This is a genomic window from Staphylococcus gallinarum (assembly GCF_029774255.1).
In the GTDB taxonomy this organism is placed as follows: Bacteria; Bacillota; Bacilli; order Staphylococcales; family Staphylococcaceae; genus Staphylococcus; species Staphylococcus gallinarum.
Map to the genome: position 1 here is coordinate 2,075,335 of NZ_CP069082.1, position 230,686 is coordinate 2,306,020.

At 32.7% G+C, this 230,686-nt stretch carries 250 protein-coding genes, 1 tRNA gene, 1 other RNA gene and 1 riboswitch (2 of these 253 running past the window's edge); of the genes, 64 read left to right on the top strand and 188 right to left on the bottom strand.

Features of this window, described 5'->3' with window-relative positions; all coding sequences use genetic code 11:
- The 8 genes from dltD to JN168_RS09810 all read right to left on the bottom strand — a co-directional run.
- A protein-coding gene (gene dltD, locus JN168_RS09775; protein ID WP_229367074.1) for a D-alanyl-lipoteichoic acid biosynthesis protein DltD crosses the window boundary here: on the bottom strand, positions 1-90 show its start. The gene continues 1,134 nt to the left of window position 1, outside the view; 90 of the gene's 1,224 nt are visible here — the first part of the coding sequence; the start codon lies at positions 88-90; the stop codon falls past the left edge of the window.
- Positions 87-323 (bottom strand): D-alanine--poly(phosphoribitol) ligase subunit 2, encoded by a 237-nt coding sequence (gene dltC, locus JN168_RS09780; RefSeq protein ID WP_042739761.1) that lies wholly within the window; start codon positions 321-323, stop codon positions 87-89. The genes dltD and dltC overlap by 4 nt, the downstream gene beginning before the upstream one ends.
- 22 nt (positions 324-345) lie before the next feature.
- Positions 346-1,560 (bottom strand): D-alanyl-lipoteichoic acid biosynthesis protein DltB, encoded by a 1,215-nt coding sequence (gene dltB, locus JN168_RS09785; RefSeq protein ID WP_042739760.1) that lies wholly within the window; start codon positions 1,558-1,560, stop codon positions 346-348.
- Entirely contained in the window at positions 1,560-3,023 is a 1,464-nt protein-coding gene (dltA, locus tag JN168_RS09790; RefSeq protein WP_279525847.1) for a D-alanine--poly(phosphoribitol) ligase subunit DltA, read from the bottom strand. Before dltA ends, dltB begins: the two co-directional genes overlap by 1 nt.
- A 14-nt stretch (positions 3,024-3,037) precedes the next feature.
- The gene (locus tag JN168_RS09795) at positions 3,038-3,178 is read right to left on the bottom strand and encodes a teichoic acid D-Ala incorporation-associated protein DltX (protein ID WP_042739758.1); all 141 of its coding nucleotides are present in this window, start codon (positions 3,176-3,178) and stop codon (positions 3,038-3,040) included.
- Positions 3,179-3,696: 518 nt separating this feature from the next.
- Entirely contained in the window at positions 3,697-4,656 is a 960-nt protein-coding gene (locus tag JN168_RS09800; RefSeq protein WP_042739757.1) for a 2-hydroxyacid dehydrogenase, read from the bottom strand.
- Positions 4,657-4,666: 10 nt separating this feature from the next.
- The gene (locus JN168_RS09805; RefSeq protein WP_042739756.1) at positions 4,667-5,455 is read right to left on the bottom strand and encodes a TIGR01457 family HAD-type hydrolase; all 789 of its coding nucleotides are present in this window, start codon (positions 5,453-5,455) and stop codon (positions 4,667-4,669) included.
- 6 nt (positions 5,456-5,461) lie between these two features.
- A complete protein-coding gene (locus tag JN168_RS09810) occupies positions 5,462-5,893 on the bottom strand; it encodes a DUF86 domain-containing protein (protein WP_042739755.1) in 432 nt (143 codons plus the stop codon).
- A 133-nt stretch (positions 5,894-6,026) separates the two neighbouring features.
- On the opposite strand from JN168_RS09810, the gene JN168_RS09815 reads away from it, so the two are divergent.
- Positions 6,027-6,293: a DUF3055 domain-containing protein gene (locus JN168_RS09815; protein WP_042739754.1), complete on the top strand. Its 267-nt coding sequence runs from the start codon at positions 6,027-6,029 to the stop codon at positions 6,291-6,293.
- A gap of 167 nt (positions 6,294-6,460) precedes the next feature.
- Here the strand turns inward: JN168_RS09815 and JN168_RS09820 are convergent, their stop codons facing one another.
- From JN168_RS09820 to sufC, 12 genes are all read right to left on the bottom strand, one after another.
- Positions 6,461-6,844, bottom strand: a complete 384-nt coding sequence (locus JN168_RS09820) for a YutD family protein (RefSeq protein ID WP_042739753.1) — start codon at positions 6,842-6,844, stop codon at positions 6,461-6,463.
- 138 nt (positions 6,845-6,982) lie between these two features.
- Positions 6,983-7,915, bottom strand: coding sequence for a lipoyl synthase (gene lipA / locus JN168_RS09825; RefSeq protein ID WP_042739752.1), 933 nt, complete (start codon positions 7,913-7,915; stop codon positions 6,983-6,985).
- A gap of 81 nt (positions 7,916-7,996) precedes the next feature.
- Positions 7,997-9,316 carry a bifunctional metallophosphatase/5'-nucleotidase gene (locus JN168_RS09830; protein WP_279525848.1) on the bottom strand — a complete coding sequence of 440 codons (1,320 nt, stop codon included), beginning with the start codon at positions 9,314-9,316 and terminating at the stop codon, positions 7,997-7,999.
- 21 nt (positions 9,317-9,337) lie between these two features.
- Entirely contained in the window at positions 9,338-10,165 is an 828-nt protein-coding gene (locus JN168_RS09835) for a sulfite exporter TauE/SafE family protein (RefSeq protein ID WP_042739750.1), read from the bottom strand.
- Between the two features lie 7 nt (positions 10,166-10,172).
- Complete coding sequence (locus JN168_RS09840) at positions 10,173-11,021, bottom strand: DUF72 domain-containing protein (protein WP_232154855.1); 849 nt, start codon at positions 11,019-11,021, stop codon at positions 10,173-10,175.
- Between the two features lie 285 nt (positions 11,022-11,306).
- Positions 11,307-12,368: an NAD(P)H-dependent flavin oxidoreductase gene (locus tag JN168_RS09845; RefSeq protein WP_042739748.1), complete on the bottom strand. Its 1,062-nt coding sequence runs from the start codon at positions 12,366-12,368 to the stop codon at positions 11,307-11,309.
- A gap of 48 nt (positions 12,369-12,416) precedes the next feature.
- The gene (locus JN168_RS09850) at positions 12,417-13,436 is read right to left on the bottom strand and encodes a hemolysin family protein (protein WP_107590038.1); all 1,020 of its coding nucleotides are present in this window, start codon (positions 13,434-13,436) and stop codon (positions 12,417-12,419) included.
- Between the two features lie 259 nt (positions 13,437-13,695).
- The gene (gene sufB / locus JN168_RS09855) at positions 13,696-15,093 is read right to left on the bottom strand and encodes a Fe-S cluster assembly protein SufB (protein ID WP_042739746.1); all 1,398 of its coding nucleotides are present in this window, start codon (positions 15,091-15,093) and stop codon (positions 13,696-13,698) included.
- Positions 15,094-15,252: 159 nt separating this feature from the next.
- Positions 15,253-15,699 (bottom strand): Fe-S cluster assembly sulfur transfer protein SufU, encoded by a 447-nt coding sequence (sufU, locus tag JN168_RS09860; protein ID WP_042739745.1) that lies wholly within the window; start codon positions 15,697-15,699, stop codon positions 15,253-15,255.
- On the bottom strand, positions 15,689-16,927 hold the full coding sequence (locus JN168_RS09865) for a cysteine desulfurase (RefSeq protein ID WP_232154854.1): 1,239 nt from the start codon (positions 16,925-16,927) through the stop codon (positions 15,689-15,691). Before JN168_RS09865 ends, sufU begins: the two co-directional genes overlap by 11 nt.
- 148 nt (positions 16,928-17,075) lie before the next feature.
- On the bottom strand, positions 17,076-18,383 hold the full coding sequence (sufD, locus tag JN168_RS09870; RefSeq protein WP_042739743.1) for a Fe-S cluster assembly protein SufD: 1,308 nt from the start codon (positions 18,381-18,383) through the stop codon (positions 17,076-17,078).
- Positions 18,384-18,480: 97 nt separating this feature from the next.
- The gene (gene sufC / locus JN168_RS09875; protein ID WP_042739742.1) at positions 18,481-19,242 is read right to left on the bottom strand and encodes a Fe-S cluster assembly ATPase SufC; all 762 of its coding nucleotides are present in this window, start codon (positions 19,240-19,242) and stop codon (positions 18,481-18,483) included.
- A gap of 442 nt (positions 19,243-19,684) precedes the next feature.
- On the opposite strand from sufC, the gene JN168_RS09880 reads away from it, so the two are divergent.
- Positions 19,685-20,713 (top strand): hemolysin family protein, encoded by a 1,029-nt coding sequence (locus tag JN168_RS09880; RefSeq protein WP_232139388.1) that lies wholly within the window; start codon positions 19,685-19,687, stop codon positions 20,711-20,713.
- 595 nt (positions 20,714-21,308) lie between these two features.
- On the opposite strand, the gene JN168_RS09885 is transcribed toward JN168_RS09880, so the two are convergent.
- The 7 genes from JN168_RS09885 to JN168_RS09915 all read right to left on the bottom strand — a co-directional run bounded on the left by JN168_RS09885 (position 21,309) and on the right by JN168_RS09915 (position 25,997).
- Complete coding sequence (locus JN168_RS09885) at positions 21,309-22,121, bottom strand: MetQ/NlpA family ABC transporter substrate-binding protein (protein ID WP_042739740.1); 813 nt, start codon at positions 22,119-22,121, stop codon at positions 21,309-21,311.
- A gap of 22 nt (positions 22,122-22,143) precedes the next feature.
- Positions 22,144-22,839, bottom strand: coding sequence for a methionine ABC transporter permease (locus JN168_RS09890; RefSeq protein ID WP_042739739.1), 696 nt, complete (start codon positions 22,837-22,839; stop codon positions 22,144-22,146).
- Positions 22,832-23,857 (bottom strand): methionine ABC transporter ATP-binding protein, encoded by a 1,026-nt coding sequence (locus JN168_RS09895; RefSeq protein WP_042739738.1) that lies wholly within the window; start codon positions 23,855-23,857, stop codon positions 22,832-22,834. Before JN168_RS09895 ends, JN168_RS09890 begins: the two co-directional genes overlap by 8 nt.
- An 83-nt stretch (positions 23,858-23,940) precedes the next feature.
- Positions 23,941-24,048: riboswitch (SAM riboswitch) on the bottom strand.
- Positions 24,049-24,103: 55 nt separating this feature from the next.
- Positions 24,104-24,403 (bottom strand): thioredoxin family protein, encoded by a 300-nt coding sequence (locus JN168_RS09900; RefSeq protein ID WP_042739737.1) that lies wholly within the window; start codon positions 24,401-24,403, stop codon positions 24,104-24,106.
- Positions 24,400-24,792 carry a toprim domain-containing protein gene (locus tag JN168_RS09905; protein WP_042739736.1) on the bottom strand — a complete coding sequence of 131 codons (393 nt, stop codon included), beginning with the start codon at positions 24,790-24,792 and terminating at the stop codon, positions 24,400-24,402. Before JN168_RS09905 ends, JN168_RS09900 begins: the two co-directional genes overlap by 4 nt.
- A gap of 296 nt (positions 24,793-25,088) precedes the next feature.
- Complete coding sequence (gene gcvH / locus JN168_RS09910) at positions 25,089-25,469, bottom strand: glycine cleavage system protein GcvH (RefSeq protein WP_042739735.1); 381 nt, start codon at positions 25,467-25,469, stop codon at positions 25,089-25,091.
- 174 nt (positions 25,470-25,643) lie between these two features.
- Positions 25,644-25,997: an arsenate reductase family protein gene (locus tag JN168_RS09915; RefSeq protein WP_042739734.1), complete on the bottom strand. Its 354-nt coding sequence runs from the start codon at positions 25,995-25,997 to the stop codon at positions 25,644-25,646.
- 142 nt (positions 25,998-26,139) lie between these two features.
- On the opposite strand from JN168_RS09915, the gene JN168_RS09920 reads away from it, so the two are divergent.
- Positions 26,140-26,460: a thioredoxin family protein gene (locus tag JN168_RS09920; RefSeq protein WP_042739733.1), complete on the top strand. Its 321-nt coding sequence runs from the start codon at positions 26,140-26,142 to the stop codon at positions 26,458-26,460.
- Positions 26,461-26,526: 66 nt separating this feature from the next.
- Here the strand turns inward: JN168_RS09920 and JN168_RS09925 are convergent, their stop codons facing one another.
- Positions 26,527-27,066, bottom strand: a complete 540-nt coding sequence (locus JN168_RS09925) for a nitroreductase family protein (RefSeq protein ID WP_279525849.1) — start codon at positions 27,064-27,066, stop codon at positions 26,527-26,529.
- 67 nt (positions 27,067-27,133) lie between these two features.
- The gene (gene aroD, locus JN168_RS09930; protein WP_107512404.1) at positions 27,134-27,853 is read right to left on the bottom strand and encodes a type I 3-dehydroquinate dehydratase; all 720 of its coding nucleotides are present in this window, start codon (positions 27,851-27,853) and stop codon (positions 27,134-27,136) included.
- A 328-nt stretch (positions 27,854-28,181) separates the two neighbouring features.
- Here aroD and JN168_RS09935 point away from each other — a divergent pair, with 328 nt between their 5' ends.
- From JN168_RS09935 to JN168_RS09955, 5 genes are all read left to right on the top strand, one after another.
- Positions 28,182-28,607 carry an organic hydroperoxide resistance protein gene (locus JN168_RS09935; RefSeq protein WP_042739730.1) on the top strand — a complete coding sequence of 142 codons (426 nt, stop codon included), beginning with the start codon at positions 28,182-28,184 and terminating at the stop codon, positions 28,605-28,607.
- A 1,146-nt stretch (positions 28,608-29,753) separates the two neighbouring features.
- Positions 29,754-30,281, top strand: coding sequence for a GNAT family N-acetyltransferase (locus JN168_RS09940; protein WP_279525850.1), 528 nt, complete (start codon positions 29,754-29,756; stop codon positions 30,279-30,281).
- Between the two features lie 258 nt (positions 30,282-30,539).
- Entirely contained in the window at positions 30,540-30,791 is a 252-nt protein-coding gene (locus JN168_RS09945) for a hypothetical protein (protein ID WP_042739728.1), read from the top strand.
- 579 nt (positions 30,792-31,370) lie between these two features.
- A complete protein-coding gene (locus JN168_RS09950) occupies positions 31,371-32,666 on the top strand; it encodes a CitMHS family transporter (protein ID WP_042739727.1) in 1,296 nt (431 codons plus the stop codon).
- A 234-nt stretch (positions 32,667-32,900) separates the two neighbouring features.
- The gene (locus tag JN168_RS09955; protein ID WP_042739726.1) at positions 32,901-33,140 is read left to right on the top strand and encodes a hypothetical protein; all 240 of its coding nucleotides are present in this window, start codon (positions 32,901-32,903) and stop codon (positions 33,138-33,140) included.
- 7 nt (positions 33,141-33,147) lie between these two features.
- Here the strand turns inward: JN168_RS09955 and JN168_RS09960 are convergent, their stop codons facing one another.
- Both JN168_RS09960 and JN168_RS09965 read right to left on the bottom strand, forming a co-directional pair.
- Positions 33,148-33,363 (bottom strand): YozE family protein, encoded by a 216-nt coding sequence (locus tag JN168_RS09960; RefSeq protein WP_042739725.1) that lies wholly within the window; start codon positions 33,361-33,363, stop codon positions 33,148-33,150.
- A gap of 522 nt (positions 33,364-33,885) precedes the next feature.
- Entirely contained in the window at positions 33,886-34,092 is a 207-nt protein-coding gene (locus tag JN168_RS09965) for a TM2 domain-containing protein (RefSeq protein WP_042739724.1), read from the bottom strand.
- Between the two features lie 336 nt (positions 34,093-34,428).
- Here JN168_RS09965 and tsaT point away from each other — a divergent pair, with 336 nt between their 5' ends.
- From tsaT to vraX, 6 genes are all read left to right on the top strand, one after another.
- The gene (gene tsaT, locus JN168_RS09970) at positions 34,429-34,614 is read left to right on the top strand and encodes a type II toxin-antitoxin system toxin TsaT (RefSeq protein ID WP_042739723.1); all 186 of its coding nucleotides are present in this window, start codon (positions 34,429-34,431) and stop codon (positions 34,612-34,614) included.
- 166 nt (positions 34,615-34,780) lie between these two features.
- Positions 34,781-35,038 (top strand): hypothetical protein, encoded by a 258-nt coding sequence (locus tag JN168_RS09975; protein ID WP_042739722.1) that lies wholly within the window; start codon positions 34,781-34,783, stop codon positions 35,036-35,038.
- A 297-nt stretch (positions 35,039-35,335) separates the two neighbouring features.
- Positions 35,336-36,292: an arsenic resistance protein gene (locus JN168_RS09980; RefSeq protein ID WP_279525851.1), complete on the top strand. Its 957-nt coding sequence runs from the start codon at positions 35,336-35,338 to the stop codon at positions 36,290-36,292.
- A 125-nt stretch (positions 36,293-36,417) separates the two neighbouring features.
- Positions 36,418-36,549 (top strand): hypothetical protein, encoded by a 132-nt coding sequence (locus JN168_RS09985; RefSeq protein WP_257044437.1) that lies wholly within the window; start codon positions 36,418-36,420, stop codon positions 36,547-36,549.
- A 314-nt stretch (positions 36,550-36,863) separates the two neighbouring features.
- A complete protein-coding gene (locus JN168_RS09990) occupies positions 36,864-37,040 on the top strand; it encodes a hypothetical protein (RefSeq protein WP_162846374.1) in 177 nt (58 codons plus the stop codon).
- A gap of 1,019 nt (positions 37,041-38,059) precedes the next feature.
- Complete coding sequence (vraX, locus tag JN168_RS09995; protein WP_157946389.1) at positions 38,060-38,224, top strand: C1q-binding complement inhibitor VraX; 165 nt, start codon at positions 38,060-38,062, stop codon at positions 38,222-38,224.
- Between the two features lie 217 nt (positions 38,225-38,441).
- On the opposite strand, the gene JN168_RS10000 is transcribed toward vraX, so the two are convergent.
- The 4 genes from JN168_RS10000 to JN168_RS10015 form a co-directional block, all read right to left on the bottom strand.
- Entirely contained in the window at positions 38,442-38,876 is a 435-nt protein-coding gene (locus JN168_RS10000) for a GNAT family N-acetyltransferase (protein WP_279525852.1), read from the bottom strand.
- Positions 38,877-38,959: 83 nt separating this feature from the next.
- Positions 38,960-39,346 (bottom strand): VOC family protein, encoded by a 387-nt coding sequence (locus JN168_RS10005; RefSeq protein WP_042739719.1) that lies wholly within the window; start codon positions 39,344-39,346, stop codon positions 38,960-38,962.
- Positions 39,347-39,484: 138 nt separating this feature from the next.
- Positions 39,485-39,667: a hypothetical protein gene (locus JN168_RS10010; protein WP_042739718.1), complete on the bottom strand. Its 183-nt coding sequence runs from the start codon at positions 39,665-39,667 to the stop codon at positions 39,485-39,487.
- Between the two features lie 55 nt (positions 39,668-39,722).
- Positions 39,723-40,529, bottom strand: coding sequence for an alpha/beta hydrolase (locus JN168_RS10015; protein ID WP_042739717.1), 807 nt, complete (start codon positions 40,527-40,529; stop codon positions 39,723-39,725).
- 175 nt (positions 40,530-40,704) lie between these two features.
- On the opposite strand from JN168_RS10015, the gene JN168_RS10020 reads away from it, so the two are divergent.
- From JN168_RS10020 to JN168_RS10030, 3 genes are all read left to right on the top strand, one after another.
- A complete protein-coding gene (locus JN168_RS10020) occupies positions 40,705-40,971 on the top strand; it encodes a zinc ribbon domain-containing protein (RefSeq protein WP_052495447.1) in 267 nt (88 codons plus the stop codon).
- A gap of 346 nt (positions 40,972-41,317) precedes the next feature.
- Positions 41,318-42,748 carry a YfcC family protein gene (locus JN168_RS10025; RefSeq protein ID WP_229367062.1) on the top strand — a complete coding sequence of 477 codons (1,431 nt, stop codon included), beginning with the start codon at positions 41,318-41,320 and terminating at the stop codon, positions 42,746-42,748.
- A gap of 435 nt (positions 42,749-43,183) precedes the next feature.
- A complete protein-coding gene (locus tag JN168_RS10030; protein ID WP_042739715.1) occupies positions 43,184-43,540 on the top strand; it encodes a DoxX family protein in 357 nt (118 codons plus the stop codon).
- A gap of 84 nt (positions 43,541-43,624) precedes the next feature.
- On the opposite strand, the gene JN168_RS10035 is transcribed toward JN168_RS10030, so the two are convergent.
- The 6 genes from JN168_RS10035 to JN168_RS10060 all read right to left on the bottom strand — a co-directional run bounded on the left by JN168_RS10035 (position 43,625) and on the right by JN168_RS10060 (position 48,016).
- Positions 43,625-44,164, bottom strand: a complete 540-nt coding sequence (locus tag JN168_RS10035) for a YdhK family protein (RefSeq protein ID WP_042739899.1) — start codon at positions 44,162-44,164, stop codon at positions 43,625-43,627.
- Between the two features lie 213 nt (positions 44,165-44,377).
- Positions 44,378-44,911, bottom strand: coding sequence for a CHAP domain-containing protein (locus tag JN168_RS10040; protein WP_042739714.1), 534 nt, complete (start codon positions 44,909-44,911; stop codon positions 44,378-44,380).
- Positions 44,912-45,203: 292 nt separating this feature from the next.
- Positions 45,204-45,734: a hypothetical protein gene (locus JN168_RS10045; RefSeq protein WP_042739713.1), complete on the bottom strand. Its 531-nt coding sequence runs from the start codon at positions 45,732-45,734 to the stop codon at positions 45,204-45,206.
- A 139-nt stretch (positions 45,735-45,873) separates the two neighbouring features.
- Positions 45,874-46,506: an esterase/lipase family protein gene (locus JN168_RS10050; protein WP_229367060.1), complete on the bottom strand. Its 633-nt coding sequence runs from the start codon at positions 46,504-46,506 to the stop codon at positions 45,874-45,876.
- Positions 46,507-46,666: 160 nt separating this feature from the next.
- Positions 46,667-47,392 (bottom strand): esterase/lipase family protein, encoded by a 726-nt coding sequence (locus tag JN168_RS10055; protein ID WP_071225806.1) that lies wholly within the window; start codon positions 47,390-47,392, stop codon positions 46,667-46,669.
- Between the two features lie 309 nt (positions 47,393-47,701).
- Positions 47,702-48,016 (bottom strand): hypothetical protein, encoded by a 315-nt coding sequence (locus JN168_RS10060; RefSeq protein WP_229367059.1) that lies wholly within the window; start codon positions 48,014-48,016, stop codon positions 47,702-47,704.
- A 414-nt stretch (positions 48,017-48,430) separates the two neighbouring features.
- On the opposite strand from JN168_RS10060, the gene JN168_RS10065 reads away from it, so the two are divergent.
- Entirely contained in the window at positions 48,431-48,658 is a 228-nt protein-coding gene (locus tag JN168_RS10065; RefSeq protein ID WP_107513475.1) for a hypothetical protein, read from the top strand.
- 116 nt (positions 48,659-48,774) lie between these two features.
- On the opposite strand, the gene JN168_RS10070 is transcribed toward JN168_RS10065, so the two are convergent.
- The 3 genes from JN168_RS10070 to JN168_RS10080 all read right to left on the bottom strand — a co-directional run bounded on the left by JN168_RS10070 (position 48,775) and on the right by JN168_RS10080 (position 50,597).
- A complete protein-coding gene (locus JN168_RS10070; protein WP_232139406.1) occupies positions 48,775-49,260 on the bottom strand; it encodes a DUF2798 domain-containing protein in 486 nt (161 codons plus the stop codon).
- 224 nt (positions 49,261-49,484) lie between these two features.
- Positions 49,485-49,907: a VOC family protein gene (locus JN168_RS10075; protein ID WP_279526277.1), complete on the bottom strand. Its 423-nt coding sequence runs from the start codon at positions 49,905-49,907 to the stop codon at positions 49,485-49,487.
- A 345-nt stretch (positions 49,908-50,252) separates the two neighbouring features.
- Entirely contained in the window at positions 50,253-50,597 is a 345-nt protein-coding gene (locus JN168_RS10080; protein ID WP_279525853.1) for a DUF4260 domain-containing protein, read from the bottom strand.
- A 473-nt stretch (positions 50,598-51,070) separates the two neighbouring features.
- Here JN168_RS10080 and JN168_RS10085 point away from each other — a divergent pair, with 473 nt between their 5' ends.
- Positions 51,071-51,370, top strand: coding sequence for a TM2 domain-containing protein (locus JN168_RS10085; RefSeq protein ID WP_279525854.1), 300 nt, complete (start codon positions 51,071-51,073; stop codon positions 51,368-51,370).
- Positions 51,371-52,384: 1,014 nt separating this feature from the next.
- Here the strand turns inward: JN168_RS10085 and JN168_RS10090 are convergent.
- The 14 genes from JN168_RS10090 to JN168_RS10155 all read right to left on the bottom strand — a co-directional run bounded on the left by JN168_RS10090 (position 52,385) and on the right by JN168_RS10155 (position 66,091).
- Positions 52,385-52,549, bottom strand: a complete 165-nt coding sequence (locus tag JN168_RS10090; protein ID WP_279525855.1) for a hypothetical protein — start codon at positions 52,547-52,549, stop codon at positions 52,385-52,387.
- Positions 52,550-53,136: 587 nt separating this feature from the next.
- A complete protein-coding gene (locus tag JN168_RS10095) occupies positions 53,137-53,298 on the bottom strand; it encodes a hypothetical protein (RefSeq protein WP_279525856.1) in 162 nt (53 codons plus the stop codon).
- Positions 53,299-53,507: 209 nt separating this feature from the next.
- Positions 53,508-53,868: a transfer-messenger RNA gene (gene ssrA / locus JN168_RS10100) on the bottom strand.
- A 104-nt stretch (positions 53,869-53,972) separates the two neighbouring features.
- A complete protein-coding gene (gene smpB, locus JN168_RS10105) occupies positions 53,973-54,437 on the bottom strand; it encodes an SsrA-binding protein SmpB (RefSeq protein ID WP_042739643.1) in 465 nt (154 codons plus the stop codon).
- A 22-nt stretch (positions 54,438-54,459) separates the two neighbouring features.
- On the bottom strand, positions 54,460-56,838 hold the full coding sequence (gene rnr / locus JN168_RS10110) for a ribonuclease R (RefSeq protein WP_042739642.1): 2,379 nt from the start codon (positions 56,836-56,838) through the stop codon (positions 54,460-54,462).
- A 36-nt stretch (positions 56,839-56,874) separates the two neighbouring features.
- Positions 56,875-57,615 carry an alpha/beta hydrolase gene (locus JN168_RS10115; RefSeq protein ID WP_042739641.1) on the bottom strand — a complete coding sequence of 247 codons (741 nt, stop codon included), beginning with the start codon at positions 57,613-57,615 and terminating at the stop codon, positions 56,875-56,877.
- Positions 57,616-57,747: 132 nt separating this feature from the next.
- Positions 57,748-57,981 carry a preprotein translocase subunit SecG gene (secG, locus tag JN168_RS10120; protein ID WP_042739640.1) on the bottom strand — a complete coding sequence of 78 codons (234 nt, stop codon included), beginning with the start codon at positions 57,979-57,981 and terminating at the stop codon, positions 57,748-57,750.
- Positions 57,982-58,049: 68 nt separating this feature from the next.
- On the bottom strand, positions 58,050-58,511 hold the full coding sequence (locus JN168_RS10125; protein ID WP_042739639.1) for a hypothetical protein: 462 nt from the start codon (positions 58,509-58,511) through the stop codon (positions 58,050-58,052).
- 314 nt (positions 58,512-58,825) lie between these two features.
- A complete protein-coding gene (gene eno, locus JN168_RS10130; RefSeq protein ID WP_042739638.1) occupies positions 58,826-60,130 on the bottom strand; it encodes a surface-displayed alpha-enolase in 1,305 nt (434 codons plus the stop codon).
- A 191-nt stretch (positions 60,131-60,321) separates the two neighbouring features.
- The gene (gpmI, locus tag JN168_RS10135) at positions 60,322-61,842 is read right to left on the bottom strand and encodes a 2,3-bisphosphoglycerate-independent phosphoglycerate mutase (RefSeq protein ID WP_279525857.1); all 1,521 of its coding nucleotides are present in this window, start codon (positions 61,840-61,842) and stop codon (positions 60,322-60,324) included.
- 1 nt (position 61,843) lies between these two features.
- The gene (gene tpiA, locus JN168_RS10140; RefSeq protein WP_107512319.1) at positions 61,844-62,605 is read right to left on the bottom strand and encodes a triose-phosphate isomerase; all 762 of its coding nucleotides are present in this window, start codon (positions 62,603-62,605) and stop codon (positions 61,844-61,846) included.
- Positions 62,606-62,688: 83 nt separating this feature from the next.
- Positions 62,689-63,879: a phosphoglycerate kinase gene (locus JN168_RS10145; protein WP_279525858.1), complete on the bottom strand. Its 1,191-nt coding sequence runs from the start codon at positions 63,877-63,879 to the stop codon at positions 62,689-62,691.
- A 135-nt stretch (positions 63,880-64,014) separates the two neighbouring features.
- Positions 64,015-65,022 carry a type I glyceraldehyde-3-phosphate dehydrogenase gene (gene gap, locus JN168_RS10150; RefSeq protein WP_042739634.1) on the bottom strand — a complete coding sequence of 336 codons (1,008 nt, stop codon included), beginning with the start codon at positions 65,020-65,022 and terminating at the stop codon, positions 64,015-64,017.
- Positions 65,023-65,062: 40 nt separating this feature from the next.
- The gene (locus tag JN168_RS10155) at positions 65,063-66,091 is read right to left on the bottom strand and encodes a sugar-binding transcriptional regulator (RefSeq protein ID WP_107512320.1); all 1,029 of its coding nucleotides are present in this window, start codon (positions 66,089-66,091) and stop codon (positions 65,063-65,065) included.
- 372 nt (positions 66,092-66,463) lie between these two features.
- Between JN168_RS10155 and JN168_RS10160 the strand changes: the two genes are divergently transcribed.
- Entirely contained in the window at positions 66,464-66,697 is a 234-nt protein-coding gene (locus JN168_RS10160; protein ID WP_042738249.1) for a hypothetical protein, read from the top strand.
- A gap of 142 nt (positions 66,698-66,839) precedes the next feature.
- Here JN168_RS10160 and JN168_RS10165 read toward each other — a convergent pair whose 3' ends face one another.
- The gene (locus JN168_RS10165) at positions 66,840-67,511 is read right to left on the bottom strand and encodes a DUF4887 domain-containing protein (RefSeq protein ID WP_279525859.1); all 672 of its coding nucleotides are present in this window, start codon (positions 67,509-67,511) and stop codon (positions 66,840-66,842) included.
- Between the two features lie 292 nt (positions 67,512-67,803).
- Between JN168_RS10165 and JN168_RS10170 the strand changes: the two genes are divergently transcribed.
- The 3 genes from JN168_RS10170 to JN168_RS10180 all read left to right on the top strand — a co-directional run bounded on the left by JN168_RS10170 (position 67,804) and on the right by JN168_RS10180 (position 69,485).
- Positions 67,804-68,001 (top strand): hypothetical protein, encoded by a 198-nt coding sequence (locus JN168_RS10170; RefSeq protein ID WP_042738247.1) that lies wholly within the window; start codon positions 67,804-67,806, stop codon positions 67,999-68,001.
- A 378-nt stretch (positions 68,002-68,379) separates the two neighbouring features.
- On the top strand, positions 68,380-69,276 hold the full coding sequence (locus JN168_RS10175) for a TIGR01777 family oxidoreductase (RefSeq protein ID WP_042738246.1): 897 nt from the start codon (positions 68,380-68,382) through the stop codon (positions 69,274-69,276).
- A gap of 26 nt (positions 69,277-69,302) precedes the next feature.
- On the top strand, positions 69,303-69,485 hold the full coding sequence (locus JN168_RS10180) for a hypothetical protein (RefSeq protein WP_042738245.1): 183 nt from the start codon (positions 69,303-69,305) through the stop codon (positions 69,483-69,485).
- Positions 69,486-69,994: 509 nt separating this feature from the next.
- Here the strand turns inward: JN168_RS10180 and clpP are convergent.
- On the bottom strand, positions 69,995-70,579 hold the full coding sequence (gene clpP / locus JN168_RS10185) for an ATP-dependent Clp endopeptidase proteolytic subunit ClpP (protein WP_042738244.1): 585 nt from the start codon (positions 70,577-70,579) through the stop codon (positions 69,995-69,997).
- A 154-nt stretch (positions 70,580-70,733) separates the two neighbouring features.
- Here clpP and JN168_RS10190 point away from each other — a divergent pair.
- Together JN168_RS10190 and JN168_RS10195 are read left to right on the top strand one after the other, a co-directional pair.
- A tRNA-Arg gene (locus JN168_RS10190) sits at positions 70,734-70,805 on the top strand.
- Between the two features lie 1,095 nt (positions 70,806-71,900).
- Positions 71,901-72,356 (top strand): hypothetical protein, encoded by a 456-nt coding sequence (locus JN168_RS10195; protein WP_107580436.1) that lies wholly within the window; start codon positions 71,901-71,903, stop codon positions 72,354-72,356.
- Positions 72,357-72,425: 69 nt separating this feature from the next.
- Here JN168_RS10195 and JN168_RS10200 read toward each other — a convergent pair whose 3' ends face one another.
- The 35 genes from JN168_RS10200 to JN168_RS10370 form a co-directional block, all read right to left on the bottom strand.
- Positions 72,426-72,800 carry an MAG6450 family protein gene (locus JN168_RS10200; RefSeq protein WP_107593360.1) on the bottom strand — a complete coding sequence of 125 codons (375 nt, stop codon included), beginning with the start codon at positions 72,798-72,800 and terminating at the stop codon, positions 72,426-72,428.
- The gene (locus JN168_RS10205) at positions 72,793-73,242 is read right to left on the bottom strand and encodes a Panacea domain-containing protein (RefSeq protein WP_107580413.1); all 450 of its coding nucleotides are present in this window, start codon (positions 73,240-73,242) and stop codon (positions 72,793-72,795) included. The genes JN168_RS10200 and JN168_RS10205 overlap by 8 nt, the downstream gene beginning before the upstream one ends.
- A 151-nt stretch (positions 73,243-73,393) precedes the next feature.
- On the bottom strand, positions 73,394-73,858 hold the full coding sequence (locus JN168_RS10210) for a hypothetical protein (RefSeq protein ID WP_279525861.1): 465 nt from the start codon (positions 73,856-73,858) through the stop codon (positions 73,394-73,396).
- Between the two features lie 554 nt (positions 73,859-74,412).
- A complete protein-coding gene (locus tag JN168_RS10215; RefSeq protein ID WP_279525862.1) occupies positions 74,413-74,568 on the bottom strand; it encodes a hypothetical protein in 156 nt (51 codons plus the stop codon).
- Between the two features lie 2,598 nt (positions 74,569-77,166).
- Complete coding sequence (locus JN168_RS10220) at positions 77,167-78,546, bottom strand: N-acetylmuramoyl-L-alanine amidase (RefSeq protein ID WP_279525863.1); 1,380 nt, start codon at positions 78,544-78,546, stop codon at positions 77,167-77,169.
- A gap of 12 nt (positions 78,547-78,558) precedes the next feature.
- A complete protein-coding gene (locus JN168_RS10225) occupies positions 78,559-78,837 on the bottom strand; it encodes a phage holin (protein WP_229367376.1) in 279 nt (92 codons plus the stop codon).
- A gap of 158 nt (positions 78,838-78,995) precedes the next feature.
- Positions 78,996-79,367, bottom strand: a complete 372-nt coding sequence (locus JN168_RS10230; protein ID WP_232162889.1) for a DUF2951 family protein — start codon at positions 79,365-79,367, stop codon at positions 78,996-78,998.
- A gap of 37 nt (positions 79,368-79,404) precedes the next feature.
- On the bottom strand, positions 79,405-79,560 hold the full coding sequence (locus tag JN168_RS10235; RefSeq protein ID WP_107579304.1) for an XkdX family protein: 156 nt from the start codon (positions 79,558-79,560) through the stop codon (positions 79,405-79,407).
- Positions 79,557-79,883 carry a hypothetical protein gene (locus tag JN168_RS10240; RefSeq protein ID WP_107579303.1) on the bottom strand — a complete coding sequence of 109 codons (327 nt, stop codon included), beginning with the start codon at positions 79,881-79,883 and terminating at the stop codon, positions 79,557-79,559. Before JN168_RS10240 ends, JN168_RS10235 begins: the two co-directional genes overlap by 4 nt.
- A gap of 10 nt (positions 79,884-79,893) precedes the next feature.
- The gene (locus tag JN168_RS10245) at positions 79,894-81,345 is read right to left on the bottom strand and encodes a phage baseplate upper protein (RefSeq protein WP_107579302.1); all 1,452 of its coding nucleotides are present in this window, start codon (positions 81,343-81,345) and stop codon (positions 79,894-79,896) included.
- A gap of 15 nt (positions 81,346-81,360) precedes the next feature.
- Positions 81,361-83,274: a glucosaminidase domain-containing protein gene (locus JN168_RS10250; protein WP_279525864.1), complete on the bottom strand. Its 1,914-nt coding sequence runs from the start codon at positions 83,272-83,274 to the stop codon at positions 81,361-81,363.
- A 49-nt stretch (positions 83,275-83,323) separates the two neighbouring features.
- Positions 83,324-83,512 carry a hypothetical protein gene (locus JN168_RS10255; RefSeq protein WP_107579300.1) on the bottom strand — a complete coding sequence of 63 codons (189 nt, stop codon included), beginning with the start codon at positions 83,510-83,512 and terminating at the stop codon, positions 83,324-83,326.
- A 14-nt stretch (positions 83,513-83,526) separates the two neighbouring features.
- Positions 83,527-85,050 (bottom strand): BppU family phage baseplate upper protein, encoded by a 1,524-nt coding sequence (locus JN168_RS10260; protein WP_119650721.1) that lies wholly within the window; start codon positions 85,048-85,050, stop codon positions 83,527-83,529.
- Positions 85,050-87,731 carry a peptidase G2 autoproteolytic cleavage domain-containing protein gene (locus JN168_RS10265; protein ID WP_279525865.1) on the bottom strand — a complete coding sequence of 894 codons (2,682 nt, stop codon included), beginning with the start codon at positions 87,729-87,731 and terminating at the stop codon, positions 85,050-85,052. The genes JN168_RS10260 and JN168_RS10265 overlap by 1 nt, the downstream gene beginning before the upstream one ends.
- Before the next feature lies 1 nt (position 87,732).
- On the bottom strand, positions 87,733-89,184 hold the full coding sequence (locus tag JN168_RS10270; protein WP_279525866.1) for a tail tube TT1 domain-containing protein: 1,452 nt from the start codon (positions 89,182-89,184) through the stop codon (positions 87,733-87,735).
- 10 nt (positions 89,185-89,194) lie between these two features.
- Complete coding sequence (locus JN168_RS10275) at positions 89,195-90,112, bottom strand: phage tail family protein (RefSeq protein WP_279525867.1); 918 nt, start codon at positions 90,110-90,112, stop codon at positions 89,195-89,197.
- A gap of 14 nt (positions 90,113-90,126) precedes the next feature.
- A complete protein-coding gene (locus tag JN168_RS10280) occupies positions 90,127-93,123 on the bottom strand; it encodes a phage tail protein (protein ID WP_279525868.1) in 2,997 nt (998 codons plus the stop codon).
- 14 nt (positions 93,124-93,137) lie between these two features.
- Positions 93,138-93,413, bottom strand: a complete 276-nt coding sequence (locus JN168_RS10285) for a hypothetical protein (protein WP_279525869.1) — start codon at positions 93,411-93,413, stop codon at positions 93,138-93,140.
- Positions 93,414-93,466: 53 nt separating this feature from the next.
- On the bottom strand, positions 93,467-93,946 hold the full coding sequence (locus JN168_RS10290; RefSeq protein WP_405051316.1) for a tail assembly chaperone: 480 nt from the start codon (positions 93,944-93,946) through the stop codon (positions 93,467-93,469).
- A gap of 58 nt (positions 93,947-94,004) precedes the next feature.
- The gene (locus JN168_RS10295; RefSeq protein ID WP_107579293.1) at positions 94,005-94,553 is read right to left on the bottom strand and encodes a phage major tail protein, TP901-1 family; all 549 of its coding nucleotides are present in this window, start codon (positions 94,551-94,553) and stop codon (positions 94,005-94,007) included.
- A 12-nt stretch (positions 94,554-94,565) separates the two neighbouring features.
- Positions 94,566-94,979 (bottom strand): DUF3168 domain-containing protein, encoded by a 414-nt coding sequence (locus tag JN168_RS10300; protein ID WP_107579292.1) that lies wholly within the window; start codon positions 94,977-94,979, stop codon positions 94,566-94,568.
- A 12-nt stretch (positions 94,980-94,991) separates the two neighbouring features.
- Entirely contained in the window at positions 94,992-95,405 is a 414-nt protein-coding gene (locus tag JN168_RS10305) for an HK97-gp10 family putative phage morphogenesis protein (protein WP_107579291.1), read from the bottom strand.
- Positions 95,383-95,730, bottom strand: a complete 348-nt coding sequence (locus JN168_RS10310; protein WP_107579290.1) for a phage head-tail adapter protein — start codon at positions 95,728-95,730, stop codon at positions 95,383-95,385. The genes JN168_RS10305 and JN168_RS10310 overlap by 23 nt, the downstream gene beginning before the upstream one ends.
- Positions 95,723-96,037 carry a phage head-tail connector protein gene (locus JN168_RS10315; protein ID WP_107579289.1) on the bottom strand — a complete coding sequence of 105 codons (315 nt, stop codon included), beginning with the start codon at positions 96,035-96,037 and terminating at the stop codon, positions 95,723-95,725. Before JN168_RS10315 ends, JN168_RS10310 begins: the two co-directional genes overlap by 8 nt.
- Entirely contained in the window at positions 96,037-96,330 is a 294-nt protein-coding gene (locus JN168_RS10320) for a Rho termination factor N-terminal domain-containing protein (protein ID WP_229367029.1), read from the bottom strand. Before JN168_RS10320 ends, JN168_RS10315 begins: the two co-directional genes overlap by 1 nt.
- 12 nt (positions 96,331-96,342) lie before the next feature.
- Positions 96,343-97,173 carry a N4-gp56 family major capsid protein gene (locus JN168_RS10325; RefSeq protein WP_229367028.1) on the bottom strand — a complete coding sequence of 277 codons (831 nt, stop codon included), beginning with the start codon at positions 97,171-97,173 and terminating at the stop codon, positions 96,343-96,345.
- Positions 97,174-97,186: 13 nt separating this feature from the next.
- Positions 97,187-97,783, bottom strand: coding sequence for a phage scaffolding protein (locus JN168_RS10330; protein ID WP_107579287.1), 597 nt, complete (start codon positions 97,781-97,783; stop codon positions 97,187-97,189).
- Positions 97,784-98,006: 223 nt separating this feature from the next.
- On the bottom strand, positions 98,007-98,960 hold the full coding sequence (locus JN168_RS10335; protein WP_279525870.1) for a phage head morphogenesis protein: 954 nt from the start codon (positions 98,958-98,960) through the stop codon (positions 98,007-98,009).
- The gene (locus JN168_RS10340; protein ID WP_279525871.1) at positions 98,923-100,332 is read right to left on the bottom strand and encodes a phage portal protein; all 1,410 of its coding nucleotides are present in this window, start codon (positions 100,330-100,332) and stop codon (positions 98,923-98,925) included. The genes JN168_RS10335 and JN168_RS10340 overlap by 38 nt, the downstream gene beginning before the upstream one ends.
- A gap of 4 nt (positions 100,333-100,336) precedes the next feature.
- On the bottom strand, positions 100,337-101,599 hold the full coding sequence (locus JN168_RS10345) for a PBSX family phage terminase large subunit (RefSeq protein ID WP_405192180.1): 1,263 nt from the start codon (positions 101,597-101,599) through the stop codon (positions 100,337-100,339).
- Complete coding sequence (locus JN168_RS10350) at positions 101,599-102,030, bottom strand: terminase small subunit (protein ID WP_107527185.1); 432 nt, start codon at positions 102,028-102,030, stop codon at positions 101,599-101,601. The genes JN168_RS10345 and JN168_RS10350 overlap by 1 nt, the downstream gene beginning before the upstream one ends.
- A gap of 60 nt (positions 102,031-102,090) precedes the next feature.
- Positions 102,091-102,765: a hypothetical protein gene (locus tag JN168_RS10355; RefSeq protein WP_107579286.1), complete on the bottom strand. Its 675-nt coding sequence runs from the start codon at positions 102,763-102,765 to the stop codon at positions 102,091-102,093.
- Between the two features lie 189 nt (positions 102,766-102,954).
- Complete coding sequence (locus JN168_RS10360) at positions 102,955-103,356, bottom strand: hypothetical protein (protein WP_107527187.1); 402 nt, start codon at positions 103,354-103,356, stop codon at positions 102,955-102,957.
- Positions 103,357-103,515, bottom strand: coding sequence for a transcriptional activator RinB (gene rinB, locus JN168_RS10365; RefSeq protein WP_107579285.1), 159 nt, complete (start codon positions 103,513-103,515; stop codon positions 103,357-103,359). It abuts the gene before it with no gap.
- Positions 103,516-103,668 carry a DUF1381 domain-containing protein gene (locus tag JN168_RS10370; RefSeq protein WP_107527189.1) on the bottom strand — a complete coding sequence of 51 codons (153 nt, stop codon included), beginning with the start codon at positions 103,666-103,668 and terminating at the stop codon, positions 103,516-103,518. It abuts the gene before it with no gap.
- Between the two features lie 109 nt (positions 103,669-103,777).
- On the opposite strand from JN168_RS10370, the gene JN168_RS10375 reads away from it, so the two are divergent.
- Positions 103,778-104,110: a magnetosome magnetite crystal formation protein family gene (locus JN168_RS10375; RefSeq protein WP_279525872.1), complete on the top strand. Its 333-nt coding sequence runs from the start codon at positions 103,778-103,780 to the stop codon at positions 104,108-104,110.
- A 68-nt stretch (positions 104,111-104,178) separates the two neighbouring features.
- Here the strand turns inward: JN168_RS10375 and JN168_RS10380 are convergent, their stop codons facing one another.
- A complete protein-coding gene (locus JN168_RS10380) occupies positions 104,179-104,478 on the bottom strand; it encodes a MazG-like family protein (protein ID WP_107579283.1) in 300 nt (99 codons plus the stop codon).
- A gap of 184 nt (positions 104,479-104,662) precedes the next feature.
- On the opposite strand from JN168_RS10380, the gene JN168_RS10385 reads away from it, so the two are divergent.
- Positions 104,663-105,520: a DUF4393 domain-containing protein gene (locus JN168_RS10385; protein WP_119650724.1), complete on the top strand. Its 858-nt coding sequence runs from the start codon at positions 104,663-104,665 to the stop codon at positions 105,518-105,520.
- A gap of 109 nt (positions 105,521-105,629) precedes the next feature.
- Here the strand turns inward: JN168_RS10385 and JN168_RS10390 are convergent, their stop codons facing one another.
- The 18 genes from JN168_RS10390 to JN168_RS10475 are packed head-to-tail and all read right to left on the bottom strand — an operon-like array spanning position 105,630 to position 113,039.
- Positions 105,630-105,839, bottom strand: coding sequence for a hypothetical protein (locus JN168_RS10390; RefSeq protein WP_279525873.1), 210 nt, complete (start codon positions 105,837-105,839; stop codon positions 105,630-105,632).
- Positions 105,840-106,193 carry an SA1788 family PVL leukocidin-associated protein gene (locus tag JN168_RS10395; RefSeq protein ID WP_107579783.1) on the bottom strand — a complete coding sequence of 118 codons (354 nt, stop codon included), beginning with the start codon at positions 106,191-106,193 and terminating at the stop codon, positions 105,840-105,842.
- Positions 106,193-106,390 carry a hypothetical protein gene (locus tag JN168_RS10400; RefSeq protein ID WP_232162270.1) on the bottom strand — a complete coding sequence of 66 codons (198 nt, stop codon included), beginning with the start codon at positions 106,388-106,390 and terminating at the stop codon, positions 106,193-106,195. The genes JN168_RS10395 and JN168_RS10400 overlap by 1 nt, the downstream gene beginning before the upstream one ends.
- On the bottom strand, positions 106,387-106,800 hold the full coding sequence (locus JN168_RS10405) for a DUF1064 domain-containing protein (RefSeq protein ID WP_107579784.1): 414 nt from the start codon (positions 106,798-106,800) through the stop codon (positions 106,387-106,389). The genes JN168_RS10400 and JN168_RS10405 overlap by 4 nt, the downstream gene beginning before the upstream one ends.
- Before the next feature lie 10 nt (positions 106,801-106,810).
- Entirely contained in the window at positions 106,811-107,023 is a 213-nt protein-coding gene (locus tag JN168_RS10410) for a DUF3269 family protein (protein ID WP_279525874.1), read from the bottom strand.
- Positions 107,024-107,185, bottom strand: coding sequence for a hypothetical protein (locus tag JN168_RS10415; protein ID WP_220454555.1), 162 nt, complete (start codon positions 107,183-107,185; stop codon positions 107,024-107,026). It lies immediately after the preceding gene.
- Positions 107,182-107,967, bottom strand: a complete 786-nt coding sequence (locus JN168_RS10420; RefSeq protein WP_279525875.1) for an ATP-binding protein — start codon at positions 107,965-107,967, stop codon at positions 107,182-107,184. The genes JN168_RS10415 and JN168_RS10420 overlap by 4 nt, the downstream gene beginning before the upstream one ends.
- An 11-nt stretch (positions 107,968-107,978) precedes the next feature.
- Entirely contained in the window at positions 107,979-108,728 is a 750-nt protein-coding gene (locus JN168_RS10425; RefSeq protein ID WP_107579787.1) for a conserved phage C-terminal domain-containing protein, read from the bottom strand.
- Positions 108,715-108,966: a helix-turn-helix domain-containing protein gene (locus JN168_RS10430; protein WP_107579788.1), complete on the bottom strand. Its 252-nt coding sequence runs from the start codon at positions 108,964-108,966 to the stop codon at positions 108,715-108,717. The genes JN168_RS10425 and JN168_RS10430 overlap by 14 nt, the downstream gene beginning before the upstream one ends.
- A complete protein-coding gene (locus tag JN168_RS10435) occupies positions 108,963-109,631 on the bottom strand; it encodes a putative HNHc nuclease (RefSeq protein ID WP_107579789.1) in 669 nt (222 codons plus the stop codon). Before JN168_RS10435 ends, JN168_RS10430 begins: the two co-directional genes overlap by 4 nt.
- An 11-nt stretch (positions 109,632-109,642) precedes the next feature.
- Positions 109,643-110,053, bottom strand: coding sequence for a single-stranded DNA-binding protein (gene ssb / locus JN168_RS10440; RefSeq protein ID WP_279525876.1), 411 nt, complete (start codon positions 110,051-110,053; stop codon positions 109,643-109,645).
- Positions 110,050-110,685 (bottom strand): ERF family protein, encoded by a 636-nt coding sequence (locus JN168_RS10445; protein WP_107579791.1) that lies wholly within the window; start codon positions 110,683-110,685, stop codon positions 110,050-110,052. Before JN168_RS10445 ends, ssb begins: the two co-directional genes overlap by 4 nt.
- A complete protein-coding gene (locus JN168_RS10450) occupies positions 110,686-111,171 on the bottom strand; it encodes a siphovirus Gp157 family protein (RefSeq protein WP_107579792.1) in 486 nt (161 codons plus the stop codon). It lies immediately after the preceding gene.
- 11 nt (positions 111,172-111,182) lie between these two features.
- Positions 111,183-111,446: a DUF1108 family protein gene (locus JN168_RS10455; protein WP_107579793.1), complete on the bottom strand. Its 264-nt coding sequence runs from the start codon at positions 111,444-111,446 to the stop codon at positions 111,183-111,185.
- A 59-nt stretch (positions 111,447-111,505) separates the two neighbouring features.
- Complete coding sequence (locus tag JN168_RS10460; protein WP_158262024.1) at positions 111,506-111,679, bottom strand: hypothetical protein; 174 nt, start codon at positions 111,677-111,679, stop codon at positions 111,506-111,508.
- 4 nt (positions 111,680-111,683) lie between these two features.
- On the bottom strand, positions 111,684-111,998 hold the full coding sequence (locus JN168_RS10465; protein WP_107579794.1) for a DUF771 domain-containing protein: 315 nt from the start codon (positions 111,996-111,998) through the stop codon (positions 111,684-111,686).
- Positions 111,999-112,011: 13 nt separating this feature from the next.
- Positions 112,012-112,767 (bottom strand): phage antirepressor KilAC domain-containing protein, encoded by a 756-nt coding sequence (locus tag JN168_RS10470; RefSeq protein WP_279525877.1) that lies wholly within the window; start codon positions 112,765-112,767, stop codon positions 112,012-112,014.
- A gap of 59 nt (positions 112,768-112,826) precedes the next feature.
- Positions 112,827-113,039, bottom strand: coding sequence for a helix-turn-helix transcriptional regulator (locus JN168_RS10475; RefSeq protein WP_107579796.1), 213 nt, complete (start codon positions 113,037-113,039; stop codon positions 112,827-112,829).
- Between the two features lie 197 nt (positions 113,040-113,236).
- Here JN168_RS10475 and JN168_RS10480 point away from each other — a divergent pair, with 197 nt between their 5' ends.
- The 6 genes from JN168_RS10480 (at position 113,237) to JN168_RS10505 (ending at position 116,612) form a co-directional block, all read left to right on the top strand.
- Positions 113,237-113,578, top strand: a complete 342-nt coding sequence (locus JN168_RS10480; RefSeq protein WP_107579797.1) for a helix-turn-helix domain-containing protein — start codon at positions 113,237-113,239, stop codon at positions 113,576-113,578.
- Positions 113,579-113,589: 11 nt separating this feature from the next.
- Positions 113,590-113,844 carry a hypothetical protein gene (locus JN168_RS10485; protein WP_279525878.1) on the top strand — a complete coding sequence of 85 codons (255 nt, stop codon included), beginning with the start codon at positions 113,590-113,592 and terminating at the stop codon, positions 113,842-113,844.
- Positions 113,845-114,176: 332 nt separating this feature from the next.
- Positions 114,177-114,302 carry a hypothetical protein gene (locus JN168_RS10490; protein WP_259340438.1) on the top strand — a complete coding sequence of 42 codons (126 nt, stop codon included), beginning with the start codon at positions 114,177-114,179 and terminating at the stop codon, positions 114,300-114,302.
- Between the two features lie 236 nt (positions 114,303-114,538).
- Positions 114,539-115,576: a tyrosine-type recombinase/integrase gene (locus tag JN168_RS10495; RefSeq protein ID WP_107579799.1), complete on the top strand. Its 1,038-nt coding sequence runs from the start codon at positions 114,539-114,541 to the stop codon at positions 115,574-115,576.
- A gap of 270 nt (positions 115,577-115,846) precedes the next feature.
- On the top strand, positions 115,847-116,248 hold the full coding sequence (locus JN168_RS10500) for a cytidine deaminase (RefSeq protein WP_229367013.1): 402 nt from the start codon (positions 115,847-115,849) through the stop codon (positions 116,246-116,248).
- 37 nt (positions 116,249-116,285) lie between these two features.
- The gene (locus tag JN168_RS10505) at positions 116,286-116,612 is read left to right on the top strand and encodes a putative quinol monooxygenase (RefSeq protein WP_279525879.1); all 327 of its coding nucleotides are present in this window, start codon (positions 116,286-116,288) and stop codon (positions 116,610-116,612) included.
- 341 nt (positions 116,613-116,953) lie between these two features.
- Here JN168_RS10505 and JN168_RS10510 read toward each other — a convergent pair whose 3' ends face one another.
- The 20 genes from JN168_RS10510 to fakB1 all read right to left on the bottom strand — a co-directional run bounded on the left by JN168_RS10510 (position 116,954) and on the right by fakB1 (position 141,616).
- Positions 116,954-117,673: an SAM-dependent methyltransferase gene (locus JN168_RS10510; RefSeq protein ID WP_232154837.1), complete on the bottom strand. Its 720-nt coding sequence runs from the start codon at positions 117,671-117,673 to the stop codon at positions 116,954-116,956.
- A gap of 176 nt (positions 117,674-117,849) precedes the next feature.
- Positions 117,850-118,797 (bottom strand): DNA-binding protein WhiA, encoded by a 948-nt coding sequence (gene whiA / locus JN168_RS10515; RefSeq protein WP_042738240.1) that lies wholly within the window; start codon positions 118,795-118,797, stop codon positions 117,850-117,852.
- Between the two features lie 41 nt (positions 118,798-118,838).
- Positions 118,839-119,834, bottom strand: coding sequence for a gluconeogenesis factor YvcK family protein (locus JN168_RS10520; RefSeq protein WP_279525880.1), 996 nt, complete (start codon positions 119,832-119,834; stop codon positions 118,839-118,841).
- Complete coding sequence (gene rapZ / locus JN168_RS10525) at positions 119,821-120,747, bottom strand: RNase adapter RapZ (protein ID WP_229367005.1); 927 nt, start codon at positions 120,745-120,747, stop codon at positions 119,821-119,823. Before rapZ ends, JN168_RS10520 begins: the two co-directional genes overlap by 14 nt.
- A 422-nt stretch (positions 120,748-121,169) precedes the next feature.
- The gene (gene trxB, locus JN168_RS10530; RefSeq protein ID WP_042738237.1) at positions 121,170-122,114 is read right to left on the bottom strand and encodes a thioredoxin-disulfide reductase; all 945 of its coding nucleotides are present in this window, start codon (positions 122,112-122,114) and stop codon (positions 121,170-121,172) included.
- Between the two features lie 65 nt (positions 122,115-122,179).
- Positions 122,180-123,616 (bottom strand): tetratricopeptide repeat protein, encoded by a 1,437-nt coding sequence (locus tag JN168_RS10535; RefSeq protein ID WP_279525881.1) that lies wholly within the window; start codon positions 123,614-123,616, stop codon positions 122,180-122,182.
- Between the two features lie 29 nt (positions 123,617-123,645).
- A complete protein-coding gene (locus JN168_RS10540) occupies positions 123,646-124,119 on the bottom strand; it encodes an acyltransferase (protein ID WP_042738266.1) in 474 nt (157 codons plus the stop codon).
- Positions 124,120-124,128: 9 nt separating this feature from the next.
- On the bottom strand, positions 124,129-124,965 hold the full coding sequence (lgt, locus tag JN168_RS10545; protein ID WP_279525882.1) for a prolipoprotein diacylglyceryl transferase: 837 nt from the start codon (positions 124,963-124,965) through the stop codon (positions 124,129-124,131).
- A 3-nt stretch (positions 124,966-124,968) separates the two neighbouring features.
- Positions 124,969-125,904, bottom strand: coding sequence for an HPr(Ser) kinase/phosphatase (hprK, locus tag JN168_RS10550; RefSeq protein WP_042738234.1), 936 nt, complete (start codon positions 125,902-125,904; stop codon positions 124,969-124,971).
- A 459-nt stretch (positions 125,905-126,363) separates the two neighbouring features.
- Positions 126,364-129,201: an excinuclease ABC subunit UvrA gene (gene uvrA, locus JN168_RS10555; protein WP_042738233.1), complete on the bottom strand. Its 2,838-nt coding sequence runs from the start codon at positions 129,199-129,201 to the stop codon at positions 126,364-126,366.
- A 5-nt stretch (positions 129,202-129,206) separates the two neighbouring features.
- Positions 129,207-131,189 (bottom strand): excinuclease ABC subunit UvrB, encoded by a 1,983-nt coding sequence (gene uvrB, locus JN168_RS10560; RefSeq protein ID WP_042738232.1) that lies wholly within the window; start codon positions 131,187-131,189, stop codon positions 129,207-129,209.
- A gap of 305 nt (positions 131,190-131,494) precedes the next feature.
- Complete coding sequence (locus JN168_RS10565; RefSeq protein WP_107512776.1) at positions 131,495-131,725, bottom strand: CsbA family protein; 231 nt, start codon at positions 131,723-131,725, stop codon at positions 131,495-131,497.
- 5 nt (positions 131,726-131,730) lie between these two features.
- A complete protein-coding gene (locus tag JN168_RS10570; RefSeq protein WP_042738230.1) occupies positions 131,731-132,372 on the bottom strand; it encodes a YfbR-like 5'-deoxynucleotidase in 642 nt (213 codons plus the stop codon).
- A 229-nt stretch (positions 132,373-132,601) separates the two neighbouring features.
- Complete coding sequence (locus JN168_RS10575) at positions 132,602-133,531, bottom strand: COG3942 and LysM peptidoglycan-binding domain-containing protein (RefSeq protein ID WP_107580346.1); 930 nt, start codon at positions 133,529-133,531, stop codon at positions 132,602-132,604.
- Positions 133,532-133,911: 380 nt separating this feature from the next.
- Positions 133,912-135,022, bottom strand: a protein-coding gene (gene prfB, locus JN168_RS10580) for a peptide chain release factor 2 (RefSeq protein WP_107512795.1) whose coding sequence is annotated in 2 segments (ribosomal slippage) — positions 133,912-134,949 and positions 134,951-135,022 — 1,110 coding nt in all. Because the reading frame shifts where the segments join, the coding sequence is not laid out codon by codon here.
- 220 nt (positions 135,023-135,242) lie between these two features.
- Positions 135,243-137,780: a preprotein translocase subunit SecA gene (secA, locus tag JN168_RS10585; protein ID WP_279525883.1), complete on the bottom strand. Its 2,538-nt coding sequence runs from the start codon at positions 137,778-137,780 to the stop codon at positions 135,243-135,245.
- A gap of 295 nt (positions 137,781-138,075) precedes the next feature.
- Complete coding sequence (gene hpf / locus JN168_RS10590) at positions 138,076-138,654, bottom strand: ribosome hibernation-promoting factor, HPF/YfiA family (protein WP_042738226.1); 579 nt, start codon at positions 138,652-138,654, stop codon at positions 138,076-138,078.
- Between the two features lie 66 nt (positions 138,655-138,720).
- Positions 138,721-139,395 carry a ComF family protein gene (locus JN168_RS10595; RefSeq protein ID WP_232154833.1) on the bottom strand — a complete coding sequence of 225 codons (675 nt, stop codon included), beginning with the start codon at positions 139,393-139,395 and terminating at the stop codon, positions 138,721-138,723.
- Positions 139,388-140,470 (bottom strand): DEAD/DEAH box helicase family protein, encoded by a 1,083-nt coding sequence (locus JN168_RS10600; RefSeq protein WP_279525884.1) that lies wholly within the window; start codon positions 140,468-140,470, stop codon positions 139,388-139,390. Before JN168_RS10600 ends, JN168_RS10595 begins: the two co-directional genes overlap by 8 nt.
- A gap of 282 nt (positions 140,471-140,752) precedes the next feature.
- Positions 140,753-141,616, bottom strand: coding sequence for a fatty acid kinase binding subunit FakB1 (gene fakB1, locus JN168_RS10605; RefSeq protein ID WP_229367001.1), 864 nt, complete (start codon positions 141,614-141,616; stop codon positions 140,753-140,755).
- 174 nt (positions 141,617-141,790) lie between these two features.
- On the opposite strand from fakB1, the gene JN168_RS10610 reads away from it, so the two are divergent.
- Positions 141,791-142,432: a YigZ family protein gene (locus JN168_RS10610; protein ID WP_229367000.1), complete on the top strand. Its 642-nt coding sequence runs from the start codon at positions 141,791-141,793 to the stop codon at positions 142,430-142,432.
- Positions 142,433-142,738: 306 nt separating this feature from the next.
- Here JN168_RS10610 and JN168_RS10615 read toward each other — a convergent pair whose 3' ends face one another.
- On the bottom strand, positions 142,739-143,788 hold the full coding sequence (locus JN168_RS10615; protein ID WP_042738221.1) for a glycosyltransferase family 4 protein: 1,050 nt from the start codon (positions 143,786-143,788) through the stop codon (positions 142,739-142,741).
- Positions 143,789-144,192: 404 nt separating this feature from the next.
- Between JN168_RS10615 and gdpS the strand changes: the two genes are divergently transcribed.
- The 4 genes from gdpS (at position 144,193) to pepT (ending at position 148,229) form a co-directional block, all read left to right on the top strand.
- Complete coding sequence (gene gdpS, locus JN168_RS10620) at positions 144,193-145,263, top strand: GGDEF domain-containing protein GdpS (RefSeq protein WP_107512802.1); 1,071 nt, start codon at positions 144,193-144,195, stop codon at positions 145,261-145,263.
- Between the two features lie 443 nt (positions 145,264-145,706).
- The gene (locus tag JN168_RS10625) at positions 145,707-146,468 is read left to right on the top strand and encodes a threonine/serine exporter family protein (protein WP_042738219.1); all 762 of its coding nucleotides are present in this window, start codon (positions 145,707-145,709) and stop codon (positions 146,466-146,468) included.
- Between the two features lie 15 nt (positions 146,469-146,483).
- Positions 146,484-146,984, top strand: a complete 501-nt coding sequence (locus tag JN168_RS10630; protein WP_371130123.1) for a threonine/serine exporter family protein — start codon at positions 146,484-146,486, stop codon at positions 146,982-146,984.
- Between the two features lie 12 nt (positions 146,985-146,996).
- Positions 146,997-148,229, top strand: coding sequence for a peptidase T (gene pepT / locus JN168_RS10635; protein ID WP_232154832.1), 1,233 nt, complete (start codon positions 146,997-146,999; stop codon positions 148,227-148,229).
- 255 nt (positions 148,230-148,484) lie between these two features.
- On the opposite strand, the gene JN168_RS10640 is transcribed toward pepT, so the two are convergent.
- The 3 genes from JN168_RS10640 to JN168_RS10650 form a co-directional block, all read right to left on the bottom strand.
- On the bottom strand, positions 148,485-149,609 hold the full coding sequence (locus JN168_RS10640; RefSeq protein WP_042738217.1) for a glycerate kinase: 1,125 nt from the start codon (positions 149,607-149,609) through the stop codon (positions 148,485-148,487).
- Positions 149,610-149,966: 357 nt separating this feature from the next.
- Positions 149,967-150,287 (bottom strand): bacillithiol system redox-active protein YtxJ, encoded by a 321-nt coding sequence (ytxJ, locus tag JN168_RS10645; protein WP_042738216.1) that lies wholly within the window; start codon positions 150,285-150,287, stop codon positions 149,967-149,969.
- A 158-nt stretch (positions 150,288-150,445) separates the two neighbouring features.
- Positions 150,446-151,333 (bottom strand): EMYY motif lipoprotein, encoded by an 888-nt coding sequence (locus JN168_RS10650; RefSeq protein ID WP_042738215.1) that lies wholly within the window; start codon positions 151,331-151,333, stop codon positions 150,446-150,448.
- A gap of 126 nt (positions 151,334-151,459) precedes the next feature.
- Here JN168_RS10650 and JN168_RS10655 point away from each other — a divergent pair, with 126 nt between their 5' ends.
- From JN168_RS10655 to JN168_RS10665, 3 genes are all read left to right on the top strand, one after another.
- Positions 151,460-151,984: a GrpB family protein gene (locus JN168_RS10655; RefSeq protein WP_042738214.1), complete on the top strand. Its 525-nt coding sequence runs from the start codon at positions 151,460-151,462 to the stop codon at positions 151,982-151,984.
- Between the two features lie 164 nt (positions 151,985-152,148).
- Positions 152,149-153,069: a UDP-N-acetylmuramate dehydrogenase gene (gene murB, locus JN168_RS10660; RefSeq protein ID WP_042738213.1), complete on the top strand. Its 921-nt coding sequence runs from the start codon at positions 152,149-152,151 to the stop codon at positions 153,067-153,069.
- 16 nt (positions 153,070-153,085) lie between these two features.
- On the top strand, positions 153,086-153,400 hold the full coding sequence (locus JN168_RS10665; protein ID WP_107512125.1) for a CHY zinc finger protein: 315 nt from the start codon (positions 153,086-153,088) through the stop codon (positions 153,398-153,400).
- 79 nt (positions 153,401-153,479) lie between these two features.
- Here the strand turns inward: JN168_RS10665 and JN168_RS10670 are convergent, their stop codons facing one another.
- Positions 153,480-153,806 carry a PH domain-containing protein gene (locus tag JN168_RS10670; RefSeq protein ID WP_042738211.1) on the bottom strand — a complete coding sequence of 109 codons (327 nt, stop codon included), beginning with the start codon at positions 153,804-153,806 and terminating at the stop codon, positions 153,480-153,482.
- Between the two features lie 547 nt (positions 153,807-154,353).
- Here JN168_RS10670 and JN168_RS10675 point away from each other — a divergent pair.
- A complete protein-coding gene (locus JN168_RS10675) occupies positions 154,354-154,866 on the top strand; it encodes a transposase (protein ID WP_229366997.1) in 513 nt (170 codons plus the stop codon).
- A gap of 184 nt (positions 154,867-155,050) precedes the next feature.
- Here JN168_RS10675 and JN168_RS10680 read toward each other — a convergent pair whose 3' ends face one another.
- From JN168_RS10680 to nrdI, 7 genes are all read right to left on the bottom strand, one after another.
- Entirely contained in the window at positions 155,051-156,091 is a 1,041-nt protein-coding gene (locus JN168_RS10680) for a ferrated catecholamine ABC transporter substrate-binding lipoprotein SstD (RefSeq protein ID WP_042738209.1), read from the bottom strand.
- 110 nt (positions 156,092-156,201) lie between these two features.
- Entirely contained in the window at positions 156,202-157,002 is an 801-nt protein-coding gene (locus JN168_RS10685; protein WP_042738208.1) for an iron ABC transporter ATP-binding protein, read from the bottom strand.
- Positions 156,999-157,958 carry an iron chelate uptake ABC transporter family permease subunit gene (locus tag JN168_RS10690; protein WP_042738207.1) on the bottom strand — a complete coding sequence of 320 codons (960 nt, stop codon included), beginning with the start codon at positions 157,956-157,958 and terminating at the stop codon, positions 156,999-157,001. Before JN168_RS10690 ends, JN168_RS10685 begins: the two co-directional genes overlap by 4 nt.
- Entirely contained in the window at positions 157,948-158,916 is a 969-nt protein-coding gene (locus JN168_RS10695; protein ID WP_279525885.1) for an ABC transporter permease, read from the bottom strand. Before JN168_RS10695 ends, JN168_RS10690 begins: the two co-directional genes overlap by 11 nt.
- A gap of 686 nt (positions 158,917-159,602) precedes the next feature.
- Positions 159,603-160,571, bottom strand: coding sequence for a class 1b ribonucleoside-diphosphate reductase subunit beta (gene nrdF / locus JN168_RS10700; protein WP_042738205.1), 969 nt, complete (start codon positions 160,569-160,571; stop codon positions 159,603-159,605).
- Positions 160,572-160,803: 232 nt separating this feature from the next.
- On the bottom strand, positions 160,804-162,909 hold the full coding sequence (nrdE, locus tag JN168_RS10705) for a class 1b ribonucleoside-diphosphate reductase subunit alpha (RefSeq protein WP_042738204.1): 2,106 nt from the start codon (positions 162,907-162,909) through the stop codon (positions 160,804-160,806).
- Entirely contained in the window at positions 162,872-163,270 is a 399-nt protein-coding gene (gene nrdI / locus JN168_RS10710; protein WP_107512128.1) for a class Ib ribonucleoside-diphosphate reductase assembly flavoprotein NrdI, read from the bottom strand. Before nrdI ends, nrdE begins: the two co-directional genes overlap by 38 nt.
- 730 nt (positions 163,271-164,000) lie before the next feature.
- Here nrdI and JN168_RS10715 point away from each other — a divergent pair.
- The 5 genes from JN168_RS10715 (at position 164,001) to JN168_RS10735 (ending at position 169,948) form a co-directional block, all read left to right on the top strand.
- Positions 164,001-164,867: a DMT family transporter gene (locus JN168_RS10715; RefSeq protein WP_042738202.1), complete on the top strand. Its 867-nt coding sequence runs from the start codon at positions 164,001-164,003 to the stop codon at positions 164,865-164,867.
- Positions 164,868-164,901: 34 nt separating this feature from the next.
- Positions 164,902-165,402 carry a preQ(1) synthase gene (queF, locus tag JN168_RS10720; protein ID WP_042738201.1) on the top strand — a complete coding sequence of 167 codons (501 nt, stop codon included), beginning with the start codon at positions 164,902-164,904 and terminating at the stop codon, positions 165,400-165,402.
- 190 nt (positions 165,403-165,592) lie between these two features.
- Entirely contained in the window at positions 165,593-167,107 is a 1,515-nt protein-coding gene (locus JN168_RS10725) for a peptide MFS transporter (RefSeq protein WP_229366994.1), read from the top strand.
- Positions 167,108-167,358: 251 nt separating this feature from the next.
- Entirely contained in the window at positions 167,359-168,867 is a 1,509-nt protein-coding gene (locus JN168_RS10730) for a peptide MFS transporter (protein ID WP_042738199.1), read from the top strand.
- A 118-nt stretch (positions 168,868-168,985) separates the two neighbouring features.
- A complete protein-coding gene (locus tag JN168_RS10735) occupies positions 168,986-169,948 on the top strand; it encodes a diacylglycerol/lipid kinase family protein (protein WP_107526582.1) in 963 nt (320 codons plus the stop codon).
- Between the two features lie 323 nt (positions 169,949-170,271).
- Here JN168_RS10735 and JN168_RS10740 read toward each other — a convergent pair whose 3' ends face one another.
- From JN168_RS10740 to JN168_RS10765, 6 genes are all read right to left on the bottom strand, one after another.
- Entirely contained in the window at positions 170,272-170,820 is a 549-nt protein-coding gene (locus JN168_RS10740; RefSeq protein WP_042738197.1) for a 5' nucleotidase, NT5C type, read from the bottom strand.
- 163 nt (positions 170,821-170,983) lie between these two features.
- Positions 170,984-172,039, bottom strand: a complete 1,056-nt coding sequence (gene hisC / locus JN168_RS10745; protein WP_107642086.1) for a histidinol-phosphate transaminase — start codon at positions 172,037-172,039, stop codon at positions 170,984-170,986.
- 168 nt (positions 172,040-172,207) lie between these two features.
- On the bottom strand, positions 172,208-173,722 hold the full coding sequence (locus tag JN168_RS10750) for an ABC transporter permease/substrate-binding protein (protein ID WP_279525886.1): 1,515 nt from the start codon (positions 173,720-173,722) through the stop codon (positions 172,208-172,210).
- Positions 173,723-174,682, bottom strand: a complete 960-nt coding sequence (locus tag JN168_RS10755) for an ABC transporter ATP-binding protein (protein ID WP_279525887.1) — start codon at positions 174,680-174,682, stop codon at positions 173,723-173,725.
- 306 nt (positions 174,683-174,988) lie between these two features.
- The gene (recQ, locus tag JN168_RS10760; protein ID WP_042738193.1) at positions 174,989-176,767 is read right to left on the bottom strand and encodes a DNA helicase RecQ; all 1,779 of its coding nucleotides are present in this window, start codon (positions 176,765-176,767) and stop codon (positions 174,989-174,991) included.
- A gap of 13 nt (positions 176,768-176,780) precedes the next feature.
- Positions 176,781-178,661 (bottom strand): ABC-F family ATP-binding cassette domain-containing protein, encoded by a 1,881-nt coding sequence (locus JN168_RS10765; protein ID WP_107526561.1) that lies wholly within the window; start codon positions 178,659-178,661, stop codon positions 176,781-176,783.
- A gap of 113 nt (positions 178,662-178,774) precedes the next feature.
- Here JN168_RS10765 and JN168_RS10770 point away from each other — a divergent pair, with 113 nt between their 5' ends.
- Complete coding sequence (locus tag JN168_RS10770; RefSeq protein ID WP_042738191.1) at positions 178,775-179,593, top strand: ZIP family metal transporter; 819 nt, start codon at positions 178,775-178,777, stop codon at positions 179,591-179,593.
- Positions 179,594-179,988: 395 nt separating this feature from the next.
- On the opposite strand, the gene ltaS is transcribed toward JN168_RS10770, so the two are convergent.
- From ltaS to JN168_RS10805, 7 genes are all read right to left on the bottom strand, one after another.
- A complete protein-coding gene (gene ltaS, locus JN168_RS10775) occupies positions 179,989-181,929 on the bottom strand; it encodes a polyglycerol-phosphate lipoteichoic acid synthase LtaS (RefSeq protein ID WP_042738190.1) in 1,941 nt (646 codons plus the stop codon).
- A 778-nt stretch (positions 181,930-182,707) separates the two neighbouring features.
- Positions 182,708-183,712 carry a 5-oxoprolinase subunit C family protein gene (locus tag JN168_RS10780; protein ID WP_042738189.1) on the bottom strand — a complete coding sequence of 335 codons (1,005 nt, stop codon included), beginning with the start codon at positions 183,710-183,712 and terminating at the stop codon, positions 182,708-182,710.
- Complete coding sequence (locus JN168_RS10785; RefSeq protein WP_042738188.1) at positions 183,700-184,407, bottom strand: 5-oxoprolinase subunit B family protein; 708 nt, start codon at positions 184,405-184,407, stop codon at positions 183,700-183,702. The genes JN168_RS10780 and JN168_RS10785 overlap by 13 nt, the downstream gene beginning before the upstream one ends.
- A gap of 28 nt (positions 184,408-184,435) precedes the next feature.
- Positions 184,436-184,639, bottom strand: coding sequence for a hypothetical protein (locus JN168_RS10790; RefSeq protein ID WP_042738187.1), 204 nt, complete (start codon positions 184,637-184,639; stop codon positions 184,436-184,438).
- Between the two features lie 153 nt (positions 184,640-184,792).
- Positions 184,793-185,401, bottom strand: coding sequence for an aminotransferase class IV (locus JN168_RS10795; protein ID WP_279525888.1), 609 nt, complete (start codon positions 185,399-185,401; stop codon positions 184,793-184,795).
- Complete coding sequence (locus JN168_RS10800; protein ID WP_279525889.1) at positions 185,401-186,540, bottom strand: chorismate-binding protein; 1,140 nt, start codon at positions 186,538-186,540, stop codon at positions 185,401-185,403. Before JN168_RS10800 ends, JN168_RS10795 begins: the two co-directional genes overlap by 1 nt.
- Positions 186,524-187,117 carry an anthranilate synthase component II gene (locus JN168_RS10805; RefSeq protein ID WP_229366988.1) on the bottom strand — a complete coding sequence of 198 codons (594 nt, stop codon included), beginning with the start codon at positions 187,115-187,117 and terminating at the stop codon, positions 186,524-186,526. Before JN168_RS10805 ends, JN168_RS10800 begins: the two co-directional genes overlap by 17 nt.
- 253 nt (positions 187,118-187,370) lie before the next feature.
- Here JN168_RS10805 and queC point away from each other — a divergent pair, with 253 nt between their 5' ends.
- From queC to JN168_RS10830, 5 genes are all read left to right on the top strand, one after another.
- A complete protein-coding gene (gene queC / locus JN168_RS10810; protein ID WP_229366987.1) occupies positions 187,371-188,042 on the top strand; it encodes a 7-cyano-7-deazaguanine synthase QueC in 672 nt (223 codons plus the stop codon).
- Position 188,043: 1 nt separating this feature from the next.
- Positions 188,044-188,469, top strand: a complete 426-nt coding sequence (gene queD / locus JN168_RS10815; RefSeq protein ID WP_042738182.1) for a 6-carboxytetrahydropterin synthase QueD — start codon at positions 188,044-188,046, stop codon at positions 188,467-188,469.
- The gene (queE, locus tag JN168_RS10820) at positions 188,462-189,178 is read left to right on the top strand and encodes a 7-carboxy-7-deazaguanine synthase QueE (protein WP_042738181.1); all 717 of its coding nucleotides are present in this window, start codon (positions 188,462-188,464) and stop codon (positions 189,176-189,178) included. Before queD ends, queE begins: the two co-directional genes overlap by 8 nt.
- 397 nt (positions 189,179-189,575) lie before the next feature.
- Positions 189,576-190,172 (top strand): hypothetical protein, encoded by a 597-nt coding sequence (locus JN168_RS10825; RefSeq protein ID WP_229366986.1) that lies wholly within the window; start codon positions 189,576-189,578, stop codon positions 190,170-190,172.
- A gap of 60 nt (positions 190,173-190,232) precedes the next feature.
- Positions 190,233-190,493 carry a GlsB/YeaQ/YmgE family stress response membrane protein gene (locus tag JN168_RS10830; protein WP_042738179.1) on the top strand — a complete coding sequence of 87 codons (261 nt, stop codon included), beginning with the start codon at positions 190,233-190,235 and terminating at the stop codon, positions 190,491-190,493.
- A gap of 207 nt (positions 190,494-190,700) precedes the next feature.
- On the opposite strand, the gene JN168_RS10835 is transcribed toward JN168_RS10830, so the two are convergent.
- The 10 genes from JN168_RS10835 to norA all read right to left on the bottom strand — a co-directional run bounded on the left by JN168_RS10835 (position 190,701) and on the right by norA (position 203,800).
- Entirely contained in the window at positions 190,701-191,765 is a 1,065-nt protein-coding gene (locus JN168_RS10835) for a glycosyltransferase family 2 protein (protein ID WP_229366985.1), read from the bottom strand.
- Positions 191,766-193,005: 1,240 nt separating this feature from the next.
- Positions 193,006-193,845, bottom strand: coding sequence for an aldo/keto reductase (locus JN168_RS10840; RefSeq protein ID WP_107512572.1), 840 nt, complete (start codon positions 193,843-193,845; stop codon positions 193,006-193,008).
- 183 nt (positions 193,846-194,028) lie between these two features.
- A complete protein-coding gene (locus JN168_RS10845; protein ID WP_042738176.1) occupies positions 194,029-195,378 on the bottom strand; it encodes a hemolysin family protein in 1,350 nt (449 codons plus the stop codon).
- Between the two features lie 268 nt (positions 195,379-195,646).
- The gene (gene nagA, locus JN168_RS10850; RefSeq protein WP_042738175.1) at positions 195,647-196,816 is read right to left on the bottom strand and encodes an N-acetylglucosamine-6-phosphate deacetylase; all 1,170 of its coding nucleotides are present in this window, start codon (positions 196,814-196,816) and stop codon (positions 195,647-195,649) included.
- Positions 196,817-196,990: 174 nt separating this feature from the next.
- On the bottom strand, positions 196,991-198,934 hold the full coding sequence (locus JN168_RS10855; protein WP_042738174.1) for a PTS fructose transporter subunit IIABC: 1,944 nt from the start codon (positions 198,932-198,934) through the stop codon (positions 196,991-196,993).
- Positions 198,935-198,936: 2 nt separating this feature from the next.
- A complete protein-coding gene (gene pfkB / locus JN168_RS10860; RefSeq protein WP_042738173.1) occupies positions 198,937-199,860 on the bottom strand; it encodes a 1-phosphofructokinase in 924 nt (307 codons plus the stop codon).
- Positions 199,857-200,618, bottom strand: coding sequence for a DeoR/GlpR family DNA-binding transcription regulator (locus tag JN168_RS10865; protein ID WP_229366984.1), 762 nt, complete (start codon positions 200,616-200,618; stop codon positions 199,857-199,859). The genes pfkB and JN168_RS10865 overlap by 4 nt, the downstream gene beginning before the upstream one ends.
- A gap of 217 nt (positions 200,619-200,835) precedes the next feature.
- Entirely contained in the window at positions 200,836-201,291 is a 456-nt protein-coding gene (gene ybaK / locus JN168_RS10870; protein ID WP_107512575.1) for a Cys-tRNA(Pro) deacylase, read from the bottom strand.
- A 205-nt stretch (positions 201,292-201,496) separates the two neighbouring features.
- A complete protein-coding gene (locus tag JN168_RS10875) occupies positions 201,497-202,273 on the bottom strand; it encodes a hypothetical protein (RefSeq protein ID WP_306669273.1) in 777 nt (258 codons plus the stop codon).
- A 366-nt stretch (positions 202,274-202,639) separates the two neighbouring features.
- The gene (norA, locus tag JN168_RS10880; protein WP_042738170.1) at positions 202,640-203,800 is read right to left on the bottom strand and encodes a multidrug efflux MFS transporter NorA; all 1,161 of its coding nucleotides are present in this window, start codon (positions 203,798-203,800) and stop codon (positions 202,640-202,642) included.
- Positions 203,801-204,122: 322 nt separating this feature from the next.
- On the opposite strand from norA, the gene JN168_RS10885 reads away from it, so the two are divergent.
- The 3 genes from JN168_RS10885 (at position 204,123) to JN168_RS10895 (ending at position 205,896) form a co-directional block, all read left to right on the top strand.
- On the top strand, positions 204,123-204,542 hold the full coding sequence (locus tag JN168_RS10885) for a PPC domain-containing DNA-binding protein (protein WP_042738169.1): 420 nt from the start codon (positions 204,123-204,125) through the stop codon (positions 204,540-204,542).
- Positions 204,543-205,006: 464 nt separating this feature from the next.
- Positions 205,007-205,624, top strand: coding sequence for a DUF1361 domain-containing protein (locus tag JN168_RS10890; protein ID WP_279525890.1), 618 nt, complete (start codon positions 205,007-205,009; stop codon positions 205,622-205,624).
- A complete protein-coding gene (locus tag JN168_RS10895; protein ID WP_042738167.1) occupies positions 205,621-205,896 on the top strand; it encodes a hypothetical protein in 276 nt (91 codons plus the stop codon). Before JN168_RS10890 ends, JN168_RS10895 begins: the two co-directional genes overlap by 4 nt.
- A gap of 216 nt (positions 205,897-206,112) precedes the next feature.
- On the opposite strand, the gene mdh is transcribed toward JN168_RS10895, so the two are convergent.
- The 5 genes from mdh to JN168_RS10920 form a co-directional block, all read right to left on the bottom strand.
- Positions 206,113-207,051, bottom strand: coding sequence for a malate dehydrogenase (gene mdh, locus JN168_RS10900; RefSeq protein WP_042738166.1), 939 nt, complete (start codon positions 207,049-207,051; stop codon positions 206,113-206,115).
- 111 nt (positions 207,052-207,162) lie between these two features.
- Entirely contained in the window at positions 207,163-207,774 is a 612-nt protein-coding gene (locus JN168_RS10905) for a DedA family protein (RefSeq protein WP_042738165.1), read from the bottom strand.
- A 76-nt stretch (positions 207,775-207,850) separates the two neighbouring features.
- Positions 207,851-208,150, bottom strand: coding sequence for a hypothetical protein (locus tag JN168_RS10910; protein ID WP_042738164.1), 300 nt, complete (start codon positions 208,148-208,150; stop codon positions 207,851-207,853).
- Positions 208,151-208,175: 25 nt separating this feature from the next.
- Positions 208,176-209,084 carry an aldo/keto reductase gene (locus JN168_RS10915; protein WP_042738163.1) on the bottom strand — a complete coding sequence of 303 codons (909 nt, stop codon included), beginning with the start codon at positions 209,082-209,084 and terminating at the stop codon, positions 208,176-208,178.
- A 27-nt stretch (positions 209,085-209,111) separates the two neighbouring features.
- Complete coding sequence (locus JN168_RS10920; protein ID WP_042738162.1) at positions 209,112-210,044, bottom strand: CobW family GTP-binding protein; 933 nt, start codon at positions 210,042-210,044, stop codon at positions 209,112-209,114.
- 222 nt (positions 210,045-210,266) lie between these two features.
- On the opposite strand from JN168_RS10920, the gene mgrA reads away from it, so the two are divergent.
- Positions 210,267-210,710: a global transcriptional regulator MgrA gene (gene mgrA / locus JN168_RS10925; RefSeq protein ID WP_042738161.1), complete on the top strand. Its 444-nt coding sequence runs from the start codon at positions 210,267-210,269 to the stop codon at positions 210,708-210,710.
- 87 nt (positions 210,711-210,797) lie between these two features.
- Here mgrA and cydC read toward each other — a convergent pair whose 3' ends face one another.
- Complete coding sequence (gene cydC / locus JN168_RS10930; protein WP_279525891.1) at positions 210,798-212,471, bottom strand: thiol reductant ABC exporter subunit CydC; 1,674 nt, start codon at positions 212,469-212,471, stop codon at positions 210,798-210,800.
- Entirely contained in the window at positions 212,468-214,099 is a 1,632-nt protein-coding gene (locus tag JN168_RS10935; RefSeq protein ID WP_279525892.1) for an ABC transporter ATP-binding protein/permease, read from the bottom strand. The genes cydC and JN168_RS10935 overlap by 4 nt, the downstream gene beginning before the upstream one ends.
- Before the next feature lie 278 nt (positions 214,100-214,377).
- On the opposite strand from JN168_RS10935, the gene JN168_RS10940 reads away from it, so the two are divergent.
- From JN168_RS10940 to JN168_RS10955, 4 genes are all read left to right on the top strand, one after another.
- Positions 214,378-215,253, top strand: a complete 876-nt coding sequence (locus tag JN168_RS10940; RefSeq protein WP_042738158.1) for an undecaprenyl-diphosphate phosphatase — start codon at positions 214,378-214,380, stop codon at positions 215,251-215,253.
- Between the two features lie 203 nt (positions 215,254-215,456).
- Entirely contained in the window at positions 215,457-216,158 is a 702-nt protein-coding gene (locus JN168_RS10945) for a hypothetical protein (protein ID WP_107513196.1), read from the top strand.
- A gap of 4 nt (positions 216,159-216,162) precedes the next feature.
- On the top strand, positions 216,163-216,612 hold the full coding sequence (locus JN168_RS10950; RefSeq protein WP_042738156.1) for a YaiI/YqxD family protein: 450 nt from the start codon (positions 216,163-216,165) through the stop codon (positions 216,610-216,612).
- Between the two features lie 18 nt (positions 216,613-216,630).
- A complete protein-coding gene (locus JN168_RS10955) occupies positions 216,631-217,197 on the top strand; it encodes an LOG family protein (RefSeq protein ID WP_042738155.1) in 567 nt (188 codons plus the stop codon).
- Between the two features lie 233 nt (positions 217,198-217,430).
- Here JN168_RS10955 and JN168_RS10960 read toward each other — a convergent pair whose 3' ends face one another.
- Positions 217,431-218,048, bottom strand: a complete 618-nt coding sequence (locus JN168_RS10960) for a LysE/ArgO family amino acid transporter (protein ID WP_107513194.1) — start codon at positions 218,046-218,048, stop codon at positions 217,431-217,433.
- A 162-nt stretch (positions 218,049-218,210) separates the two neighbouring features.
- Here JN168_RS10960 and JN168_RS10965 point away from each other — a divergent pair, with 162 nt between their 5' ends.
- Positions 218,211-219,626 (top strand): aminotransferase-like domain-containing protein, encoded by a 1,416-nt coding sequence (locus JN168_RS10965; protein ID WP_279525893.1) that lies wholly within the window; start codon positions 218,211-218,213, stop codon positions 219,624-219,626.
- 242 nt (positions 219,627-219,868) lie between these two features.
- On the opposite strand, the gene JN168_RS10970 is transcribed toward JN168_RS10965, so the two are convergent.
- From JN168_RS10970 to JN168_RS10985, 4 genes are all read right to left on the bottom strand, one after another.
- Entirely contained in the window at positions 219,869-220,411 is a 543-nt protein-coding gene (locus tag JN168_RS10970) for a GNAT family N-acetyltransferase (RefSeq protein WP_042738152.1), read from the bottom strand.
- Between the two features lie 93 nt (positions 220,412-220,504).
- Positions 220,505-220,801, bottom strand: coding sequence for a hypothetical protein (locus JN168_RS10975; protein ID WP_042738151.1), 297 nt, complete (start codon positions 220,799-220,801; stop codon positions 220,505-220,507).
- Between the two features lie 361 nt (positions 220,802-221,162).
- Positions 221,163-221,375, bottom strand: coding sequence for an SA0632 family lipoprotein (locus tag JN168_RS10980; RefSeq protein WP_052495406.1), 213 nt, complete (start codon positions 221,373-221,375; stop codon positions 221,163-221,165).
- 39 nt (positions 221,376-221,414) lie between these two features.
- Complete coding sequence (locus JN168_RS10985; RefSeq protein ID WP_229366979.1) at positions 221,415-221,885, bottom strand: GNAT family N-acetyltransferase; 471 nt, start codon at positions 221,883-221,885, stop codon at positions 221,415-221,417.
- Between the two features lie 96 nt (positions 221,886-221,981).
- Here JN168_RS10985 and JN168_RS10990 point away from each other — a divergent pair, with 96 nt between their 5' ends.
- Entirely contained in the window at positions 221,982-222,665 is a 684-nt protein-coding gene (locus JN168_RS10990) for a DUF1129 family protein (RefSeq protein ID WP_107512908.1), read from the top strand.
- Between the two features lie 821 nt (positions 222,666-223,486).
- Here the strand turns inward: JN168_RS10990 and JN168_RS10995 are convergent.
- The 5 genes from JN168_RS10995 to JN168_RS11015 all read right to left on the bottom strand — a co-directional run bounded on the left by JN168_RS10995 (position 223,487) and on the right by JN168_RS11015 (position 228,540).
- On the bottom strand, positions 223,487-224,656 hold the full coding sequence (locus tag JN168_RS10995) for an MFS transporter (RefSeq protein WP_042738148.1): 1,170 nt from the start codon (positions 224,654-224,656) through the stop codon (positions 223,487-223,489).
- Between the two features lie 269 nt (positions 224,657-224,925).
- Positions 224,926-225,414 carry a DUF456 domain-containing protein gene (locus JN168_RS11000; RefSeq protein WP_042738147.1) on the bottom strand — a complete coding sequence of 163 codons (489 nt, stop codon included), beginning with the start codon at positions 225,412-225,414 and terminating at the stop codon, positions 224,926-224,928.
- 1 nt (position 225,415) lies between these two features.
- Positions 225,416-226,627 carry a sugar efflux transporter gene (locus tag JN168_RS11005; protein ID WP_107527407.1) on the bottom strand — a complete coding sequence of 404 codons (1,212 nt, stop codon included), beginning with the start codon at positions 226,625-226,627 and terminating at the stop codon, positions 225,416-225,418.
- A gap of 93 nt (positions 226,628-226,720) precedes the next feature.
- Positions 226,721-227,578 carry a LysR family transcriptional regulator gene (locus tag JN168_RS11010; RefSeq protein WP_042738146.1) on the bottom strand — a complete coding sequence of 286 codons (858 nt, stop codon included), beginning with the start codon at positions 227,576-227,578 and terminating at the stop codon, positions 226,721-226,723.
- Between the two features lie 278 nt (positions 227,579-227,856).
- Positions 227,857-228,540, bottom strand: coding sequence for a ribonuclease FAU-1 family protein (locus JN168_RS11015; RefSeq protein WP_229366978.1), 684 nt, complete (start codon positions 228,538-228,540; stop codon positions 227,857-227,859).
- Positions 228,541-228,751: 211 nt separating this feature from the next.
- Here JN168_RS11015 and JN168_RS11020 point away from each other — a divergent pair, with 211 nt between their 5' ends.
- Positions 228,752-229,864, top strand: a complete 1,113-nt coding sequence (locus tag JN168_RS11020; protein WP_042738145.1) for a 5-methyltetrahydropteroyltriglutamate--homocysteine S-methyltransferase — start codon at positions 228,752-228,754, stop codon at positions 229,862-229,864.
- A 59-nt stretch (positions 229,865-229,923) separates the two neighbouring features.
- On the opposite strand, the gene JN168_RS11025 is transcribed toward JN168_RS11020, so the two are convergent.
- Positions 229,924-230,427, bottom strand: coding sequence for a cupin domain-containing protein (locus tag JN168_RS11025; protein ID WP_042738144.1), 504 nt, complete (start codon positions 230,425-230,427; stop codon positions 229,924-229,926).
- 1 nt (position 230,428) lies between these two features.
- A protein-coding gene (locus tag JN168_RS11030) for a YebC/PmpR family DNA-binding transcriptional regulator (protein ID WP_042738143.1) crosses the window boundary here: on the bottom strand, positions 230,429-230,686 show its final stretch. 459 nt of this gene lie beyond the right edge of the window; the window shows 258 of its 717 coding nt (coding positions 460-717); its start codon lies off the right edge, out of view; it ends in the stop codon at positions 230,429-230,431.

Consider the following 230,686-nt stretch of genomic DNA (forward strand, 5'->3'; position numbering starts at 1 on the left):
TAAACCTGTAAACCAACTAGCTGGTAATATAAGAAATACACCAAATAGAATGAGACTTACAATGATAGGAATAAATGCTTTTAACTTCATCTTAATGTTTCTAATACCGTAATAATCTTATTCGGTGTTGCCCATTCATCTCTATCAAAATCCATAATTGAAACTTCAATATCTAATTTATTTTGAATTTCTAATAATAAACCAACAGTTTGGAATGAATCAATAATACCTTCTTCAAACAGCGCAATATCGGGATTTTCCTTTACAATGTTATTTTCAGTAACTTCCTCTAATAAATCTAATACTTGTGTTTTAAATTCCATACTTTTAAATTCCTCCTATGTTTTAATACAGTTTCCCTGAAAAGATTAAAAATCCAAATGCTACGAAATGGAACGTTATGATAATACTCATTACAGTTGTAAATTGATTTTGCCAACGTGGTGGATGTTGTTTACGCCATCTTTCGTAATAACCATAACCTATAAATAATGCAGCATGATACATGCCATACAAAATATAATAGCTTTCGATACCATGCCAAATTCCCATGATAATAAAATTTAAAGAAAATGCGATATTAGACATCGCAAATTGACTCTTTAATAATCTTTTCTTAGACATAAAGAATAATGCTCTCATATAAATACAATCTCTAAACCAAAATGATAATGACATATGCCATCTGTTCCAAAAGTCTTTAATATTTTTGGCTTTAAATGGCTGATTAAAGTTTTGCGGAGATTTAATACCATATAAATAGCTAAATGCAATCGCAAACAATGTATAACCTGCAAAGTCAAAGAACAGATATAAACTATAAGCATACATATATAACCATTTTGCAGTAAATCCTGTTAAATCCATTAATAACGGGGTAATTGCGTATACGTGAAGTAAGTGTGCAATAATAAATTTATATAAAAAGCCAAGCATAATATAATGAATCGCTTTTTCCACTAATGCTCTATACGCCTCACCACTTGGTGCTACACGATCATCTTTGACAAAGCGTTTATATCGATCAATTGGCCCAGATGAAATCGTTGGGAAGAATGTAATAAATTGGACAACTTTCCAATGATCAATTTCTTTAATTGAGCCATCTCTGATTTCCATTAATAATTGGACACTTTTAAATGTCACATAAGAAATACCTAAGAAACCTATTAATTCGACTACCTTACTTTCATGAAATTTAATTTGTGCAGTACCTAATAATGAACTTTGCATTACTTTAACAATAATCAATGGCAAGATTGACAGTGTTATCACCATAAAGAATTTGCTAAATGTATTTTTAACAAAACGTGATTTCCAATAATACATAATGATTAATACTTGCCAGACGACATATATAATAAAGTTAACAAAAGCTACACTTAACAATGGTTGATCAAAGAAATTATGTTTTGTCGATGAGAAAATAAGTTCAATCATAAATAATGTGCTCAGACCATTATAAATATGACTTCTCTTACCTAAAAACCCTAATATTATAACCGGTAATAATACGATGAATGCAATGAGAAAGAACGTAAATGTGCCATATGGTGTCATTATGTAAAGTCCTCAGCAATCTGTTTACGGTCTAACTTACCATTATGAGTCAATGGTAAACGGTCAGTAAACATAATCTTTTTAGGTATCATATATTCAGGCAGGTGTTGCTTTAATTCCGCTTTAATTTCATGAATAAATGCCTGCTCATCAGTCATCTGAGTTATGGTATCCGCTGTAATTATAACGGCATTGATATGCGTGACTTTATTGTCACGATAGTTCGGAACAACCACTGCCTCTTGTATAGAAGGTGATTGTCTTAACTGAAACTCAATTTCTTCTATCTCCATTCGATAGCCATTTAATTTAATTTGAAAATCTAATCGACCATTGATAAACCATTGATTATCTTTGTACTCAGCTTTATCACCTGTGTAATAATTACGAATTTCATTGTCATATCTAAATACGGCATCTGTTTTTACTTTGTCTTCTAGGTAACCTTTACTTAGAGCATTCCCTGAAATAATTAACTCTTGTTCAGAAGTTAAATGTAACTGTGTACCTGGTCTAGATTGACCAGCTGGTAATGGATTGTACTTGGCTAGTACTTCCTCGTTTATCAAAATGCTTGTGACAGCAACAGTGGCTTCTGTTGGACCATAAGTATTATAAATATATGCATCAGGAAACTTTTTAGATAACATTTTTGCTGTTCTATGTGCCAAAATTTCACCACAGAAGAAGAATTCTTTTAGGCTTGGATATTGTTGTTGGTCTAACATTGGTAACATTAAACACATTTCCATAAACGAAGGGGTCGACACCCACACATTAATAGTGGCTTGTTGCAACATATCATTTAATAGCTTTGGTTTATTTATCATTGCTTTATCTACTAAATTTAATGTTCCTGTAGTAGCTAAACATGGATAAATAGCCATTACTGATAAATCAAAGGAGAATGGCGCCTGATTGAGCCATTGCTGTTTAACCCCTAACTGATTTAGTTCCACCATCCACTGTGTAAACTCATTTAAGCTATCGTATGAAATTTGCACGCCCTTCGGTTCTCCCGTCGAACCTGATGTAAAAATAGTATAAACGACATCATTGGGCTGCATTTTACATTCAAATTCACTGACCTCTTCGTGATCAATAATGCATTGAACATCAAATATCGTTATATCGGAAAATGGCAGTATCGCTTCAGATGTATTAAGTATAAATTCTGGCTGAACCTTATTTACAATTGCCTCTACCCTATCTTGAGGTATAGAAATATCTATTGGTACATAACCACATCCTGCCTTAATAGCTCCAATCATACCGACAATCATAAAAGGTGACATATGACCATAAATCACTACAGGTCGACTTGATTTAGCAATCATATCTGCACATTTATTTGAATAATGATTTAATTCACCGTAAGTTAATGATTCATCATTATATTTAATCGCTATTTGATTCGCATCGTTTTTATTATTTTCAATTAATGATTGAATAATGTCTTTCATAGTTGTCTCCTTCATTAAAATTCATTATAAATAAAGTTATTTTGCGTATCTCCAGTTCCATAAATCAAATAAAGCGCAATAAATATTACTACGTATAAGATAGTAAGCAACCATGGTTTAATTTTTTCAATGGTGTGCTTTTTATCATGATTCATATGTCTGAGCCTCCTTTATAACACGTGCAAAATACTATATTCTATTTATCTGTTTTCTAATATATTTTAACACATATATAATTAAAATATTTTTTATTTACTGTTCATAATTATACAATCAATTTCCCATCTTTACAATTAAATCCATATTTCTTCAGCTAACAAAAATGTTATATTAAATGCTTTGCGTTTAGTTTTATTATCTATAATTCATATATCTATTGTTATTTTGAAGTTAGAAACAACATAAATATTAGTCTTTTATGGATATATATACATACTTATCCAAGATAACTTCCACTTATATATTGCTTATTTTTATTGTATTTTTAGTTTAGCAATTGTTTTTGAAATATTATTGATAAAAAGCTAATCACTTTTCTGATTTTTATAGACATGCAATACTTGATTTTATTTATCCACTCGTAATATAGTCTTTTTCACATAAAAAAAGCCAGCAGAGTTTAAGTAACTCTGCCAGCAATATTTAAAGATAGTATAATACAAAAAATAATTTATTATTTAATTGGTGTTTTCGCATCTTTGCCACTTAAGACTAGTCTAATATTATCAATACACAACTGTATCATACGGTTTCTAGTGATGACTGATGCGCTACCAATATGTGGTAAGACGAGTGCATTTTTCATAGATAATAATGGGTGTGACATATCAATAGGTTCTTTTCGTAATACATCTAAGCCACATGCAGCAATCTCACCATCTTGTAATGCTGCAACTAATGCTGTTTCATCAACGACTGCACCTCGTCCAATATTGATAAAAATAGCATCATTTTTCATCTTTTTAAATGCTGCCTCATTAAACTTGTCGCGTGTTTCCTCAGTCAACGGTGCTGTACAAACAACGAAGTCACTATGTTCTAATAATGTATCAAACGATACATAAAGCGCACCCAAACTTTCTTCTGCCTCTACCTGTCTGCTACGATTATGGTACATAATATTAACATTAAAGCCCTTTAAACGTCTTGCAAATGCCTTACCAATATCTCCCATGCCAAAAATACCTACTTTAGCATTATATAGATCTTTACCTGCAAGTAAATAAGGTCCCCAGCTTTGCCATTCGCCATTTTGAACATACTGTTCCGCTTCAATGATACGTCTTGCTACAGTCAACATTAAAGTAAAGCCTAATTCTGCGGTAGTTTCAGTTAGAACTTCAGGCGTATTAGTTGCTACTATCCCCTTACTGCGAACAAGTTGCACATCTATATTATCGAAACCAACTGCCATATTTGCAATAACCTTTAATTTTGGCGCGTGTGCAATAACTTCTTCATCTATCGTTTCACTTAATGTAATAAAGCAAGCTGTCGCATCATTCAATGCCTCTAAAAATTTTTCTCGTGGCATTGGTGTGTAGGATTCATTCCATACCTCTACATCTGCAAATAATTCTAACTGATCTATAAATGGTTGCGGAATCTTTCTTGTTACGATTACTTTTTCCATCTAATCACCCCTATTGTTCTAGCTCATTAATAACCTCATTTAAATCTTTAAAGCTATATGTTGGTGGTACATCTTTTTGTTCAATTTCAGCTTTAGTTGTTACGCCCGTTTGAACATGAATCGTGTCGATACTAACATTAATGCCTGACAGTATATCCGTGTCATATAAGTCACCCACCATGGCAACATCATCAGGCTTAATTCCTAATGATTCCAATTGTTCTAGTGCTTTATGCATAATAATTGGTTCTGGCTTTCCAATAAATGTTGGTTGGACGCCAGTAGATACTGAAACCACACTTGTAATCGCGCCATTACCCGGTAAGAAACCACGTTCTTTCGGAATAGAAACGTCTTTATTCGTCGAAATAAATGTTGCCCCATTACGCACACCTAATGTTGCTGTAGCTAATTTTTCATAAGTCACCGCTTCATCTAAACCAATAACAACATAATCAACAAATTCATCATTTTTCAATTGTAAACCATGACTCGTTAATGCTTTTTTCAAACCTGTGCCACCTAACATATATACTGATGCTCCTGGTGAAGCTTCTGAAATATATTCGGCAGTCGCAAGTGCAGAAGTAACCACCTCAGTAGCTTTGGCATCTAAGCCCATTGACGATAATTTTGTCGCTACTTCTTCTGGTTCTTTCGTTGAATTATTTGTTACATATAAATGCGGTATTTGATGCTGATTTAAATATGATATAAAGGCCTTAGCGCCATCTATTGTTTCATTACCTTTATATAAAGTTCCATCTAAGTCAATTAGATATGCTTTGTAATTTTTCATTTCTATTTATTCTCCTTTTTGACCAAATGCAGTAATTGGTACATTCTCGTTCTCTAAAAATTGCAATACTTCAGTAATAAATTGCTGATAGTACTGTACTGACTTATCAAAAATTGGAATAAGTTCTGTAGTATTCAGTTCATCATAGTAATGAACAAATTGCTTTCTAACTTCAACAGTTTCATTAATATGTTGTTGTGTGTCCTTTGAAATGACACCTTCTAATTCTAAGATATCAATAACATCTTTATAATTACCTGGATCTCTCAAAATAAATCCATCAATAATCATATTACCTATATCCACTGATGATTCAATCAACATTTGAGCTATGCGTTCAAATGCATAATGATTATGTTTCTGCTGTGGATAATCGCTAAGTAATTGTTGTAAGTAATTTAATTTAGCATTTAATTGTTCTTTGTTTACGAAATACATACTCGTCACCCCTATCTTGTTCATCATACCATAACTTTACAGGTTAATTCATTTCCAGTTATACTAATTATTAACGCTTTATTAAACTTAAAAATATTAACTTTAATAAATACACCTTAAGGAGCGAATATAAATGATAGATATGTATTTATATGATGATGACGAATCAGCACAAGTACAATTTGTCGGGTTTGTGGGCGAACACAGCCGCTATGATTTAATGTTAGTACAAACCAATCGTCATTATGGTAAAACGATTGTCTTGAATATGCAAACGAATAAATTTGGCATTATCGGTACGGATGATTTAGAAGAGGAAGGTTATATCGCACATATCCTCGGTGTATCAGAAGAAGAAGGAAATGAAATTTCTGAATATCTCAACGAAGTCATTCAATAAATCAGCGATTTGATTTTAAACACAAACTTCGTAGGAGTAAGATTCATTAATACATTAAATAACATTAATAAAAAAACCAAGCGTCAATTGACATACTTCATACAAAGTAGACATTTAAAAATGAAAACCTTGAATGAAGCAGTTCAAATTATAGACACTTGGTTCTTTTATTTTTCAGGTTGTTGGATGCTAGGTTGAATCTTGACGTCTTGAAGTTTATTACTTTCAATAATTTCATCTTCCTGTTGTTGCTGAGCTAACTTATCTTTGATTTCTTTTTCTGGTATGTGTCTCAAGATGAAATAAGGACAACCAAAATTGCAATATTCCAATAAATAATCTTGAATCGTTGAGAAACGTTTACTAAGTTCTGCCTTTTTATTGTGATCACTATAAAAACCTTTGAGTCTCAATTGTTCATATCCAAAATCACCAACAACATAATCATACTTATCTAATATATCTGAGTAACGGTTGGCAAATATTTCTTCATCAAAACAGTCCCTATAATCTTCAACAATTTCAAAATGTTGTTCATTTACCTTTATCATTGTACTCACCTAATCTATCGCGCTCTCCATTATAATATGATTGGAATAGCTTAAAGTTTTAATAAAGACTTAGCTCATTTAATGTAACATTGTCGGCATACATTAAAATTGAACTAAGTCTTTGCATTAATTATTTAGTTATTTTGTAGTTGCGTCTTGCTTAAGTTGTTCTTCACCTAAACGTTGTCTTTCTTTTGCCGCTTCATTAACTTGTTCATCGGCATGATAAGAACTACGTACTAATGGACCAGCTTGACAATGTTTGAAACCTTTATCCATTGCAATTTTTCTTAATTTACCAAATTCTAATGGTGTGTAATACTTTTCAACTTTCAAATGCTTACGTGATGGTTGTAAATATTGACCAATAGTTAAGATATCTACATCATTAGCACGTAAATCATCCATAGTTTCAAGTATTTCTTCATGCGTTTCACCTAAACCAACCATTAAACTTGATTTAGTAGGGATATCTGGTTGTAATTCTTTAGAGCGACGCAAGAATTCTAATGTACGATCATAAGTTGCACGCGCACGAACTCTTGGTGTTAAACGACGCACTGTTTCAATATTGTGGTTTAAAATATCTGGTTTAGAAGCCATAAGCGTTTCTAATGCTTCATAGTCGCCACCCATATCAGATGGTAAAATTTCAATAGATGTATATGGATTACGTTCTCTTACTTTGCGGACTGTTTCTGCATATACATTTGAACCAGCATCTCTTAAATCATCACGCGCAACAGCTGTAATTACAACGTGCTTTAAGTTCATTAATTCAACTGATTCTGCCACGCGTTCTGGCTCTTCTAAATCTAATTCGTTTGGTAATCCTGTCTTAACCGCACAAAAACGGCAAGCTCTAGTACATACTGCACCTAAAATCATAAAAGTAGCAGTACGTCTTTCTCCCCAACACTCATGTATATTCGGACATTTTGCTTCTTCGCAAACTGTGTGTAAATTCTTTTCACGCATCATTTTCTTAAGACCAGTGTAGTTTTCGTTTGTGTTTAACTTTATCTTCAACCAATCCGGTTTACGTAAAATTTCTTCATTTTTAGTAGCCATAAACGCACAATCCTCCTGAATTGAAATCTGTATATATTATAACGAAATTCGGGGCAAATTTAAATGTATATTGTCCATCTTTTAATATTCCAAAAGTTTCTCTTTAAATATATCACGTAGAAACTCAGGCATTAAATATTCAATTGCATGTTCCTTTAATGTTGGGAAATAACGACCAAATGTATACATATCGACGGTGCCTAGTGTATATGTTGTATCGTCATCAATTTCCTCCCCATTTATAAAGAAACGAGATTCAGATTGAATGATGCCAATATTAAATAAAATATAACCACCAAATATATCTCCTCTAAAACCTAATCCTTGTGCAAATTCATTGATATACTCTTGCTTTTGACTTTTGATGATGACTTGCTTTAATTCCTGTCCAGTTAATCTAATGCGCACCAAATTAATCGGATGTGGAAGCATTTGGTGTATGTCATACTCTGTAACTTGATCCGCTTCAATGCCTTTTACGATTAATCCCGCATTAATAATCGTACAATCCGCATTGGTAAATTCAAATACACTCTCTGCTAACAAATATGCTGATTGCGTGATTACATCTGTTCTTCTAGGTAAATATACTGGATGATCAACAACTGGGTCACTCAAGAGTAAGCGCCCTTCTTCTTCATAGTTGGTTTCAACTTTTGGTAATTGTGTCACTGGATATAACGTTGCTTTTTTATTTATAATACGCTTATCTTCTATATCTAAAGTAACTTCACCAAGATAGTAGCCATACTTTCCTGCGGCCGCCATCAACACCCCATTATTCATCTTTCCATTTAAAAAGTGATGATGTGTATGACTGCCTAAAATAAGATCTATTTCTGGGATTTCTTGACATAATTTTTCATCAAAAAACACACCAACATGACTCATAATTATAAGTATATCATAGGCACCTTCATTTGCACTGATTTCATCTTTAATAGCCTCTAATGGATCTGTAACAACCCAATCTAGAGCACGATAAAACGGCGTGAATTGTGCAGTTGCAGCCACAAATAGAATTCTAACACCTTCAATTTCTTTAATGTAAGAAGACTGAATATGATTTGGTAGATTACCTTGTTCGTCGAATACATTCGCACAGGTAATTGGAAATTGAGCATCATTATATAATGCATTTAATGCATCATGTGAAATTGTCATTCCTTCATTATTGCCAACCGTAGCTAAATCACAATGTGCTTGATTCAATAATTCAACATTCTTTGTCCCCATAGTTGCTTCAGTCACAGGTGCTGATAAATCAACATGGTCACCGATATCAAGATAGAGTGAGGGATGATTTAATTTAGGTCTTTCTTCATTCAAATATGCTGATATGTTTGCATATTCTTGAAGGTGACTATGTATATCATTCGTATGATAGATTGTTAACTGCATCGCTATTCCCCTCCTCAAGTATTATAAAAATGACTTAATTATTAGATATATACCCATTATTAACATAACTGTGCGTAATAATGTTACAACTGTATCTGATTTAATTGAATGATTAATCTTAACTCCTAACTTAGCACCAAAGTAACTTGAAATAATCAATACAATAGAGTAAATCCAGGCTACATGACCTAAAGCAATGTGTCCTGCAGAACTCATCACACTTGAAAAGAAAATCATCATCATACTTGTTCCAACTGCCACATGTGGTGGAAATCTAAATACAATTAACATTAACGGCGTCATTAATGCACCACCACCGATACCAAACAAACCTGTTAGGACACCTATAAATAGTGTTGCAATAAATGCCACGACCGGTGGCACACTATAATGAAACGTCTTACCTGTACCATCCACATATGTTTTTTCATATTTTGGTTTATTAAATATTTTTAGTGGCTTAATATTATTTCTAACCATTAATAATATTGAAACAAAGATTAAAAATATCCCAAAATATAAATTAAATGACTCTAACGTTAAATAACGGCTTAAGATAGAACCAATTAACGAACCAGGTAATAAACCAAATAAAAATATAGAACCATTTTTCACATCCACTTGTTTAGTCTTTAAATACCCTAACGTAGATGATAATCCCGTTACAATCAAGATTACTGACGAAGTACCTATTGCAATTTGTGGTGTAATACCATGTAAAATATCATTATCCACGCCTAAATAAACAAGCGTTGGCACAATAATTATTCCACCACCTATGCCTACCAACGATCCTAAAATAGCTGATAATGCACCAATTAATACCAATAACACTATAGTTAACATCAAATCTCTCCTAAAATAATTTCAATTGCTTTGGTGCGAGTCCTTCATAATCTATTCCTAATAATTGTTGATATTGCTTAGCATTATTTGCTGCATGACCACCAGAATTATTATTAAACACAACATAAATCCTTTTAGCTTTATGCTCTAAAACTTTAACTTTATTAACTAATTCCATCAATTCTTTATCACTGTAATCATAAAGATATCTAACATCTCTCCACGCTTCATCTGTCATATCCTTTTTCGTCCAACCATTAGTATTACGCCCATGATATCGTACAAATGCAGTTTCATGCGTAATACGATTAATTAAAGGTATAGAACCTTGGCCTACTTGCGGTTCATCACAAACTGCATGAATCAGTTCATGGTCAGTCAAAAATGCTAATGTTTGCTCTTTATACTCCTCATTAAACCAAGACTGATGTCTAAATTCTACACATACTGGAAATGACTTTAATTGTTCTCGAACATAACGGATGTATGCAATATTTTTAGCAGTACAATCAAACCAAGGTGGAAATTGAACTAATACCATTGCTAATTTGTTAACCTCTTGCAAAGGTTTAATCATAGCAATAAACTGATCAAACAATGCTTGTCTCGTTTCTGCAAAATCATGATAATCAGCATGTAACGTTAATGCCTGGTGAATTTTCACAATGAATTCAAATCTTTTAGGCGTTTCTCTTATCCACTTATTAATATTTCTCTCCGGCTGTATTGCATAATATGAAGCATCTAATTCTACTATTGGAAAATGACTCGCATATGTAAGTAATTTATCTGATTTTCTTTGCAAGTCTACATAGAGTGAATCGTGATCTCCCCAACCAGTTAATCCTATATTTATCATAATATCACCACATTAATGATACCATATCTGAATTAAGGTAATCACTTGATAAATTCTAAATCATCATAACTTTACAATGTAAACAGAATAACATTTAATCTGCAGTTGTTTTTGAATTTAGTTAAAAAGAAAAGAGCAATCGCTCCTCTGTTTAGTAAAGTTAATACTAACCCTAATGCATACAATGCAATTGAATCATTGTAATAACAATCACTTTCAATTTTATTGTATTTGAGTGCTTTGCTCTTTTACAAATATATTCAGTTATAGTCTATAAAATTCACTTTAAATCAAAGTTTCTGTGTGTCGGATGATTTGTTGCATCAATGTAGATGCCGAAACTGCACGCGCCAATCTTGGCGACTGACCACTCCATAAATGCGTCCATTTTGTATCACCATTTTGTGCCGATGCCTTTCTTATAGCATTTGTAAGTTGATTCTGAATTGGATAATCCGGGATGTCATCATCATATCTATTCATATTATGAATGAAATCATTATCAATACCTCGCGCTGGCTTACCACTAAAGACCTTGGTAACTACCGTATCCGTTTCTTTACTTTCTTGTATCGCATTTTTATATAACGTTGAAGCTCCACTTTCTTCAGTAGTTAAAAACGCTGTACCTAATTGGGCACCTTTAGCCCCTAAAACCATGCTCGCAATTAATCCTCGCGCATCCATTATTCCACCAGCAGCAATCACTGGAATATTAACAGCATCTACAATTTGTGGCACCAATGACATTGTACCAACCAAGGGTACTTGATCACCTGCAACATATGTAAATGACCCCCTATGACCACCAGCTTCACTACCTTGTGCAATCACCATATCCATCCCTGCTTGTTCATTCGCAATAGCTTCTTCAACTGAAGTCGCAGTACCAATTAATTTCATATGATTTTGCTTTAATTTATCAATAATTGCACCATCAGGTATACCAAAGGTAAACGAAACAATAGGTACATTTTTTTCTATTAATAATTCTATTGCAGTATTAAATTGTTCTTCTTCACTAATATTAACTGTAGGTTCTTCAAGGTTCAACGCCCGTCGATAAGGTCGTAACCAAGCATTCATTTTTTCAACCTTTTCAGGTAAATATAACTTATCACTTGGCACAAATAAATTCACTGCGAATGGTAAGTCTGTTAATTCTTGGACGTGTGTAATTTCTTGATCTAATTTATCCGTTGTAAAGTAACCAGCACCTATCGTGCCTAACCCTCCACTATTACTCACCGTTGCTACTAACTCAGGCGTTGTACTCCCTGCCATACCAGCTTGGATAATTGGATAACGAATACCTAATTTCTCTGTGACATCATTTGTTAATTTCATGAAAAAACACCCCTTTAAAGATCTCCACAACGATTATTAATCTAGCACTTATTTTTTATAATATGCAGTGAGTTGCTGTTTCAGTTTTTCTCTTTCTTCTTCATCCATCTCATCTTCGATTTCCATACCTAACATTTCCTCAATCAAATCCTCATGTGAAACGATAGCATCCGTTCCTCCATATTCATCTAATACAATTGCTAAGTGCTTACGAGACACTGTCATTTTTCTCAACACCCATTCCGCTCTATTATGTTCATTGACGAATAATGGCTCTGAAATATAGTTAGAAATATCATCTGAAGTCTTTCTACTCCAAGCTAACAAATATTTTGAGTGAAAGACACCAATAATATGATCAATATCTTCATCGTATACCGGATATCGTGTATACGGATTGGAAACTACAGTTTCATATGCCTCTTCATAAGAAATATCAGAAGGAAACGCAGTAACATTTATCCTAGGTGTTGTATCAATATCTGTAATCTTTAACTTTTCAAAATTCATGACACCTTGTATGCGATTTTTCTCAACTTCATTAAACGCACCTTGACTCTCTGCAATCGTAACGATTTGTCTAATTTCTTCCTTAGAAAAACGCTGCTCTTCCTGTGAATGATTCGGCACCATATTTTTAATTATCTTAGTTAATTGATTTAAAATGATAATGAGAGGCTTTATTACAAAAATATAACCTACAAGTATCGGATAAATCCATCGTGTGGTCTTCTCTGGATAAGCCTCAGCAAAAGCCCTTGGAACAACCTCACAAATAATAATGACGCCTATAATAGCAAGTAATATCGTTAATATCATGTTAAATTCCCGGTTCTCAGACCACAAAGTTACCAAAGAAATTAAAATAATATTAGCAACATTTTTACCGATAACAATAGCTGTTAAATAGACACTTGGTTTATTTAATAGCTGATAAATTTTATTTGCTTTATTTTCCCCTTGTTCAGCTTTTGACTGTAGCTTCATCCTATTTACAGCAGATAAAGCTGTCTCGCTGATTGAAAAGAAGATTGACGCAAACAAAAGTATGATTATGGCTATAATCATCTATGCATTTCTCCTTTTTAATTTAACAAAATGTTATTTTCTTTTAAACATATATTCCCATCATACACTTTTACTAAACGCTTAGCTATAGGCATACAATCAAATTTAGCATGACGGTTATAAATGACTTCATAGTATAAATTGATACAAAAAACACGAGACCATACTATGAATTCAATACCATTTCGACAATGGGTATCAAATGTGTATGCCTCGTGTTTTTCTTTAAATTATAAGTGTTAAATGTGGAGATACAATCCTATCCGATTGATCCTTCCATTTCAAATTTGATTAAACGGTTCATTTCAACTGCATATTCCATTGGAAGTTCTTTTGTAAATGGTTCAATGAAGCCCATTACAATCATTTCAGTTGCTTCTTCTTCAGAAATACCTCTACTCATTAAGTAGAACAATTGCTCTTCAGAAACTTTAGAAACCTTCGCTTCGTGTTCTAATGAAATATTATCGTTAAATACTTCATTATATGGAATTGTATCAGAAGTTGACTCATTATCTAAAATTAATGTGTCACATTCGATATTTGAACGCGCACCTTTTGCTTTACGGCCAAAGTGAACGATACCTCTATAAACAACTTTACCGCCATCTTTAGAAATAGATTTAGAGACGATTGTAGAAGAAGTGTTAGGCGCTTTATGAATCATCTTCGCACCAGCATCTTGCACTTGTCCTTTACCAGCAAATGCGATAGATAATGTGCTACCTTTAGCACCTTCACCCATTAATACACAGTTTGGATATTTCATAGTTAACTTAGAACCCAAGTTACCATCTACCCATTCCATATTTCCGTTTTCATAAACTAATGTACGTTTAGTAACTAGGTTATAAACATTATTAGCCCAGTTTTGAATTGTAGTATATCGTACATGTGCATCTTTGTGTACGATGATTTCAACAACTGCTGAGTGTAGTGAACTTGTTGTATAAACAGGCGCAGTACAACCCTCAACATAGTTTACTGATGCACCTTCATCAGCAATGATTAAAGTACGTTCGAATTGTCCCATATTTTCAGAATTAATACGGAAATAAGCTTGTAATGGTGTATCTAATTTAATGTTTTTTGGAACATAAATAAATGATCCACCAGACCATACAGCTGAGTTTAATGCCGCAAATTTATTATCTGCTGCCGGAACAACCGTTGAGAAATATTGTTTGAATAGTTCTTCATTTTCTCTTAATGCACTGTCAGTATCTTTAAATATAATACCTTTTTCTTCAAGTTCTTTTTCCATATTATGGTAAACAACTTCTGATTCATATTGAGCTGAAACACCAGCTAAATATTTTTGTTCAGCTTCTGGAATACCTAATTTATCAAACGTACGCTTGATTTCTTCTGGTACTTCATCCCAAGAACGTTCAGTATTTTCAGATGGTTTTACATAATAAGTGATATCATCAAAATCTAATTCTGATAAGTCTCCACCCCACTGTGGCATTGGCATCTTATAGAATTGCTTTAATGATTTCAATCTGTAATTAAGCATCCATTCTGGTTCATCTTTCATATTTGAGATTTCTCGAACGATATTTTCTGTTAATCCTCGTTCTGATCTAAAAATGGAAACATCTTCATCGTGGAAACCATATTGATAATCTCCAACATCAGGTGCTTTTTTAGCCATTTCAATCACTCCTTTTATATATTTAAAACGACTTCTATTGCAAACGCTCGTCTATTCTAAGCATGTATTATAACTTGTCTGTTCATTTTCTAATTTTAAGTCTTGCTGTTACCCTTAGTGTGAATGGAATTTTACACAATGTCAACGTGTTGTGCTTAATTATTCCTCATTACCTTCTTTTTCGACTGTGCCTTTTTCTAATGCTTTCCAAGCTAGTGTGGCACACTTGATTCTTGCAGGGAATTGAGAAACACCTTGTAATGCTTCAATATCTCCCATATCTTCAGTAATTTCATAATCTTCGCCCAACATCATTTTTGTAAATTCTTGACTCATCTTCATTGCTTCTGCAAGTGAATGACCTTTTACCGCTTCAGTCATCATTGAAGCACTAGACATTGAAATCGAACATCCTTCACCATCAAATTTCGCATCCTTAATGAAGCCATCTTCTATATCAAATGTCAGATGAATACGGTCACCACATGTTGGATTATTCATATCTACCGTCATCGAACCATTATCTAATTTCCCTTTGTTTCTTGGGCTCTTATAGTGGTCCATAATTACAGAACGATACAATTGATTTAAATTATTAAAATTCATACGAGAAAAACTCCTTCGTCTGTTTCAATGCTTCAACCATTTGATCAACGTCTTCTTTCGTATTATAGATATAAAAGCTAGCACGGGCAGTTGAAGATTGATTCAACCATTTCATTAACGGTTGTGCACAGTGATGGCCCGCTCTTACAGCAACACCTTCTGTATCTACTGCTGTAGCCACATCATGCGCATGTACGTCACCTAAATTAAAGGTAATAACACCTGCACGACGTTCTTTCGGAGGACCATAAATTTCAATATTCTCGACTTCTAACATTCTATCGTAAGCATATTGCGTTAACGTTGCCTCATGCTCATGAATCGCGTCAAAGCCGATACTTTCCAAGTAACGAATCGCCTCAGCTAAACCGATTGCTTGTGCAATTAAAGGCGTTCCCGCTTCGAATTTAGTTGGTAAATCTGCCCATGATGCATCATACTTACCGACGAAATCTATCATGTCACCGCCAAATTCAGTAGGTTCCATTTGATTTAACAACTGTCGTTTGCCATAAAGTACGCCGATACCTGTTGGTCCAAGCATTTTATGTCCACTAAAGCTATAGAAATCAACATCTAAGTCTTGCATATCTAAATCCATATGCGGTGCCGCTTGCGCACCATCTACACTGATAACTGCACCATGTGCATGTGCCACTTCAGTGATTGCTTTAATATCATTAATAGTACCAAGAACGTTAGAAATATGAGCAATTGCTACAATTTTAGTATTGTCATTAATTGTAGCCTTAACATCTTCAATGTTTAATTCTCCAGTTTCTGTCATTGGTATAAATTTTAAAGAAGCATTTTTACGTTTAGCTAATTGTTGCCATGGCACAATGTTTGCATGATGTTCCATCTCTGTAACCACAATCTCGTCACCTTCAGAAACATTAGCATCGCCATAACTATGCGCTACTAGATTAATGCTAGCAGTTGTACCTCTCGTAAAAATAATTTCCTCAAAGTATTTGGCATTAATGAAATTTCTAACTGTCTCTCGTGCATTTTCATAACCGTCTGTCGCAAGTGAACCTAAAGTATGAACACCACGATGAACATTAGAATTATAACGTTTATAATAATCGTCAATCGCTTCTATAACTTGAATTGGCGTTTGACTTGTCGCTGTTGAATCTAAGTATGCCAATCGCTTACCATTTACTTGTTGGTCAAGAATTGGAAAGTCTTTTATAATTTCATTCACATTTAATAATTCGGTCAAATTATCCTCAGACCTTTCTTTATTAAGAATCTATAATCAGTCCTTAGTTAAGGCGAAACATCATTATGCTAAAGCAATCCTTTACTACAGCATAATCGTTTCTTTCATGACTATTGTCCTAACATTACTCTGATTGCTTAACTATTTATTATTTGTTTACTTTTAATTCAATAACTTCACGTAATTGACGCTTAACGTCCTCAATAGGTAATTCACGAACAACAGGGTCTAAGAAACCATGAATAACAAGTCTTTCAGCTTCTTCACGTGAGATACCACGACTCATTAAATAATACAATTGTTCAGGGTCAACACGTCCAACTGATGCTGCGTGACCAGCTTCCACATCATCTTCATCGATAAGTAAGATTGGGTTCGCATCGCCACGTGCATTTTCAGAAAGCATCAATACACGAGATTCTTGGTTCGCAATTGATCTTGTACCACCATGTTTGATATAGCCAATACCATTGAATACAGTAGAAGCATTTTCTCTCATTACACCGTGTTTCAAGATATAACCATTCGTATCTTTACCATATTGTACAATCTTAGAAGTTAAGTTGATTTTTTGGTCTCCAGTACCAACAACAACTGATTTCAAGGCACTTTCTGAACGGTCACCAATTAAATTAGTTGAATTATCAATAATTTGGCTACCTTCGTTCATTAAACCTAACGCCCAGTTAATCGTTGCATCTTCAGCTGTGATACCACGTCGAATAATGTGTCCAGTGAATCCTTTATCTAAATAATCCACAGAACCATAAGTGATTGTAGAATTCTTTCCAGCATTTACCTCTGAAATGATGTTAATTTGATTACCTTCACCACTTGCAGTAGATAAATAGTTCTCAACGTAAGTTACTTCAGCACTTTCTTCAGTAGCGATAATAACATGATTGTATAGACTAGCATTAGCATCGTCATGTAATACAACATATTGTATAGGGTTTTCTACTACAACATTTTTCGGTACGTATACAAACACACCACCGTTAATTAATGCAGTATGCAAAGCAGTTAATCTATGTTCATCGAGAGCAACTGTTTCTGTCATTAAATATTGTTTAACTAGCTCTGGGTGATTTACCAAGGCTTCTGATAGACCTTCAACGACTACACCATCTTTTGTAGCTGATTCAGATACTTTTGAAAAAGCTAATGTATTATTGTGTTGAATAATTAGATTATCAGAATTTTCTACATCTATAATTTCTTTTACTGCATTTGGTAATTCTTCTAATGACTGGAATACACTTCCAGTTGTTTCATGTTGTTTAAATGAGTCGAAGTCCCATCTATTAATTTTCGTTTTATCTGGTTTTGGCATTTCTAAAGTTTCAGTTAATTTCAACGCTTCTTTACGTAATTCTGTCATCCAAGCTGGCTCATTATGGGCTTGTGAATACTCAACAAGTTGCGCTTCAGAAATGTTTAAAGTTTCAGTCGTCATACTTTTTTCCTCCCATTTGATGATCGTATGATTTAAATCCTTTGGCAATAATGAATGCCTTAAATCTTCATCTTATTTTTTGCATAAAAGTTCAGATTTATTCTGTAGCACCGTACTCTTCTTTAACCCATTCATAGCCTTCTTCTTCAAGACGTTTTGCTAATTCAGGACCGCCTGAAGTTACAACTTTACCACCGAACATTACGTGTACGTGATCTGGTGTAATATAGTTTAATAGACGTTGATAGTGAGTGATGATTAATGAACCAAACTCATCTCCACGCATTTGGTTAATACCTTTTGAAACTACTTTAAGTGCGTCGATATCAAGACCTGAGTCGATTTCATCTAAAATAGCAAATTTAGGTTCTAACATCATTAATTGTAAGATTTCGTTACGTTTTTTCTCCCCACCAGAGAAACCTTCGTTAAGATAACGTTGTGCCATATCTTGATCGATATCTAAGAAATCCATTTCTTTGTCTAATTTTTTAATGAATTGCATTAAGTTGATTTCTTCGCCTTCTTCACGTTTTGCATTAATAGCTGAACGCATGAAATCTGCATTTGTTACACCTGTGATTTCAGATGGATATTGCATAGCTAGGAATAATCCTGCTTTTGCACGTTCATCAACTTCTAATTCTAAAATGTTAACACCGTCTAATAATACTTCACCTTGAGTTACTTCGTAGCTTGGGTGTCCCATGATAGCTGATGATAATGTTGATTTACCAGTACCGTTTGGCCCCATGATTGCATGTATTTCACCAGTGTTGATTGTTAAGTTAACACCTTTTAAAATCTCTTTATCTTCAATAGACACATGTAGGTCTTTAATTTCTAATGTAGATGGCATACATATTCCCTCCGTAATATATGATATGTTTTTCCTTACTAGTTTATAATAATTTTAATCTACAGTCAAAAGACTAAAATCATATTACAACTAATAATTATAACGTAGTTACATCCGAATATAAACCTTTTCAAGCGCTAAATTAAAATAGTTCTTAAAACACAATGATTTTTGATAATGATACTAAGAATTGATTAACTGATAAAATATGAAGTAATGTTCTCAATACTATAATTTAGACATATAAATCAAAATATGCGCTTATCATAGAATCAATACACACTCATTAATAGAATGTAATAATTGAATTTACTCATTTAATTTTTGTGTATTTTAACTATAAAATTCATTCTTTACATTAGACTTTTATTTTTGATTTATTTATAATAATAGTTCAATCAATATGATTGAACTTAATTATTTAGGAGGAATTAATTCTTTATTGGGAACCTTATTTAGTTTATTGACTTTTATCATTTTATTAGCATTAACAGCATTTTTCGTAGCGACCGAGTTTGCTATCGTAAAGGTGAGATCATCACGCATTAACACACTCGCAAAACAGAATAACAAGCGAGCACGTGCTGCACAACAAGTCGTGTCCAATCTCGACGAATATTTAGCTGCCTGTCAATTGGGTATCACGATAACGGCTCTAGGTATCGGTATGGTTGGTGAATCGACATTCGAATTCATACTACATCCATTGTTCAGTAGTTTAGGACTTTCAGACACTTTGATACATGTTTTCACACTTATCGGTGCATTTGTTATTGCAACTTATTTACACGTTGCAATTGGTGAGATGGCACCAAAGACAATCGCTATCCAAAAAGCCGAACAAATTACTTTATTAATCGCAAAACCTATTATCTTGTTTTCTAAATTATTTTATCCATTTATTTTTATACTTAACGGTTCAGCGACATTAATATTAAAGTTATTTGGTATGACGCCTGCAAAGGAAAGTGAAATATATCATTCAGAGGAAGAAATCAAGTTACTATTAAAAGAAAGTCATGCTGGTGGAGAAATTTCGCAAAACGAATTAACGCATATCAACAGAGCGTTTGCCTTTGACGAAATGAAACTTCAAGATGGGTATGTAGCAATGGCAGATGTAGCTGTGATTAATGTACAAGATAGTTATGATGACACAAAGTCTTATATTAGCAAGGCACATTACACAAGATTCCCTGTGTATAAAGGAGAAAAAAGTAATATTATCGGCTATATTCATGCCAAAGATTTACTCAAAGATAATGTTACTTCACTCGAGACAATTACCAATTCAATTCTTAAATTAAAGCCCGACACAAAAGCACATCACGCTTTAGAACAAATGAAAGCACATCAAATTCATATTGCGTTAATTGAAGATGACAAGCAACAACCACTTGGTATCGTAACTATGGAAAACATCTTAGAAAAAATCGTTGGCGACATCAAAGATGAGCACGATCGTGTTTAACTTATAAGTTAAGTAATTGAATATTCTTTTAAAGGAACAGACACCTCATTTATTGAGTGTTTGTTCTTTTTTATTTACGATACTTATTAATAGGCAGATTGCGTTCAACTGACCACTACACACTTCAACACATCCTGTTCAAATCGACCTTATAACTTGACCATTTGCTTTCATACACCCCACTACGCTATAACACAATGTTAATACAACAGCTCTTGCACACAATTAATATGACTCAAACTTCCAAACTTCTATACGGCAGGAACTATTTTTTCTTCTTTTCATTTATTGAAATAATTACTGGCAATAACCCACAACAGATAACTATTACTAATATCAGTCCAACATTCATAAGTACGTACCTCATTTGTATCTATTATTATCACTTATTACATGATTTTAAGTAGCAATATAATATAATTAATCGCCCTTTAATATTAATGTATACACTTTAATTTATATTTAAACATTTACTGAGGAATCGTATTTCTTCCATAACTATTTATAGTTATTTGAGTGTCATTATTTAAACTCCTTAATATAAAAAATCCCCCACTAACCATTACGGCTAGAGAGGGATGGACTATATTCAATATTATTTTGCTGGTACTACTGCACCATCATATTTTTTATTAATGTAGTCTTTGATTTCTTTAGAATGTAATACTTCCATTAATGCTTTGATTTTCTTATCGTCTTTGTGTCCTTCTTTAACTGCGATTAGGTTAGCATATGGATTATCTTTTGCTTTCTCAACAACAATTGAATCTTTTTGTGGACTTAATTTTTGATCAATAGCAAAGTTAGAGTTAATAATTACAGCATCTGCTTTTTGGTTTTGATAAATCTTAGGTAAGTATTCTGCAGATTGTTTGTTGTTAAATTTGATATCTTTTTTGTTTTCAGTGATATCTTTAAATGTAGCATCTTCAGGTTTTACACCTTTTTTCAATTTGATTAAGCCTTCATCAACGAAGAATTTTAAGAATCTACCTTCTTCAGCTGGGTTGTTTGATACGTAAACTGTTGCACCTTTTGGTAAGTCTTTTAAGCTTTTATATTTTTTAGAATATACAGCCATTGGTTCTAAGTGTACGTTACCAGCAGATTCAATTTTATAACCTTTGTCTTTTTTATCTGTTTTTAAATATGGTGTATGTTGGAAGAAGTTTGCATCCAATTCACCTTTATTTAATAATTTATTTGGCGTAGTGTAGTCGTTAATTGTTTTAATCTTTAAGTTATAACCTTTGTCTTTAAGTAATGGTTTAGCCTTTTCCAAAATTTCTGCATGTGGCGCTGGTGATGCTCCAACTGTAATGGTCTTATCTTTCCCGCCGCCATTACCACAAGCTGCTAAAACAAGTGCAAGAACTAAAACCGAAGCAAAACTAAATAATTTTTTCATATCGTTAAGTCTCCTTTTAATTTTATCTCTTATCTATCTTATTTGTAGCCCAATCACCAATAAATTGAATGATAAAGACAATAATAAGTATTAAAATAGTTGAAACTAAAATGACATCATTTTGGTTTCGGGTAAATCCAGTTAAATATGCCAAGTTACCTAACCCACCTGCACCAATAACTCCGGCAATTGCCGTTGAACCAACTAATGCGATGGCAGTAACCGTAATACCTGAGATTAATGCTGGCATTGCTTCAGGAATTAATACCTTTTTAACTACAGTCCAAGTATTTGCACCCATTGACCATGCTGCCTCGATAACACCTTTATCGATTTCTTTAAATGCAATTTCGACTAATCGTGCATAGAATGGTGCAGCACCGATAATTAGTGCTGGTAAAGCACCAGTAGGACCACTAATTGTTCCAAGTACTAAGCTTGTAAAAGGAATTAATAGCAATATCAAGATAATGAATGGTATCGCTCTGAACAAGTTAACAATGAACGATACAATATTATAAAATATTCTAGCTGCCTTCGAATCACTTTTAGCAGATAAGAATAATAACACACCTAAAATTAAACCAAAGATAAATGCAAATATCGTAGAAACAATTGTCATATACAATGTCTCGTATGTTGCAATCCAAACCTCACTCCATTGAACATTTGGCATTGTAATCATTTCTTGGAGTATGTCACTAAATGAATTACCCATGCTTTAACACCTCCAATGAAACATGTTGCGCTTCTAAATCATTTTTGAACTTTTCGAACTTTTCTGAATCTAATGATGGTAAATGTAATACCAAGAATCCGATGGAACCGTCTTTAGAATGTTTGATATTCGCTTCTAATATGTTCACATCAATATCATGTGTTTTTGTAATATATGAAATAAGTGGTTCAGTCGTATTATTACCTGTAAAGTTTAAACGTACGATATACGAATTATCATCAATATGTACTAAATCAGTAATAGACTCATCAAAATCATCATTTAAATCATCTTTGACAAAACGTTTTGTCACATCGTGTTGTGGGTTTTCAAAGACAGATGTGACTGCACCTTGTTCAATGACTCGGCCATTTTCCATCACGGCTACTTCATCACATATGCGTCTAATAACTTGCATTTCGTGTGTAATGATCACAATTGTTAAATTACGTTGTTCCTTGATTTTCAACAGCAAATCTAAGATTTCATCCGTTGTTTGTGGGTCAAGGGCACTCGTTGCTTCATCACATAGTAATACATTCGGCTCATTAGCCAATGCTCTTGCAATACCGACACGTTGTTTCTGACCACCAGATAGTTCTGACGGATAAGCGTCCTCTCTACCTTTCAATCCTACTAGCTCCACTAGTTCTAGTGCACGTTGTTTCGCTTCTGATCTTGAAACACCTGCAATTTCTAATGGAAACGTAATATTATTTAAAACCGTTCTTGACCATAGTAAGTTAAAATGTTGAAATATCATGCTCACTTTTTGACGTTTTTTACGTAATTCTGATTTTGATAGTTTCCCTATAGTATCGCCATCAATGATAACGTCTCCTGAAGTAGGCTGTTCGAGATTATTTAAGAGTCTGATTAAAGTACTCTTTCCTGCACCAGAAAAACCAACTACCCCAAAGATTGAGCCTGATTGAATGCTTAAATCAACATGATCTACAGCAAGTACGTCTTGTTTCTTAGTTTTGTACCTTTTCACTATTTGATTTAACTCAATCATCATAGTTGCCTCCTTGTATTGCTCTATCAATTAAAAAATGCTTTCCCTTGTTCACCGAAGAATAGAGAAAGCATTTGCCGCTTCTCTCATCTCCAAAAGTCCAACAAGACTTTTTGTGAATTGGCACCATTTCTGTTACAGACGGTTGCCGGGCTTCGTAGGGCACATCCCTCCACCTCTCGTGATAAGAGTTTCATTTATTTAATTATCAATAATCCTACCATCGCACTAGAGATTCGTCAATAACTATTTTAAATTTTCTAATAAATAAGGTACCGACTGAAATGCGTAAATACGCTTTATCTCTTGACCTTTTGACATGACTATTAGTACGGGTACAGATTGAATTTCGTGCTTTTGGCTATATTCTGGATAAAAATTCAAATCCACTTTCGTAATTGGTAATTGTAAGATTTCATTAGCGATGTCTAACATTCGTTCAGATATTTTACATGTTCCACACGTAGGTGTATAGCCAAACACCAGTGATTTCTCTTTATCATCGTGTTCATGTATATCGACACGCGTTTCTTTTGCTACGTTCATGTTAATAAACTAACCCTTTCAGCTATATAATCTATTTGAGCCTTTGCCATGCTCTCTTCATCCTTTACTTTAAATCCATTTTTTTCTAGAACTCGTGAGAGATATGGCTTTGGACATTTTGCAACTTCACAATATTGTTTATCAATTCTAATATGATGACTTTCACTTAAATAACGTTTAAACCATTTACGGATTTTTTCACCTTCATTATCTGAATCAACAAGTATATGCACTTGTTTTCCATATAATGATTCAATCATTGCATCTAATTTATCAACGCCCATTGTACCATTCGTACAAATAATTTCAATTGGCTGATCTATAACTTGCTTTACCCTCTTCTTGTCGGACTTCCCCTCGACAATGATTACTTGGTTCAGTATCGTCATGATATCCACCCTCTAAATGTTGATAGTTATTCTCTTCTATTAAGTTTTTCACATTAGTTAATAAGCATAAACATTATTTACATTTTTATCATGTAACCTTTGCACACTCTAGATAAATTTGACTATAACTTAATTGTTCACATATAGTTATTGCATCTATTTTATGCATTACCACAGCATATAACATCTTATTTTTATATTGTTAAAGATTATTCATCCGCTTAATATAATTTGCACTATTTTTACATATAAAATAAAACTCCCAGATTCAAAGGATCAAGGAGTTTCAGTCATGTTTATTCACCAATCATTTCAGAATATTGTTCTGCTGATAATAAATCTTCTAATTGGCTTTCATCACTTAATTCAATTTTAATCATCCATGCTTTTTCATATGGTGATTCATTTACAAACTCAGGGCTATCCTCTAACTCATCATTTGAGCTAAGTACTTTACCTGAAAGTGGTGCATATAATTCAGAAACAGTTTTTACAGATTCAACACTACCAAAAGTGTCGCCTTCATTAATTTCATCATCAACTTCTGGTAATTCAACGAATACGATATCTCCTAATTCGTTCTGAGCGTATTCAGTAATACCAATTGTTGCTGTATTTCCTTCGACTTTTACCCATTCATGTTCTTTAGAATATTTTAATTCGTTTGGTACTGCCACGAGTATCCCCTCCTAAATGTTATTACATATTCATGATGCCATATGAAAGGTATTAGGGCAACTATAAAGTGGGATAACATTGCACCTTCAACCGTTTTTCGCTCATTTTTATAAAGCGTTTTCATTTTTTGTAAATTTATTATGCTTTACTTGATTGCCATGATTAATATTGTCTTATAACCAAACTTGTTTATATTCGTCTTCTTTAAAGCCAACAGTCACTTTATCACCAGATACAGCAAGTGGTCGTTTAACTAGCATACCGTTTGAAGCTAGTAAATCTAGTTTTTCATCATCTGTTAAATCATTTATCTTATCTTTGAGACCTAACTCTCTGTATTTTGCGCCATGCGTATTGAAAAGTTTATTAATTTCAATATCTGTTCCAGCTAAAATTTCTTTAAATTCACTCTTAGTAGGTGTGTGTTGTACAATATCAATTGGTTCAAAGCTAACGCCATAGTCTTTTAAGAATTTTGCTGCTTTTTTACATGTTGTACAATTAGGATACTGGTAAAATTTTATCATTATTCTGTACCTCCTATGTCTAGTTATCACTAATATATCAAATTTATTCATAAAACGCTCTAATTATTAAGCTAATTTTTTTTATTAGAATTATAATTTCGCTATAATAGTATTACTAATCTATCAAAAAGGAGAATTAATTATGCAACCTATTAATACAACTGATCAATTTAAAGAGACAATTCAAAGTGATCAACCAGTCATTGTTAAATTCGAAGCAGGCTGGTGCCCTGATTGTAAAGCTATGGATATGTGGATTGATCCAATAACTGAAAAATATAATGATTACCAATGGTTTACAGTTAACAGAGATGAATTAGAAGATGTAGCTGCAGACAATGAAGTGATGGGAATTCCAAGTCTACTCGTATTTAAAGATGGAAATAAATTAGCACACTTACATTCTGCAAATGCTAAATCACCAGAACAAGTTGAATCTTTCTTAGCAGAAACATTTAAATAATAAATTAAGGAGTGAGACTAAAATCTATTGATATAGACTTCTTGGTCTCACTCCTTTTTTAATGGGCTAAAACTTTTCAATTATATTTTCAGTATGTCGTGGTCTATAATTCATTTTATCTTCTAAGTCAGTTAAATATAAAAATCCTAGTAAACGTTCGTTTTCTTTAATATTAAATAGAGCTTGGACTTCTTTGTCAAAAATATAAGGCGGCGTCTTCCAACATGTACCTATTCCTGCTTCATGCAACAATAGCATCAAATTTTGTACATAAGCACCAAACGCCAAATGATCTTCTAAACCTTCTAATTGATGAGGGTCTTCCTTTAAAATCAAGACCAACATACCACCTAAATTAGTAACGACTTGATAGTGATCTTCTTGCTTTTTCGGTTTATCATGAAACGCAATTTGAGTTAGTTGTTTACTCATATTTCCCAATCTATCTTTAGCAACGTGAATCACTCTCCACGGTTCCCTGTGTCCATGGTTAGGTGCATCAGCAGCCTTTTTAATCGCATCATATAATGCATCTTCATCTATAGTCATATCTCTCTTAAAGATTTTTACACTTCTACGTTGTGAAATAGCCTCTTGCAGTTCCATAGTTATATCGCCCTTTCTCTATTGATAACTATTATCAATTATAATGTAGAATGACGATATTTTCAAATTACTCATATAGATTCAACTGTGCTCTCAATGTTTCAACATGAATTTGACCAGGTGCTTTCGGTGTATCCAAACAACCATAAGAAACTACTCCACCAAATACACCTTGCGCAGTCCTTGAAACAATACCTAATTTAGACATTGATATGCCAATCACTTTTTCTGATACTGTATCAGCGGTTTCAGAAACCACTTCTAACAAGCGTAGCACATCCATCTTGTCATGTGGCATCACAGCAACCTTGATATAGCTTGGTGACAATTGGTGCATTTTAAAATATAAATGCTTTAATTCTTCTATAGGCGGCGTTTGTTTGAAATCATGATATGACAATACAGTTTCCACACCTTGTGACTCCACATCATTTACAAGTGCTATGAATAAATCTCTGTTAACAGACTTGTCAAATTCAATATCTAGTAAATCAACACCATTGACATTGCTAATATTGAATAACAATTGTCTATAATTATCATCTTCAAGTGTTCCTGCACCACCTTGTGATTGCGTTCTATAGGTCACCAATAATCGCTTATTGATATTCAACTCTTTTATTGACTCAATAGTTTGCTCCAATAATTCATTATTGTACGCTTGCCACTGATCTATGCGCAATTCAATAATTTCAAATGAGTCACTATACAATTTTAATTGTTGTAGTGTTTCTTCAGTTATTTTATTTTCTGGAGCTATCGTCACAGCAATATCGACTTTTGTCATTATATGTACTCCCTTTATAAGATAATTAAAATTATTGTATAACAAATTTTGAAAATAACACAATGCCAAGTTATTATTTTCAGCAGAATCAGCAATACATAACACATTTACTGCGCTATTCATTTCATACCACGATAAAGTTATTTATTACAACTAGTCCCGTTACATAACCTGAGTCATTTCTGCCTATAATACACTCCAATTTGATGGTATATGCATATTGCATCAACCATATTAAAATTTATTTTATAATGAAAACGAATTCCTATGGTTTAAATTTTATACAATGGGTAGACATAAGAATAAAGACCTAAAGGAGGTATTTTAAATGGCAGTAAAATATGAAACGAAAGCAACAAATACAGGTGGACGTAATGGACACGTTCAAACTGATGACAAAGCAATTGACGTAGCGGTAATTCCACCAGCTCAAGCTGATGCTGAAAAGGGTACAAATCCTGAACAATTATTCGCAGCAGGTTATGCGTCATGCTTTAATGGTGCATTTGATTTAATTTTAAAACAAAATAAAGTTCGTGGTGCAGAACCAGAAGTAACTTTAACAGTCCGTTTAGAAGACGATCCTGAAGCAGAAAGTCCAAAATTAAGCGTCTCAATAGATGCAAAAGTGAAAGATGTATTATCACAAGAAGATGCTGAAAAGTATTTACAAGATGCACACGACTTTTGCCCATATTCAAAAGCAACACGTGGCAATATTGATGTAGATTTAAGTGTTGAAGTAGTAAAATAAGCACTTAATATAAAATCAAAAGCGTCTAAGAAACAAATTTCTTGGACAACGATAAGAAGGCAATTTCTATTGAAATCATATAGAAATTGCCTTTTTAATATTCATTTAGAATGATAAGACATCGTTCCATGATGATGTTTGAATTCATTTGTTTTATTGTCAGAGATTATTTCAATGATTGTATTAACATAGCATGACATATCATTTAAAGAAATATGTATTGAAATTGCCATTGGCAGCATAAGTTGAAAAATGTCATAATCTTTATATTTAAGACACCTCGTTAAATTAACTTAGTAGTGATTATCAAATTATATGAAAAGGCCTTATTTTATTAAGTATATTTTAACGTGAATTTTTTATTAAATCGACGTATTTTGGCGAGACTCCTGTGGGAACAGGACAAGCTGAAGACTACAGGCTGAAGCTGTCCCCTAGGAAAGCGAGCCTATAATTTATAATATTGAACATAAAACAGTAGATAAGAAAAATGGATATTTCATGATTTACATTCTTATAAAAGTTTAACATTTGTATTTCAATATAAAACATTATTTTTTGCAGTATGTTGGCGAGACTCCTGTGGGAACAGGACAAGCTGAAGACTACAGGCTGAAGCTGTCCCCTAGGAAAGCGAGCCAACAATATGTAATATTAAAATAGCACTCAGATAAATTTAATTCATTCATCTGAGTGCTATTTTTCTAGGATTTTTGTCCCAAAATCTTTTTTGTTCAAATCTTGATTTCTTTTTATAAACCATCAAATAAATATTAGAATCTGTCATCTTTATCATTTAAGATAAAATAAGTAATTAAAACCAAAAAAGCAATCAGGACAAGAACGATTAGCGAAACAACTATTGTGATAATTGACGTCACAATCTTTGCCCTCTCTTTCAAATATGTATCTCACCACATTATATCATAATTTTTATATATAAATGAGTTCTAAAAAAATTCAACTAATTACATTTACACATTTTATAATTGATAGATTATTTTATATTCAAATTAAACGTACTACTAACTTTTCATAAAAAATCAAAAATAGTATTGCTCAAATAAATTTTTTCCTTTAATATTATAATAAAATTATCAAAATATTGATTTAAGTTTTTACTTCAAATATTTAGGGGGCCTTTTAATGAGAAACGTTCGTTATTTGACAGTTGAAGATTTATCGATTTATTATTCGCTTTTATTGCAAGGCATCCATAAAAAACTTGAAGTATACGCGTGGAAATACCAGAATGAACACTGCATATCAAAAAATGTACTCACCGATATTCTAGATATAAATAACAATCATCATAACGTAATTGGTGTGTTTGAAGGTAGTGAATTAGTTGGTGCCGCGACTTTAATTCATGATCAATCTTATGGATTAACTCACAAAGCTATCATAGAAAATTTATGCGCTAACGGCTCAGATCATGAAGAAAAAGAGCAAATCGCAGAAATATTGATGGAACATTTATTTCAAATTTGTAGAGAAAAGAAAATTGAAATATTATTAACTTCTTTAATTTCTAACAATATTAGTGGCAAAGTATTTTTTAGCCAGTTGAATTTTGAAACACTTGTACTAGAACATCATGCTAGAAAATATGGTGAGCGTTATGTTGATGAACATTGGCTAATCTATAATTTTTTAGAGAACGAACAAGAATAATTTAGCAATTGAACCGTACTACATTGTTGTATCGTATGAAATTTATATAATTTATGGAAATTGACGTCTTTTTCTGTATTGAGCAGTTTAAATGATCCTACATACATTTCAAACCTTTTATAAAACTTTTTTATAATTACTTGCAATTACATTTAGAACCAAATATCATTTTTAGTGAGTACGTATAACACTTTTATTTAAGTTGAAATTGAGTAGATATTTTCATTCATCTTTTAAATATTGAGAGGACTGAACAAGTTGAAATATGCAACAACATTATTGTCATTATTTTTATCATTAATTACACTTGCAACACCATTACTCGTTGTAAATAAAATATTAGATGGTAATTTATCAATCATTGCAGGCGGTTTATTTATATTAGGTGTATTGTTAATCAATATTTACGCATGTTTACGTGGTGATCGTATTGCTAACATATTTGCAATGTGTGTGAGTATTTTCTCTTTCATATTATTGTCATTCCCATTATGGAATTCGTTAATTTAATAATTAACACAGTTTCATATATTTAATACATAATGTATTCATATCAAAATAAAACCTGACATTTTTAATAGCATAAAACAAAAATTCAAGAAGAACGCCAATCCTTTACAATGATTCAATCAATCTATAGGGTTGGCTTTTTCTATATTAATAACGGCATAATGTATCATTCGCTAATATAAAGAGATAGCTCAATTCCCCTTGCCCTTAATACTCCTTCTACTCTCTTTGGTATTTTAAATATTGTTAAACATTCATCTGCGCTGATTATAGAAATATGCTACCTCCATATAATTCTATTGGTTTTAATCCATTTATCATCAGCTATAAATTGAATGGTGCCTCCCCTATTAGCTGTCTATAACTAATGTTCACAACTACTTATTAAAAATTAGTTTTATTGAATTATCCCTCAAGCAAACCATCTAAATAGCATAACTTTAACTAATAATTATTTTTGAAATACTGTAGTTATATTAACAATTCTTAATTTAAATAAATTTTTTCAATTTTATAGCAATTTTAATTTTAAAAATATTCTGAAAGCGCTATAATGATAAAAATAAGGGGGATTAATATATGAATTTAGCTATTTTAGGTTTCGTCATGATTATTATCTTTATGATTCTTATTATGACACGTAAAATGTCAGCCTTAATTGCGTTAATTGTTATTCCAACAATTTTTGCACTTATCGGCGGATTCTATGCGGGCATAGGCAAGTTCATGCTTGAAGGAATAGAAACAGTAGCACCAACTGGTATTATGCTTACTTTTGCTATTTTGTATTTCGGGGTTATGATTGATGCTGGTTTATTTGAACCTGTTATTAATCAAATTATAAAAGTTGTTAAGGGGGATCCTGTAAAAATTGCATTTGGAACCGTCATACTTGCTTCAATGGTTGCATTAGATGGCGATGGAACTACAACTTTTATTATAACCGTTACCGCAATGATGCCTTTATATAAGAAAATTGGCATGAGTCTTTACACACTTTCGACTTTAGCACTGTTATCAATCGGTGTTATGAATATGTTACCTTGGGGTGGACCTACTGCGAGAGCAATTTCTTCATTACAAGTAACAACGGAAGAAGTATTTATACCTATTATTCCAGCTATGGTTGCAGGTATAGTCTTTGCCTTTATTGTCGCTTATATTTTAGGTAAACGTTCAAGAAAATTTATCACATCTTATACTGACATCGATTTAGATGATGTCACTAAAACTGATACTAAAGAAGAATCATTACTAAAAAGACCAAAAATGATTATTCCCAACGCTATTCTTACAATTTCATTAATTATCTGTTTAATTATTGGATTATTACCAATTCCAGTATTATTCATGCTTTGGTTTGGCGTAGCTTTATTAGTAAACTATCCAAATTTAAGTATTCAAAATTCAGTAGTCAAAAAACATGCTGGCGATGTACTTGCAGTAATCAGTTTAGTATTCGCTTCAGGTATTTTTACAGGAGTTATGAATGGTACGAAAATGGTAAATGAAATGGCAAATGCCTTAGTACATATCATTCCGGATGCAATGGGTAATCACTTCGCATTAATCACAGCTATTCTGAGTGGGCCATTTACATACTTTATGGCAAATGATCCATTCTACTATGGTGTCCTACCAATTTTAGCAGAATCAGCACAGCAATTTGGTATTTCAAAAGTTGCAATGGCTAGAGCATCAGTGCTTGGTCAACCACTTCATGTGCTAAGTCCTTTATATGCTGCTGGCTATTTACTTGTAGGTATGCTAGATATCGAATATGGACAAAACCAACGTATTGTAATTAAATGGGCTATTGGTTCTAGCTTATTTATGATACTAGTCGCTTGTATACTCGGTATCATTCCTTGGTAATTTAATATGAAACCTAATAAAACCTGAAACAGCAAATTAGCTATTTCAGGTTTTATTTTTATGTGTCATGGAAATATAATAAATAATAGTTTTACGTTTCTTGAAAAATATAAATAATTGATGATATCGTTCAAAAATACATTTTATAATAATTCTATTATAAAAACAGTTTTAATTTGTAAACACTTGGGTAAAACTTAACGTACAATTTACATTATTAAGGAGTGTTTATTTATGGAACCGCTTGGTGAATGTAATTATATTAACCCTTCTACTATTTCGCTTGATTGGGAATGCTTTGTAATAAGTAAAAGTGATATGGAATTAGATGGATTGCCTCAAGAACTTATTAATAGTTGGATGGCTCAAAATATAATTAAACCGTTCTCTATCAGAAATAACGAAATTAATTTCAAAACAACTGATATAAAAAACGCTTTAGAACAACAAAACTGGTATTATGCACCAAATTAAATAATGATTATGCACGATTAAGATTTGAATTATACAAACTTAGTGCTCTGTTAGCAGTTGCTAAAAGTTGTTGATCGATATAGTTACGATAAAAATAAGCATGCAATTCATTGTAACAAGTCGCTTGTTTTGGAAAGTTTTTATCTCCAATTATATTGTGTGCTAAGAATCCTAAAGGTGTATTATCTTCTTCAAAGCTAATTACAAAATCATAGAAAGTCATATGCCATACCTCATCAATCTAATATATTTTATATCGTTTTTATATAAATCTTTCGTTCATCATATCAAAATATTCAAATTTGTCTATCGTGTATAAATTACCAAATTTTGATTTTAAAGCCATTCAACCTTTATGTTACGCCATTTTAAATGTAACTGTTAATTTTGTTAAAATTAGTTATAATTTTAGTTAACATAACTAACTATAACGCCAACTGATTTATCGTTGGCGTTTTTTGGCCTTTAAATTTATATTAATACTATTTAGACACTTGCTTATTAATGTCTCATCATGCTTTAATGACTACGTATTGACAGGAATATAAATATTACGAACTTAATTAGCTAGAATAGTAATCTCTGTCCAATTATAACTTATCAAATTAAAAGAGGACTCATCTCCACAATAAATGGATGAGCCCTCTAGTTTAGACTATGAAGTTTATAACCTGTATTTGTTTATTAAAATGACAAATTTACCTTCCATACTTAAGCGAATGATTAATTAAATAAGCATTTTTTATTAAACTAAAACATTTCCATTTTGATCAGCAGGTTTAAATACAGTAATTATTGCACCAATAATTGCAAGTACATGTGGCACGCCAGTCCAACAGAATACCAAGAATAATAAGCCCATTCCCGTTTTTCTAGCATAAAATTTATGAACTCCGAAACCACCTAAAAATAACGCTAAGACAATATAAATAACTTTGTTTACTTCATTCATAATAAATGCTCCTAACATAAAATTGATATTTTTATTATATATCATCATGCTTAATTAATTAAATATTTAACATCGCATTACATAAAATAACTATGCATCATTTTAGTAGTGAGTATTAATTACGATTGTGGTCTTCAATTATTTAAAGTGCGTTAAAAGGTTAATACGATATATATTATAAAACAGTGAACATTTCAAAATGACACTATTGTAACAATGTATTTAGTGATAAGATGAATTTGTTAAAAAATATTGAAATAACCATTTTAGGCGTCATACTCAAAATATACGTCTATCAAAACTTGATTTTTATACAAATAGAGGAGGTTTTGAGTTTTGACTCTACATTTTATGATTGTATTTTGGCTTTCAGTTATCTTTCTAGTTAGTGGTATAGCTTCACTTATAGCATACAAAGTGCGTGGATCAAAAGAAGCAAAAGAATCACTATTAGGATTAACAGTTATTTTGCTTGTCTTTGGTGTTGTAGGCATCCTTTTTGTTTTAATTTTTGGTCATTAATAATAACGCTAATATTCTAATAATCATCATAATATTAATGGTGATTGTTAGAATATTTTTTTATTTTATCAACCTATATATTTAAATTTAGTTATTAGTACAACCTCGTTATTTCGTTTATAATGTAAATAAGTAGAAATCAAAACGGACATAAGGAGGTTTACACTTGAAGTTAACCTATTTACCACAGTGGAAAGTTCAAAATAACAGTAAAAAACAATTCGTTATTCAAGAGGATGAAACTTCTATTTCAATAGTTAGTCCAATTAATGAATACGCCATGGGAATTTTGAGTCAAGTAACATTTTCCACAACAAATGGCGTGGTCACCGAAACAACTGTTGAGAATAACAGCCCCGGACTATTTGTATCAGTTAACCAAGAAAATAAGATAATCACTATAGACGATCAAAACGAAAATTAACATATCAAATTTATTCAACACAATGGTTTTATTTATTTTTATTCCAATATATTTTGTGCCATAACTAAAGATAGGTGCGTGATGACAATGAAATTAATAAAAAATCTTTTATTACTCGTAACAGGTATTTTAATCATAAGAGCACTCTTGTTAAGTATCGATAATTCAAATAACGATTCTATAGAAAATAAAGTTATGGTACAAGACAAAAAGAAATAAAAGGTCAGTTAAGCACACAACGTTCAAAATGATAAATTGATAGTTGTGTGTTTTGTTTTTAATTTAAGGAGTTAAAATATGAAAAATTTTATAGAACAACGTCAAATTTATATCTATCTATTATCACTTGTATTCGCTGCTTTACTAGGATTATATATTCCAAATTTTACAAAATCATTTGAACCTGCGATTTCAATATTATTGACGCTACTTATGTTTTTCATGTTTTCTCAAATCCCCTTTTTTAAGTTTAAGGGCAGATTAATTTCTTTTAAATTTATAATTGCACTTATTTTCTCAAATTTTATATTAATACCCATATTTGTTTTTTGTTTAATTTCTGTATTCCATATTACGCATACAGGTATATTAATAGGACTTTATTTAGTATTACTTGCGCCATGTATTGATTATGTGATTGTGTTTACTGCATTAGGTAAGGGTAATGCGCAATACATGTTAATGTCTACACCTATATTACTTATATTACAAATTATCTTCTTGCCTATTTATTTAACTATATTTTTAAATCATATAACTATACCATCGATTACGTTACAACCATTTTTACATACTTTCATAGCCTATATTTTAATACCACTAATCTTAGCTTTGATATTACAATGGACTAGTATAAAAAGTACTAAAGCACAAAAGTGCTTACACATTACTAATTGGTTTCCTGAAATAATTATGGCACTAGTCTTATTCGTAATAGTAAGTTCACAAATCCAAAAAATCACATCGCATCTAACTATTATATATATGATTATTCCTATTTATATTATATATCTGTTAATCGCCCCATTACTTGGATATTTAAGCGGAAAACTTTTCAACTTAGAAATTAATACCAATCGCACTTTAGCATTTAGTTCTGGAACCAGAAATGCACTTGTGGTCTTACCAATAACCTTTGCACTACCTAATAATATTTCGAATGTCGCAACAATTGTAGTTGTTACACAAACATTAGTAGAACTATTAGGAGAAATAATCTATATCAAATTCATACCAAAGTTAATCCGTCAATAAAATTAAGCGCAATTCAAATTCTATCCATAAAATATATATAGTTTTAAACATATATAAAAATATACCTAGAACAACCTTTTTTGGTATAATTATCTCAACGCATATCAAGCAAAGGAGATTATATAATGAAAAGGTTCTTGTTAATGTTATTAGGTGTCGGTTCACTATTCCTATTAGTTAAATTGGCAGCTACTATTAGTTTTATTCCTGAAGATGACTTAGAAGAAGATGAAATAGAGAGTAATGCAAACCTATAAAGTACATTTCCAAAAATTATTATATTCTTTCAAACACTTAGCTAAATAAGGCTATATACAACATCCAGCTATTTTAAGGTTCTGTGTATGCTTTGCTAAGTGTTTTTATTTTGTTACTTCATTCACCTATTTAATAAATCATTTTTCCATAGCAAATCTAAGTATTTAGCGCTATTTTGAAAACGTATCATTACCAATTTTTACTAAAATACTATAGAATAGAATGAAGATGAAATTTTACACTTACCTCAATACCGTATAGTTGTCGCTTGAATCACTTTGCAGATAAGTTGATAGTAAAATGAGGTGATATTATGCATATCTTAAGAAAAATATATGAAGATGAAACACCGATTTTTTATATAAAAACCGATCTAGGATTAATAATAAAGGTGAAATCACATAACCACCTTTCCGAAGAAGAGACTACTCAATTATTAAAAGATGTTGCACTAAATATGGATGAGAAATTAAAAAATAATATAGAATAATCAATGAGATAACTATCATTTCAACGTTAATCATTAAAACTTACGGAATTACACAGTTTGCATTTATGAAAAGTGTTCAGTCTGTCGTTTAGTTAACACCAACTGAATATATAATAAATTACAAATTCAAATAACTTGGTAGAAATTAAATTGTTATACTATCGTAGTACTTCCAAAGAAACATTTAATTAAACAAATTGAAGCAACGCATTACAGTTTATAAAAAATTATGAAAACGTCAATTACTATAGGTTATATCCCTGTGTATTAGTAATTGACGTTTAATATTTATGGGATTATTTCTACTAAATGATTTACAATTTATGCGGTATCATTTTCAGGTATAAGTATTCCAGTTTGCATTGGTAGAGTAAATTGAGACATGTAATAATTTTTATACTTAAGATAACTCGTTAATATAGTTTAGTGGAGTTTATTAAATTATACGAAAAAGTGTCTTATTTTTTGTAGTAATAACATATATGAACTTCGTATTGTTTGTGAAACACCTGAGGGCGTGGGATGATTGTCGAGACCAAGGACCGACACATCTCTTTAGGTAAGCGAGCTATAACAATACGGAGTATTGATATAAATAAAAAGCCCATCAAAGATTTTAATCCTTGATGGGCTTAATGCTGGGCATTTATGTCCAGACACTTTTTAAGAAAATATAATTCACACAAAAGTTTGGAGGACTTCTAGTGCTTAATATAAATTTACCCATTTTCATATTATAAAAACACAAATATATGCATTTAATCAAAAAAAGATTTCCGTTTTATTAATTAACCGTTTGAAAATTTAATTAATATGATATAAAAATATAATCCTACTCAAAAAAACTAATAATTCAATACATACTGTTGGAAAAGAATTAACTAAAAAGTTATCCTATAAGAGAGACATTAATAGTTTGTTTTATTTAATGTATGATTTAAGCAATTCGTATCATTATCTTATGACACATTAATCATGATTGATTTGACATAAGATTGAGATAAAAAAGGGATGATGGAATGGAAATACTACGTAAAGTATATAAAGACGACGAGCCGGTTTATCACGTTAAGACAGACAAAGGATCTGTAATTCGAATTAAAGGGTCAGACGATCTAACAGAAGAGGAAACACAAGAGTTACTTACATTAGTTTCCCAAGATATAGATAAAATGACAAAATAATTCTATACAGTTTCTTAATAAATTAACGACTCATATAAACATAAACTACGTCTCACAAAAATAGCTTTTACAATTTAAGGGGGATAAAGTATTTTACTTTATCAAAAATAATTACTATTAATTTAGTCTTAATAACTATTAACTTTTACAAAAACAAGCCACCTATTGTCATTCATTTCAATGAATATCAACTAGGCGGTTTTTATTTTTTATTCAATTAGAATGTGAGTTCTAACGAAACATGAGGAATACCATCTTCTAAATAGCATTCTGACACACATTTAAACCCAAATGATTCATAAAAATTTTGTAAATGTGCTTGTCCCGAAATTTTAATTATGCCACTTTTATACCGCTTCTTGATTTCATCAATTGTTTGACGAACAATCTGTTTACCATATTGTTGCTTTCTATATTTTTCAGTTACGAGTACGCGACCAAAACTAATATCATTCTCACGCTCAATAATTCTAGTATACGCAACTAGCTTATTTTGATCTTTTAACATAACATGAAGTGCATTTTCATCTTCCTCATCAACTTCTTGATAGGGACAGTTTTGTTCAACTACAAACACCTTGATTCGTTCCCTCATCATATCTATGAGTTCAATTGTTGATAAATGTTGTGTATTTACAATTTTATATTCCATAAGGTTACTCCTAACAAAAAGTACTAAGTCATTGTTTAAAAGTTAACTTAGTACTTTCTACATGTTATTAATTTCACTACATCTTATTGTTCAATGATTTGAATTAAGTTTCCACAAGTATCATTAAAAATTGCCATTTTTATTTGATCAACTTCCTTTACTTCTGTGTGAAATTGAACATCTTTGTCCTTTAAATCTCGTTGGACTGCTTCAATATCATCTACACCAAACATAGTGACAGGTATCCCCGCATTAAACAATCCTTCTTGATAATTCTTAGCAATTGGACTTGCATTAGGCTCCAAAACAACCTCTACGGGATTTGATGAGTTTGCTTCTTTAACCGTTAACCATCTATAACCCCCGCCTACATCCATATCATTAACGAGTTCAAATCCTAATTTTTCTGTATAAAATTGCTTAGCTGCATCTTGGTTTTCTACAAAAATACTAGTCGCTATTATTTTCACAATTATCCATCCTTATATCAGTATATTTATATTTAACATATATCCATTATGCATAGCTTAACACTTCATTTAAATCATTTTATAAAAATAGTTATTTAAATTTTAAAGTATATACATCAATTTAAGTTATACTCTAAATTAAGACTTAAATACAATCGTAATAAAGTAGTCTACACCTTCCACACTATTCGTCACTAACGGCGTAACACTTATAATTTCAGCTGTATCTGAAGTTAATATACGTTCTATATATTGGTTCACACGTTCATCAAACGCCTCAAAGCTTTCCTCATATTGATTATATAATGTCTTTATTTTCAATAAAAACACCTTCCCTTTATGATTTAATTTAACACTTAAATGAAGCTCATTATGATTACAATTTGCTATTTAACCAATCAACAATTTCTGCAAATATACTTAAATTATATGAACTTTCATTAAATATTTCATGCTGTAATCCCTCATATATATGAATGGACTTTTGTTCAGTACCTATTTCTGCAAATAATTCAAGGGAATCTTGATAACTTACTAAACCGTCTTCTTTCCCATGTAAAATTAATATTGGATATTTAAATTCACTTGCATGTTGTTTCAAATAATCCACACCATCTAATAATGTATAGATTAATCCCATAGAAATTTGTTTAGCATTTAAATCATCATCTTTATATTTTTCTATAACTGTAGTATCTGAGCACACACCTTCACCTAATTCATTGGCAATATATGTTCTAGTATTCAATTGGCGATCAGGTTGACCAAATAGTGGTAAATTATATCGCGTCAAAGCACCTGATGTAATGATACCATCAACTTTATTTGCTTCTTTCGTTCCAAATAAAGTGACACTATAACCACCCATACTATGCCCAATTAAATAGACTTTCTCTTTAAAATGTTGCTTCACATAATCCACTACTGCAGATAAATCTTCAATAATTTCATCAATTCTACTATAAAATGTTGGTTCTCCACCAGATCTACCATGTCCACGTTGATCAAATCGTATAACATTAAAATTTTGTTCATTTAAATAATTCGTCAGTTCATCATATCTGTCCAAATGTTCTGCTAAACCATGAACGAGAATAACATTAGCTTTCGCTCTTGGTACATCATTAACCTTTGTATAGATATTAGTGCCATCTTTTGACTTGAGATATTTTATATAATTCATTTTTTCCTCTCCTTTCTTTATTTTTTGCTATTGTAATAAAAATAAATGATGCTACTTCTGTTTCATCCTTTATTTACCATTACAACAGATTATTAAACAGTTGACTTTATTTATTTTTTATATTTATATAGTTTATAACAATATAAATATTTGTATGTAAAAGGGAGCGATTCAATTGGCTAAAGTTAAACTTTGTCAAAGTTGTGGAATACCATTAGATGATAAAACACCAGCAGGTACTGAAAAAGACGGTTCATTATCCGAAAAATATTGTCATCACTGTTATCAAAATGGTGAATGGACTTTAAATTTAAGTTTTGACGAAATGTATGAACATAATCTAAAAAAATTTCAAGAATCAGATATGAATAAATTCCAAAAGTTTATTTTAAATAAAATGTATACCAAAAAATTCATGAAAAAATTAGAACGTTGGCAATAATTAACAAATACATTTTTATCTTCACGCTTTTAACCGTATGATGTTTCTCAACACTTCATACGGTATTTTTCATTCCTTATATGCCCCTTATATTCTGCTCATAGCATTAACTTATACACAATTTCAATACTACGTTAAAGATTTCATCCAGTTACTTTGTAATATAAAGAAGATGTATTTTATATTTTAAAACTTTTAATAAGAACTATTTACATCACATATTTGTAATTTGCATTGTATATTTAGACAAAATAATATTCTAAATTTTCAGAATTTTACAATTTAATTTATACAATTCCATGCTACAATAAATTTATTTTATATATACAAAGGGGTTGTATAGTTATTGGTTAAACAAAAAAATAATACAGAACGAATAACAAAGAAAGCTAAAAAATTTAATATGCCGCATATTTATGTCATTTTATTTATCTTTGGTGTTATCGCAACAATCTCAACATATTTCATTCCTTCTGGACAGTTTAAAAGAATAAAAGGACCTGAAGGACGAGAGATGGTTGACGCAGATTCATTTCATTTTATTTCCTCTAAACCAGTAGGAATAGTTGATTTCATTTCTATAATTCCAAAAGGTTTAATAGAAGCCGGTGAAATTGTCTTTTTCACTTTAATTATAGGTGGCATGTTTATGGTGTTAAGGAAAACAGGTATTATCGAAATTGCAGTAGATAAATTAGCACGTCGTTTTATCAATCAAAGTGTGTTAATTATACCAGTACTAACTACTGTATTTGCGATTGTTGCTACACTTATTGGAACTGCCGAACTCTCTCTCGTATACATACCGGTTATAATTCCATTGATTATTGCATTAGGTTACGACTCAATCACAGCAACTGCCATCGCTTTGTGTGGTACAGTGGTTGGATTTACAGTTGGCGTGTTAAATCCGATTAATACTGGCTTAGCACAAAAACTTTCAGGAATTCCTGTATTTTCTGGAATCGGACTAAGAATTATATTATTTATCGTAGTATTAGCAGTCACAATTATGTTTATCATGCGATACGCACAAAAAATTAAAAATAAACCAACTTTAAGTTCTGTTTATCACGCAGATATTGAAAAACGTGATCTTTACCAAAACATTACTAATCAAGAACCAATAGAAGCTACAAATAGACAAAAATGGGGTATCGCAGTCGTCCTTCTCTTTTTTGTTATTTTAGTGTACGGTGTTATTTCACAAGGTTGGTTTATGATCGAAATGGCTGGCTTATTTATCATTATGGGAATCATTGTAGGATTAGTGACTGGTCTTAGTACACAGGCTATATGTGAGGCATTTAACGAAGGGTTTAAAGATGTACTGATGGGCGCAATCATCGTTGGCCTAGCCCGCTCCATCGCAGTTGTTTTAGAAGATGGCAAAATAATGGACACTATTGTTCATGGACTGGGATCAGTAATTGATGGTGCTACACCAACAATTGCAGTAGTCGGCATGTATGCTGTACAAGTAGCAATTAACTTTATTATTTCTTCAGGTAGTGGTCAAGCATTGGTAACTATGCCTATTATGGCCCCTTTAGCAGATATGTTAGGTATTACAAGACAAACCGCCGTTCTTGCATTCCAACTTGGCGATGGTTTCACACATATATTTTACCCAACGAGTGGTTACTTCATGGCCGCTTTAGCTATAGGTGGCGTATCATATACTAAATGGATTCGCTTTTTCTTTCCATTATTTATAATTTGGGGTGTCATTTCAATTATCACATTAATAATTGCCCAATTGACAGGGTGGTCGTAATAAAGAGGACAGTTTACCAAGAGAAATTTTAAAAATAAATATAAAAATATGACCAGTAAATCTGTGCTATGCTTCCTTCAAAGTAAGTACAAAAATATGAAATTATTAAGGAAACATATGATTTATAAAGCAGTTTACCGGTCATTTTACTTATAAATGTTAACGCAGATTGCTCACAATTACTATGCTATAACCAAGTCTATTGTTGCCACCCAAATGCTTTTATATAATATTCACTTGCATACTCCATAGTTATATATCCTTATACATGTTATTTTTAAAACGTGATTTTTAGTAAAATCCTTATCTCATACTTTTAAAAGCATTGCTTTATATATTTAAAATAAATAAAAAGCGCTTTCACAAAATAATTTCCTACTATTTCAATATAATTTATCATATAATATTAAATTATAAAAAGGAGGTCAATGTAATATGAGATTTGGAATGTTACTTATAAGGTTAATGTTAGGATTAACATTTATCATACATGGTAGCCAAAAGGTATTCAGTGGTTTTGGTGAACCAATGCATATGATGCAAGGATTAGGATTACCAGCATTTCTCGGTATACTCTTAGCTTTATTTGAATTTATTGGTGGTATTCTTATCATTTTAGGAATTCTAACAAACTATATTGCTCTAGGATTCATTGTAATCATGTTAGGCGCATTATTTACAGTTCATTTATCACAAGGATATATGGCATCAGAATTTGTCATTACATTATTAATAATGAGTATTGCAGTAGCTACTTCATATAATTGGAAAAAGTTCTTCCAATTTTATTAATTCACCTGATATAAAATAAAAAGAGCTATGAAGAAATCTATGTTGATAGACTTCTCTATAGCTCTTTTACAGTTAAAAAATGTCTTATCTAGATTCAAGTTCGCTACCGATCATCCATTTATGATTTCTTATCCATTTATCATCAGTTGTTGACTTATAATCTATAACATAAGCAGTTGTTTTTTTAACATTATCAATTTCTGCTATCGCACCCTTCATTCCAGCCATATGATCCGCTTCTAATTTCACAGAATCACCTTTTTCAAACCCATGTTGTTTTGCATTTTCTATTTCTTCATTAACAACCCATTTATGGTTTTTCACTTCTTTTTTCCCATCTTTTGGTTTATAAGTTACTTCATAGACATGCGTTTTATAAGCAGCTTTAACTACTCCTTTAGCACCTTTCATTCCTTTCATGTGATCACTGTTAACTGTGACTTTATCACCTTTTTTAAATTTAGCTTTATCTGTAGTCTGCATACCATCTGGCAAATCACCTGCACTACTTTTATGTGAAGTATGCTGTGATTCCTTTGTTTCATCTGCTTGATCATTACCTGTAGAACATGATGACAGCAATATAGCTGCAGTAAAAGATACTGTAAGTAATTTTTTTATCAAATCAATACCACCTTTCATAGTTTTCATTATGTTAACATCATACAACACATACCCCTCTATGGTATACTCAAACATTAAATGTATGACTATATTCACACTAGAATAAAATAATAAAAAAATAGTCCAACGCATAGACTAGCTATGAAATGGACCATTAAGCAATAATATATTATTAAATAACCTCTTTTTTTAATTATCATGTTGTTTACATTCTTACTTTTGATAATGTGGACGGATAAACCACATCTCAGATTCATAATCATGGACGACTTTATGTGCAACCTCAGTCTTATCAGCTCCTCCACCTTCCCAATTTTGATCTAATGATTCAAATTTCATATAATTACCATCATAATTGGCATCCGTAACAATTGCTGTATGCCCTGCTCCATTGCCATAATTTTCATTAAATACAACTATATCACCAGGTTTAGCTTTAAAATCATATGTATTTTTATATACCGTAGCTTCACCTTCAAAATTATTTTCTGTAGGAATATCTTTTGCATAATCCCCTTTCAATCCATGACCAAATAAGTAGTCCCACTGCTCATTCACCAAATCAAAACACTGCCAACCATATTCATTATCATAATCCCAACCCTTACCCTCAAGTGATTGAGTATAATTCATTGATTCATCATGTGACATTGTCGTTCCAGCTGATGCTGTGTGTATATTAAATATAAAAAATATCGACGTTGCTAACATAAAATATGTAAAAAACTTTAAAATATATTTTGTCATTATTTGTCCTTTCATATCTTTGCAAATTACTACAGAAATAGAGTGCATCCATCTCACAAAAAATTAAAATGAATATTATTATTTCTATTTCTACAATAATATATCATATGAATTTTTCTACGATATTACACTTACGTGAATTTCATTTTAATTATTTTTATATTTTTGTAATATAATTATCAATACTTAATTAATAATTATTAAATTATTTTAACTATTCAATTAACAGTCATTATATCGAATAACAATCAAAAGACGGGACGCAATCCGTTGATTGCACCCCGCCTATTAATTATTTATTTACAAATTGTAATTCATAGATACTTTTATTTGAATATGTGTTAAACGTACTTAGTTTGCCTTGTAATATTAAATATTTTTGCTTTCTACTTACATTGTGATAATAGGATAACTTAATATTAATATCAGATTCATAACCATTATTTTGGATTGTACTTTCTAATTCATCAAATACATCCTTATTGATTGGTAACAGATAACCTTCTTTGCTCGGTAAAATATTAACAAATTTTTCCTGAATAACGTGTTCTTCTCCTAACACAATCTTTATATTAATATGCTTTGCAGCACCACCACCAAGATTGTACAACTTTAAATAATCTTGATGATCTGATTCAGTCGTAGTCGTATTTTGCATAGATAATTCATTATTATGATTTAGCGTTAGGAAAACTTGATTAAATCCTAATACTGGAATAAAGCCAATTCTCATTTGATATAATTGAAGTGAAACAGATACAAAATAAAATAAAGCCATAATAAATGTTCCAATAGAACCTATTGCAGAAATAATATTTATCATTAAATTGCTCCTTCTAAATTAATATTGGGAGACAGAAGTAGGACAATTATATTAACATATCTAAATTTATAATAAAATAATTAATATTGAATCCACTCTTAAAGTTTATTTAGCTTAAATCTCAATTTATCTAGTGTAACTAATTCGTATTCATACCGTTACCCTCTAACGCATATTTAATATGCTGTTTAACCGTGCTATTAAATAACAAACTAATATGGTCGATTTTAGTTAATATAATATTTTTCCCACCTATTAAATATGATAATTGATTGGGCACTACGCCATCTGTTCGACTATAAATAGAGGTATACAAAATCTTATGTTGCGAATCTGTTCCAGGTATTGCAGTATTTGTTGTTAAGCCATTAGCACCACCCAACGTAACAACATTAGCTACATTTTTGCCCCCATCCAAATTCTTTATGTAGTACATGATATTCTTTCCACCTAGACTATGACCTACTAAATCAACTTTATTAGCTCCTGTCTCATGTTGTACTTGTTTAACATATTTTGAAATTTGAGGTCCATTAACCTTATTATCACCAGATTTACTATTTAAATTGATTGAGTAAAATTGATTCCTATTCCAGCCTTGAGTGTATAAATAATTTTGTATACTATGAAAGTTATATTGTGTTCCCCCAAATCCATGAACAAACACAATTGGATTATGATGTGTCTTTGCCTCTACCGAAGTCATTTTACTCATAATGCCAAACATAAAAACACTTACTATAAGTAACATAACTAATTTAAATTTTTTCATACTATTCTCCTATTAGCTTTTAACATGAATTTAAATAAAAGGGCAACTACACAATGTGCATGCCCTAAATACTTATTAAAGATAATATACCTTAATAATTTATATACCCATTCATCCTATTTCAATGCAATATATAATTAATCAAATATAAATTGAATAATTAATTATCACTTAACGAATGCGAACTAATATTAAAACTAATAAAGTTAAAAAATGAAACTATACCTTTTTGCGTTCTTTTACTATTCAATTTTAAATTGGTGTTTACGCCGTCTCCATTTAACCCCTGCTTGATATAACTTTTAACTTTTGAATTATTGAGCAATCCTAAATGACTGATACCAGAAACTTGGATATTTTTTCCTCCTGCCAAATAAGACAATTGTGAATCTACAACACAATCCGTTGAGCTATATATAGAGGTATATAAGATTTTATGTCGTGCATCAGTGCCTGTATATGCAGTATTAGTCGTTAAACCATTAGCACCACCTAATGTTATGACATTATCTACTTTATTACCGCCACCTAAATGCTTTATATAATTTAACGTAGTTGCACCACCCATACTATGTGCCACTATATCTACTTTTTGCGAACCCGATTTTTGTAATACTTGATCTACAAATCTTTTCAACTGAGGACTATCCTTTGAAATATATCCCTCATTATTTTGAAAATTTATACCATAAAACTGATGCTTGTCCCAACCATTTGCCGCTAAATAACTTTCAATTTTATCAAAATTATTAGACGCACCTCCAATTCCATGTACAAAGACAACAGGATTGTGATGCGTACTTGCTTTAACATTACGATTGCCACCAGGAAATATAGTAAAGATAAGTCCAAAAATCATTGCTAAAATAATAATTTTCTTCTTCATACTTTGTTACTCCTGAAATGATATATACAAATATTACACTAATTTTTTTATACAATCAATAGTGATTTCTTTATTATTATTAACTTTTTTAATTTAAAATACTTTAATTAAATTATTGTTACAATTTTTACAATAAAATTTATTCAACTGTAATAATTCTTAGTAACATTTCAAGTTTATTTCAATTTTCAAAATCTAAATCACAATCTCAAATTAACTATTCATACAAATACTTAGTAATAAAAAATCCCAAATTATCAATTGTCATATCAATAATTTGAGATTACTTTAATTATTAGAAATAGTATATTACTGTTTTATTTTTTTCATAATATCATTTGGAACATCATTAATTTTTACAGGTTCAATTTTTAAAATAACACCTTTATTATCTCGATATTGAACTTTCAAAATATCTCCATCTTTTGCTTTTTTCCATTCAGTTATTTCATTTAATGTCGTAAGATAACGATCATCTTTAGAATATAACCAAACTTTTGATTTTGATTTATCTACTTTTCCGTAATATGTCTCTGTTTTGTTGAAGAGCATAATGATACATGCAAAATATGCAACTATAAAGATTATTATGCTAGATAAGATAATGAATAACCATTTTTTCAATTTTATCAACTCCACTATTTCTTTTAGTAAATGAATTGATAGTATAATTAAAATATTTAACAATGTCATAGTGCTATAGACCTAATAAAATAAAAGTAAAAGCTTTTATAGATATAGTCGTATAACACTTAATAATTGCAAAAAATTAAGTTGCACACATAATTAAATTAGGATATATTATAGCTAGGCTCGTCAAAAGCCTACAACATAACACCTGCCTCTAGTAATTACTAGAGGCAACCCTTGTAACGAATATTGTCACTAGAGTCCTTGCTCTAGTGTTTTTTTTACAAATAATTTATATTACCGCTTATTGATTTTCTTTTTTATTAAAACGCAATTTCTTCAATGTGTAAGTAAAAACAGTTAATATGGATAATATAGTAGATTATAAATTTGAATGAGGTTGTAAAAATGGAAAAATTTGGTTTATGGATTAGAAGAATCGCTATCTTAGCATTAACATGTTTACTCATACAAGGCGTAATACGCATGATTATGCAATACTTTGGCTGGCCACCCTATGATAAGCCTTTACTCATTGTCGGTGCAGCTATGGTTTTATTAAGCGAACTTATAAAAAACAAAAATCTAAACCTACTCGTATTTGCCATTGGCTTTATACTCGTAATCATTGCATAAACATAATTATCCCCAGGCTAATAGTGCAGCCTGGGGAGATTTTTTAAATTACTGATTCTCATTTTTAAGTTTGGCTATTTGCTAAAATCTATACATAACTCACTTCAATAATAAACCTATTGTTCCGTGATTATTTTATTATTTTTAATATAATTTATAAAAATATAACGAACTAACGGCCCCATAATTATTATTTGTAAAGGTAACGCAAATATTACATTTTTCGAAAATACACTCAGATAATCTAAAATTACAGCATTAGAGTGAATGCCATTATGGATATAATCTGAAATCAACCCATAAATTGACATACAACCTGCCATACCCAAAACCATACATATGGAAATTGCTAAAATTTTATAAATCTTTTTATCTGATTTTGCAGTTAAATACAACGCCACCTTCTTTGCACTAGGCCCTACAATAAACAAATCTAAAATATAAGCTAAAACAAACGCAATTATAAAATTATATACAACCTCTAGAAAACTAACTTTTGTGATAGTTTCACTTATACATAAATTATATATTGTCATCAAAAAAACCATACCAAAACACATTATAAAGCCAAACTGTAAACTCTCTTTTTTTGTCGTTGGCATATTAATCATCCTTTCTTAGTCACATGTACTCAGTATAGTGACTAAGAAAATGCTTCGTAAGTGAACATTTTGTGAATAAATCAATTAGATGCATAGACTAAAAAATCTACTATGACTGCATAATATACTCCATTTTTCTACTTCAAGGTCAAATCTAATTTCTTATCTTTATTAAGTATACTGAATGTAAAAGTAGTCAAACATTCAATAGATAATAGTTATTCTTAGGGTATAAAAACGTCAATTTCACTATAATTTGGATAATAATAGCCATTAGGAATTGACTGTAATTCAATAAGTAAATTCCAATTTGTTTTTAAATAAACACTACTACTTTCATCACTATCCTCATATCTTGAGTTATCATGTTTTTCAGATAAAGGTATAGCACCAGCATCACGCGCATCATTTATAGCTTTATCCATATTTTCTACAAATAGAGAAATATGATTAAAACCTAAATCCACTAATTTTAAAGGCCCGTCTTGCAAATCACTTACTATTTCAAACATTTCAATATTTGCACTATTACCTATTACAATCATTCTTTGCTTTACAATTTTACTGCCTTTAGACAATCCTAACATTCTTTCAACCTCTTCTCCCTGTCTTGGATCATCATCATAACTCAATCCATCATATGCAATCTTTGCACCAAATGCATTTTAAAAAAACTCAGTAGCTTCTTCTATATTGGGTACAGTCAGTCCCACATGATTAATACCTTTAATATTATTTGCCATAATTAACACCCCATTCATTATCATAAAATAAATCCGGTCTTAAACAACTACTCCTCATGTCGATCAGGTTATTTTTAAAAATATTCATTAAACCCTTTTTTAATATCATTTATCAATGATTCGATACCCATTAAATTAGAAAATGTACTCATAACAAATCTAGTTATATTGATTAATATATCCATAAATTCTACTCCTTTATATTTTGATTACTGGAGTTTAAAAGTACAAAAATCTTTTCAACTTATTTTAGATTTTCTGAATTGTTGTTTTTTCAAAATTAAATGCATATTTTAAACCAAAACCAAAAGCTCTATCCATGCTAATGTGAGCTAACCAAATCAAAGCTATTTGCAATATCAATGCTTCTTGAACCAAAAAGAAAATTAAAGTTATAAAAATAGGAACGATATAAGTATGACCAATATTATAAATTCTACTCCCTATTTCTTTATTTATTAAATAACCAAACATAAAAACATCTGGAACGAGCAATAACAAAAGAAAAATTAACAAGGAATAATCAAAAATTAAATAAACACAGAGCGTTACTAAAAATACAGCTGCATTTTCTAACCTAATAAAATTGCTCAACAAATCATCTCCTTTTTAATATATTGCCCTAAATATATTAAATTATTCTTAATGTTTCCTAAATAATAAATAAGACATTCGCATTATGTAAATAATTTGATGTTTCAAAAAAATTAAGCACCCAACCATAAGTTGGTTGAGTGCTTTTTAATGGAAGTGGTGAGAATCATTATAGTTATAATTAAAATATTAAAAATCAATTCGAAACATCGGAAATTGTGTATAATTTTATCACTTATATATTTATTGATAAGTATTTATTATCACACTTCAAGTTAGAATATAGTACAATTTAATTGTAGTTTTAAAAAATCACTCAATTATATTAATTAGTATTCTTACTAAAACATTATTTGAAGAATATCTAATACATTTTTCTCGCCAACGTGTATTTGAAACATAAAAATTTAGATATTGGTTGGTTCGAAAACTATACGTTATACACAAATAATTACAAAAAAGGAGATATACTTATGAACTACAATTTGAAGGAAAAACTGTCACAAAAGGAATTATTAATTTTAAATAGTGAAATGGAGAAAAAACGAAAAAGCAAAGGCGCTGCAGTTGCTTTATGGTTTTTCACTGGTGGGATTGGCGGTCACAGATACTACATGGGTGATATTGGTTACGCTTTAGGAATGACTTTCACATTAGGTGGGTTCGGACTTTGGACATTAATAGATGTATTTTTATTCCCTCAAAGAGTCGACCAAATTAATGATCAAATTGAGCGAGATATCGCTATAAATCTTGGATTAGGTAGAGATTAATATAACTAGTATTTAATACTAATTTCAAGGGCAGTCCCAACTGCCCTATATTTTTTATCTTGTTTAGGAGGAAAAATTATTGCTATAACCATTAATTTTTGCAAATAGTAAGACACGTATAACTAAGCAGTGTTGTAAATTTATATAGACGTTATCAATATGTCAATCATTCATACATAAATCGTTAAATTTACATTTGCACTGTCCTCTATAGTTAGGTGCTAAATTTGTAGGTAAAAAACACCAACAAACACAGAGATACAAAGAATCATTAAAAATTTTAAATCAGACATAAATTACTCCCATTTTTTAGATTAATAAAAATTATTGCTTTGTCTAACTTTTGTCAATACATTTAGCACTCCAAAATATAAAAATCAAGGATAAAACCGTGAAGATAATAAACCAAGTATCTAGATGATTTTGATTCATTTGCTTATAAGCAAATAATGCTAAAAAAATACCTAAAATTATTTGTATGATAGCCAAAAACCACTTCAAAACAACCATTCCTTTTCAAAAAATATTATTATTATCGCTTTATTGATGTTAAATTTCGTAATCCTTAACCCTCAATAAAGTTCATCGCCATAAATGCATCGTCTACTTTTTGTTTCTGACCATTTTTAATACAAATACATATAGAGTCATATGTATTACAAAAAAACCACCCTGTGACATACGTAGATGGTTCAATATTTAATAACAAGACAAGAAGAAACTTGTCTTCAAAAAATTCCTAAATCCCAAAAGTAAAATCCTATTTCTAAATAAAATAAAGTATTAAAACTATGATTATAGAAATTGGAATTATTACTTTATCAGCATTTATCATAGATTCAGATAATCTTTTAAATTCTTTATCTGATGATTTATTTATTTTTAACTCAATATACTTTTTCCCAAAATAAAAAGCTGGAAAAGTATAAACTAATAAAAAGATTATTAGTATCGTTAAAAGCATATAAGAATCTCCTTCAAGCTCAATAAATTTTCTCTGTATATATGTGTGGTCTAATCAAAGAAATTCATTACGGTCATAATAAAGGTTAATAAACAAGCAATTAATATGACTAACTCACCTTTTTCCGTCTTTTCATTCCCTTGTCTGTATTCTCTCATTACAAATAACCAAGAAAGAATAACTAAAATTCCTAAAATAATACTTATAATTTTCATTAATTCAGTCACTCCTTTTTTGGAAACTTTATCATATTAATTGTCGCTTTTCAGGTCTGTTTTTAGTCGTTGAAATTTACAATTAAATTTTAACATAAAAAAATAGGGTAGGCATATGCCCATCCCTTTCATAATATGGTATTGATTATTTCTCACATTGTCTATAAACATTATATATATCTACCATTCAAGGTAGCTTTTCCAATAGTTCATCGAATATTTGCCTTATGTGTTCCCAGCTGAAATTGAATATCCTACCAACATCTTCATATGTTCGCCCTTCACTAATAAACCAAAAGGTAAGATATTTTTTTTCGTTTACTATTGATGATATTAATATGTCTAATTAGTTAAAATATATTGTGTCATCTACCGAACAATCTCAACATCATTGTCTTGACTTTGCAAGCTAAAGAAATCATCAAAGTTACTATCTTCTACCACATTGATAACATCATTTTATCTTTATTTTGCTTAATTAATACTTTAACCTCTTTTTTGTCGAAACGTTTCATATCCAACCTATCTCATTAACTAATTGTTTGATAATAGCTCTACGCCCTTAATTAAGTGCATTCTTACCTATATTAAGTAGCTGGTGTGATTACTTCATCAATTTGATCATCTTTCCACCATGATAGCTCGATAATATGCTGTTTTAGTATAGAAGTTTCATTAAGTACTGTCGTTATACCTTTGATAAGTTTATATAAATTATGATGATACAAATCATCAGGGACGATGTTCAATGATTGATAATACCTTAACATTTTATGATAATTTTTGAAGTGTACTTTTAATATGTGTGATCCTATTCCTTGATCCTTTTATTATTTTTCGGGCTCAAATATAATTTATTAAAAACACAATTTAAATAAAGATAGTGTTTTTTATTCGCTGAAGCAATACTGTGGCAACAAAAATAAAAATCCCTCAACCACAAGGATTGAGAGCTGTATAGTGGAGACGGCGGGATTTGAACCCGCGTCCAGAGGTCCTGATACTAACCTTTCTACGTGTGTAGTCTATCAATCAATTTCGCATGATGGTAGGAGATAGACAACCAACATCATACTAGTTTGATTCATCTCTTCTAGACAGACTTCAAACGGCAGTGTCTAGCGTATCCTACTTAAGGTTGAATCGCGTTAACTGCACATAGGAGATGCAGTTAGGCGATGCAGAGTGCTATTAGGCAGCTACTGCGAAATTATTGTTTGATTTGCCAGTTATTATTAACTGTGTGTGTTGTTGCGGAGACAACCCTCCGACACGCTTAATTAGCTCGGGGGACCCCTGTCGAATCCAAGAACGTCCCCTTAATATGAAATTAATGTACTTTCTGATGTGTTAACACTGTGTTTACATTTCAGAAAGCACATTTAATATTACCAAAGATGGAGACCTTTGGCAATATTTTCGCTTAATAACGGGCTTTCATTGCTCTATCTATATCACGTTTTACTGCTTTTTCTTTCAATGCTTGGCGTTTGTCATATTTTTTCTTACCTCTTGCAACACCAAGTAAGACTTTACAGTGGCCATGTTTTAAATAAAGTTTTAATGGGATGATTGAGTAACCCACTTCTCTTGTTTGGTCACCAAGTTTGTTAATTTCACGTTTGTGAAGAAGTAGCTTACGTGAACGACGTGGATCATGGTTAAATCTATTACCTTCTTCATATGGTGCAATATGCATATTCTGAAGGTAGATTTCACCGCGATTGACTTGCGCGTAACTATCTTTCAAGTTTGCACTGCCACGACGAATGGATTTAATCTCTGTCCCTTGTAACACAATGCCCGCTTCAATCGTGTCCTCAATAATATAATCATGTCTCGCTTTACGATTTTCAGCTAATGTTCCAGGTGATTTTTTCTTTGGCATTGAGTTTCACCTCTTTGTTGATTTATTTTTTCTTTTTACGTGCTTTTCTTTTAACTTTCTTGTCTTTGTAGAAAGGTTTGTGTTTGGTATTACCATCACTATGTTTCTCTTTGTTACGACGGTTTTTACCTTTACGTTGGTTTTGCTTTTTGCCCTTTTGGTCTTTAGAGCTGTCTAGTGATTTACCACGTGTTTTTGCTTGTATTGTCTTACCACGCGCTGGTCTTTGACTAGCGCGATCGTTATTTTTAGGTAATGGCATACCTACAATTTGGAAATCTATCATGCGTTCATCTACATCAACGTTTATGACCTTGATCTTAACTGGGTCACCGATGCGGAATACTTTAGCTTGGCGTTCTCCAATCATTGCCATTTGACGTTCATCAAAGTGATAGTAGTCATCTGTCATGTTAGACACGTGGACCATACCCTCAATTGTGTTTGGCAATTCGATAAACATACCAAAATTGGCAACTGAACTGATGATACCTTCGTATTCTTCACCTAAATGTTGAATCATATACTCTGCTTTTTTCAGTTCATCTGTATCGCGTTCTGCTTCAATGGCACGACGCTCACGTTGTGAAGTATGTTCTGCAATTTCTGGCAGCATATCTTCCCATTTATTTAAAGTCTTATTATCCATAGATTTTTCTATAAGGTATTTACGGATTAATCTATGCACGATTAAATCAGGGTAACGACGGATTGGTGAAGTGAAGTGTGTATAGTATTCAGCTGATAATCCAAAGTGACCTAAATTGATATCATCGTATTTAGCTTGTTGCATTGAGCGTAGCATCATTGTTGAGATAACCATTTGTTCGGGTTGACCTTCAACTTCTTGTTGAATTTTCTGTAATGTTGAAGGATGGATATCTTCTCCAGTACCTTTAATCATAAGTCCGAAATTAGTTATAAAATCAAAGAATTGACGTAAACGATCTGATTTTGGTTGTTCATGTACACGATAAATAAACGGAACGTCTAATTTGTTAAAGTGTTCTGCAATCGTTTCATTGGCTGCAAGCATAAATGATTCAATTAATCTTTCGCCTTCTCCGCGTTGTCTTAATTGAACTTCAGTTGGAATACCATCTTTATCAACTAATACTTTTGCTTCATTAATATCAAAGTCAATTTCTCCACGACGTCTACGCATGTTAATTAATCGATTTGATAAATCTTGTGCGAGATCGAGCATTGGTGTAACTTCTGCATAATGATTGCGTGTAGCTGCATTCTGATCGGTAATAATTTCATTCACTTCATCGTAAGTCATTCGATAATTAGAGTGGATAACACTATCAAATATTTCGTGTTTCACAACTTCTCCGCGTTCATTCAATTCCATTTGACAACTTAGAGTTAATCGGTCTACATCAGGATTTAATGAACAGATTCCGTTACTTAAACGATGTGGAATCATTGGAATAACACGGTCTACAAGGTATACACTAGTTGCTCGACTATAGGCTTCTTCATCTAATGCAGAGCCTTCTTGAACGTAGTAGCTTACGTCAGCAATACTTACAGTCAATTGTGTGTGACCATTGTTTAACTTTTTAATGCTTATTGCATCATCCAGGTCCTTTGCATCCGCGCCATCAATGGTAATTGTAAGTTCATCACGTAAATCTCTGCGACCTTCTATTTCATTTGGATTGATTTCTTCTGGTACAGCTTTTGCCTCAGCTAACACATTATCTGGAAACTCTATTTCGATACCATGTTGATAAATAATAGATAAGATATCTACGCCTGGGTCATTTTTATGACCGAGTATTGCTGAAATATGACCTTCAGGATTGTCTGTACCATCTGCATATTTAGTAATTTGTACTAATACTTTATGGCCATCAACTGCACCTAAATTTTGACCTTTAGGAATAAAGATATCTTGCATGATACGTTTGTCATCTGGTAATACGAATCCGAAGTGGCGTGCTTCACTGTATGTTCCAACAACTTGCTTTACAGAGTGGTCTTCAATGGATTTTACTTCGCCTTCTACTTTACCTTTATGCTCACCTTTCGAATTCTGGATTTCAACAGTTACGGTGTCGCCATCCATAGCACGATTAATCTTGGTTGGTGGGATGAAAATATCTTCCATATCCTCATCTTCAGGACGTAAGAATGCAAATCCTTTTTTGTTTTGACTCAATTTTCCTCGAATCAATTTAGTTTCTTTTGACTTAGCAGATGCTTTACGTTGATATCTATCTGTCTTCGTACGTTCAATTAGACCAACTTGTTCTAGTTCAACAAGTACTTTAATTAAATCTCTAAATGAATCTGCACTGCTTAAGCCTAAGGCATCTTGAAAATCAGACACTGACATCGGTTCATAATCTGGTTGTTTGATTATTTCTTCAATGGATTGTTTTAAATTCATTATGCCCCTCCTTTCTATATTTTCTACGTTTATATTTTAATTTGACCAATCTAATGATTCTAAAAATTGATATACATCTTCAAATACTAATTCCTTTTCTTTATCTATTGTAATTACATGTCCAGAATTAGCATACCATTTAATTGCTTTATCATCAGATTCGCTCTCGTTGTATATAATGTTTGCAGAATCTGTATTTATCATTTTATCTTGTTCAGCTTGAATCACTAATAGAGGATCCATAACTTCATCTATATGATCACGTACATCTTGTATTTGACCTTGTAATTCTTTTAATGTGTCAGTTGGATGAAAGGCAGCCATTTCTGACTCAATTGTGTCTTGGTCTTTGCCTTCGTATTTTTTAAAATTACGTGCATAGTCTAAGACGCCTTCAAACATAGCACCTTCTGTCTTAATATACATAGGTGAACACATGGTTACAATACCCTTTACATCTCTATTTAAGCTTAATTTCAACGCAAAACAGCCGCCTAAAGATAAACCTACTACAACAATTTCTTCGTAGCCCTTTTCAACTAAAAAGTCATAGCCATCTAATGCATCTTTATACCACACATGTGGGCTAGATTCGAGAATTTCTTCAGGTGGTGCGGCATGGCCTTCATATTGTGGCGCATAGCTCGTATAGCCCTTCTTCTGTAAAAATCGACCTAATTGACGGACATCTGCAGAATTCCCAGTAAAACCATGTAACAATAACACAGCTCGAGGACCTTCTTCAAAGAAGAACGGTTTTGGTAGTTTGATTTGCATTGTGATTCAATCCTTTCGCATATGCTTGTATCAATATTACTTTAATAATTATTAATTTACTAAACCAAATCAATATAGAGTCCTACTCTATACATTATAAATAAAAAAGCCCGACTTTTACATTGTCGGACCTTATATACCCAAATAACTTATGCCTAACATTAACAAGAAGAAAATGACAGACAATACAATTGTTAATCTATGCAAGAATAAATCGATGCCGCGTTGCTTTTGTTTTCCAAATAACTGTTCGGCGCCACCACTGATTGCACCTGAAAGTCCATTACTTTTACCTTCTTGGAGTAACACAACAGTTATTAATGCAATACAATCTATAATTAAAAGTATGATGAATAATGTATGCATGAAAATTGTCCTCCATTCATTATATACGAATCGCATTATATCACACGTTCGTTGAATTTAGCAAACTTCTATCTATTAAATGTACTTTTACGCTTTACTGAAACGACAAACATATAAATTGCTAATAATAATGACATCACTAACACTATCGTTAATGGGAAAATGTTGATTGTTCCCTTAACATCTAAGATAGCACCATAAACTGAGCCTATATTAATTAAGTTGTATAATATTTGTGATGTAAATACTGCAAACATAAACCACCATAAATATGTGTGTCTATTCCAAATTGCAATCACACCAGCTAAATTAGCTAATATATACATTACGCCAGTAAATTGAAAGCTATTTCTAATTGTACCAATCGCATTCTCTGATGGCTGTTGACCACTATTAGCTAACATTTGTTTAACTACACTATCGTCTAATATCACAAATAAATGTATTGCATAAAGTATTGCGATAATTAAAGAACAGTAAGCAATCATATGAGCAGTCTTGGTTTCCCTTGATTTTGCTTTTGCCTCCATAATAAGTTCGTGCTCCTTCTTTATATTACATCTTTAATTATATCAGTTTCAGACCAAAATATGAATAAATTAAATAGCATATATAACTTCAATTGAAAGTGATATCAGTTCTATATAAATAATGAAATAAAGTGATTGACCTATAAATACGACATAATGCATAAACACACAATAATCTATTTGTATTCGACTTCGTATCACCAAAAATAAAGAGAGCCGATTGAAATCCTTAAATTTCAATCGACCCTCTATTGTCTAAGATTTAAATCTTAAATTTAAGCGCGTGAACTCTCATTTATGAAATCTTAGCTTTATTATTTAGATAAGTTATAGAAAGATTTAAGCCCGTCAAACTTGCCTGTTTCGTATAATTCATCTTCGATACGTAATAATTGGTTGTATTTTGCAATACGGTCAGTTCTTGATAATGAACCAGTTTTGATTTGTCCAGCATTTGTTGCCACTGCAATATCAGAGATTGTAGTGTCTTCTGTTTCACCTGAACGGTGAGATACAACTGCTGTGTAACCAGCTTTTTGAGCCATTTCAATAGCATCAAATGTTTCAGTTAATGTACCGATTTGGTTAACTTTGATTAAGATTGAGTTACCGATACCTTTTTCGATACCTTCAGATAATTTAACAGTGTTTGTAACGAATAAATCGTCACCTACTAATTGAACACGATCGCCGATACGGTCAGTTAATACTTTCCAACCATCCCAGTCGTTTTCATCCATACCATCTTCGATTGTGATGATTGGATATTTGTTAACTAATTCTTCTAAATAGTCAACTTGTTCTTCGGCAGTACGTTTTGCACCATTTTCACCTTCGAATTTAGCATAGTTGTATACGCCATCTTCGTAGAATTCAGAAGAAGCACAGTCAAATCCTAAGAATACATCTTTACCTGGCTCTAAACCTACAGCTTTGATTGCTTCTAAGATTGTTTCAACAGCGTCTTCAGTACCTTCGAATTTAGGAGCGAATCCACCTTCGTCACCTACTGCTGTTTCTAAACCACGGTTTTTAAGGATTGATTTTAAGTTGTGGAAGATTTCAGCTCCCCAACGTAATGATTCTTTGAATGATTCAGCGCCTACTGGCAATACCATAAACTCTTGGAATGCGATAGGAGCATCTGAGTGAGAACCACCATTAACGATGTTCATCATTGGAACTGGTAATTGTTTACCATTGAATCCACCTAAATATTTATAAAGTGGTTGTCCTAATAAATCAGCTGCTGCACGAGCTACGGCGATTGATACACCAAGGATAGCGTTAGCACCTAATTTACCTTTATTTTCTGTACCGTCTAATTGAATCATCATTTTATCAATAGAAACTTGTTCTAATACTGAGAATTCACCTTCTACGATTTCTGGTGCGATGATTTCGTTAACATTTTCAACAGCTTTAGTAACACCTTTACCTAAATAACGTGATTTGTCTCCGTCACGTAATTCAACTGCTTCATGTTCACCAGTTGAAGCACCTGATGGAACTAATGCGCGACCAAATGCGCCACTTTCAGTTAACACTTCAACTTCAACTGTTGGGTTACCACGTGAGTCTAAGACTTCGCGAGCGTAAACATCTGTAATAATTGGCATGTTTATAATCTCCTTTTTTGTAAGTAGTTTAGAAATATTAAATTTCATCTTCATTATAGCTATTAAAGCCATAAATACAAGTAATTTAATTGTCTATAAATTTAGCAAGATGTCCTATTCCTCAATCTATTTTTTAAAATAAAATTAAAGTCACAGAACATCTTGAAATTTCTATAAGTTAGTCCTGTTAATTATTCATGGTTAATTAGTGATTCACCAGTCATATCTTCTGGTTGCTCAACATTTAATAAGTCTAATAATGTTGGGGCCAAATCTCCTAATCTTCCCGTTTCTCTCAATGTTAATCCTTCTTTAGTAACGATGACTGGTACCGGATTTGTTGTATGGGTAGTCATTGGTTGATCATCATCTGTTAGGACCATATCTGAGTTACCATGGTCTGCAGTAATAATCGCTTGTCCACCCATTTCGATAATTTTATCTACAACTTCTCCAAGACATTCATCAACAGCTTCAATCGCTTTGATTGTTGGTTCTAGCATTCCACTATGACCTACCATGTCAGGGTTAGCAAAGTTTAAAAGAATTAAATCTAAATCACCTTTAGCTAATTCTTCTAATAATGCATCTTTAACTTCATAAGCACTCATTTCTGGTTTTAAATCATAAGTTGCTACTTTTGGAGAATCGATTAAACGACGTCTCTCACCTTCGAACTCATCATTTCTACCACCACTCATAAAGTAAGTTACATGTGGGAATTTCTCTGTTTCAGCAATACGTAATTGCTTTAAGCCATTGTTCTGCGCAACTTCGCCAATCGTATTTGTTAGATCAACTTTTTCAAACACAATTTCAGCGTCTACATTATCATTGTATTTAGTGAAAGTCGCATAGTATAAGTCATTTACACGGTCAACTTTGAATCCATCAAATGCCTTATCTGTGAAAATTTCAGAAAGTTGTCCTGCTCTATCTGGTCTGAAGTTGAAGAAGATAACTGCATCTCCGTCATTCACACCATCATTTTGATCAGCTACAACGAATGGTTCAACAAATTCATCTGTTAAATCTTTAGCATAGTTTGCTTCTACACCTGCTTTAGCAGAATCGAATTTTTCACCACCAAAGTTGCGAATAGCATTGTAAGCTTTTTCTTCTCTATCCCAACGTTTATCACGGTCCATTGCGTAATAACGACCTGAGATAGAAGCGAATTGACCAACGCCAATTTCTTTGAATTTAGCTTCTGTTTCTTCAATATATTTCAAGGCAGATTTTTGATCTACGTCACGTCCATCTAAGAAACCGTGAACATAAACTTTTTCTACACCTTGTTGTTTCGCTAATTCTAAAATAGCAAATAAATGTTTATAGTGACTGTGAACTCCACCGTCTGATAATAAACCAAAGACATGTAGTCCTGAATTATTATCATTAACATGTTGCATTGCATTATTTAATACGCCATTGTCAAAGAAATCGCCGTCTTCAATTGATTTATTGATACGAGTTAAACTTTGATAAACAACACGTCCAGCACCAATATTCATGTGTCCAACTTCTGAATTACCCATTTGTCCTTCTGGAAGACCAACATCTAAGCCACTTGCTTCGATTTGAGTTGTTGGGTAGTTACTGTAGTAACGGTCAAAATTGGGTTTGTTAGCTAGTTTTACGGCATTGCCATGCTCACTTTCTCTATTTGCAAAACCATCTAAAATAATTAATGCAGTTGGTTGTTTTGCCATATTATTTTGCACCTTCCAACAATTGTACATAATCATCTACTTTAAGAGATGCGCCTCCAACTAAAGCACCATCGATATCTGATTCAGCCATGTATTCTTTGATGTTGTTTGGTTTCACACTACCACCATATTGGATTCGAGTTGCATCTGCTACTTCTTGGCTAGCTACATCAGCAACTGTAGTTCTAACGAATGCACACATTTCGTTTGCATCTTTAGCTGTTGATGATTTACCAGTACCGATAGCCCAAATTGGTTCATATGCAATTACAACTTGTTTCAATTGTTCTTCAGATAAACCAGCTACTGCTTTCTTAACTTGTTCTCCAACAACTTCATTTGCTTTACCGCTTTCGCGTTCTTCGTCAGTTTCACCAACACAAATGATAGGTGTCATACCATGATTAAATACAGCATGTGCTTTTTTGTTGATTTCTTCATCTGTTTCATGGAAAATTTCACGACGCTCAGAGTGTCCAATAACAACATATTTAACACCTAAATCAGCTAATGCTACAGGTGATGTTTCACCAGTAAATGCACCATTATCTTCAAAATAAGTGTTTTGAGCACCGATTTGTAGTCCTTGTGCTTTACCATCATTAACTGCTGATACTAATGCATCTAATTGAATAGTTGGTGCACAAATAACAGATTCTACTTCATTTGTATCAGGTAAAGTTGGTAATGCATCGATAAAATCTTTTGCTTCTTGAACAGTTTTGTTCATTTTCCAGTTACCTGCGATAATTGGTTTTCTCATTATATTACACTCCTATTAGTTAAATTATGATTAAATCTGTAACAGCCCTTTAATCAAAGTTTCTCAGTTATGAGTTGCGTGTATTATTTATCAGCGATTGCTACTACGCCAGGTAATTCTTTACCTTCTAGATATTCTAATGATGCACCGCCACCTGTTGAAATGTGACTGAAATCATCAGCATAACCTAAAGAAATCGCAGCTGCAGCTGAATCGCCACCACCAATGATTGTATTAGCATCTTTAAGTCCTGCAATTGCTTCACAAACACCAATTGTACCTTTAGCGAAATTACTTAATTCAAACACTCCCATAGGTCCATTCCATACAACTGTATGTGCGCCTAGAAGTTGTTCTTTAAATAGTTCAACTGTTTTAGGTCCAACATCCATCGCTTCTTGATCTGCAGGGATGTCATCAACTGAAACTTCTGTAATTTCAGCATCGTTTGAGAATTCTTTTGCGACTTTACAATCTACTGGTAATACAATTTGATCTCCAGCACGTTCTAATAAGTCTTTTGCAAAGTCAACTTTGTCTTCTTCTAATAAAGATAAACCAATTTCTTTACCTTGTGCTTTGAAGAATGTATATGACATACCGCCACCAATAAGTACTTTATCTGCAATGTTTAATAGATTAGTGATGACACCAATTTTATCAGAAACTTTAGCTCCACCAAGAATAGCTACTACTGGCTTCTCAGGATTTTCGACTACGCCGCCGATATATTTAATTTCTTTCTCCATTAAGAATCCTGCAACTGTTTCTAAATTAGATGCAATACCTACGTTTGAGGCATGTTCACGGTGAGCTGTACCAAATGCATCATTTACAAAAACATCACCAAGTGAAGCCCAATATTTACCTAGTTCAGGATCATTTTTAGATTCTTTTTTGCCATCAACATCTTCGAAACGTGTATTTTCTACTAATAATACATCGCCTTCTTTAAGATTGTTCACAGCTTGTTCAAGTTGTTCGCCGCGTGTTTCTGGTACAAACACAACGTCTTTACCTAATTTTTCTGTTAAAGCTTCTGCAACAGGTTTTAAAGTTAATTCGGCTTTATCGCTTTCTTCTTTCACTTTTCCTAAGTGAGAGAACAATACAACTTTTCCACCTTCATCAATAATATACTTGATAGTTGATAATGCTTGAACGATACGGTTGTCGTTTGTGATTTTTCCGTCTTTCATCGGCACGTTAAAATCAGCGCGGACAAGTACAGTTTTACCTTTTAATTCTAAGTCAGATACAATTTTTTTAGCCATCTAAACTTCCTCCTCTTAATGGAACAATAAAGTAAAATAAGCGGAGAAGCGTTTGTGCTCCCCGCTTACTCCTAAGCCTATTGCTAAAATTTAATACAGCACACTGGGCTTGCTAAATTAATTTGACATTAATTATTATTTAGCTTGAGTTGCTAAATGTTCTAATGTACGTACTAATTGTGAAGTGTAAGACATTTCGTTATCGTACCAAGCTGCAACTTTAACTAATTGACGATCGCCAACAGTCATTACACGAGTTTGTGTTGCATCGAATAATGAACCGTAAGTGATACCAACTACGTCAGAAGATACGATTTCGTCTTCAGTGTAACCGAATGATTCGTTTGAAGCGTTTTTCATTGCATTGTTAACGTCTTCAACGCTTACGTCTTTTTCTAATACAACTGTTAATTCAGTTAAAGAACCAGTAGCAACTGGTACACGTTGCGCACCACCGTCTAATTTGCCGTCAATTTCAGGGATAACTTTACCGATTGCTTTAGCAGCACCAGTTGAGTTAGGGATGATATTTTCAGCAGCTGCACGAGCACGGCGTTTGTCACCTTTAGCATGTGGAGCATCTTGTGTATTTTGGTCACCAGTGTAAGCGTGAATTGTAGTCATAAGACCTTCAACTAAACCAAAGTCATCATTTAATACTTTAGCTACTGGAGCTAATGAGTTAGTAGTACATGAAGCACCTGAAACAACTGTTTCTGTACCATCTAATTCGTTATGGTTAGTGTTGAAAACGATTGTTTTCAAGTCACCAGTTGCTGGAGCTGAGATTAATACTTTTTTAGCACCTGCATTGATGTGAGCTTCTGCTTTAGTTTTGTCAGCGAAGAAACCAGTACATTCTAATACTACATCGATGTCTAAGTCACCCCATGGTAATTTACTTGGGTCTGGCTCAGAGAATGATTTAACTTCTTGACCGTTAACACGGAAACCGTCTTTTTCAACTTCAACTTCTCCAGTGAAGCGACCTTGCATAGTATCATATTTTAATAAGTGAGCTAACATTTCGTCATCTGTTAAGTCATTTACTGCTACTACGTCGATTCCTTCAACGTTTTGAATTCTTCTGAATGCTAAACGACCAATTCTACCAAAACCATTAATTGCTACTTTTACTGCCATTAAAATGGCCTCCTTTAAAAATGATATTTAAAAAGTGAAATCACTTTTTAGTACTATTGTTTGCAATAACTCTAGCCGCACCTTCATCTGTAATTAATACAGTGTTTTTAGGAGCAATTGATAGGTAAGCTTTAATTGCTTCTCCTTTTGATTTACCCCCTGCTACGGCAAAAATAAACTTCTTCGACTCAAGATCTTCTAATTGTAGTCCAATCGTTTTCACTTTATGAACCACATCGCCTTGATCATCGAAATAATATCCAAATGCTTCTCCTGAGGCATTGTGATGTTGAAGTTTATTTATAACTTCACTAGGTGATTGACGTCTACGCGCCATCTTCAGCGCATCACCAATGCCGTGGATTGTAATATTGGATTCTTTAATCTTTTCAAGTGTATGGATGACTGAAGGTTCTAACATAAGTGTGTTATAAGTTGTCTCACTTACATTATCAGGAACGTATAATGTCGTATAATCCCCGCCGGTTTGTTGCGCCATACTTGCCGCAATTGTATTGGCTTGATAAACAACATTTTCGCCTAACCCCCCACGCGCTGGCACGAAAAACACATCAAATGGTTGATCATGCATCGCTTCACTTACATAAGCCATCGTTGACCCACCCGTAACGGCAACAATCGCTTGTTCATAGAGAACATCTTCAACAAGTTGACCTGCCTGTCTCGATAATTCAATCTTAACAGTCTTATCTGTATCAGAATCTCCAGGTATTACATAGACATCTTTGATATCATATGCGTCTTTGATTACTTGAGCCAAATGATGATCATCCGAATAACTATTGAAATAACTATTCAACTGTCGAATCGTTGCTTCTCCTTCGTCAGTAATCTCCATACCTGTTGGTTTCACTTTAACAAGCTCTTGCTTCTTTAATGCATCTGTTTCCGACCTTAACACACGTTCAGTTAAATCCATATATTCACTTAAACTACGTCGACCTACTGGTTGATACTTTGAGATAGTAGTGAGGATTGAAAAACGCCGATACATTTTTTCAACAATTTCAGGAACTAACTTCTGTTGAATTTTTATCAAGTCTTTCACTACTATCCTCCTCCTTATCAATTTAAAGGGTCAAGTTCTAACCATAGATTGACTTTTTACGTCCCTGGCGGGACAAAAAAATATAACCTTTTATAGTTGCAATACTACTACTATATATTCGAAATTGCAAGGGAAATACAACGTTAAAAATTAATGATAACACTTACATTTCGTTACTCATTTATTAATAGGCTTTACAATTTACAAATTACCCTTTTATGTACAATCTTAATCATTAAATTGCACTTTATATTTATATTATTGTAATAATTCGAGTCATAAGTCAAATTTCATAACTTGCTACCTTTATTTTGCCTAGAGGGAGCTTAAAAGTTAAACTAAAAGTAACTTTACTTACAAGGGGGTCGTGTTATGTCCAGCAATGAAAAACCTAAAGTTTTAACGCCTGGTGATGGTCAATATAAAGATGATAGCTATTTTAAGCATCATCGACATAGCAACAATAATCATGATGCCAAAGGCTACAGTCGCCATTATCATTATGGTACGAGAATTGGATGTGGTCCTTTCGGTTGTTTAGGCGGTTGTTTGACTTTAATACTACTACCAATAATTATAATTTATTTCTTACAATTATTCTTTTGATTTTTCCATTGAAAATATAAAAAGACACGCCACGTAACTTTAGTATTGTTGTACCCCTATTAAGTAAGTTGAGATTATGCATACTTACTATTAGATGTACCACACTCGTCAATCGTGTCGTGCCTTATTTTAAATTAATATGTTAGTCTTCATCTGAAGATTGGCTACTCTTTTCTGAGCTGTTATTACCTTGGCTACTTGAACTAGATGATCCTTGACCTGAATTCTGAGTTGATTTTTGTTGTGTTGATGGTTGTTCTGTGGATTTTGGTTCAGTTGTCTTTTTTTGCTGTGTTGATGGTTGCTCTGTTGTTTTCTCTTCGGTTGATGGCTCTTCAGTAGTCTTTTCTTCAGTTGATGGTTCTTCTGTTGTTTTCTCTTCAGTTGATGGTTCCTCAGTAGTCTTTTCTTCAGTTGACTTCTCTTCGGTTGAAGGTTTTTCCTTAGTTTTCTGCTCTTGTGTAGTATTACGTTCTACTGTTGCTGGTTGTTGGGTCTGTTGCTGTGTTTGTTGCGTTTGTTGCGTTTGCTGAGTCTGCTGGGTTTGTTGCATTGTTTGTTGCGTTTCTTCAGTTGATTTGTTTTTTTTCTTTTTTTCTTCCTTAGTTTTCTCTTTTTTCTTTTCTTTTTCTTCTTGCTTTTGGTCACTTAAGCGTTCATTCGCTCTATTAGAATGATCTACAAAAGCAAAGATTGCGAAAACAAGGCCGAATAAAAGTAGGAATACTATAACCCCACTAACGATTTTGGCAAACAAGCTCATCTTCTTTTTACCACGACCATCAAAATCATTATTTTGATTATGCTTTGGCATATGCTTCCCTCACTTTAATTTTATATCTATTTAATCGTAAGCTCTGTTAAATTACAATTTACTATTGTCAAAAATATATTTTACAACATTTCAAAGTTGATTAAAACTTATTACCACTTTTTTCACTAGTTAATATTGAAATTACATTTACAATTGTAGAATAAAAACACAAAATATCTTATTATTTATTGTAAATCCATTTTAAGTTAAAAGAAGTCACCCTTTCAATAAAACAAATGAAAACATAAGTTTTTTAATAAATTATAGCTCGAGTAAGGATGTGTCATAATAAGTGGAAAATAGTGATTTATTCAAAAATTCAAACGATCCACAACAATTTAAGCAGCATGGTATACGACAAATGATGAAAGAAAATGATGAATATGAATCAACAGATAATGATAAGTCTAATCACAAAATAATACCAATCACTTTGGCTTTACTGATTATTATAGCTATTACTCTAATTACCTTTTTTATATTTTTATAACCATAAATGATTATGTATTATTCTCTTAGTATGATTAATTCATTTTTCAAAGTTATCAAAATTCAAAAAGATAATTTTACAACAATAATTGAGATAACATAAAAAAGGTCTATACTATAATGTATAGACCTATACTAAAGGGAGTCAAAATTTTACCTTCATTGTATATTATGGGGTATACTCGAATAATTAAGAAAAGATTAATTATTATTGAAGGTACTTTTATTATAACTTATACAATATGAATATAAAGGCTTCTAAAGGTTAGTTAATGACATATTAATGAACAATTTTTGAAAAAATTATGACCTTCTATTTTAAAGTAACTAAGAAGATGAATAATTAAAATGAAATGCAATTTATTCTAGAGGTGATACGATGAAACAGTATTTAATCACAGGTGGCACTGGTATGGTTGGCAGTCAATTAATTGATGCAATCGTGGAAAGTGATGCGCATATTACTGTATTAACAAGACAAAACAAAATCAATTCACACCCAAAAATTTCCTATGTGAATTGGACTGAATCTGATTGGGAAAGTAAAGTTCCAGATATAGATATTGTGATAAATCTAGCTGGTGCAAGTCTTAACCATAGATGGACTAAGCAACATAAACAACAAATTATGTTAAGTCGTATTCAAGCAACTCAAACATTATATGAATTGTTTAAATCAAGAACAAAACGCCCAGACGTATTTTTCAATGCAAGTGCCGTTGGGTATTATAGACCTGATTATAACCGTACCTATACAGAATTATATAAATCGTTACCTTTTGACTTTCTTTCTGAGGTCGTCTATCAATGGGAACGACGCGCAAAACAATTCGAAACATTAGGTTCACGCGTAGTCATCGGTAGATTTGGTATGGTGTTATCAGACAAAGGTGGCGCATTACCATTAATGAAACAAAGTTACGACTATTATGTTGGTGGCAAACTAGGTTCTGGCCGCCAATGGTATTCATGGATTCATATCGATGATTTAGTTAGAGCCGTTCTATATACAATCAATGACGAAAATGCAAAAGGGGCATTTAACTTCACTGCGCCAATTGTAGAACGTCAAAACTTATTTGGTTATACATTAGCTCGTATTACTCATCGCCCTCACTATACATGGGTGCCGTCACTAGCTTTGAGATTAGTACTAGGACAAATGTCCACTGTTGTTTTAGATACGCAAAAAGTCATTCCAAACAAACTTCAAGCACTAGACTTTAAATTTAAATATCCTGACTTGAAAATTGCACTTGAAGATTTGGTACATTAATTTAAATATAATGAGAGGAGATATACATGAAGCAAGATAGTGTTACTCATATCCTTTTATTAATTGCAGGCATACTTATATTTATTAATGGCATATTTGCATTTGAAAATTCTGTACCGATGATTATTGTTTCTAGTTTTTTCATTGTAATAGGAAGTATTTGCACAGTTTTTGCCAGTCTACTTATATTTAAAAAGTATAAGTCATAACCTTATTCATATAAAAAGTTTGAATCATAAATTCCACAAACATAGCGCTCAGATAAATGAATTCAATTTATCTGAGTGTTTTTTTGTTTTAATTACGTATTGTTGGCTCGCTTTCCTAGGGGACAGCTTCAGCCTGTAGTCTTCAGCTTGTCCTGCTCCCTCAGGAGTCTCGCCAAAATACGTTGAAATTATTTATGTCTTTTAAATTACTGTATATTCAATTCTTATATTCAATTTGTCTTGTTTATGTTGGTATATCAATCATTAAATACTTAATACCTTATCTACTAGATTTTCATTCATAGTACGTTTTGTTGACTCGCCTTCCTATAAGAACAGCTTCAGCCTGTAGTCTTCAGCTTGTCCTGCTCCCTCAGGAGGCCCGCCAAAATTGTGTCCCAAAATTATAAAAAAGGCAACTTCTATATGATTTCAATAGAAATTGCCTTCTAATAATTGTACTAAAACTTTATGTCTTAGAGACTTTATTTCATTGTATCCTTTGAAAATTAATCTTCAGGATTCATAACGTGGTCTACTAAACCGTATTCTTTCGCTTCTTCAGCTGATAAGAAGTTGTCACGATCAGTATCTTTTTCAATTTTTTCAATTGATTGACCAGTACGATCTGCTAAAATTTGATTTAATTTAGCACGTGTTTTTAAAATATGGTTAGCAGCAATTTCGATTTCAGTTGCTTGACCTTGCGCTCCACCTAATGGTTGGTGAATCATTACTTCTGCATTTGGTAATACATAACGTTTACCTTTCGCACCAGCAGCAAGTAAGAATGAACCCATTGAAGCTGCCATACCAATACAAATTGTTTGAACATCAGGTTTGATATGTTGGATTGTATCATAAATAGCAAAACCAGCAGTCACACTTCCACCTGGTGAGTTGATATAAAGATAAATATCTTTCTCAGCATCTTGTGCTTGTAGGAATAATAATTGTGATACGATAGAGTTTGCTACGTTATCATCGATTTGTGAACCTAACATGATAATACGATCTTTTAATAAACGTGAGTAAATGTCATAAGCGCGTTCCCCACGGTTTGTAGTTTCAATTACTGTAGGTATTAAATTCATTAATATTGCCTCCTTATTTCTAACTGATAAACTTATTTTAACCTAAAAGTCAAACATGGTCAAAAAATAAAGCTCAAAATATTTAACCATTTTTATTTCATTCTTGTTGACCCTTACAAATAACATTTGTAAACTAATATTATTGTTATATTTACCCCTCGTAGTGTAATGGATAACACATAAGATTCCGGTTCTTAGAATAGGGGTTCGATTCCCTTCGAGGGGACTTATAAGATATAATTACACACTTTTCAAAATCAAGAATGTTGTAATGACGGCATTCTTTCCACATGGTATTACCATTACTAACTATATAAAACTAAATTTTAGGGACTTTTAAGGGACCCGAATGACAAAACACCCCACCTATTCATTTAGGTGGGGTGTTGCATAAAAACAACCGCTATTACACGGTTGTAATTATAACTTTTAAATTAAGAAAAAATTTGAATGAGAGTATATAAAATAATTACCCTCTTATTGCAAAAACAAACATAAAAAGCGCATCCTTTTTATTAGAATGCGCAGTAACTGTAACTGTATAATATATTTTACGATTGGTTTGTGCTCAACGAACACATTCATATTGTAACACACTTAAATTGTTTATAGAACAGCAAATAGAGATAGGTCTGTAACATACCTATCTCTTCCTGTTGATTGATTTTATTCAGAAGTCATGACATCTGCCACTTGTTCTCATTACCCTTAAGATTTATAAAATAAACATAAAAAAGCAACCAAATTAATGGCTGCTAAAGGCGATCAATCACTATAAAGTATTAATCAGGGAAGAAATGGGTCTAACTTCCCTTTTAATATATAACCACTTTCATAATACTTAAACATAAGAAAACAGGCACATTGTATGCACCTGTTTAGAAGAGTGTATTTTACATTATCAAATTTCATTAGCTATTTTGCTAATACCCACTGATAACTCTATTAAAACATAAAAAAACAGCCGAATTAACGGCTGCTTCTCATCCTTTATATTAAGGATGACCATGTCAATTTTAAAAGAAAACAAGTATATGTGACTAAAACTTCTCCCACACAAAATGTATATTATCATATTTACCGCAATTTTAAAACGGACATAAATAATAGTTCTAGTCAAATAAAAAAGCAGATACTTTAAGTACCTGCTTTTAAGTGTATATATAATGATCATTTAACAAGTCATCTTATGAATAAGATAGACAGACATTGTATAAGTAAATGAAAAAATTTAAATTAAAATGCGCTATAGACTTGAGTCGTAAAGTATAATAAATTTAATATTTTATATTTACATACACTAAAAAGGAGATACATAATAATGAAAAACTTTTTTCTTGCGATAGTTACGCTATTGCTAATCGCACTTTTAGGAACTGCGATATACATTTATAACAATCCTAAAGTGATAGAAAAAATTACTAGTCAAGATAAAAATGGTAAGGTTAAATCAAATGAGGAGGAAAAAGATACATCTACGCAAGATGACAACACAGATACCTATCCTAAACAAACTGAAGAAGGCACAAATGAATTGTCTAACACACCACAACAAACAGAAGAACATGATAGCGAAGGACTTACACAAGAGGATAGAGATAGGATAGCAACTGAACAAGCAACTCAGCAATCACCTAAACCACCTAATGGTTTAACAGATGATGAATATGCTGAATGGGAAAAACAAACTTATCCTCCTCAAGAACATAATACAGCAGGAGAAAATAATTACAAATATGCTAAAGAGCACGGCTTAATACCTGAAGAAGATAAATGATAAAAAAATTGATCTAGATTATTTTCTAGATCTTTTTTATTAATAAAACACCCACCAGTTGGTGAGTTTTTATTTATGATACTTATGATTTAAATCTAATCTTAATATATTAAAATAACCTTTATCGTCATAAAAACCATGTATTCTAAATTGTTTACGATCTTTGCCATAATGAAGTATTTCAATATTATTTTTCATCTCTTTTACTGGCCCCTTTTTTCTCAAAAAAAGGTTATCCACTTCTGTAATAGTGAGTCCTTTATAAACTGTTTCTTTAATGAAATTATGCAATTCTTTCGTTAAATCTTTAGGTTTATTAGTATCAAAACAATATTTAGGCTCTAATTCTGTACCAATCGCTAATTTAAAAACTCTGCTTTTCAAATTAGTTAACTTCGTACCTTTTGCAGTATGTTCACTTTTTAATTTCGTTAACTTAGTCACCGCTATAAATACTCCAATAATAATTTTTCATATCTTCAAATCTAATAATATTATTAGAAGATTCGGTCTCTCCTAAACCTTTACGTTGGTTCAACCATGGTGCCTCTTCGTGAGTGATAGCTTCCAGTTCATTCCCACTTAGATGTCCATATGTTTCTAAAACAGAATCCAAAATTTCCTTTTCTTTATTAGAAAAACTATATTCCACATCTTTTGCTGGTTCATTTATTTCATTCCAACCATAATTTTTATATTCTTGATAAAGTTCAGGCGATACTGGGCCATGAACCCACGCTTCAAAATGAGTATCATCGACTAACTTTTCATTTAATAATGCATTGCACCAAGCTTCTGCATAATAAGAAAGTTTTTGTAGTTTTTTGGGAGTAATATCTTCACCATTTTCAATAATATACTTGGCTACTTCATGTATACTAATCATCGCAATCCCTCCTTTAATTACATCATATATTATAAACAATACTTTTTGTACAGTATTTTAAACATTTCATACGTAAATACAGAGCAAGCACATAAGTGCCTACCCTATAATCATTTGACTAGTGGGGATATCAAAATCTGAGTTACTTACATTATTGATATTTATCCAATCTTTTCATTGCTTCAAATCTTGCAGTTAAATCCCTTAGACGCTCACTTTCATCAGGTGACATTGTAGTTTTACCTTCCATTGCGTCAGTTTTTTTAAGTTGTAATTGTTGAAGTTCATTCTTTTCAGCGTCCGTCAAATAAACTGATTGCTCTGCTGTTGGTTTATTAGGAGACGTTTGTTTGATTGAATCGTTTTTCTCGCTTGTTTCTTCATCAGTTTGTTGTGATGGCGTTTCATTTAATTGATTATCCGTTTGTGGGCTAGATTGTGTGGTAGTATCGTTATTTTGATATGATTCTTCTCCTTGTGTTTGTTGTGTCTCTTTCGAACTCTGAAAATCACTTTGTGTGTGATCATTAAAGTAAAGATTATATGCGAAATATCCTGCAAAACATGCTAAGCCTATAAATATAAGTGTAAATATTGTCCCAAAAAATATTTTCATGATTTTTATTCCTTTCACTTTTATCATCTTAATATTACTAGAAACATATGCTTTACTCAATACAGTTTTGTATCGAAAATTGAAATGATTGCAGTTTAATTTTAAATAAAAAAACAACCGCTGTTACACGGTTGTATAATAGACTTCATCATCAATACAGAGAACTATTTATATTTTACCAAATACTTCATATTTTAAACATAAAAATAGCAACCAAATTAATGGCTGCTATAAAGGATTATCATCATGAAAAACTATTGCATAAGGAATTGCCATTACCATGCTACTATATATATAACCACTTACATTATATTTAAACATTAAAAAACAGCTGAATTAATAGCTGTCTTTTAACTAGTAGTAAATGTTTAGGATATTAAAATTAACAAGAAAATAAGCGTATTGTTTAATCACTTATAAACAATACTTACAATCTATCATTTTTATTAGGCTTATAAAAGGTCATTTACAAAAAAACAACTATCTTTACAAATTTTTAAAATAACGATTTTTCAATATTTGAACATAAAAATTTACTTCTGAAATTTGTCAATCTATATTTTCTTTAATTTTCTCATTATTTTATTTATATATTTTGAATAATCTTTTCCTTTTTTCATTTTTATTTTACCGTTTATTTTATATAAAACATTTTCGATTTTTCCATTTTCTACATATTTCCTAAGTATTTTTTTAATTTTATATTTCATAATAAACCCCCTACCTTCAAATCTATATTTTCTTAAATATACATTAAAATTGTAAATATAGTGTGAGCATTTATTAAATTTTATGTAAATAAAAACAGCCGAATTAACGGCTGTACTTAATATATAAATTTTAATGGAAGGCGAGGAATTTTCCATAATCTTATATTACCCGTCGAAAATATAAACAAAACAAGTCGCAATTCATTTAGACGATATTTTGCATAAAAAACAACCGCTATTACACGGTTGTAATTATAACTTTTAAATTAAGAAAAAATTTGAATGAGAGTATATAAAATAATTACCCTCTTATTGCAAAAACAAACATAAAAAGCGCATCCTTTTTATTAGAATGCGCAGTAACTGTATAACATCTATTATACGATTGGTTTGTGCTCAACGAACACATTCATATTGTAACACACCTAAATTGTTTATAGAACAACAAATAGAGATAGGTCTGTAACATACCTATCTCTTACTGTTGATTGATTTTATTCAGAAGCCGTGACATTTGACCCTCTTTTTCATTACCCTTAATATTTATAAAATAAACATAAAAGACAGCCAAGTTAATGGCTGCTAAAGGCGATCAATCACTATAAAGTATTAAGTAGGGAAGAAATGGGTCTGACTTCCCTATTAGTATATAACCATTCTTATCATACTTAAACATAAAAACAGGCACATATTATGCACCTGTAAAAAAAGAGTGTATTTTACATTATCAAATTTCATTAGCTATTTAAGTAATACCCTGAATATTTTAATTTAAACATAAAAAAACAGCCGAATTAACGGCTGCTATATCATAACTTTTAGAAGGAGTGGAGCTACCACAATCTTATATTACCCAATGATCATAAAATAAAACACCCACCAGTTGGTGAGTGGTAATTGATGAGTTTTAATATTATCTTTTGTTCTGTATATACAAATTGTACAATAGTATTAATTACTTAATATATAAGATAGGAATTTTGCAAAGCGGAGTGTATTTGAGGTTAACTGTTGCGACGGTCGCCTCTTTTTTTATATAAAAATAGGGAAAGCACATAAGTGCTTACCCTGTGTAGTATGATATCTGATTTAATCATAGCATAAAAAAGAGCAACCATAGAGAAAGCTGCTCAATATAGTGTGAAAGGAGTTGACCCACTACATTTTATGTTTCCCACAATAAATTATAATTAAACAAAAAAGCCACTCAAAAGAGTGGTTAAATCATTAAATTATGATAGTAGAAGTGCTCATTTATAGAGCTTATCTATTTTACCAAATTAAATATCTATATTCAATATAAAAAGAGCAGACACGGGACATGTGTCTGCATCATTGAAAGCGAGTATGTATATATGTTATCAAAAAATATAAATTATTTCTATATGTTATAAACAAAAAACCACTCCGAAGAGTGGGCGTACAATAATATAAGCGTTTCGTGCAAATAAATTATAACTCATTTAGTAAGCGTTTACAATAATAAAATAAAAAAAGGCGCCGAAGCGCCATTTAAGTGTCTAACGAGGTGATCGTTATACTTAGATTACAATGTCAGTCAGTCTCTACTGGAAAGAGACAAAAATATATTATCAAAGTTTTGCTTTTTATTCAATATAAAAAAGAGCAGGCACGGGACATGTGCCTACTCAGAAAAGATAGATCTTTGCCGAGTTTTTGTCTATTTATTTTGGGAGAAAAATAGACGTTTAAATTGTATCAAACATAAAATCATTTTACAACACTAATTTTATTTAATATCTCTGCATAAATTATCCACCCTATACAGTGCAATATCTAGTTATATTAGATAATAAAAAGAGCAGACACTGGTCAGGTGCCTGCATTATGAAGAAAACAATATTAACAACAACTTTAGTTAGTTTGATTTTACCCCTTTATTATCAATATAAACATAAAAAAACCACTCCGAAGAGTGGTTTATCTGAGAGTTTGTCTGGTCACGCCCTAAGGCATATACAAGACCTACTCTATCCGCAACACCTTAAGGCGTGCAAAATTATTATATAATAAAATGCAATTAATGTAAATTTAAATTCTATTTCCTGAAAACAAATTACTTGTAAATATTTATAAATTAACAAATAAGGCGCCGAAGCGCCTCTAATAAATAAACACAAAGGGATACTCCAAATGAATTTAGAGTAATTTTACAGTATCAAAAGTTTTAAGTTTTCGCAAATATATTATTATCTTCCTAACTTATTACTCCCCACAAATCATCCACCCTCAATATCTAGTTATATCAGATCATAAAAAGAGCAGACACTGGTCAGGTGTCTGCATTATGAAGAAAACAATATTAACATCAACTTTAGCTAGTTTAATTTTACCCCTTCATTGTTTATATAAACATTTATTTAATAGATTGAATTTACGATAATAAAAAACACTCTCGTAAGCTACAACGAGAGTGTGAAAATAGCGAAATACTTTTAGCATTTCTTATTAGCAGAGGCTTGTTATATCGAAGCCTATATCCGTTATATAAAAATCATCCGCAACGGGATATCTTTATATATACTTATAATAACATACTATTTTGAAATTTAAATAAAATATTTTGAAAAAACAAAATCATTTCCACTTAATACTTCCCCAATATTTCTCGTGTTTAATACGCTCTTTCTTATCTTTAATCTTACATACTGCACAGTAGAAATAACCTGCACTTGGGTTTGTTGGATATTTAAATTTAATCCACCAATAACCATCCTTTTTAGTTACACTGTCAAAGTCTACCCAAACATTTTTGTTATACAACCATGAACCTTTGTCTACGACCGCACCTTTCAAACCTGGTTTTCGACGTACCTTAATCGCTGTATTTGGTGTAAAAAGCCCTTTCCAATGCCACGTAATTTGCTTTTTACCTGCTGCTGTACCAGTTATCGGTTTACCATTGATAGCCCCTGCCAGCTCTTTGCTGAATGTATCGTAATTCTTTTTGAGATATTTCATATCGTTTTTATTTGTAATGAATCCCATTTCAACTAGTCTATAGTTTACATTTAACCTACCAGCTACATTTGCATTTAACAAATCGTTTCTTGGGTCAATATCTCTAATTGTGCCAACAGTAGCTTTTAATGCATTGTTAATGTTTTTGTCGATACTATCTGCTGGCCATTGATTAGATATGATAACATGTCCACCTGTTGCACTTACGCCTGCTGCATCAAGATGTAACTCAACTACTACATCATATTTCTGTTGTTTCACCCAGTATATGCCATAATTTTTAGTATCTCCAAGACGTTCACCATATTGTGTATCAACAAATAAGTTTTGGTCTTGCTTACTGCCACCGTATAAATCTACTGTGTGACCAGCTTGTTTTAAATACTTTTGAATATTAGGTGCAATATATTTACGAATAAAATCACGTTCATTTGTGCCGTTCCCTACTGCTCCAGGATCATTATATCCATGGCCTGCTGCAATTAAAATTTTCTTACCTTTTGATTTAGATGTGCTAGGTTTAGTAACTTTATCTTTAGCTTTAGATAATACGCTTGCTTTAGCTTTATAATATGGTCGAATGAAATACATATTCATATCATAAGTGTGAGTGACAAGTTGAGCTACCTCTGTTTTATATCTTCCTCCCCCATACCAATTTTGTTCTAACCCTACGAAAGTGTTTAAGTTAGCGCTCCAAACAATACCAGTATGTCCAGCACCACCGCCATATTTACCATCCATTACAAATATATCTCCAACTTCTGGTAAAAAGGATGGCGTATTTTTATAGACAATTGCTAAACCGTTAAAATTGTTTTCAAAAGGTATGTCCTTAGCATAATAACCATATAACTTACCACCGGTTAAATAGTTCCACTGCATGTTACTTAGATCAAAACATTGCCATCCAAATGCTTTATCAAAATCCCAACCTTTTCCTTTAAGGGATTTCATATAAGCTATTGCCTGCGCTTTAGTTTTATTTACAGTCATTTAAACACTCCCTTAAATTTGGCCTTCGTTATCTTGTATGTCGATAGGTGCTTTCCCATTTGCCCCTTGCTTTTTATCGAGTTTCTTTTGTTTCATTTCAATATTTGCTTGATGACCTTCTTTAGTCACTGGATTATCTTTATAAGCTGTATATAGCGCTACGATAGTTAATAAAATTGAACTGATGCCATCTTCATCTACTGGTATAGGACTGATATTTTTAGTCGCTAACCATTGATTAATTAATGCTAAAATTAATACGATAAATCTTGCTGCTGCACCGATTGTCATTTTCATAATTTAACCTCCAAAATAAAAAGCCGACGCTATGCGCCGACCTTTAGAATTTAATTATTTACATTTTCCGAACCAAAAACATTCCCAAAAACTTGCGCCGAAAACTAACGTTTCATTTAAGAAGTTAAGCATTATAATCACCCCTTTCAAAGTTACCAACCGACCAACATCTTAATAGATGTCCATATTAAAGAACCAAGTATGGAGAAAATAGTCCCAATGATTAACCACTTAAGTTGTTGGAATTGCTTTTTATTTTCTTCTCGATTTTCCTTTTCAATTTCACGTTCTCGGTTGATTGAATCTAATGTGTAATTCATTTTCACATTAGTTATTTCTTGTGTATGTTGACCTTTTTCAATTTCTTTTAATGAGTTATGAAGTTTTTCTATAGACTCATTGATTTCTTTTCTATCTTCTTTCATTGTGTTTTCTATATTTCTTAAGCGTTTGTCGTTATATCTGTCTTTATCTTCCAAAATACCGACGCGACGCTCAATATCTTGATTTCCTTCACTACTCACTCTGTCACCTACTTATTCCAAAATAAAAACCCCAAGCTTATGCTTGAGGTTCTGTGTAATCTTCACCAGTTAATTCGGTAAAATATTCTGGTGAAATCCAATCATTATTAACAAATGTTTTCATTTGTTCAATTGTATATAAGTGGAAATTCCAATATCTTGTAATTAATTCTTTTTTGAATTCTTTTGTCATTTGGTTCCCTCCGCAATCTGTAATGTTAGTTGAGATACATCTTTTTGTAATTGATCAATCACAGATTTCAATTGTGCGTTTTCAAACAATATCTGTGCATTAATTAAATCTTGTTCTAATGCTTGTGGCGTAGGTTGCTGTGATTCCATTTCTTTTTCCCAAACATCCTTAGGTGTTCCAACCCATTCACCATCAATGAATTTTATTGGTTGATACAACTCATTATTCGGTTTGATTTCTGTATATTTTTCTTTGTCATACAAATCATCATCTGAAAATAATAGCGTACTTTGTCCATTTGCTTTATTGTATATAATTTTCATTTTCACCCTCCTACAAAATGAAAGTTTCGTTGATTGGCAACCAATCACTTGCTGTAATGTATCTAGCGTCTATAGAAGAACCATAGAAATAAATGTTTCCATCTTTACCTACAGCTAATCTATTCGTTGGGAATATATCTAATTTAGTAGCCGCAGGCTTTGTATATTGCAGTGGTTGATCTATTAAATTTGATACGTTGGTTGGTAAAGTTCCTAGAACTACACCAAATTTATCAACATTAGTTACCGCGCCTTTTAATGCTAGTATTTTTGTATTGCCAATTGATAACAACTTATATTTAGGCTTTTGTTCTGCATTCCAAGGAACTACGCCATTTAATAACGGTATATCAATCCATCCCGTATCAATGCTTGTAACTAATTCCCAATCACTCCATGTTTGATAAAATCTTTTAACAAATAATTGTGATGAATTAAAAGGGGAGAAAGTAATATGTTTGACTGTTCCATCAGATCGAGTAGAAACTTTAGTGAATCCTGCTGAAGAAGTTGCATTTCCATTTCCCGTTGTAATAGGCGTACTAGTAGTGTAGTAACTTCCAGGTTTTAAGTTATGCAAGGAATCAATATTGTTGGCTAAAGAAACTACTTGAGAACCGCCATCATCTAAAGTAAGTTTATACTTTTGCCAATTTGTAGTATCTGGTGTTACCCCATCTTTACCCGCAGGACCTTGTGGACCTGTTTCGCCTATATCTCCTTTTTCACCTTTCGGTCCTTGAATACCTTGCGGGCCAGTTGCTCCTATAGGTCCGGCAGGGCCTGTCTTTCCTGTGGCCCCTGTTTCTCCTTGTGGACCTTGTAATCCTATAGGACCTTGTGGGCCGGTCGCACCTATAGGACCATCTTCACCTTGTGGTCCAATTGGTCCTACAGGACCAATGTCTCCTTTATCCCCTTTTTCACCTTTAAACAGCTCACTGTTTGTTAGGGTATAGTTTTTTAAATCAGTTTCAACCTTTTCAAGAAAGGTTTCATCTAATAATCCCAAGGCATTTTCTTTCATTATTTTTCTGACACTATCTTCTACTAATGTAACTTTGATTTCTTTTTCTACTGCGTCTTCTACGCCACTATCATAGATAGTAAATGAGAAATTAGAAACATGTACACTGCTAGTACTATTTTCAAGGAATAATTTAGCTTTAACACTTCCAACATGTTTAATAACATTCTTTGAAATAAGATATTGAAGCATGCCATTTTCAGGACTTAGTATTTCAACATTTTCTTTCATAAATATAGAACCATCCGCACAAAACAGATCTAATACTGGAACCATATCAGTCGTTGTTAAATCATATGGTTTATTATTGAATTCAATATTGATATTCAATACTGCGGTATTTTCGTCCTCTGTGTAAAATGCTCCCCCTATATCACCGATATTAATATCATCACTATTGATATTAGCGGATACGTCCTTGTGTTTATATATCATATAAAAACCTCCGAATTATTTATAAGTATCTCTAACATAATAAAGGCCTTTTGCCCCTACTTTTTTATAAAGGTTAGATATAGTAGTTGCTTGGTGTTGGCACCAACGAATATCCGTTGCGTATTGGTGTGTTGCCGGTTTTTTAGGATTCCAACGCATTCTATATAACGTATTCTGACCTACCCCAATAAAGTCTTTTCTAACAAACTTAGCACCGCCAATGATAGCTTTAGCAGGCGATGTCCAACCTTGATTTTTGGCATAAGTAATCGCGTAATCAGGATTACTGTCATAAGCCCCAATCCCAAAGAAGTTATACATACCATATCGACCACTCGCATAGTTACTTGTTCCATTTCCACTTTCTAATAAAGCGTGAGCGATAAGGTATATTTCATTAATATCATGCTTTTTACATCCTTCTGCGAAAGCTTTACCTTGTCCAGATAAAGTTCCTTTGCCTTTAAGAATTTTGTTCAATTTACTAATAGAAATACCTTGATACTTACCAAGGTTAAGCATTTGATATCTTTGCACACTACTATTCCAAATAGTTTTAGGGTTCATAGCACTGCTAGTTTGAGTACGACTTGCGCTATACCAGTAATATCCATTTGATATTTGCGGATTAACCGCCATTTGCTTAGATAATGCCTGACTAAATGTGTATTTGCTTTTAGAATTCGTTATTTTAGGTGTTGATGATTTTGGTTTATTAGTAGTATTGCTAGAATTAGATTTACTACTAGAAGTATTGTTGGTACTAGAACTTTCATTGTATTTAGGGTTCTTAACTTTAATTACTGTGGTAGTTTTTGTTGTTGTAATCGTTTCTTTGAATATTTCTTCTCGTTTATTATAGTATTCGATAAGTTTATCTCGTAATTTGTTATATTCTTCTTGAGATGGTTTACCATTCATAATCATGTCATAACCAGTTGCATCTTTCATAGCTCGCCAAATATTATCATCGACTTTCAAAACTTTTTCGGATAATTCTAAGTCATTCCAATTCAACATTTGAATACCATATATAACAGCCCTCAATTGGTTTAATAAATAACCTCGTTTATTTTCTGTATTTGCGCCACAAACTTCTAATACAATGTAATCTGGATTAGATGGTACAATCGTTGAAGTGTGTCTACAGTGCCATGCAAGCTCTCTATCTACATATGCATGAGGGTATTCATTTACAGATAAATATTTATTCCTTTGTCTATAAATTTCTTGGGTATCTCTAAAATCAGAACTTTCCTTAACATAAATACCTTTTGGTTTTTCTGTCCTACTATCACCAGGTGCTACATATTGTGTTAACTCGTCAAAAGTATCATCTTCTTCATTAAATGAAGTGTATTGAATTTTAGTAACTTTTTTATTAACGTATTTCGGCTTTTTCTTTTCAATTTTCTTCTTTTCATCTTCTGGTGTAGGTTTAGGTTCTATATTTTCTTCTTTACCATCATTATCTTTTTTCTCTGGAAAATATGCAGGTCTAACAAACTTAGATATACCATTATATGAGTGTTTTTCCTTTGAAGCAGGTGAACCAGAATAGCTATTTGAGTTTCTCCAATTCTGGTCTATACTAGTAAAATATGTTTTTGTTGATGGACCCACAACAATGGCTACATGACCTACACCATTATTAAATGAACCCGTTCCCCAAACCACGATATCCCCTGGCTTAGGTACAAAATTAGGCGTGTTATTATATTTCTTAAATCCTTTTGGATAGTTATACCACCCCATTGCAATTGCATTACCTGGTGTAGTAAATCCCCAATACCTCTTTAACAAATAGTTAGGTAAATCCCAACATTGCGAACCATACCAACCGTCCACATCTAATCGTTTTCCTATTCTACTTTTGGCCCAAGAAACTACTTCACTCGCTCTAGGTTTTCTATCTTTTGGTAACGCCATTAAAACACCTCACTAAAAAACCCCAACGCATCGCGTTGAGGTAAGTAATCTATAACATTTGTTGCCATGAACTTCTTGTATTTCCAATCCATTGGTTACCATCAAAATAGAAAGGTTGATATATACCAGTAGGCGGCTTGATTTCTGTGTACTTCTCTTTCGGATAAATATATTCATTATCCTCGTTTTTATAAACGATTACGGGATTCCCGCTTTTCCATAAATAAACTATTTTCATTTAATCACTCTCTTTTATATAGTGAATTCTAATTGACCATATATCCAATTAGTTTGAGTTACTTTCCAATTAGCTATATTAGGAACTGGTATATTAATATTGATTTGACCGTTTGTTCTTACAGTAGCTATGGCAAAACCATTTTCATTTGCAGTAGATAAAAAACCTTTTTGTTGAGAAGGAACTGTTCCACTTGGTATTTGAGCGATGATTTGTCCAGGTTGAATATTAGATCCATTTAAGCGTAATAATAGTTTTTTTACTCCTTTATCTTCCATGATTCTATATGCTGAAACAAATCCGGTGTCATCTCCATCGATTTTAGCGTTATTAACAACAGCTCCATTAATAAAGTCTAATAAAATCCAATCTGTATCAGATGTGTTACTATCTATGCGTTGCCAACCGCCCCACGTATCATAAAAACGATTTTGCCATATTTCTGTACTATTATACGGACGGAATTCTATATGTTTTACTACATCATCTGAACGTTTGATTACTTTTACAAAACCACTACTAGATGATACCGGGGCATCAATTGTTATACGGATCACATAGTACAATCCAACATCTAAAGCTAATAAATCTGCTTCTGTTTTATCTTCAAAAGATAAATAAACAGCGCCACCATTACTTTCTGTTAATTTGTATTTCTGCCAATTCATACCATCTAGAGTTTGAGTTAAATTTTCATTTGTCACAAAATTATTCTTAGCTAGATTGTCATTGAATTCAGTCATTTTATCGTCTATAACTTGATTAGCTCCAGATGTAGTTTTATTAAATTCTGTCGTAACATCTTCTGCATTAACATTAAACTTACTTAAAGCAACGTCGTAAGCACTACTTACATCACTTTCTTTTGCTATCAAATCATTTAATGCGCTATCTCTAGTAGTTTGAATATAAGAGATAGATGAAGTAGTTACTGTGTTTATTTCGGTTATTCCATCATTTTTAGTTTTTGTTATTGTAGTGTTAGCTTGTTCCCCTACATCTTGAACACTTTCTACAATTTCGTTAATATTTTCAACATCAGTTTTTAAAGATTGGATTTTTTCTTTAATTTCATCGTTTAAATCATCAAACATTCTAATATATCTAACTTTTATATCGCTTTCTATTTTATTAACCAACGCATCTTTAACACTAAATGAAAATCTTCCTAAAACTACTGTGTCATCTTGACCACTTCCACTAGCATCATTAAGCGACAAATACAATTCCCCGTAAACCATTGAATCAGTAGAAGCTTTTAAAAAGTAATTAGGTAACGTAACACCTAAAACACCTTTTAAAGGTTGCAAGAATTCTAATTCTAGGACACCAGACGTAGAACCATTTGAAGATTTAAAAAAAGCGTACCCTTTCACATTCTCTTTAGAGACCAGTAAGGGACGCTTCCTATTAGTTACTAAGAATTGGAACTTAGCAGTATTTTTATCTAAATTGTAAAATGCTATATTTTTATTACTGATTGCAGTATCAATTGGTTGTTTATCTAAATCTATATTCACTACTTTTTCTAATTCCATTATCTAACCCCCCACAGTACTAACGCGATTGCATGGCCACGTTCTTCAGTATATGGTGTCGTAATAGCCATCACTATTCCTCTACCATTATCATAGTCTTTGTAACCTATACCAGCACGACCACTTACAAAATCTCCAACAACAACGTCTTTTTCTACATTAGTAAAAATTTGTCCTAGCATACCGACGACATTCCATTCTGGTCGTTCTGAACGAGGTTCATAAACTAAGTCAGGATCATAATCTGGATTTTCTATTGGAACATCTCGTATTTCTGATTGTATTACTCCATCATCATCCATATATGAAACTTCTTTTGATTCTGTCATAGTTACACCATATTCGTCTTTCAAATATCTGTCTTTGTGATGGAAAGATTTATCATTTGATACTAATGAGGCTGTTCCAGATATTACTCCAATTGGGAAATCTCCTTGTTGTGCCTTTCTTATTTTATCTCCATCTAAAGCTACAATCATGCCCATTTCAATTGCTTCTCCACTCTGACTTTCCATTAATTCCGCGATATCAGCATTATCTTGTGTTAACTTCCCACTTAAAGTCATGTTTCCACTATAGGTACTTAAATCAAATTTAATATTCTTTTCAGAAGGTCCACCACTGCTAGCATACCCACCAACTATATGATAGTTTTTCGTAGCTTTCACTCGGTTACTATTTAGTACCATTTGAGTATGACCACCTGCTGATGTTTCTGATTGCAGTGAGTTTTGAACACTAGAACGTGAACCTCGAGCTTTCGAACTGACACCAGAACCTAACACATAACTTCTTGAATCGTAAGCACGTGATTCGCCTGTTGAAGCAATAACTGCACTTTGTTCAGAAATAGCAGCAGAACCTGTAGAACCTGCGCTAAATCCACCTTTAAGTGATGTCGGTACAACTTTATATTTTTCTTTAGCGATATAAGCAGCATTCGCATACCCATCGGCACTAACGCCAATAATTTCAACTAAATTATTATATAATTCAATCCCGTTTCCTGTGCCATTACCTTTTAAATTGCCGCCGATAATTTTCATTCCTTTGACTTGAGACCCACCGGCAATACCTATATGATTACTACTTTGATAAGTGTTGATATTGTTTAAAGTAATGTTATGCCCTTTATTTGTACCACCAAATACCTTAACATCTGCTAATGCATTTCTGAATCCATTTACAGATATATTGTTCAACGTTACGTTGCTGCACATGAATTGAATCGCAATTGCAGGTACGCCACTTGGGAAGTTGTCATCACCTACCGCAATAAAGTTGTTTACAGTAATGTTATTGTAAGCAGAAATAACTAACGCTCTAGGCGTATAACCTGGATAAACATTATTAGCGTATGGGAATAAAGAAATACAGTTATTTAAAACCACATTTTTAGCAGTTAATGATTTGTCATCACTTGCTGCTCTATGATGTCCAATATGTCTTGGGTTAAATGAACGACAATCTTTAATACTCATATGATTATTAACTAACACACCTGCAGCCGCAGAACTATCACCATGAGCTTTTATTTCTAATCCACCGTAACATTTGTATGAAATATTGTTATTCATAAATACGTATTGTGACCCGTCATCTATTTCAAATCCATTTGCGTTACCGTGGAAATTTTTTGGGTCGTGAGAGTAACAATTATCGATAACAATAAATCTTGAATGATGAGTGGTAACCCCATCGTCACCAAATCCATATGTCTCGCAATTTTCAATCCAGATATACATACTTTCCAATGCTATAGGTACACGTTTCCCGTCACCTTCGTTATAGTAAGGATCACTAGCATAAGTTATATCAATACCGTGTAACATCGCGTCATAAGATTTAACATTTTTAACAAAAGCTTTCTTAACGCCCGCATATCTTATATTACTTGATAAACTCCCACCACTTGGTGTTTCATAATCATAAGAAGCTCCAGCGCCTGTTGTAGTTTTCCCAGGAAATCTTTCTTTTTTATTTCCATTTACCGCTAAATCTTCTATACTAATACATCTTGCTTCTCCACTCATTTTCAAGTTAGTTAATGCAATGGTTTCTCTTGGCGCTTTAGTTGATAACTTGATAGTCGAAATATCTTGTCCTTGTCCTACTAACCGTGTATAGTTAGGAAGTTTTAAACCTTTATCAAGTAAATATGTTCCAGCTGATAGTGTAACCATAACGCCACCATTACCAAATGCTTTTTCAAACGCTGCTGAACTATCTTTTTGTCCGGTTGGGTCAGCGCCAAAATCATCTACATTAACTATCCTTTCGATTTTTGATTTCAATTCTTTGTCTGCAGCTTCTCGTTGGTTCTTTTCATTTAAGAAATCATGATATAACCTATTACTAAGGTCTCCGAATCCTTTAGCATCCATAGATGTACGGGCAGCTTTTAATTCGTTTATCCCGTTTCCATTTCTACCCAAAACAATTTCTTCAATTTGTTGTCTTTGATACTTTAATTCATCCGATGTAGTGGTTTCTAAACCATCCACCATTTTATGAAGAATTTGAGTGGTATCATGAGCTTTTTTCTGTTCTTTATTATGGTAATTTTTATAATTCTCATTATCCTCTACGTATTTTTCTATATCTTCAAAATTGCTTTCAACTTGATTAACAAATTTACGCCCAAATATTGAATGAAGTTTTTTAATTAAACTAAACGCCATGTTATACCTCCGCAATCTTCATTTCACTATTATCTATAGTGATTTTGTAATTCTTACCATCTGTTCCTTTCATAACTAAACTGTCTATTTTTATGTTTTCTAATTTCTTTTTGTCTTCTGAACTCATAAGACCATCAGTAGTAGTTGTTGCTTTTGGTATAGCTTTCGTATTCAAACCATTTTCATCCGCTATTAACAATGGCTCTTTACCATCTATGCCTGTATTTACATATAATCCATCTTTATTTAATGCAACACCGCCTTTACCGCCTTTTGTTGAAATACCATTCATATTAAAATTCAATGATGAAGTGCTATCTATAATATTGGCTGTTGCTTTTGAATTAGCACCGATTTTTTCAGATGTTAATCTACTGTTTTTAGTAGCGTTAGAAGTGTTTAAACCACCTAATCCATTTACATACTTAGCTGCATTATTTAAGTTCTTCATGTATTTTTCGCGTAACCTAAAATCACCAAACACAACTTCCTGTTTGGTGATTTTCCCGAATGGATCTCGTTCAGTTTTAACTTCCACTATTCTCGCATCATCATTTAATCCAGTTAAATTATCTCTAACTCTAACAATATCTCCTGGTTTAGGTTCAGCTTCTTTATAATGTTCTGGCAATGTTACGAAATCTAAAGACAATGACGTTTTAATGCTTTCGTTTATAGTTGATTTCAACATAGCGTCCATTGTCTTTTGTTTTTTAACTTGTCCATCCATTACTGGTGGTGCTTCTCTCTTGCCTAATACATTAGCTAGAGGATGTGTGTATTCCATAATTAATCCTGCTGTACTATATCCGCCATCATCCTCATAATCGCCGTATCCTTTAATATACGTATAAGCTTGTGTCGCATCTTCTTCTATCTTTATGTTATTTGCATTCACTCTACTATCAATAAAGTATTTAGCGTTATTACCAATCGAGGTTTGTAACGTGAATGTTTTTGTTTTTTCGTCATATTCATATTCTAATGTGTAACGATCCAATCCTTTTTTGAACAACTCCAAACGTGTATCACCTTCGCCTACGTTTTCAAAGCTACTAGCGTTCACTTTATCTTTCAATTTATATTTATAACCACTTTTGTGAAAGACCATGTCAAAATACTTTTTGCCAGTAAAGCTGCCGGAATAGGTTTCATAAATACGTTGTATGCTTAAATCATCAATTTCACGCTCTTTAGCTTTGACATGTAATGTTTGCACCTGTCCTATAGAAGATTTGTCTAACATTACAATCCGATATTCTCTAATATCATTCGTCCCACCAACTCTTGTAACCGTCCACATTTTTGTTATGCTATTTAATAGATCATAGTTGCTTGGGTTTTCAATGATATCGAATTCTAATGTTCCTTCTTCGGATATTTTTTGGGTTAAGGTTGTTTTTGTACTAAGCGGGTAACCTCTTCCTTGTAAACTTTTTATGATTATTGCCAAAATATCCCACCTATCTAAAATACAACTTATGTTTAAAATAAATACTCTGAACTTCTTGATTGAAGTGGAAGTTGTTTGCTCCAGGTTCCAATACTGGTTGCGCACCTGTTGTGTTTGAATCTATGGAAATTCCGTTTTTAAATGTTTGTAATCCGTTATATCGTATCTTGTCTCCAGCTTTCATATTCAAGCCAGTTATACGCATCAAATCATGACTTCCAATGTAAAATGTGAAATCTTTAGTGTCTTTGCCTAAAACAATTTCAACATAATAATCTTGATTGAATTGGTCTATGGTTACATCGCCTAAATAATAGTAATAACCATCTTGAATGTTATAAAATTTATTTCTTCTATAATCATCATTTTCGTTCCAAGCAACATCATCTTCTAAACCCCAAAATTCTAAATTAGGGTTCTTTGATAATTCGGTGTTATATGCAATACTTTCAAAATAAGGCAATTCTAAAGTTTCGAAAGTTAATTCTATATCTCCCGAAGTTTGAGTACTATCAAATGAAATTGCATCAGAAAGGCCAACATAAATTTGTCGGCCATCTGTGTAATCCATATCAAATTGTTTATCAGGATCATTGAAACTCAAAAATTCAATCGTATTATCACTAGATGATAGTTCTCTCAAATAAAATTGACCACTAAACAACTTTTGTATTTCACTTTTTAAGTGTGATACATAAACCGGTCTCGATACTGAATATCTTAATTTCATGTTAACAACTTTCTTTTCTTCTGTGGTCGCATTGAGAAAACGGCCATTCAAACGTTCAACAGTGTTAAATTCTCTGTTATAGCCTGCGCCTTGTACATCGTAGCTTGTTACTATAATATCGTTTAAAGTAAAAGGATTGTCACTAACACGATATTTTTTATTATTTTTCACGACTTCTATATCGTATGTGATTGGCAAATTTACGTCCCTCCTTAATATCTCAATGCATTTTCTCGTGAATTCATATCGTCAATCGTTGATTTAATAAATCCAATATCTCCTTCATTTTTAACCGTTACATACACATTTGGTTTGGTGTTTTCTTTCATACTATGACGTACATCACTAGTTAAATGACTATCAACATTACCATCAAAATTCGAAGCGTAATTATCAGTTAAATCACTATTTAAATTCTTTTTAAAAGCGTCTGTAACAGAATTTGCAGCTTTAGATGCGTCAGTAATCACACTACCTTGACCACCTGCTATACCATTTGACATACCTTGCATCATATAGCCACCTATACCTCTGAACACACGAGAAGGAGAATGTATACCTAGAACTGATTTAGCAGCATTGACTGCTTTTTTAGCAACATTAGCGGCAGCATCAACAACCCATTGAACTCCATTTTGAATACCTTGAACCAGTCCACTTATTAAATGGCCACCTGCACTTATCATTTCACTAAAGAAACTTCTAACTTTCGCTACACCTTGACTTACTCCGTTACCAATTTCACTCACTACATTTACAAATCCAGAAACTATCTTCCCTACAAAACTCGCCATTCCGGATATTGCATTACTTACCATTCTTGAAAATCCAGATGCAACTTTTCCTACCCATTGACTAACAAATCCAGCGATAGATCCAACCAAAGCGCTAAATTTACTAGTTATGGTATTCCATATATTCTGAACTTTTGAACGAACGGTAGAACTCATATTCTCCCATACCGTTGAAAAATAACCTTTTATCGAATTCCATACTCCAGACAAATAACCTTTTATAGTATTCCAAATACTAATTAGATAGTCTCGTATCGTATTGTTTACATTTGTAATCATATTTTGCAATGTCTGCCATGCACCACTGAAATCTCCGGACAAAAATTGGATTAGTGCAGTAAATAATCCAACTACTAATTGAACAAATACGGAAATAACCATTCCAATTGTTTGGAATACTATAGATACAACGGTCCAAAGTGTTTGAAAAGCGATAGATAAACCAGTAATTATTGCCATAACCGTTGTCCCTAATGATTGAACAAATATTTGTCCTATTTGTTGCAATAACGGCATGATTGGAGCTAATGTCGATTGAATATTGGACCATAATTGTTGGAACCATCCAATGATACCTTGAATTGCACCACTGATAGTACTAACTAAACCATTCCAAATGTCTGTCATAGCATTTCTAAAGCTTTCGTTAGTATTCCACATATAAACTATTACTCCTACTAAGGCAGTTATAATAGCTATTACAATACCAATAGGCCCTGTTAAAACTTCAAAGGCTGTTCCTAAAGCTGGTAATAATCCTGCTAAATTTTTAATAGGATTTAATAAAAAGCCGAATACACCTTTCAATACATTCATAAGACCACTAAATATCTTACTAGCCCCTCCTGCAGTGACAAACTTGCCGACTAATTTAAGTAATGAAGTCCCGAACAGCCCTAAGAAACTATTAACTGCCATTAAAGGAACAGCTAACGCCCAAATTGCCCCTAATAACATAGCAGCTACACCTGCTACTCTTGCAATCCAAGGATGATTCTCCATTAACGCAGCAGTGAATCCAACTATTTTAGTTACTACATTAAATATTGCGCTTGCTATAGGAGCCATCGCAGTACCAAAAGCTACCAACGCTCGTACTATATTACCGATTAATTGCATTATTACTGGTCCGTTTTGTTGCATGTAATCAACAAACTTTTTAAATCCCGGAGAATTACCAACTGTTTCTGACCATTCTCTGAACTTAGCACTCATTTGTTCTAAATACTTAAAAATATTTGTTGAATTCTGACCAAATGCTTTCATTAAATTACCTATACCGGCAAATACATTTTTAAATATGTTTCCTATAATTGGTAAGTTAGTTTTTGTATATTCCATAAATTGTTTGATACTATTCTGTCCTGCGGCACTATTAGCCCAATTACTAAATGATTTTCCTAATCTATCTAACCAATTAGCAGACCATTGGAATAAAGGACCTAATTGTGTGAATACATTTACTAAACCATCGCCGAAATGTCCTGCAGCACTTAATAGTTTATTAAATACTGATACACCAGTTGTATTTAACATATTAAAGAATTTTTTAGCCACTGCACTCGTTCTTGTCCATTTGAGTAACGAGGCACTTGCTTTCTCTACACCTTTAGCCACGCCCGCAAAAAATGGAGTTAGTGATTTCAACCCAGACTTCATAGCATTTAAACCATTAGCCATTGACTGAAATATCTTATTAGCATTACTCTTCACAATATCTTGCCATTGTGATTTAACTCCTTCTAACGCGCTCTCATACGCTCTTGTTTGCTTTGTAGCTTTTATCGTTCCATCTTCTAGCATTTTAATAGCTATAATAGCCATACCTGCATAAGCTGCAAAACCGGCAAAACCAATAGCTCCTGCACCGGCAAGTGCAACCACACCACCAGAAGCAGCTTTAGCAGCATTTAATACAGAAAATAAGACTGGTACCAATCCGGCTATTACTGGAATTAAACCTTGAACAGACGTAAGCATTACACCTTTAAATGTTTGAGAAAAGACCGTTCCAAATGATCTAATATCACTAGCTAATCTATCTACTTTATTTTGGAAATCATTAACTTGTGTTTCTATAGCCCTAAAGGCACGTTGAATTTTAGAGGTTCCTGTTGTATCAACATCAATTTTAACTGTATGTTTTCTTAATGTAGCGAGAGTAGCCTTAGCTTTAGCTATCGCTCTAGTAAGCGGGCTACTATTTCCATCTATTTTCACTTCATGTTCTCGCCATTTTTGAGCTAGAGCTTTTGCTTTTTGCAATGCTCGTTGGAATTTATTTATGTTTGCATCAACATTTGTATTGATTTCATTAGGGACAGAAGTTTGTGCTAATCGTTGTGCTTTATGCACATTTCTTTCAAAGTTTTTTATATTAGCAAATATCTTGGCCATAAAATTTTTATTTTCCAACTTATCACCTCACTTTAATCAAATTTGGAAAGCATCTTACGTGTTCCTCGTTTGAATGCTTCACGATCTGCATAACGTTTTCTACGTTCCATTTCTTTTTTACGTTTATATTCTTGTAATTGGTTTCTAATTTCATATCGTTTTTGCTCAATTTCTTTATGCATACCAACTAGACGTTTTCCACCTTGGACCATGCCATGAGCTACTGCAGAATGTAGATTGTTTTCTCTGATGTCTAGAAGTTTATCTTGCCCTCCTATAATCCAATCTTTCCACTCATGTGGTGTCATACTATATAGTTCTTGTTCAGGTATATAACCAATGTAACGTGCAGTAAGCTGCCTTATTTCACTGAAGTTAATAATGGTTCTACGCCCATGATGTCTTTGTAATTCTCTACCATCATTTCGTGACCGATTTTGGCTTGCTCTTTCTCCTCTTTCTTCGCCATCTTTTCTCCATTCGACACGTTCATCCAATATTGGCGTGTCTTTTGTTTGAAAAAACCACTATTTGTCATTACATCTAAAGCGCCTGCTAATAACTCTTTAGTATCTTGCTTTTCTTCAATTACATTTTGAATAGCATTGAAAATATCTTCTTTTGAAGGCTTATCTGCTAAATGCGATGTAGCACATTGCCAAAAATCCAAAATACCCTCATTATCTTTATTGATTAATTTGTTATAAATCACATTGAAGCCAGGAACAGTATTCTCTTTATCTTTCTCACTGAATTTCTTCGCTTCAATATCAAACATAAGTGAGCCTTTAGCTTCTACTTCTTTACCGTTAACCGTTAATGTTTTAATCATTTCTACCATGTTAAATTCCTCCATTTATAAACTAATAAAAGGGGTATTACACCCCTTAATAAATTATTTATGCACCTGTATCTGGTGCAGTTGCTCCTGCTAATTCCTTTTGATTTTCATATGTTCCGTATTTTTCGCCGAATTGTTCGAATTCAACAACTTCCGCTGCAGCTGATGGATTCAACCATTCTTCTGGTAATGAATCAAAACCGCCTTCTGCACTATTCCATTTAACTTTTAAAGTCAATTCGATAGTGTCATCTTCATCGTCGAAACTCATTTCATAAGATTCGGCTTGTACATATGCAAATAAAGCGTTGTATTTATTGTTACGTTTTTTAGTTTCAATAACCCATACTCTAAGTTGTTCACCATTCTTAATAGCTTTCTTTACTTGTTCCTGTCCAGGATCACCTAGTACATGACCAACTGTTAACTTAATTTCTTCGGAAGTACTGTTCACACCATAATCTACTTTCCCTGCACGAACAATTTCTGCTAAATCAGCTTCAATAGTGTGTCCGCCTTCTTGCAAATCAGCTAACAATAAACCTTCGCCGTTATCTAATTTATCAATCGCAGGACGAACAACAGAAATGTAATTCTTTTGAGCCATTACTTTCACTCCTTAATATTTAGTAGTATGTCTGTATTTAAAAAGAAGTCGTATAATGCCATGTTTGGTGTACTGGTCAATATCAGTTATCACCTGTTGGTCATCTATGCGACTTCTTATAAATTCATAATTATTTAGTTTTATTTCTCTGTTTAATATCAATCCCAGAAACTTTATTAGTTCTCTAGTTTCATGAGCATTTACTGCCTGACTATATACATGTAAGGTAAGCCCTACATCTTCAGTCATGCTAACACTTGATTCGTTATTTGTGACGTTGGTCTCACCCACAACGATATATGGGTATACAGCGTCTTTTTGAACAGAATCAAAAACCCTACCATCCAATTGATTCTGAACGATAGGGTTACTTTTTAATTTGTTATAAATACTATTAAATAAATCATCTTCCACTGATACCCACATACCATAACCACCTTATGAAAAATACTTATTGAATACCTTGCGCCCTGCATCTATTGCCGGATTCCAAAAGGGTTGTGCATGCATACCGTAAGTAGTATGCCATTCTCCATCATCGTCTTTATAAGCCCATGGGAGTTTTTTAGCTCTACTACCTCCAGGACCAGTAGCATAAATACCCGTACCAAATTCTACATATATAGCATATTCAGCACCTACACTTATAATTCCGGTAAAACCGCCATCTTTATAAATGAAGTCTATAGATTCTTTTAAATAACCTAAATCAACTGGTGCTAGTGATACCGCAGTGTTGTATATGGTATTAACTGTTTTTGTTATACCTTTTTTCACCCATTGTTCCATATCTTTTTTGTAATCTTCCAATTCAGCTACTAATTCCAAATTACCATATTTTACTTTCGCCATTAGGTACCTCTCTTAATTTAGTTAGATTGATTTCATGTTGTCCGCCTTGATCTACAGAATTACCGTTACACTCATAGAGTTTACCCTCGTATTTAAATATAGTTTTATTAGGATTAATTGGTAGTTCATATGGTGTATATAAGTTTCTGTCGAAATCATTACTCATTTGATGGAATTGGAGCCTTTCGCTTGATGTAGGAGTATCCATAAAACCATTTATAATTTTCTCGCTTTCATAGCGCTCTTTTTCATTTGGATACTGTCCAACTATCTCGATTACTCCCATATCAATCGAATGAGGGAATTCATCAAATGGATTAAACATTATAACCACTCCATCTTAATTTTCTGTATGGTTTCAACGGCTTATACATGCTATCTGGAATATCAGTAACGAAAGAATAGCTAACTGTACCCATGGAACGACTGGCTAAATTACCATTCGAACCATATTTGATACAATCAGCTATAAATTTCTTAACACCACTAGGAAGATTGTTAGAATCGAATTCTTGATTGCAATAATCGTCTGCTAAAGGCTTGTATAATTCAATAAGTTTCAAAAAAGTATCGTCATGTTCAGTATTATTTAGTGGTAATTGATTTAGTAGTTTGACGTCTTGTGCGTCCATTATTTACCACCCTCTAATACCTCTATGAGTTCTGCTTTCTTCATATCACTATAGCCATGAATATCACGTTCTTTTGCAATTTCTTTAAGTTCTGATACTTTCATACCAGAATAATCTAAATGCTCTTGAACGTTCTCTATTAACGGCTTAGATTGACGGTTATTTTTAGTAGATAATTCAGTTAATCTTTCCTCACTAACTTTCAATCCATCACGAGGGAACATATCTCCTACGTTATATTCGTGATTATCATCTTGCAAGTCAGTGAAATAATTAATAACTTTATACGTCACTATAAATCACTCCTATGCTCCTCTATTATCGCCTGCAGGTTCAGTTGCACCATCAGAGAAAGTACCTTTGACAACGCCAGTATCATCTTTCAAGTTAACACCGTAGTGGTAGTTAGTTGATAAAATGTGTTCACGTTTTAGAATATCGAAGTCTGTATATGCTTCTGGTTTTTTCTTATTAACAATTTCCATTGCACCTTTACGTTGTAAGAAGAATTCACCTTCTGCCGTACGCTTAGTTTTTTGGATATCAGATACTCCAACTAATTCTGCAACTTGACCTGATGTGATTGCACGATCTTGTACAGAACCTCCAACTTTAAATAATGATTTAACTAACTTGTTATAATCTTTAGGGTGAATATGCAATACATAGTTTTCATCATCTTCTGAATCAAACACTTCAATCGCATCTAAAATACCTGCAGCTGAATGTGGTACAGTAGCAGTTAATTTAGCTGTTTTTAATTCATCGATGTAATCAATTTCTACTTTGTCTGCTAAAGACATAGCCAATTGGCGACCTGCTTCTGCAAGCGTACCATTGATGTTTGTAATTACTGCTGTTTGTGTAACTGACACTGCTTTACCAGTTTCCTTAACAGTTACTTGTGTAGTAGTCATGCTCATTTTTTCAGTGTCCATTGCTACGCCTTCTTGTAAATCTTCGGCCGGACCAATATAAGCATATTTAGGACGAGTGATTGTATCACCTGGTTGTCCAACTAATGTATTATCTACATCAGCGTATGGTGTAAAACGAATAGCGTTCTCTAACTTAGCTACAACTACATTAGCTAATACCTCTGGATTGATTAAATCTACTTTTTTAGTTTGTGCCATTAATTAACACTCCTTATTCTGATAATTGTCTGTATAAATCTGGGTCTGTATTGAGCAAATTCACTTGCTCTGTGTAATCCATATTCTTAAATTGTTCCTTAGTGATACTATCGTTTTGTGTAGCACTAGTACCATCAATCGGTGCATTGCCAGTCGGTTTATTTTCTGAAAACAAGTATGGTTTTGCTTCTTTCAATGCCTTCCCCGCATCTTCTAAACCTTTAACTTTGCCATCTTCCTGCAATTCCAAATTTTCTTTATTTATGAATGCAAGAACATCGTTAGGATCATTTGCATCTTTGGCAAAATGTACCTTGATAGCATTATTCAGTTGTACTTCTTCCAACTTCTGTTCATAATCGGCGTTTGCTTGTTTATATGCTTCTAATTGTTTGTTTAGCTCTTCGTTATCACCGCTTTGTTCTTGAAGTTGAATGATTTGGTTATCTCGTTCTTTGATTTCATTGTTAGCTGTTTCTAATTCGTTCTGTAGAGAATCTACCTTGTCAGCTTTTTCTCTATATTCACGAACAGAATCATGATGTTCATCTAAAATCTTTTTGATATGCTCTTCCTCGACACCTAAACCACGTAAAAATTCTCTTTTCATTTGTATTGCTCCTCACATTTTTTATTACGGTGGTTATGACCACCACGAGATCTTGCATCTTTTAACGTCATAAGCATTTTTGGACATAAAAAATAGCCACTACTTATTAAGTAGCAGCTAAATACATTTTCGAACTCTTGTTTCTTTTCTTCCATTTGAATGAATTATAATAACCCTGTCTTTTAGAAAATATAATTTTATTAAGTTGTTTGTTTTCATGCTATCAGCTCTTCCGTTTCTCTTTCTCCCATTCTCTATAACTCATATACGGGAGAACTTCGTTTACATTATTTTCATTTCTAACTTTCATTATACTCGGTAATTCATCTTCATCAATATAATAAAATAATTTACATCTACAATTTATATTTTCTTTTGCACTATTTACCCCTACGAATAACTTAGGTGCTTGACCAATACAACCACTAGAATGGAAGTTTTCATCTATCCCTATAGCTTTGCCATCTAAATGACGATGAGTGTCACGCGTTCTTGAATCTCGCGTTGCATGCCATTTCTTCTTAATATCTAATCCGTTGTCTTTAGCTACATTTGCACTATCCAATCCTGCTTGTGACATAGCTCTACCTGCTTCAGTACGCGCTACACGTAATGATTGAGCTTTAGTCATACCAATATCATCACGTAACGCTTTAGCTATCTTAGAATAACCTTCGCCACTCATAATACCTTGAGTAATATTAATGCGAATCTTCTTTAATACCTCATCACGATGCTTCTGTAATGTTGGCACTAATCTAATAAACTCAATAGGTTGTTCAATAGCACTTTTAATAGTAGCTGCATTAGGTACATCAAATGTCATAGATGATTGACTTGCCATTTCATACAAATAAAGGCTCATAAGATACTTTTCAATATAGGCATCTTGTTGTAATTTCTGAATAGTCTTGGCGACTTCTCTATAATCATCAGTTAACATTGTTCCTATACGTGTAAGTTCCTTATTAAGCCTGTTGTATTTATTAAATTCGGTCCATGTAACATGAACATCATCGTTTTGATAACGTTCGAACATATCTGCAATCTCTTGTTTTATAACCTTTAACCTATTAGCAAACAACACTTCTATTTCTTTTTCTGCTTGCTTGATTAAGCATTCGATATAGTTATCAATATCATCTTGGGTCATTATTTTCGGATTGTTGTTCACCATTCAATCCCTCCTCAACAGAAGGTAATTGTTGATTGTATTCCATTTGTTCAGAATCAATACGCTCTATTTCGGCGTGTGGATCAGTAACCCACGGATGATTAGTAACTAATGTTTCTTTTGATAAGTATTGAGATTGAGCGCCAATTTGAGACTGTTCAAGTTCATTCATCATACGGTTATAGTTAAATGTAATTTCTATGTCCTTCACTTTTATATTCAACTTAAAATGCTGTATTACAAATTCAAGCAACTCTTGTATTGCTACTTGTGTTTTATTACGTAACTTATTAGCCTTCAAATCTAAATTGCCGTATAAGAATTTAAGTGCAATACCACTTGGACTATTACCAAATTTATCAGTTTGAAAATCTACTGCTTGACCAAACTCCATTAAGTATGCGCGCATCATTTCCAAATAATTTTTCGTACTAGCAACTGGTACTTCTACTTGAATAGTATCTACGCCACCTTCTGAATCAACGTTAATGGCTTTGTAATACTTTAAGTTACCCATAAACTCTTTTAAATCTTCACCGTTATAACCTTGTAGTATATAAATGAGTTCTGCCGATTCATCAAACATATTCTGTGTGTCTGAAAGTCGTTTGTCTATTGCATCTATTATCTTCTTATACATGAATATATCGCTTACTTCTTCGGGATTATTCTTAAATGGTATAAATGGTACCTTTCCCCAGTTTCCACCATTAAAATGGCTTTGTATATTGTTTTCACCATGGTAATAATCAGGTATTAACTGTTCATCTTCTATTACGTAATAAGTAACGTCCCTATCAGTCCAATACTCTACTTTTAATTCATCATTTAATTTGTAATAGCGTATAAATGCTTGTAACTTCTCACGCTCTTTATCAGTCCAAATAGGAATAGCTTGTTCTGCCGGTACTCTAAACAGCTTAAAATCCCCGTTTTCATTAATATACGGTTGTAACCACTCAATACCTTTATTAGATGCAGCAGTAAGTATATCAATCAGTTTATTGTCCCAATGATTATCGAATATCTCGTGTAGTTGATTAGTAACTTCCTCATTATCACAAGATAGTGTTACCGGATTACCTACCGTATAACCAACTTTTTGATCTACTAAGTTTTGATGAAAATTCGTAGTAATTCGCCAATCCGGCTTTTCTATATCTAATTCGCCATTTGCGTCTAACTTAGCTTTATATTTTAATATGTCCGACTGTTTATCATAATATCTTTGACCTGTTGTTATATCTTTAATCCTAGATTTATGTTCATTAACCAACCTAATAATTAATTCTTCTTGTGTTTCAAACCTTGGCTTAATAGCTTCAACAATCCGTTCACCATATGGCTTTTCATTTGGCATATATATGTTAATCACCTTCTTATTTAAGTATAGATAATGCGTTTTGTTTCATATCTTGCGATAAGGCATATCTAGTTGCATCAATACTATGATTATCTTTATCTTCTAACCTTGGCTTAATATTGCCATCTTTATCTGTTTCATAATCTATATTTTCGAACTCTTTAGCTATGTTAGGTGTTCGTTTAGGGTCTATAATAATAGCGTCTAAATCATCAAGCCATTGCTCTCCATATTCAACACTATCTGGTCCTTTCTTAACGCCTTTTATACGTTTGATACCATGTTCTTTTTTGAGTTCATCTATACTCTTAGGTTCTGCGCTATCTGCGTATATTTCGTCAGATTGATAACCTTGCTTCCATAACCATTTAGCAAATTCTCTATTGCTTATTTGTACGCCATAGTGTTCATCTATCGCATAGATAATACGTTTCTTCTTATCATAATGCCAACGTACAAAGGCTAATGGATCAGATGCATAACCAAAATCAACTGCATTACGTATATTATCGAAATCATCAATCATTTCTTGTGGAATAGTTTCTATTTTCAAATTGTTAAATGGTACAACACCACTACCAATTGCTTCTCCCATATACTCCCATCTATACCTCAATTCATTTCGTTCTTTAGCAACTTCTGCTTCTTGTATGAATTGTTTTGATATGAATGGATTATCTAAATATGTGGAATGATGGACAAATGTATTGTCTGGTTGAAATGATGTTTCATATTTCTTATTAACCCATGACTGTTTTCGTTTAGGTGGGTTGTAAGTGAAGAAAAACTTATAAAAAAGACCATTATCAAGTTCACCACGTAATAGTGAATTGGTAATGGTCGTAACTTCATCTTCTGTTTTAAACTCTGCTAATTCCTCAATCCAAGCTATTGTAAATGGGAATTTGCTATCTTTTAAAGACTTTAATCGTTCTGGATTCTGCGCACCTCTGAATATTATCCTGTTACCTCTAGGCTTATATATAACCTCCATAGGTGACTTTATAATTTGAAACAAATGTGATAAATGATTTTGTTCTATCGCCCACTTAATTTGTTCGAATACAGATGTAGCAAGTGTATTATCTGTCTTACGTATAACTACTGCGTTTACTGGCATCATCACAATAAGCCTTACAATCATTATTGATACATCAGAAGATTTACCACTACCACGTCCACCCTTACCTACTATATTCAAAGTATTAGGATTCTTGGCATGTCTCCAAATATCATGAAAATGTTCCGGGATAATCTCTGATATCTTAACTTGTTTCATCAATGAACATCATCTACCAATTGGACTACACCTTCATGGTTAAGCACCTGCTTATCAGTCCACATAGTATAACGTTTGCCTAACAATTCGGCTGCTTTTGTCCTAGCACTAGTATCAGAACGTTTCTCAAGCTCTTCTACTTCCATTTCACCACGTCCAACTTGAATTGGAATTAATTCTTGGTCAGTGATTTCTCCACGCATAACCGAAGTTAAATATTGTAGTATCTCGTCTTGGTCTGCTATTGACTGTTTTTTATGTTCTTCCATACGCTCGTCCAACGCTTGTTTCAGTCTAGGTTTAACTAGGGCTTTATGAACGTCTACTTTAGCGTAACTTTCACTATAACCAGCCTTAATAGCAGCTTGATATGCATTGCCTGTTTTAATATATTCATCTACTAACTTCTGTTGTTTCCATGTAAGTTTCATCGTATACTATCACCTTCTTATCGCTAATTGCTTATTAAATTTATGCATAAAAAAAGAACATCAATAACGATGCCCTTTTATCACGTCTAATACACTAAGTATTTTTTCTTCTTTTATTTTTTGATTCTCATCAATCACTTTTAAGTCGGATTCTAATTCTTTTTTCACTCTATCAAAATTTCTATTATTACGGTTATATACCCCCTCTGGTCCTATAAAAGTTACTAAACCCTTTTCTTTTACAATCCCTTTATTAATCATAAGCTCATTTCCATGAGTGATATCGTTTCTATATTTTCGCGTCAATCTATTGTTTACATCTGGTAATTGAGGATATCCAGCTTTAGTTAATTTTTCTGTTTCAATCTCATTCCTAAATGGTTGTATCGTCTTACTTTCGAACTTTGGAGTTGGTAAGCCTAATTTATTCTGTTTATAAACTAAGTATGTATATAAACTTATTTTGATTAATATATCATCTACAGTAGCTAACATACGTATATACATATTCATATCATATAATACATCAATAGACTTGCTAAAAGAATCGTTTTGGCCTTCGCTATTTTTAAACTTTTTAAGAGATTCTTTGAACCTTTCGTTGGCTTTCATAGTGATGAAATAATTATCGTCATATATACCTAACAATTTATATAACTTTCCCTCATTGTCATCTGATATCATATGTTCTTTAAAAAAATCATTGTATTTCAATAAAAATTGACCATTATTCATTAATCTTCCTCCTAATTCCGTTATATATAGTGTACAACAAAAAAGGCACCCATTTATTAGTGAATGCCATAAACATATATTCAGGAGGAATAGAATGTTTTCGGGTTGAGGTAAAACCTCTATAATCATTATATAAAATATATCTACTAACTCAAAATACTGTCATTTCAGTCATTTTCGTCATTTTTGTCACTGTAACAAATATATTTTTTCTGCTAATTCATCACGTCTTGCCAAGAAGTTATTACGATTTAATTTAGAATTAGGAAGGTTCTTAATTATATCATCACGTCTATATCCTTTTTTTAACAATTCTAAGAAGCAAAAGTCTACGTGGCCTAGTTTTTGTTGTGATTTATTAATGAACTCAACTTCTTCTAACATTTGAGCGTATCGCTTATTCGTTTTCTCTAACCTTAGCACAACATCCTCTACCTTACTACTGTTCCCTCCTTGAGGTTTAGGCATAGTAGATTGCACACCATACTGCGCTATGGAATTACTATCATATTCTGGCACTACATCTGCTAACACGTTACTTTTCATCATATGCGTACCAATCATATTTACTATCGATTCTTTTGAGTACATCTACTTAGTCACCTCGTTTAAATGTGTATGATCATATATACTAAAATCTCTAGGAGCATCCACATCATCATTTGCTTGTAGTCTGATAATCACTTGCTCAGTTATATATTTACTTAATTCATATAAAGCTATGATTGTTAATGTTTTAATTATTCTCATTCACTCACTGTCCTTTCTTTCATTAAATATACATTCCGCCTCTTCCTTACTCTCTGCCTCAACCACAGTAAATGTTTCGTTCTCACGTGCTTTAGTTACATGAGTGAATGCGTGACCGGTTGAATCTGTTAAGGTGCGTATTAGGTATTGCATTTAATCACTGTCCTTCTAACAATATTGTTATGTTATCTAAATTATATTTACTTAGTTATGTTTGTTTGATAATCTTCTTGTTAATAAAATGAACAAGGAGGTATACTATATGTCGAATCAATCAACTCAATCAGAAAAATTGTTAGCTGCTTTATCATATTTCAGTGTATTTTTTGCACCAATCTTATTTCCTATTATTGTATGGATATTAGCAAACAAACCTGTTTCTACTCATGCTAAAAAATCATTAGCTTATCACATTTTGCCTTACATTTTAATGTTTATAGGTGCAGGTTTAATTGGTTTAACTGAATCTACACCTAGCCAAGGATTAAGCATAACTTTCATTGTTATAACTGTTATTGCTTTTATCGGTGCAGTTTATTACGTTATATATAATTTATATTGCGGTATTAAAGTTCTGTTAAAAGATAATCTATAATATCTAGCCCCTGAATAGGGGCTTTTTATTTTTTTAACACCTCTTTAACTTTTTGTAGTATGTCTTTATTACAAGTCTGACTCTTTGATGAACGTTCCATTGATTGTCTTTCCTTTTCTTCCTTTGATTTCGTCATACGCGTACTGTAAACACTCCTCTAATGTCATTCCATGTTGTTGTGCCAATATAATTAATGTAACGACTGTATCGCCTATACCGTCTTTTAAATCGTCTAGTTTGTTGCGTGATAAAGCTGCACCAACTTCGCCAGCTTCTTCATAGAATTTCAATGCTTGTCTATCTGAATTACCTTTATCTAGGTTTTTGTCTATACTCCATTGTTCTACTTGTTTAATTAATTCATTCATATTAATTGTCCTCTCTAAATTTATTCTTATTCTCTCTCATAAGCTTTTTGTTAGTTATATACGTTGAACATTATTGATTTTAATTAATTTTAATTCAGTAAATATTGATACCTTTATCTTTTAACCTCTCTAATACTCCAATCTGATATAATTAATTTATCTATATGAAGGGAGTTGTAAATAAATGGATCCATTCTTATTCAATGGAGTAAACAAATTCATTGAAGGTGCCACAGAAGGTCCTATAAAAACATTTAATAAAACATGGGAACTTGTTTTCGGAGGGTTTCACCTTTACACCGATAAGATTCAATTCAAAAGAGAAAGAAGTTTTGAAATATTTAAAAAGCAATTTAAAGATGAAATCTCATTTGTACCAGAAGAAAATTTACAAGAACCACAAATATCTTTATTAGGCCCAGCTCTTGAAGCATCAAAATTTTATATTGAAGAAGAAAGTTTAAGTAAAATGTTCGCTAAATTAATAGCATCTTCAATGGATAATAGAAAAGATTATGTTACTCATCATTCGTTCGTAGAAATTATAAAGCAATTTTCTCCAAATGACGCTATACTTCTAAAACACTTAAGTTATAATCCTGTTCATCCTGCAGCTAAATTTAAAGCTGTAATCAACAAAGATAGTGATGCAATAAATCTTTCTGACTCGTTAATCAAAGATTCACCATTAGACATTCATTCAACTGAATTATCTATAAATAATTTAGTAAGATTAGGCTTACTAAAAGAAAATTTCGGTTTATTATCACTTACTAAACCTGGTATTTATGATGAATTTTACAAATCTACTTTTTATACTTATTTTTCTAATAAAATAAAATCAGAAAAAGAGAGTCCTTATCTAAATGGTGTAAAACAACTATTAAAAGAAAACCTAAATATTGAACAGGTGTGTTCTAGAATTAATGTTGAATATACTAATCTATTAAGCGTTCTTCAACCATGGGTTCTAGACTTTGACAAGGGATCTGTTAATTTGACTGCTTATGGAAAATCATTTATTCGAGCATGTATAGATTAACTAAAAGGTGACGAAAAATAATTTTTATCTTTTTTTGTCTTATATGCACTCTTAATTTCTTCCGTCAAGGTAACAATTAGGAGTGTTATTTTTAATGCTTGATTTAAGTTCATTTCGATTCCTCCAATCTATCAAAATAGTTTTCATCTGTAACTGTGTATAGATTACCGACCGAATCAATCACTGCCTTATTTTTATCATCGTCATCAAATTCTAATTCAATTACTTTACCTACAACTGCCATACCTTCGCTATATTCACTCTTGCCTAAGTCATACACAATGATGTGTTCACCTTTGTTCAAGTCTTTGATTTTCATTTAATGCACCGCCTTCGGGTAAATACTTGTTTTCATTAAGTACTCACACCATTTACTACGTTCATGTTTTTGAGGTGTACCATCGTATAGCCATGGACGCTCACTCTGCTGCTTTTCTTCCAACAGATTGCCATACGCATTTCTTTCTCGTTCTTCTCTTTCTCGTTCTTGCACCATAAATCTATAATCGTCTAACTTCATACCTTGAGGGACATAGCAAGCCTCTTTTACTGTCCAATTATATTCAAGTCGTTTTCGTATTTGAGACTTACTAATACCATTTAGATTAGCCTGCTCCATATATTCATCTGGAAACTCATATACCTTCTCTCTAATTCTCATCGTATTTTCCATCAGCTATATCTCCAATCCATAATTTTTACTTTGTCAAATTCAATAAATTGTCCGTCTAGATAATCATTCTTATGCAATTCCATATCTCTATCGATTGCTTCTTCTATATTGTGATTTTCGTAATAATCATACACGGGTATTTCTACTTGTCGTTCAAACGTTGCGTCATAACGGATTGTGATTGTTTCCATTTTCATCGTTCATCACCTTTAGCTTTCTTCCTCTCACGTCTTGCCACTTTCAATTCTTCGTAAGTTATCCAGTCTTTACCTGTGTACTTAGGTGCTTTACATATCCAAGTAAGTTTTACATCGGGATATAGATATCTAAATAACTTTGCTTTTAACTTTGCTGTTTCAGTAGCCATGCCTTTAACGTCTATAACCTCGATTAGCTTTCCATCATTCCACAATGCAAAGTCTGCAATATATTCTGTCTTACGTTGCTTTTTAGTCTTAGGAATCAACTCGTAACGTGGTTGTAATTCGATATGATCATATCCACCTACATGTAATCTTTGTTCTAAATATTGGTAGTAGTCGCATTCAACTTTGCTATCGAACGTTATACCTTTATACTCAACTTTCTTTGCATTGTATTTACTCATTCAGCCACTCCTACAAGAAATCAAATATATTCGTTTGATCTGCTCTTACTAAGTTGTATTCTTGTTTAATTTCTTCTAATCTTTCGTTTGTAATTGTGTATTCATCTAAACTAAAATGCTTATTTAATCCAAATACTCTGTTGTTATTTCCGTTCAATGGGATAACATCTATCTTTTTATTTGTATTAGCTTGCTTCAATTGATATTCAGTACTTAATCCCATTTATTTCACCTCACGTATAGCAGGTCTTGTATGACGTTCATTTAATTTTTGGATAAATAGATAGTACGCTTTCTTTTCGTCTCCATTTGCCCACTCTATAATTTTCTTAGCGTATATATCAGAACACTCAAGATTTTGTTTAATAAATTCTACAGTTATCAAAATTTGATACCTCGCATTCGGTAATCTTCACCGTCCATTTTGACTAATGTTGTATTCGACATCATACGACTGAATATACGTTGAGCGTCTTTGTTTTTACTTAACTCTTGCGCATTCAAATTCGTTGTATAAATGTTGTGCTTGCCTACTCTTGATTCAATCAGCTCAAACATCTTACTTGTCGCAAATTCGTTCATATTAATACCGAAGTCATCGAATACCATTAAATCAACATCACTGATTACTTGATTTAATTCTTGTTCCGTTAAATTACTGTCTTTGTTGTATGTGCCTTTTATTGTTGAAATAAGTTGTGGTACATTCATATAAAGCACTGAATAACCTTTATCTTTCACAGTTTTCACTATCGACATACTTAAATGTGATTTACCTGTTCCGAATGATCCTTGTAACAATAACGATTGTTTATTATCTAATGTGAAGTTATTTGCATATCTCTCACATAACGCTTTCGCTCTCGCTAAATCTTCATTTGTTGCTTTATAGTTATCAAAAGCGCAGTTAGCTAAATCATCGTTTATAATTGATTTCTTAAATATATTGTTAGCTTTTTGTGACTTATGATGTTGTTCAAACGCTGCTTTTCTTTCTTTCGCTAGCTTTATCATTTCGCAATCACAACCATCTTTAACTACATAACCTGTATCAAATTCATAGTAGTCATAAGTACGTCCACATTTATCACACTTCAAACCGTATTCTTGTTTAACTAATTCATTTTTAAATCCTACTTTACTTGCTATGCTTTCAAAGTGATTCATTTAATCACTCCCTAAAATAAGTTGGCATATGGGTTGTTGCTTGTTCCATCATCACTTGTTTGTTGATTAAGGTAACTTTCAAACTTGGTCCCAAATAGTGTTTCCGGTCTAAGATACTTCTCCATATCTGTGCCTTTCCATTCAGCTACTTTATTATTAATAACAGTTAGGAATTCCTGTTCGTTAAACCCTTCATTAAATCTAGCTTTAATTAAGTCTTTAGTTTTCCTAGTTGTCGATTTATAATGCTTACCTGTATTTTGATTAAGATGTTCAATAATTGAATCGTAAGGATACATAGTCGAGGAACTCGACATAGTATTACCATAATTATTAGTATTGTTATTATTAGTTAAATCATTATTAGTACTATTATTATTAGTAGTATGCCTTTGACGGTTTTCCGTTTGCCCGTTTTCCGCCAAACCGTTTTCCGTTTGCCCGTTTTCCGCGAAAGGCATTTCGGTTGGAATCTCATAAACTAGGTATTCATAGCCTTTGAATGTTCCTTTTTCACTTCTTTTTAATGTCCTTTTGATGTAACCAGCATCCATCAGTTCTTTTACTGCACTATTTACTGACTTAATACCGTCTATCATGTGTTTCTGTATTTCACTTGTATAAATTTGCCAGTCATTAGGTCTACTAAGTAAATAAAGTAATATCCCTTTAGCTCTAGCTGACAATTTAGAATCGTATATAAATTGCTTGTGTACTAGTACGAAATCGCCATCTTGTTTAACTGTTCTAAACGTTGCCATCTTTCTCACCTTCTCCATACAGCAACCAATTCACTGTAGTATCATAGTCCTTTGCTATTCGTCTTAATCTGTCTAATGTAGGAATATTATCCCCGCGTTCCCATTTACTAACAACACTTTTACTTGCGTTATACGGTGCGCCAAATTCACCTTGTATTTGTCCTGACTTTGCTCTAAGTGATGCAATCCTGTAACCAATACTTTTTCTATCAGTTACTCTAATTGCTTTAGCTATCATTGTTTTTCACCTCGTAACATGCGATTTAATTTTTCATCTACTTTAATCCAGCTATCCTTAAGTGCATATCTTTCGTTGAATGTATCCTTACCTATTTGATGTTGTTCCGTATGATGTTTTCTACATAGAGCTAACACTTCATTTCCGTAATGATCTATTTCATTTCTGTTCCTTCCTCTACCTACTGCGTATCTATGTGCTAAATCGCTATTAGGAGTGCCACAAATGACACAAATACGATTGATGGTAGATTTATATAAAAAGTAATTATCATTGCTTAAAAGGTCACTGGTAGCCTTATTCATTGGAACGTTATGAGTAAATACAAAGTCGATTATTAATTGGATTAATTCACTTGCCTGTCGTCTACTACAGTTACTTAATGAAATTGGTTCATATCCGTTTAAGAATTCTAATTGCTTTTGGAACATATATCGCAAGTAGTCCATTGGCTGTCCGTAATGGTTGTATATATCTCGTATCATTGCGAATATTTTACGACGTTGTTTATCGGTAATCTTATACGGATCATTCACTACAACATCACATTCAACTTCTAATCCATTATCCAAAAGTAAGAAGTCTTTTCCAGATAGTGTTACACCCTTGACAACGACCGTAATTTCGCCGTTGTCTTGTTGGATGTAGCTTTTTATAACTGCCATCTAATCACGTCCTAGAATGGTAAATCATCATCATCTATATCAATAGAATTATTGTTATTTTCAAATGGGTTACTATTATTTTGGCTATTATTATTGTTATTCTTTTTCGGCTCTATAAATTGAACATTATCTGCTACTACCTCAGTAACAAAAACTTTATTACCTTCATTATTTTCATAGTTACGAGTTTGAATTCTTCCATCCACACCAGCTAAGAAACCTTTATTTAGAAAATTATTTACATTGTCAGCTTGCTTACGAAACGTCACACAATTAATAAAGTCCGCCTCACGTTCACCTTGAGCATTAGTAAATGTACGGTTAACTGCTAATGTGAATTTTGTTACACTTACTCCATTTGGTGTCACTCGATGTTCTGGGTCTTTTGTTAATCTGCCAACTAATATTGTTCTATTTATCATTGTTCAATCTCCTTTAAATATTTATTAATCACGTTATGCGTTTGAGCTATTTCTCTTACAGTTAATTCATCTATTTGGGCATTTTGTAATCTGGTGATTGTTTCTTTATATTCCTCAGATCGTCCATTTTCTACTACTACACCAATAAAGGTTTCAATAGCTTTTCTCAATTCATCTTTTTGTGTCTTTGTCGGTGAATTTGTTTTCGCTTGCGTTGCTTTTGGTTTGCCATTTACTCCGCTTGCATAATTTCCATCATCATCTTGATCACTAGTAATACCAAAAACTGCAGATAAGGAATATCGTTTTAAATAACTTATTAATGCACCAGCTCCTTGAGCAGTTTCTTTATCTGCTTTCATAAATACAGGGTCAAATTCAATAAATTCTCCACTTTCGTGTAATACCATTGTTGATACTCCAACTCTTCCATTAGCATCATTTGATGCCCATTGTGTAAAAGAAAGCCCTAAAGATGGTGCAACATCATCAATTGCCTCAACTACATTTTCAAGTGGGACATATTTACTTTTAAAAAAAGGATTATTTGCATCTTTCATCGGTTGCTTAACTTTTTTGTGAAACTCTACTAACGCCTTATTAATTTCTACAATAGATTCTGATTTGTTCATCTATCTCACCCTCAGACTTCTTGTTTGTTTAATTGCTACACCTGGTACATCGCTATTTTCTTTCAAGAACTTTAATAGTGATTTTCTATCTAATTTAGGTGCTTGGGATAACCAAAATTCTTTCGGTATATCCTTTTCTTCAGTAACTTCTAAACTTGGCGGATTGTTTTGGATATTATAACAATTCAATGCTGTTTTGAATTTAGTCTTACCTGTTGCTTCCATTGCTTCTTTTAACGATTCTTTCAAGCGATCAATACCGTTTTTATTTGTTGCTTTACGTTGCTGCAATCTTTTAATTTCTTCATCGATTGTTTTATTATCACTCTCTAATGATTTGATAACTGATACATAGCCATCTGCTTTATCTTCTAATGCATCGTTAATACTTGCTAAGGTGTCATTTAAAACATCTTCATCACCTTGTTCAGCTATTAAGTCGTAAACTTGTTTGTAATTATCGGTTAAATTAAATAATGTACTCATTTAAATTCCTCCTACCATGCCATCACCGCAGTTATTATATTGTCGGCTTCGTCAGTGTTTTCTTCTAACCAGTTGAATACAGCTTGCCCTAAATAATCACGAGCATAATCAAAACCTGTCATCTCATCAATGTTGATTTCATCTATTACTTCATGTTGTAACGTTTCGATAGATATATTAACTTCGAATTGTGTTATCTTCTTAACTCTCAATGTGAAATGGAATCCTTGTATGTTAACCACTTTCTTAGTTTCTTCATTTATTTCGTAATACATTGACGAAACACCTCATTCCATGTATATTTATGTTGTATATTTTGTAAAACTTCTGACTGTTAAGCGTTGGCGCGCTTAGCGGTCTTTTTTTCTGCGTAATATGTGTTCCAAAATGCGTAACTACCTATATAGCTTGCGATTGCAAATACTACGCTGTAATAAAAATCAAAAGTTATCATAGAAAAAATCATTGTGCTTAGTACTGCAGTTGACCATGCTAAAATGTGTCTCATGTCATCACTCCTTTCCATGTATAGATTCAAAGTTTTCATTAATAAAACGGTTCATCTTTCTAGCATTAAACCTCCAACGATTAAACTCGCTGTTTGGATAATGTGCTATACCTTCTTTTCTTAATATTTTTTCAAATTTAGGATTGTACAATAACTTGTCTTTGATAGTGTCTACTGACGACATTTTCAATTTTTGTTTTAAATCGTTCATATCCCATACCGGATTAAGCGTTAATTCAATTAACTTTTGGAATTCTTCTTTCTCAACTAACATGTGTGTTTCTGGTACTGGTACCGTTACTTGAAATGTTTGTGACATTCATACCACCCCCCTATTGTTCGATTATTGGTAGTACATTATTTTCTTTTAAAAGTTCGTATATGAACAATCGACCTTTTTGCGTCCACTTCGTATTCATTCGTACTGATGTGCTGCCATCTTTGTGTTCGATTTCCTTAGTTGAAGAATGTGTATAACCTTCACCATGAATATTTGAATAAAGTAACCACTGTCCAGATTGTTTGTATTGCACTTTTAAATCATGCAGCAGTTTATTTAACGATTGCGCTGACATGCCGTAATCTTTAGCGATTTGACCAACTGTTACTAAACTCTTGTTTTGTAGTATTGAATCTAAGTAAGATGCTTTAGGTTCATATTCTGCAATTTTTTGTTTATTCATATTATTTTCAAGTTGTAATTGCTCATTGTTTTCTAATGTTTCAAGTAATTGAGCTACTGCTTCTTTGTATGAACCAGGAAGTCTGTTTTGTAATTGATTTTCCATTTCGTTAAACTTATTAATGTAAGCTAGTTTAAAATCGTTATGCCCTTGAATATTGAACATGTACAAAGTGAAACCGTCTTTAGTTAGTAGGTATTCTCTATTGCGTTTACCGTTACTAGCTTTATATTGATTTGAAATTAATAGAGCCGAAATGTCGGCTGTACTATTTTTAATCATTTCGTCGATACCTTCTAAAACGTGCTTGTGTTGTCTCCCTAATTCTTTTGCGACCGTTCTACTTGAAACTACTAACCCTAATTTTGAATTGTTCTCAATTTCAATAGATGCTAAATTATTCATACTTCTTCCTCCTGAGCTTCACCACTTCACTTTCAACTACACTTAAAGTGAAGTATGGTTTAAAATTTTTTTGGTAGCCTTAGAAAATCGGCATCCATTCCATATATATATGCCAATGCATAAACCACCATGTGTTTAGGTACTACATTTCCTTTTTCCCAATCAATGTAAGATCGCTTGCTTACGCCTAACTTATCGGCTATTTGCTCTTGCGTATAACCCTTTTCTACACGAGCGCCTTTCAATGATAAGGTTTCTATATATGTTTTCATTAATTCACCTCCATAGCTCAACCGTTTTTGTTTAATCAAGCTATGCCACTATATTAGTACACTAAAAGTGAAGTGTCAATACTTTAAGTGCAATTAAATTAAATAATATCTTTTTAGTGAAGTTACTTTACTTTTTGTGAAGTTGGTGTTAATATATTTTATATAAGAAGCGTTTCGAAATTCGAGGAGGAAAGCACATGGCAAAAGAAATATTAGCTCAAAATTTAAAAGCTTTATTGGATAGAAAAGGTAAAACTCAAACTGAAATGGCAAAAGATTTAAATTTAAGAGAATCTACTGTAAGTAGTTGGGTTAATGGTGTTAAATATCCTAGACGCGATAAAATAGAAATGTTAGCGGACTATTTTAATGTTAATCCGTCAGATATTACTGAAGATCAATCTATATCCAATAAAAATAATAATATTTCAGAAATCATTGCTGCTCACATCGATGATGATGCTTCAGAAGAAGAAATTGAAGAAATATTAGCTTATATTGAGACGAAAAGAATGATGAGAAGAAACCGTAAGAAATAAGGGGAATGTATATGCAATTAAGAGAAGTATTACTAGATACCAACCCAGAAGTGCTATTAGATGTCGATTACGATTTACCTGCTAAAGCTGGTGGCTATTACTTAAGAGATGAAGTAGATCCAAATGGTTTGATTACAATTACAGGTAAACTAGATTATTATGTACAAAATGGAATATTGGCAGAAGAACTAGGGCATCACGAAACAACAACCAGTAATATTTTAAATGCTTACACTCATTCCGATGGAGTTAATGTTATAAGTTAAAAAGAAGAGTTAAAAGCTCGAAGACGTGGTTACGAATTAGCAGTACCTTTACAAAAATTAATTGATTGTTATGAGAGAGGCGTTTGGGGAAATGTCTATGAAATGTGTCTGTCAATGGGAATAGACAGATCGTATTTCAAACAAGTTATAGAGGATTATAAAGTTAGGTATGGCCCATTTGTCAAACACAATGATTATGTGATTAATTTTGAACCATTGGATATCGAAAAATTGGATTAGCTATATTTTTTTGCCGTTTTTTAAGTAGTTATACAACATAGTTGTATATCCACTTATTTTAATTAGATAAAATAACATAAGGTGGTGATACTATGAATGCAGAAGAGAAAGAACTTAAAAGACGAAAAAAAGAAAACCTATTTTGGTTCATAATGGGAAATGTGACTATGCTATTTCTAATTATGATAATAGTTACAGCAGTATTAGCAGCGAATTAACAGTTTCAAAGAGTTATAAATATTGGAGATCTTAGAAAGAAAAGAAACAAAACACATGCTTCATTTCACTATTAAAACCCAAATGGCAATATTTTTAGGCATAGTGTACCTGTAACACATTCTAATTATATTATTGAGAAAGAATTATATCAATTAGAACAAAAGGTTGATAAATAACTTAAATTCGGGCAGTCCTTACTGCCCTATATATTTTTATCTTTTTTAGGAGGGATAGTATGCAAACACGTTGTTATGACGGTAAAAAATGGCAATATGAGTTTAAATATGAGGGTAAACGATACCGTAAAAAAGGGTTTAGAACTAAACGTGAAGCAAATTCTGCGGGTATAGACAAATTAAGTGAATTAAAAAAAGGTTATAATTTCGATAATACATTAACTTTAGAAGAATTTTTTAAAAATTGGTGTGAAACATACAAAGAACCGGTAGTATCTCCTTCTACTTATCGTCATTACATGTTTACGTTACAACATATCCAAAACAGTAAAATAGGTAAGGTAGAACTATCAAGTTTGAATAGGCAAATGTATCAAAAATTTATTAACGATTTTTCAAAAAAACATGCAAAAGAAACTATACGCAAAACAAATGGTGCTATTCGTTCAGCATTAAATGATGCTATGTATGATGGTTTAATCAATAAAAATCCCACCTATAAAGTAAGTTATAAAGCTGGAAATGAAAGCAAAAATGAAAGCGAAAAATATATATCATTAACTGAATATGAAAAATTAAAAGAGTATTTTAAAAATAAAAATACTCGTTCCGGGTTAGCTCTATATGTCATGATTTGTACTGGTTGTAGAATTAGTGGGGTTAAATATATGAAAATGGAATATATAGATCAAGTTAATAACCAATTATATATAGACGAACACAAAACAGATTCGTCTCCTAGACATGTAAACATAGCGAAATCAGACATGAAACACATATTAAAAGTTATTGAAAGTAACCCTATAAGTTTTGATGGCTATATCTTTAAAGAAGCAGGTTCTATTATTACCTCTAACGCTATTAATAAAACACTAAAAAAAGCATGCGATAAATTAGGTATTCCTACCATAACATCACATGCTATACGTCATACCCATTGTTCATATCTTTTAGCAAAAGGTGTATCAATTTATTATATTTCAAAACGATTAGGTCACAAAAATATATCCATAACCACTTCAATTTATTCTCATTTATTAGAAGAAAAATATAAAGAAGAAAATGATAAAGCTATAAGTATTTTAGATGCAATGTAGTTTTAGGGACCCATTAGGGACTTAAAACACCTTAAATACTGGCAGTGCAAGCTTCGAACATTCCCTTCGAGGGGATACCTAACCCATAATTACATACAATTTAAGATAAAGAACCCCATAATGATGGGGTTCTTTTTATATTATCTATCAATAATGTACTATATTCTACAATATTTCAGAGACTTTTTGGGATTCAATAATTAATATTAATGTTATATAATAACAAGTAATAATTTCTGAATTTTCAGTCATTTACACAGGAGGAAAAACATGTCTATAGAAAAACAACTTTTTGAAGCTGCTAAGTCTTTAATCGAACTTAGATATCCGAATGGTTGGGGTGGTGCGGCAGCTATGTATTCACTAAATGGCAATATCTACACTTCAATAGCACCTGAAGTTATAAATGCATCTACGAATTTATGTATTGAAACTGGTGCCATTTTGGAAGCACATAAAAATAATGATCCAATCACACATACAATTTGTGTTGTAAGAGATGATGAACAAAGTCAGTTTAAGATTCTTACACCTTGTGGTACTTGTCAAGAGCGCTTAAAATATTGGGGTAGTGAAATTAAAGCAGCTGTTACTGACAAAAACTTTACTCTAACATTTGTTACACTTAAAGAATTACAACCTTATCATTGGTCACAAGCATATTACGATTAAATATTTAATTAATGCATTTAGATAGGAGATTTTTAAAATGAGTTTAACCGTAAATTTATATTATACTGGTAAAAATGGAAGCGCAAAACGCTTTATCGAAGCTATGATTAATGAAGGAATTGTAGCAAGAATTAAAGCGCAACCTGGTAATTTAAAATATGATTATTTCTTATCTTATGAAGATCCTGAAACTGTGTTACTGATAGATAGTTGGATAAATCAAGAAGCATTGGATAAGCATCATGCTTCAGATATGATGAAAGAAATTGCTGCATTACGAGATAAATATGATTTACATATGAAAATGGAATGTTACAAAGAAGATAATAGTTCACAGAATGATGATCATTTTTTAAGAAAGTAATCGTAACTTTACGCAAAAGTGACTTACCGCAAAAAATCATCATATACATCAACTTCATTGATTGACTGCGCATTTCGCGACTTCTAATGGCAGTATTAAGAGGTGCGTTCTGAACTACATCTTATCCTAAACATGCAAGCAACAATAAGACAAAGTGTTAACTTAATGATTATCACTTTGTCTTTTTTAATATGATTTTATAATGCTATTTTTTTAATTATTTTCAACAAAAATATCAGTCCGACTTTCACAACTTATATCAGTTTGATAATAGTAAACTTTTTACAGCATAAACTATCAATTTCATTTTCTAATTATTATGGTTATAATTCTGTGTTATGTTATAGCTCAACTTTTTCATTACCTCTTATTGTAATTTTCATCATAGTATGCGCATTTTTTTGAAATTCATAATCAACTTTAATCAGTTCTGTCTCATGACCTAAATCTGAAATATAGCTCAAAATCTCAGATAGATATTGGTATTGCTCACCTTTTAAATCAACTATAGGAAAAATTCTAATTTCATTCTTTGACACTCGAAGCATTTCATTAATGCAAGCACGATGAAATTCATAATCTAACTGGTCAGCGTACATAAATAAAAAATGTGCAGATAATAAAATATCAAAACTATGATCTGCAAATGGCAGAACAGGCAACTTCGCGGCTATATAATCTTCCTTATTAATGACCATATCCGAATAACAATTCTCTAATGCTTGGATGCGCGAATTTTTTAATTCTTGTGTATTCTTAAAATATGTCCAATTATAAAGATGCTTTGCTTTCTCTATATTTTCTATCGCATGTTCAATATCTTGTTGCCCTTTCTTATATAATGATTGTTTATCAAAATAATAAGCTATGTCACATGATTTAATATTTATTGAAGACGATTTCATTTGAGACCCAAAAGCACATGCACCTGCTGGACAATCAAGTATATTCTTCCCCTTTAATTCTGACGCATTTAAATTAAACATTTTCATATATTCATCAAACGTACGTCCAATAAATATAATTCTATCTAGACTTAACCGATCTGTATTTACGCTCAAACAAAACACATCCTTCACAAAATTGATTTCATATATCCATCTTTTAACTTAACATTTATTAGAATATTCTGAAATAAGTGATTAAATAAAAAAGAGTTCACTTATTAATGAGTGAACTCTAAATTTATACTGTTGTTAGTTTATAATAATTTCTTTAAAAGTTTCATACATATCTACTATTTCAATTCTAATGGTTCTCCGCTTCGAATTTTATCAGCCATTTCGTTTAATTTTCTTAAGCGGTGATTCACACCTGATTTTGAAATCGTACCTGTAGACATCATTTCACCTAATTCCTTTAAAGATACATCTTGATGTTCTACTCTTAATTTAGCAATCTCTCTTAATCTTTCTGGCAAATTATCCAGCCCAATTTCCTCATCAATCAGCTGTATGCTTTCAACTTGTTTCATTGCAGCACTTACAGTTTTATTTAAATTAGCTGTTTCACAGTTAACTAAACGATTTACTGAATTTCTCATATCTCTGACGATACGGACATCCTCAAATTTTAATAATGCTTGGAATCCTCCGATTAGGCTTAGGAAATCAGATATTTTTTCTGCTTCTTTTAAATAGGCAATGCTACCCTTTTTACGTTCTAAATGTTTCGCATTCAATTCATAATTATTCATTAATTGTGTTAAGCCTTCTGAATGATCTTCATATAATGAAAAAATTTCTAAATGATATGAAGACGTTTCTGGATTATTTACAGAGCCTCCTGCTAAAAAGGCCCCTCTTAAATAACTGCGTTTCATTTCATCATCTTGAATCATAGACTCATCAATTTCTCTAGTAAATACGCCATCCTTTAAGATACCTAAATCATTCAATATCTCTCTAGATTGTGATTTGATACGACAAATATAAATGTTATTCTTCTTTAGCTTCATTTTTTTTCTAACAAGTAGTTCTACTTCAACACCGAATACCTTTTTAATTAAAGAATAAATACGGCGTGCCGTCGTGGCATTTTCTGTTTGAACATTTATGACAAATTGCTGATTGGCAAGACTGAGCGCACCATTCATACGAATAAGTGCACTGAGCTCTGCTTTTGCATTCGCTTCATCAACTTCTATTCTCGTGAGTTCATTTTTCATATCGGATGCAAAGCTCATTGTTTATCAGTCCTTTCCTTACTAAATCACTTTAGTAATATTTATTTAGTCTTTTCATCTCTATTAAATTCAATTGTTTCTGTTTCGTTAATTGCGATTTCATAAATCATTTTAGCTAAAATTTCATAATTATGTCGTACATAATTTTGAGTTGAAATTTCAATTAAATCTGGGTGTGTCATCACTTTGATACCTAATTTTTCCATTTCTTGAATATCGCAATGTACAGGTTTAGCATTTTCCTCCCTGTAACGTCTCAACACTTCTTCATTATAGGTTTGTGGCCCACAAATTGCATAATCAATGCATCTTTTACCAATGTGTTCATGTATCGCTTTAACATGATCTTCTGCAGTGTAACCTGTTGTTTCACCAGGTTGTGTCATCACATTAGATACATATAATTTTGGTGCTTCACTTTGTAATAAAGCTTTACTAATACCTTTGACACATAGATTGGAAATCACGCTCGTATACAGCGAACCAGGACCAAGTACAATTAAATCAGCATCTTCTAATGCCCTAACCGCTTCTTCCATAGGCTCTACATCTTCAGGCTCTAAAAATACACGCTTAATCCTTTTATTCTTTTTTGGTATTTCTGACTCACCATAAACAACTTCACCATCCTCCATCACTGCATTTAAACGTACACTGGTATTCGTAGACGGAATCACTCGACCCTTTATATTTAAAATTTCACTCAATAACTTTACCGCATGACCAAAATCATCAGTAATATTTGTCAAAGCAGCAATAATTAAATTACCCAATGCATGTCCTTCGACTTGATTCTCTTTAAAACGATATTGAAATAGTTGATTTAACGTTGTTTCTGTTTCGCTTAATGCTGAAATTACATTTCGAATATCTCCAGGCGCAGGAATATCCATTTCATTTCTAATCTTACCTGTACTACCACCATCATCAGCTACAGTTACTATCGTAGTTATATCAATTTGGTAATCTCTTAAGCCACGTGCTAGTACGGATAAACCTGTGCCACCTCCGATGAGTACAAGTTTAATTTTTCTCATTTTTATTTCTCACGCCACTTTCAACATGTGCATCACGATGGTGCACATAGACATTATAGTCAAAGCTATCTTGCAAATCTGCTCCTATACGCTTTGCTAAAGCAACAGACCTATGTTGACCACCTGTACAACCAATTGCGATAACTAATTGTGATTTCCCTTCCTTTTTATAGCCAGGGATCATAAATTTTAGTAAATCCATTAATTTCTCAAAGAAAATATTTGTCTCTTTCCATTTCATCACATAATTGTATACAGGCTCATCTTCACCAGTAAGCGGTCTGAGTTCGTCAACATAATGAGGATTAGGTAGGAAACGTACGTCAAAGACTAAGTCTGCATCCATTTGAATACCATGCTTAAATCCAAAACTTGTCACACTGATATTAAAGGTATCTATATCATTGCGATTAAAGTAGTCTTCAACCCTTTTACGCAGTTCCTTTGGCTTCATATAAGATGTATCTATCGTATAATTAGCTAAACTTTTTATTTCATTTAAAAGATATCGCTCTTCATCTATAGATTCTATGAGTGAACGTTGTCCATTTTCATTTAATGGATGAGCTCTGCGTGTTTCTTTGTATCGAGAAATTAGCTTTTCATTTGAAGCTTCTAAGAATATTAAATCGACAATTAAATTAGTATTGCTCTTTATTTGATCTATTTCTTGAATCAATGATTTAAAAAGTTCTTTTCCTCTCAAATCAATTGCTATTGCAACCTTTTGTAATGATGGATTTCCCTGTTCCATCAATTCAACAAATTTTGGTAACAAAATGGGTGGCAAATTATCAACACAAAAATATCCAATATCTTCTAAACTTTGTATAACGACTGATTTACCAGCACCTGATAAGCCTGTTACAACCAATAATTCACTTTTAATTGTTTCCTTTTCTCCATGTTGCATATCTTCACACCATCCGTTACATATTTTCTATTACACTTCACTATAGATGACAATCTTATCAACCATATTGTCGTTGTATAAAATCAACTAATATTAATCATGCTATCATATTATATTTTACATTAAAAACCACATAGGTAATAGTTTATTATCTTAATTATTAAACCACATTTTAACGACTCCGTCTTTATGTACTTATCATTTTTTAAATAATATGTTTTTGTGTGAAAAATCTTATGCTATTTCTTTTCCCAAATAACTTTAAAGATAACAATAATAAACTTTTTATTAACCTCTTTCATATCTCTATATACATGCGTAAAAAAGCTAGAATGTTATATTCACCATTAATTCTATGTGATAAACATTCTAGCTATGACTGAATTATTATTTTATTGTTCGTGTACTGCGAATTATATTAATTATGCTTCAATTGTATCCATTAAGTGTTCGATATATGCAATGGCACTTTGTGCAGCAATACTACCGTCGCCAGTTGCAGTAACGATTTGACGTAAACCTTTATCACGAACATCTCCTGCTGCATAAACACCAGGAATGCTTGTACTCATATCTTCATTTGTTACGATATATCCAACTTCGTTTGTAATGCCTAAATTTTCAAATGGCGCAGTTAGTGGTTTCATACCGATATAAACAAACACACCGTCTGCGTCTAATGTTTGTTCAGCACCATCTTTAGTTGATTCTAATGTTACTGACCCTACTTTACCATCTTTTTCATTGATTGTTTTCAGTGTGTGACTCCAGATAAAGTCAATTTTGTCGTTTTTAAATGCACGATCTTGTAAGATTTTTTGTGCGCGTAGTTCATCTCTACGGTGAACGATTGTCACACTATCTGCAAATTTAGTTAAGAAAGTACCTTCCTCAACTGCTGAGTCACCGCCACCGATAACGAATAATTTTTTGCCTTTGAAAAATGCACCATCACATACGGCACAATAACTTACACCGCGGCCACCTAATTCTTGTTCGCCAGGAACACCGATTTTCTTATATTCTGCACCTGTTGAAATAATAACAGCACGTGCTGTAATTTCGCTATTACCTAAATTGATGACTTTATAGTCGCCTTTATCTTCAATTGATTTAATATCGCCATATTGGTATTTTGCACCAAATTTTTTAGCATGTTCGAACATTTTTGTTGATAAATCTGGTCCAGTTACCATTTCGAAACCTGGGAAATTTTCAACTTCTTCCGTATTCGCCATTTGTCCACCTGGCATACCACGCTCTATCATAACAGTGCTTAAATTTGCACGAGATGCATAAACTGCTGCAGTCATACCTGCTGGTCCAGCACCAATAATTGCAACATCAAAATCCACTTGTTCAGCCATTTAAATTGCCTCCTGTTTATTAATTCATTATGCGCATTATATATGATTTCTTGATTTTATTAAACTTATATGCTCAATAAATAATCTATGGTTTTATTTAATTTATAATTAGAAATTTCAAACCAGTCACAGACTTGTTGCTTTGTGACCTTTTGCTCAGAAGCTCTATAATGCATATACACATAAGCTGCAACATAAGCATTTACGTCTGTTAAATCTGATTGTTCGGCAATAATTGCTTCTGCTTGGTCAATCCAAATAATAAATAACATTTCATTATTTTTTAATGCTTCCACATTGTACATCATCAGTAGGCCTTTGTGAATGAAATCTAATTTAGTTAATTTTAAATCTTGAATTAAATAAGTTAGATATAACTTCTCATAATCATTCATTGTTTCTAATACAGACCAAATTTCTTCGGTCATAAATACTTCCTTACCCCTTAATTGATTCAATAAAAAAATACCATATAATCTATGGTGATTATCATCATTCATTAACAGTGGTAAAATTTGTTCATCAAAATATACTTTACTTTCGGCAATGACCCACGGTGCATAGCCAACGTCAACTTGTGCAATATCTTGTAATTTTGACCAAAAATATTTACTTTCTTCAATATTATTTAAATGGTAATAATTAAAACTGAGTGCATTATACATTTGAATTGAAAGAAATTTGCCTTTTTTATATAGAGGTAAGAGCACACTTTGCGAAGCTTCGTATTGCTTTAAATAACAAAGAACGATACCGAGTTTAAACGATTCATCTTCATTCATCGGTGCGACTTTATTCAATAAATTTAAATAGCGTTCATACTTTTCTACATCATTTGTATTGTACAGTAACAACGTGTAATGGCAGAGTGCGTGTACATCGGTGTTATCTTCAGCTAGTAATTGTTCAAACATTTCCCGTGCCGTATCATATTTATTGAGATATAAATAGCACATTGCAAGTAAATTACGTAGTACTCGATGTGCTTGAAGTGTGTCACTTTGCCTTAACAAATATTTCTGAGCATCTACTAAACGTCCATGTGAAAATAAATATTGGAAAATTAATTGTATGGCAAATAATTGACTCTCAATTTCTATTTTCTCTGGAGAATGATAAGATACTTCGAACATCTCTTCTAATTCTTCTTGATAATCTTCATCCTCAGCAAGAATAACGTAATTCATTCCAAATAAGAAGGCCTTATTAGGATCATTTTTTATAATATTTAACTGACTTAATTCGTAATAACTATCAGCAACGTCTTCATCTTGTGCAATGCTTTCATAATAAAGCTGTTCTGCTTTATTACTTAATCCCAATTTCACAAGACTTTCTGCATACTTTACTTTGCTCTCAAAATCATGGGGTGACATATCAAGCACTTTTCCGAAGTATTCTGCAGCCTTTTTATAATCTTGATGTTGAAATTTTTGTTCAGCTAATCGCTTATAAAAATGACTATCTAATTTCATTTGTATCACTTTATTGTTTTGCGCCATCTATGTTCACCTCCTAGTTACATGTTTCATTATTTAATTTGCATTGGATTGCCGTATGCGACAGCATAATCTGGAATATCCTTTGCAACGACCGTTCCAGCACCTACTTTGACATTACTACCTATCGTCACACCAGCTAAAATTGTAACATTTGCACCAATTAATGTGTTGTCACCAATCTGAACTGGTCCAGTGCGATATTCATCAACTAAAAATTCATGCGTTAAAATAGTTGTATTGTAGCCTATTACACAATTATTGCCAATAGTAATAAGTTCCGGCTTAATGATATCTGGAACAACCTTAAATGCAAAGGCTGTATTCGTACCTATCTTCATCTTTAATATATGCTGATATATCCATCGCTTAACCTTTAAGTTTGGCATATAGCGACATAGTTCTATGACTATCGTTTGCTTAAATACTTTAACGGCTTTGACATATCGATACATTTGCCAAAGGGGATTAGACCCCTTGGATGGCAACTTTGTTAACTTACGCATAAACAATCATCACTTCACCTTTTTAGTTGGCCAAGCTAAAGGTCCGACAGCTTTATACTGTGGCGCCTTATATTTCACTCTACGTATTACCATTATCACGATACCGACGATAATAAGTACTACGGACATCACTTGTGCAACTCTAATATGTTCTGTCAACATAAGACTATCCGTACGTAATCCTTCAACGAAAAATCTACCGATCGAATACCATATTAAATAGAGACACAACGTATCTCCAACACGTAAATGCTTTCTAATAAAGATTAACACAATAAAACCAATAATATCCCAAAGTGATTCGTATAAAAATGTCGGATGATAGTACTTACCATTTATATGCATATTCTCAATAATAAAATTTGGTATATGTAGGTTCTCTAAGAAACTCTTAGCAACAGGACCACCATGTGCTTCATGATTCATAAAGTTACCCCAACGACCTATACCTTGACCTAATATCATACTTGGTGCAATCACATCACCAGTTTGAAATGGATTGAGATTCTTATGTCTACACACAAAGATACCGGTAATAAATCCGCCTATTAAACCACCGTGTATTGCGATACCCCCATGCCAAATCATAGGGATTTCTATTGGATTCTGTGCATAATATGGCCATTGAAATATTACAAAGTAAATACGTGCAACGATAAATCCTACAATAGCACTCCAAAAAATAATATCTACTAGCGTATCTTTATCATGACCAATTCGCTTCACACTAGCCTGTGCAATAAAATAGCCAAGTAATATACCAGTAGCGATAATTATGCCATACCAACGTACTGAAATTGGTCCTAATTCAAATGCAATAGGATCAATATAATTTAAACTCATCATCAATTAGTTCTCCTCACTGTGGTGTCCATTTCTCATAATTTCAGCATTGAGACGATCATTGAATTCTTCAGCAGTGTTGATACCCATAATATTTAAACGATAATTCATCGCTGCTACTTCAATGATAACGGCCACGTTACGTCCAGGTCTGACTGGAATCGTCTTCTTCGTGATTTCATTATCTAGGATTTTTAACTTTTCCTCATTTAAACCAACACGGTCATACAATTTATCTTTGTGCCAATTTTCTAAATGAATATTTAAACGTAGTCTTTTTTCAGTTAAAATTGACCCCGCACCAAATAGCGTCATTACATTGATGATACCTAAACCTCTAATTTCAAGTAAATGTTCGATTAACTTTGGCGCTTTACCAATGAGTTCGTCTTTACTCACTTCTCGAATTTCGACATTATCATCTGCAACGAGTCGATGACCACGTTTAACAAGTTCTAATGCTGTTTCACTCTTACCGATACCAGAATCACCAGTAATTAAGACACCTACACCATAAACGTCAACTAACACACCATGTAATGAAGTCGTTCTAGCTAATTCATGTTCTAAAAACGTTGTCAAACGACCCATTAATTGTGTTGTCGCAATCGTTGATGTAATCAATGGTGTTTCAAGCTCAGTTGCAGCTTGTATCAACTCTTCAGGTGGTTCTAAATCACGCGTTACAATGATAGCTGGTGTTTCGGGGCGACATAGCTTTCTCATTCTACCCTTTCGCTCTTCATCTGGCAACAAGTTATAAAAAGATAATTCCGTTGTTCCCAATAACTGAATACGGTCAGAGGCATAATGAGAAAAATAACCTGCCATTTCTAAACCAGGTCTTGAAATATCAGTATTTTTAATTTGCTTATTTAAACCCGCTTCACCTGCAATAATTTCAAGTTCAAAGCGTTCGACTAAGCTTTTCGTAGTTAACATAGCTTCACCTCTATCAATATTTCTCCTACATTTGCGATATGTATTTATCATATCAAAAAGCATTGATAATCCATATTAAAAAGTGTAGTAGTTAATAAAATAATTCATACAATACTATTCTACCTTACATTTCTGTTTAGCGATATTACGATATTAAGTCTCTATAATCATGCTTTATCGCTAAATTTCAGCCTAAACTTATAATGCTTTATAGTAGTTAAATGAAATCTATTCGTTATGTATTGAACCAATAAATTAAAGCATAAAGCTCACGCCTTTAAATTTAAGTTCTTCGTCGATTCCGACTGTTACGAATAATTTATCAGCAGTCTAACTTATTATAGAACCAAAATTTAATAGCTCAATATAATTAAAGGCCGATTGGATAATTATAATCCAATCGACCTCATATGAATACACGATAAATTAATATCACTGATATATGCTACTATTGTTGAACTAAGATGTGATTGTATCTCTTTCTAATACTGGCTTTAAGTATCGACCTGTATAGCTTGCTTCAACATTCGCAATCTCTTCAGGCGTACCTGTGGCAACAATTGTACCGCCACCATCTCCACCTTCAGGACCTAAATCAATAATATGATCTGCCATTTTAATCACATCCAAGTTATGTTCAATAATAACGACAGAGTCACCATTTTCTACTAGTTTATTCAATACTTTAAGCAATCTACTAATGTCATCAACATGTAAACCAGTTGTCGGTTCATCTAAAATATAAATGGATTTACCTGTTGAACGTTTGTGTAATTCTGAAGCTAATTTAACACGTTGCGCTTCTCCACCTGATAATGTCGTTGCAGGTTGCCCTAAGGTTACATATCCTAGGCCAACATCGACTAATGTTTTTAATTTACGATGTATTTTAGGTACATTTTCAAAGAAATTAGTCGCATCTTCAGCAGTCATCGCTAAGATATCAGCAATATTTTTCCCTTTATAAGTTACTTCTAACGTTTCACGATTATATCTTGTACCACCACATACTTCACATGGAACATACACATCTGGCAAGAAATGCATTTCGATTTTGATAATTCCATCACCTTTACAAGCTTCACAACGGCCACCTTTAACATTAAAGCTAAAGCGTCCTTTAGAATAGCCACGAACCTTGGCTTCATTTGTTTGTGCAAATATATCTCGAATATTGTCAAATACACCAGTATATGTTGCTGGATTTGATCTTGGCGTTCTACCAATTGGTGATTGATCAATATCAATAATTCGTTCTAGTTGATCAATACCTGTGACCTCGTCACAATCACCAGGTTTAACTTTAGATTTATTAATTTCTTTTGCTAATGATTTATATAATACCTCATTAACTAGTGAACTTTTACCGGAACCGGATACACCAGTGACTACTGTCATTGTAGATAGTGGAAATGACACGTTTACACCCTTTAAGTTATTGCTACGTGCACCTTTAACTTCTATCTTTCTGTCAGTAACTTCACGACGTTGTTCTGGTACTTCAATACGTTTCTTACCACTTAAATACTGACCTGTTAGTGATTTTTTATTATTCATAACTTGCTTTGGTGTGCCACTTGCAACAATTTGACCACCATGTTCTCCGGCACCAGGTCCTACGTCCACTAGATAATCAGCAGCTCTCATCGTATCATCATCATGTTCAACAACGATTAATGTATTACCTAAATCTCTCATTTCTTTTAACGTGTTAATCAAGCGATCATTATCACGTTGATGCAATCCAATAGATGGTTCATCGAGTACATAGAGTACTCCAGATAATCTAGAACCAATCTGTGTGGCTAAACGAATTCGTTGCGCTTCTCCACCAGATAGTGAACCTGACGCTCGATTTAAAGTTAAATATTCTAACCCAACATTATATAAAAATTCTAATCGCGAAATAATTTCCTTTAGGATTTGATCGGCAATTTTTTGATCTTGCTCTGATAAATCGATATGTTGATATAAATGTAATGCGTTTTTAATAGAATTCTCTACTATTTCACCAATATTATGACCTGCTACATAAACTGATAGCGCTTCTCTACTCAATCGTTTACCATGACATGTTTCACATGGTAGCTCAGTCATATACTTACTCATCATTTCTCTCACTAGTTCTGATGGTGACTCATGATAGCGACGATTAATATTTGGAATTACACCCTCAAACTCCATTGTACGTTTACGTGTTTGACCATTACGTTGTTTAAAGGTAAATTCGATTTCCTTACCTTTAGAACCATATAAGATGATGTCCTTTTGTCTATCTGTTAATTTTTTATAAGGTTTATCCATATTTATTTTAAAGACTTCGCAAACACGTTTTAACAATGTTGGATAATATTCCGAACTTGTTGGTTCCCAAGGGATGATTGCACCTTCATTCAGTGTTTTGTTTGGATCAGGAACAACTAAGTCTAAGTCTACTTTTAACTTTTGACCTAAACCATCACAAGTTGGACACGCTCCAAAGGGACTGTTAAAACTAAACATACGTGGCTCTAGTTCTCCAATAGAAAACCCACAAATTGGACAGGCGTGATTTTCAGAGAACTTTAACTCCTCACCATCGATAATATCTACGACGAGGTTGCCATCTGCAAGTTGTAATCCTGTCTCAATTGAGTCTGCTAGACGTGTTTCGATACCATCTTTCACAACTAATCTGTCGACTACGACTTCGATAGTATGATTTTTATTCTTATCTAATTCTGGCACTTCATTAATATCAGTAATTTCACCATCTACTCGTACACGAACATAACCTTTCTTACCAATATCATCAATCAACTTCTCATGAGATCCCTTTCTATGAGAAACGACGGGTGCTAACAATTGAATTTTAGTACGGTCTTCCAACTCCATAACACGATCGACCATCTGTTGCACTGTTTGTGATTCAATTTCAATGCCATGATTTGGGCATATTGGTTTCCCTACACGTGCATATAATAAACGGATGTAATCATAAATCTCTGTAACTGTTGCTACCGTCGAACGTGGGTTCTTACTTGTTGTCTTCTGATCAATAGATATTGCAGGTGATAAACCTTCAATTGTATCAACATCGGGTTTATCCATTTGACCTAAAAATTGTCTTGCATATGCACTTAATGACTCTACATAGCGACGTTGTCCTTCGGCATATATAGTATCAAACGCTAGTGACGATTTACCGGACCCTGAAAGTCCTGTCATCACAATCAACTTATCTTTAGGTATTTCGATATCTACATCTTTTAAATTATGGGCACGAGCGCCTTTAACTACAATAGATGGTTGTTTCATATACTTCACCCTTCTGCTTTTAATTCAAATAACATATCTCTCAATTCTGTCGCCTTCTCGAAATCTAAATCTTTGGCGGCTTGTTTCATTTCCTTTTCTATATTGGCAATTGTTTTTTCGCGTTCTTTCTTCGTTAATTTCTTAGGTACTTCTGTTTGTTGTTTTTCATTTGTGTCATCATTTTCTACTGTCGCGCTAATAACGTCATGGATTTGTTTATTAATGGTCGTTGGTGTAATACCATGTTTTTCATTGTATGCCATTTGAATATTACGACGACGTTCTGTCTCATCAATCGCATATCTCATAGAATCCGTAATTTTATCTCCATACATGATTACTTCACCTTTACTATTACGCGCAGCACGTCCAATTGTTTGAACTAATGAACGCTCTGATCTTAAGAAACCTTCTTTATCAGCATCTAAAATTACAACAAGTGATACTTCTGGTATATCTATACCTTCTCTAAGCAAATTAATCCCGACGATTACATCATAGGTACCCATTCGTAAATCTCTAATAATTTCAATTCGTTCTAATGTCTTTATTTCCGAATGTAAGTAGTTAACCTTAATTCCTGCTTCTTTCATATATGTCGTTAAGTCTTCACTCATTTTCTTCGTCAATGTCGTAACTAGTACACGTTCATTTCGGTCTATTCGTTCTTGAATTTCGCCAAGTAAATCATCAATTTGATTTTCCGTAGGTCGGACCTCAATCTTAGGATCAAGCAAGCCAGTTGGTCGAATAATTTGTTGTACCATTTCGTCTGTGTGCTCTAGTTCATAAGGTCCTGGTGTTGCAGAAACGTAGACCAGCTGATTTGTTTTTTCTTCAAATTCTTCAAACTTAAGCGGTCTGTTATCCAGAGCACTTGGCAAACGGAATCCGTGATCAACTAAGACTTGCTTTCGTGCACGGTCACCATTGTACATACCACGAATTTGTGGCAATGTCACATGAGATTCATCAATCATAACCAGCCAATCGTCACCAAAATAATCAAGTAAGGTATATGGTGTCGAGCCCATTGGTCTCAATGTTAAATGAACGGAATAGTTTTCTATACCAGAACAAAAGCCCATTTCTCGCATCATTTCTAAATCATAATTCGTACGTTGCTCTAACCGCTGCGCTTCTAGTAGTTTATTTTCCGCTCTCAATTCTTCCAAACGTTCTGCTAATTCATTTTCAATTCTTTGTATTGCAGATTTCATCTTTTCCTCACGTGTTACGAAGTGGGATGCCGGGAAAATTGCAAAATGTTCGCGCTCTCTCAATACTTCTCCAGTTAAATAATTGACTTCGCGTATACGATCAATCTCATCACCGAAAAATTCAACTCGAATACACATTTCCTCACGAGAAGCAGGAAAAATTTCAACAACATCACCGCGTACTCTAAAGGTACCTCTTCGGAAATCAATGTCGTTTCTAGTATATTGGACGTCAACTAACTTTCTCAGTAACTCACTTCTATCCATTTCCATACCTACACGTACACTTACAACTAAATCTCTATATTCTTCCGGATTACCTAAACCATAAATACAGCTCACACTGGCAATTATGATGACATCATCTCGTTCAAACAAAGCACTTGTAGCAGAATGTCGTAGTTGATCAATTTCATCATTGATTGATGCATCCTTTTCAATGAAAGTATCTGTAGATGGTACATATGCTTCCGGCTGATAATAGTCATAGTAACTTACGAAATACTCTACTCTATTTTCAGGGAAAAATGTCTTAAATTCACTATATAATTGACCTGCTAATGTCTTATTGTGTGCTATGATTAACGTCGGTTTGCCGACTTCTTTGATAACATTACTCATCGTAAATGTCTTACCAGTTCCCGTCGCACCAAGTAATGTTTGATGACGTTTCCCTTCATTTACACCTTTGACAATTTCTTTAATCGCTTCTGGTTGATCACCTTGTGGCTCGAAATTGGATTGTAGTTTAAATGGATAGTGTTCCATGTTGACACACGCCTCCTATATATTTTCTTATGTGACAAATGTAACGCAAAGTTCTATGCTTTAATATTGATTTGTCTACTAAATTGTAAATTATTGTGTATAGTGTATAACCTTATTCTATATTTTAACAGATTTATGCACAAAAAGACAAACGTTTGTTCGTTATTTTAACATGTGTAAACAACAAAAAACAAACATAGTATCTTACCATGTTTGCCTTAATTTATTGCTTTATTTATTTTAAGAAGGTAATTATTTTATAGTTTACAAGTCATTTTTACAACTAGATTGCTTGTAACTTATCATTAATCACCATCATGCTTATGAAATTCGAGTTGATCGATAATAATATATCCCGCTAATAATGACACGACATCAATAAATATGATCCATTCATTATGAAAAAAGCCTTTGGCAACAGATGCCCCAATTAAGATGAGTGTCAAAATAGTGCCGACCCATTTATTTCTCGTCAGCACACTAAATAGTACGACTAATATGCATGGAAAAAATGCCGCAAGCATATACCAAATCATCTATGTCACCCATTTCTATTATTTAGGATTGTCATCGTTGTTTCTCTCAGTTCGGCACGTGGAATAAAGTTCTCAGTTAACATCTCTGGAATAATATTATCTATAAAATCTTGCACGGAACTTAAATGATCAAATTGCATAATTGTTTCTAAAGACATCTCATAAATTTCAAAAAACAATGGTTCCGGGTTACGTTTTTGTATTTCTCCAAATGTTTCATATAATAAGTCAATTTTATCTGCTACCGATAAGATTTGACCCTCTAAGGAATCATCCTTACCTTCTTGTAACCTTTCACGATAGATATCTTGGTATGCTTCAGGAATTTCTTCGTTAATAAAATGATCTACCATTTCTTCTTCAACCTGTGAGAATAGTTTTTTTAATTCTCCACTCGCATATTTAACTGGTGTCTTAATATCACCTGTAAACACTTCAGCAAAGTCATGGTTTAGTGCTTTCTCATATAAACTTTTCCAATTCACTTCATTGCCATGATATTCTTCGACAGTTCCAAGATATTGAGCAATTTTAGTTACTTTAAATGAATGTGCAGCAACATTATGTTCAAAGTATTTGAATTGGCCTGGTAATCGAATTAATTTTTCTAAATCAGATAAACGTTTAAAGTATTGATGTACGCCCATGATATCGCCTCCTAAGTTTATTTAATGAATGATTATACTTGCTTTTATAATATCATTCAACAATCAAAATGTCTTATCAAATAGCTGTTAAACAAATAATTAGCAATTTAGAATTTCTATCTTTTCAGTTTATTAAGATTTCATATAAATTTTTATCGTTAAAATAAAGCCACACCGTAATATAACAGTATGGCTTTATCTCATATTAGAAATTATTTTTAAATTGTTACTAGTGAATATAGTTATACGCACTAGGTTGTTGTATCGTACGATATGATTTCTGTCCGACGCCTTGCCAATTCATTTCAGAAACAACAATGGATCCATCGGTATTTTTATGTTCTACCACACCAACATGTCCATTTGGACCAGATGTACTTTGCATAATTGCCCCTACTTCTGGCGTATGATTAACTTCATAACCACTTTGTCTAGCTGCATTTGCCCATTGATTGGCATTACCCCATAAATTGCTTACAGGCTTACCTAATTGACTACGTCTATCAAATGCGTAACTTGTACACTGACCATTATCATAGTAATTAGTGCCACCACTACGGCCAATACTTTGTTGTCCACTGTAATAATGATTGGCGTCATATTGATAAGCATTGGAATAATTACTATTTACATCATTATTCCACGATTGATAGTTAGAAAATTGAGTTGGTTGAGCCACATCATTCTGAGGATAATTCGGTGTCAATATTTGCGAATCACTTTCATCTGTTGGTTGTTGTAATGTATCTGGTGTCCCCCAGCTTGCTTTATCATCATTATATAAATGCTTTGAACCTGCTTCCGATATAGCAATAAGTTGCCCCGGATGAATCGTTTCTGTAATCTGTGGATTCAATTTAAATAAGTCATCTAATGATATCTCATGCTTATTGGCGATATTTGTAAGTGTGTCGCCACTTAATACTTCTACGATATCACGATCAGGCACGACCACTTTTGTTCCAGTCGCAATAGAAGTCACACTATCATCCAAATTGTTTAGCGCCTTAATTTCATCGATATTGGTAGCAAATCTTTCAGCAATTTGCGTAAGTTCCATCTCCGAAGATGTTGTATGTATTTGTTCCGCTGACGCTATATGATTCACACCTAAAAACAGTGCCGTCGTCGATGCAGTAACTATTAAACCTTTCTTCATTGCTATGTTCATTCCTTTGCTGTCTTATTATTATACAAATTTAATATAGCACAAAAACTTTTGCCATATTGAACTGTTAACAGACTGTAATACAATGGTTATTTAGTCCTATATGCAGTAAAATAAAATCTCTTAAGAAAGCTATGGTATAACTAGCTTTACTAGCTTAATATTACTAAAATTGCACCCTTCATATATAAGCTCATGTAATATAACTAGATGATAGAAGCATATAATTAGAACATCATATCAATTTCTGCATAAATTATTGTACTATTGCTGACAACAATGCCACCTCTATATAATAAAAATGCCTTATAAGACAGTTGCAAGATGCACAACTGTATATAAGGCATAAAATGATTTATTAAACTATTGCATTATGAATGATCCATTTGACTACGTAAGTATGCTTCAATAAATGGCCCAATTTCACCATCCATTACTGCATCAGTCTTACCGGTTTCTTCATTCGTTCTATGATCTTTGACCATTGCATATGGATGGAACACATAAGATCTAATCTGGCTACCCCAGCCAATCTCTTTTTGTTCACCACGTATTTCTGCCATTTCTTGTTCTTGCTCTTCTAATTTTAATTGATATAGTTTAGATTTCAATGTCTTCATGGCAGCTTCTCTGTTCTTAATTTGTGAGCGTTCATTTTGGTTGTTAACAACAATTCCAGACGGATGATGGGTAATTCTAATTGCAGATTCTGTTTTGTTAATATGTTGACCACCAGCACCTGATGCTCTAAATGTATCTACTGTGATATCGTCTGGATTTATATCGATTTCAATATCCGCATTGTTAAATTCAGGAATAACATCACAAGATGCAAAGGACGTATGCCTTCTTCCAGATGAGTCAAATGGCGAAATACGAACTAATCTGTGTACACCCTTTTCAGCCTTTAAATACCCATATGCATTGTGACCTTTCACAGCAAATGTCACACTTTTAACTCCAGCTTCATCACCTGGTAAATAATCCATAATCTCTACTTTAAAGCCTTGTTGTTCACAATAACGTTGGTACATACGTAATAACATGTTTGTCCAATCTTGTGATTCTGTACCACCAGCACCTGGATGTAACTCGACGATGGCATTGTTTGCATCATATGGTCCATCTAATAAGAGCTGTAATTCAAATTGGTCCAAATTATCTTTGAATTGTTGGACTGACGTTTCTAAATCAGCTTTCATCGTTGCATCCTCTTCTTCGAGTAATAATTCTCTTGTCGTTTCCATATCTTCAATTTGTGCTTCTAGATCACGATATGCATTAACAATACTTTTCAAAGCGTTATTTTTATCAATTATTTCTTGTGCTTTATCTTGATTGTCCCAAAATGTTGGATCAGCCATCATTTCTTCATATTCTTGAATATTCGTCTCTTTTTCTTCTAAGTCAAAGAGACCCCCTAAGTTGCTCTAATTTTTCATTATAACTCTCTATATTTCTTTTTATTTCCGATAATTCCATCTAAACATCGCTCCTATTATAATTGAAAATTTACTTACTATTACATAACAATTGATTGAAGAAAAGCTAACTAAAGCTACATAAATGGTTCACTCCGTTTCAATAGTATACGAGCATCATGGTTATTATATGTTAAACTCACACTCATTTTCAAAACAAAACCGGAAGTTGATAATCACAAATCAATGCTTCCGGTTTCATACTGTCACGCTTAAATCACCTAAGCACCATGACAGTTTTTATATTTTTTACCGCTGCCACAAGGACAAGGATCATTTCTACCAATATGCTCATCTTTAACGTAAGGTTGAGCCTTTACCTTTTCTTTACCATCTTCAGCATTTGCTGATACGTGTTCAGCTTTACCGAAATCAGTCGTTTTGTCACGTTCAATATCATCTTCAACAGTAATGACAGATTTCAAGATATATTTACTTACATCTTCTTCTATTGTTTCCATCATTGTATCAAATAATTGGTGACCTTCATTTTGATAATCACGTAATGGATTTTGTTGTGCATAAGAACGTAAATGAATACCTTGTCTCAACTGATCCATTGTATCGATATGGTCTGTCCAATGATCATCTATAGATCTTAATAGAATCATGCGCTCAAATTCTGCGAATTGACTGCCTATTTTTTCCTTTTGATCTTTAAATGCAACTTCGACTTTTGCCCATACAATTTCAAAGATATCATCATTATCTTTACCTTTTATTTCTGATTCTTTCAAAGCACCTTCGCTTAAGAATACATCATCCACATAGTTGATAAATGGTTCGTAATCTGGTTCGTCCTCTTCGTCATTTACATAGTAACGTACACTGCGTTCTAAAGTAGCACGCATCATTGCTTCGACTAATTCACCACTAGAATCACTATCAATAATACTATTACGCTCTGTATAGATGATTTCACGTTGTTTACGTAATACATCATCATATTCAAGTACACGTTTACGTGCATCAAAGTTGTTACCTTCAACACGTTTTTGGGCAGATTCTACAGCACGTGACACCATTTTTGATTCTATTGGTGTTGAATCATCCATGCCTAAACGGTTCATCATATTTTGTAAACGTTCAGAACCGAAACGCACCATTAATTCATCTTGTAGTGATAAGTAGAAACGACTATCACCTTTGTCACCTTGTCGACCAGAACGTCCACGTAATTGATCATCAATTCTTCGTGACTCATGACGTTCGGTACCAATAACAGCAAGACCACCAAGTTCTTCAACGCCATCGCCTAGTTTAATATCCGTACCACGACCAGCCATGTTTGTAGCGATTGTTACAGCACCCTTTTGACCTGCGCCTGCTACAATTTCTGCTTCTCGTTCATGGTTTTTAGCGTTTAATACATCGTGTCGAATACCTTTTTTCTTTAATAAGTCTGAAATATATTCACTCGTTTCAACTGCTACTGTACCTAATAGTACCGGTTGACCCTGTTTGTGCTTTTCAATGACATCTTCAACGACTGCATCGAATTTACCTTTTTGACTAATATAAATTAAATCCGGTTTATCTTGACGTTGTACAGGTTTATTGGTAGGAATTTGTGTTACCGTCATATTATAAATATTGCGGAACTCTTCTTCTTCCGTCTTAGCCGTACCTGTCATACCAGATAGTTTATTGTACATTCTGAAGTAGTTTTGGAATGTAATTGAGGCCATGGTTTTGGATTCGTTTTGAATCGTCACACCTTCTTTAGCTTCAATGGCTTGGTGCAGACCTTCTGAGAAACGTCGACCAGGCATTGTACGTCCAGTAAATTGATCGACGATTAATACTTCGCCGTTATTTACCATGTAATCTACGTCTTTTTGCAGTGTCACATGTGCGCGCAATGCTGTATTGATATGACTAATGATTTCTACGTTTTTAACATCATAGAGGTTATCGATTTTGAACATACGCTCTGCTTTATCGATACCTTGTTCTGTTAATTGAACTGCCTTTGTTTTTTCGTCATAATTATAATCATCTTCATTTTTTAACATCTTAGCGAAAACGTTAGCTTGTGTATATAATGAAGTAGATTTTTCCGCTTCACCAGAAATAATCAATGGCGTACGTGCTTCATCGATTAAGATTGAGTCTACCTCATCAATGATGGCATAGTTTAAAGGTTTCATTACACGCTCTTCAGCATAATTCACCATGTTATCACGTAAATAATCGAAACCAAGTTCATTATTGGTACTATAAGTGATATCACTTGCATAAGCGTCACGTTTTTCTTCGGTAGACTTACTATTTAAGTTCAAACCAACCGTCAAACCAAGGAACTCATACAATTCCGCCATTTCTTGACTTTGACTACTTGCTAAATATTCATTGACAGTAATAACGTGTACCCCACGACCTGTTAACGCATTGAGGTAGGTTGGCATCGTTGCTGTTAAAGTTTTACCTTCACCGGTTCTCATTTCAGAGATATCACCATTATGAATCGCGATACCACCCATAACTTGAACTTTATATGGACTCATATTAAAGACACGCTTTGCACCTTCTCTTACTAATGCAAATGCTTCCGGTAGAATTTCGTCTAATATTTTATTTTGTTTCTTAATGTCCTCTTCACCACGCAATCTTTCTTGATATGATTGCGTTTTTTGTTTAATTTCATCGTCTGTTAATATCGATATATCCTCTTCTAATGCAAGGACTTTATCGGCTAATTTGCCAAGGCGTTTTATTTCTTTTTTATTGCCATCTGCAATTTTTGATAAAAAACCCATTTTGTTCGCTCCTTTAGCTTAATAACTCTTAGCTTACAACAATTTATGATATCATTTATAAGCCTAAATTTACACTTATAGACCTCTCTATTTCCTACTTTATTAACATATATGTGTCAATTCATTAATATCATTGTATTGCCTTAATTAAATACTACCCATTGATATAACTTTGCATGTACTATTATATTTCACTTTCAAATTATTTCATAGTAACATAACAAAAATTGGGCGTCCACGATTTAACATAATCATGAACGCCCTGCGTACAAATCATTTATAGAAAGTACAAAGATTAATCAGTAGTTTCAATCAATCCATATTTCCCATCTTTTCGTTTGTATACGATGCTAGTTCCATCAGTTTCACGATCTGTGAAAATAAAGAAATCATGCCCTAAAAGATCCATTTGTAATACTGCCTCTTCTGAATCCATAGGTTTCAAACTGAAGTTCTTTGCACGGATAATTTCGATATCACCGTCACCATCATTTTCAATTGGCTCGGCTTCTAATTGTTCAGCTTCATTTTCTTCTGGTAGTGAAGCGAACACTTCTTGTTCACCGCGATTACGCTTTTTGCGGTTAACACGTGTTTTATATTTTCTTACTTGTCTTTCAAGTTTATTATTGATTAAATCAATGCCAGCGTATAAATCATCGTGGCGTTCTTCAGCTCTCAAAGTAACATTTTTCAATGGAATAGTTACTTCAATCTTAGTAGCTGAATTTTGATATGTTTTTACTTTAACGTGCGCAGTTGCGTTTGGCACATCGTTAAAATAGCGTTCTAATTTACCAATTTTCTCCTCAATATAGTTGCGAATCGCATCAGTAATAGTGAGGTTCTCTCCGTGAATTTCAAATCTAATCATAGTAATCGACTCCTTTAAAACCTCTATATTGGTAATATTGCTTACTCATATAATACCACGTTTATGCTACCGTGCAAACGTAAACACATCGAATTTTCTGATTTTTCTAATAAAAAGTTTTTCCGCAGCTTGATGCACCGTTAATCCAGTCGTATAAATATCATCTACCAACAATACTTGTGCATGAGTTAAATCAATATCGTCTATGACATGGAATGGATTACGCGCATTAATTCGATTACTTTTTGGCAAATTCGCCTGTTTCTCTCTATAATCCATCGTAAGCACTGCTTTATATTGTATACGCATTTGTGACAGTACCATCCTAATAGGATTAAAGGTTCTTTGATAATCGCGTTGCTTGGGTGATGGTATCGGTATAATTAAATCATAGTGTTGCTTTGGTAAGTTCATCATTGATGCGAATTGTTCACACAAGGCAACATCTTTATCAAATTTATATCGCTTTATCAAATCCTTCATTACGCCATCATATTGAAATTGACAATATAATTGATCCATTAACGTATAATTGCTTTCTAAGTATTTACAGTCTAAACATGTCTGTTCTTCTGTACTTAAATACTTTAAACATCTCGAACAACGCTTTATATTATCTTTTATTTTCACTTTTTCCCAAAGTTTTGTGCATTGTTTACAAAATAGTGTAGCTGGTTTGAACAATGTAACTGCATTTAATGGTTCGGTAAAGTAACCTCTACAATGGAGGCATTTAATCATGAATCCACCCCTTTTTACGTGCGAGTTTATTCATCTGCACAATTGTGCTTCGTGCTTTAATCATCTTAAATGTAATACCTTGATGACAGAACATGACTAAACCAGTTGGTGATGCCATTTTTCTACCAACCCGCCCAGCTATTTGTATTAATGCACTACTTGAAAATTTATGACTGTCTACAACAATTACATCTAAGTTAGCCATCGTGAATCCACGCTCTAAAATTGTCGTTGTAAATACAACACGATATTGTCCGCTTCTTAATGCCTCAACTTTATCCAACCGATATGGATCTTGACTATGTACAGTCGTAAGCGTTTCAATATCTTTGTGATAAATTTGATACATATATTCCATTATTTCAATATTATGAAAGAATACAAGTGTATACCGTTTAGCTTGTATTTGTTGGGTTAATAAACTTAAAAACTTAAATTGCTTTTTATGAGGGATAATTCGAAAGTATTTAAAAATAGGTACTGGCAAGGGGTATTGGTGAAATCTCGCTGGCAATCTAATGATGTGTGATTTATCAAATTGTTTGATTAACCATGGTGTTGGTGTAGCAGTCATATAAACTGCACTACCATCTTCATTTTGAGCAGCAGTAATGACTGACATCAGTGTAGGGTCCATTGATAATGGAAATGCATCAACCTCATCCACAATAATAAAGTCGAAATGACCTTTAAAGCGCATTAATTGATGCACAGTAGCAATAACAAAATGTCCATCGTATTTTTGCCTTTGTCCTTGATACAACACATCGATTTGTTCATCGTGAAAGGCCTCTCGTATTCTGATTTGCAGTTCAATTATCACATCGACACGTGGAGATACGATAGCTACATTTAAACCTTGTTTTCTTGCTTGATGAATCGCCTCAAATATCATTTCAGTTTTACCAGCACCTGTGACAGCATATAGTAATAGCGCTTGACGTTTCATTAATGCCGTCACAATTGCAGCAGAGGCATAATGTTGTTGGGGAGATAACTTGAAAGGTAAATCATAAGCTGCTTCACTCTTTTTATGCCCTGTTACAGTGATATAAACTTGATGATGACTATCCATTTTTCCAAGAGAAATACAGTTTCGACAATAAACAATTGCTTTATTTAGACAATCCGACCGATACGTATAAAAGTGTTGCTGAACTGTTGTTTCACATTGTTTACAATGCCACTGACCTCCAATGTCACATACACCTGTAGTTACTTCATGAATCGTTTCTGTCGTTAATAACTTGCGATCTGTTACTAACCTTCCATAATAATGTATATTAAATCTACCTCCTTTAATTAAAAAAAGACATCACATTACCGAAGCATGTCATGTCTTTATCTCTATATGTTCTTAATCTAAGCGAATATTTCTACCAACGTACCCTACTGCTATGCCACCAGAACCTAAATGTGCAGCGACAACAGGTCCAAAATATGATTTGTGAATTTTATGTTGTGGGAATGTCTTTTGCACTTCATTGTACAACCACTCACCATCTTCTTCGATGTCACCCACGACAACATGTAAGGTCACTTCATCAAAGCCTTGAATATGTTCATTTACTTTTTCAATAATTTTTTTCAATGCACGCTTTTTAGTTCTTACCTTTTCATCTGGAACAATTAAACCGTCATCGAATTTTAGAACAGGCTTCATTTTTAACATTGTACCAATCCATGCTTGCGCACCTGTAATTCGTCCACTCTTTTGTAAATTTTTCAGATCATCTACCATCAGAATGGCACCCGTAACATCAATCATGCGATTTAATTCTTCGAGAATCTGATCAGGTTGATTTCCCTGTTCAACCATTTCGATAGCACGCAAGACGTAACTGCCTTCAATCATAGCTGCTAACTTCGAATCAAAGGTATGTACGTTGATGCCTTCAATCATTTCACCAGCTTGTGTAGCAGTTTGATAACAACCACTAATACCAGATGATAAGAAGATACAGATGACGTCGGTATACCCTTCTCCACGTAATGCTTCAAAATGCTCTATAAAAGTACCAATAGCAGGTTGACTTGTTGTTGGTATAGTTTTAGATGTCTTCATCTTGTCATAAAATTCTAATCTAGAAATAGATTCATTTTCAACGAAATTTTCCCCAGTATCAAACGTAACACTTAAAGGGGCAACTCTTATATTATATTTATCAATTAATGTTTGTGATAGATAGCTTGTAGAATCTGTCAAAACAGCAATTTTCATCATAATCCTCCTTCATTATACTCACAACAATAATACATTATTTTTAGTTAAAAGAAAATTTATTTTTAAACATTTAATACAGGCTTCATTTCAGTGTATACTATATATAAATTGACTAACACGTATAATAAATAACATATATAATTTACGTCGTTTTTATTGGAGGGCAAAATATTGGGAGAATCAATTATTACAATTAAACGTGCACATACAATAGAGAATGTAATTAACAAATCACGTTTTATTGCACATATTCAACCTGTTGCTTCCGAACAAGAAGCAAAGGACTTTATTGAACATATCAAGAAAGAACATAAAGAAGCGACACACAACTGTTCAGCTTATACCGTTGGTGATCAGATGAATATACAAAAGGCCAACGATGACGGTGAACCAAGTGGTACAGCAGGTGTACCAATGTTAGAAATCTTAAAAAAATTAGACATACACAATGCCTGTGTTGTGGTTACACGCTATTTTGGTGGTATAAAACTCGGTGGTGGCGGTTTAATCCGCGCATATAGTGGTGCCGTTAGAGATGTGATTTATGATGTAGGACGTGTACAATTAAGGCCAGCCATCCCAACTACGGTCAGTATTGGTTACGATTTAACTGGTAAATTTGAGTATGAACTTGAAACGACTCCCTTCTTCTTGAGAGATACTGTCTATACAGACAAGGTGAGTTATCAAATCGATGTAGTAGCTACCGATTATGATGACTTTATCGCCTTTTTAAACCGCAATACATCTGGTAATTATGATTTAACACAGGATGATATCGTACTTTTACCATTTGATATCGAAACTGCGTAGCCTCAATACTTTACTAGACATACAATCAACATCAGCAAATTCGTCTATTTGTATACAAATAGACGAATTTTAATATTTATATTGTCCTTCGTCATGTAGTCTATTAAAGAGAAAACATTTCAAAGAGTAGCGTCATATGGCATTGCTCGTTTTCAACCAGTCTTATAGTTATATTAGCTCGATTACAAACACTTAATAATTTATTTCTTATTAAATACTCAAAGATATTCATTCTATTTTAACTTACTACAATGCTAAAAATAAGACCTATTCGACTTAGCCGAATAGGTCTTATTTGATCAGCAATTAATCATGCTTTTCCTTATTTTCTATTAATTTCAATAATGGTCTATAATCATCGTCTATCAATCCCGTAAACTCTACAATTAATTCTATTGTTATCAGTATCAAGATTAACATCATCAAGACACCCCATGGTTGAGATAGATACAAGATGATGCTCGACAAACTGAACAATAATGCTATCGAATAAATTAACATGACAGTTTGTCGATGTGTGTATCCTAAATTCAATAATTTGTGATGTAAGTGCGATTTATCAGCTTGCATAATATGTTGACCCTTTTTCACACGTCTAATCATCGCAAATAATGTATCGATAAATGGTACTGCTAATATAACAATTGGGAAGAATAGCGATACAAATGTAATGTTTTTAAAACCAAGTAGTGACAAGAACCCAACTATAAATCCAATTAACAAGGCACCACTATCTCCTAAGAATATTTTTGCAGGATGGAAATTAAAACATAAAAATCCGAGCAGTGAACCAATTAAGACACTACAAATCATAATAATAAAAACATTTGCCTGCAAAATTGCTATAAAACCTATTGTAATTAATGCAATCATCGAAACACCTGATGCCAAACCATCAAGACCATCAATTAAATTAATCGCATTTGTAATTGCGACTATCCAAATCACCGTAATTGGAATAGCTAAGATTCCGAAATGAATGGTCGGACCAATTGGCAATGAAATAAAATCAATTGTCACACCATAATATACTACTACTAATGCTGCAATAATTTGACCTAACAATTTCAATACCGGCTTCAAATCGTAGATGTCGTCTATCAATCCTACTAAATACATTAACACTGCACCAATAACCAAAGGTTTAACTTCCGTTTCAATTGGGTGCCCTAACCATATTCCTAATAAAAAAGATAACAAGATTGTAGTTCCGCCAAGAACAGAAACAGGTTTTGTATGAATCTTTCTGAAATTAGGTTTATCTACAATACCTAATTTATGGGACACCTTTATGATAATTGGTGTGAGTATTAAACTGACAATCATTGAAAAAATGATTAATAATAACGTATACATCAGTTCACCTTCAATAAAATAATTCAAAATTATTTAGATTTAAATTTTAGTAAATGAGTTATTCTTTATAATAATAAATTCACTAGTTCATTATGTATTCAACGTATAATATATTTATAACAGCATAATGTATTGAGCAAATTATATTCTCTATAAATCACTTAACTCTATCATACATGATTCGCTTTTACATATACAAATGGTAATGAGATAATGACTACTAAATGTACAAAATAGTTAATATTTTTATATAATAAGCGAATTATTATTTAGTTATTTCCTCAAACAAATATTTTAACATGAAATTATAGTGATTGTTATAACTTTCTGTTTACATATTGATGACAAAATGTAAGTTTTCACTTACAATAACTAAGGGTTATTCAAAAGGAGCGTAAAATAAAATGTTCGAAGCAATTATTTACAATATTTCAGTTATTGTAGCAGGAATCTATTTGTTCCATCGATTACAATATTCCGAAAATCGAAACATGGTGTTTTCTAAAGAATATGTAACTGTATTAATGACAATTGTTGCATTATTATTATCGGCCTATCCAGTAACGATCTTTAATGAATATTCGTTGTACTTAACATTTGTTCCTATTTTATTTCTAGGACGCTTTACGAACACTTTCTACACTGTGTTATCAGCAATTATCGTGGCATTGATTAATGTCTTATTAGGCAATGATACGGTGATAGCTGCAGTTATACTTGTGGTCATAGCTATTATTGTAGGCGCAGTTGGTCCATTTTTAAAGCAAAATGATATTATATCCATTCAAATTTTGAATGCGATTGCTTTAATTATTTTTGCAATATTGTCGTTAATAAGTCCATATTATGAATTTAAAGAAGTGCTTTATCTTATTCCGCTATCTTATGTGTTATCAATTGCCTCTTCATTTACTTTTGTAGATATGTGGCATTTCTTCTCGTTAGTTAATCGCTATGAGAATGAAGATAAGCTAGATTACTTAACTGGCTTAGGCAATGTAAAGGAATTTGATAGACATTTAAACGAAGTGACACGTATTGCCGAAACAAATAACGAAAGCCTAGGATTATTGTTAATCGATATTGATGGCTTTAAAGATGTTAATGATACTTATTCACATCAATCTGGTGATGCTGTCCTTAGACAAATAGCACAGCTATTGAAAAACTATGTCCCTCAACAATTTAATATTTTTCGTAATGGTGGCGAAGAATTTTCAATTGTCTTAAACGACTATACCTTGGATCAATGTGTAAAGTTAGGTGAAAGTATACGTGCAGGCGTAGAACAATCCACATTCCATTTACCAAATAAAGAAGTTATTAAATTGTCTGTCTCAATTGGTGTTGGTTATTTAACACAAGAAGATTATAAGTCACAACGCAAGGTCTTTAAAGTTGCAGACGATATGTTACACATGGCTAAGAATGAAGGCAGAAATCAAGTCATGTTTAACCCTATTGTAAAACTTTAATACAACCTATTTAATCATGTAGTACTGTTCGTACTATTCAAATTTAATTGCAACAAGTCTTATTACTTTTATTCAATAACATTAGGACACATCTATATAAGATGATTACTGACGTATTAAACGCAGTGATCATCTTTTTTATTGCGCGTCGTTGACTTTATAATATGATATAAGACACAGTTGTCATCATTTTAAAAATAGCCAGCTAATAAATGACACTAACATTATTACTTAAAATAGAGCATCACCTATTTTAGTAACATTACAGCAAATAGTTTATGGTGATTGCACAATTATTTATATTTCAGCCTATTTATTACGTTCTTAATTAATAAGAAATATTAAAAAATGATGACGGAATAATCATTGCTATTGAAAGTTCTAATTGTACACTGTAAACTTTCAATTGTTCTATATACTACAATTATGGGGGTGAATCATCTATGTCAGAGTCGATTACAATCATTGATGAAGATAAAGTCATCGATGTCGTACTCATAGCTGGGAGAATATTATTGGAGAGTGGCGCTGAAACTTATCGCGTAGAAGATACGATGAATCGTATTGCTGCAAGTTATGGATTAGATGATACATATAGTTTTGTCACTTCCACAGCTATTATATTTTCACTAAACAATCGTACTAATACGCGACTCATACGTATTCGTGAGCGTACGACGGATTTGGAGAAAATTGCATTAACCAATAGTCTCTCACGTAAAATTGCTAGCAAACAACTGGATATCGATGAAGCAAAGTCAGAACTCATTCACTTACACCATGCTTCGTTACAATTTTCATCTATAACAAAATTCTTTGCTGCAGCAATTGCTTGTGGATTCTTTCTCTTTATGTTTGGAGGCGTTATGCATGACTTTATTTATGCAATATTGGCAGGAGCCGGTGCTTTCTTGACCTTTGACTTCGTGCAACGCTTTATTCAAATCAAGTTCTTTTCAGAATTTATTAGTGCCGCAGTAGTTATAACAATTGCAGCATTTTTTACACATATAGGGTGGGCACAAAACCAAGATATTATCACTATTGCTGGTGTTATGCCATTAGTACCAGGAATATTAATTACGAATGCCATTCGTGACTTAATGGCTGGTGAGTTACTTGCCGGGATGTCTCGTGGCGTCGAAGCTGCCCTCACATCTTTTGCAATTGGTGCAGGCGTTGCAATTGTCCTATTATTATTTTAAGAAAGGAGCAGTAAAATGGTCTTGATATATTATCTTCTCCAATTTGTTATTAGTTATTTAGCTACAATGCTTTTTTCTATTATCTTTAATGCACCACGACGCTTATTGTTAGCATGTGGTTTTGTTGGCGCTATGGGATGGTTTATTTACAAATTAACGGTTGATTTAGATTTAGGTAAAGTTATGGCGTCATTTTTAGGTAGCTTTATCTTAGCCTTAATGAGTCATGTGATGAGTCGACGTTATAAGAGACCTGTCATTATCTTTATTGTTCCAGGTATCATCCCACTTGTGCCTGGTGGATTAGCATATGAAGCGACACGCTTTTTAGTCAGTAATCAATACACACACGCAGTTAACACATTCCTAGAAGTGACATTAATTTCAGGTGCCATTGCCTTTGGAATATTATGTGCTGAAATAATTTATTATCTCTATACACGCATCAAACAATATTTTGGTAAAATGAATGGTAAGATATATAAAAAATCTTATAATATGAACAACAGAGCTTAAGAGGTGTTAACTATGAAAAAAGATATAATCGATCGTTTAACAAAATACGTCATTATTGATACACAATCTGATCCTGAATCAAATACAACACCATCTACTGAAAAGCAGTGGAATCTATTAAATTTATTACAACAAGAGTTAACAGATTTAGGTTTAGAAACTGAATTAGATGACAATGGTTATTTATTTGCAACCTTAGCAAGTAATGTTGAAGCGGATTTACCGACCGTAGGCTTTTTAGCACATGTTGATACGTCACCAGATTTTAATGCTACAAATGTAAATCCACAAATAATCGAAAATTATGATGGCAATACTATTAAATTGGGCGATACAACACGTGAATTATCACAAGATGTCTTCCCTGGCTTAAAGCAAGTCGAAGGACATACATTGATGATAACTGACGGTACATCTTTATTAGGTGCAGATGATAAAGCTGGTGTTGTGGAAATTATGGAAGCAGTAAAATACCTTACTGAACATCCAGAAATCAAACACGGTGATATTCGTATCGCCTTTACTCCTGATGAAGAAATCGGTAAGGGACCTCACGCATTTGATGTGGAACGTTTCAATGCTGATTTCGCTTATACGATGGATGGTAGTGAGTATGGAGAATTACAATATGAAAGTTTTAATGCAGCAGAAGCGAAGATCACATGTCATGGTGTGAACGTACACCCTGGTTCTGCCAAAAACACCCTTATTAATGCTATATTACTCGGCCAACAATTCAATGCCTTATTACCACAACAAGAAGTCCCTGAACGTACAGAAGGTTATGAAGGATTTTATCATTTGATGAAATTTAATGGTGATGTAGAGAAAACAACGTTACAATATATTATTCGAGATCATGATCGCGAACAATTTGAATTACGTAAAAAACGCCTGCTCGAAATTAAAGAAGATATCAACACACATTATCAAAATGATCCAATCGAAATAGAAATCAATGATCAATATTATAATATGGGTGAAAAAATTGCCGAAAACCCACACGTTATCGATATCCCAAAACGTGTTTTCGCAAATCTTGGTATCGAGCCTAATACAGAACCTATACGTGGCGGTACAGATGGATCACAACTCTCGTATATGGGTTTACCAACACCTAATATTTTTACTGGTTGTGCTAACTTCCATGGCCCATATGAATATGCCTCAATTGATGTTATGGAAAAGGCAATCGATGTAATAATTGGTATTGTACAAGAAGTCGTTAACACATACGAACAATAATTTATCTAGGAGTATTCAGGTCAATCGTTAGGCCATTATGATTATCACTTAACACATTCGATAGAGAAAACAAAGAATGTAGCTAGTCGTAAAAGATTATGGACAGAAAAATCGATGATTTTTACATTTTCACAGTAAAAATCATCGATTTTATTTTTTAGTCTGAAAGACTAAAGTCCCGGATTCATATACTATTTATTAATAATATGCTGAATTAATCACATTCTACGAACATAACATAAAATTTATTCTAATTTATTTTGTCGAATCAAAATCTGTTTTTAATAGCTTAATAGCTTGAACAGCATAATGTCTGATTTGAATTCCCATTTTAAAATCAGTAAAATACTTTGGCATTTGAATAAACGTATTAAACATAGATGTAACACCCATTGATTCAAATAAATCAAACTTATCGTCAGTCGCACATATCGCAATTGATGGTTTATGATGCTTCGTCGCTAATTCCGCAATACGAATCGTCGTCGTTTCTAATAAACGGTCTTCTTCACTTACACCCTCGCCAAATATTACTAAATCAGCTTGTGCTATCAGCGATTCCAAGTGCGTAATTTGGTCAACCAACTCATGACTAGTCATAATCTCGGCATCATATAAAGCATGAAGTACAGCTGCAATACCGCCACCTGCACCACCTTTAGCAATAGGACCAAGCGCGAGTTTCATTTCACTTTTAAATATTTCACTTAAATACCAAATCAAGTTATCAATTTCTGCCGCATCGTTTCGCTCAAGACCTAATTGCTCGTGAAGTTGAATAATTTCACTTTCCTTACCATACAATTTACTGTCAAAATCTGACATCAATTGTAACCTGACATCTTTAAGTTGTGGATGTAACCCAGAAGCGTCTATTTTTCGAATATATTTCAATACACGCGTTCCTTCAGTGACATCGACTTCATTTGCTTCATCATCGTAAAACTTCATACCTAGTGCTTGCAACATACCCGCACCACCATCAAAACTATCAATACCACCTAATGAAATAATGATATGTTTAGCATGATTTTCCAAAGCATCTACGATGAGCTCTCCTAAACCATAACTCGTACGTTGATTGATTGGTTTAGTCCCTTTTAAAAATAAATTCCCTTCAATGACAGTTACATCATTATCCGTAATACCATAAACAGCTTCTACTTTATTCATATCTGCATCATGTGTCATAATTCTGTATTTCGTTCCCGATTGCCATAAAAATACAGAATCCATTAACTCATGACGACCATTAAATAATGGTACTTGAACGATATCTGCACGTTCAATCTGGCTCGCTACCGCTTCTTCCACATATCTATTCGCTTGGTAACTTGAAATAATACCATTAAATTCATCCATCGCCACTAATACTTTCATCTTGTCACCTCAAAATATTTATATTAACAACAATTACTATATACTAATTTAAGCATTATTTATTTCAATACATAGTACAATTCAAAAATAGTTAGTGAGTCACAAACGACTTAATGTCGTCACTACATGCTGATTTTATACACATGTGGCACGCTTCCCACTCACGAAATGATATAGCTACAAAATTTAAGTGCTATAATTTGGCGCACTATCATATCGCAAGCTATAATTTCCCATTCATTTTTACATTATACATGTCATTATCATTTTTTTCACATTAAAAGATAAAATAAGCGCTTGTGATAGGTTTCCATATTAGAAACATACTACAAGCGCTTGTGCTAATTTTTAAGTTTATTATTCTTCAGCATTTGCTAAAGAACTTACATTGATATTTTCGTGATCTGCATTCCAAACCGCTTGTCCCTTCACAAAGTAAAATGCTTGTGGCGATTCGTGCTTTACATTTGTCTTCTCTTCAATATAGTTAGATAATTCACGTTCTTGTTGAACGACTAAATAGTATCCATCCATATCTCGTTCATATAAAAATTTGTTAAATTGATCAAATGCATCTGCTGAAATAGGACAAGTTTCACTATGTTTCAGTACAAATACATAACTATTTTCTTCAATAACTTGTTCAAACTGGTCAATCGAACTCAGCTTTATAGCCATTCTATTCACCTCTAAAAATATTTAACACACAATAAGTTCCAAATTGTGTGAAAGTGCCACGATATTAACATATCATCGTTTCCAATTATACACAATTACCTTTTTGTTGTTAACCGTTTATTTAAATTCTTATAACTAATCAAAAATATTATCTCGTTTTAACTATCTTTAATTTTTTTATACTTCTTGTTAAACGCTTTATCATAACGTTCTAGGTCTTTCCCCTCTTTAGGTAATGCATCGATATCCATTTTCTCTATTTTTTCACTTATTTCTATCGTTTCTTCTCTTGTTTCATAATAATTTTGTAAACTATAGTACATTTCTATTGCATTTTTACGCGCATCATTGACGTAGCCACTAGTGATTTCTGTTTTATTTAAATCTCTAATTTCCTTAGTAATCAGCGGCATAATATCATCGTTAATTAATTTTTTTACCTTTTGAGGATCCGAAGAATCAAAACCATCATCTACAGTTGATTTTAATGCTTTATTATTTTCTTCTAATTTTTCCTCAAAATATTTCACATCTGATGTTGCGCCAGCTTTTTTAGCTTTTTTCATATTTGCCTCAACCTGCGAACGATTCTTCTCAAATAATTTCGTATAATCTAATATGTCTTCATTAGCCTTTATAGATTGATTATATAAATCGACAAACTTTTTTGTTTGATTTAGTGCTTTTTTCTTATCTTGAACAACCTCTAGGTATTCAGATTTAAGCGCTTTGGTTTCAGCAGATTTAGCAGGTAAATGTTTCGCTGCCTTTTCATATGCATCCATTTTAGGAATAACCTTACTATTTATTTTATTTTGTAAATCATTAAACTCTTGCTTATTCTTATCAGTGGTGTCTGTTTTACTTAAATCATCCAAACGTTTAAGTTGGATACTGTCCATTGCTTCTTCTACATTCTTCCCTTTATTTTTAACATCATTCAATGATTTGTTAAAATCTCTAAATTCAGAAGACCATTTATGACTACATGACGTCAATATGATTGATATACTAAGTAATAAAACGATGCAAAGTATTCTTTTCATTTCTGCACTCCTTATTATTCCGTATTATACAGAAACTTATTTAACTTGAAAATGATATGTGATATATTATTTCAGAATTTACAGTTTAACAAGAATAAAATCAGAATAAAAGGAGCGCTCAACTTAATGTATTCTCAAGTACAAAATTTTATCATTGAGGATAAAAACATTGATTTTGCACAGCAGTATGAAACGCTTAGTACAACTTTATTTAACCTTTTAGATACGCCCGTAAAATCAACGCACCATATTGGTGGTACGAAACATTTTAATTATCCTACCGAACCTATCTTAGACATTCTTGTAGGAGTAGATAATTTACATGACATAACATCTTTAGATGAAAAACGACTGAATTATGCTGGCTTCTATCGTTTACATCATCCATATAAAAAGAAAGTGGTCATGGCTCAATTTAATAACCTTATTGATTTAAAGCAAATCGCCCGTCTACATATTATCCAAAAGGATTCTACGCTGTATAATGATTACTTATTAAGTACAAAGTATTTAGAAAATAATCCATCAGCAGCGCAAACTTTTGGAAATGCTAAACAAAATATTGCTCAACATGCACCTACAATTCGTGCATATGAGAATCAAAAGCAACAGTTATTCTCTAAATTATTAAAGCAAATACATACAGATTAATTTGAATCGGTTTTTACGTTCACTTTTCATACAGACATGGTATAATCAACTCAAATTTTAATAGATGTATAAGTTTTGTGATTAACTAGCATACTATTTAGCAAATACCCACAAATATTGCTATAATGTATAAATGAATTCACTAGGAAAGGACGTACAATACATTGCATAAAGATGACATCTTAAAGGAATTAGAAGCAATTGTACCTAAAGATATAATAAAGATTGATGAACCTTTAAAGCGCTATACATATACAGAAACTGGTGGTCAAGCAGATTACTACTTATCACCAACCACACATCAACAAGTGCAAGCGATTGTGCACTTTGCTTATTCCAATGATATTCCTGTTACTTATTTAGGTAATGGATCAAATATTATTATTCGTGAAGGCGGCATAAGAGGTATTGTTATCAGCTTACTTTCACTCGATTATATTGAAGTTTCAGATGATGCTATTATTTCTGGAAGTGGTGCTGCAATCATTGATGTTTCACGCACTGCAAGGGATTATAGTTTAACTGGTTTAGAGTTTGCATGCGGCATTCCGGGTTCTATTGGTGGTGCTGTATTTATGAATGCGGGCGCCTATGGAGGCGAAGTAAAGGATTGTATTGATTATGCTCTTTGTGTAAACGAAAAGGGAGAATTAATCACCTTAACTAAGCATGAATTAGAATTAGATTATCGAAATAGTATTGTTCAGAAACAACACCTTGTAGTTTTGGAAGCTGCTTTTACACTTGAACCGGGTCATAAAGAAGACATTCAATCGAAGATGGATGATTTAACTGAACGCCGAGAAACAAAACAACCATTAGAATATCCTTCATGTGGTAGTGTATTCCAACGCCCACCTGGACACTTTGCAGGAAAACTAATACAAGATTCAGACTTACAAGGTCATCGCATTGGTGGAGTTGAGGTTTCAACAAAGCATGCTGGCTTTATGGTTAATGTTGATAAAGGTACAGCCACAGACTACGAAGATTTAATACATTATGTACAAAAGGTCGTTAAAGAAAAATTCGATGTGGAGTTACATCCAGAAGTACGAATTATCGGAGAGCATCCGCAAGACTAGTTAGGAGACAGATACAATGGTTAATATTTATGGTCCAACGGTAGATAGCGAAGGCAGATGCACACATTATCAAACGCCTTTAGACATTATTTCAATTAAATTTAAATGTTGCGATAAATACTATCCATGCTATAAATGCCATAACGAAAGCGAATCACATCCTATAAAGCGATGGGAATCAGATGAATTTAATGAACGTGCAATTTTGTGTGGTGTTTGTAAACACGAAATGACAATTAACGAATATATGATGATTGAGGCTTGTCCAGAATGTAATGCGCATTTTAACAACCGTTGTAAATATCACTATCATCTTTACTTTGCTATTTAATGCATAATAAAAACCAGACCTTTTCAAATCCCGGAAAGGTCTGGTTTCTTAATATGAATATTTCATTCTTCTTAATTATTTATGAAGGCATTTGTGACTTAACATAATCCACAAAAGTTTGGATATCACCCTTTTGTAGTTCTTTTATTGGCATTGGTCCCACATTAAAGACAAATTGAATACTATCGTCGTGTGCTTCAATCTGTTCAATTTCATTATAAGCAATACTTCTATAATAAAATTCACCATTCATATCTACATTTAAAATCAATCGCTCATTTGTCGCAATAAAGGCACCTTCGAATTCTGAAGTACCATGCATATTATACTCAATCGTCCCTAATACAGTAGGGCCTTGCTCTTCTGTTGGATATAAATCATTAGGATTCACTTTATCTAATATCATCATTGCACCTCTGTTCTAATGTAATTACTCAGTTTCCTTTTAACATTAAAGCTAAAAACGTCACCTTAATTTAGTGTTTATAAACCATTTACCCTTTCCATTTCTAAAATAACACAATTCTACTTTAATCCCAGGTTATTTAAAAGACACTATATTTACGTATGTTTGTTGCAAAATACCTAAATAAACATTGTCATTCTTATGTCTAGATTCAGATGATCTTATCAATAATACAAAGTACAGTAACGAACCTAGAACATAAATACCTAGCATTAAACCCAGTAAAGATTTTTGATGAGCTTGTTATTGTTATCGATACTCAGTATTGTTATTGCTCGCTTACCTAGGGGGATGGGTCGAGCCTTGGTCTCGACACTCACCCTACTCCCTCAGGTGTCTCGCAAACAATACTGTAAAATTATAAGCAGTAAATATCAAGACAACGATTTTAATATAATTCAATTTCCTTACACACACGCTAGCATACTAGGTAAAAGGAGATATTCTATCTATCTTTCTGATTCGTATTGCTCACTTACCTAGGGGGATGGCTCAATCCTTGATGTCGACACTCACCCTACTCACTCAAGTGTCTCGCAAACAATACGAAGTTCTTATATATAATTACTACAAAAATAATGACTATGATTTTAAAAGAGGTTTCAAATTAGACGAATGTGATGATTGTTCAGGGTGTCCACACCCCAACCGATATAGCAAACATAATTCGGAGACTAATAAAAAAGTTTTGAGGAATTATAATTGGGAATCTTTCAAAACTAAAATAAATCAACAGCTTTCAGAACCAGAAATACAAAGATTCTACAATCAAAATAAAATTGAGATAGAAGCTGTTTTTGTATTATTAAAGGCTATTTGTGGATTTACTCGTATGTCACTTCGAGAAATAACAAGGATAAAACATGAACTCGGATTAGCATTATTAGCTATCAATATAAGTAAAATAATAACACTAAGTGATAATCAATTTGATAATAATAGAAAAATCGATAATTTTTACATTTTCACAGTAAAAATTATCGATTTCATTTTAGTCTGAATACTAATGTTCCAGACTCTTTCATTCTAGGATCTAAATCCCAACCTTTTAGGTCTTATGATTATCTACAATCAAATTCGATACGTATAGAATACATTCAGTTACTTTATTAACAGTACGAATTTCATATCTAGACAATGCATTTACATCATTTTAACTAACATTTCCCCACTCTAGATGTTAATTATTTTTTGTCTAATGCTTTTTCAACTTCATCCATTTGTTTAATGGCAGTTGTAGTAGAACCACTTGCAAAGTACCATAATTTAGGATCTAGTTCATAGACTTTATTATGTTTTACTGCATCTACATTTTTAATTACATCATTGCCTAAAGCTTGTTTCGCTGTTGATTTACCACCGATTGCTTGTCCGCGGTCCATTGCAAAGATAATTGCTGGATTTTTCTCAGCAATATATTCATTTGTTACGTTTTGTCCGTGTGTACTTCCTTTAATATTATCATCAGCAGCAGTGAAGCCCATTGTATTGAAGATTAATGAACCAAAACGATCACCAGCACCATAAGTAGATAATTCACCTTCATTAACTAGTAAGAACATCGCTTTTTCATCTTTCATGTCTTTCGTTTTATCTTTTACTTCAGCGATTTTATCATCTAATTTTTTATTTAAAGATTTAACTTCGCTTTCTTTATCGTAAATTTTACCAAGTTTTTCAGCATTTTCTTTTAATGAATTAACTTCATTTTTGTTATCTACACCTACATAAACCACTTTTGCATCTGGTGCTGCTTTCTTAAATTCATCTAAGTTTTTCTGATTAGCCGTACGACCAGATATGTATATAACGTCAGGTTTAGCAGCAGCTACTTTATCATAATTAACTTCTTTCAGACTACCAGTATTTAAGTATTTTTCATCTTTAAAATCACTTAAGAAATCTGGTAATGATTTACCACCTTCACCTTTAGGCACAGCTTTAACTTTGTCTGCTAAGCCAAGTTCTTTCATTGTGTCTAAAGTTCCATAGTCAAAAACTACAGCCTTTTTAGGATTCTTCGGTACTTCTACAGTTTCTTTTACCGTTTTAGCATCGCTACCATCTCGTTTTTCGCCACTTGCTTTATAATTATTTTCAATTTTCACTGTATCTTTAGTGTCCTTGCTTTCTGATTTTTTATCATCAGATCCAGACCCACTATTACCACATGCTGCTAATAAAAACATTAAACCTATAACTAAGACTAAAGCATATTTTTTCATGGTGTTTCATTCCTCCAATTTTTGTTTAATACCCAATCTATCCCACGTTTTAAAAGTAACGCTACGTTTGCATCACTCCCTTCAATGTTTAGGACAAAGACATCTTAGATTTAAATGGATTCTACTAAAGACAGTGCTTCTTCCTCTGTAGACTCATCGAAGTAAACACAGATCCGTTGTCCACGTATTTCTTCGATTTTCACATCCATATCATAAAGTTGTCGTAACACATCCGTTTGAATGACTTCGTCCTTATCACTCGCTTTCACTAATTCACCATGTTTTAACGCGATGATGTCATCTGAGTAACAAGATGCAAAATTAATATCATGTATCACAATGACAATGGTCTTATTCAACTTTTTAGCAAGTTGACGTAACGTTTGCATGATTTGAACAGAGTGCTTCATATCGAGGTTGTTTAATGGTTCATCCAACAAGATATAATCTGTATCTTGTGCAATTGTCATTGCGACATATGCACGTTGTCGTTGTCCACCTGAAAGTGTCTTAAGATAACGATGTCTAATTTCCTGTAATTGAAGTAATTCTAATGCATATTCAACTTGATCCTTATCTTCCTTTTTCAAGTGGCCCTTACAATGCGGAAATCTACCAAAGTTAACTAACTGCTCAACAGTAATATTCAACTCTGTATGATTACTTTGCTTTAAAATAGATAGTTTCTTGGCAAGTTCATTACTTTTAAAATCATTAATCGAACGCCCTTCTATCTCTATCTGTCCTTCTTCAAAGTCCATCAATCGTGTAATCGCACCTAATAAAGTACTCTTACCAGCACCATTTGGTCCAATCATCGATGTGAGCTTCCCTTTTTGGATATCAACATTGATATTCTTTAAAATAGGCTTATCTTGAATTGTTTTATTAAGTCCTGACACACGTATCAATTTGCATTCCTCCTTTTAATTAATAAGTAAATAAAGTAACTACCACCAATTAAATCGATAATAATACTTACTTGTGTTGTCGCTTCAAAGAGATTTTCGACTACTGCTTGCGCAATAAATAAACTCAACCAACTAATACAGATTGTTGCCGGTAAAATATATTTATGTTCATACGTTCTCATCATTTCATGTGCTAAGTTGACTGTTAACAAACCAAGAAATGTAATTGGTCCTACAAGTGCTGTTGAAATTGATACGAGAATAGCAACAAGGATTAACAGTAATCGTGTTAATGTTTTATAAGATACACCAAGATTAATGGCTTGATCTCTACCTAATAACAATACGTCTAGATATGGAATTAATAGTACAGTGACAATAATTAAGACAATAAGTATAATGCCACAAAGGGTGACAAGCTTACTATTTGATGCGTCAAAATTAGCAAACATCGCACTTTGAACCGCTAAATAGTCCTCTGGATTAATAATTAATTCAAGAAATCCTGTGATACTTTTGAAAAATGTCCCTAAAATCACACCTACTAATAATATAAAATAAACTGAAACGTCTCCAATTTTAAATATACCTTGGAAAAGTAGTAACGAAAATACCACCATGACGACCAAAGTAATTATAAAATTGAGATACAGATTCGTAACTAATACAGATTGCACACCAAAAGCAAAAACTAACAGCACCTTAACAAACATATAAACCGCATCTAACCCCATAATCGAGGGCGTTAACAACCGATTGGTCGTAATGGCTTGAAAGATGACTACTGAAGCAGCAATTGCTCCACCGACAAGTATCATCAAGATTAACTTCCTTAATCTACTTGAGAATTGATATTGAAAAATTTCAAAATCAATGCCTACGATTGAATAAATGACGCCCACAATCACAGTTAAAGCAATAAGTATCAATAATTTATTCTTTGCACTAATTTGCATGTTGGTGTCTTCCTTTCATTAGCAAGATTAAGAATATAACAGTGCCGAATACACCAATCGTTAAACCAATATTGATTTCATACGGATAGACGACAATTCTGCCAATAATATCTGAAAACATCACAAATATTGCTCCTAACATTGCTGTATGTGGAAGTGCATTTTTCAAATGATCCCCTCTAAAGATAGAAACGATATTAGGAACGATAAGTCCCAAAAATGGTAATGTACCAACCGTCACAACAACTAATGCAGTAATAGTCGCAGTAATAAATAAACCGATGTTGATTATTTTTTCATAATTCACACCTAAATTATTACTAAAATCCTTCCCCATGCCTGCAATCGTAAAATGATTTGCAAAGATATATGTAAGTAACAGTAGCGGAATGCTTAAGTATAATATTTCATACCTTCCTGTTGTTATAATTGCAAAATTGCCGTTTAACCAGTTGCCAATACTTTGAACAGCATTTGTTCTAAGCGCAATAAAAGTTGAAAAACTTGATACTATACCACCGAGCATAATACCTAACAACGGAATAAAAATGACATCCTTAAATTGTATTAATTGAACTAATTTAACAAACATAAAAGTACCTAAAATACTAAGTACGACAGCAAAAGATAATTTAATTAAAATATTCTCTTGCGGGAAAAAAATCAATGATATCAAAATTCCTAACTTCGCCCACTCCATTGTTCCTGCAGTTGTAGGAGAAACAAATTTATTTTGCATCATTTGTTGCATAATTAAACCTGCAAGCGCTAATGTACTTCCAGATATTAAAATACTCACTGTCCTAGGTATTCTACTTGAAACAATGATATTCTTTTGCTCATTTGTTAAATGAAAAATATCAGTTATCGAAACTTTGCTGACACCTATAAACAAAGAAAGGATGGTTAAAATAACTAAAACAGTAAACAACACTGTACCTTTAAGTAAAAATTTCATAATGCCTTCCCTAAATCCCTTCTATTTAATTGCTCCCAATTCTTATTGGTTATGATAATCATTATCACTGTATATATAAAAATTTTACCACGTTCCTAGTTAAATTCAATAGCAATCGAAAATTTTACTTATTTGTTAAAATAATTTATAGAGCTAAACATAATAATTTATTATTTTCATTTGATTATATTTAAATTAAGTGGCTAGGTTTATTTATACATTAGTTGTTGCAAGAGTAGATAATAATTGTCACTATCTTTAGCAAGTGAATACAGTAACTCCACACTGTTAAGCGAATACAAAAAATTAGACAACCTATTTCCTGTACAATACAGAATACGTGTAGTCTAATCGAGTGTTTTTATATAGTTTACAATTAAAGGGTTTAGCATCTTTGTATACTGCTTTTTATAGAGTATTTCTCTAGATTATCCTTTATGGTTTTTGCGACAGTGTTTTGGCGGACTCCCGAGGGAACAGGACAAACTGAAGACCATAGGCTGAATCTGTCCTCTAAGAAAGTAAGCCAACAATACGAAGTAATAACTAAAAAAGCTTCACTCTACTTAGAGCGAAGCTTTTTTCTTAATATTTTACTATAACAATAATTATCTTAAACACATCGCCACTTCAATAACAATATGCATCGATAATTACTGATATATTTAATTACTTAGCAAAAAAGATTAATCCTCAAAGATAAAATCTTCATCTGTCAACGCTTCAACATTCAATGCAAGTGTGTAACCATCACCTTTAACAGAGAAGAAATCATGGTTTTTAGTTGATGTATCTAAAGCATTCTCGATAATTGGATTGAACTCTCTTTCTTCAAAGTATGGTTCAAATCCAAGATTTGATAATGCTTTATTACCGTTGTATCGAACATAATTCAATACATCTTCAGATAAACCAATTTCATCATATAGTGAATGTGTATAAGACACTTCATTTTTATATAAATCATCTAATAATTTATACATTTCTTGATCAGCTTGTTGCTTTTCACTTTCTGATAACTCGTTTCTTAAACTTTGTGCATCCATTCCAGTAAACACACCATGTATTGATTCATCAAGTAAGATTTTACGAATAATTTCACCAGACGTTGTCATTCTACCTTGCCCAGCAAGATATAGTGGATAATAGAAACCTGAGTAGAATAAGAATGTTTCTAAGAATACACTTGATACACGTGCAATATATTGATCATAGATTGAAGCTTCTTTGCCCCATAATTTATGGTAGTTTTCGATAATTTTATCTGATTTATATTTTAAATGAGGTTCTTCAATAACCCATTTATCTAATAAGTAGTTTGTTTCGCTTGAGGGAAGTAATGTCGTAAAAATATGAGAATAACTTTTAGCATGAATTTGTTCCATCATTGCCATGAAAGAATATACAGCTTTTTTACGTAAATCTGTTGTATGTAACATGATAAGTGGCATACCATCATCTGCTTGATGTGTATCCAAACCAGTTAAACCAGCTAACGCTTTTTTAAAAGCATTTTTTTCTGCATCTGTTAACGTCTTCCAACTTGCTATATCTTTAGAAACTTTGAATTCCGTTTCTACCCACATTTGTGAAATATTTTGTCGCCAAAACATATTTGTCATGTCTTCTTGAGTATTCCAATTGACTGCTTTCATTTAGATAATGTCTCCTATTCCAGTATAAATTTATTTAAATAGCGATTATTTACAGTGACAACATAAGCACACAAAGTTAACAGCTAAATCGTTAATATATTAAGACCCTCTTACCGCCCTAATATTAAAGTTACGATTCGCTGTTAACGATGGGTTTCTTATTCATTGATGTAAATATTAAACTGTTGTGTTCACTTACGTTAATAATCACTTTCGTCGTGTTTCACTAAAACTAGATCGAGCAACTTGTACATTCTTCAACACTTAATAATTTATTTCTAGTGTAGTATAAAGACTTTAATCCTTTATGATGTGCATAGACATAGAGTCTAGACAATTCACGTGTAGATATTTCTGAATTCACATATAGAATTGTTGAGATACCTTGATCCACATGTGTTTGAATTGTAGAAATTAAATCGATTAATTTCATTTGGTCAGTATTAAATGCTGATTTATAGTACCACATTGTTTCTGGTGATAAGAATGGCATTGGATAAAATGTTTCCGCATTACCATAAGTACGTCTCTCAATTTGATCAACAATTGGCATAACAGAGCTTGTAGCATTTTGTACATAAGAAATACTTTGTGTTGGTGCAATTGCTAAGCGATACGCATGGAATAAACCATGTGTTTCAACTTGTTGTTGCAATGCTTTCCAATCCTCAGGTGTTGGAATTTCTAAACCATCAAACAATTTACGTACTTTCTCGTATTGTGGTGCAAATGTTTGTGACGTATAGAAGTCAAAATATTTTCCATTAGCATAGTCCGACTTTTCGAAACCTACATATGTTTCTTGACGCTCTTTAGCTATTTCCATTGAACGTTCTATTGAATAGTAATTCATCATCATGAAGAAGATATTAGCAAAATCTTTCGCTTCTTCAGATTCATATCCAATTTTGTTTTTAGCTAGATAACCGTGCAAGTTCATAACACCAAGTCCAACTGAATGCAGTTCACTGTTAGCTTTTTTAACACCAGGTGCATTCTGAATATCTGCTTCGTCACTTACCACTGTCAATGCATCCATACCTGTGTGAACAGAATCTTTAAATTTACCTGATTCCATTACATTCACAATATTTAATGAACCTAAGTTACATGAAATATCACGTTTAATTTCATCTTCTGTACCATAGTCATTGATGATTGATGTTTCTTGTAATTGGAAGATTTCCGTACACAAGTTACTCATTTTAATTTGGCCGATATCTGAGTTAGCATGTACTTTATTCGCATTATCCTTAAACATTAAATATGGATAACCTGATTGTAATTGTGTTTGAGCAATCATATTCAACATTTCACGTGCATCTTTTTTCTTCTTATCAATGTTTGGATTAGCTACTAATTCATCATAATAAGCTTCTAAATCAATATCATCCAAAGTTACCCCATACTCTTTATATACTGTATGTGGTGCAAACATGTGGAAATCCTTGCCTTCCTTAGCTAAATCAAAGAACTTTGAAGGTACGATTAAACCAGTAGAAATCGTAGATAAACGTAAATCTTCATCAGCATTAACCTTCTTAGTATCTAAAAACTCTTCAACATCATAGTGGAAGATATTTAAATATACAGCACCAGCGCCTGGGCGTTGTCCTAATTGGTCTGCGTAGCTAAATCCACCTTCTAATGACTTAGCAACTGGAAGTACACCCTTTGCAACACCTTTAATGCCTTTAATCGCTTCACCACGTGCACGTAATTTAGATAAATTAATCGCTACACCGCCACCAATTTTACTTAATTGTTTAGCTGTTGCATCGATAAAGTTAATTGAATTTAAACTATCATCTACTTCTAATAAGAAACATGATACTAATTCACCACGACGAGCACGTCCTGCATTTAAGAATGTAGGTGTCGCCGGTTGGTAACGTTGTTCAATCATAGCTGAGATAAATTGCTTAGCTGTTGCCTTATGACCATTAGCAAGATAAAGTGCAACAATTACAACGTGCTGTTTATAATCTTCTAGATATTGACTCTTGTCATTTGTTTTTAATGCATAATCTTTAAAGAATTTACTAGCTGACATGTAACTTGCAAAATTGAATTCAATTTGCTTAGCAAAATCAGTAATTTCTTGAAGATCTGCTTCTGAATAAACTTCAAAAACATCAAAATAGAAGTCGTTGTCGACGAGGTAGTGTAGGCGTTCTAGCTCACTATCAAAGTAAATTGTCTTGTCTTGGATTTCTTCTAAATATACTGTTAACGCCTCTTGGTCCTTTTCTAAATTGAAAAAACCATTGTCTTTACGCTTGGTAACTTCGTTATTTAATTCAATATGATTGTATTTCTTCTCGTCTATTATCTTCATTAAAATGCCCCACCTTATCTTTAAATTCGCTAATGTCTTCCTTTGTGCCTTGAACTTCAAACTTCATTAATAATGGAACGTTATATTGTTCCGAAATAGCGCGTCCAGCTTTGGCGAAATTTTGTCCCCAATTTCGATTACCACTTGCTGCTACCGCTCTAATCAAATCATGATTAACCTCTAAAAATGCTTGTACAGGTTGTGGAATTTCACCAAAACCAATTGTACCAGTGACCATAATGAACGGTTCATCCAATCTTTCCGTGCAATTATTCTGCGTAATTTCCATCGTATTCTTCAATTCTGCTCTGGTAATAAAGCGTCGCACATTACCGGAAAATGAAAAATAAACAACCTTCATCGGCACACCTACTTTCTATCTTTGATCTATCCATTAAATATGGAAAATCATATTATTCCACTAATCTATTCACCTAATTTCAATCGTGTAATGCCCCATAGAAAATCATATTATTTAAAAACACAATATATAGTGATCATGTCATCTACATATAGTGATGCAAAAATACATTTTTGAAGTATTACTACTATATTTGTCATGATTAAGTGGCTAAACCAGTGTGATTTTACTTGAAATTTGGTTTATTATATATAAAGTGACTTGAAACCGAAACACAATATATAGTGTTTCGGTTCTGTCGTTAATACTATATTATGTGTTTCATTATACATAAGTCCGAAGACGATTAAAAGCCTTTTTATTTTAGGAAACTGTGGACAAATTTTGAAAACGGAATGAAAATGGCACCAATTCAACTTTAAATTGAACTCTTAACTTTAAAAAAATTTTTTTACTAAAATTCCGTTCATTTTATTTGATTTTTCTAAAAGTTATACAAAGCGCTATATACCGTTGTTTTGCACATTGCGCCAATTATGTTGTATAAAATATTCAAAAAATTTGCTTTACTTTTTCTAGAATTTAATTTGAACAAAGTCCAAGATAAAAGGGAACATTTGTTCGTATTTATATGATATTATATTACTTCCCTAATTTCAACCATATATACATGTTTTAAATATTTATGCTAATATAGATACGTCAAATTTTTAAAATTGAGGCGATACTATTGAATCCTAAAGTTAAAGGTATCATCGCTATTTTAATTTCTGCTATTGGCTTTAGCTTTATGTCAGTATTCTTTCGCTTAGCAGGCGATTTACCTGTATTTCAAAAGTCATTAGCCAGAAACTTAGTAGCTATGTTTATACCTCTCTATTTCATATTTAAATACAAGCAACCTCTATTTGGTAAACTAAGTAGTCAGCCATTACTTATCTCTAGATCAACCTTTGGTTTAATTGGTGTATTACTTAATATTTATGCCATTGATCATATGATATTAAGCGACGCAGATACATTGATGAAATTAAATCCATTTTGGACTATTTTACTTAGCTTATTATTCTTAAATGAAAAAGTACGCAACTATCAATTTATAGCTATGATTGTGGCGATCTTCGGTATGCTCTTTGTAGTTAAACCTGAGTTCTCTTCGTCAGTGATTCCTGCTATCGGTGGTTTGTTCTCTGGTATTTTTGCCGCAGCAGCTTATACATGTGTACGCGCTCTAAGTTCTAGAGAAGCACCATATACAATTGTATTTTACTTTTCATTCTTTTCAATCATCGTGTTAATTCCATTCACGATTTTTACATTTGAACCTATGTCGTGGTTACAGTGTCTCTATTTATTAGGCGCCGGATTAGCTGCAGCCATTGGTCAGATTGGTATCACACTTGCCTATAGCTTTGCACCAGCAAAAGACATTTCGATATTCACCTATGCATCCATTGTATTTACTGCATTATTTGGCTTTATTCTCTTTGGAGAGTCACCAGATCTATATGCAATTTTAGGTTATATCATTATTATAGGATCTAGTTACTACATGTTTGAAAAAGCACGCCGACAACCCATTGACATACAGAAATAAATGTTAAAAATATATCTTAAAAGGAGCGATTTATATGGCTGAAGGCCGCAACAAAGATGAATTACAAGATATTACACTATTAGGTAACCAAAATAATCAATATGATTTTGATTACCGCCCAGACGTACTCGAGTCATTCGATAATAAACACCAAGGTAGAGATTATTTCGTTAAATTCAACTGTCCTGAATTTACATCTTTATGTCCGATCACAGGTCAACCTGATTTTGCGACGATTTATATCTCTTATATCCCTAATATTAAAATGGTAGAATCTAAATCATTAAAACTTTACTTATTCAGCTTTAGAAATCATGGAGATTTCCATGAAGACTGTATGAATATAATAATGAATGATCTTATCGAGTTAATGGATCCACATTATATAGAAGTATGGGGCAAATTCACGCCACGTGGTGGGATTTCAATTGATCCATATACCAATTATGGTCGTCCTAATTCTAAATATGAAAAAATGGCAGAGCACAGATTAATGAATCATGACCTCTACCCTGAAAAAATAGACAACCGTTAAACATTTCTTATAATTATAAAGAGCATCATCAGTGACGAAAACATCTGTTTTCGTCACTTTTTTAATAAATAAACAGTACAAAAGTTCAATCAAATCATTCAGCATTTAATATTGTACAAATAATACATACACTTGTCATTTTTATAAAAACAGTATAAAATTAATCCAACTATAATTGGGGAGGGAATTTATGAGAAAGGTTAATTATACGCACGAAGAAATTATGGAAAGTACACCACGTACAGGTTTCTTCGGACATCCAAAAGGACTAAGCACGTTATTCTTCACTGAATTTTGGGAGAGATTCAGTTACTATGGTATGAAAGCCATATTAATCTATTATTTATACTATACCGTTGCTAAAGGTGGTTTCGGTTTAGATGAAGCAGTCGCACTGCAAATTGTTTCCATCTACGGAACATTGATTTATATGTCGGGTGTAATTGGTGGTTGGATTGCTGATAGAATTACCGGCACTCAAAATGCTGTTTTCTATGGTGGATTCTTAATTATGATCGGACATATCTTATTGTCACTACCAAACAATCTAACTTTGGTAATGATTGCATTGGCCGTAATCATAGCAGGTACAGGCCTATTAAAACCAAACATTTCCACAACAGTTGGTGAACTTTACGATCGTAATGATGTACGTCGTGATGCTGCCTTTACATTATTCTATATGGGGATTAACTTAGGTAGTTTATTGGCACCATTAATCACTGGTTATTTACAAACAAGAGTGAGTTTCCATGCTGGTTTCTTAGCTGCAGCTATTGGGATGTTCTGTGGCTTAGTTGTCTATGCTATCAAACGCAAAAAGAATTTAGGTTTAGCGGGACGCAATGTACCGAACCCATTAACTAAACCGGAAATTAAAAAGTTTGTATTTATCACACTTGTCGTAATCGTATTATTTTTACTATATTTATTTTTACTACATTTAAATAATGCATTATCATTAGAAAACTTTAGTTTATTAGTAACAATATTAGGTATCGTATTACCAATTTACATTTTCTTGAATATGATATTAAGTAAGGATGTTACCAAAGAAGAACGTTCTAGAATCTACAGTTACATACCACTTTATATTACGTCAGTTGCATTTTGGATGATTCAAGAACAAGGTTCTACAGTTTTGGCAAGTTTTGCTGACAAAAAAACACAACTTGAAATGTCTGTCTTAACAGGCGGTTTAATTGATTTCTCTATCCCAGCATCTTGGGCACAATCATTAAATCCTATCTTTATCGTTTTATTAGCACCTGTCTTTGCAACATTATGGTTGAAACTCGGTAAGCATAATCCTCCAACTGTGCATAAATTTGCATACGGTGTAATTGTCGCTGGTTTATCATATCTTGTAATGATCATTCCGCTAGCATCTGGTCAATCACTAGTTAATCCATTATGGCTCGTATTAAGTTTCTTCTTAATCACGATTGGCGAATTATGTATCTCACCTGTTGGATTATCAACAACGACTAAATTAGCACCAATTGCGTTTACAGCTAGAATGATGAGCTTATGGATGCTAAGTAACGCTACTGCACAAGGACTAAATTCACAACTCGTAGTGGTATATACAAAGATAAATCAAAGTGATTATTTCATGTATTCAGGACTTGTAGCAGTTGTTATCGGTATTGTATTGTTAGTTATTTCACCTATTGTTAAACGTGCTATGAAAGGTGTTTATTAACATTAGTCCATAATATCAAAGCAATTCAGTGGTGTATTTATGCACCACTGTTTTTTTATGTCTTTTTTATAAGTGTTATTTTACAATAATTATATTTTGTACACCTTTATGATATCCTATTCTATCAATTAATTATGCGAATATTCGGAATATTGTTATTTTAAGAATATTATTGAAATTCAATAATATTAGGAGTAAAATCTTTTTTATACATTTTTTTATTGGGATCAAGAAAGGACGGGGAATGTTTTATGCAAAATCAAACAACAACCCATGAGCAAGACGTGCAGTCTATCCCACAAAAAGGCTTTTTCGGTCATCCAAAAGGACTTGGCGTATTATTTTTCGTAGAATTTTGGGAACGATTTAGCTACTATGGCATGCGCGCACTACTCATTTTTTATATGTATTTCGCTATTAAAGATGGCGGTCTCGGTATGGACAAAGCCACTGCACAGTCAGTAATGGCAGTTTATGGTGCATTGATTTATATGACTTCAGTACTTGGTGGTTGGATTGCTGATAGAGTTACGGGGACACGTTCAGCAACACTAATCGGTGGTATATTAATCATTATTGGTCATATCTTCTTAAGTTTACCCCTTGATATTATAGGTTTATTTATCTCTATGTTCTTCATCATTGTAGGTTCTGGTCTAATGAAACCAAATATTTCAAATATTGTTGGTAGACTTTACCCTGAAAATGACGTAAGACTAGATGCAGGGTTTGTAATCTTCTATATGTCAGTTAATATGGGCGGATTAATCTCACCATTAATTTTAAATCATTTCGTTGGTACAGGTAATTTCCATGGTGGATTCTTAATCGCAGCAATTGGTATGGCATTAGGATTAGTATGGTATGTATTATTTAACAAGAAGAATCTAGGTACAATTGGAACGAAAGCGTCAAACCCACTAAGCGCTAGTGAGAAAAAGAAATACGGTATATTATTCACTATTGCGATCATAATTATTGCTGCTGTATTAATTATCACTGGCTTGACTGGTACCCTATCATTCAACATTATCAGTACTGCAGTACTCGTGTTAGGCGTAGCATTACCAATCATTTACTTCACGATTATGATTCGAAGTAAAGATGTGACAGATGATGAACGCTCAAGAGTTATAGCATTTATTCCATTGTTTATTCTTGGTGTCCTCTTCTGGTCAATCCAAGAACAAGGTGCCAACGTACTTAATTTATATGCATTTGAAAGCAGTGATATGAAGTTAAATCTCTTCGGATGGAAATCAGATTTTGGTCCAGCATTATTCCAATCAATCAACCCATTGTTCATTGTGCTATTAGCACCAGTGGTTTCAATGATTTGGGCTAAAATGGCACGACGTCAACCAAGTCTACCAACTAAATTTGTTTTGGGAGCATTTTTAGCAGGGGCATCATATATTATGATTGGTTTAATTGGTCATTCTGCAGGCGCTTCACATATTAGTGTTAACTGGGTCATCTTATCGTATATTATCTGTGTTATTGGTGAATTATGTCTGTCACCTACTGGTAATAGTGCTGCTGTTAAGTTAGCTCCAAAAGCATTTAACGCACAAATGATGAGTTTATGGTTATTAACAAATGCCTGTGCACAAGCAATCAATGGATCACTCGTCCACTTAATTGAGCCACTTGGTTATAAGAACTATTTCTTATTCTTAGGTGCTGTAGCAATTATTGTCAGTGTGATTATTTTAGCTTTTGTACCGAAGATTGTTAAAGGTATGCGAGGAATTAAATAATTGTTAAACTTAACTATGGTGAACTGAATGGTTCATCATAGTTTTTTTATTGTTATAAAAGGTATAATAAATAAGTAGGTATTGCTAAACATAAATAAAGAGAAGTATGGTGAATATATTGACTAACAAAAAATATAATCATGGTGTCTTATTTTACCATGAACATTCTGGTATCAAAGATATTTATCGAGGATTAGGTGACGTTACTGCTGCATTGACAACATTTTGTAAACACCTATCTATTCAACTAAGTGAAAATGAAGGCGATATTATTGAATATTGTAAGAAAATCAAATCAAAGTCATATAGTGATGATGTAGATATTGTCTTTATATTGGGTGGAGACGGAACGGTCAATGAATTAATCAATGGAATCATGCACAGTGAACTCGATATCCCTATCGGTATTATTCCTGGTGGAACCTTTAATGACTTTGTCAAAACGCTAAACCTAAGTCCGCGTCATAAAGCAGCTAGCCAACAATTAATAGAGGCCGAGTTGCAACCCTATGATGTAATGAAGATTAATAACCAGTACGCATTAAACTTTGTCGGATTAGGTTTAATTGTACAAAATGCCGAAAACGTTCAAAACGGAAACAAAGATGTATTTGGTAAATTGAGTTATGTTGGTTCGACCGTTAAGACCTTGCTAAATCCTGAATACTTTAACTATAAAGTCACTGTAGACGATAAAGAAATAAATGGTAAGACGTCTATGCTAGTCGTTGCAAATGGACCTTTCATTGGTGGTAGTCGTATCCCATTAACTGATTTATCTCCAAGTGACGGTTATTTGAATTCATTTATATTTAAAGAACAAAATACTCGAGTTTTAAATGATATTTTCAAACAACGTGATAGTATGAATTGGAATCATATGACTGAAGGTATTCAACACATTTTAGCCAAAAAGATTTCGATAACAACTGACCCCGTAGTCAAAGTAGATATCGATGGTGAAATTGCATTAGAAACACCATTAGAGATAGAAATCATTCCAAACGCTGTTCAAATCCTAACACTAAATAATACAGTATCAAATAACAATACAACAGCGGATGAAGAAATCGAATCGTAGTTAATATCGCTATTATTATTACTAAATAGTCATATGCTGATAGCACGCTTTAACCATCGAAAAAATAATGACTTTGTTCAATTGTTTATTGTTATAGAAGTAAACTATTTACTTGCGCATGTGCGGGCGAGACGCCTGAGGGAACAGGACAAGCTGAAGACTACAGGCTGAAGCTGTCACCTAGGAAAGCGTTGCCCTTTACATACGCTTAAAAAACAAAAAAATTAGCCATTAAATGAATCAATAATAACTTCATTTAATGGCTATTTCTATTTATCGTGCAGATTATTTACTCTATATTTTCAACAATAGAATAAATCTACCTAAATTTGATATGATTTATCTCCTAAGAAATAAGCTTCCACATCTTGCCAATTATTAACACGTGTGAAACGATCATCATTAATATTATGAGACGCTGTATACATAATAGGCTTACCTGTAAAAATACTCAACTGCCTTGGATTATCATCAATTAAATAATCCGCATGTACAATATTTTTTCTACCACAAAAAACAAACTGTTGTGGATCTAAAAATGGAAAATACTCCCTTAACCATTCATATTTATCGTGAAAAGAAGTTGGTACATCCATCGCAGCTGTCGCAATATACACATCATAATGCTCAGTTAGTTTCTTCACAACTGCTTGCGCATCAGCCATAACCTCTAATTTCCTAAAGAAACCTGGTTCACGAAGGATTTCAGTCAGTAGTCCATCATGTTCTGGCATTGCATGTCGTAATTTCATACCATCCAACATATCATATGAAATACCTAAATCCGTTCGTTTATTAACGTCTTCAATTAATGCACCTACTGTATCTGCTAATACTTCATCCATATCAATTGCAATAGATTGTCGTGTCATTTAATACTCTACTCCCTTTTTAATAACATCATTCATTTCAAACATCACTAAGCTATCTTTCCCTTGCTACTATCCCTACTACATCTTGTAAAATGGAACGTTTCCTACATCATCATAAATGTATCAACCATTAAGCATAATTGGACTATTTTTTATTTTTATTTTATAACTCAAAGTCCTTTAGTACCTCAATCATTTTATCATTTTGTTCTGGGAAGCCAATCGTAATTCTTACACCATTTGGAAATTCTCGCGTTATACAACCAACATTTAACAATGCTTCATATAACTCATGTGGTTTGGAAGTATTTACAAAGACGAAATTGGTTTGGCTATCAAAGAATGCATCACGTTTATCAATTGCGAAGAATTTTTCTCGTTCTTCCGCATTACGTTCACGAATAAACGTTAAATAGTCTTGATCTTCTAACGCCGCTAGTGCAGCGTATTCTGATAAGCGTCCCACATTAAATGGTGGGCGAATAATATTCCATTGTTCTATCGCTTCTTGTGCAGCAACAACATAGCCTATACGCATGCCTGCTAAGCCATATGCTTTTGAAAATGTACGTAATAAAAATGCATTGCTAAATTGTTGCTGTAATGCTAAAGTATCAGGAAAATCTTGTGCAGTGACAAATTCTACATATGCTTCATCTACAATTACTGGAATATGACTTGGTACTTGTTCTAAGAAACCTTTAAGTTCTTCATGCGTAAAATATGTCCCAGTCGGATTATTCGGATTACATAGCCATACTAACTTTGTTTCGTCGTCAATTTCATTAAGTATTCCATTTAAATCAAAGTAGCCATCTTTCAATGGTACTTGTACTACTGTTGCCGCTTCAACTACTGCGTTGTGATAATACTGACCAAATGTCATTTCACTTGTCACTATTTTATCACCAGCAGTCAACACCGCACGAGAAATCATCAGGATGACTTCATCTAAACCCGCTCCAAACAGGATACGTGATGGTTCGACATCTAGATGTTTACTAATTGCTTCTTTAATCATTGGAGAACCCGTTTCCGGATAAAAATTCAACTCTTCTAAATGACTTTGAATTGCTTCTTTAACCTTTGGTGATGGTCCATATAAATTTTCATTTGATGCTAATTTATATAATTCACCTTCAATGCCGTAAGTCTCTTTTAATGCACGAGGCGATAACCCCGGTTCATATGCTGATAATTGTTCTATTTGTTTTTTCATGGTTGCTTCGGTCCTCCTTAATTTTACAGAAATTTCAAAACTTAGTAACTATTATAAACCTTATATGATGGGAAAATCAATGTGTCCCCTAGACAGAAGAAATACTCTGATATACAAAAAGAGAGTTTTAAATGTAAAATACATAAAAAACTCTCTTATTATTCCAATTTATTTTAAAATGTGTTCGCGTTCCAAATAATCCTTTGCAACTTGATATGGGTCCTTTTTCTTCACGGTTACATCATAATTCATTTGTTGCATGTCTTCATCAGAAATTTTATTAGCTAATTGATTTAATGGTTTTTTAATTTCAGGATGTTCTTTAAGGTACTTTTCTTTAAACATCGGTGCACCTTGATATGGTGGGAATACATGTTTATCATCTTTTAATACAACCATATCATATTGCTTTAATTCCGCGTCCGTTGAATAGGCATCTATTAAATTAATGTCACCACTTTTGATTGCTTGATAACGTAATTTAGGCTCCATTGTCTTCGGCTTAGATATGTCTAAATTATATGCTTTTTTTACTGCAGGGTAACCATCTGAACGATCATTAAATTCCAATGTAAAACCTGGCTTAATTTGATCACTTACTTTATTTAAATCACCAATTGTTTTAATATTATGCTTTTTAGCAAAGTCTCGTTTAACCGCTAAGGCATAAGTATTATTGTATTTCATAGGTTTCAGCATGGTCATATCGTATTTTTTCTCTAAGCTATCTTTAGCTTGTTGATAAACTTTATCTTCTTGTTTTGATTTTAAGTCTTCTTTCGTTAATTCTCCAAGCACAGTGCCAGTAAATTCTAAATAACCATCGATATCGTCAGACTTTAAGGCATTAAATAAGAATGATGTCTTACCCATGCCATCTTTAACTTCTACCGTATCGTCAGTCTCTTTTTCTATCAATATCTTATACATATTCGTAATAACTGATGGTTCTGATCCTAATTTACCAGCTAACGTTACTTTTTCACCCTTCTGAGCTAATAAAGGTGCGATAATAACTAATAATAATACAATTACGATAATTGTTAATGAAATAATCAATTTTTTGTATGATAAACCTTGCATATAACGTAAGGCTAAATCAAATAATATCGCTAACAACGCAGCAGGTATTGCACCAATAAGAATAAGTGAACTATCATTTCTATCAATACCTAATAGAATTAAATCCCCTAATCCCCCTGCTCCAATAAGTGCAGCAAGCGTAGCGGTACCAATAATCAATACCATAGCAGTTCTAATACCAGCCATTATTACTGGCATTGCAATAGGTAACTCGACCTTTGTTAGTCTACGTCCTGGTTTCATACCAATACCCTTTGCCGCTTCTACAAGAGAAGGGTCTACTTCTGCTATACCTGTATATGTATTTCTTAGAATAGGTAGTAAGGCATAAACTACAAGTGCGATAACGGCTGGCACTTTACCAATACCAAACAATGGAATCATTAATCCTAATAGTGCTAATGATGGAATAGTCTGGAGTATCGCAGCGATATTCATAACAATTTCAGATAATTTTTTAGTTTTTGTTAATAAAATACCTAAGGGTACTCCAATTAACGCCGCAATAAGTAATGCAATAAATGAAATTTGTATATGTTCAAATACCGTCGTCAGTAGTTGACCGCGTCTATCTGAAAGTGTCTGTAATATTTCAGTCATCTAAGACACTCCTTTCACTTCAGCGAACAATTTAAACACATCTTGTCTGTACATCAAATAGCGTTGGGCATTAGCTTTATCATCTATGATTACTGCATCATGTGTAACAAAATGCGAATATACATCCTTGACCAATTGACCACTGTCTACTAATGGATACGTCTGCACTTCCTGTGACTCATTAATTAATGTTAACTGTTCTGTTAACTCTGATAATTTCACATCATTTAATGAGCGTTGTACCTTATTGCCTAAAAATTGTTCTACAAATGCATTATTAGGTCTTGTAGCAAATCCCTCTGGTGTATCAATTTGTTCAATATGACCTTCATTCAATAAACATATTCTGTCACCTAATTTCATTGCTTCTTCAATATCATGTGTGACAAAAACAATCGTCTTCTTAATTTGTTGTTGGAGTTGAATTAAATCATCTTGTAGTTTTTCTCTGCTAATCGGATCTAATGCACTAAATGGCTCGTCCATGAGTATAACGGGTGGATCTGCAGCAAGCGCCCTTACTACCCCAACACGTTGTCGTTGCCCACCAGATAATTCATCAGGTTTACGTTCTTTGTATACAGTGGGATCTAAACCAACCATATTTAATAATTCATCGATTCGCGTTTCAATATCTTGCTCTTTCCACTTCTTCATCTGTGGTACTTGGGCAATATTTTCTTTAATTGTCATATGTGGAAACAGTGCAATCTGCTGTAACACATAACCAATATCCCAGCGCATCTCATATACAGGATAGTCACTTATTGGTTTGTCTTTAAAGTAAATATAACCTTCAGTTAGAGCAATCAATCGATTAATCATTTTCAGAGTAGTCGTTTTGCCACAACCTGATGGACCAATTAAGACAAAAAACTCTCCTTCTTTAATATTAAAACTTACATGATCGACCGCCGTCTTATCCCCATATTTCTTTACAACATCTTTAAATTCTATCACATTGTCACCTTCAGTCTTTTATATACACTAATATACAATTAATTGTAGTGTCCGTATTCCCTTTTAATTAAATGTATATGTAAATATCATTAATTTATCCAAAAAAAATACACACTTACAAAATTAAATACCACAAAATCTATTTAATACTCAAAAAATAAAGTTAATTTTAATAACCAATCAAAATAATGCCTATACAAGACTTATTTCGACATGTTGTTAAAATTAACTTTGAGATAATTTATAAATTGCCCATTGTTGTACAATGGTTATCAACACTACATATGCATTTTCCGCATAGTCAATTTAAATTTGTGCTTTATAAGATTGAATAGTCTCTAAGAACATTGGACAGTAATGCTTTAATTTATAACTTCCTACACCATCAATAGAGATCATATCTTGTTTAGATTCTGGCTTTCTTTTTGCAAATTCTTCTAAGGTATAATCTGAGAAAATACTTACCGGCGCAATATCCAAATCTTCACTCAATTTCTTACGGACTGCAATCAATTCATCAAATAATGCACGATCAACACCTTCGACGGTATTGATATTCACAATTTCTTTCGATTTACGTTTAAATGGAGTTGTAAAGATTGTCACTTCATCCGTCAACAATTGTTTGACTGAATTATCACACGTCAAAATTTCATCGTGTTCGTTTAAATATCCCTTAAATCTAAGTTCATCGATTAAATGACTAAGATCTGAGGTTGTATATTGCTTCATTATGCCGTGTGTAGATAATTTATTATATTCACAATAACGGATATAATCAGTATCTTCACCTCGTAGAACTTGAATAATAACACTATAGCTTTCTTTTTGTTTCATTCTCGCGATACAACTTACAATCATTTTTGCTTCATTAGTCATGTCATACGTCTTGTTCTCTCGCGTACAATTACTACATTGCTCACACTCTTCTAGCTTTTCATTTGGTTCAAAGTAATGGACTAACGTTGCTTCCAAACACTTCTTCGTTTTTGTATAAAGAATCATCTTTGTTAGTTTTTCACCCATTTTATCTTTGTAATCATCATCTGCTTTTGAAGCAGAAATGAAGTACTGATGCAAACCGATATCGCGTTCACTAAAGAGTAAGATACAATCACTTTTCAGACCATCACGGCCAGCACGACCTGCCTCTTGATAATATGACTCTAAATCACCTGGCATATTATAATGTATCACAAAACGCACATTCGACTTATCAATCCCCATACCAAATGCATTCGTTGCAATTACTACACGCACACGATCATAGACGAAATCATTTTGCGCAGCTTCTCTGTCTTTGTTAGATAACCCTGCATGATAAATCGTACTGCTGATTTCATGATCTTCTAATGCTTCTTGCAACTCTTCAACCTGTTTACGCGTAGAACAATAAACAATGCCAGCTTCATTTGCATGTGATTTCACATATTCAAGTACAAATTTTTGGCGTTGATAAGTTGGGTTGACTTGAAAGACTAAATTACGACGTTTCGTACTTGTTTTAACTTCATCGTGTTTATTAATATTTAGTCTTTCCATGATATCTTTTTGCACTTCAGTCGTGGCAGTTGCAGTCAAAGCTACAATTGTAAAGTCTTGTGGTAAAGCAAATACCTTATGAATCACTTCTTGATAACTTGGTCTAAAATCATGCCCCCATTTAGAAATACAGTGTGCTTCATCAAATGCTACTAAATGGATAGGTAGACGTTGTAATAACGCCATAAAATAATCATTATTAAAACGTTCTGGAGCAACATAAAGAAACTGTATGTCACCATTTTTCAATTGCGCTTCAATCGCCTTTTGTTCTTTCTGCGTTAAACTACTGTTTAAATATGCTGCGCGAATACCAGCAGCCTTCAATTGATCGACTTGGTCCTTCATTAATGAAATTAATGGACTAATGACAATTGTCGTACCACCTAGCATTAAACCTGGCACTTGATAACAAATCGATTTACCACCACCAGTTGGTAACACCCCTAATACATTACGTTGATCCATTACTTTTGAAATTATTTCCTTTTGGCCAGGACGAAACGTGTCATAACCAAAATAATGCGATAAAGTTGATTCCATGTTATAAGATCCCTCATTGTTCTTTTAGTTCTTCAAGTTCACTCCATCTAGCAATATCATCTTCATAAGTTTGATTTAGTTCTTGTTGCTCTTCACTTAATGCTTTAATCTTTGCGTAGTCTGAACTTGCATTTATCATTTCTTCTTCTATCTCTTCTAGCCTTTGTTCAGTCGTTTCTATGCGCTCGATAATTAATTCGTATTCTTGTTTTTCTTTATAACTCAAACCTTTTTTCCTTTTTTGAGTAGGCTGAGGTTTCACTTTTTGTTGTTGTTTTTCTATTTCCCGTTGTTTATCTTGTTCTTTTTTATAAGCTTCATAATCGTCAAATGAACCAATAATACGCTCCATTATACCATCATGAATATACCAAAACTCTTTAGCAACTTTATTTAAGAAATATCTATCGTGACTGACGGTAATTACTGTACCACCAAATGTATCGATATATGATTCTAATATCGTTAACGTCTCAGTATCTAAATCATTGGTTGGTTCGTCGAGTAATAGGACGTTCGGTTGATGTACTAATAATTTCAATAAATACAAACGTTTCTGTTCTCCTCCAGAAAGTTTATAGACTTTCTTTCCATGTGTTGCACTCGGGAATAAAAATCGCTCTAATAGTTGCGTAATTGACACTGATGTGCCATCTTTTTCCTTTGCAACTTCACTTTCTTCTCTAAGATAGTCAATCATACGAATATCTCTGTCTAAACGCTCTTCTGTCTGTTTAAAGTATGCGACTTTGACGGTTTGTCCAACCTTTAAGGTCCCTTCAAATGCACTATCTTCACCACTTAAAATATTCAATAACGTTGTTTTACCGACACCGTTAGGTCCGACAATACCGATTTGTTGACCATTTTGTATAATTTGCGTAATATCTGCAAACAATGTTCTATCTGGAATACGTTTTGTTAATTGTTCTAATTCAAACACTTGCTTGCCTAAACGTGAATACGCTAAGTTGAGCGAAGCTTGATCTTGTTGCTGTTGTTGCTTTACTTCTTGTTCTAAATCACTAAATCTATTCTTCCTTGCTTGTTGTTTGGTAGTTCGTGCCTTAACTCCTGCACGCATCCATGCTAATTCTTGTTTATACAGTGAGCGTTGCTTAGCTTGTTGCTTTTGCTCAATGATTTCGTTCTCAGCTCTTTGCTCAATATATGCCTCATAATTCCCTGGATACGTTTTTAATTTTCCTTGTGTTAATTCAATGATTCTGGACGAAACTTCATTTAGAAAATAACGATCATGCGTTACAAACAAAACAGTATGAGGATATTGTTTCACATAGTTTATTAACCAATTTATAGATTCAAAATCTAAATGGTTGGTAGGTTCATCTAATAATAGTAAATCAGGTTGCTCGATTAATGTTTTAGCGAGGCCGACACGCTTTTGTTGGCCTCCTGATAATTGATTTACAGGCTTCGTCGTATCATTAATGCCTAGCTTAGATAATATTGTCTTGATTTCAGAACTGTAATCCCAAGCTTGATTGGCATCCATTGCTTCTTGAGCTTGCATCATTTTCTGAAAATGTGCATCAGTTTGTTCTGCACTATATTGATTCACAGCAAACTCATAATCACGTATGACTTGTAGTGTCTTTGTCTCCGAAGTTAATACTGCCTCAAAAACAGTTAAATCTTCATCAAATTCTTGCTTTTGAGAAGAATAACGGATGCGATAGGAGTTGGGATGCGTGATTTCTGCATCGTAATCTTCGTCTATACCTGCTATTACCTTTAATAAAGTACTCTTTCCAGTACCATTAATACCTACGAGACCAATTTTTTCACCATTGGATATCGAGAGTTGTAAATCATCAAAGATAACTTTATCGGCATAGGATTTATGTAAATGTTCTATTTTGTAAGCTTCCATAATCCAACATCCTTTTTAAATATCGATAAATATAGTTAATTCTGTTAAAATTAATTTCAGTTCCATACATTATACACCTTTTTGGGTTCAAATGATACAAAGGAGACAAGCTTATGACGGAATTTTTCCAAGCATTACCTCCTTATATCCAAGCACTAATAGCTGGAATTATCACTTGGCTATTAACAGCACTAGGAGCTGCAGCAGTATTCATATTTAAACGTGTAAATGATAAGATTTTAAACTCAATGCAGGGTTTCGCCGCAGGGATTATGATTGCTGCAAGTTTTTGGTCTTTATTACAACCTGCCATCGATTATGGTAAGGACTCCTCATTTGCATGGTTACCAGCTGCTATCGGATTTTTATTGGGTGGGCTATTTATTCGTGCCTTAGATTTAGTTATACCTCATATCCATCCCAATACATCCGATGAGAATCAGTTCCATGAAGGTGTTGGCACTAAGAAACTCAACAAGAATACTTTACTAGTCTTAGCAATCACGTTACACAATATACCCGAAGGCCTCTCAATTGGTGTTGCTTTCGGTGGTATTGTTTCGGGTAATGGTCAAGCGACATTATTAGGGGCATTAAGTTTAGCTATAGGTATAGGTATACAGAATATACCTGAAGGGGCAGCACTATCTATGCCTATTCGAGCAGCGGGGGCATCTCGATGGAAGGCTTTCAACTATGGACAAGCATCAGCAATTGTAGAGCCAATATTTGCTACAATTGGTGCAGCTGCAGTATTAGTCATTACACCTATGTTACCGTATGCATTGGCATTTGCTGCAGGTGCGATGATATTTGTTGTTGTTGAAGAATTAATCCCAGATTCACAAGCTAGTAATAACACCGACCTTGCCACACTCAGTCTAATGTTAGGATTCACCATAATGATGATTCTTGACGTTGCACTTGGATAAGGACGATAGCATTACTTATTAATATCTGATTTACAACAAAGCGTTTAGCATATGATTTATAAATGATGACATTACGGTAATATTGTTTGCGATGACTAAGCATCAATCTCATATCATACCGAGTGACTTATTGTTCATTTATATCATATCGTCATTAAACGCTTTTTTGTTTTATATATAGATTCCTCATGTATGCACAAATAAGGCAACATAACGCTTGTGAAGTTAGAGTATTTGCACTAGATATACAATTTTTTAATACAGCGGTAAAACCACACTGTACCATGCGCATAGCGTAAGGTTTTTTAATACAAAAAAGAAGGTAACGCTCTGTTTCATCGAGCGTTACCTTCTTGCTATTGATCATTATTTTTACATTAAAGTTAAAGTCTCTTCTAATTTTTTTCTTGTCCTTTTGGACCTGTTTTATATTCATATTTAGAAGGATTTATTTTATCGAAATCAGGGTTCTTATAGAATCTGAATAAGTCACCGTTTAAGACATTGTCACTCATTTCTAAGTCTTTTTCAGCTTGTTGTTTACGTTTTTCAAAGTCTTTCGGTGTTTTTGTTACAGGTTCATTTGTCTTATTATCATAAATTCTACCATTAACATATTTATAGTCTTTAGTAATAAAGTCACCATTTCTGAATGGTACTGTATCATTATGATCTTTAGATAATAAGTCTGTACCCATCATCAAGTAATTCTTAGTATCAATACCCATTAAGTGTAAGATTGTAGGCATTACATCGACTTGACCAGCATATGTCTTATCGACTGTACCTTCTTTACCAGGAATCTTCAACCATAAACCTGTACGGTTTAAGTCTGTAAATTTAGCTGGAGTAATGTCTTCACCTAATAGTTTTTCCATGGCTTTATTATGGTTTTCTGAGATACCGTAATGGTCACCATAGATCATGATAACTGAATCGTCATATAGACCTTTTTTCTTCAATTCATTAACAAATTGTTCTAATGATTCATCTAAGTATCTCGCAGTTTGAATATAACCATCAACTGTAGAATCACCCGTATTTGGTCTATCTATTGTTGCATCTTCAGATGACAACGTAAATGGATAGTGGTTTGTTAATGTAATTAAATGTGTATAGAATGGTTCTTTTTCTTTTGCTAAGTAATCAGTTGATTCTTTAAAGAACTCTTTATCTTTAAGTCCAAGGTTTTCGATATTATCTGGTGACATATCGAAGTATGTTGCATCATAGAACTTATCGATACCAAAGTGTTTGTACACTTGATCACGGTTCCAGAAAGTTTTGTAGTCACCATGCATAACGCTTGATGTATAACCTTGTTGTTGATCAAGGATAGCTGGTAATGATTGGAAGGTATTATCACCTTTCAATGAATAAGCTGACCCTTGTGGTAGACCATATAAACTGTTATCCATCGTAAACTCAGCGTCAGATGTTTTACCTTGGCCAGTTTGATGGAAGAAGTTTGGATAATATCTATATCCTTCTTTACCAGTTGACAGTTTATTTAAGAATGGTGTTACCTCTTGACCGTTAACCTTTTTATTAATTAAGAAAGTTTGGAAACTTTCTAAGTGAATTTTGATAATGTTTTTCTTCTTAGCTGCACCAAAATATTCTTTATTTGGTTCAACTTGCTTTTGCTTTGTATAATTTAACACTTTTGTTAAATCATCTTCGTTTGCTAGCGCTTTTTGCTGTTTGTTTTGAATTGTTTTTACGCCATCATACACTGTGAAGTTATATGGTCCTAAATATTTAACTAAATATTTATGGTCAAATGTACGTGTTAACAATTGTGGACGATCAGATTCTGCAAATGCTAAGTTTAAGAAGAATAACGCGACTGATGCTGCCATGATGACTGGAACAAATTTTTTGCTAAATACGCGTTTATCAATCCATTTTTGTTTAAAGATTAAAATAAATAAGTAAATAATCGTATCAAGGAAATAAATGAAATCGTACCATTTAAATGAAGCTGTTACTGCTCCACCCATCGAATCGACGTTACCCACTTGATTTAACGTACTGAACGTTAAGAAGTCAGAGAAGAATCTGAAATACACAACGTTAGCATACAATAGGAAACTTAAGATAAAGCCTCCAATAAAGATAAACCAAAAAGCTTTCTTACCTTTAAAGAATAAGAAGACACTTAAAATTAAAGCCACTAAACTGTATGGATTCATTAATAAGATTAAGTTTTGAACTAATCCTTTAACACCTAAAGAAAAATCAACATAATATGAAAAATACGTCTTCAACGTGACAGTAATCACCGTCAGTATAAAAAACGCAAAAAGAGTCAATTTCTTTTTGTGTAAACTCATGTTTGTTTCCCCCGTTATAAATTAATATAGGCTGGTTATTATCCATACCTAGAAAAAATTGGCAAAGTTACTGTAATGATGTCCTGTTTGCGATAATCATATTGCTTAGTAATTCATTAAATCGTTATTTGCAAAAATACAATCCTTCAGGCTTTAAAGTCATTAAGAAACACATCAGTTATGTTGGCGATTTTACTTCTTTTTAATTTAAAATTTGAGTTCAATTCATTGTTTTTAATATCAATATGCATATCATAGTTATCAATTGTACCAACACATAATATTAATAATTTGCTATCAAATTTAATTATGTAAAGGCAAGATTTACATTCTGCCTATTTTTGTAATACAACTGTAACAAAACGCATACAGTTCAATTAATTAATATAAAGCAATTCAAGTCAAATTTCAAGTAAAAACACACTTTTTGAGGTGAATAAACTTATAAAAATCCTTTTATTAAGGACTTATTAATGACATATTAACAATCTATTAAGGAACAAGATACGTTTTAATTATACGCACTATCTCTGATATATTAATCAGACTATAGTCCTATATATAAAATAAGAAACAATTATAATATGTATAAATTTCTTATATTTTTTTAATAATATCAAACAATCATCCGTCAATTCAAACTAAAAACGAAAGAAATCACGTTAAAGCAAACGTGATTTCTTTCCGTATTATCTCAATTATTATTAATGAGTACAAACTATATCTGCACGCAACATGATAAGAATATCATATTGTTATATAATTCCACTTTTTTTTGCTATTTCAGCATTTCTAATTGCATTCTATACTCAATGCCATGAAATAATTGATTTAGCCAGTTAGAATATTTCACAAGATTTTTCTCAGCAGTTTCAACATCTATAAATTGGAATTTTAATTTAGTACCTTGATGTTTTTGACCTAATTTAGTTAAATGATAGCTCGCAATTGTTCCTAGTTGGGGGTAACTTCCTAACGTATAATGATCATTGAGTAGGATAATCGGTGTACCGTCACGCTTTACTTGAATTGTGCCTCGTTGGACAGATTGATGTGCTGGCATATCCTCATAATATGCTTTTACAGACGGTCCTTCAACGAGCATGCCAACTCTATTTGCCTTACTTGAGACCTTATATTCACCAAGTGTGAAACGATTCAGTGCATTCTTTTTAAAGTCTTCTGTACCTTTATTTTTGATGACATGAATTACATCTGACATATAGTTAAATGATAATGCATAGCCATCTATACCCCAGTCTGTTTCTCGGCGTTCTTCAAGATTTTCAAATAGTTTATGATGACGTTCTGTATAATCACGTTTCATATTTATCTCGTCGCCTTTTTTTAATTTGCGACCATGAAAACCACCAATTTGAGATTTAAAGTCTGTAGACGTAGAACCAAGCCATTCGTCTAATTCAAAACCGCCACCGATTGCTAAATAGACACGAGACGTTCGCTTTGTTTCCGTAAAAGCAAGTACATCCCCTTTTTCCATTAAATATAATTTATTAGGCAATACCTTCATATGCTCTGTTGCAGCTTTAAAATTCCCACCACTTAAAGCAATAAGTGTTGGTTCGGTAAAGCGGATACGTGCCATATTATTAGTCATTTCTAATGTTGCTTCACGTTTATCATTTGCGACGAGCCTATTTGCAATTTCATGTGCTAATGGATCTAATGCGCCACCAGGTATAACACCATTATGTTCATATCCTTGACGTCCAAAATCTTGAAAGCTTGAAAATAGCCCCGCATCTTCAATTATAATTGACATGGTTTAAAGCCTCCTAAGTCAAGTTCTTGTTCTGTAACAGGTTTGAATTGCACATTATCTCCTAACTTTAATTTAGCAAAATCAACTTTGTTAGGATTAAATAGCTCAACCGGAGTATAACCAACAACCAACCAGTCACCATAAGTATCCGTTGTTGTTATGCCACACTTTTTACCTTCAATAATAACTGATCCTGCAGGAATAAAGGTCTTTTCATCACCAGTATGATTGACAAACAAACGTTTTTCCATACCTGTTAAATAAGGAAAACCAGGCGTGTAGCCCATCATTGACACAAAGTAATTAGGCTTCGTATGTAATTTAACAAATTTATCCATTGTTAATTTATAATATTTTAATAAAGCTTCTAAGTCTGGACCATATTGCCCACCATAAATGACAGGGATTTCTATAGCTGGTGCCGCTTCATCGACATGTGTAATTTCTAGTTGTATGGATTGTAACAATGCTTTCATATACAGAAATGGCGAGCGAATATTATGATGTTTAATCATGTCTCTTGCATCATAACAAATCATCATGTCTGATTCTGTTGGAACAATTTCTGTAATAAAAGAAAAGTTTTTGCTTGATAAATAAGACTTTAACGCCAATAAATCTTCTGTTAAATCTCTTGAGACTTCTTTTTCTATAGAGACCACAATTGCCTGATCTCCCTGGCTATAAATCTTCATAAATTCACCTCATAAATAGTTACCTTGCTTAATGGTAGAATACACGCAATCCTTGAACTAAGTGATGTATAAGTTCAATCATAAAAAAGTAAATAAAGATAATTTGGACAATACAAGATATAGTAACTATGATTTGCGCACGTATAACCGCGTGTTGCTTTAATAATTGATTCGTCCATAACTTTGTTAACATCGCTAAAATGATAATCGCTACTGCCCAAATCCATATCATCCATCTTGCCTCACTAACTCATTATTTTTATTTAAACTGTACCTACTCAACGACATATTAATCTAAGTTATTACTTAAAGTTCATTGTGGAAACGATTATTTTATCGTCATTTACTTTGTAATAAAGTATCACTGTTGTACTTAAGCTTTATTTTAAAGATAAAACCTAACCTCGGCAACCTCTCTTAAACTATTTATCAGAAAAACCTCAATCTCTCCACGAATCAATTTATCTTTGAACACGTCTATCGAATAATCTCGCTCTATTAATTTACCTTCTTCAATGAGTTCCTCTCGCATACAACCTTTCAAGAAATCCCCATTATACTCCGGCGTATAATATTGATCATCTTCCTTTATCATGACATTACCGATATCAAATTCTAATAACTTGCCAGATGCATCATATAATAATATCAAATCTGTCGAATGATCGTGTGCCAAATGGTCGCGATGCGTTGTCTTATAAATGACTTGATCTTTGTTAGTTGGCCATTTCAATTGTACTAGTCGTGCCGTAAAATAACTTTTACTTGGTAAATCAGCTATGACATGTTCCATCTGTCCTTGCTCATCAACCAAGACCTTTAAGCGGAACGTCCCATAATGATAAGTTGAACTAACTTCTTTGATAATATCCTCAAATGTTTGTTGTTGAAATTTAATATCGAGATTTTCACATGCACTACGCATTCTTTTAATATGATAATTCAACCTGTTTACTGTTCCATTCTCTAACTTCATTGTTTCAAATAATTGCATTATAATCTCTCCAATATACGCGTCTTATCTTTAAATTCTTGAATTTCTAATTCTGGATTTGAATCAATTGTAATCCCAGCACCAACACCATATACCGCTTTATCATTGATATATTGAATGGTTCTAATAGGCACATTAAAGATAGACTTGCCATTCGGTAAGAGTAAACCTATTGAGCCACAATAAATATAACGCGGTGTTTGTTCTAATGCTTTGATATATTTCATCGTATTTAGCTTGGGCGCTCCAGTTATAGAGCCACATGGAAATAGTGCCTTTAATACATTGACTAGTGACATTGTGTGATTGACTTTACCCGTCACCATTGTCGTCATCTGATAAACGGTCGTGTATGCTTCTATATTAAAAAGTTGATAGACATGGACTGATCCTGATTGTGCAATTCTACCTATATCATTACGTAATAAATCTACTATCATTACATTTTCAGCTTTATCCTTTGCTGAATGACGCAATGTTTCTAAATTTCGACGATCTTCTTCAGGCGTCCGACCTCTCGCTATGGTCCCCTTCATCGGTTTACTGACGACAACATCCTCATCGTCTTTAAATGGCCCCCTCTGAAAGAATAATTCAGGTGATATTGATGCCACTTTCAGTTCTGATGTATCGATTAAAGCAGAATAAAAGCCATTATTTCCTTTTAATAATATTTCATATAATGCCGCAATCGGATAATGAATATCATCTATTAAACGTGTTGTGTAATTTACTTGATACGTATTCCCCTCAATTATTGCCTGTTGAACTGACTTTATATGATCCATCATCGTCGTATGACTTAATTGAAATTGAAAATTGCATCGTTGACTATGCCCTTCATATTTCGGAGGTTCTGTCATATCATAGCTTTCAAAAACATAGGCCGCAGCATAAAGGTTACATTCAGAAATTGAGACGGTTGCCATTTCTGGATTAAAATAGCTTGCCGCTTCATATGATAAATATAATGCGACATAATACCCCATTTTTTGCTTAGTCTCTGCAAAGTTAACCACGTCACCTACATCTTGCAATTGATAGGCAAGCCTTTGCTCAATACTATTTGTAAAGTTATACTGATGTGTTTCATGTTCTATTTCATCCTTTAAATAGCGATAATTAAACTGGATTTGCATGTTTTGTCACCATAATTTCTATAAATAATTTCAATTGTTCAATGCCAAATTCACTTAATATGGATTCCGGATGGTATTGTACGCCGTATATAGGGAGGCTTTGATGTTCAATTGCCATAATAATTGCTTCATCATTACGTGCAGTAACCTTTAATTGCGATGGCATTGTATCTTGTTGTGCCATCAATGAATGATATCGCATTACTTTAAATGACTGTGGTAAGTCCTTAAATATACCTTCGCCAGTATGCTCAATAACTGTCGTATGACCATGAATTGGGCGATAACTTTTAACAATGTCGCCACCATAGTATGTAATAATATGTTGAAATCCCAAACACACTCCTAAAATTGGCACTTGTTGTGCAAATTCGTCCATTACTTCCGTTAGTATTGGATAATCCTCAGGTGTTCCCGGCCCCGGAGAAATCACAATGCCTTTTGGTTGAATTTGTTGTATCTTCTCAATCGACAACGCTGTAACATCAATAACACAAACACCATCTTTGTAGATTTGCTTAATATAATCTACAATGTTGTATGTGAATGAATCTTTATTATCAATCATTAGTATCATGCGTTCACCTCTTTTTAATAGATATTCTATAATATGATATTAACCCTATTATCACAAATATCACCTTGATTTTACAACGTAAATATATTATTCTATATCACGGCATAAGTGAATACAAAGAGGTTCCTAGCTGATACCCTCTATAAAAAACTAGACACTCAAAAACGTCTGTCTTTTTATAGAGACAGACGTTTTTTTGCGTCATTTTTAATTTAAAAAGCTAGTATGAAATTAATAAGGAGTGTACAATACTATGACGCAACAAACATTAAATAATGATAAAGCCATTGTCGTCTTTAGCGGGGGTCAAGACAGTACTACCTGTTTATTCTGGGCTAAGAAACATTTCTCAGAAGTTGAACTCGTAACCTTTCAATACGGGCAGCGTCACGACACAGAAATAAAAGTAGCTCAACAAATAGCTGAAGAACAAAACGTCAAACATCACTTGTTAGATATGTCATTATTATCACAGCTAACTCCAAATGCATTAACACAACATGACATGGATATCGAAGAGACAGAAGATGGTGTACCTAATACATTTGTCCCTGCAAGAAACTTATTGTTTCTTTCATTTGCAGGTGCATTAGCTTATCAAATAAATGCTAAACATATTATAACGGGTGTTTGTGAAACGGATTTTTCAGGGTATCCAGATTGTAGAGATAGTTTCATAAAATCTATGAATGTAACACTGTCACTTTCAATGGATAAAGACTTTGTCATTCACACACCTTTGATGTGGCTAGACAAAAAAGCAACATGGGCCCTAAGCGATGACTTAGGCGTACTTGATTATATAAGAACAAAAACACTTACCTGCTACAACGGCATCATCGGCGAAGGTTGTGGGAAGTGTCCGGCTTGTCATTTACGTGCACGCGGTTTAAATGCATATTTAGAAGAAAAAGGAGCGCGATAATATGTTCCAACAAAATTATCCAAGTGTACAACACGATTATCAATTTGAATTAAATAAAGATTTCAATTTTTCAGCAGCACATTACATTCCTAGTGAAGATGCTGGAAAATGTATGAGAACACACGGTCATACTTATTTCGTCAACCTAACGATTGCTGGGGATACATTAGATCATAATGGATTTCTTGTGAATTTTAGTGAATTAAAAAAAATAGTACATGGTCAATTTGATCATCAATTACTAAATGAACTACCACAATTTACAGGTAAGAGTCCATCTACTGAAGTTGTGGCACAAACAATTTATGAAATGGTACAAAGTGCATTAGATGAACGCCAGAATAAGCCACAGTGCTTACAAGTATATGTAAGAGAAACGCCAACAAGTTATGTTGTCTTTAGACCTAAGGAGACTTCACATGAGTAAGATACCTGTTCTAGAAATTTTTGGTCCAACCATTCAAGGTGAAGGTCGTGTTATCGGCCGTAAGACGATGTTTGTCAGAACAGCTGGATGTGATTATAGATGTAGTTGGTGTGATTCGAGCTTTACTTGGGACGGAAGTGCAAAAGAAGATATTCAGTTAATGACTGCTGAAGAAATATACGATAAATTATATGAAATCGCCGGTGATTCCTTTAATCATGTAACTATTTCAGGAGGTAATCCTGCATTGATTAAAGGGATTCAATCTTTAGTTGATTTATTCGACAGTAAAAATATCCAAAGCGCTTTAGAAACACAAGGAAGTAAATTCCAACCTTGGATGACACAAATTGATGACTTAACAATTAGTCCCAAACCACCAAGTTCTAAAATGAAACCTAATCTACCTATACTTGATGACGTAATAGCGAAATGTGTTCCAGAAACACTTAACCTTAAGGTTGTTATATTCGATGATGAAGACTATCAATTTGCTAAAATGATTCATCATCGTTATCCAGAGATACCATTTTATTTGCAAGTTGGTAATCCATACTTAGATGGAGAATATGTTGAATCACATACTGAAAGATTATTAACATTATATGAAACCTTGGTTGATCGTGTTATGGCGAGTCCCGATATGAATAATGTTTATGTTTTACCTCAATTACACACACTACTTTGGAGTAATAAAAAAGGTGTTTAAATTGAGATTTTACTGTGATGCGTTGTATAATGCTCTTTGTCCTAACAACGCATCACTTTTTTATGATAAAATTTAGCATTATTAAATAAAATCATAAATTACTGTTAAGCCAATTATTAAATTGAATTTGAAACCCTGTCATTCAAGCTTAACAACCATTACGTTTATTAACTGATTAACAAGTATTTAATAAATGCTATAATAAATAAAACTTACTTAATCATTTAATAGGACAGTTACACTGCTTATTATTAAATATAATTTATTTGAAAAATAATACTAAAATAAAACATTTGAATAAATGATTTTAAACACGTGACATTGCATGTTTTCGTATGAATAAATTTATCTTAATTGATATAATATTGCAGTGAAGTATCTAGGTTAGGAGAGCACCATGCTAATTAATATAATCATAAATATAGCTACGGTATTAGTCATCCTCGGCATTGATTTATATCGTCAGAATTATAAACAACTCAAGTTTAGCTCTATACTCATTGCATTAACCATTTCTAGCTTTATCAATTTAATTATCGTCGGCAAGTATGACTTCATTTCACTTTATACCAATATACAATTGATATTATGGACAATCTTACAGCTTTACTTAAATAGAAAGGTACATACGTATGTAATTTCACAACAAAAATTCATTGCCTTTATTATTACAAGTATATTGAGCACTTCGTTAATCCTAACGTATAGTACAAGTAATGATTCATACTATATGTCAGTACCTTATTTAGCACCAACAGTATTTATGTTCGGGGCAATCATCGTATTTTATACTACCTTTTCACCAAGTGAAAAGGAGAAATTCGGATTTATACATCGTATTAAACATCCGATTCTTGTAGGACAAATACTAATGATTATTGCTACTACATTAATGACATTACTCACACCTTATTGGTACATGTTTATTATAATCCATGCCATTTTTATCGCTTTTATTATTTGGCAAAATATATTTTTACATAAACGTGATTAATCCAATTCAAATTGTGGTAATTATTAATATCGTAGAAATTAATTATAAGGAGGTTATATTATGGGATTTATATTAATGCTTATCGTCGGCGGTTTAATCGGTTGGATTGCTGGTGGCATCGTCGGTAAAGATATTCCAGGCGGTATCTTAGGTAATATTATTGCCGGTATCGTTGGTTCTGCTCTAGGTAGTTGGCTACTTGGAGATTGGGGTTGGCATTTAGGTGGCATCGCCATTTTCCCTGCGTTAATCGGTACAATTATATTAGTTGCAGTTGTATCATTTGTAGTAGGTAGACTACGTAAGAAAAATTCAAAATAATATAACCAATTAAAATTGTTTGCAGTCAAAATGTTATCAAATGAAACATTTTGACTGCTTTTTTATAATAAAAAGCTTCGTAATCTCAGTATATTTACTGCACATTACGAAGCTTTTATTGAAATGATTCAAAGCAATCAACTTAGTATAATTATCACTATCTCTGGATAATCATTGTGGAACTATTTACTTTGAATTTTTTATAAATTAACGATGATTAACTAACTCTTTATCTTTTCTATAGTGTCTCTTATATTTGAAATGATTGCTATTCAAATCCTCTGTAGTCACATTTGAATCTAAATCATGACTTAAATTCGACTTCACTTTATCATTACTTAAATTAGAAGCTTGCACTATATATTTAGGTCGCGCTTTAACTTCATAATAGATACGTCCAATATATTCACCGACAACACCTATAGAAATGAGTTGAATACCACCAAGTAGTAATATAGCTGCTATAGTTGAAAAGTATCCTGGCGTATTAACTCCATTTAATATAATACCTGCGAAAATAAATGTAATGTAAAGTATACTAACAAAGAATACAAATAATCCAAGATAAATCATTGCACGCAGTGGCTTTGTATTAAATGATAACAATCCATCAATACCATAATTTAACAATTTACCAAATGACCATTTGGACTCGCCATCTTCTCTTTCAACATTTTCATAGGTAAACACTTTAGTATTATAACCAATCCACTCGTATAAACCTTTAGAGAAACGATTGCATTCCTCCAACTCTGTAAGTGAATTAACTGCACGTTGACTTAACAATCTAAAATCACCAACGCCATCTTCCAATTCAATGTCTTCGACAAAGCGATTGATTACTTTGTAATAAATGCGTGTCATAATTTTACGTGATTGTTTTTCACCTGTTCTATCTCTTTTTGCTACAACTTGATCATAACCATCCATGTAGCCTTCAATCATTTTAGGGATTAATTCTGGTGGATGTTGCAAGTCAGCATCTATCATAATTACTGCATCACAGTCTTTACTATGCTGATAACCAGCTATCATAGCTGATTCTTTACCGAAGTTTCTACTAAATGAGATGAATTTTACGTGTTGATCTTTAGTAGCTGCTTCTTGAATATAGTTAATTGTTTTATCTTTACTTCCATCATCAACAAATAATAAATCATATTCATATTGATGATGCGCACTATCTTTTGATAATATCTCCGATAAACGTTGATAAGTTTTTAATATTACTTCACCTTCATTAAAGCAAGGCACAATTACTCTTATTTGCATACCTTAACACCTTCATTTCAGTTACTTCTATTCCTACTTTATCAATATTAATCATCTTTATGCTAACTTAATCCTTTGAATTTACACAATCTTTATACTCTGTTAATATTCACGTGTAAAACTTAATCTTTTTAAAATTATAATTGCTTTTTTGATTAGATTTCATTATAAATCTAATAACGGATGGACGTCATTTGTTTGATATATTCAATAATATAATAGTCTAAAACTAATACGCATAAAAATTATAATTAGTTTCAAGTCTTTAAATTATTCCCCTTTTTTAATAATAAAAACAAATTCACTTTATATTTAATACATAAAAGCACTTATTCTAATCGCTCATTAACTCATTTTATTATTTACAGTATTCTGTATTACTGGCTCGCTTTCCTAGGGGACAGCTTCAGCCTGTTGTCTTCAGCTTGTCCTGTTCCCTCAGGAGTCTCGCCTGAATACTTATATAATTTTTGATGTTATTTTAATGCCTTTTTACATTATGATCTTCTGCTTTAATTTGTGTTGGTTGTAATCTTTTATAATTAATCAGTAACTATATCAAAACGCACTAACTCATTTTATTATTTACAGTATTTTGTATTATTGGCTCGCTTTCCTAGGGGACAGCTTCAGCCTGTAGTCTTCAGCTCGTCCTGTTCCCTCAGGAGTCTCGCCTGAATACTTATATAATTTTTGATGTTATTTTAATGCCTTTTTACATTATGGTCTGCTGCTTTAATTTGTGTTGGTTGTAATCTTTTATAATTAATCAGTAACTATATCAAAACGCACTAACTCATTTTATTATTTACAGTATTTTGTATTATTGGCTCGCTTTCTTAGGGGACAGCTTCAGCCTGTAGTCTTCAGCTCGTCCTGTTCCCTCAGGAGTCTCGCCTGAATACTAAGCAATGTATTATAGTTCCACATTAGTTTTAGACATTGATGACTTAGTATTAAACTTAATTTGAAAGTATTTTATTACAAGATAATGCTTATTTTTTCTATAATAATCAGTCATTTGTAACGATTCATACACAAAATGACACAATAGGTAAAAATGATGCGTTTGAAATTATAAACTCAAATCTATTTATCTTAAGCTATGACAAAGATATACGTTCATAATTATAGCGTTTAAATATAAAAGAGAGTTAATCCTTTACGGAATAACTCTCTTATTTTGCGAATGGAGATTTAGCCCCTACTCCATTTGTTATATCTTATATTTGCCAATCTGTTATTTTAAAGTGCCTATCGCTACTTTATCAGGATCTTTACCTTGTCTTTCATTCACATTTAAATTATCAATTTGAGCAATATCTGTTAATTCCAAATTGAAATCAAAAATATCAATATTTTCTCTAATGCGGTCTGGTGTTTTAGATTTAGGAATAATGAGTCTATTATGTGCAAGGTGCCAACGTAACACAATTTGTGCTGGTGTCTTATCATATCGTTTCGCAATATCAGTAATTATTGGATTATCTAGTAGTCCTTGATTTCTCATCAACGGCATCCATGCGGTTACTGCTATATCATGCTTGTCGCAAAAATCTTGCAACTCTTGTTGGTTAAAGTAAGGATGTACTTCAATTTGATTAACTGCTGGTACCACATCTGTCTCTTCCATCAACCTTTCCAAATGGTGTTGTTTGAAGTTGCAAACACCAATCGCACGTACCCAACCTTCTTCATACAATTTTTCCATTGCTTTATAGCTTTCAATAAATAAATCATTTTCTTCACATGGCCAATGAATAAGGAATAAATCTAAGTAATCTGTGCCAAGGTTTTCAATAGACTTGGTAAAATATTCGATTGTTTTATCATAACCTTGATAATCATTCCATAATTTTGAAGTAATAAATAAATCTTCGCGAGGTATATCTGAATGTTTGAGTGCATTACCAAGTGCAATTTCATTTTTATAAAAATATGCAGTATCAAATGCTCTATAACCAGCTGCTAATGCCGCTTCAATAGATGTCTCCATTTCTTCTTCTGTAATTTTATATACACCGAGACCAACCTTAGGCATTGGGTAACTATTATTTAAATAATAAACGTCTTCAATCATGATGCAAATCCCCTTTCAATAACTTAAATCATTGTTCATTACATTTTAATATACACTGCCATAAAAATATACTAACAGCGCTTATAATTGATTTTCATCCTAATATCAACTCATAAAAAAACCAGCTAAGCCTTTACATAGGCTCAACTGGTTAATTAATTATGACAAGTTCAGAATCAAAAATTAATCTTTTTCTTCTTCGTCTTCTTCATCCTCTGGTGTTGGACGTGTTTCATTAAATTCATATTTTAATATAACACTAATGATTTGATGATTATCAATTTCTGAAATAACCCAACGATCGTATTCAGTATCGACATAATCATTCTGTTGTAAATTGGTATTGTGTGCTTGTAACCATCCACCAATTGTATCAATATCATCCGAATCAACAAATTCAATACCAAATTGATCATTTAAATCATCAAGTAATACTCGACCATTAATTTGATATTTATTGTCAGCTAATTTAACTACATCGTTCACTTCATCATCATCAAATTCGTCTCGGATCTCACCAACAATTTCTTCTAATATATCTTCCATTGTTAAAATACCTGCTGTACCACCATATTCATCAATAATAAGACTCATATGTACATGCTCACGTTGCATACGAATTAAAGCATCACTGATACGTGTTGTTTCAGAAATCATTGGTAAATCATGGATATAATTACTTACTTTAATTGGCTTACCAGATGCATATTCTGTTAAAAATTCTTTAACATTTACGAAGCCTTTCACATGGTCTTTATCACCATCTTCAGTAATAGGATAACGTGTAAATTGATGTTCTTTAATCGTCTCTAATAATTCATCGACATTAAACGGTTCATTTAACGTTATCATTTGTGTACGTGGTACCATGATATCCTTTGCGTGGCGTTCATCAAATGAGAAGATATTTTGCATATAAGCTAACTCAGTTTGATTAATTTCTCCGCCATTATAACTGTTGTTTATTATGATTTTAATTTCTTCTTCAGACATTGCATCGTTATTAGCGTCTGGATCAACTCCAAACAATCGAATAATCATTCTCGCTGATCCATTCATTAACCAAATTAATGGTTTCATTACTGTTCCAAAGTAATACAATGGTCTAGCATAGATTAAAGCTAGTTTCTCCGTATATTGAATGGCCAAAGTCTTAGGCGCCAATTCACCAAGTACCACATGTAAATATGTCACTACAATAAATGCTACGATAAATGAAATGGTTGTAGTCAAAGCCTCTGGTAAGTGAATCAATTCAAACAATGGATGCAATAATTTATCAAATGTCGGCTCACCAAGCCACCCAAGTCCTAAAGATGTAACAGTTATACCTAACTGACATGCTGATAAATAATAGTCTAAATTCTTAATCATCTTCTTCACGACTCGAGCGCTACCATTGCCCTCTGACGCAAGTTGTTCTATTCTTGTCGTTCTTACTTTAACAAGTGCAAACTCCGATCCGACGAATACCGTCGTCAATGCTATTAAAAGAAAAAATATAACTAAGTTCATTATGGTCACAGTTTCCAATTAGTTCCCTATTTCTAGGGATTCACCTCCAAAATTTCGTGTCACAATAGGTGACCGTTCATAAAATTGTTTATCTGGTACTACTATTAAATTAATTACTAAATCCTTCCCATTGTAACACCTCCCTAAAAATACGCATTTCCTTTATTTTATCATAATGTAATCTTGCAATCTAATTTATACTACAAAATTTTATTTGTTCAACTAGACATTTAAACGCAAAAATTTGTTTGAGTCAACTTTCTAATTTTTCTTTTTATTTTATCTTTTAAAATAATCTTTTAACAAATTGGTGTATTTCACCTTCTTTAATCGTTGCACAAACTTGTTGATCGTCATCTAAAATAACTATATCTGCATCTTTCCCCACAGATAAGCTACCTTTTTGATGATCAATATTTAATGCTATTGCTTGATTGAGACTTGTGACACGCCAAACTTTCTCAAGTGGTTCGCCTGTATATTTCAATAAATTATTTAGGCCTTCATTCATTTTTAAAATACTGCCAGCTAAAGCTCCTGAAGCTAATCTTGCCTCAGCACCTTGTACATGCACATTTTGACCACCTAAATCATATTCACCATCTGGCATACCTTTAGCTCTCATAGCATCAGTAATTAAGAAAAATTGCTCATTACCTTTTTGTTTAAAGGCAATCTTTACAGCAGCAGGATGCGAATGAATACCATCAACAATCAGTTCAGTACTCAATGCGTCATTCGTCCATGCAGCGCCAAACACACCAGGCTCTCTATGTTCAAATGCAGTGCCAGCATTATATAAGTGCGTTACATGTTTAGCACCTTGTGATACGGCTTTATTTACCTCATCATACGTTGCAACAGTATGACCTATTGAGAATTTAATTTTGTCATGGAATGCATTTAATGTTTCTTCGGCTCCAGTCACTTCAGGAGCAAAGGTTATCACTTTAATTTGACCATTCGCAATGCTTTGAAATTGTCGTACTTTTTCAATCGAAGGTCGTTGAACAAATTCTGGATTCTGTGCGCCTACTTTATGTTCAGAAATAAATGGCCCTTCTAGATGGATTCCAACTATGTCTGCTGCTTGGTATTTATCATGTTTACTTTGATAGCTCACAATTGTTTTCAAAGCTTTCGTAATATTATCATCTGATTGTGTCATTGTCGTTGCTAAAAAGCTCGTTGTTCCTTCAGATAATAACGATTTTGCAAGATGTTGTAATCCGTCTTCAGATGCATCCATTGCATCTTCACCATATCCTCCGTGAATATGAATATCAATAAAACCTGGTAATACGTGATGACCTTGTGCGTCATATGTAGTCAGTTCACCTTCATATTTTCCTTTACCTACACCGGCAATCTTACCAGCTTTGATGATTAAATAACCCTTTTCTATTGTTTCATACTCTGTATAAATTCGACCATTTTCAATTACATACTCTGCCATGCCTATCTACCTTCTTTACGTTATTTTACTCATTTCACACACTGACGCTTTTCTCCCATTTTACCAAAATTATTTACCATATTATAATCTTAAGTTTATTTCATATAAAATAAAAAATTCAGTAGAAATACGTTAGCAACGCCTTTCTACTGAATTAATTTAATATATCACATCTTATTCATTCATTGCTTCTGAAGCACGGATTTCTTCTTTTCCAAGTTTAGGCTTCAAGATACCATATAAAATCGCTGCAACGATTGAACCAATAACAATTGCTATTAACGATTGTAATACGTGACCAAAGTCTGTACCAACGATAACGAAGATACCACCATGTGGCGCTTGAATTGAAGAACCTAAACCAAGTGCAATCGCACCTGCAACACCTGAACCAACCATCATAGATGGAATAACACGTATAGGGTCAGCTGCTGCGAATGGAATCGCGCCCTCTGTAATAAATGATAGACCCATTACATAGTTTGGTACTATAGAACCTCGTTGTTCTTTAGTAAATTTCTTCTTAAAGATTAACATTGCTGTAGCAATAGCAATTGGAGGAACCATACCACCAATCATTGCTGCTGTAATTGGAGCCGCATTACCTTCAGTTAGTGCCGCTGTTGCGAATACATATGCTGCCTTATTGAAAGGACCACCCATGTCAATCGCCATCATTGCACCAATAACTAATCCTAGTAACATAATATTTGTGCCTGATAAACTTTGTAAACCATTAAGTAATAAATTATTCAACCAAGATGCTGGTGGATTTAATACATAGATCATTAGTAAACCAGTAATTGCTACAGAGAATACTGGATAAATCAATGTTGGTTTTAAACCTTCAAGTGCTTGTGGTAAACCACTGACCACCTTTTTAATACCTTGTGTTAAGTAACCTGCTAAGAAACCTGCTAAAATACCGCCAATAAATCCTGAATCACCAGAAACTGCTAGCATACCACCGACTAAACCTGCTGCGAAACCTGGTTTATCTGCAATACTACGTGCGATATATCCAGCTAATATCGGAATAATTAAAGCAAAGGCACTATTCTTACCGATATTCCATAATTGCTCTGCAAAGGCATTATGTTCTGAACTTTTTGGATCAAATGAGTTTGGTCCAAATAAAAAGACGATTGCCATCAAGATACCACCAGCAATAACAAGTGGTAACATATTAGAAACACCGTTCATTAAGTGTTTATAAATTGTCTTACCGACACTTTGTTTCTCATTCGAACTTTCTGATTTACTACTATTTCCTCTTGCTACAAATGGCGTTCTTGAAGTATCTTGAGCCATATCAATTAACTCTTTAGGTCGCTTGATACCATCAGCAACTGGTACTTCAATTACATTTTTACCATCGAAGCGATCCGTTTCAACATGAACATCAGCCGCAACGATAATTCCTTGAGCACGTTCAATATCTTCTGCTGTTAGATGGTTTTTAATTCCGCCTGAACCATTTGTTTCAACTTTAATATTGACGCCCATTTTTTCCGCTTGTTTCTTCAATGCATCACGTGCCATATACGTATGTGCGATACCTGTCGGACATGCTGTAACAGCTAATACATATGGTTCATTGCTATCAGCAGATGTTGTTGCTGATGCTGCAGCTGCTTCTGAAGCTTCCTCTTCTTCGGTTGCCTCATCATCAGCTCTATCAATAATATTCAATACTTCTTTTTCAGATGATGCGTTTAATAAATCCTTTCGAACATCTTCATCCATTAAGATACCTGATAATTTTGCTAATGCATCTAAATGCGTTTGTGCGCCGCCTTCCGGTGCTGCAATCATAAAGAATAAATGCGCTGGTTGCATATCTAAACTTTGATAATCGACACCTGCTTTAGATTTCCCAAACGCAATTGCTGGTGTGTCCACTGCTGCAACCTTAGCGTGCGGTATTGCTATTCCTTCCCCAATTCCCGTCGTGCTTTGTGATTCTCTATTATGAATTGCTTCTTTAAAGGCTGTAACATCATTTAATTTACCAGCTTTGTTTAATTGATTAACTAATTCATCAATTACTCCATTTTTATCGTTTGAAGAAAGGTCCATCGCTATCGTGTCTTTTGTTAATAACTCAGTAATTCTCATAGTTATACACTCCCATCTAGTGTCTTAATTTCAACTTGTGACTGGATGTCTGATATAGCATCACGCGTCGCTAAATCTTCGCTAAACGCTGTTGCAGTCCCTGCTGATACTGCTTGTTTAAATGCTTCTCCCACAGATAATCCATTTTCTAAACCGGCAACCATACCTGCCACTGTGCTATCACCTGAACCAACAGTATTAATAACTTGGCCATTTGGGACAATAGCTTTAAAGCTTTGTTTGCGATCAACATAAATCGCTCCATCTCCACCAAGTGAAATAATGACTGACACTGCACCCTTATTTAAAATTTCATGTGCATACTTAATCACTTGTTTATCAGTTGTAATCTCTGTATTAAACATAACCTCTAATTCATCTTTGTTCGGCTTGATAAATAGCGGATTATACTTCAACACACTTTCTACTAAATCTTTCTCAGCATCTACTACAAGCTTTGCACCTGTTTCACTAGTAATCTTTGCAATTTGTTCATAAGCATCCGCTGGTACACTTTTTGGAATGCTACCCGCAACGATAACTGTGTCTTGGGGAGTCGTTGATTCTATTTGCTGTAATAAATCTGAAAATTGAGTCTCTGAAATAGTAGGTCCTGGTGCATTAATTTCTGTTTCTTTCCCAGTCTTTAATTTCACATTGATTCTGGTATCCTCGTCTACCTTTACAAAATGAGTTGCAATATCTGCTTGCTCTAATGTATCTTCGATAAACTGTCCAGGAAATCCTCCTGCAAAGCCTAATGCAGTTGACGAAACGTCTAAAGTCTTTAATACTCTTGATACATTAATTCCCTTTCCTCCTGCAAATTTATATGTTTCTGTAGCACGGTTTAAACCATCTAGTTCGAAACCTTGTGCAAACATTATATAATCGATAGAAGGGTTAAAAGTTACTGTGTAAATCATAATGTTCCCCCGATAAAATTGTATTTTTCTGAAAAATATTGAAACGTCGTACCTTCTATTGCTTTCTTAGATGTAACTAATGTCACTTCATCAGAGAGTGGCACATGTGCAAAATACACTTTGTTAAATTTTGAATGGTCTACTAACACAAAATTTCGTGTTGCTAAGCCCATCGCTTTATTCTTAATAATGGCTTCTTGGTCATCTGGAGTCGTCAATCCATATTTCAAATCAATACCATTCATACCGAGAAATGCCTTATCAAAGCGATAACGATCCAGTGTTTCAACCGCGCTAACTCCGACAGTTGCAAATGTCGTAGATTTCACTTCTCCACCAATAATCAATGTACGTATACCTTGCTTTAACAGCTCTTCAACATGGGTTAAACCATTTGTCACAACAATAATATCTTGCGCTTGTATATACGGAATCATTTCCAGTGTTGTCGAACCAGCATCTAAATAGATACAATCATTATCTTCAATTTGCTGTGCTGCTAATCTTCCTATTTCTTGCTTTTCTCTATGGTTAGTACTGCGCTTATCTGCTAAATTAGGTTCTAATAGAGATGATTGGTTGAGTGTTGCGCCACCATGAACTCTTTTCAGTTTACCTAGTTGCTGAAGTTTAGATAAATCTCTTCTAATTGTTGAAGCACTACATTCAGTTCTATCAATCAATTCCTGTAACGTTAGAAAGTCTTTTTTTGACAGTTCAGTCAAAATTAACTCATGGCGTTTTTCCGTAATCATCATTTCACCTCATCTCAAAGATATTATAATGTTTCCGCTTTCTTTTTTCAATCACATTTTATCAAAAACAATCAAAAACAATCATTATTTCTGAAATTTTTCAACTTTTTGTCACTTTTTGCCCATTCATTTCGAAAACAACAAAAAAAGATGCACAAACGATCAAATACTTTACTCGTTTATACATCTCTGTAACTTCATTGTATATAATGTTAATCAGCTAACTTTCAATAATTGAGGTAACTTGTGCTTTAGTTTGTGTTATTAAATCTGTTACTTTAATCTGAATTTGGGTACCTCTCTCACCACCACTTACATAAACAGCGTCTAATCGTTCAGACTGACTATCTATGACTGTTGGGAAAAGTTTTTTCATTCCTATTGGCGAACAACCACCTCGCACATAACCAGTCACCCGCTTCAAATCATCAAGTGGCATTAAATGAAGTTTCTTTTCCTTTACTGACTTTGCTGCTAGTTTCATATTTAAAGTTGCATTAACAGGAATGATAAATACAAAATGCTCGTGTTGTGCATTTTCTAATACTAAGGTCTTAAATACCTCATCTACACTCACTCCGACGAGTTGCGCTACACGAGTACCGTCCATATGTGCTTCAGTAACAGGATAGTTGTTAACTTTATAGTCTATATGATTACGATCAAGCATCCGCATTGCATTTGTTTTTTTGGATTTCACGTTAAATACACCTCATCTACTTCTCTTTAAATCAATTGTACGCCTCTTATTATGATTAAACTAGCTAATCGCTTACTTTACCTATTATAATTTATTTCAAAAATCAATAACGCTAAAAAAATAACTGACTATTAGACTACAATCAATTCATACGCGACTGTAGTATAATCAGTTTCGATGTTTATTTTAGTGCAGGTTGTTGAATAACATCTCCCGCCTTAGTAATAACTACTCTGCATTCATTTTCTGTTTTAGAGTCTATGAATGTATAATACATGCCCTCTTTAGCTTCCTTAACTTGTTTAAGGCTCGCATTCGCACCTAAATGATCTGCTGCATACTTTTGGGCTATGACTTCAGATTCTTGTGGTGATATACATGGTGCATTTTGTGATGGGTTATCTGTTACTCGGTATGATTTATCAAAGATTTCTGCATTACTGTGGGTATTAACAGTGACTCTATAATAAGATCCTGGATTCTTGTCATTTTTAAAGGTGAAAATATAATAGTATACACCTTGACACGTGCTATCTATACCATAATCATTATATTGGTTATTACTATGATTATCGTTATTCACCTTTTTTTGTGCAATAGCTAAGGCTTTACTAAATTCAGGTAAATTAGCTTTGCCAACTGCATTATTTTCTAAGTTATGTGTAGAATTCTGTGCAATCGGAACAAAATTCTTGGCGTTATGCGGCTTTTCGTTTTCATCCTTTTTCATTGATGCTTCAATAATTCCCTCATGCTTATCGTTCTGCGCTTTATCTTGTTTATGTGCTTGCTTTGATTTATCTTTAGCTTCAACCACACTTTCAACACCTGAATAACTTGAAATCTTTTCATGCACTTTAACTAATGCGTTTTGATGTGTTGCTAAAAATAACAACAAGACTAAGCAACTAGCTAATACCATCGCTGACAAAGCCAAAGTTATATTTTTCATACTCATTTATATAGATACCCACATTTCTTTTAACATTTCTCTACATATTAGCACATAAAATTAACAAAAAACTTATATAGACCACAATTTAAAACAAATGTAATATCTGTAACAATAGTATTACGCAATATGATTCAATTTAATACAATTGTCATGTTTACTTCACTCCACTAAATCCAATATTCAGCTATTGATCTCTACTATATCTGCAATTGTTTCTCATTTTACTCCCATATAAAAACAGTGTTTAAACCGTTATGAACTTATTGACTAATTGAACTAATAAAAAAGAGAATGATTAGAATTGAGTTATCCTAATCATTCTCTGCCTATAATTTAAATAGCATATTGTTTAATTGTTCATTTTTAGTTTTAAGCCTTATTAAACTTCTTTCTGATAGACTTTTCTACAAAAATCACAAAAATACCTAATAGCATAACCAATACTGCCATATATAATGGAAATTCATAGTTTACATCATATAGTCCTCCAGCTACAAGTGGACCAATAAAGTTCCCCATACTTGTAAACGTTGAGTTGAGACCACCAGCAAATCCTTGACGATCTGCTGCAATATTTGAAAAATAATTTGTAATTGCTGGACGTATCATGTCAAAACCAATAAATACAACAAAACTGATAATCATAATTGACCAATAGCTATGCACTAGAGTCAATCCAAGTAAAATTAACGCTGAATATATCAGTGCATATGTGATAAATGTCAATTCTTTAAAGTATTTCATGAATTTATCGAAGAAAAATACTTGGAAGATAGCACCAAAGATGCCTCCACCTGTAATTGCAAATGAAATATCTAATGGTGAATAATGTGCTTTATCAGCAGTATATAACGGGAACAATGTCTCAAATGCTGATAGACCAAATGCTAATACCAAAGTTAGAACAATAGGTGTTATAAACACTTTCCAATTAATTTTAGACAATAATTCTGGCTGATATTTTGTAAAACCATCTTGCGTTTCATTCTTAGGATTTTTAATTAATATCACAGATAATACCAAGGCTAAACAGCCACTACCACCTGCAACAAAGAATGGTAATCTATGTGAGAATTCTGCTAAAAATCCACCTAGCCCAGGTCCTAAAATAAAGCCAGAGTTAATAATTGCAGACATATATCCAAAATTTTTGGCTTTGTCTTTTCCTGGTGAAATGTCGGCAATCATACCTGTTACACCAGGCATAACCATCCCTGCACTAAATCCACCTAATATTCTTGAAATAATTAGCAAACTAAATGAATGACTTACCGCAAATAAAAATTCAGATATCGCAAATAGTGCCAATCCAATACAAATGATTAACTTTTTACCAAGTTTATCTGCTAACGTCCCTCCAAAAGGCGATATGACCATTTGAGCAAGTGCAAATGCTGCTACTAGCACTCCAAGATCACTACCATTAAGCCCTAAGTCTTTAAGATAAACTGGTAGTACCGGTACAATTAAGCCAATACCTAAAAAGACTAGAAAAATATTAAAATATAAAATTACAAATTGCTTATTCACATGGCTCCCTCCATTCTATTGCTTTGGATAGAGTAAGTACGATTTACATTTTCAAATTGAAGTTCACAGATGTTTAACCTATTTAACAAATAAAGACTATAATTTTTAATTAAGATAAAATTTTATTAACTCACATTTTTTAAACTATAAATACCTTATACCCTATTCCCTATATAATTGTCGCAAACATAATATTAGAACATTCTATAACATATAGACTATAAAACACAATAGAAGAATTTTATTTTTTACTGTAAATTATGAAATATGCGTTATTACAGTATATAATAATGGGTAAAGAGTGATAGGACGGTGATTGAGAATGGTATATCAAGAAGATAATAATACAATCGTACTAGTGTTAGAACAAGGAGAAGATATCGTAGAAGCAGTAACGGATATCGCTCGTGACAAAAATGGAAAATTTGGAACTGTGAGCGGTATTGGCGCTTGTTCTGAAGTCGAATTAAACTTCTATAATCTAGAAACTAAAACTTATGAGAAAAAACTGATACAAGAGCCTTTAGAATTAACAAGCTTATTAGGTAACATTTCACATATTGATGATCAACCGTTTGCACATCTACATGCGACGTTTGGCACGAACAAATATGAAACTTATAGTGGTCACTTATCGAAAGCAACTGTTTCTGCTACAGCAGAAATTGTTATCACAATGACAAATTTAGATATTAACCGAAAGTTCAATGATGAAATAGGTCTTAACCTACTCAATCTATAGTAAAAAATCATATATCGATTAACTCAAGAGCGTATGACAAAGCGTATTGTTATGTACTTGATCATCGACAGTAATTATGTTGCTATTTAACTTGGAATTTAGCAGAACTATATACAGATTAATTACTGCACACGATTTTCTGAATACATTCAATACTATTGTCCTAGGCTCTTTCTTCTTTACATGAGATTTTTGATACTGAGTGCTTTTAACACTTACACCACTTATACCACGTATTTATATCACACAATCGATTGCACATTAACCTTAATTATATTTCAACATTAATACTGCAAAAAATTAGCAATTATTGATTTTTATTTTTACAACTTGTATTATGTATATTTGTATTTCAAAAATGTGGAACTACATTTTTTTATTATCTCTGGGAATTACGTGCAATACTTCCGAGGTTAAATATTTTAAAATTTATTATTTAATATAATTAAAAGGTAGGTGTGAATATGCGCGCACGTTATATTGCTAGAACTGTTTTTCTTATTTTAATGATTGTATCTATATTCTTTAATAGTTTTTATAAATTTATGACACTCAACTTATTTCTAGCCTATGTACCATTTGAGCTTTGTTTGTTACTCAATTTATTTAAACCCAAATTTAAATTTGAATGGCCACTTTTTATTATTTTTTCACTTATTTTCTTATTGATGGTCCCGAACACATTGTACATGGTTACAGACCTAATACATTTAAATCAATTTTCATTTAATTTTTATCAGGGCTTGATACTAATTGAATGGGCGTATTTTACTTTTCTTGTATCAGCAGTCATATTTGCGCTATACCTCTTAACTATTATGTTTTTAGAAATGGAACGATTCACACATTACAAATGGTTAAATTATGTGCTGATTGTCATAATGATGTTCTTAAATGGATTCGGGATATTTATCGGTCGCTTTTTAAGATTACATTCCGTGTATCTGATTAATGAACCGATGCGAATATTTAAAGAGGTCGTATTACGCACTGATATAAATGCATTTGGTTTTATTCTATTATTAGTCGTGCTACAAGTCTTATTATTTTCATTCACGAAAGGAGTGCGAGCTATCAAATGACGTTTAATATTATACTCCTAGTGATTGTATTAATTATCGCTCAACTTATCATTGGTCATTTGTTACATGATATTGGCTTTAGTTACAAAAAAAGTATTATCTTAATGTGCTTTCCCCTTGGTATTGGTCTATTTTATTTACAACTCTTCTACTATGAACGCCGATATCATAAATGGGATGTTCCAATACAAGCCAAGTTAAGACTAAAATATATGTATATCTTAACCTTTTTCGAATATGTAGCAGTCTATATCTGTTTATTTAAAATGTAATAACATATATGAACTTCGTATTGCTTGCGAGACACCTAAGGGCGTAAGGTGAATGTCGAGAGCAAGGCTCGCCCCCCCCAAGATAAACAAGCAATAACAATACGGAATATTGATATAAATAACAAGCCCATCAAAGATTTTTGTTCTTTGATGGGCTTAATGCTGGGTGTTTATGTTCCAAACGCTTTATAAATAACTATTATTAATAGTAGTCTTTTATTTATTTGTTAATGATTGTTTTACTTCAGTCACCGAATCAGCTGAAATTTGCAATTGTTGTTGTTCATCTTCTGATAATTGTAACTCGACAACTTGTTCAATTCCATTTGCTCCTAAAATAGTTGGAACGCCTAAACAAATATCAGTAAAACCATATTCACCTTCTAATAGTGCAATACTTGGTAATAATCTCTTTTGATCCTTTAAAATTGCCGCAATCATACTATAAATTGCTGAAGCAGGTGCATAATATGCTGAACCATTGCCTAATAATTCAACAATTTCTGCTCCTCCCTTTCTAGTACGTTCAACAATTTTTTTAATTGTATCACTATCCAACATCTTACTTAAAGGTATGCCGTTGACATTTGTTGAATCTACTAAAGGTACCATTGTGTCACCATGACCACCTAAGACCAAGCCTCTAATATCCTTTACAGATACATTAAGTGCCTCCGCAATAAATGTCTGATATCTTGCTGTATCTAAGATTCCAGATTGACCAATCACTCGTGATTTAGGGAACCCAGATGCCTTTATTACTGAATATGTCATCGCATCAACCGGATTAGTCAAGACAATGATTGTACAATCAGGTGAATATTTAACAATATTTGTTGTAACATCATGCATGACGGATTCATTTACTTGAACTAAGTCATCTCTACTCATTCCAGGCTTTCGTGGAACCCCTGCAGTAATTACCACGATGTCAGAATCTGCAGTATCTGCATAATCGATAGAGCCTTTCACATCAACATCAAAGCCATAAACAGGACTACTTTCTAAAATGTCTAAAGCTTTACCTTTAACTTGACCTTCGTTGTGTGGTCGGTCAATCATTACAACATCTGCAAGTTCTTGCTGTGCGATAATGAACGCCAATGTTGCTCCTGTATTACCTGCTCCTATAATTGAAACCTTTCTATTTGCCATAATATCCCTTCAATCATTAATTTATTATCTTTATTATAACATCAGAAATAAATATATTGTCTCAGCACAAATAAAATAGTGATTCATTTTAGTTAACTAGGTTTATCAGCTTTACTTATTCTTTTTAGAACGTTTTAACCATTTCCAAATAACGAAAATGATTAGAATAGCTAAAATGATATAGATAATACGTGAATATATATCCATATAATGTACAATCGTATGCCAATTACCACCGACAGCTTGCCCTAAATAAATTAATACAATATTCCAAATCAGAGTACCTATCGTGGTAAAAATTATAAATAATGGCATGTTCATTCTTGTTAAGCCTGCTGGAATTGAAATCAAACTTCTTAATAATGGTACAAAACGACAGAAAAATATCGTCCAATAGCCATACTTTTCAAACCAACCAATTGTTTTATCTAAATCTTGGGTCTTTACACGTAATATTTTCCCATAGCGATTAACAAAACGATATAGATTTCGTTCACCTATCCAAGCGCCGATACCATATAATACAATAGCACCTAACACTGAGCCAATCGTTGATGTGATAGTAACGCCAAGAAAACTCAAATCAGATTTCGTAGTCATAAATCCACCAAAGGTTAATATAATTTCTGAAGGAATTGGTGGAAACACATTTTCTAAAAAGATTAGAAACGCGATTCCCCAATAACCAAATTTCTCCATAAAGTGTGTAATCCAGACTTCCATTCATTTCCCCCTATAATCGTATTATCTATTTTATGATTATAATTCCCAATTCTTAGCCTAGCTAAAATAGAAAATATTATATTAAATTGTTTGCTGCTGCGTATAAATAAAGTGATAAACCGAATAATGTTAATGATAAGATGGTTAATATTAATGACAAAATTGTAGTTCGTTTATAATGTTTTATAAATGATACGAACAAAATGCCGCCATTATATAAGAAAAATAATCCAAATAATGTCATCATTATATTTATATCCGGAAAGCTTAGATTTAATATCGCAATAATTAATGCAAATGCTAAAAATGGAATATTAATAAAGTTACGTTCAAATTTAAGTTGCTTTCTACGATGTGTTTCATTTTGGTTATTCATTACTTTTACTCCTCTTACAAATAAATTACGCTATGTCATGTCCTAAAGATGCCGTATAAATATCAAACCATTCTTGATCCGTCAATGTTAATCCAAAGCCATCTATTGCTTCATCTATTCTATTAATATTATGTGTACCTAATACTGGCATAATAGATGCAGGATGCTTATTTAACCAAGCCACAATAATACTATTTGTAGATACATTATATTTTTCTGTTAATGGTGTTATTACAGTCATGATGCGTTGTGACCTTTCGTCTTTCGGATCAAACAATTTACCACCAGCCATAGGACTCCATGCCATTATTTTAACATCATCTTTAAACATATGGTTGATAATACCATCATCAAGCGCATCTAAGGTATATGGTGAAACCTCCAATTGATTGACAGTAATATGTAGTTTGTCGCAAACCAAACTACGATTTATTAAATCATATTGAGATTTGTTAAAGTTCGACACACCAAAGGACTTGACCTTACCTTCCGTAACCAACACCTTTAACGCGTCTGTAATTTCTTCAGGATCCATTAATGGTGATGGCCTATGGATGAGTAGTGAATCTAAATATTCCACGTTCAACTCTTGAAGAGAGCGTTCAACTGAACGTTTAATATGTTGACTACTGTGATCATAGCGATGACCATCTGCATTTGGTATGCGGTCTGTCGGCAAAACAATGCCACATTTCGACACTATTTCTAACTGTTCACGCAATTGCGGTGATAACTTTAACGCCTCTCCAAAGATACCTTCACAACTATAATTGCCATAAATATCGGCATGATCCATTGTAGTGATTCCTCTATCATGTAATTCGTTGATATATCTATTTAATTCTTGCGCCGTCCAATTCCAGTCTTTCGCCCTCCAAAATCCTTGTATGAGTTTAGAGAAAGATACGTGTTGATTAATTTTAACTTTTTCCATAATTGCACCACACCTCTACCTTTTTAATTATGTGAATTGTAATCCGTCTAATTTATTGCGTAATCGATTGATGTCAAGTTGTTCGCCAATTAATACAATCTTTAATTCCATTGCCTCATCAATAACATGGTAATCTGGCAATCCATTTGCATATTGAAATTCATAAGTATCCATCGGTGCATCTCGAAACTTAACATATCCCTTTAATCTTAGAACATTATCAGGCAACCGTAAAATAAATTGATAAAATAGTTGTCTATCAATCGGACTAGTAAAGGTATAAACTAAACTATTAATACCATGATGATGTCCATATTTAACTCCAGTCATTGATGGTGTGGCAATATTTGCCTCATTAAGTAGTTCCTCAATATCACATTCTGTATATGTTGTGTATGTAATTGCAGCATGAGGATTTAACTCTTTTAATACTTTCAAATTTTCTTTTGCTTCATTGTCAATTAAATCCATTTTGTTAACAATAATTGCGTGACACACTTTTAACTGTTCTTCCATTAAATCTTTTGTATTATTTGTATACAACTTTCTTTTTAAAAATTGTGGCCCATCAACTAAGCCGATAACAGTAGGCACATCAGTATATTCAGCAATTTCTGGATCTTGACATGCAGCTATAATTTCTATGGGATGGGCAATGCCAGTTGCTTCAATTATTATATGGTGCATTGCACTTTCGTTAATAAAATGTTTTAATTGTTTTATTAAATCTAGTTGCGAATCACAGCATACGCAACCATTTAATATAGATGCGACCTCTACTTGATTACCGAGCGCATAGCTATCAACATCTAAATTCCCGTATTCATTAACAATAACTTGTGGCTTTTCTTGGTTGTTTAATAGGTAACTTACATATTTATTTAAAAATGTAGTTTTCCCACTACCTAGAAACCCCGTTAAGATTGTGATAGAAATTTTTCGATTTTTAATATTTTTCAAAATTATCACTCATTTCCAATAAATGTTTGCATAAGAGTTTAAATACTTATATAATTAGGTCTTTATTTGATACAATATTAAAAGACTTCCGAATTTTTGTACAGGTTTTATTTTAGCATGGCAAAGCACAAAAGTATTCAGGAGGTAGTATCGCACAACATTAGACGGATTCAGTCCGATACAGAGAGAACAAAACGGATAGAATGTCTGGAGGAGAACTTTATGTCTGAAGAACTTAATTTAAAGGAACAACTTTGTTTCAGTTTGTATAATGCTCAAAGACAAGTAAATCGCTACTACTCAAACAATGTCTTTAAGAAATACAAACTTACTTACCCACAATTTTTAGTTTTAACAATTTTATGGTCTGAGTCACCCGTAAATGTTAAAAAGGTCGTAACAGAGTTGGCACTTGATACAGGTACTGTATCACCACTACTTAAAAGAATGGAACAGGTTGATTTAATTAAGCGTGAACGTTCTGAAGTAGACCAAAGAGAAGTATTTATTCACTTAACTGAGAAGAGCGAAGAAATTCGTCCTGAGTTAGACACTGCATGCCAAGACGTCGCTGTGGCATCGTCATTAAGCTCAGATGAGTCAGATGAATTAAATCGCCTATTAAGTAAAGTAATTAATGCTTTTACTGAAGAAAAAGCAAAATAATTTTTTCTTAAGTTAAAGTTAAACAATCAAATTATAAATTTTGTAATATTGAGAGCTCAAACACAAACGTATTTGAGCCCTCTTTTTTTATTCACTTCTATTGATTTGTAACATTTGATATAAGTAACCTTTATTAGCTATCAGTGTATGATAATCTCCAGATTCTACAATATGACCTTCTATCATAACAATAATTTTATCGAAGTGTGGTAACAATCTTAAATCATGCGTAGCCACGATTAATGTTTCTGCCACTGTATGAATCTTTTCCATGATTGCATCTGTATGCGTAATATCTAATGCAGTCGTTGGTTCATCTAATATCCATAACGGAGCCTGTTTCAACAATAATCTTGCTAAGCCTAATCTCTGTATTTCTCCTCCAGATAAAGTGTTTCCACTTAATGTTATTTCTCTATCTAATTCAATATGTTGTAATCCTAAATCATTAAATACTTGTCGAATTGACTTATCATCTTTGTCCGTAAACAAATTTTCTCTGACAGTACCGTCAAATAATTGTTGAGCTTGTAATAATGCATTTATATATTGATATTTGGACTGATCTTCGACCTCAATTATGTCTTGTCCCTTTAGCTTCAGTTGTCCAGTCTCACTTTGATAAAGTCCTAGCATCAATTGTAGTAGCGTACTCTTACCAGAACCAGACGGTCCTATTACCGCTATTTGTTCACCTTCATGGATTGTTAAATTTATATTTTCCAGCACGTTTTGTGATTGATTCCAATATTTAAAGGCTACATTTTCAAGTTCAAGCAAAGGTTGTTGCTCAGACTGGTCTAACGCATGTGTACCTTGCTTAACTGGGTGTGCAATCACTTCATTTAAACTCGCTAGTGATTCATCCGTATCTGCTTTATAGTAGGCAACATTACTCATTGGTATCGCTTGTTCAAATAACGTTAACATCATTAAAACAATACTCGTCAAATACACGACATCTAATTCGTGGTGCTGAACTTGAAAGGCCCCTAAAGCTAAAGTTCCAAATAATGCGATCATGGAGACAATATTCAAACTATACTCATATAGCGTCAAGAAATTTTGCTCTCTCGCCTGAGCCTGTTTAAATGTAGTTAACTTTTGTAGTAATCCCGTTTTAAATTGGTCTACTTGGTTGAATCGCACGAGTTCTTCATAACCTTCTTTATAATCATAAAATGTACTGAGTAAGGCACTTTGTTCACGATCCACCTTTATTTTCAACTGACGGGCACGTTTACCACTTAACCATGGAATAACTAGTAATGTTAATAGCATACTTAAACATATGATTATTGCATGTATATACGAAAAATAAATCATTACAATTCCAGCAACTATTGCTGTTATACCTATTACAACAGGCGGATAATACACTCTTAGATAGATATTTTGTAATGCTTCTACCCGATCTACCATTTTTGAAATTAAATCACTTGAATTATATTTCCGATAAATATCTGGCACCACTGGAATCAATTTTTTAAAAAATTGAACTCTTACATTACGTAACATTGTAAATGTAGTCCGATGTGACAATAAACGTTCAATATAACGCGCAATGGCACGTAAAAATCCAAACATTTTCACCGATACAATGAGTACCATTAATGCAAATAACGGTGCCCCCAGTGCACTTTGGGTAACCATATATCCACTTAAAAAGAACATTCCTAGCGCTACAAGACTACCTACCACACCTACGACGATTGAAAGTATTAAGTCTCTATCTGCTTTAAATTTAATATGGGATTTCATCGTCTTTCACCATCCTTGTATGATTGAACAGGTTGCGTTGTGCGTTGTGATTGCACACAACCATTGTTCATCTCAATACATTTATTCGCATTTTTAATCGTATGGGCACGATGTGCAATAGTAATCATTGTTGTTTTCCGGAATGATGTGAGCAAGACCTCTTGAATAATATGTTCTGTCTTAACATCAAGCCCCGTCGCTGGCTCATCAAAGATCAATAAATCAGGTCTCAGTAATAAGATTCGTGCAAGTTCAATACGTCTCATTTGTCCACCTGATAACATTTCTCCACCTTCACCTATCACCGCATGAATACCATTTTTCAATGCTAGAACCTGTTGCTTAAGTCCTACATCATCTAGCACTTTAATAATTGTCTCATCCGGTACATCATCAAACATAGCAATATTTTCTTTAATTGAGCTACTAAATATATAGGGTGATTGACTTAGAAAGCCAATCTTTAAATCTTTATATTTAAAGGAGACACTACCCTCTATTGGTCGAAATCGTTGAGCGATAACTTGTGCTAATGTTGATTTACCTGCACCGCTTGACCCAACTAAAGCAATATTATCACCTTCATTGATATCAAGATTAATGTTATTTAATGCATTTTGTGTCGCATCTTTGTATCGATAAGTAACATTACGTAATTGTACAAGTGGGATTTGATTGATATTGACGTTATATTGTCTTTCCTCTGGTACAGTAGATTGATCAAGTAATTCAAACACTGCGTCACTGGCACCTTCACTCTGCTTTCCTGTATGGAAGGATTGACCTAAATCTTTGATTGCATTATAAAATTCAGGAGCTAAGATTATTGCTATCGCTGCTGTCTTAAAATCAATATTATGAAATAGAATAAGTCCTAAACCAGCCTCTAATGCAACTAATCCGATACCTAACATACTAATAAATTCCAACATTAAACCTGATAAAAAAGCACTTTTTAATATTTTCATAGTTAGATCTCTGAAAGTTGTACTCTCATTATATAATTCTTGTTCAGTTACTGATGTTTTATTAAACAGTTTTAATGTAATTAATCCCTTCACCTTATTCAAAAATTGTTGGCTAAATTGATTTAGATACATCATTTTATCTTTAGATTCATCCCGCGTTTTTAAACCGAAAATGATGTAAAACAAAGGAATAAATGGTGCGGTAACAATCATTATTAATGCAGTATTTAAATGGATAAAGCACATCGCCACAATAATAAAGATTGGAATCATCATAGATTTAAATACTTGTGGCAAATAACCATTAAAAAACGATGTTATTCCGTCGATATTTTGAGTTAATGTATTTAATTGTGCGCCAATTGGTGCTGCAGATTGTTTTGATATTAATTGTTGTCGCAGATCATATTTAACAACCTGAGCTAATCTATCACCCATGAGTTGATTTAATGTATTGAAGGTCGCTCTAGCTAATAATATAAATAATGTAATCGTGATTATGACGACGACATCTTGATTTGTTTTTAGCAGTAACCTATTCAATATTTCTGCGATTGAAACATTCTGTATTACAACCGTAATTGCTAATAAAATACTAAATATAAACATTAGTATTGGATAAATTTTATATTGTAAAACCATATTTGTTAATCTTTTCACAAAATATCACCTGTCACATATTATAAACTTATTCTATGAAAGTTGAATTAATTCGCATTAAATTTTAGTGGAAAATTTATGGTGGTTTCATATTTCTGTCATATTTATATTTTTTAATATTAATAGTTAAAATACCCATCAATATATAGAATATTACTACAATTTAATCTTTCTCTTAAATTCACAGATATATGTGGTAAATCATATTTTTGTTATGCTATGATTAAAAAATGAACAGCACCATATTATTGAACAAAAAGACAGAAAGTAGGTAAAATATGTTAATACTTGAATTAATAAAAGGTATTATCTTAGGTATTGTAGAAGGCTTAACTGAATTTGCCCCTGTTTCATCTACAGGTCATATGATATTAATTGATGACATGTGGTTGAAATCAAGTGAGTTCCTCGGCTCTCAGTCCGCTTTCACTTTTAAAATTGTAATTCAACTCGGCTCTGTTTTTGCCGGTGCATGGGTATTCAGAGAACGTTATTTTGAAATGTTACACATTGGTAAATATAAATCAGAACCCATCGACGGTATTGGCCAAAAGCCTAAACGTTTGAATTTATTACATATCTTAGTAGGTATGATTCCTGCAGGTATTTTAGGCGTATTATTTGATGACGTAATTGAAAAATATTTATTTAGTGTTCCAACAGTTATGATTGGGTTGTTTATAGGTGCAATTTACATGATAGTTGCAGACATCTATAGCAAAAAAGTTACTAACCCTAAAACTGTAGACCAAATCAACTACTTCCAAGCCTTTGTCATTGGCTTATCACAAGCTGTAGCGATGTGGCCAGGTTTCAGTAGATCAGGGTCAACAATTTCAACTGGGGTATTAATGAAGATGAACCATAAAGCAGCCTCTGATTTTACATTTATTATGGCTGTCCCAGTTATGCTAGCAGCAAGTGCACTATCTTTAGTCAAAAATATGGAATATATTCACATCAGTGATATCGGATTCTATATTTTAGGTTTCTTAGCTGCATTTATTGTTGGTTTAATCGCAATTAAGACGTTCCTATTCTTAATCAGTAAAGTAAAGCTGATTCCATTTGCAATTTACCGAATTATTTTAGTTATTATCATTGCAATTCTTTACTTTGGTTTTGGTATTGGACAAGGCATCACAAATGCATAATTATAATATACTTTAAGATTGGACACATGCGTCGCATGTGCCCAATCTTTTTTTGCACCAAGAGCATATATCTCGAGGATTTAAATGCGTAGCGCGCTATTTATTTATTTTTAATAAGCCTTTTATAAAACTGTAATTACAGTTTATTTTCATGTATCATAGGGTAATATGAAGATAGTATAAATTAAATGGAGGCAACGAGTATGGACAAAAAACAATTAATCAAAACAATCATCACAGTAGCTCCTGTGTTTTTAGTACCTCTAATTGTTGAGCGAAAAAAAATAAAAGATCATCCAGATGTTAAAAAGGCTACAGATAAAACTGTAAGTGCTTCAAAAACAGTAGCAGGTAAATCAGTTCAATTTAAAGATGCAGTTGTTGATAAATCATCTACTGCAAAAGACTATGTCGTCGAGAAAAAACATGACCGAGATCAAAAACGTGAATTAAAGCGTATTGCTAAAGAACATGACCCTGCTTATATCGAGAAAAAAGGCGAGAAATTAGCTAAAGAAAATCGTAAAGAAGCTAGTAAAATGGATAAAATTTTACAAAAAAACATCGAAAAGCGTCATAAACAAGAAGATAAATTACGCGAAGAAAACAAAAAGCAACGTATTAAAGACATGAAAAAAGCCAACAAACATATGGAAAAAGTTGGTCTTACACCTGGAAAGCTTGACGCTACTACAGAGAAAAAAGGCGAGAAGTTAGAAAAAGATAACCGTAAAGATATCAATAAATTAGATAAAATTCTACAAAAAAATATTGATAAACGCCATAAACAAGAAGAAAAAGAACAAGAGCAGAATAAAAAAGCTAGATTAGCTGAATTTAAAAAATATAAAAACTACGTTGCAAAAAGTGTCGTAAAACAAAACAACGAAGAAAAAGGCAAATAATTTCATGACACGAGTCATAATAGATGGAGATGCTTGTCCTGTAACCAATTCAGTTATTGAATTGACCAAAGGGACAGGCATTTTTGTTATAATAGTACGTAGTTTTAGTCACTTTTCTACTGTAATACAGCCTGCTCATGTAGATACTAAATATGTTGATGATGGACCAGACGCCGTTGATTATCGTATTGTGCAACTCGCCAAATCAAATGACATTGTGATTACACAAGACTATGGTTTAGCCAGTTTACTAATCAACAAGGTACATACTGTACTCCACCACAAAGGATTTCGTTATGATGCACAAAATATTAATACATTATTAGAACAGCGCCATGTCAGCGCACAGTTTCGAAAAAGTGGCGGTCGGACAAAAGGACCTGCTCCCTTTACAAATCAAGATATTAAAGTTTTTGAGTCAAAATTTATAACGTTAATTCAAGAATTGTTATAAACAAAGGAGGATATGAATATGAAACGCATTGCTGTTTATTGTGGTGCAAGTAAAGGAAACAATGAAACATATATGAAAGAAGCATATCAATTAGGTAAAAGTATGGCAGAACAAGGCTATGAACTTGTGTTTGGCGCTGGTTCTGTTGGTATTATGGGCGCAATTCAAGATGGTGTGTTAGACCATGGTGGACGCGCTATCGGTGTTATGCCTAACATGTTAAATGAACGCGAAATCACTAGTCAAAAATTAACAGAACTTATACTAGTTGATTCAATGCATGAACGAAAGTATAAAATGGCAGAGCTTGCAGATGCCTTCGTTATGGCTCCAGGTGGTGCTGGATCATTAGAAGAGTTTTTCGAAATGTATAGTTGGGCACAAATAGGTATTCATGAAAAACCAATCGCAATTTATAATATCAATCATTTCTATGACCCATTAAATACTATGATTCATCATATGATTGAGGAAGGTTTTATCGATGATAAATATAAATCACTGGCCCCATTGTGCGAAACGCCCGAACAGCTATTTGAAACAATTAATACCTACCAACCATTAGGTATTAGAACATATGACTAATCGTCACTATCATTAAAACGTATTAGATTTACTTTCATCTTTGTTAGTTGCTTACCAAAGCACTCTGTTCCATCCTAAAGTAATAGTTTTCATATACAATAAAAATGCTATTCTTCTCTACGTTATGAGAGGAATAGCATTTTTTATTACATATTTTTAAATCATATTACCGTCTGGTGCATGTTTTGCCTTTTAAACCTTATTATTAAAGTTTCACGTCAAACATTAACCGCTTATTTAAATAATTGAATAAGTTGTTTAATAATAATAAATACCACAACTAAGATAATAATACTTGATATTTTATTAAGTAATACAATCCATTTGCCTCTCTTATCTATGTGATGTAAAGTTTTTCCCAATATTGCAAGCAAGACAAACCATATCCATGAAACCAATATAGTAGCAATAGTAAATGCCACCTTATCCTCACCATGATACAGTGTTGCATTGGTCCCTATTACACCTACTGTGTCCATAACAGCGTGTGGATTTAATAGAGAAACTGACATTGCAAAAGTAATTTGTTTTTTGACTGACAATGCCGACTGTTGCGACACCTTTCCAACTTGTTCATTCCATAATGTCCAAGCCATATATAGTAAAAATACTAACCCAATTACATATATGATTACTTGTAACATTGGTAGCGAATAAAAGATTAGCGACACACCTAATACTGCTAATAGTATAAGAAACGTATCACAACACCCTGCCGCAATAATAACTGGCGCGACACTTTTCAAACCATTATAGTTGGCACCCTGGTTAAAAATAAAAATATTCTGTGCTCCTAATGGTAGGATTAAGCCTAGTGCTAAAATAAATCCATGTATAATAGCTTCTATCAACGAACGTCCCTCCAAATTAGCTTCTCTTAAAATGCTATGGCACAACCCATAATCGTAAGAATTAATATAAATCTATAATCATTATGCTATAATAAAATTCAAATATTTTGACCAACCACGACATAATTTATAACCCAACCAATCATGAGGAGTCGTTTGCTAATGGGAAAAGCAAAATACCAACAAATTATCGATGATATCCTTCTCCAAATTCAAAATGGCTCACTTGAAACTGGTATGAAATTACCAACTCAACGTGAACTAGCCACAATGTATCAAGTGAATCGCTCAACTGTGATACAAGCTTTGGATATATTACAAAGCTATGGCACTATTGAAAGTAAACCAAGAAAAGGATTATTTATTGCCGATAACAAATGGAATACTTATATCAAAGATAATATTCAATGGCAAACTTATATGAGTCACAGTACTTCTAAAAATAATCAGTATTTTATACAACGAATCAATGAATTAGAATTTCGTTCAGATTTATATAGGCTCAGTACCGGAGAGTTAAGTCCAAGTTTAATCCCTAACCAACAATTCAAAGAAATACTAGCACAGAGTAATGATATTCCGTTAACATCAAATTATGAATACCCGTTAGGGAGTTTGAGTTTAAGAAGCGCTATTGTCGAGCATGTGAAACAATGGGGAATTGACTGCACGGTAGATCAAATATGCATTACTTCAGGGGCATTACAAGGATTGAAATTAATTGCTGATGGTTTACTGGTACCACAATCACATATCATTATTGAATCGCCTTCATATATTCATTCCATTCGAACATGGCACAATATACATGCTGAATTAAAGTCACTACCAATTTCAACAATTAAACGTAATATCAATCATATATTTAATCATTCACAACGTTTTAGACATAGTCTATTCTATACTATCCCAACCTGTCATAATCCGACACAACATAGCTATAGTATAGAAGAACGCAAAAAAATCGTTCACCAATGCCAACTACATGGTATTCCAATTGTTGAAGATGACGTATATGGCGAGCTCTACTTTAATAGGCCTAGACCACGCCCATTAAAGTCACTGGATCATAACGACAACATTCTTTATTTAGGTAGTCTATCAAAATCTGTAAGCCCTGGATTAAGAATAGGTTGGATTATTGGTAAATCAACTGTAGTTTCACACTTAGCAGATTTAAAAATGCAAAATGATTATGGAGCAAGCTCAATTTCTCAATATATTGCTACACAATGGCTTACAAATCCACAGTATCACCAATGGCATATTCAAAATTTAAAGCATGAATTATTAATAAAAAGAGACCAATTCTTACAATCATTAACAAGTTATTTTTCAAATTTAGGAACATGGCATATTCCTGAAGGTTCGTTTTACATTTGGTTTGAGCTCTATCATCCGATTGATATGAAAGCACTTTTCGATTTAGCCATCAGTCATCACATATTGATCAATCCAGGTGAAATCTATAGTGAACAAGCCAATCGCGCTATCAGATTCTCATATTCCTATATAGATGTATCAGACATAGACAACGCATTAAAACAACTAAGTCAATTGATTATTCAATTACAGTAACAAACTCATTCATTCGTTTGTCACTCCTATCCTTTGTTTAACAGCGCAATAAACATCAAAATAACAGGCTGAGATATTAAACTAAACATATCTCAGCCTGTTGCATTATTCATTCATTAATAACTTATTAAAAACATTTGATTTTAAATTGTTTCCACTGTATTGATACTTCTTTAAAGTATATGTGTATATATTATTGTTGCGCCCATAGTTGAATCTCCCAACGACAATAATATATAAAATTAAGTAAGCTTAATATGATATCGTACACACGATTTCAATTCATGATAAGGGCTCAATTCTGGATACTCAAAATGATCATAAAAGGTCATTCCAATCTTTTCCATAACTTTACGTGATGGTATATTATTTTCAGTTGAAAATGCATATACTTCAGATATCCCTTTTTGTTTAGCGTATTGTAATACTGCTTCTGCACCTTCTGTAGCAAATCCATTGCCCCACACTTCAGGTATTAAACGCCAACCAATTTCATAAAATGGCAATTCATCAAATTTATATTTACTATCACTTGTTATGTAATTTACACCAATAAAACCAAGCCAGCCATTTGTCTCCTTTAGTTCCACTGCAAATAGCCCAATACCTTCTTGATTAATTGCTTTATTCATTTTATTCATATCGCTTTTTGAACGTTGGTAACTTAATAAACTTGGAAAATATCTTCGAACTTGCGGATTGGCATTCATTTGTTGAAATAGCAGTAGATCATTTTCCTCCCAGTCACGTAACCTTAAACGTTCAGTTTCAATATAAACTGTCATTTGTTACACCTCGATACTGGTTAATTACTCCCTATACAAAAGTAACGCGTTATGACTAATCATAGCGCGCTACTCACCTAACATCAAAATTCACTAAGCTCTTGAAATATAACTAATTAATTCTACGTGAACCGGTATTTCTTTCAAACGATTACGCTCACTTTTCGGAGCAGTAAATGTTGCATCAATGAAATCATTTTGATGATTCAATTGATAAGTAGCTACGAATGTATCCGTATCTGATTCAAAATTCGGTAAATGTGCGATAACACGTTTGATTTCTCCTGTAGAATCTTTTATTTGTCTACCAGTAATATTTTCTATTTCTCTACCTAATTCAGGTAGCGTTATTGATCGACCTTCTAATAAATTAAAATCTTGTTCATGCATAATAATTACCTCTCTCCTTATATAGGATAATCATTCATTTGTTTTAACCTTAGTTTAAATGTCCCTATAAAACAAATGTAAAACAACATAACTATCCAGTAAGCCAATTCTTTTTTTATATTTTCAATTAATACACATATACTAAACTGCATTTATCATTAATGATACCCATTATAACAAGTAGCAAAACCATATTACAATAATTTCCTAGGAAATAAACGACAAAATAATAGTATATTTAATTAAACCGCATATGCTTGATTTACGAATCATTTATATACTGAGCAGTCATTTCGTTCGATTTTAGAAATTTTCTTAAACAATTACTCTCACTATATTTCTATTATTTTTCTTATGCTTGTTACGTATCTGCGTTAATTTCTTTTTCTAAATCTTTTGACTTGTCTTTTAGTTTATCATGTTGCTTTTGTAATTTTTCTTTTTGTTCTTTTAAAGATTTATTATCTTTTTCAAGCTTTTTAACATCTTTCTCTAATGCTGCTTTCTCATCGCTTTTTCCACATGCAGTCAGCGCCAAAGTAGACGCTAATATTAAAGCTAAACATTTTTTCATTTGGGAGCTCCTTTTTCATACTTTATCACAATTATCTTATCATTTATCCTTGTTGTGTTCATTATTTAACGGTAATTTTTTGGTCATTATTACTTTACTCACTTGGTAACCTTTTTGTTGATTCAACTGTTGCATCATTATATTATGAGCATCAACTGTGCCTTGTATTTCCTCAGCTCCCTGTTCTATCGCCCATTGCTCTATTTCATCTTTCAACTTGGATGCTATACCTTGTTGTCTATACCTCAAAGCGACATATAGAAATTCAATGATGACCTTCTGTTCATGCTTTAAATAGCGTCCCCAAATTACTCCTATTAATGTATCATCTACAATATGTGTAATTAGGACATCCGTTCCGTGGTATAACCCATTTAAGAGCATCTCTTCGCGTAACGCGACCGACAAAGTTGTCTGTTGATAATCTTGATTCTGCCTTTCAAGTTCACTTTCATGAAGCTGTGCTATTTGTGAAATAATATGCTTATCTTCGTATGTTATATATCGCATGTAGCCCCCTATAAAAAAGTTATATTGATTTCTCTTATTATATTCGTCATAATAAGCCTATCATTAATATTTTATAAAAAGGAATGCGAAATTCAAATGAAATCTACTGAAAAATTGATGCGCGAAAATAATGTTAAATCTTTACGCCTAAATAATACGGATAGAGAAATTTTCGAAAATTATATGACATATGTACGTGCTGATTTAAGTGTGAATCCTCATGATTCTGAAAAAATGTTGAATCGCATTTTAAATCAACTTTTTAAAGCTGAAAGTAATGGCACTTTAGCTATGGATTTCTTTGACCATGATCCAAAAGCACATGCCAAAAAAGAGTTAAAAAAATTGCCTAATGAAACACTGTACAATATTTTTAAATACATCGTTCAACATCTATTATTATTTTTTGGTATCTTTTGTTTTTTAAAGGGCTTTATAGGTTTCTTCATTGGCGCGAATCGTCTATATTTATATACATTCCCAATCATGATACTCATTGGCATTTTCATCATCTTTTTGTTTATTTGGATGGCTTTTAAAACAGTACAGATGCAGTGCTTTACAAAATCACATTGGACTTGGATAATTACATATATAGTAATATTGCTCCTATTATCAGCAATATTTTATGTATTTTTTATTCCACAATCTAGCTTAGCTTTTGGACCCTATATCTTTGTTGGTAATTGGACATTTATCATTATCTCATTCATCGTGTTACCCATTGCCTTGTATATAGATCACAAATTCATTAAAAAGGAAACAACTACTTCCTTATAAAACACATTTTTATAAAATAACGAGTCTGAAACATAAAGTTTTGGATCTGTATAAACAGGCAATTTCTATTGAAATAATATAGAAATTGCCTATTTCAATATTATTTGGAGTGATATGTTTTACAACTATGCTAACATTTAAATTCATCAAATTTATTTCCAGGCCTTATTTCAACGATTTCATTAACTTAACGCGATATAACATTTGATCACATACGTACTGAAGTTACCTTTGGTAGTCTAGCTGAGTCATGTTACAGTCTTTATACTTAAAATATTTCGGTATTTTATTTTATAAGTGGTTATTAAATGAGAGGATCTTAACTTTTTCTTTCAATAGTATACTAATCTGACTTTACACATAGACACATTGTATATAGGTGAGACTCCAAAGAAGCAATGACAGTTGAAGACCAAAAACGAGAAGGCAAATAGGAAAGCGAGACAACAATACGAAATATCGAAAAAAATAAATAGATAAGTTATCTGTGCATTTGATGATTTATATCTCAACACAAACACTATACATTCAATATGGGTACCCTAAAGTATTTCAATATGAAATCATAATTTCTTACAACGTATTTTGGCGAGACTCCTGTGGGAACAGGACAAGCTGAAGACTACAGGCTGAAGCTGTCCCCTAGGAAAGCGAGACAACAATACGTAATATTTAAATATTAAAAAAGCACACAGATAAATTGATAATTTATCTGTGTGCTTTATTGTATGTCCTTGAGACGCTTTATTTTAAACACAAGTAGTAAATTCATTATTTATATGGCATATACTACATCAAACACATGAAACAATAACATTTAACTATGAATGAGATACTAGTGTATCTTCCTTACGTTCAACAGCTATACTGATAAATAAGAATATTAAACCGATAACAGTTAAAATAGGTGCAATTAAACTTAATGATGCAAGTGGTAAGTTTGTAACCACAACACCACCAATAAAGGCACCTAATGCATTACCTAAATTAAATGCAGATTGATTTAAAGTACTTGCTAAAGTTGGTGCATCTTTAGAAATTAACGTACTCTTAAATTGTAAAGATGGACTCATACTAAAGCCGATTAAACCAAAGAAGAAAATACCTGCTACCATAAGAATACCGCTTGTCTGTACAAAATATAATAAAATGAAATACAAAATAAACACAACAAAGATAATTTTAAGTGCTTTATTTAGATTCCAGTCTGCAAGTTTACCACCTACAATATTACCTAATGTCACACCCACCCCGAAAATGATTAATAAATAAGAAATCAAGTTTTCCGGTACATGTGAAACATCTGTTAACGTCGAAGAAATGTATGTGAAGTAAGCAAAAACGCTACTAAAACCAAACAATGTTACTGCTAACGTTAACCACAAACGCTTTTCTTTTAATATCTTTAATTCTTTGAGTACTGATGATTTCACAGTTTCACGACGCATAGGAACAAATATAATAATTCCTATTAACGCAAGTACACCAATAATTGAAATAATGATAAAGGTCATTTGCCAACCAAAATTTTGTCCTACTAATGTACCGAATGGCACGCCTAAGATATTACTTAAACTCAATCCCATAAACATAAGTGCCATTGCACTTGCACGTTTTTCAGGATTAACCATACTTGCTGCAAGAATAGAACCAATCCCAAAGAAAGAACCATGTGCTAAAGAAGTAATAATTCTACTTGTCATCATTAAGCCATAATTAGGACTTAGTGAAACGGCAATATTTCCCAAAATAAATATTCCCATTAGTACGAGCAGTAGATACTTTCTATTCCATTTGATTGTTAACATTACTAGTATAGGACCACCAATCGCTACACCTAATGCATAGCCGGTAATCAGTTGTCCTGCTTGACTGACTGTTACATCAAAATCACGTGCAATATTGGGTAACAAACCCATAATTACAAATTCTGACATCCCTATCGCAAATGCACCAATCGCAAGCATCCATATAGCTACTGGATATTTCATATGTGGTTCCCTCCGTTTTCAATTTTTTTCAAACATGTTTGTGATTATACTAAAAATTGCTTAGTGAAAACAAGAGGGTTGCTTAAATTTAATTAATTTTTATAAATAATACGCTTTCATTAAATTTTTAATTACACAATTTGACATAACTATATATATTGAATGATTAAAGTTAATAAAAATAAAATAGAGTTAACACATGCAGCACCAATATTATTTGAAATATCGACACTACATTCTGTTAACTCTTTCGATTACTCACTAATGATTTAATTAATTAATAAAGCATCAACAAAGAACCAAATTACCATGATAAGCATTACAATTGCTTGCGCAACTGAACTTGCTAAGAAAGCAATAACTGAGCCGAAGCTTGCCTTCAATGCTTGTGAAAGGTTAGGTTCTTGAATTAATTCTACTATTAATACTGCTACAAAAGGAATGATAATAATACCAAATGGAGGAAATACAAAGCACCCAATAATCACACCAACTAGAGCTGCATATTCACTTAACTTTGAACCTCCAAATTTATTAACAAAATATTTATTCATTAAGAAATCTGCCAATAAAATAAATACCGTAAATAATATCATTGAAACATAGAACACCCATGTTAAATGATGATTATGAAAACCAAATTGATAAATTAAAAACCCTATCCATAAAACTAATACTGATGGGATAATCGGTTTAATCAAACCAATAAAAGCCACCACAAATGCTAAAATAATTAGTATCCATAAGATTAGAGACAATCTAGTTCACCGTACTTTCTTCTGTGAATTTTTGATCTTTAGTAAAGAAAATGAGTACCATACCAATAAATATAGACAATGCTGATACAAAGAAAACATTTCCTAAGCCAACCCATTGACTCATAATACCTCCGAGCAAATTACCACACAACTGCCCGATAACCATGGCATTAGCAAAAAGCGTGGAAGCATATCCCGGAAAGTCAGGTAAAATATCTTGGAAGTAGCTAATACCTAATCCCAATAAAATTGCTAAGAAGATTGCTAAGAATACCTGACCAACAAACATCATAACTAAACTATCAAACACACCAATGCTAAAGTAGAATAATCCTCCAAACAAACCACCTAACATCAATAATGTTCTAGTTGCTAACTTTGCCGACAACACACCTAACAACACCATAAATGGTACTTCTAATCCTGCACAAAGGCTGGCAAGTCCACCTACATAGCCTTCTGGTTCCTTTAAATACTTTGTAACAAATAATGGCATGTTGAGTGTATACATCCACTGTCCAATATGTAATAAAATAAAGGCAGCAAATGGCACGAATAAACGTTTATCACGTAACATGTTAGGCGCTTCCGCTTCCACATGTGTAACATCAGAAACACTTTTCTTGGTTTTAATATCTTTAAAGAAAAATACTTGCAATATGAGTGTGAACAAAATAATCGAAATAGTTCCTGCAAATAAGCCTGAATAACCATTCATTTGCAATAATAAAGCTCCAATCAATGGCCCAAATAAAAATCCAAATGAAAACATTGAACGTAATACTGCATTAGCAAACTTTGCTCTATCTCTAGAGGCAGAAGCATTAATAGATTCACGTGCTGATGCATACATTTGTGGCATTGCAGGTGCAAAGCAACCTTGGAATATTGCATAAATAGCGATAAACAACCATATTTCATGGATGTAGAAATAAATAGAAAAACTTACTGCTCCCATAAATAGCGCACAGACTATAATTAATTTTCTGTTAATATCATGTGTATCTGAAAAACGCGCTACAATCGTATTCATTATAAATTGACTTATCGCAGCTAAAGCCAATAATAAACCATACTGTGACGATGTCATGCCTAATTCATTTGTAGCAAATAAAATGAGGTATGGTACTGTTATTGCAATGCCCATACCTAACAACATCATATTCACCACAAATAATTTATAGTTTTTAATATGTAGTAATGCTCCAAACATCGATTTAACCTCAATTCTTTGTAAAATAGGTTTGAATACATCCATCCAATTATATTCACATGAATAATTGAATTTACATGCCTTATTTTTTATTTATGATTCGACATATTCCATCATTAAGTTAATAAATGAATCCACTTGAGGCAATTGCAACATACTTGCATCATAACTCATATAAGTCGATCTAATAAGTGGTTTCTCATCGATGTTAACGCGTTTAAATTCAAACTGCTCTTCGTCTAAATGACGCATCATAATCTCTGGTAAAATCGTTACCCCTACACCGTTGAGTAGCATTTCTTTACATGTTGCGACTTGATCCACTGTTATCATCGCACGATAATCTTGTCCAATTTGGCTACTATACCATTCTTTGATTTGATTAATATAAATCGGATCTGCCTGAAATTCAATAAATGGTAATTTATCAACTTCATCAAAGCGATTTTTTGGATGAATAAAGTAATGTTCATCGTTAAAAAGATGTGTGTTACTTAAATTCATAATTTTGTTACCACGAATAATGATTACATGGTAGTCTCTATGATTCGCCTTTATTTGTTCACTTGATCCTACTTGAACTTGAATTTCTACATTTGGAAATTGTCTTGTATATAAATTTAAAACCTCTGGTAACAATGTTTGACCAATTAACGACGAACAACCTATTGAAATTGTCCCATTCACTTCGCCTATATGCGCTTGCATTTTATCGAGGAATAGTCTTTCTCTATTTAACATATCTCTAGCATGTTCTATAATCATAGTTCCTTCAGTTGTCGTAATCAGTTGCTTTTTCGTACGTATAAAGATTTCCACACCAAAAGCATTTTCAATGGTTTTCAAACGTTGTGTTACCGCTGGTTGTGATATATAGAGTATTTCAGCAGCTTTTCGTAGTGTTTTCGTTTCGTCTAAAGTAGTTAACAAGCGATAATCATCAATCTTCATATTATCCCCCTATATGCTCAAAAAAACTGACATTCTATTGTTCATTTAATAATCAATGCATTTATCATTAATTTAACTATATATGCAATGTGTCGATGGTTTAACTTGAGTCTCTGATACTCTTATTTGTTTCTTAACCATAATAATTACTATAACATGATTATACCTATACCGATATAATGATTCATATCCTTTTTGATAGATTCTTAGCTATTGATACAACAGGCATTTAAATGTGATTATCTCTAAATCTATACCGCTATAATGGGTAAATAACTTTAATTCTGCTCTTTTGAGTCAATTTGTTTATTTTGTGTGTTTGAAACATAATTAGGATGTTGCTTATGTTTTGTATGCTTTGGTTTATGCCCATGGTGGTTACGCTCATTCTTTTTATGTTTGGGATGTTTATATGGCTTTTTCGCTTTAGGTTTATGCTTTATCTTATGATAGCAATACATAATCTTATCTTGCATTGTCTTGAAATCTTCATCTATCTTAATCATGAGTTGATGTGCAATAACATATGCTTCATGGTACTGCTTTCTAGTAATTTGCCCTTGATCTAATGCACGTTGCAAATCATCTTCGTCCACCAATTCATACTTACCATTCGGTAACACCAACACATCTAAACATAAATCAATCGTACGAGCATTTCCTTTTTGTGTTACATTTTTTATATTTATATCGAAGTAATACTCTAATGGATTGCCCTTGTCATCTAACATCACTGTGATACTATAACGTTTCTTTTCAGGTAAAATTTGTAGCCACTGATAATTATCATCAGCTACGACGATATTTTGTCCAACGACGCTCACCTCTAATGGTTCACGTACTTTCTTCATCGTTACTAAGCCGATAATCCCTTTGTATTTATTATTATTCACCTTAACTTCTGTATACTCTCTATCAATGATGCGACGCCAGTGACGCTTATCAATATATTTTACTTTCACTGCCATCAACTCCTTGTCATTATTATATATAACTGACTTCTATGTGTCATCTGTTGTTATGCCATTTCAACGTCCAAAATAACTTTGCACAATTTATTTAGTACTATTGTACTATATTTCATAGCCCAAAAGCGAAATTGACATTACTTTTGAATTCTGTTAAATTTTATTTATATTTTTCTGAAAATTCTTAATAAAAGGAGATAGAGACATGGCAATAACACATAGACCTTTCAGAGCGGATCATGTCGGCAGTTTGTTACGCCCTCAACGTTTAAAAGACGCCCGCGCTGATTATCAAAATAACGTCATCGATGCTAATAAATTAAAGCAAATCGAAGATGAAGAAATTGAACATATTATCGAAAAGCAATTAGAAGTAGGTTTACATAGTATCACAGATGGCGAATTTCGCAGAAGTTGGTGGCATTTTGACTTCTTAGAAAATTTAGCAGGTGTTGAAGGTTATACTTCTGAAAAAGGTTTATCTTTCGAAGGTGTAGAAACGCGTAATCATAATGTCAAAGTAGTAGACAAAGTAGCATTCAATGCTGAACATCCTCATTTTGAACATTTTAAATTTTTACATGATAAAGTAAATGGCCGCGCAACAGCAAAAGTTTCCATCCCAAGTCCTAATCAACTCTTCCATCCAAATATTTTAAACGAAGATATATACCCAGATATTGAAGATTTTGCAAAAGATGTATCTAAAGCATATCATGATAGTTTACTTAAATTTTATGAATTGGGTGCTCGTTATATACAATTGGATGATGTTTACTGGGCAAATTTAACATCTGGTACTCAAAAGACACGTGGTAGAGATCGTTCAGAAGAAGAAAAAGAAGTAGCAAGACAATTGGCTTACCGTGTCGTCAATGATGCTGTACAAGATTTACCAGAAGATTTATTAATTACTACTCACATTTGCCGCGGTAATTATAAATCAACATGGGCTATTTCTGGTGGTTATGAACCCGTCGCACCTTATTTATTCAAGGAAAACTTAGGTGGTTTCTTCCTAGAATATGATGACGAACGTTCAGGTGATTTTGAGCCATTAAGATTCTTCCCTAAAGAGCAATCGGCTGCTGTACTTGGATTGTTCACTTCGAAAAAAGGTGACTTAGAAGATAAAGCAACCGTACTAAAACGCATCGAAGAAGCACAGGCTTATATAGATTTAGATCAAATTTGTTTAAGTCCACAATGTGGCTTTGCTTCTACAGAAGAAGGAAATAACTTAACTGAAGAACAACAATGGCAAAAGCTAGCTTATGTAGTAGAAATTGCCAAAGAAGTATTTGGAACAGCTAAATAATAAAAAAGAATGTTATCACACCACGCAATTCGCATGTGATAACATTCTTTTTTTATGTGTTAATATGATTGATTAATCTCAGATTCTGATAATGCATATCTTTTATTAATTTCAGTTAAGTGTGGATAATCCTTATTAAGCCTTTCAACACTCAACATTTCAAAGTGATTAAATTCAAAGGCTGGCTGACACATACAACCTACTAAAGCATAACCTTGTCCACCTTCAATTGACGATGCAAATATCGTTCCTTTCGGTACAACATACTGTAAGACATCACCTTTATCAATGTTATTACCAATAGTGACATATTTATATGTACCGTCTGGCTGAATCATGTGTACAGTCAAAGAATCTCCAGCATGGTAATACCAAATTTCATCTACATCAATGCGATGAAAGTGGGAAATATTATCATGGGTTAACAAGAAATAGATACTCGAATAACTTGCACGAGATGTTGTTTCGTCCCATTCTCCTTTAATTATTTCTTTATAATAACCACCCTCTGGATGTGGTGTTAATTCTAGTTGTTTTACCCAGTTATTCACTATATGTTTCATATTATTTCAAATCCACGTTGTGGAAAACATTTTGTACGTCTTCTAAGTCTTCTAACGCATCAATTAAACCTTCAAACGTAGCTTGATCTTCTGCAGATAATTCAATATCTGTTTGAGGTAACATTTCAAATTCAGCTACTTTAAATTCTTCCACACCAAATGCTTTTAATGCATCTTGTACTTGAGCAAATTGATCAGGTTCTGCATAAACAATTGTCAGACCATCTTCATCAATCACATCTCGTACATCAACATCTTG

Excerpts from the sequence above, each read along its gene's own strand:
- dltC (WP_042739761.1), bottom strand. The coding sequence starts at position 323 with ATGGAATTTAAAACACAAGTATTAGATTTATTAGAGGAAGTTACTGAA.
- dltB (WP_042739760.1), bottom strand. The coding sequence starts at position 1,560 with ATGACACCATATGGCACATTTACGTTCTTTCTCATTGCATTCATCGTA.
- dltA (WP_279525847.1), bottom strand. The coding sequence starts at position 3,023 with ATGAAAGACATTATTCAATCATTAATTGAAAATAATAAAAACGATGCG.
- JN168_RS09795 (WP_042739758.1), bottom strand. The coding sequence starts at position 3,178 with ATGAATCATGATAAAAAGCACACCATTGAAAAAATTAAACCATGGTTG.
- JN168_RS09800 (WP_042739757.1), bottom strand. The coding sequence starts at position 4,656 with ATGGAAAAAGTAATCGTAACAAGAAAGATTCCGCAACCATTTATAGAT.
- JN168_RS09805 (WP_042739756.1), bottom strand. The coding sequence starts at position 5,455 with ATGAAAAATTACAAAGCATATCTAATTGACTTAGATGGAACTTTATAT.
- JN168_RS09810 (WP_042739755.1), bottom strand. The coding sequence starts at position 5,893 with ATGTATTTCGTAAACAAAGAACAATTAAATGCTAAATTAAATTACTTA.
- JN168_RS09815 (WP_042739754.1), top strand. The coding sequence starts at position 6,027 with ATGATAGATATGTATTTATATGATGATGACGAATCAGCACAAGTACAA.
- JN168_RS09820 (WP_042739753.1), bottom strand. The coding sequence starts at position 6,844 with ATGATAAAGGTAAATGAACAACATTTTGAAATTGTTGAAGATTATAGG.
- lipA (WP_042739752.1), bottom strand. The coding sequence starts at position 7,915 with ATGGCTACTAAAAATGAAGAAATTTTACGTAAACCGGATTGGTTGAAG.
- JN168_RS09830 (WP_279525848.1), bottom strand. The coding sequence starts at position 9,316 with ATGCAGTTAACAATCTATCATACGAATGATATACATAGTCACCTTCAA.
- JN168_RS09840 (WP_232154855.1), bottom strand. The coding sequence starts at position 11,021 with ATGATAAATATAGGATTAACTGGTTGGGGAGATCACGATTCACTCTAT.
- JN168_RS09845 (WP_042739748.1), bottom strand. The coding sequence starts at position 12,368 with ATGAAATTAACAAATGATGTCACAGAGAAATTAGGTATTCGTTATCCA.
- JN168_RS09850 (WP_107590038.1), bottom strand. The coding sequence starts at position 13,436 with ATGATTATAGCCATAATCATACTTTTGTTTGCGTCAATCTTCTTTTCA.
- sufB (WP_042739746.1), bottom strand. The coding sequence starts at position 15,093 with ATGGCTAAAAAAGCACCTGATGTTGGAGATTATCAATATGGTTTCCAC.
- sufU (WP_042739745.1), bottom strand. The coding sequence starts at position 15,699 with ATGAATTTTAATAATTTAAATCAATTGTATCGTTCTGTAATTATGGAC.
- sufD (WP_042739743.1), bottom strand. The coding sequence starts at position 18,383 with ATGACGACTGAAACTTTAAACATTTCTGAAGCGCAACTTGTTGAGTAT.
- sufC (WP_042739742.1), bottom strand. The coding sequence starts at position 19,242 with ATGCCATCTACATTAGAAATTAAAGACCTACATGTGTCTATTGAAGAT.
- JN168_RS09885 (WP_042739740.1), bottom strand. The coding sequence starts at position 22,121 with ATGAAAAAATTATTTAGTTTTGCTTCGGTTTTAGTTCTTGCACTTGTT.
- JN168_RS09890 (WP_042739739.1), bottom strand. The coding sequence starts at position 22,839 with ATGGGTAATTCATTTAGTGACATACTCCAAGAAATGATTACAATGCCA.
- JN168_RS09895 (WP_042739738.1), bottom strand. The coding sequence starts at position 23,857 with ATGATTGAGTTAAATCAAATAGTGAAAAGGTACAAAACTAAGAAACAA.
- JN168_RS09900 (WP_042739737.1), bottom strand. The coding sequence starts at position 24,403 with ATGAACGTAGCAAAAGAAACGCGTGTCGATATACATGAACACGATGAT.
- JN168_RS09905 (WP_042739736.1), bottom strand. The coding sequence starts at position 24,792 with ATGACGATACTGAACCAAGTAATCATTGTCGAGGGGAAGTCCGACAAG.
- JN168_RS09915 (WP_042739734.1), bottom strand. The coding sequence starts at position 25,997 with ATGATAAAATTTTACCAGTATCCTAATTGTACAACATGTAAAAAAGCA.
- JN168_RS09920 (WP_042739733.1), top strand. The coding sequence starts at position 26,140 with ATGCAACCTATTAATACAACTGATCAATTTAAAGAGACAATTCAAAGT.
- JN168_RS09925 (WP_279525849.1), bottom strand. The coding sequence starts at position 27,066 with ATGGAACTGCAAGAGGCTATTTCACAACGTAGAAGTGTAAAAATCTTT.
- aroD (WP_107512404.1), bottom strand. The coding sequence starts at position 27,853 with ATGACAAAAGTCGATATTGCTGTGACGATAGCTCCAGAAAATAAAATA.
- JN168_RS09935 (WP_042739730.1), top strand. The coding sequence starts at position 28,182 with ATGGCAGTAAAATATGAAACGAAAGCAACAAATACAGGTGGACGTAAT.
- JN168_RS09940 (WP_279525850.1), top strand. The coding sequence starts at position 29,754 with ATGAGAAACGTTCGTTATTTGACAGTTGAAGATTTATCGATTTATTAT.
- JN168_RS09950 (WP_042739727.1), top strand. The coding sequence starts at position 31,371 with ATGAATTTAGCTATTTTAGGTTTCGTCATGATTATTATCTTTATGATT.
- JN168_RS09955 (WP_042739726.1), top strand. The coding sequence starts at position 32,901 with ATGGAACCGCTTGGTGAATGTAATTATATTAACCCTTCTACTATTTCG.
- JN168_RS09960 (WP_042739725.1), bottom strand. The coding sequence starts at position 33,363 with ATGACTTTCTATGATTTTGTAATTAGCTTTGAAGAAGATAATACACCT.
- JN168_RS09965 (WP_042739724.1), bottom strand. The coding sequence starts at position 34,092 with ATGAATGAAGTAAACAAAGTTATTTATATTGTCTTAGCGTTATTTTTA.
- JN168_RS09980 (WP_279525851.1), top strand. The coding sequence starts at position 35,336 with ATGAAAAATTTTATAGAACAACGTCAAATTTATATCTATCTATTATCA.
- JN168_RS09985 (WP_257044437.1), top strand. The coding sequence starts at position 36,418 with ATGAAAAGGTTCTTGTTAATGTTATTAGGTGTCGGTTCACTATTCCTA.
- JN168_RS09990 (WP_162846374.1), top strand. The coding sequence starts at position 36,864 with ATGCATATCTTAAGAAAAATATATGAAGATGAAACACCGATTTTTTAT.
- vraX (WP_157946389.1), top strand. The coding sequence starts at position 38,060 with ATGGAAATACTACGTAAAGTATATAAAGACGACGAGCCGGTTTATCAC.
- JN168_RS10000 (WP_279525852.1), bottom strand. The coding sequence starts at position 38,876 with ATGGAATATAAAATTGTAAATACACAACATTTATCAACAATTGAACTC.
- JN168_RS10015 (WP_042739717.1), bottom strand. The coding sequence starts at position 40,529 with ATGAATTATATAAAATATCTCAAGTCAAAAGATGGCACTAATATCTAT.
- JN168_RS10030 (WP_042739715.1), top strand. The coding sequence starts at position 43,184 with ATGAGATTTGGAATGTTACTTATAAGGTTAATGTTAGGATTAACATTT.
- JN168_RS10040 (WP_042739714.1), bottom strand. The coding sequence starts at position 44,911 with ATGACAAAATATATTTTAAAGTTTTTTACATATTTTATGTTAGCAACG.
- JN168_RS10045 (WP_042739713.1), bottom strand. The coding sequence starts at position 45,734 with ATGATAAATATTATTTCTGCAATAGGTTCTATTGGAACATTTATTATG.
- JN168_RS10050 (WP_229367060.1), bottom strand. The coding sequence starts at position 46,506 with ATGAAAAAATTTAAATTAGTTATGTTACTTATAGTAAGTGTTTTTATG.
- JN168_RS10055 (WP_071225806.1), bottom strand. The coding sequence starts at position 47,392 with ATGAAGAAGAAAATTATTATTTTAGCAATGATTTTTGGACTTATCTTT.
- JN168_RS10065 (WP_107513475.1), top strand. The coding sequence starts at position 48,431 with ATGGAAAAATTTGGTTTATGGATTAGAAGAATCGCTATCTTAGCATTA.
- JN168_RS10070 (WP_232139406.1), bottom strand. The coding sequence starts at position 49,260 with ATGCCAACGACAAAAAAAGAGAGTTTACAGTTTGGCTTTATAATGTGT.
- JN168_RS10085 (WP_279525854.1), top strand. The coding sequence starts at position 51,071 with ATGAACTACAATTTGAAGGAAAAACTGTCACAAAAGGAATTATTAATT.
- JN168_RS10090 (WP_279525855.1), bottom strand. The coding sequence starts at position 52,549 with ATGAAAATTATAAGTATTATTTTAGGAATTTTAGTTATTCTTTCTTGG.
- smpB (WP_042739643.1), bottom strand. The coding sequence starts at position 54,437 with ATGCCAAAGAAAAAATCACCTGGAACATTAGCTGAAAATCGTAAAGCG.
- rnr (WP_042739642.1), bottom strand. The coding sequence starts at position 56,838 with ATGAATTTAAAACAATCCATTGAAGAAATAATCAAACAACCAGATTAT.
- JN168_RS10115 (WP_042739641.1), bottom strand. The coding sequence starts at position 57,615 with ATGCAAATCAAACTACCAAAACCGTTCTTCTTTGAAGAAGGTCCTCGA.
- secG (WP_042739640.1), bottom strand. The coding sequence starts at position 57,981 with ATGCATACATTATTCATCATACTTTTAATTATAGATTGTATTGCATTA.
- JN168_RS10125 (WP_042739639.1), bottom strand. The coding sequence starts at position 58,511 with ATGGAGGCAAAAGCAAAATCAAGGGAAACCAAGACTGCTCATATGATT.
- eno (WP_042739638.1), bottom strand. The coding sequence starts at position 60,130 with ATGCCAATTATTACAGATGTTTACGCTCGCGAAGTCTTAGACTCACGT.
- gpmI (WP_279525857.1), bottom strand. The coding sequence starts at position 61,842 with ATGGCAAAACAACCAACTGCATTAATTATTTTAGATGGTTTTGCAAAT.
- tpiA (WP_107512319.1), bottom strand. The coding sequence starts at position 62,605 with ATGAGAAAACCAATTATCGCAGGTAACTGGAAAATGAACAAAACTGTT.
- JN168_RS10145 (WP_279525858.1), bottom strand. The coding sequence starts at position 63,879 with ATGGCTAAAAAAATTGTATCTGACTTAGAATTAAAAGGTAAAACTGTA.
- gap (WP_042739634.1), bottom strand. The coding sequence starts at position 65,022 with ATGGCAGTAAAAGTAGCAATTAATGGTTTTGGTAGAATTGGTCGTTTA.
- JN168_RS10160 (WP_042738249.1), top strand. The coding sequence starts at position 66,464 with ATGTCCAGCAATGAAAAACCTAAAGTTTTAACGCCTGGTGATGGTCAA.
- JN168_RS10165 (WP_279525859.1), bottom strand. The coding sequence starts at position 67,511 with ATGCCAAAGCATAATCAAAATAATGATTTTGATGGTCGTGGTAAAAAG.
- JN168_RS10175 (WP_042738246.1), top strand. The coding sequence starts at position 68,380 with ATGAAACAGTATTTAATCACAGGTGGCACTGGTATGGTTGGCAGTCAA.
- JN168_RS10180 (WP_042738245.1), top strand. The coding sequence starts at position 69,303 with ATGAAGCAAGATAGTGTTACTCATATCCTTTTATTAATTGCAGGCATA.
- clpP (WP_042738244.1), bottom strand. The coding sequence starts at position 70,579 with ATGAATTTAATACCTACAGTAATTGAAACTACAAACCGTGGGGAACGC.
- JN168_RS10195 (WP_107580436.1), top strand. The coding sequence starts at position 71,901 with ATGAAAAACTTTTTTCTTGCGATAGTTACGCTATTGCTAATCGCACTT.
- JN168_RS10205 (WP_107580413.1), bottom strand. The coding sequence starts at position 73,242 with ATGATTAGTATACATGAAGTAGCCAAGTATATTATTGAAAATGGTGAA.
- JN168_RS10210 (WP_279525861.1), bottom strand. The coding sequence starts at position 73,858 with ATGAAAATATTTTTTGGGACAATATTTACACTTATATTTATAGGCTTA.
- JN168_RS10215 (WP_279525862.1), bottom strand. The coding sequence starts at position 74,568 with ATGAAATATAAAATTAAAAAAATACTTAGGAAATATGTAGAAAATGGA.
- JN168_RS10220 (WP_279525863.1), bottom strand. The coding sequence starts at position 78,546 with ATGACTGTAAATAAAACTAAAGCGCAGGCAATAGCTTATATGAAATCC.
- JN168_RS10225 (WP_229367376.1), bottom strand. The coding sequence starts at position 78,837 with ATGACAATCGGTGCAGCAGCAAGATTTATCGTATTAATTTTAGCATTA.
- JN168_RS10235 (WP_107579304.1), bottom strand. The coding sequence starts at position 79,560 with ATGACAAAAGAATTCAAAAAAGAATTAATTACAAGATATTGGAATTTC.
- JN168_RS10240 (WP_107579303.1), bottom strand. The coding sequence starts at position 79,883 with ATGAAAATTATATACAATAAAGCAAATGGACAAAGTACGCTATTATTT.
- JN168_RS10245 (WP_107579302.1), bottom strand. The coding sequence starts at position 81,345 with ATGATATATAAACACAAGGACGTATCCGCTAATATCAATAGTGATGAT.
- JN168_RS10250 (WP_279525864.1), bottom strand. The coding sequence starts at position 83,274 with ATGGCGTTACCAAAAGATAGAAAACCTAGAGCGAGTGAAGTAGTTTCT.
- JN168_RS10255 (WP_107579300.1), bottom strand. The coding sequence starts at position 83,512 with ATGAAAATAGTTTATTTATGGAAAAGCGGGAATCCCGTAATCGTTTAT.
- JN168_RS10260 (WP_119650721.1), bottom strand. The coding sequence starts at position 85,050 with ATGGAATTAGAAAAAGTAGTGAATATAGATTTAGATAAACAACCAATT.
- JN168_RS10265 (WP_279525865.1), bottom strand. The coding sequence starts at position 87,731 with ATGGCGTTTAGTTTAATTAAAAAACTTCATTCAATATTTGGGCGTAAA.
- JN168_RS10285 (WP_279525869.1), bottom strand. The coding sequence starts at position 93,413 with ATGACACCACATGAGTGGAAAGATTGGATTATAGGAGGGCAAGATAAA.
- JN168_RS10290 (WP_405051316.1), bottom strand. The coding sequence starts at position 93,946 with ATGGTAGAAATGATTAAAACATTAACGGTTAACGGTAAAGAAGTAGAA.
- JN168_RS10295 (WP_107579293.1), bottom strand. The coding sequence starts at position 94,553 with ATGGCTCAAAAGAATTACATTTCTGTTGTTCGTCCTGCGATTGATAAA.
- JN168_RS10300 (WP_107579292.1), bottom strand. The coding sequence starts at position 94,979 with ATGTGGGTATCAGTGGAAGATGATTTATTTAATAGTATTTATAACAAA.
- JN168_RS10305 (WP_107579291.1), bottom strand. The coding sequence starts at position 95,405 with ATGGCGAAAGTAAAATATGGTAATTTGGAATTAGTAGCTGAATTGGAA.
- JN168_RS10310 (WP_107579290.1), bottom strand. The coding sequence starts at position 95,730 with ATGTTTAATCCATTTGATGAATTCCCTCATTCGATTGATATGGGAGTA.
- JN168_RS10315 (WP_107579289.1), bottom strand. The coding sequence starts at position 96,037 with ATGGACGCACAAGACGTCAAACTACTAAATCAATTACCACTAAATAAT.
- JN168_RS10325 (WP_229367028.1), bottom strand. The coding sequence starts at position 97,173 with ATGGCACAAACTAAAAAAGTAGATTTAATCAATCCAGAGGTATTAGCT.
- JN168_RS10330 (WP_107579287.1), bottom strand. The coding sequence starts at position 97,783 with ATGAAAAGAGAATTTTTACGTGGTTTAGGTGTCGAGGAAGAGCATATC.
- JN168_RS10335 (WP_279525870.1), bottom strand. The coding sequence starts at position 98,960 with ATGGTGAACAACAATCCGAAAATAATGACCCAAGATGATATTGATAAC.
- JN168_RS10345 (WP_405192180.1), bottom strand. The coding sequence starts at position 101,599 with ATGAAACAAGTTAAGATATCAGAGATTATCCCGGAACATTTTCATGAT.
- JN168_RS10350 (WP_107527185.1), bottom strand. The coding sequence starts at position 102,030 with ATGAAACTTACATGGAAACAACAGAAGTTAGTAGATGAATATATTAAA.
- JN168_RS10355 (WP_107579286.1), bottom strand. The coding sequence starts at position 102,765 with ATGAATAATGGTCAATTTTTATTGAAATACAATGATTTTTTTAAAGAA.
- JN168_RS10360 (WP_107527187.1), bottom strand. The coding sequence starts at position 103,356 with ATGTACTCAAAAGAATCGATAGTAAATATGATTGGTACGCATATGATG.
- rinB (WP_107579285.1), bottom strand. The coding sequence starts at position 103,515 with ATGAGAATAATTAAAACATTAACAATCATAGCTTTATATGAATTAAGT.
- JN168_RS10370 (WP_107527189.1), bottom strand. The coding sequence starts at position 103,668 with ATGCAATACCTAATACGCACCTTAACAGATTCAACCGGTCACGCATTC.
- JN168_RS10375 (WP_279525872.1), top strand. The coding sequence starts at position 103,778 with ATGTCGAATCAATCAACTCAATCAGAAAAATTGTTAGCTGCTTTATCA.
- JN168_RS10380 (WP_107579283.1), bottom strand. The coding sequence starts at position 104,478 with ATGAATGAATTAATTAAACAAGTAGAACAATGGAGTATAGACAAAAAC.
- JN168_RS10385 (WP_119650724.1), top strand. The coding sequence starts at position 104,663 with ATGGATCCATTCTTATTCAATGGAGTAAACAAATTCATTGAAGGTGCC.
- JN168_RS10390 (WP_279525873.1), bottom strand. The coding sequence starts at position 105,839 with ATGAAAATCAAAGACTTGAACAAAGGTGAACACATCATTGTGTATGAC.
- JN168_RS10395 (WP_107579783.1), bottom strand. The coding sequence starts at position 106,193 with ATGGAAAATACGATGAGAATTAGAGAGAAGGTATATGAGTTTCCAGAT.
- JN168_RS10400 (WP_232162270.1), bottom strand. The coding sequence starts at position 106,390 with ATGAAAATGGAAACAATCACAATCCGTTATGACGCAACGTTTGAACGA.
- JN168_RS10405 (WP_107579784.1), bottom strand. The coding sequence starts at position 106,800 with ATGAGTAAATACAATGCAAAGAAAGTTGAGTATAAAGGTATAACGTTC.
- JN168_RS10410 (WP_279525874.1), bottom strand. The coding sequence starts at position 107,023 with ATGGGATTAAGTACTGAATATCAATTGAAGCAAGCTAATACAAATAAA.
- JN168_RS10420 (WP_279525875.1), bottom strand. The coding sequence starts at position 107,967 with ATGAATCACTTTGAAAGCATAGCAAGTAAAGTAGGATTTAAAAATGAA.
- JN168_RS10425 (WP_107579787.1), bottom strand. The coding sequence starts at position 108,728 with ATGGCAACGTTTAGAACAGTTAAACAAGATGGCGATTTCGTACTAGTA.
- JN168_RS10430 (WP_107579788.1), bottom strand. The coding sequence starts at position 108,966 with ATGATAGCTAAAGCAATTAGAGTAACTGATAGAAAAAGTATTGGTTAC.
- JN168_RS10435 (WP_107579789.1), bottom strand. The coding sequence starts at position 109,631 with ATGGCAGTTATAAAAAGCTACATCCAACAAGACAACGGCGAAATTACG.
- ssb (WP_279525876.1), bottom strand. The coding sequence starts at position 110,053 with ATGATAAATAGAACAATATTAGTTGGCAGATTAACAAAAGACCCAGAA.
- JN168_RS10445 (WP_107579791.1), bottom strand. The coding sequence starts at position 110,685 with ATGAACAAATCAGAATCTATTGTAGAAATTAATAAGGCGTTAGTAGAG.
- JN168_RS10450 (WP_107579792.1), bottom strand. The coding sequence starts at position 111,171 with ATGAGTACATTATTTAATTTAACCGATAATTACAAACAAGTTTACGAC.
- JN168_RS10455 (WP_107579793.1), bottom strand. The coding sequence starts at position 111,446 with ATGTATTACGAAATAAATGAAGAAACTAAGAAAGTGGTTAACATACAA.
- JN168_RS10460 (WP_158262024.1), bottom strand. The coding sequence starts at position 111,679 with ATGAGACACATTTTAGCATGGTCAACTGCAGTACTAAGCACAATGATT.
- JN168_RS10465 (WP_107579794.1), bottom strand. The coding sequence starts at position 111,998 with ATGTCACAAACATTTCAAGTAACGGTACCAGTACCAGAAACACACATG.
- JN168_RS10470 (WP_279525877.1), bottom strand. The coding sequence starts at position 112,767 with ATGAATAATTTAGCATCTATTGAAATTGAGAACAATTCAAAATTAGGG.
- JN168_RS10475 (WP_107579796.1), bottom strand. The coding sequence starts at position 113,039 with ATGAAAACATATATAGAAACCTTATCATTGAAAGGCGCTCGTGTAGAA.
- JN168_RS10480 (WP_107579797.1), top strand. The coding sequence starts at position 113,237 with ATGGCAAAAGAAATATTAGCTCAAAATTTAAAAGCTTTATTGGATAGA.
- JN168_RS10485 (WP_279525878.1), top strand. The coding sequence starts at position 113,590 with ATGCAATTAAGAGAAGTATTACTAGATACCAACCCAGAAGTGCTATTA.
- JN168_RS10490 (WP_259340438.1), top strand. The coding sequence starts at position 114,177 with ATGAATGCAGAAGAGAAAGAACTTAAAAGACGAAAAAAAGAAAACCTA.
- JN168_RS10495 (WP_107579799.1), top strand. The coding sequence starts at position 114,539 with ATGCAAACACGTTGTTATGACGGTAAAAAATGGCAATATGAGTTTAAA.
- JN168_RS10500 (WP_229367013.1), top strand. The coding sequence starts at position 115,847 with ATGTCTATAGAAAAACAACTTTTTGAAGCTGCTAAGTCTTTAATCGAA.
- JN168_RS10505 (WP_279525879.1), top strand. The coding sequence starts at position 116,286 with ATGAGTTTAACCGTAAATTTATATTATACTGGTAAAAATGGAAGCGCA.
- whiA (WP_042738240.1), bottom strand. The coding sequence starts at position 118,797 with ATGAGCTTTGCATCCGATATGAAAAATGAACTCACGAGAATAGAAGTT.
- JN168_RS10520 (WP_279525880.1), bottom strand. The coding sequence starts at position 119,834 with ATGAGAAAAATTAAACTTGTACTCATCGGAGGTGGCACAGGTTTATCC.
- rapZ (WP_229367005.1), bottom strand. The coding sequence starts at position 120,747 with ATGCAACATGGAGAAAAGGAAACAATTAAAAGTGAATTATTGGTTGTA.
- trxB (WP_042738237.1), bottom strand. The coding sequence starts at position 122,114 with ATGGCTGAACAAGTGGATTTTGATGTTGCAATTATTGGTGCTGGACCA.
- JN168_RS10535 (WP_279525881.1), bottom strand. The coding sequence starts at position 123,616 with ATGGCGCAAAACAATAAAGTGATACAAATGAAATTAGATAGTCATTTT.
- JN168_RS10540 (WP_042738266.1), bottom strand. The coding sequence starts at position 124,119 with ATGCGTAAGTTAACAAAGTTGCCATCCAAGGGGTCTAATCCCCTTTGG.
- lgt (WP_279525882.1), bottom strand. The coding sequence starts at position 124,965 with ATGATGAGTTTAAATTATATTGATCCTATTGCATTTGAATTAGGACCA.
- hprK (WP_042738234.1), bottom strand. The coding sequence starts at position 125,904 with ATGTTAACTACGAAAAGCTTAGTCGAACGCTTTGAACTTGAAATTATT.
- uvrA (WP_042738233.1), bottom strand. The coding sequence starts at position 129,201 with ATGAAACAACCATCTATTGTAGTTAAAGGCGCTCGTGCCCATAATTTA.
- uvrB (WP_042738232.1), bottom strand. The coding sequence starts at position 131,189 with ATGGAACACTATCCATTTAAACTACAATCCAATTTCGAGCCACAAGGT.
- JN168_RS10565 (WP_107512776.1), bottom strand. The coding sequence starts at position 131,725 with ATGATTTGGTATATGCTTGCGGCATTTTTTCCATGCATATTAGTCGTA.
- JN168_RS10570 (WP_042738230.1), bottom strand. The coding sequence starts at position 132,372 with ATGGGCGTACATCAATACTTTAAACGTTTATCTGATTTAGAAAAATTA.
- JN168_RS10575 (WP_107580346.1), bottom strand. The coding sequence starts at position 133,531 with ATGAAGAAAGGTTTAATAGTTACTGCATCGACGACGGCACTGTTTTTA.
- secA (WP_279525883.1), bottom strand. The coding sequence starts at position 137,780 with ATGGGTTTTTTATCAAAAATTGCAGATGGCAATAAAAAAGAAATAAAA.
- hpf (WP_042738226.1), bottom strand. The coding sequence starts at position 138,654 with ATGATTAGATTTGAAATTCACGGAGAGAACCTCACTATTACTGATGCG.
- JN168_RS10595 (WP_232154833.1), bottom strand. The coding sequence starts at position 139,395 with ATGATTAAATGCCTCCATTGTAGAGGTTACTTTACCGAACCATTAAAT.
- JN168_RS10600 (WP_279525884.1), bottom strand. The coding sequence starts at position 140,470 with ATGGATAGTCATCATCAAGTTTATATCACTGTAACAGGGCATAAAAAG.
- fakB1 (WP_229367001.1), bottom strand. The coding sequence starts at position 141,616 with ATGAAAATTGCTGTTTTGACAGATTCTACAAGCTATCTATCACAAACA.
- JN168_RS10615 (WP_042738221.1), bottom strand. The coding sequence starts at position 143,788 with ATGTATACGTTATTATTAATCATTTTTTCAATGATTGTCAGTTTAATA.
- gdpS (WP_107512802.1), top strand. The coding sequence starts at position 144,193 with ATGTTCGAAGCAATTATTTACAATATTTCAGTTATTGTAGCAGGAATC.
- JN168_RS10625 (WP_042738219.1), top strand. The coding sequence starts at position 145,707 with ATGTCAGAGTCGATTACAATCATTGATGAAGATAAAGTCATCGATGTC.
- JN168_RS10630 (WP_371130123.1), top strand. The coding sequence starts at position 146,484 with ATGGTCTTGATATATTATCTTCTCCAATTTGTTATTAGTTATTTAGCT.
- pepT (WP_232154832.1), top strand. The coding sequence starts at position 146,997 with ATGAAAAAAGATATAATCGATCGTTTAACAAAATACGTCATTATTGAT.
- JN168_RS10640 (WP_042738217.1), bottom strand. The coding sequence starts at position 149,609 with ATGAAAGTATTAGTGGCGATGGATGAATTTAATGGTATTATTTCAAGT.
- ytxJ (WP_042738216.1), bottom strand. The coding sequence starts at position 150,287 with ATGGCTATAAAGCTGAGTTCGATTGACCAGTTTGAACAAGTTATTGAA.
- JN168_RS10650 (WP_042738215.1), bottom strand. The coding sequence starts at position 151,333 with ATGAAAAGAATACTTTGCATCGTTTTATTACTTAGTATATCAATCATA.
- JN168_RS10655 (WP_042738214.1), top strand. The coding sequence starts at position 151,460 with ATGTATTCTCAAGTACAAAATTTTATCATTGAGGATAAAAACATTGAT.
- JN168_RS10665 (WP_107512125.1), top strand. The coding sequence starts at position 153,086 with ATGGTTAATATTTATGGTCCAACGGTAGATAGCGAAGGCAGATGCACA.
- JN168_RS10670 (WP_042738211.1), bottom strand. The coding sequence starts at position 153,806 with ATGATATTAGATAAAGTGAATCCTAATGATTTATATCCAACAGAAGAG.
- JN168_RS10675 (WP_229366997.1), top strand. The coding sequence starts at position 154,354 with ATGGCTCAATCCTTGATGTCGACACTCACCCTACTCACTCAAGTGTCT.
- JN168_RS10680 (WP_042738209.1), bottom strand. The coding sequence starts at position 156,091 with ATGAAAAAATATGCTTTAGTCTTAGTTATAGGTTTAATGTTTTTATTA.
- JN168_RS10690 (WP_042738207.1), bottom strand. The coding sequence starts at position 157,958 with ATGCAAATTAGTGCAAAGAATAAATTATTGATACTTATTGCTTTAACT.
- JN168_RS10695 (WP_279525885.1), bottom strand. The coding sequence starts at position 158,916 with ATGAAATTTTTACTTAAAGGTACAGTGTTGTTTACTGTTTTAGTTATT.
- nrdF (WP_042738205.1), bottom strand. The coding sequence starts at position 160,571 with ATGAAAGCAGTCAATTGGAATACTCAAGAAGACATGACAAATATGTTT.
- nrdE (WP_042738204.1), bottom strand. The coding sequence starts at position 162,909 with ATGAAGATAATAGACGAGAAGAAATACAATCATATTGAATTAAATAAC.
- nrdI (WP_107512128.1), bottom strand. The coding sequence starts at position 163,270 with ATGAAGGTTGTTTATTTTTCATTTTCCGGTAATGTGCGACGCTTTATT.
- queF (WP_042738201.1), top strand. The coding sequence starts at position 164,902 with ATGGCTGAAGGCCGCAACAAAGATGAATTACAAGATATTACACTATTA.
- JN168_RS10725 (WP_229366994.1), top strand. The coding sequence starts at position 165,593 with ATGAGAAAGGTTAATTATACGCACGAAGAAATTATGGAAAGTACACCA.
- JN168_RS10730 (WP_042738199.1), top strand. The coding sequence starts at position 167,359 with ATGCAAAATCAAACAACAACCCATGAGCAAGACGTGCAGTCTATCCCA.
- JN168_RS10740 (WP_042738197.1), bottom strand. The coding sequence starts at position 170,820 with ATGACACGACAATCTATTGCAATTGATATGGATGAAGTATTAGCAGAT.
- hisC (WP_107642086.1), bottom strand. The coding sequence starts at position 172,039 with ATGAAAAAACAAATAGAACAATTATCAGCATATGAACCGGGGTTATCG.
- JN168_RS10750 (WP_279525886.1), bottom strand. The coding sequence starts at position 173,722 with ATGACTGAAATATTACAGACACTTTCAGATAGACGCGGTCAACTACTG.
- recQ (WP_042738193.1), bottom strand. The coding sequence starts at position 176,767 with ATGGAATCAACTTTATCGCATTATTTTGGTTATGACACGTTTCGTCCT.
- JN168_RS10765 (WP_107526561.1), bottom strand. The coding sequence starts at position 178,661 with ATGGAAGCTTACAAAATAGAACATTTACATAAATCCTATGCCGATAAA.
- JN168_RS10770 (WP_042738191.1), top strand. The coding sequence starts at position 178,775 with ATGACGGAATTTTTCCAAGCATTACCTCCTTATATCCAAGCACTAATA.
- ltaS (WP_042738190.1), bottom strand. The coding sequence starts at position 181,929 with ATGAGTTTACACAAAAAGAAATTGACTCTTTTTGCGTTTTTTATACTG.
- JN168_RS10780 (WP_042738189.1), bottom strand. The coding sequence starts at position 183,712 with ATGTCAATTATAATTGAAGATGCGGGGCTATTTTCAAGCTTTCAAGAT.
- JN168_RS10785 (WP_042738188.1), bottom strand. The coding sequence starts at position 184,407 with ATGAAGATTTATAGCCAGGGAGATCAGGCAATTGTGGTCTCTATAGAA.
- JN168_RS10790 (WP_042738187.1), bottom strand. The coding sequence starts at position 184,639 with ATGATATGGATTTGGGCAGTAGCGATTATCATTTTAGCGATGTTAACA.
- JN168_RS10795 (WP_279525888.1), bottom strand. The coding sequence starts at position 185,401 with ATGCAATTATTTGAAACAATGAAGTTAGAGAATGGAACAGTAAACAGG.
- JN168_RS10800 (WP_279525889.1), bottom strand. The coding sequence starts at position 186,540 with ATGCAAATCCAGTTTAATTATCGCTATTTAAAGGATGAAATAGAACAT.
- JN168_RS10805 (WP_229366988.1), bottom strand. The coding sequence starts at position 187,117 with ATGATACTAATGATTGATAATAAAGATTCATTCACATACAACATTGTA.
- queC (WP_229366987.1), top strand. The coding sequence starts at position 187,371 with ATGACGCAACAAACATTAAATAATGATAAAGCCATTGTCGTCTTTAGC.
- queD (WP_042738182.1), top strand. The coding sequence starts at position 188,044 with ATGTTCCAACAAAATTATCCAAGTGTACAACACGATTATCAATTTGAA.
- queE (WP_042738181.1), top strand. The coding sequence starts at position 188,462 with ATGAGTAAGATACCTGTTCTAGAAATTTTTGGTCCAACCATTCAAGGT.
- JN168_RS10825 (WP_229366986.1), top strand. The coding sequence starts at position 189,576 with ATGCTAATTAATATAATCATAAATATAGCTACGGTATTAGTCATCCTC.
- JN168_RS10830 (WP_042738179.1), top strand. The coding sequence starts at position 190,233 with ATGGGATTTATATTAATGCTTATCGTCGGCGGTTTAATCGGTTGGATT.
- JN168_RS10835 (WP_229366985.1), bottom strand. The coding sequence starts at position 191,765 with ATGCAAATAAGAGTAATTGTGCCTTGCTTTAATGAAGGTGAAGTAATA.
- JN168_RS10840 (WP_107512572.1), bottom strand. The coding sequence starts at position 193,845 with ATGATTGAAGACGTTTATTATTTAAATAATAGTTACCCAATGCCTAAG.
- nagA (WP_042738175.1), bottom strand. The coding sequence starts at position 196,816 with ATGGCAGAGTATGTAATTGAAAATGGTCGAATTTATACAGAGTATGAA.
- JN168_RS10855 (WP_042738174.1), bottom strand. The coding sequence starts at position 198,934 with ATGAGAATTACTGAGTTATTAACAAAAGACACGATAGCGATGGACCTT.
- pfkB (WP_042738173.1), bottom strand. The coding sequence starts at position 199,860 with ATGATTTACACAGTAACTTTTAACCCTTCTATCGATTATATAATGTTT.
- JN168_RS10865 (WP_229366984.1), bottom strand. The coding sequence starts at position 200,618 with ATGATGATTACGGAAAAACGCCATGAGTTAATTTTGACTGAACTGTCA.
- ybaK (WP_107512575.1), bottom strand. The coding sequence starts at position 201,291 with ATGCGGATGCTTGATCGTAATCATATAGACTATAAAGTTAACAACTAT.
- JN168_RS10875 (WP_306669273.1), bottom strand. The coding sequence starts at position 202,273 with ATGAGTATGAAAAATATAACTTTGGCTTTGTCAGCGATGGTATTAGCT.
- JN168_RS10885 (WP_042738169.1), top strand. The coding sequence starts at position 204,123 with ATGGTATATCAAGAAGATAATAATACAATCGTACTAGTGTTAGAACAA.
- JN168_RS10890 (WP_279525890.1), top strand. The coding sequence starts at position 205,007 with ATGCGCGCACGTTATATTGCTAGAACTGTTTTTCTTATTTTAATGATT.
- JN168_RS10895 (WP_042738167.1), top strand. The coding sequence starts at position 205,621 with ATGACGTTTAATATTATACTCCTAGTGATTGTATTAATTATCGCTCAA.
- mdh (WP_042738166.1), bottom strand. The coding sequence starts at position 207,051 with ATGGCAAATAGAAAGGTTTCAATTATAGGAGCAGGTAATACAGGAGCA.
- JN168_RS10905 (WP_042738165.1), bottom strand. The coding sequence starts at position 207,774 with ATGGAAGTCTGGATTACACACTTTATGGAGAAATTTGGTTATTGGGGA.
- JN168_RS10910 (WP_042738164.1), bottom strand. The coding sequence starts at position 208,150 with ATGAATAACCAAAATGAAACACATCGTAGAAAGCAACTTAAATTTGAA.
- JN168_RS10915 (WP_042738163.1), bottom strand. The coding sequence starts at position 209,084 with ATGGAAAAAGTTAAAATTAATCAACACGTATCTTTCTCTAAACTCATA.
- mgrA (WP_042738161.1), top strand. The coding sequence starts at position 210,267 with ATGTCTGAAGAACTTAATTTAAAGGAACAACTTTGTTTCAGTTTGTAT.
- cydC (WP_279525891.1), bottom strand. The coding sequence starts at position 212,471 with ATGAAATCCCATATTAAATTTAAAGCAGATAGAGACTTAATACTTTCA.
- JN168_RS10940 (WP_042738158.1), top strand. The coding sequence starts at position 214,378 with ATGTTAATACTTGAATTAATAAAAGGTATTATCTTAGGTATTGTAGAA.
- JN168_RS10945 (WP_107513196.1), top strand. The coding sequence starts at position 215,457 with ATGGACAAAAAACAATTAATCAAAACAATCATCACAGTAGCTCCTGTG.
- JN168_RS10950 (WP_042738156.1), top strand. The coding sequence starts at position 216,163 with ATGACACGAGTCATAATAGATGGAGATGCTTGTCCTGTAACCAATTCA.
- JN168_RS10955 (WP_042738155.1), top strand. The coding sequence starts at position 216,631 with ATGAAACGCATTGCTGTTTATTGTGGTGCAAGTAAAGGAAACAATGAA.
- JN168_RS10965 (WP_279525893.1), top strand. The coding sequence starts at position 218,211 with ATGGGAAAAGCAAAATACCAACAAATTATCGATGATATCCTTCTCCAA.
- JN168_RS10970 (WP_042738152.1), bottom strand. The coding sequence starts at position 220,411 with ATGACAGTTTATATTGAAACTGAACGTTTAAGGTTACGTGACTGGGAG.
- JN168_RS10975 (WP_042738151.1), bottom strand. The coding sequence starts at position 220,801 with ATGCATGAACAAGATTTTAATTTATTAGAAGGTCGATCAATAACGCTA.
- JN168_RS10980 (WP_052495406.1), bottom strand. The coding sequence starts at position 221,375 with ATGAAAAAATGTTTAGCTTTAATATTAGCGTCTACTTTGGCGCTGACT.
- JN168_RS10985 (WP_229366979.1), bottom strand. The coding sequence starts at position 221,885 with ATGCGATATATAACATACGAAGATAAGCATATTATTTCACAAATAGCA.
- JN168_RS10990 (WP_107512908.1), top strand. The coding sequence starts at position 221,982 with ATGAAATCTACTGAAAAATTGATGCGCGAAAATAATGTTAAATCTTTA.
- JN168_RS10995 (WP_042738148.1), bottom strand. The coding sequence starts at position 224,656 with ATGAAATATCCAGTAGCTATATGGATGCTTGCGATTGGTGCATTTGCG.
- JN168_RS11005 (WP_107527407.1), bottom strand. The coding sequence starts at position 226,627 with ATGTTTGGAGCATTACTACATATTAAAAACTATAAATTATTTGTGGTG.
- JN168_RS11010 (WP_042738146.1), bottom strand. The coding sequence starts at position 227,578 with ATGAAGATTGATGATTATCGCTTGTTAACTACTTTAGACGAAACGAAA.
- JN168_RS11020 (WP_042738145.1), top strand. The coding sequence starts at position 228,752 with ATGGCAATAACACATAGACCTTTCAGAGCGGATCATGTCGGCAGTTTG.
- JN168_RS11025 (WP_042738144.1), bottom strand. The coding sequence starts at position 230,427 with ATGAAACATATAGTGAATAACTGGGTAAAACAACTAGAATTAACACCA.